This window comes from Devosia sp. FJ2-5-3, assembly GCF_029201545.1.
Taxonomy (GTDB): Bacteria; Pseudomonadota; Alphaproteobacteria; order Rhizobiales; family Devosiaceae; genus Devosia.
The window spans coordinates 1-224390 of the sequence record NZ_CP104007.1 but is presented as its reverse complement, the minus strand read 5'-3'; the positions used below and the strand labels follow the sequence as shown (position 1 = coordinate 224390).

Here is a 224390-nt window from a genome sequence, read left to right as displayed (position 1 = left end):
TCGAGCGCCTCGTCGGCGAGCGGCTCAATGGCCCCTACAGCTCGGTGCGCGACCTCTGGATCCGCACCCGCATTCCTGTTTCCAGCCTCGAAAAACTGGCCCAGGCTGATGCCTTTTCATCCTTCGGGCTCAACCGGCGCGAAGCCCTCTGGGCGGTGAAGGGTCTCGTGGGAACCCATGGCGCCGACACCCTGCCGCTGTTTGCCGCCCTGCCCGCCGAGGCCAGCCCCAGTGAGGAGCCGGCCGGCCTGCCGCTGATGGCGCCGGGCGAAGAAGTGATCCACGACTACGCCACGCTCTCGCTCTCGCTCAAGGGGCACCCGGTGCAGTTTTTGCGGCCACTGCTCGACGAGCGTGGCACGACCCGATCGGCGAACCTGATGACAGTGACACCCGGCCACAGGGTGGAAGTGGCGGGACTGGTGCTGGTACGGCAACGGCCGGGCACGGCGAGCGGGGTGATCTTCGTGACGCTCGAGGATGAAACCGGGGTGGCCAATATCGTGGTCTGGCCAAAACTGTTCGAAAACGACCAGATGCGCAAAACCCTGCTCTCGGCGCGCATGCTGGCCATTTCAGGCCAGGTGCAGCGCGAGGGGCTGGTGATCCATGTGATCGCTGATAACATGGTCGATCTCACCCCGCAATTGCTCGATCTCTCCCATGGCAAGGATTTTGGCGACAAGATCATTGCCCGCGCCGACGAGGGCAAATCGGGCCCGCCCGGCAGCCAGAGCCGCGACCGCCAGGCCCTGCGGGACCAGGAAATGGCGCGCCGCCGGGCCTATGCGGCCATGCCCAGCGGCCGCAATTTCCATTGAGCTACAAAAGCGTGTCGATGGCCTGGGCGAGATCGAGATCCTTCTGGCTCACCCCGCCCGCATCATGGGTGGAGAGGGCAATGCGCACCTTGTTGTAGCTATTGGACCAGTCCGGATGGTGATCCGCCTTCTCGGCAAGAAGCGCCACCCTCGTCATGAAGGCAAAGGCCTGGGAAAAATCCTTGAAGGAAAATTCCCGCACCAAGGTTTTGTCGTCGCGATGGTGTTGCCACTCACCCAGCTTTGCCAGACCCGCTTCGAGTGCGCCGGCATCGAGTTTTTCGACCATTTTTCCACTCTCCTGTTCATCAGGCTCAATTCGGACCGCGGCAAATCGATCCACCGCCGCCACCTTAACGCTTCATTCATCCTTCCCCGGAATTTCCGCAGCAATCTCGGCCCGCAAGCTATTCTGGCAAGGCCCTGTTAAGGCCTCTCGCGCGCAATGCAGCGGTAACCGGGGGAATACCGTGCTGATCTCAGCCCGCAAGACCATGCCCGCCTTGGACTACGTGTCCCTTATCCGCTCGGTCTATGGCGACCGGCGGGCGCTGCTCGCCGGAGCCTGCGCCAGCGCGGGGGTGGCGGCCATGTCCGGGATCAAGGCCAATGCCCCGGTCCTGTTCGCGGTTGCCGCCATCATCCTGATCGTGGGGATCGTCCGCTTCGCCAATATGCGCGCCTTCTGGGATGCCGGCATCGGCGCCGAAGATGCCGAGGCGGCCGAACACTGGGAAAACCGGGCGCTCTGGGGCGGCGCCATGGTCGCGCTGAGCCACGGCATCTGGTGCCTCGTCGCCATTCTCTTCGTCCAGGAACCCTTTGCCGAACTGGCCGCCTGCACCCTTTCGATCGCGTCGACCGTCGGCATGGTGGCGCGCAATTTCGCCCTCGATCGGCTCATCACCATCCAGACCGTCGCGCTCAGCGTGCCGCTTTGGGTGGCCATGCTGCTGCGGGGTGATATCTATCACGCCATGCTTGCCGCCATGCTGCTGGTCCTGCTCATCAGTTTCCGCAAGCTGGCCGGCGATATCAGGGCGATCCTGATTTCGGCGCTGCACGGCCGGATCGAGGTTTCGCGGCTGGCGGCCGAGCTCGACATCGCCATCACCACCCTCGCCCATGGCCTTTGCATGCTGGACGAGAACGGCATCATCACCGTGGCCAATTCCAAGGCCAACCGCACCTTTGCCCGGCTCGGCATCTTCAACCTGACGGGGCGCCCCTTTGCCGCCGTGCTCGAAGCGCTGGCGACCAGTGGCAAGGTGCCGCGCACCGCGATCGACCGTCTGCGGGACATGATCACCCGACCATCCTCGGGCAAGGTATTGCTGGCGCTGGGGCCCGGCATCTATTTCGAGGTAACGATCAGCGCCCGCAAGCAGCGTTGCGTTCTCCTCTTCGAGGATATCAGCGAGCGCGTTGCCGCCGAGGAGCGCATCAGCTTCATGGCCCATCACGACACGCTGACCGATTTGCCCAATCGCAGCCATTTCAACCAGCTGGCGAGCGACGATCTCTACGCAAGGGCCCTGGCGCGTCAGGCCAGTGCCCTGATGGTCGTCGATGTGGACGAGTTCAAGCACGTCAACGACACGTTTGGCCATGTGGTCGGCGACACGCTGCTGCGCCAGGTGGCCCAGAGGCTGCGTCGCGCCGTGCCGGCAAACGCGCTGGTGGCGCGGCTTGGCGGTGACGAATTCGTCGTGCTGGCCGGCTATGAAGGCACCGACCATGCGGCCAGCCTCATAGCCGAGGCCATCCGGCAGGCCTTCGTGGCGCCCTTCCTCTTTGAGGATCTGACACTCAACGTCGATGTCAGCATTGGCCTCGCCACTGCGCCGGCCAGCAAGACGACGCTGGAAGAATTGATGACCAAGGCGGATCTCGCCCTCTACGCCGCCAAGGGCGAGGGCAAGGGACGTGCGCAGCTGTTCCACGCGCAGATGGATATCGACTACCATTATCGCCAGCGCCTCAAGACAGATCTGCGCACGGCCATCGCCCGCGGTGAACTGAGCCTGGCGTTCCAGCCCCTGTTCGATATCGAAACCCGGCGGGTCGTGAGCTGCGAGGCCCTGGCGCGTTGGACCCATCCCGAGCTTGGCCCCATCGCTCCGGCAACTTTCATCCCCCTGGCCGAAGAGATCGGCCTCATTTCCGACATTACCGCTTTCATGATCAAGAGCGCGACGCGCGAGACCGCCGGCTGGCGCGGGGACGTCGGCGTCGCGGTCAATATTTCGGCCCGCGATTTCCGCGGCCTCGACCTGCCGAGCATTGTGGAACAGGCGCTGGCCGCGTCGAGGCTGGAGCCGGACCGGCTGGAACTCGAAGTTACCGAGACCGCCCTCATCGAGGAACGGGACCTGGCCCAGAAGGTGCTGACGCATCTGGCCGATCGCGGGGTATCGATTGCGCTCGACGATTTCGGCACCGGTTATTCGTCGCTGAGCTATCTCAACGCCCTGCCGCTTGCCAAACTCAAGATCGATCGCTCCTTCATTACCAATATCGACACCAATCCACGCGCCCTGCGGCTTCTGACCGGCGTCGCCCGGATCGGTCGGGACCTCGAATTGACGGTCGTCGCAGAGGGGGTCGAGACCCAGGCGCAATTTGAAACCATGCTGGCCCATACCAGCGTGCAGCAGGTCCAGGGCTATCTGTTTAGTCGCCCCCTGCCCGCCGCCGATATTGCCGAATTGATCCTCCGCCTCAATGGCGCCCCCTCGCGGCAAATAACAAACGTAGTTAACGCAATCTAAGCGATTGTGATTATTACCACAATTCTGTGGAACAGCAGCCAGGCCCGCTACAGGGGTCAAATTTCCCCATGCGGTTATGGTGAATAGAAGGTTAATATCCCTTCGACTTTTCGGGGGGCAGGTAATGAGTGAGGCAACCGAACAGGCGACCGGCGCGTCGTCGCGCTTCGCAACGACTTTGATCGATCTGCTCGATCGGGTTCGATATCGGCGGGTGTCGGAGAACGAACAATTCGATCCGATCTATCGCCTTCGCTACGAAGCCTATCGGCGGGAGGACTTCATTCCCTTCAATTCGCAGGGCGTCACGCGGGACGAGTTCGACGACCTGCCCAATTGCTACTGCTTCGGCGTCTATATCGACGACCGCCTGGTCAGCTCGCTCCGCTTTCACCATGTGACATCGCAGACGCCCCACTCGCCCTGCATGTCGGTCTGGCCCGATATCCTGCGGCCCCATCTCGATGCCGGCCGCAATTTCATCGATCCCGGCCGGTTCACGGCCGATTTCGACGCCTCGCTGGCCTTTCCAGCCCTGCCCTACCTGACCTTGCGCCTCGCAGCCATGGCCTGCGAATATTTCCCCGTCGTCTATTGCATGTCTGCAGTACGACCCGAGCACACGGCGTTTTATCGACGCGTGTTCGGCGCCAAACCCCTCGGGGATCAGCGCAGCTACGCCAATCTGGCCTTTCCGATGCAGCTTTATGCAGCCGAAGTGCCGGTCATTCGCGACATGGTCGCGCGCCGCTATCCCTTCTTCATGTCGACGCCGGACGAGCGGGAGGCGCTTTTCGGCAGCGGCCAGCCCAACGTCCCCGCCATAGCGCCCACGGCGCGCCTGGCACAGCGGCTGGAAGAACTCGAAAAAGTCGGCTGAGAAGAATGGTGCCGCTTAGGTGACTCGAACACCTGACCCCATCATTACGAATGATGTGCTCTACCAACTGAGCTAAAGCGGCATTGCGGACCCCTGGGTCCGATTTGATGGGCGTCTTTTACTGAGGGTTTTCAGAAGGCGCAAGAGGCAAGACGGTCTGCTGTGCAGCCAAATCATTTGATCCGCCCGGCACCATCGCGGCAAGGGCCGTGGACCGGCTCGTGCTCGAGACCGGCACCTTCCACTCGAAGGCGTCAAGTCGGCCGGTAACCGGCGAAACCGGCTCCCATTCGTCGCTGATCATGCCATCGGCGGTCCAGACCGGATCGCGCGGCGCCCGCATGGCCCGGGTCAGCCATTCGCGGGCCTTGCCCTGGTCGCCATGCTCGCCCTCTTCGATCTCGGCCATGAGGCTGGCAATGCCCTGCGTGGCGTCCGAGCCCGCAAAAGGCGTCAGGATCTGGCGCGCCAGCGGCCAGTCATAGGCGTCTATCGCCGCACGGGCCAAGGTCATGGCGGCGGCGCGATGCGGCGCCGGTATCTCGATGATCTCCTGCGCGCGCTTCAGCCGCTCCACCGCCGACGCGCCGGGCTGGGCATGGGCATAGAGCGCTGCGATATCGGGATGGCCGGTGGCCCGCCAGATGCGCCGCAAGAGGCTCATCGCCTTGCGCGTCTCGCCCTGGTTGATGTGAATGCGCGCAGCGATGAGGGCCGCAGGCACAAAATCGGGCAGGAGTTTGAGCGCCGTCAGGGCGTGTTCGAGCGCCATGAGCGGCTGGCTGGTTTCGGCTTCGCGGGCCCGGGCTGTCTCGATCACGGCCTGGCGACGCCGTTTGCGCGCCTTGTCCTCGCGACTGGCCGCCGCCTCAAGATTGACCATGGCCACCGCTTCGGCCCATTGGCCGCGCTTGACCAGATCATCGAAAACGGCGCTGGACGCCCATTGGCTGTCCGGGGCAAGGGCGAGAGCCTTGCGCGCAAAAGTGAGGGCAGCTTCCGGGCGATTCTGCGCCCGCGCCTGCTCATGCAGCCCCGCCAGCGCGGCAAGAGCGGTGTGTTCGCTGGCAATCAGGGAGCGATAATGCTCTCGCGCCGCCGGCATGTCGCCCAGGGCCAGATCGGCACGCGCCTCGAGAAGCCGCGCCGCCGAATTTTCGGGAAGGCGGGCCTGGGCCTCCTTGGCAAGGGCACGGGCCCGACCGGGATCGCCTGCCTGCAGCGCGATGAAGGCATCAGACAGGGCATCGACGCCCTGTTGCCGCTTCTTGGCCGCCCGGCGACGGGCCATGATCCTGGGCGCGATGATGATGCGGCGGATCACCGTCCACAGCACGATGACGACAAAGGCGGTAACGAGGAACAGGACCACCGCCGTGCCGAGGCGGGGCTGCATGCGATAGCCCGCGATTTCGAGCGTCAAGGTCCCTGGCAGAGCCATGATCCAGGCGCCAAGGGCGGCAATGACGAGGCTGGATACGATCCAGAGTGCGAGCCTGATCAAGACGCGCCCCCTTCGCCCAATGCCGTCTGGCGCAATTGCGTCAGGAAGGCGGATGCCTGGGCCTGGGCCGCGATATCACTCCCGACAGAACCGGCCGCAGCCTGCATCCCCGAGGGAAGCTGCGCGAATTCCTCGGCCGCGGCACCGAAATCGCGACGGGCCAGGGCCGCCTCGAGGCGCGCAATGATGGCCTCGGGGTCATTGCCCTCGACCTCGCCGGTGGGGCGCAGGGCGATGATGCCACGGAACCATTCGGCGGTCGCACCCTGCCAGCCTTCGCTGCTTTCGAGCGGGCGCGCGGCCAGCATGTCGGGGAGAACGGCGTTGAACTCGGCGGCGATGACTTCCGGCCGCTTGATGCCGGAGGCGGCATTGGCCGTCACCATTTCTGGCACGGTCAGATCCGGCAGCGCCGCGCGCATGGCACGCAGCGCGTCGGCATAATCCCGGCCATTGGCGAAGGCCGTCTCGAAGCTGGAGAGAATCAGCGGCAGGCGCGCCTGGTTCTGGTCTGCGCCGGCACTGGCCTCCTGCGCGGTTTCGAGCGTATCCACACGACCGCCCATGGCGTCGAGAGCGGTGCGGAGAGAGGCAATCTGCTGGTCGAATTCGCCGAGCCCGGACTGCAGGGCCGTAATCTCTGCCGAGTAATCAGTGCTCACATCTGCAGATGCGGAGTTCTGCGCTGCCATCTCGTCGAGACGAGCCTGGAGTGTGGTGATTTCCGCCGTCAGCGCATCGAGTTGGGCCGTATCAGCCGGCGCCGCTGGCGATGCGGCGACACTCGGTTCGGCCGCAGGCGCGGTTTCCAGGGCACCGACGCGATTGGTCAGCACCGAAAGTTCGCTCTGAATGGTGTCGGTAACTGTCTGCAGCTCCGGCAGCGCCGTCGAAATCTCGGCGACGCGCGGATCGGCCGCCGGGGTCTCTATGCCGGGCGCGGGCCAATAGCCGAGCGCAGCCAGCCCATAGGCACCCCCGAGGCCCAGCACGCCACCCAAGACACCGGCCAACCAGGCCGGGCTCGACGATGCCGGGCGGGTTGGCACCGGAGGCGGCACGGGTTTTGGCGGAATGGGCGGCACGCTCCTGGACGGGCCGGCATCGACCGGGTCCGGCTTCTTGTCGCCGGCTGTTTCAAAAGGCTTGCTCTCGCCCGGTTTGGCCTCGCCGGCCTTGGTCTCGGTCGCGGGCCGCGCCTTGCCTTCGAGCACGGGCGGTTTGACCGCCGCGGAGCGGGCAGGCTTTGGGTCGGTCGGTGGGGTCAGCGTATCCTTGGGGTCAGCCATGGGCCATCCTTCCTCCATTTACCGATCATGGCCCAGTTTGCTCTCGGGCAAAAGCCAGCGCCAGCGTCATCATTGCGTCTTCATCGGGGTGATCTGCGAGATGGACCCGGGTGAAACGGTTCGCCAGCAAGGGCCGGGCGACCTTTTCCGACATGCAGATCAGCGCCAGTCTTTCTCGGGCGTCGGCCGAAAGCATCGATGTCGCGGCACAGAAAATTTCGGCCGTGCGCTGCGAATAAACAAGGACAGCACCGATCGCGCCCTGTTCTAGCTTTTCCGGCACGCCATCGGGCATTTGCGGCTGGGCCACCATGTCATAGACGGTTGATGTGACAACCATCAGTCCGTGCGGGGCAAGAGCATGGGCCATGTCGCCGCTGAGATGTTTTCCGGCCGGATAAAAGACCGGCCCCTCGATCCGCGCGAGGGCAATCAGCGTCACGAGGCTCTCGAGCGTCCCGGCGGCCGCCTTCACATCGGAAAACCCCATCTGCCGCGCTTCGTGGGCGGTGCGATCGCCGACGGCAAAGACCCTGAGATGGCTATAGGCCGAGAGCGCATCCTGATCGGCCAGGGCGCGCAGCGCATTGGTGCTGGTCACCGCAATCGCCGCGAACCCGTCGGCGGGCGGCAGGCTCGGCGTCAGCGTGCGGCGCACCATCAGCGGGGCAGCGATGGCCTCAATGCCAAGGGCGTCGAGACGGGCAACGCTCGACTGTGCGTCGGGCTCGGGACGCGTCACCAGCATCAACATGCATTCACCCCTGCCATTGGGCCAGCCAGTCGGGCCCGGCCTGGGCCAGAAGCTCACGGCCGACCTTGTCGCCCAGGCGGAGCGGGTTGCTGTCGCTGCCTTCAGCGCGGAAAGTGGTCTGGCCGTCGAGGCTGAGGATCTCGCCCTTGAGCGAAAAGACGCCGTTGGAGACGGTGCTCAGCGCCCCGACGGGCGTTCGGCACGAGCCGTCGAGCACGGCCAGCATGGCGCGTTCGGCGGCAATGGCGGAATGGGTTGCGGCATGGTCGAGCGGAGAGACGACATCGGCAAATCGCGCGTCGCCCGTACGGATGGCGATGCCGATGGCGCCCTGCGCCGGAGCCGGCATGAAATCGTCCGGCGACAGAACCGACGTCACCCGATGCACCTCGCCCAGCCGGTTGAGGCCGGCCATGGCCAGAAGCGTGGCATCGGCGACGCCGTCCACAAGCTTTTGCAGCCGCGTGTGCACATTGCCGCGGAACGGCACGATCTCGAGGTCCGGACGCAGGCGCTTTGCCTGGGCGGCGCGACGGATGGAGGAGGTGCCGAAGCGCGCCCGCTCGGGCAGGCTGTCGATATCCTTCACCGAAACCGACATGAAGGCGTCACGCACGTCTTCGCGCTCGAGAAACGCAGCCAATTGCATGCCCTCGGGCAGGCCGGTGGCAACATCCTTGCTCGAATGCACGCCGATATCGATTCGACCCGAGAGCAGCGCCTCGTCGATTTCCTTGGTGAAAACGCCCTTGCCGCCCATGGTGGAGAGGCTGACATTGGAGGCCTGGCTGCGGTCTCCTCCGGTGGAAAAGACCTCGATCTCGATCTCTTCTTCGGCCACCCCATGGGCCGTTGCGATCAGTTCGCGCACGAGTTTGGCCTGGGCCAGCGCCAAGGGGCTGCCACGTGTTCCGATCCGGGCGAAGGGGGCTGACGATTGCATTGTCCGTCCGTCCTAGTGTAGGCGATAAGCTCGCTGATGGGAGTAGACCACTCGCCGTGACCGGGCAAGCACAAGCCACCATTCTGGGCATTGAGACCAGCTGCGACGAAACCGCCGCCTCCATCGTCGTGCGGGATCAATCCGGACGCGGGCTCATTCGTTCCAACGTTGTCCGCAGCCAGCTCGACGAGCATGCCGCCTTTGGCGGTGTGGTGCCCGAACTGGCGGCGCGCGCCCATGTCGAATGGCTCGACCACATCATTGCCCAGGCGCTGGACGAGGCCAAAATGGACCTTTCCGAGGTGGACGCCATCGCCGCGACCGCTGGGCCCGGCCTGATCGGCGGCGTGCTGGTGGGCCTCACCACCGCCAAGGCGCTCGCCGCCTCCATCGACAAACCCCTCCTTGCCATCAACCACCTCGAAGGCCATGCGCTGACGGCGCGGCTGACCAATGGGGTGGCATTCCCCTATCTGATGCTGCTGGTGTCGGGCGGGCACAGCCAGTTCGTGCTGGTCCGCGGCGTCGGCGACTATGAGCGCTGGGGCGGCACCATCGACGACGCCCTCGGGGAAGCCTTCGACAAGGTGGCCAAGCTCTTGAGCCTCGGCCATCCCGGTGGCCCGGCCGTGGAAGCCATCGCCAAAAAGGGCGACCCCAAGCGGTTCAAATTTCCGCGCCCGCTGCTGCGCGAAGCCCGGCTCGATTTTTCGTTCTCAGGTCTCAAGACGGCGGTGCGCCTCCAGGCCGAAGCGCTGGCCCCGCTCAGCGACCAGGACGTTGCCGATATTGCCGCCAGTTTCCAGGATACGGTGGCAGCCGTGATCGAAACCCGCGCCGGACAGGCGCTGGGGAAGTTTGCCGAACTGTTCCCGGGACAGGAGAAGCGCCTTGTCGTTGCCGGTGGCGTCGCTGCCAATCAGCGCATCGCCGCAGCACTTGAGGGCGTCTGCGCGACCCACCATGCGCAGCTCGTCGTGCCCCCCATCGCGCTTTGCACCGACAATGGCGCCATGATCGCCTGGGCCGGGGCCGAGCGGCTGGCGCTGGGTGCACAAAGCGCGCTCTCCGTCGCCGCCCGCCCGCGCTGGCCGCTCGATGACCCTGATATGAATGTGAACCCCGATGCCGCTTGAGAGTGTCTGCGTGATCGGAGCCGGCGCGTGGGGCACCGCCCTCGCCCAGGCCGCGGCCATGGCCGGCCGCACCGTCCACCTCGTCATGCGGACGCCCGAGCGCGCTGCCGCGCTCAATGCCGGCCACACCAATGAAAGTGCCCTGCCCGGCCTGCCTCTGTCGGAGCGAATCAGGGGGACGAGCGAAGCGGTCCCGGCGGATTTCTTCATCCTCGCGGTTCCCGCCCAGGCGACACGGACCGTGCTGGATACGCTCGACATTCAGTTGCTCGCCCAAAAGCCGGTTGTCCTGTCGGCCAAGGGGCTGGAAACGGGAACGCTCGCCCGCCAGAGCGAAATCCTGACCGACATGGCGCCGGCCATCCCCTATGTGCTGTCCGGCCCGAGTTTTGCCGCCGATGTCGCGGCTGGCCGGCCGACCGCCGTCACCCTTGCCGGGGACGATGCCGATGCGACCTCCGATCTTGCAGCCGCCCTCGCCGGTCCAAGCTTCCGCCCCTATGCCGCCGATGATCGCATCGGCGTCGAAATTGCGGGCGCCCTCAAAAATGTCTACGCCCTGGCCTGCGGGGCTGTGGAAGGCGCTGGTCTCGGCGCCTCGGCCCGCTCGGCCCTGATTGCCCGAGGCTATGCCGAAATGGCCCGCATGGTCGCCGCCATGGGCGGGTCGGCCCATACGCTGACCGGCCTTGCCGGTCTGGGCGACCTCACCCTCACCTGCACCTCGGTCCAGTCGCGAAACTATCAATTCGGCATGGCGCTCGGCGCCGGTCGGCGCACCGAGGATATCCTCGCCGGTGGGGCAAAGCTGGCTGAAGGCGTCGCCACCGCCCCCGTTGCCGCCGCGCTGGCGAAAAGCCTTTCCGTCGATGCGCCGCTGATCGACGCCGTCGACGCCTTCGTCGCCGGACGCGCCGACATTGCCACCATTGTTGCGGGGCTGATGTCCCGTCCGCTCAAGAGGGAACACTGAAAATGCTCTATGCCATGATTGCCAAGGATGCGCCCGGCGCGCTGCAGACCCGGCTCGATACCCGCCCGGTCCATCTCGACCATCTCAATAGCCTGGGCAAGAAACTGGTCTTTGCTGGCGCCCTCCTGGATGCCGACGAAAAGCCGGAAGGCTCCATCGTGATTTTCGAAGCCGACAGCCTGCAGGAAGCCGAGCAGATGGCGGCGGCAGATCCATTCGTGTCCGCAGGCGTCTTTGCCAGCTATGAAGTCAAGCGCTGGCGCGTGGCCATCAACACCACCGGCGTGGAGTTCTGATCCATGGCCTATTGGCTGATGAAGTCCGAGCCGGACGTCTTTTCCTTCGAGGACCTCGTCGCCAAGACAGCCAGGGGCGAGGCCGAAGAGTGGCATGGCGTGCGAAATTACGCGGCGCGCAACAATATGAAGGCGATGGAAGTGGGCGATCTCGCCTTCTTCTATCACTCCAATATCGGCAAGGAGATTGTGGGGATCATGAGAATAGTGGTTCCCGCCCACCCCGATACGACCGCAGACCTCAACGCCAAGGGCGAAGTGGTCTGGGAGTGCGTCGATGTCGAGGCGGTAAAGCCTTTTCCGCGCCCAGTGACCCTGGCCGAAATCAAGGCGACGCCTGACCTGACCGAGCTCGAACTGGTCAAGCTCTCCCGCCTCTCGGTGTCAAAAGTCTCCGAGGAGGAATGGAACCTGCTCTGCAAGATGGGCGGGCTCTAAAACCTTTCCACTAGAGTTCCGGTCCCTTGTCGCGCGGCACGAAGGTGAATTCGGCCTCGTTGCCGCCGGCGGGATCATCCGAGACTTCAATGGCAAGATCGCCCTTTTCGAGGGCAGAGAACCATTCTTCCCAACTGACCAATTGATATCCATCGACGCGATCGGGGCCCTCATTGCCGGTGGCATTGAGCGCATATTGCCCGAATGTCAGCTGCAGGACCGTCCGCATGCTGCTGCCATCGGGCACATCCATCAGCATCGGATTGCCGCCGCGGGCTTCGGCCCATTCGCGAATGGCCTGCCGATCGGTCAGAATCTGGGACATGTGACGCTCCTTTATCGTTTGCAGTGAGAAAGGCATGTCGGGCCTGCAAGGTTCCACATTCCCCCTCGGGCGCGCTCCTGCTAAAGGAATGCCCCCCAGAACAGGAAAACAAGCCATGGCACCGGGACAGAACCGCATATTGATGGGCAAGATCGGCGCCGCCCACGGTATCAAGGGCGAAGTGCGCATCACCTCGTTCACGGGTGAGCCCGAAGGACTTGCCGATTATGGACCGCTCGAGACGGACCGTCCCGGGCTGATTGTCACCATTGAAGCCGCGCGGCTGGGCAAGAACGTACTCGTCGCCCGCCTCAAGGGCATCCGGGATCGCGATGCCGCCGAAGCGCTGAATGGCGTCAGCCTGTTCATTGCCCGCGAGCGTCTGCCCGAACCGGAAGACGAGGACGATTTCTACCATGCCGATCTGATCGGCCTCGATGCGCGCCTCGAGAACGGGGTCAGCATCGGCGCCGTCTCCGCCCTGCCTAATTTCGGCGCCGGCGATCTGCTCGAAGTGCGCGACCCGCGCTCTGGCGACACCTTTCTTTATCCCTTCACCAAGGCCGTGGTGCCCTCGATCCACATCGACAAAGGCTATCTCGTGATCTCCCCGCCGCTCGACGCGGATCCTGGCGAGGAAGAGCCGGCGTGATCTTTTCGGCAGACATTATCACCCTGTTCCCCGAACTGTTTCCCGGGCCCCTTGGCGCCTCGGTGCTGGGCCGGGGCATGGCTGACGGCCTCTGGTCGCTCAAGGCCAACCAATTGCGCGATTTTGCCACCGACCGGCATCGCACAGTGGATGATACGCCTTCCGGCGGGGGCGCCGGCATGGTGCTCAAGCCCGATATTCTGGCCAGGGCCATCGACAGTGTCGCGCCCGAAAATGACCCGCGCCCGCGCATTCTGATGTCGCCGCGCGGAAAACCGCTGACCCAGGAACGCGCGCACCAGCTCGCCGTCGGGCCCGGCGCGGTCATCGTCTGCGGGCGATTTGAGGGTGTCGACCAGCGCGTCATAGAGGCCCGCCAGCTCGAGGAGATCTCGATCGGCGACTATGTGCTGGCCGGCGGCGAAGTGGCCGCCATGGTGCTGCTGGAGGCCGTCGTGCGGCTGATCCCCGGCGTCCTGGGCGCGCTCGACAGCCGCGACGAGGAAAGCTTTGAAAACGGGCTGCTGGAATATCCCCAATATACGCGCCCGCAAAGTTTCGAGGATCGCCAGATTCCGGCCGTGCTGACATCGGGCGACCACGGCAAGATCGCCCGCTGGCGCCAGGAACAATCCCTCGCCCTGACCCGGGAACGGCGCCCCGACCTCTTCGCCAGGGTTCAACCCACCGCGTCCAGGCCCAAATCGCGCTGATTGCAATGGCGAGGCGGCAAATGGCCCGCCAAGGCTGGACTCTTGGCGTGATTTCGCCTATGAGCCGCCCATTCGTGTGACCGGCAATTCGGAGCTGGTCCGCGGCAAGAAGAAAAAGACGACCCTCCGTTATCAACCAAGACCGGGTGGCGGGCCCTGCAAAGAGCCCTGCAATCACCCCTGAGAAAAGATCAGAACGGATCGACAATGAGCAGCATTATCGAACAGATCGAGGCCGAGCAGGTTGCCGCCCTCTCCGCCAAGCGCCAGCTTCCTGACTTCACCCATGGCGATACCGTCAAGGTGTGGGTCAAGATCCGCGAAGGCGACAAGGAACGCCTCCAGGCCTATGAAGGCGTCGTGATCGCCCGCTCCGGCGGCGGCATTATGGAAAGCTTCACCGTGCGCAAGATTTCGTACGGCGAAGGCGTGGAACGCGTGTTCCCCATCTACTCCCCGAACGTTGCTTCGGTCGAAGTGATCAAGCGCGGTAAGGTCCGTCGCGCCAAGCTTTACTATCTGCGCGATCGTCGCGGTAAGTCGGCTCGTATTTTCGAATCGACCAATTCGCGTACCCGCAAGATCGAAGCGTCCGAGCGCACTGCCGCTCACGCCGCCAAGGAAGCCCGCGAAGCCGAGAAGATCGCTGCTGCCGAGGCATTTGCCGCTGAGCAGGCTGCCAAGGACGCGGAAGCCGCAGCAGCCGCTGCTGCCGCCGCCGCCCAGGCTGCCGCTGAAGGCGAAGCCAAGAGCGAATAAGATTTGCTGGCCAGCCTCCGGGCGGGTCACTGAAGTCTGCGAACCCGGCTCCTTCATTGGCGCCGGGTTTTCTTATGCCTGATTCACGTGAAACGTCCGCGATACCCCCAGCGCCTGCCCGAGGACGAACCCTGCTGACACACCCTGTCCGCACCCAGCCATTTCCGGCTTTACCCGGCAAGCCTGCTTGGTGATAAGAAGGCCATGCCCGTCGCCTCTTTCATAGCGGATCCGCAATGACCCTTTCCGTCGTCACCTGGAACATCAATTCGGTTCGCCTGCGCATCGGCATGGTGCTCGATTTCCTGGCCCAATATCAGCCTGACGTGCTGATGCTGCAGGAGATCAAATGCACCAATGACCAGTTCCCGCGGAACGCCTTTATCGAGGCCGGCTATCCGCACATGGCCGTGCATGGGCAAAAGGGCTATCACGGCGTCGCCATTGTCTCGGAATTTCCGCTGACCGATATTTCCAGCCGGGTGTTCTGCGAAATCCCCGAATCACGCCACATCTCGGCCTTGGTGGACATCGGGCATGGTCCCCTCACCCTGCACAATTTCTACATCCCGGCCGGCGGCGACGAGCCTGACCCGGAGATCAACCCCAAATTCAAGCACAAGCTGGGTTTCCTCGACGAGCTGAAATCCTGGTTCGGCGAGCCGATGTTCTCGCGCGGCCAGTTGATTGCCGGCGATTTCAACATCGCCCCGCATGAAAATGACGTCTGGAGCCACAAGCAATTGCTCAAGGTCATCAGCCACACCCCGATCGAGACCGAGGCGCTCGACGCCCTGCTGACGGGCGGACCTGGCTGGGTCGACCTCGTGCGCAAGCACGTGCCCTATGACCAGAAAATCTATAGTTGGTGGAGCTATCGCGGGCTCGATTGGGAAAAATCCGATCGCGGCCGGCGCCTCGACCATATCTGGGCCACGCCCGATGTGGCCGAACATTGCATTGCCGCAGAAATCATCCGACCTGCCCGCGGCTGGACCGACAAGCCGTCCGACCACGTCCCGGTCATCGCGCGTTTCACGCGGCCATAGGGCCTTAGCGGCCTTTCATCTTGCGGCGGAGGGGATCGAGGGCGTTCAGATAGGAATTGAGCTCCCGCTCCACCCGCTGCACGGCCTTCTGGGCCAGGTCGGGGTAGTTGCGCAACAGCTTGAGAAACGCCGTACGGGGAACGAACAACAACTCGCAATCGGTAACGGCGGTAATCGTCACCGGTCGCGGCTTGTCGAGAATGAGAGCTGTGGGAGAGATGACACTGCCCGGCTCGGACAGGGCGTAGGGCTTGCCGGCTTCCGGACCCTCATGCCGCGCCTTGAGCGTGCCTGAGATCAGCACATAGGCGCCCTTGGGGACGTCGCCAGCCTTGTAGACGACTTCATCGGCATCAACGCGCTGCCGATCACTGGCAAAGCCCAGCATGGCGCGCTGTTCGTCCGTGCACATATCGAAGAAGTCAGCCCGCCCGAGGACAGCGGCTGCATCGTCCATTCTCATTCGTCAGACCCAACTGCGCCCGCCCGCCGGATGCCGCTCCGGCGGGGTCAACTCAATTCCTATAGGGCAGTTCGATCCGCTGTTGAACCTCTTTGTCCCGATCAGGGGACAAGACGATAACCACCATCTTCCGTCACGAGGAGACGGGCATTGGAGGGATCGCGCTCGATCTTCTGGCGCAGCCGGTAGATGTGGGTTTCCAGCGTATGGGTGGTCACCCGGTTATTATAGCCCCAGACCTCCTTGAGGAGGACGTCGCGTGTAATGGTCTTGGGGCCCTGGCGGTAAAGATACTTCAGGATCGACGTTTCCTTGTCGGTCAGGCGCACCTTTATGCCATCATTGGTCTCCAGCACCTTGGCGGCCGGCTGAAAGCTGTATTGACCGATGGTGAAGACCGCATCCTCGCTCTGGTCGTGCTGGCGCAGTGCCGCGTTGATACGCGCCAGGAGAACCGGGAAGCGGAAGGGTTTGGTCAGGTAGTCATTGGCACCTGATTCGAGGCCCTTGATCTCGTCGGCCTCGCTGTCATGGCCGGTCAGCATCAGCACGGGGCTTCGGATCCCCTCTTCGCGCATGATTTTAACGGCTTCGCGCCCATCCATGTCCGGCAGCCCGACATCAAGGATGGTCAATTCAATATTGTTCTCGCGCAGCGCTTTGAGCGCGTCGTTGGCAGTGCCGGCCTCGTAGATCTCGAACTCGGCTTGCCCTCGCAATTGCTCGACCAGGGTTTCACGAAGATCCGCGTCGTCGTCCACAACAAGGATGCGTCGCTTGTTCATAAGGTTCTCCGGTCAATAGCTTTGGTCGACCAAGGTCACATCATTGCGACTGCGTTTAGGCCGGCCAATCACATCGGCGTTATTCGACTGATAGCAACGTGTCTCCCGTGGAAAAGTTGCAAACCAGATCAGAAGCCGCACCGCCGGAAATCCCCGGTCTTTCTGACCGGGCCGTCTGTCGAACGCCTCGCCGCCAGCACGCTTCGTCAGCTATATGACTGACCGGAATGGCGAAATTACGATCAACGCTTGCCGAACAGCGCCGAACCCACCCGCACATGGGTGGCGCCCATGGCGATAGCGGTTTCGAAATCTCCGCTCATGCCCATGGAAATTCCGGTGACGCCGGCCGTTCTCGCCAAGGCGGCCAATTGGGCAAAATACGGCCCCGCCGGAACGCCATCGGGCGGAATGCACATCAGTCCAACAATATCGAGGCCGTGCTCGGATCGGCATCGCTCGACAAAGGCGACCGCCTCATCGATCGGAATGCCCGCCTTTTGCGTCTCTCCCCCAATATTGACCTGGACGAAACAGGGAAGACGCTTGCCGGCCCGTTCCATTTCACTCGCCAGCACACCCGCCAGCTTGTCGCGGTCGACGCTCTGGATCACATCGAACAGCGCAACGGCCTCGCGGGCCTTGTTGGTTTGCAGCGGTCCGATCAGGTGCAATTCCAGATCCGGGTAGCGCTCGCGCAGGTCCGGCCATTTGTCCTTGGCTTCCTGAACCCGGTTTTCTCCGAACACTCTTTGCCCCGCCGCAAGGAAAGGCTCGATCTGCCCAGCGTCGAAAGTCTTGGAAACCGCCACCAATTGGACATGGTCCGGCGGCGCGCCAAAGCGGCGGCGTGCTTTTTCAACCCGGCCATTGATGGAGGCGAGCGCTGTTTTCGCCCGCGTGAAACTGTCTGCCTGCTTGTCGGCCATGACACGGCCCCGTTTCTGTTGACCTTGGAGGGGATTTCTGGTGATGGTCCCGGTAGCCAAATACCCCAAAAAACGCAAGCTGTGCCGCTCTTTTGCGCCGCAGCGACGCTAATCTTGCAAGGACGAGAACAGTGAGCGGCGAACGCTACAATCCGCGCGAAAGCGAACCGAAATGGCAGAAGGTGTGGGAAGACGCAAAGAGCTTCGTCACCGCCAATGACGACCCGCGCGAGCCCTACTACGTCCTCGAGATGTTTCCCTACCCGTCCGGCCGCATCCACATGGGCCATGTGCGCAATTACGCCATGGGCGACGTCGTCGCGCGCTATCATCGTGCCCGCGGCAAGAACGTGCTGCATCCCATGGGCTGGGACGCCTTCGGCCTGCCGGCGGAAAATGCCGCTATCGAGCGCAAGACCCACCCGGGAACCTGGACCCACCAGAACATCGAGGCCATGAAGGCCCAGCTCAAGTCGATGGGCCTCTCCATCGACTGGACGCGCGAGATCGCCACCTGCGATCCCTCCTATTACCGCCACCAGCAGGCCATGTTCCTCGACATGCTCGAGGCCGGGCTGATCACCCGCAAGAGCTCCAAGGTCAATTGGGACCCGGTGGACATGACCGTGCTCGCCAATGAGCAGGTCATCGACGGCAAGGGCTGGCGCTCGGGCGCTCCGGTCGAGCAGCGCGAGCTGACGCAGTGGTTCTTCAAGATCTCCGACTATGCCGAAGACCTGCTCGAAGCGCTCGATACGCTGACCGAATGGCCCGAGAAGGTGCGTACCATGCAGCGCAACTGGATCGGCAAGTCCGAAGGCCTGCGCCTGCTGTTCGAACTGGTCCCAAGCGAAAAGACCGATGCGACCAGCATCGACGTCTTCACCACGCGTCCCGACACCATTTTCGGCGCGTCCTTTGTCGGCCTTTCGCCCGACCATCCGCTGACCACGGCGCTGGCTGCGGACAATGCCGGCCTGGCCGAGTTCGTCGCCGAGTGCCATCGCCACGGCACCGCCACCGAAACTCTGGAAAAGGCCGAAAAGCAGGGTTTTGACACGGGCCTGCGGGTAAAGCACCCCGTCATCGAGGGTGAGACGCTGCCCGTCTATGTCGCCAATTTCATCCTCATGGATTACGGCACCGGCGCCATTTTCGGCTGCCCGGCCCATGACCAGCGCGATCTGGATCTGGCCCGTAAATACGGCCTTTCGGTTACGCCCGTCGTGCTGCCGCCAGGCGCGGATGCGCAAACCTTCGAAATCGGCACCGAAGCCTATGTTGACACTGGCAACATCTTCAATTCGGGCTTCCTCGATGGTCTGTCGATCGATGCGGCCAAGCAGAAGATCGGCGAGTTTTTTGGCGCGCGCACGGTCGATGGCAAGGCCCAGGGCCATGTAGAAGTCAATTACCGCCTGCGCGACTGGGGCATTTCCCGCCAGCGCTATTGGGGCTGCCCCATCCCGGTGATCCATTGCGAGGTCTGCGGCACGGTTCCCGTGCCCAAGAAGGACCTGCCCGTCGTCCTGCCGGACGATGTCAGTTTCGACAAACCGGGCAACGCCCTTGACCACCATCCGAGCTGGAAGCACGTCAATTGCCCGCAATGCGGCGGCGCGGCCCGTCGCGAGACGGACACCATGGACACGTTCGTGGACAGCTCCTGGTATTTTGCCCGCTTTACCGCGCCCGATGCCGAGACCCCCACAATCCCCGACGTGGCCAATCGGTGGCTGCCGGTCGATCAGTATATCGGCGGCGTGGAGCATGCGATCCTGCACCTGCTCTACTCGCGCTTCTTCACCCGCGCCATGAAGGCGACGGGCCATGTCGGCATCGACGAGCCCTTCAAGGGTCTCTTCACCCAGGGCATGGTGACCCACGAGACCTACAAGTCCGAGGCGGGCGAATGGGTCAATCCCACCGAAATCGTGGTCGAAAGCGAAGGTGACACCCGCACCGCCCGACACATCCAGACCGGCGCGCCGATCCGGATCGGCTCCGTCGAAAAGATGAGCAAGTCCAAGAAGAACGTCGTCGATCCCGACGAGATCGTCGCCACCTATGGCGCCGATACTGCCCGCTGGTTCATGCTGTCCGACTCCCCTCCCGAGCGGGACGTGCAGTGGACCGAATCGGGCGTCGAGGGTGCAAGCCGCTTCCAGCAGCGTATCTGGCGGCTGGTCCATGACACATTGGACATCGTCAATGCACAGTCTTCCGAGACTGTTGCAGAAAACGACGACAACGAGGCGCTTGCCCTGCGCAAGATCGTCCATCGCTCGGTCCATGGCATCGCACAGGATATTGAAGGGCTGCGCTTCAACCGCGCCGTCGCTCAGATCTATGAACTGAGCAATGCCCTCATCAAGGCCGCGGGCAAGGGAAATGGCCTGGGCGCGGCGCAGAAAACCACCCTTGCGGACGGTGTCGCGAGCCTCATCCAGCTGCTTTCCCCAATGATGCCGCATCTGGCCGAGACCTGCTGGCAGGTCCTGGGCAAATCCGGCCTCGTAGCTGATGCCGCCTGGCCGGACGTCGATCCAGCCATGCTGGTGGACGACGAAGTCACCATGCCGATCCAGATCAACGGCAAGCGCCGGGCCGAAATTTCGGTGCCCAAGGACACGCCTGCGGCCGAAGTCGCGAAGCTGGTCTTGTCACTGGACGAGATTGTCCGCATTCTGGAAGGCAAGGCGCCCAAGAAGATCGTCGTCGTACCGAACAGGATCGTCAATGTCGTTATTTAGGCCCGCTCGCATCGCGCTCATCGCCCTCTCCCTCGCCGGGGGAGTGGCTGTGAGCGCCTGCTCCTTCCAGCCGCTCCACTCGGGTCGGCAGGCGGAAGCAGCGCAGCTGCAGCTGGCCTATGCGGCGCCAAACACGCGCCTCGAGCAGATCGTCTATCAGGAGCTGTCGTTCCGCCTGGGCAAGTCCACACGGCCCGACGCGCCGCTCGTCAATATCTCCGTCAGGCCTGAGGTAAATGCCGCTTTCCTGAGCCAGACGGCGAACCCGAACAAGCTTCATGAAGCTCGGGTCATCGGCGATCTCACCATTACCTACCGCGACCAGAGCGGCCGCGCCCCTGTGCGGCTCACACGCACCGCCACGGCACAATTTAACCGAGATGGGCAGGTCCTGGCCGAGCGCGCTGCAGAGACCGAGGCGCTCGAGCGCGCCGCAAAGGCGCTGGCAGAATCCCTGCGGCTTGCCGTTTACGGTTCACTGGCGCACTGATGACAGCGCTCAAGGCTCATGAGGTCGCGCGATTTCTCGTGCGGCCCGATATCTCCGAGGGTATTTTCCTAGCCTATGGAACCGATGGTGGATTGGTCCGCGAAACGGCGGAGCGCCTGATCCGACAGCTGAGCGGCAATGACCCGGCCTCTGCAAGCCTGACCATTTTCGACGGCCCCGAGCTCGATGCCGAGCCCGGGCGCCTGATGCTGGAGGCGCGGAGCGTTTCCCTCTTTGGCGGCAAGCGTATCATCCGCGTGCGCAATGCCAGCAAGGCGCTGGTGATGCCGCTGACCGAACTCAGGGATGACCCCGGCGGGGCTGCAATCATTCTCGAGGCGGGAAATCTGACGCCACGCGATGCCCTGCGGGCACTGGTGGAATCGGCCAAGCTCGGCCGCGCCCTGCCCTGCTATCCCGATAGCGATGAGACGCTCGCCAATTTGATGCGGGACACGTTCAATCAGCAGGGCATTCGCGCCGACGCCGATGTCATCCCGACACTGCGCGATATTTTGGGCAATGACCGCGAGATAACGCGTCGCGAACTCGAAAAACTGACGCTGTTTGCAGCTGCCAGCAAGAGTCTGACGCGCGAAGACGTGCTGCTCCTATGTGCCGACAATGGCGCCCTGGCCATCGACGCGATCCTCGATTCCTCAGGCGGCGGTCATGCGGAGAAGCTGGAGATGGCCCTTAACCGGGCGTTGGCGGCCTCGGTGAACCCGCAACAATTGCTGGCCATGCTGGCCAATCATTTTGCCAATCTGCGTCGGTGGCGCGTCGAGGTCGATAACGGCAAATCACCGCGAGCCGTGCTCGAAGCGGTAAAGCCTAAGCCGCATTTCTCGAGAATTGGCAATCTGGAGCAGCAATTGCGGCTCTGGTCGGAGCCGGCTTTGGCCAACGCCACCGAGCGACTGCTCAACGCCACCAGCGACAGCCGCCGCAAGCCCGTCCTCGCCGAAACGATCTTGCGCCGGACGACGCTCGCGCTCTGCATGCAGGCCGCTACGCACTAGCCAACGTTTCACGTGAAACGCTGGTTAGTGAACTTGGCCGGTGAGCTTTCCACAAATGTTGTCCAGCTGTTCGAGCGTCTTGTAGCGGATTTCCACCTTGCCACCCTTTTCGGAGTGGTTGAGGGAGACCGATAGCCCTAGCGCATCCGACAGGCGGCGCTCAAGCGCCACTGTGTCAGCGTCCCGAGAAGTCTCTTCCCGCGGCTTGGGGCGAACGGGTTCGCGCTGCTGGCTCAGCGCCTCCGCCTCGCGAACCGATAGTCCACGGTCGATGATCTGGCGAGCCAAATGGCCAGGGTCTTCCGTTGTAATCAGCGTCCGGGCGTGTCCCGCGGACAAAGTGCCGCTTGCCACCATGCTCCGGACATCCTCCGGGAGCTTTAGCAGGCGCAAAGTGTTGGCCACATGCGACCGGCTCTTGCCGATCACCTGGGCGAGATCCTGCTGGGTATAGTCGAACTGCTCGATCAGCTGCCCATAGCCCATGGCTTCTTCGAGTGCATTGAGATCGGCGCGCTGGACGTTCTCGATAATGGCGAGCTCAAGCGCTTCCTTGTCATCGACCTCACGGACGATCACCGGCACATCGTGCAGCCCGGCCATTTGCGAGGCCCGCCAGCGGCGTTCGCCGGCGATCAATTCGAAAATATTCGGGTCATCGGTGGGTCGCACCAGTAGGGGAGACATCACCCCTTTTTCCCGAATGGAGTTCGCCAGCTCTTCGAGCTGCTCGGGGTCAAAGGTTCGCCGCGGATTGGCGCGGTTGGCGATAATGAATTCGACGGGTAGCTTCTTGCTGCCGGATCCCGATTCGGTGACGCGCGCACCCTCGAGGGTGGCCATGTCTCCGATCAGCGCGGCGAGACCACGGCCCAAACGTGTCGGCTTGTCGTTCATCTGGGGGCTCCTACGCTGCGTTTAAGCGCCGCTCGCGGCGGATGACTTCAGTGGCTAGACGCAGATAGGCCTGGCTACCCGCACATTTCAGATCATACAGCAGTGCAGGCTTCCCGTAAGAGGGGGCCTCGCTCAGCCGAACATTCCTAGGAATGACGGTGTCGTAGACAAGATCGCCCATTTCGCTGCGTACGTCATTCAGAACCTGTTCCGAAAGATTGTTGCGCTTGTCGAACATGGTCATCACCACGCCCTGGATAGAGAGGCGTGGATTGAGGGTCGAGCGGATCTGTTCAATCGTTTGAAGCAATTGGCTGAGACCCTCGAGCGCAAAGAACTCGCACTGCAGCGGGACGAGTACTGCGTCGGCGGCCACGAGAGAGTTGATCGTCAAGAGATTGAGCGACGGCGGACAGTCAATGAGGATATAGCTCACCGCCTTCTCATTGATCTGTAACTCACTGATCTGCTTGAAGGCGTCACGCAATTTGAAGGCACGATCGCCATGACCGGCAATCGTCAGCTCAACCCCGAGCAAATCCATGGTTGACGGGACAATGGCGACATTGGGCACGCTGGTCATGATCGCGGCTTCGGCGACGCTGGCCTCCCCCACGAGCACATCATAAGCCGAAATTTCGCGGTCGGTACGCGAAATACCCAGGCCGGTAGAAGCATTGCCTTGCGGATCGAGGTCCACGATCAACACACGTTCGCCAATGGCTGCAAGAGCCGTAGCGAGGTTGATCGCCGTCGTCGTTTTGCCCACGCCGCCTTTTTGATTGGCCAGAGTCAGAATACGAGGTGCCAAAGCAGGCCTCCGCTATTGTCGCCAGAGTACGACAGGGAATCACGACCTAAGAGGAAATGAACCTAACGCTATGATTTTGCAGACAAATTCTGCAGTGTCAGGATCACGCCACCGGGATCGGTATCGCTCTTGTCTATTAACACGTCGTAGTTCCACAGCACACTTGTTTCGCGCAACTCTTCAACATGTTCCCGCCCCTTGTGGAGCACAGCACGGCTACTGGCACCAAAAAAGGGGGCCATCCAGCTGCACAATTGCGGTAGGGCCGCCAAGGCACGTGAGGTAATCACGTCGGGAACTTGTGTTTCACGTGAATCAATCTGGTCGCTGCGCCGGCCGATAACCTCAACATTAAGCCCAAGTTCGCGCGACACCGTCCTCAGGAAGCTCACCTTGCGAGCCGTCGGCTCAATCAAGACGAACCTCCGATCGCTCCCCTTGCAGGCTATAGCCATTGGCAAGGCAGGGAAGCCGCCGCCACTGCCGAAATCCAGGAAATTGCGATCTTCTCCACGCACAAGTTTTAGAGCCTGGAGGCTGTCAACGAAGTGACGCTCCCAGACCTGACCCAGTGTTTCACGTGAAACAAGATTCTGTACGGCCTGCCACTTCCGCAATAGATTGGCATAGGATTCCAGATCTCGCGCCACATCGGCCGCCGGACGCGCGAAATATGCAGCGTAAGGCGCAATCAAATCGATATTGGACATTAACTCGCCCTGCGCAGATCGCCGCGCTTGATGACAGCCAGAAGCAGTGTCAACGCAGCCGGCGTCATCCCATCTAGCGCCTGGGCCTGGGCAATGGTTTGCGGCCTGAACTGCGTCAATTTCTGGCGCATCTCATTGGAGAGCCCATTGATGACATCATAGTCGATGTCATCTGGAATCCGCCTCTGTTCGTCCCGACGCATGCTTTCAATATCGGCCTTCTGGCGATCGAGATAGACGGCGTATTGGGCATCAATCGAAAGCTGGTCAGCTATGTCGGTGTCGATTTTTTCAAGCTGCGGCCACAGCTTGGTCAGCACATCCATGTTCATATCTGGATAGGACAGGAGATCGAAGGCTGTCCGCCGCTTGCCGTCTTCATTGACCATGATGCCAGCCTTGCGCGCTTCGCTGGGAGACGCAACCGCTTCGTGCAAAATTTGGCGGCCGGCTTCGAGGCGCGAGTGCTTCGCGGCAAAATGGGCGTGCCGCTCCTCACCGACAAGGCCGTGCTCGATGCCGAGTGGCGTCAGACGCTGGTCGGCATTGTCTGCTCGCAAGTGAAGACGGAACTCTGCGCGGGAGGTGAACATGCGATAGGGCTCGCTCACGCCACGGGTAACGAGATCATCCACCATCACGCCGAGATAGCTTTCGGTCCGGGAGAGGATCATCGGCGCTGCGCCCTGCCCCGCCAGCGCTGCGTTGGCGCCCGCTAACAAGCCTTGCGCGCCAGCCTCCTCATACCCGGTTGTGCCATTGATCTGGCCGGCAAGGTAGAGGCCCGGGAGCTTTTTCATTTCCAGCGTCGGGCGTAGTTCGCGCGGATCGACATAATCATATTCGATGGCATAGCCATGCTGGATGATGCGAACATTTTCGAGCCCAGGCATGGAGCGCAGGAACTCGTCCTGCACCTCTGCCGGCAGCGAGGTCGACACGCCATTGGGATAAACCGTCTGGTCGTTCAGCCCCTCAGGCTCCAGAAAAATCTGATGACTGTCGCGATCGGCAAAGCGAATGATCTTGTCTTCGATGGACGGGCAGTAGCGCGGACCGCGTGACTGAATGCGCCCGGAGTACATCGCCGATCGATGGACATTCGCGGCAATGATGGCGTGGGTTCCAGCCGTGGTGCGCGTGATGTGGCACGACACTTGCGAGGTCGTGATGGCCTCGGTCAGCATGGAGAACGGCTCGGGGGGCGTATCGCCTGGCTGCTCTTCGAGCACGGAATAATCAATGCTGTCGCGATCGAGCCGCGCAGGTGTCCCGGTTTTCAGACGGCCCAGAGTGAGGCCAAGATTCTCCAGGCGCTTGGACAAACCGAGCACCGGCTTCTCGCCGATCCGCCCTGCCGGATAGCTGTGATCGCCGCTGTGGATCAGGCCGCGCAAGAAGGTCCCGGTGGTCAGAACCACGGCGGTGGTTGAGTAGCGACGGCCATCGAGGAGGACCACGCCGGTGATGTGACCATTGTTCACTTCGAGGTCGTCGACTTCCCCCTCGATGACATCGAGATTTGGCTGTGTCGAAATCGCAGCCTGCATTGCAGCGCGATAGAGCTTGCGATCAGCCTGGGCGCGAGGGCCGCGCACCGCCGGGCCCTTGCGCCGATTGAGCACGCGGAACTGGATGCCGGCCTGGTCGGCGACACGTCCCATCAGGCCATCGAGTGCATCGATCTCGCGGACAAGATGCCCCTTGCCCAGGCCGCCAATGGCCGGGTTGCAGCTCATCTCGCCAATGGTTGAAAATTTGTGGGTGATCAGCGCCGTCGGAACCCCAAGCCGGGCCGACGCCGCTGCGGCTTCACAACCGGCATGTCCGCCGCCAACGACAATGACTGCATAATCGGTCATCTGTGTGTCTTTTCAATTCGATGTTTCACGTGAATCCATCCTCTTCGGCGGATCAGTGTTTCACGTGAATCATTTTCCAATACAGAAACTGGCGAACAGCCGATCAAGCACCTTTTCGGCATCCAGCCGGCCAATCAGTCGTTCAAGACTTGCCGAAGCCTGGCGCAGCGACTCAGCCGCAAGCTCCCAATTGTGCAGCTGATGTTCCGCCTGGAGGACGGCGCTGATCGCGTCTTGCAGGGCAATTCGGTCACGTTCATGGCTGACAAGTGCGGGTTCCCCGCCGGCCAGCTTTTCGCCGATAATACGCAGACGGTCAACCAGACTGTCCAGCCCCTGCCCTGTCTGTGCCGAAAGTTTGATATCGGCAGATGCGGATGGCAGGAGGTCAGTCTTGGTCCCGACGACAAGGATCTGCCCATTGATCAGGGGGCGTTCGACGGGGTCGGCATCCGGAGCTTCGAGCCAAAGCACAATGTCCGCATCCGCTATTTCGCGTTCAGCGCGGCGGATGCCCTCGGCCTCTGCGCGGCTCTCTGTCTCCCGCAGACCGGCCAGATCGAGGAGGACAAAGAGCTGTCCGCCAATATCAAGCGGCACTTCGCGCACATCGCGGGTCGTGCCGGCTTCGTCGGAAACAATGGCCACATCGGAGCGCGACAGGGCATTGATAAGGCTAGACTTGCCGGCATTTGGAGCGCCGGCCAGGGCGACGCGGATCCCTTCGCGGACAATACGGCCGCTATCGATGCGGCCGAGAGCGTCTTGCAGATCCGTCTTGAGCGCTGCGAGTTTGATCTGGAAGTCCGGCGGGAGGTCGTCGGCGACGTCGCCTTCATCCGAAAAATCAAGGCGCGCTTCGATCTCGGCGCGGAGGTCAAGGAGCGCGTTCCGCCAGGCATCGATGTCCTGGGTCAGCCGGCCGTCATAGCGGGCAAGCGCCTGCTGGCGCTGCTTTTCGGTTTCCGCACCGAGGAGATCGCCAAGGCCTTCTACGGCGACGAGGTCCAACTTGCCGTTTTCGAAGGCGCGACGGGTGAACTCGCCCGCTTCAGCGAGCCGCAGGCCCTGCTCTCCAAGAGCGCGGAGGATGGCCTTCACGCCAGCAGGAGAGCCATGGACATGCAGTTCGGCGCAATCCTCGCCGGTAAAGCTCTGTGGTCCGGGAAAGAACGCGACCAGCCCCTGGTCGAGTTGGCGCTGCTGGCCGATGCGGCGGAGCACCATTTTACGCGGTTCCGGCAAAGTGCCGGCCAGAAACGACAGCGCCTCCCGGACCTCTGGGCCCGAGAGGCGGATGATTGCGACGCCGGAGGGAAGACTTCCCGACGACAGCGCCATGATTGTATCGCCGTGCATTGGCTCTTCGGACCTGATCAGAATCAGGTATTCATCGAGTCGAAGAAATCGGAATTGGTCTTGGTCTGGCGGACCTTGTCGACCAGGAATTCCATCGCATCGATCGTGCCCATCGGATTGAGAATGCGGCGCAGCACATACATCTTCTTGAGGATGTCGGCTTCGACCAGCAGTTCTTCCTTGCGGGTGCCTGACTTGGTGATGTCGAGCGCGGGGAAGATGCGCTTGTCCGCCACCTTGCGATCGAGGATGATTTCCGAGTTACCCGTGCCCTTGAATTCTTCAAAGATCACTTCGTCCATGCGGCTGCCGGTATCGATCAGCGCGGTCGAGATGATGGTCAGCGAACCGCCGTCTTCGATATTGCGCGCGGCGCCGAAGAAACGCTTGGGGCGCTGCAGGGCGTTGGCGTCCACACCACCGGTCAGTACCTTGCCGGAGCTTGGAACGACGGTGTTATAGGCGCGGCCGAGACGGGTGATGGAATCGAGGAGGATGACCACGTCGCGCTTGTGCTCGACGAGACGCTTGGCCTTTTCGATGACCATCTCGGCAACCTGCACGTGGCGGCTCGCCGGTTCGTCAAAGGTGGAGGAGATGACTTCGCCGCGCACGGAGCGCTGCATGTCGGTCACTTCTTCCGGACGCTCATCGATCAGGAGCACGATGAGATAGCATTCGGGATGATTGGTCGCGATAGATTGTGCAATATTCTGCAACAATACGGTCTTACCGGTACGCGGAGGCGCAACGATCAGGGCGCGCTGGCCCTTGCCGAGCGGAGCCACCAGATCGAGCAGGCGCGCAGAACGATCGCGCAGTGTCGGATCGGGCATTTCCATCCGCAGCCGCTCTTCGGGATAGAGCGGGGTGAGGTTGTCGAAATTGACCTTGTGGCGAACCGCTTCGGGATCTTCAAAGTTAATGGTGCTGACTTTGAGCAGCGCGAAGTAGCGCTCGCCTTCCTTGGGAGAGCGGATTTCGCCCTCGACCGTATCGCCGGTCCGCAGGCCGAAGCGGCGGATCTGGCTGGGGCTGACATAGATATCGTCCGGCCCTGGAAGGTAGTTCGCGTCGGGAGAGCGCAGGAAGCCAAAGCCATCTGGCAGAACTTCGACCACACCCTCACCAACAATGTTGATGTCCTGAGCTGCCAGTTCCTTGAGGATGGCAAACATCAACTCTTGCTTGCGCATGGTCGAAGCGTTCTCGACTTCGAGTTCTTCGGCGAACGCCAGCAATTCGGCCGGGGATTTGGCCTTGAGCTCGCTGAGCTTGATATTCTGCATGTAGGCGATGGACCCTTGAGGGAAATCGGTAAGGAAGGGACTAGAAAAAGGGGGGATTGCACCGCGCAGCGACAGGGATGGCCGCGCCTAGAAGAGATGCGAGATGCAAATCATGTAACGCTTTCCGCCGTCGGTTTCAAGAAAGAAACCGACGGCGGAAATGGCAGATTCACGTGAAACAGATCAGAACGGCTTCACGATGACCATGATGACGATGCCGATCATCAGGACGGTCGGCACCTCATTGAGCATGCGGAAGTACTTTTCCGGCTTGGTGTTCCGGTCATTGGCGAAATCCTTGAGGTGGCGCGCCAACATGCCGTGGCACCCGCTGAGCAGGATCACGAAAAGCGCCTTGGCCCAGGTCCAGCCCGAGCTCCAGTCGGCGCCACCCAGATGCACAAGGCCAAGCCCGAAGAGCCAGGTCGCGATCATCGCCGGCGTGGTGATGGCGCGGAGCAGGCGACGCTCCATGACCTTGAAGGTTTCAGACTGCACCGAGCCGATCTCGGCCTTGGTGTGATAGACGAACAATCGCGGCAGATAGAGCATGCCCGCCATCCAGGAGATGACGGAAATGACGTGCAGCGCCTTGACCCATTCATACATGGCCGGGCTCCTAACCGTTCTTGACCAGATCGATCAGCCGCTCGACATGGGCGATCGGGGTTTCCGGCACAATGCCGTGCCCGAGATTGAAGATATGCGGGCGATCCGAGAACGCGGCGATGATCTCGCGGGCCCGGCTTTCCATGACCTCGCCACCGATGACGAGGCGCAGCGGATCGAGATTGCCCTGCACGGTCAATTCGGGCGGCAAGGCCGAGCGCACGAAGTCGAGCGGCGTTGCATAGTCGATCCCGAGCACGTTGACGCCGGTTTCCCTGGCGAACCGGGCCAGATTGCCGGCGGCACCACGCGGAAAGCCGATGATCGGCGCGTTGGGAATACGGGCCCGCACGCCATCGACGATGCGCTTATTGGGGCCGATCACCTGGGTCGCGAAGGCATCCTCGTCGAGGTTGAGCGCCCAGCTTTCAAACAATTGCACCACATCGGCGCCTGCTTCGAATTGGGCGACCAGATAGTCGATGCTGGTTTCAACCAGAATATCCATCAGCCGGGCAAAAGCCTCGGGGTGCTCGAGGGCAAAGCGACGGGCAACCCATTGATCGGGAGAGCCGCGCCCGTTCAGCATATAGGTCGCCACCGTCCAGGGAGCGCCACAGAAGCCGATCAGGGTCTTGTTTGCGGGCAGCGCCGCACGCAGCCGACGCACGGTCTCCAGAACCGGCTTCAAATGCTCCCCAGCCCTGGCGGGTTCAAGCCGCTCCACCGCACTCGCCTCGAGGGGCTCGAGCAGCGGGCCTTCACCCACTTCGAAGCGAACCTTCTGTCCCAGCGCATCCGGAATGACCAGAATGTCCGAGAACAGAATGGCTGCGTCGAGGTCGAATCGACGAAGCGGCTGCAGCGTCACTTCGGTTGCCAGCTCGGGTGTGTAGCACAGCTCGAGAAAGCCACCGGCCTTCTGGCGCACTTCGCGGTACTCGGGAAGATAGCGGCCTGCCTGGCGCATGATCCACACAGGGGGGCGGGTCTGCTTGCGTCCCAGCACCGTTTCGAGCATGGGCTTGGGGGTCACCTCGGTCACTCTGCCTACCTTTCAAAAACCCAAAAGAGTCTTTCTAACTTCGTATCTCTATTATTATGGCGGTGTTTTGAGCCAATTCACGGCCCTCCACAATCTCGGCCCTCGGTGACACTTGCGCGCAGGTAATCGTTAACGCCCTATTAACGCCTGTGACAAACGCGCCATTTCCCTGCCCCTTAATGGGAATTAACGAAAGGTTAATTGAGGCTTCGCCGAGTCAAGGGACCAAAATAGATTGCATTTTAACGAGTTGATAACCTCTCATGGGCTATGGCACTTGTCCCCACAGATTCACACAGCGCCATCGCGACGGCTTGCGACGGCGTTTGTGGACTGTTTTGCGGTCAGGTCGAACAAATCCGGCCAAGGCCCAAACTTATGAGTCATTCCCACAATTGGCTCTTGAGATGGGGATGACAGTGTGGAAAAACTCCTCTCATGCTGATCCTTGCTTCAAGCAGTGCAACCCGCAAAGCCTTGCTGGACAAGGCCGGATTGCCTTTCATCGCCCAACCCGCCGCCATCGATGAACGCGCACTGGAAACGGGCGCTTTGGACGCCGGCGGCGATGGTCGGGACGTTGCCCTTCTTCTGGCCCGGCACAAGGCCGAAGCCGTCTCCGCGCTGCACCCCGGAGCTCTCGTGATAGGCGCCGACCAGACCCTGGCCCTCGGTCTCGAGCTGCTTCACAAACCGATCGACCGCCCGGACGCTGAAGCCCAGCTCGATCATCTGCGCGGCAAGACCCACCGTCTTCATGCCGCGGTGACGCTGGTGCGCAATGGCGAATTGATCTGGTCCGATATCCAGACGGCCGAGCTCACCATGCGCGATTTTTCTCCCGAGGAACGCGATATTGTCCTTGATCTCGAAGGCGAGGCTGCGCTCCACTCGGTGGGCGGCTATCGTCTCGAAGGTCCCTCTATCCGGCTCTTCGAAACCGTTGCCGGCGATTATTTCACCATTCTGGGCCTGCCGCTGCTCCCGCTTCTGGCCGCCTTGCGCGATATAGCGCCCGAACTTTTGTCCCCCCAGGCCCGCTCGTGACCATCAAAGCCTTCGTTATCGGGCATCCCATTGCCCATTCCCGCTCGCCCCTTATCCACGGAACCTGGCTGGCCGAGCATGGCATTGACGGCACTTATGAGGCCATCGATGTCGCTCCCGCCGATCTGCCGACCTTTTTCGAGCGTCTGCGCAGCGGCGAATTTTCTGGCGGCAATGTCACCATCCCGCACAAGGAAGCGGTCTTTGCGCTCTGCGACGCGGTCGATCCGCTGGCGCGAACCATCGGCGCGGTCAACACGCTGGTGGTGCGCGACGGCAAGGTCTTCGGCAGAAATACCGATTATCTCGGCTTTTTGGGCAATCTCGATGCCGCGGCACCAGGCTGGTCCGATGGCCCCAACGACGCCGTGGTGATCGGGGCCGGTGGAGCGGCACGCGCCGTGCTGGTGGCGCTGCGCCGTCGCAATGGCGGCAAGGTGCATGTGCTCAATCGCACCCTCGCCAATGCCCAGGCCCTGGTCGAAGAGATCGAGGGCCCTTTCGAGGCGCATGGTTTTGATGATTTCGCCGGATTGGCTGCCCATACCGGGCTCGTGGTCAACACCAGCGCGATCGGCATGCACGGCACGCGCTTTGATTGGCTCGACATGGGCCTTCTGCCCAAGAGCTGCCTCGTCACCGACATCGTCTATACGCCCCTGATTACCCCGCTGCTGGCCGATGCAAGGGCGCATGGCCTGCAGACTGTCGACGGGCTTGGCATGTTGCTGCATCAGGCCGTGCCCGGTTTCGCCGCCTGGTTCGGTGTCGAGCCCCAGGTGACTCCGAATTTGCGGGCGCGCGTCGAAGCCACGCTGGATCATTGAGCATGTGGCGGATCGGCATAACCGGCTCGATCGCCACGGGAAAATCCACTCTTCTCGCGGCGTTTGAAAAGGCCGGGGTTCCTGTCTTTTCGGCCGATACGGCCGTGGCCGAGCTTTATGCCGGGGATGCAATCGCCCCCGTGGAAGCCCTGTTTCCCGGCGTCACCCAGAACGGCGTCATCGATCGCCAGCGTCTCGCTGCACGGCTTGCCGCCGATCCCTCCGGTTTCAAGCGCCTCGAAGCGGTGGTGCATCCGCTGGTGCGCGCCGCGATTGCAGATTTTCTCGCCGCTGCCGAGCGCCGGGGCGAAAAGATGGCTGCAGTCGAAGTGCCGCTGCTCTTCGAAAGCGGCCATGATTATGGCTTTGACGCCATTGCCATCACCCATGTCGATGAGGCCATCCAGCGGGAGCGCGCCCTGGCGCGGCCGGGCATGACCGTGGAAAAGCTCGACACCATCCTTGCCCGGCAGATGCCGCAGGCCGAAAAGAAGGCTCGCGCCGATTATCTTTTCGACACAGCCCTGCCCCGCGAGACCATCGACGCAGAGGTCAGGGCTTTGGTCGAGACGCTGAAAGAAAAGACCAGGCCATGATCCGGGAAATCGTCCTCGATACCGAAACCACCGGCCTTTCCCCAAACGACGGCGATCGCCTCGTTGAAATCGGCTGCGTCGAGCTGATCAACCACATTCCGTCGGGCAAGACGCACCACGTCTATATCAATCCCGAACGCTCCATGCCCGAAGAGGCGTTTCGCGTGCACGGGCTCAGCGACGAGTTCCTCAAGGACAAGCCGCTGTTCAACGCTGTGGTCGACGATTTCCTGGCCTTTATCGGAGATGGCACGCTCGTCATCCACAACGCGCCCTTCGACATGGGCTTTCTCAATGCCGAACTGCAAAAGGCCGGTCGGGAGCGGCTGACCAACGAGGTCATCGACACCGTCATGGTGGCGCGCAAGAAGCACCCCGGCGCCCGCGTCAGCCTCGATGCGCTCTGCAAGCACTATGGCATCGACAATTCCCGCCGCACGCTGCACGGCGCGCTGCTCGACAGCGAGATCCTCGCCGAGGTCTATCTCGAGCTGATCGGTGGCAAGCAGGTGAGCCTGGCCCTCATCGCCGATGCGGGCAATGAGGGCGCCGACGCCCTCCTGCAGCGCGTTCCGGCCCGGCCGCGTCCGGTGCCCCTGCCCTCCCGCGTCACCGCGGCCGAGGCAGAAGCCCATTTTGCCTTCCTCGCCAAGATGGGCGACAGCGCCATCTGGACCCAATATGACGAGCGCCCCGCCGCCGAGTGATTTCTTGCGCGTCGGTTTGTCGCCGGCTATGGACGCGACTGACAAAAAAAGCCCCGGTCTCCCGGGGCTTTTCTGTTTTGGCAAAACCAAAAAAAATCAGTTCGGCTTGTCGGTCGGCACCGGTGCGGCGCCACCATCGGCCTGCTGCTTGGCCGCAAGCGCGGCAAGGTTCTGGCGGTAGATGGCGAGGAAGTCGACCGGCTCCATCATCAGTGGCGGGAAGCCGCCCTGCTGGGTCACGCTGGCGAGAACCTGGCGAGCAAACGGGAAGATCAGGCGCGGGCATTCCACCATCAGCAGCATGCTGATCTGGTTTTCCGGGATGTTCTTCATGCGGAACACGCCGCCATAAACCAGCTCGACGTTGAACAGCAGCGTTTCTTCGCGCTTGGCCTGGGCCTTGAGGTTCAACTCGACGGCATAGAGATCGTCGGCCTGTTTCTTGACGCCCACCGAAATGGAAACGTTGAAGGCCGGATTGCCGCCACCGGCCATGATCGAACCCGGTGCGCCTGGGTTCTCGAACGAAAGGTCGCGCACATACTGGCCCACCAGGTTCATGCTGGGTGCATTGCCGGGCTGCGGCGCGGCGGCGCCCAGGGTTTCATCAGCCATTATCAGGTCCTCGTTATTTCCGAAAAGCGGATTATTCTTGCCGCGCTGGCTAGCATTTTTGCCCCTTGGCGACAAGCAAAGAGCGGCCCGTCAGGGTTTGCGTTGCCAGTCATCATCATCGAGATCGATGGTTGGCGGCCCCGAGAGCGGGGTGGGATCATTATCGTCGGCAGTGTCATATCGGCGATAGCTTGTCGTCGTGGTGGTGACCACCATGCCGGCGGTCAATCTCTCATAGAGCCAGGACCGCACGGCCGGGATCAGCAGCACCAGCGCAATGATATCGCCGAGGAATCCCGGGATGATCAGCAACAGTGCCGCGACGCCCAGCACCATGCCGTCGAACAAGGTCTGACCCGGCAGGGTGCCCGAATTCATGTTGGTGCGCATGCGGTTGAGCACGCTCAACCCTTGCTGGCGCAGCAATAGCCCGCCCAGGATTGCCGCCAGAACGATCAGCGCCAAGGTCGGCAGCACGCCGATCGCCCGGCCGACGACGATGAACATGGCGATCTCGAGCAGGGGCAGCGCGAGGAGAGCGATGGGAATGAAACGGGCCACCCGGGTCATCCTTTGTTAGCGTTGAAGGCGCAGCAAAAACGGAACTCGCCCCATAGTGAACTGGTTTTGGGCTAAAGCTTTGCTTATATAGGGTCCAGCATGGCGCTTCGCGAGCGCCGAAATCCGACTTTTTCGACGTCTCCAGGCTTTAGGTGCATCATTTCATGGACGATTTTCTCGATCTGCCCACTCTTATCGCCATTGTGGTAGCCGTCTTCGTTCTGTTCCGCCTGCGGTCGGTCCTGGGGACACGCACTGGCAATGAACGTCCGCCGATCGATCGCAGCCGCTCCACCCCGACCGAAAAGAAGGCCGCTGTCGGCGACGACAATGTGGTGCCCCTGCCACGCACTGCGCGTGCCCCCGATCTCGATGACGAACGGCGCGCCCGCAAGCTCGAGGCCGAGATCGAACAGGCCGCGCATGGCGACGATGTTCTCGCCGCAGGCCTGCGCAGCGTCAACGAAGCCGATCCAGGCTTCACGCCCAAATCCTTCCTCGAAGGCGCCAAGCAGGCCTATGAGATGATTGTCACCGGCTTTGCGCAAGGCGACCGGCAGACCCTCAAGAACCTGCTCGAAAAAGATGTCTTCGAAAGCTTTGCCCGCGCCATCACCGAACGCGAGTCAGCCGGCCACACCAATGACTTCACCTTTGTGGGTCTGCCCAAGGTCGAAATCTCCCAGGCCGAATATGACAAGAAGAATGTCCTCGTGACCGTGCGCTTCCACGCCGAGGTGGTTTCGGCCATCCGCGACCGCGAGGGCAATCTGGTGGAAGGCAATGCCGATCAGGTCCAGACTATCGCCGACGAATGGACTTTTGCGCGCAGCCCCAAATCGCGCGACCCCAATTGGAAAGTCATCGCGACGAGCCAGCTCGACTAAGACCTATCCGGCAGGCCGTCTTCCATGTCCAAGCGCAACCCGAAGCGCCTGCCGCACGATTTTCACCTCTGGACCACGGTGGCTGCCACCGTGGATCCCTTGCGGCGCAAAGGCCTGCTCAAGCATGGCCTCGGCACCCTCCCCGTGCCGGACCCGGAACCTCAGCTTCCCGAAATCAAGGCGCCGCCCAAAAAGCTGGCCCCGCGAAAACCCTTCCTTGCCCCCTACCAGGCGCCGCGCCAGCCTTCGGCGCTGCCCGATAAGGCTGTCGACCCCGCCATTCACAAAAAGGTCCGCCGCGGCAAGATCGAGATCGACGGCACCATCGATCTGCATGGCATGACCCAGGCCGAAGCGCGCCAAACCCTCCATCGTTACATTTCCGCGCGCTTTGCCCGCGGTGACCGGACCATTCTGGTCATTACCGGCAAGGGCGTCCGGAGCGACAATGACTATGTCATGGCCATGACCGAGCGGGGAATCCTGCGCACCATGCTGCCGATCTGGCTCAACGAGCCGGGGCTTTCGCCGATGATTTCCGGCTGGAGCGTGGCCGCCCGCGGCCATGGCGGGGATGGCGCCTGGTATGTGCGGCTGAGGCGATCATGACCCCGCTCGGCGCAAAATTGCGGGCCATGCGCGAAGCCCGCGGCATTTCATTGAAGGAAATGGCGGCGGCGCTCAACGTGTCGAGCGCCTATCTTTCCGCGCTCGAGCATGGCCGGCGCGGCGTGCCGACCTCGTTCCTGCTCCACCGCATCATCGCCTTCTTCAACGTCATCTGGGATGAGGCGGAAGAATTGCAGCGGCTCTCCGAGATTTCCGACCCCAAGGTGACCATCGACACCGGCGGCATGACCCCGGAAGCCACCGAATTCACCAATCGCCTGCGCGACAATATCGACCGGCTGGATCCCGAAGATATCAAATTTCTGCGCGATGAACTGGTGAAGCGCTCTGGCCGGAAGCGCGTCTGAGGAGTGCTGGAAAACCACCCCCTGAAGGCGTATTTTCGTCTTCAGCAGGAGGAGGTTTTCATGCACACATTGAGTGTCGCGGCCATCCTTGCCGCGCTGACCCTGCCCACCCTGTCTGCCGACCTGACCCCGTCAGCTATCCGCTCGCTTCTCGAGGATGAGGATGCCGGAATGCTGCTGGAAGGGCTCGACGACAGTTCCTGGGCCGCATTTCTTGGCCATGTCGAGGCAGGCCATCGGGGCTGGATGGATCTGGTGCCCGAATTGGCACCGGCCAGTGCTGGCCCCATGGCGGTGGGGCTCGCTTCTGCCCTCTCCCGGGCCCTGACGGAAAACCCGGCCGGCGTGTTGAGCGTCATGGCCGCCGCCAACTACAAAGCCGGCGATATCTGCGGGCCCGTTCATACCGATCTATCGACCAGGCAGAACGTCCGCTTCATCGACGCGGCGCTGGTGAAAGTCGCTGCGGTGCTCGAACCCGATCTCTTCGAGCTGCGCAATGCGTGCCTTTTCGCCCTGGGCCGGGCGAGGATCACAGTGCTGACCGAAGCGGACTTTCCATAAGCTGCCGGGCGGAGCGCCCGGCAGGTCAAGCATGGTGCCTCAGAGAACGAACTTGGAAAGGTCCGTGTCCCCGGCGAGGACGCCTACCTTTTCACGGACGAAGGCGGCGTCGATATCCACCGTCTGGCCGGCGCGATCGGGTGCGTCGAAAGAAATTTCCTCCACCAGCCGCTCCATCACCGTCTGGAGGCGCCTCGCCCCGATATTTTCCACCGAGGAGTTCACCTTGACGGCGGCATCGGCAATCGCCTCGATGGCGTCGGAGGTGAAGGTCAATGTAACCCCTTCGGTGCCCATCAGCGCCACATATTGGCGCACCAGGCTGGCCTCGGTGTCGTTGAGGATGCGGATGAAATCCTCGCGCGTGAGCGCCTTCAGTTCCACCCGGATCGGCAGGCGCCCCTGAAGCTCGGGCAGTAGATCGCTCGGCTTGGACACATGGAAAGCACCGGAGGCGATGAACAGAATATGGTCGGTCTTGACCGGTCCATATTTGGTGGCAACGGTCGTGCCTTCGATCAGCGGCAGGAGATCCCGCTGCACGCCTTCGCGCGAAGGGCCACCGGAGACGCCGCCCTCGCGGGCCGCGACCTTGTCGATCTCGTCGATAAAGACGATGCCGTGGTTTTCCACGAGCTCGATGGCTTCGGTCTTGAGCTGATCCTGGTCGAGCAGCTTGTCCGCCTCTTCGGCGATCAGCGGCTCATAGGCATCCTTGACCTTGACCTTGCGCTTGACCCCGCGGCCGCCCATGGCCTGCTTGAACATGTCGGACAAATTGATCATGCCGATGCCGCCATTGGGCATGCCCGGCATTTCGAAGCCGCCCGTATTCGCGGCGGGCTGCATTTCGATCTCGATTTCCTTGTCGTCGAGCTCGTTGGCGCGCAGCTTGTTGCGGAAACTGTCGCGCGTCGAGGGCGTGGCGGAAGTGCCGACCAGGGCGTCGAGCACGCGCTCCTCGGCATTGTGGTGGGCCTGGGCCTGCACGTCGCGGCGGCGCTTGTCCCTGAGGACAGTGATACCCGCTTCGACGAGGTCGCGAATGATCTGCTCGACGTCGCGGCCGACATAGCCGACTTCGGTGAATTTGGTGGCTTCCACCTTGACGAACGGCGCCTGGGCCAGGCGCGCGAGGCGCCGGGAAATCTCGGTCTTGCCGACACCGGTCGGCCCGATCATCAGGATATTTTTCGGCGTCACCTCGCGCCGCAGCTCGGGGGGAAGCTGCTGGCGGCGCCAGCGATTGCGCAGGGCAACGGCCACGGCGCGCTTGGCGTCCTGCTGGCCAACAATATTGCGGTCGAGTTCGGAAACGATCTCACGCGGCGAAAAATTGGTTTCAGACATTGCTGTTACTTTCCAGGGTGCCTTGCTGTTGAACCGCATCGCGATCCAGGAAGCGCACCATCATGTGTTCGTCGATAAATCGACCGTTCACGAAGAGATATCGCGGCTCGGTGCCGTAGACGCTGAAGCCGAGCCGCTCATAGAGTTTGATCGCCGGCACGTTTTCTGCCCACACTCCCAGATGCACCTGCAGCACATGGCGTCGGGCATACTCGATCAGATGTTCGCAAAGCGCCTTGGAGAGGCCCGTGCCCCGATGGTCCGGCGCCACATAGACCTGAACCATCCAGCCGCGATGCCGCTCCTTAAGGCCGTCATTGCGAACGAAAGCGTTCATGCCGACCAGTTCGCCATCCGCGGTTTCGGCGCCGAAGACGGCAAGGTTTTCCAGCATCTGCCGGATCTCGTCGTCACTGCGCTGGGCAAAGCCCTCGGCACTGGTGAGGAAGGCCTCGGGATGGTTGGTAAGCGCCTCGAGCCGGAGCGCCCGATAGGCCTCCAGATCCTCTGGACCAAGCCTGCGGATGGAATAGCTCAATTGCCCAGCTCGATGGTTTCGACGCTGACATTGCCATTGGTGTAGACGCAGATTTCCTCGGCGATCTTCATGGCGCGGCGGGCAATATCCTCGGCATCGAGATCGGTGGCCTGATGCAGGGCCAGCGCCGCCGAATGCGCATAATTGCCGCCCGAGCCGATGGCGATGACGCCATGATCGGGAGTCAACACGTCGCCATTGCCGGTCAGGACCAGCGTATCGGTCTTGTCGGCCACGATCATCATGGCTTCGAGTTTGCGGAGATATCGGTCGGTTCGCCAGTCCTTGGCCAGTTCGACCGCTGCGCGCATCAACTGGTTGGGATATTGAACAAGCTTGGCTTCAAGCCGTTCGAACAGGGTAAAGGCATCGGCGGTGGACCCGGCAAAACCGCCGATCACCTTGCCGTCGGCCAGCCGGCGAACCTTCTTGGCGCCGTGCTTCATCACGGTCTGGCCCATCGATACCTGGCCGTCGCCGGCGATCACGACCTTGTTGCCCTTGCGCACGGAGACGATCGTTGTCCCGTGCCATCCGGGAAATGCGCTGTCACTCATTGGGGGAAATAACTCCAAACTGTTGAGTGATATTTAGGGGGCGAAGCCGGGATTGCAACACATGTAAGAAAACGCCGGCCGGCACGAAGCCGGCTTGGCCTCCGCTTACCCGATCTTCACGGAAGAGTGCCTATCTGCTAGGAGGCGCCGAACGCCGGAGGATCCCATGCGCACAGCCAGCATCGCCCGCAAGACCAACGAGACCGAGATTTCCGTCTCGATCAATCTCGACGGCACCGGCAGCCATGCCATGAATACCGGAATCGGCTTTTTCGACCACATGCTGGACCAGCTCTCGCGCCATTCGCTGATCGACATGGAAATCACCTGCCAGGGCGATCTCCACATAGATTTTCACCACACGGTGGAAGATGTCGGCATTGCGCTGGGCCAGGCGATCAAGGAGGCTATCGGCGACAAGAAGGGTATTCGCCGCTACGCCTCCTGCGATTTGCCCATGGACGGCACGCTGACCCGGGCAGCGCTTGATGTGTCGGGCCGCCCCTTCCTCGTCTTCAGGGCCGAATTCTCCCGCGACAAGATCGGCGACATCGACACCGAGCTGTTCCAGGAATTTTTCCAGGCCTTCGCCATCAATGCGGGCATAACGCTCCATATCGAGAACTTCTATTTCGACAACAACCATCATCTGGCCGAGTCGATGTTTAAGGCGGTGGCCCGGGCCCTGCGCGATGCGCTCGAGATCGATCCGCGACAGGCCGACCGGGTGCCATCGACCAAGGGCACGCTCTAGGCCTTTCGTTGGCCGCGCTTTTGCACTAAGTCAGCCCCACAAGCGGATGTCGCCCGGCCCTCGGCCGGAGGCCATCTCGCGATCTCAGGATGGATCCCGGCCTGACGCCGGCATGACATCGAGCATTTGGAGCGTCCCGTGACCCTCTTTGCCCTCTACCAATCCGTGGATGATCCCACCGCGATACCCGAAGTGGTGTCCGAGCGCTTTTCATGGTTTGCGGCCCTGTTGCCACCAATGCATGCGCTGATCCATCGCCATTGGGATTCTATGGGGCTTTTCGTCGTCGGGCTTGGGACCGCTCTGCTCACCGCCCGCTTCATGGGCGGCGATGCAGGCTTCTGGCTCTATGTGCTCATTGCCATTGCGTTTGGTTTTGCCGCGCCGGGGGCCGAACGCCGGGCCCTCCAGCGCCGCAATTTTATCCCGCTGGGCCATCGCCTGGCCGCCGATGCCGATCTCGCCCGCCTTGCCGTCCTGGAGTCCCGCCCATGAGTTCTGTCGCCATCATCGATTATGGCGCGGGCAATCTGCGCTCGGCGGCAAAGGCCTTTGAGCGCGTTGCCGCCTCCCAGACCAATGGTCCGGAGATCATCGTCACCGCCGATCCCGAGATCGTCCGCCGCGCCGAGCGCATCATGCTGCCCGGTGTCGGCGCCTTTGCCGATTGCAAGGCGGGGCTCGATGCCGTGCCGGGCATGGTCGAAATGCTCGAAGAACGCGTCCTCAAGAATGGCACGCCCTTTCTCGGCGTCTGCGTCGGCATGCAGCTGCTCGCCTCCGAAGGCCGCGAGAAGACTGTCACTGCCGGTCTTGGCTGGATCCCCGGCGCGGTCGAGAAAATCACCCCGTCCGACCCGAGCCTGAAAATCCCGCATATGGGCTGGAACACGATATCGATTGTTCGCCCCCATTCCCTGCTCGCGGGCATTCCCGATGGCCCCGCTGGGCTGCATGCCTATTTCGTGCACTCCTATCACATGGTCACCGAGCGCCCGGACACGCTGGTCGCCACCACCGAATATGGTGGCACGGTCACGGCATGTGTCGGTCGCGACAATATTTTCGGGGCGCAGTTCCATCCCGAAAAGAGCCAGGCTCTGGGCCTGAAACTGATCGAGAATTTCCTGGGGTGGACGCCTTAGTTTCATTTGGCGTGATGCCGCCTCTCACGCCGGCCAGACGCCTTCCCCTTGATGGGGGAGGATGGGTGGGGGTGAAGCCCCACGCACGGAGTTGCAAGTTATGATCCTTTTCCCCGCCATCGACCTCAAGGACGGCCAGTGCGTGCGCCTGAAACTGGGCGACATGAACCAGGCCACCGTGTTCAATGACGACCCTGCCGCGCAGGCAAAATCGTTCGAGGACCAGGGGTTTGAATATCTCCACGTCGTCGACCTCAACGGTGCCTTTGCCGGCGAAAGCGTCAATGGCGCGGCGGTGGAAGCCATTCTGAAAAGCGTAAAATTCCCCGTCCAATTGGGCGGCGGCATTCGCAATCTCGGCCATATCGAAGCCTGGCTCGACAAGGGTCTGGCCCGCGTCATTCTCGGTACCGTTGCCGTGCGCGACCCGGCGCTGGTCAAGGAAGCCGCCCGGAAATGGCCCGGCCAGGTCGCCGTCGGCATGGATGCGCGCAAGGGCATGGTGGCGGTTGAAGGCTGGGCGGAAACCTCCGAACTCAGCGTCATCGAGCTCGCCAAGCGGTTTGAAGGCGCTGGGGTTGCGGCCATCATCTACACCGATATCGATCGGGATGGCGTGCTGGCCGGCATCAACTGGGACTCGACGCTCGAGCTGGCCCGCGCCACCACCATCCCGGTGATCGCCTCGGGGGGCCTCGCTTCCATGGCCGATATCGAGCGCATGACCCAGCCTGAATATGCCGTGCTCGAAGGCGCTATTTCCGGTCGTGCTCTTTACGACGGGCGCATTGATTCACGTGAAGCACTGGCGCGGATCAGGGCTGCATGATGGCTGAGCGGCGTCGGGCTTTCCCTCTGCGCTACTATGTCATCATCATGGTGGTGATCATCCTGTTTGCCATCGCGCCGATCATTGCCATCATCGCGGCGGACGCCATTGCCACCGCGCATGGATGCAGCCTCAATGAGGGCGGTGCGAGCGTCTGCATGGTCATGGGGAGCGACTGGAGCGAAGCGCTCTACGCTGCCTTTGTCCTCCCCTGGCTGCTGTTTCTCACCCTGCCTCTGGCGGGCGGCGCCGTGTTGGTCTGGCTGGTCATATTGCTCATTCACTATGTCGCCTGGCGGCGGTCCACAGAGGTTTCGTCATGACACTGAAAACCCGCATCATCCCCTGCCTCGATGTCGCCGGCGGCCGCGTGGTGAAAGGCGTGCAGTTCGTTGATCTCGTCGATGCCGGCGATCCGGTGGAAGCGGCCATGGCCTATGACGCGGCCGGCGCCGACGAGCTAACGTTCCTCGACATCGCCGCAAGCCACGAGGGTCGCGACACGATTTTCGACGTGGTGGCGCGCACCGCCGAACATTGTTTCATGCCGGTGACCGTCGGTGGCGGCGTCCGCAGCATCGAGGACATCCGAAAACTACTGCTGGCCGGCGCCGACAAGGTGGCGATCAATTCGGCAGCGGTGAACGACCCCGATTTCATCGCCCGCGCCGCCGACAAGTTCGGCAATCAGTGCATCGTCGTTTCGGTCGATGCCAAGCAGCGCAGCGATGGCGGTGCGGGCTGGGAGATCTTCACCCATGGCGGCCGCAAACCCACCGGCATTGATGCCGTTGAGTTCGCCCACCGCATGGTCGAGCGCGGCGCCGGCGAATTGCTCGTCACCTCCATGGATCGCGACGGCACCAAATCCGGGTTCGACCTCAAACTCACCCGCGCCATTGCCGACAATGTCGAAGTCCCCGTCATCGCCTCGGGCGGCGTCGGTACGCTACAGCATCTGGTCGAGGGCGTCACCGAAGGCCATGCCAGCGCCGTGCTCGCCGCCTCGATCTTCCACTTCGGCACCTTCACCATTCCCGAGGCCAAGCGCTACATGATCGAGCATGGCATCGACATGCGCATGGACGCGCCGGCGCCGCGCGCCTGAGGGGGCCAGACAAAGGTTGCGGGTGACGCCCGCTGCCTTCCGTGATTTAAGCCACCTCAGACGGTGGGTGAGGAGACCTCTCCGAAATGACGCTCGAAGAACTGGAACAGCGCATCGCGCTGCGCGCTGCTGCTTCGCCTGACGAAAGCTATACGGCCAAGCTCATCTCGCGGGGCATCAACAAGGCCAGCCAGAAGCTGGGCGAGGAAGCCATTGAGGCGGTGATCGCCGCCGTCACCGGGGATCGGGCCGAACTGGTCAAGGAGAGCGCGGATGTGCTTTACCACCTGCTGGTCGTGTTGCGTGCCTCGGGCGTGCCGCTCGCAGAGGTGATGCACGAACTCGACACGCGCACGGCCCAATCCGGCCTCGCCGAAAAAGCCTCGCGGGAGCAAAGCTGATGGCCCGTCGTTCCCCCTCGCTCGATCCCTATCATCACTTCACCATTGCCGAATGGAGCCAGCTGCGCAACGGCCAGCCCATGACGCTGACCCAGAGCGATATCGACAAGCTCCACGGTCTGAACGACCCGATCTCGCTGGAGGAAGCCGAAGAGGTTTACCTGCCGCTGACGCGCTTGCTCTCGCACTATGTCGAGGCCATCCAGGACCTGCACAATGTGGCCTCGCGCTTCCTCAAGAAGCCCGACCATAAAGTGCCGTTCATCATCGGCGTCGCCGGTTCGGTCGCCGTCGGAAAATCGACCACGGCGCGTATCCTGCAGGCGCTTCTGTCGCGTTGGCCCTCGAGCCCGCGCGTCGATCTCGTCACCACGGATGGCTTTCTCTACCCCAATGCCGAATTGGGGCGACGCGGCCTCATGGAGCGCAAGGGTTTTCCCGAAAGCTATGATCGCGCCCGCTTCGTCAATTTCCTCGCCGACATAAAGTCGGGCAAGGAAAAGGTGGCGGTCCCCGTCTATTCCCACCTCGTCTATGACGTGGTCGAGGGCGAGGAAGTCGTCATCGACCGGCCCGATATTCTCATCGTCGAGGGGCTCAATATCCTCCAGCCTGGCGAATTGCCGAGGACCGGCAATCCGATCCTGTTCGCCTCGGACTTCATCGATTTCTCGATCTATATCGACGCCGAGACGGCAGATCTCGAAGACTGGTTCATCGAGCGCTTCTTCCACCTGCGCGAGACCGCGTTCCGCGACCCCAATTCCTTCTTCCGCAAGCTCACGGAAATGAGCGAGGCGGAGGCGGAAGAATTCGGTCGCCAGGTCTGGCGCAGCATCAATCTGCCCAACCTGCTCGAAAACATCCTGCCCACGCGCGGGCGCGCCGATCTGATCCTGAAAAAGGGCAAGGGCCACTTCATCGCCAATGTCAGTTTGCGGCGGGTCTAGGCCGCGGGAGCAAAGCCCACCGGCTCCTGCCCGCGTTCCCGCGCCGCAAGGGAACGGACGATCATAAGCCTGCCTCTCGTGGACGGGGCAGGCCCTAATAGGTTCCCGGCTGCGGCTGGCTCAGCACGATGAGATTGCCGTCGGGGTCGCGCAGTTTCGCCGTCTTGAAAAAATCGCCAATGGCCTTGGCCACGGGCGTGATCCCGAACATTTCGAGCCGGCCCAACTCGTCCGCAATATCGTCGACGATCAGCATGACGACGCTGGCGCCGGCACGGTCTGCATCGGTGGCGACATGAACCCAGCTGCCGCCAGGCAATTTCCATTCGGCCACATCGGCCATGGGACGGGCGTCCGCCGGCCGGCCGAAGAGATATTCATACCAGACAAGGGACTCGCTGAGGCTTTCTACGGCGATACTGGCCAGCGCATTCGTGATGGTCATTCCGGTTCCGTTCAACTTCTTCGTGCCCAGCCTAGTGTTTGTTTCCAATTGTGTCGATTGTGACGCGCAGTTGGCGTCGGCGCGCCGCACTGCTATAGGCGGGGCGACGGCAAGGAGAATTTCGACATGGCTGGATTGCGGACCATTATTGCGGGCGCAGGCGGGCGCATGGGCGCTGCGAATTTAAGAGCAATTGCCGCCCATCCCGGCATGGTTCTGGTCGGCGCTGTCGATCGCCCGGGCACCGCCGCCGTCGGCAAGGATGCGGGCCTGCTGGCCGGGCTGGAAGAACTTGGTGTGGCCGTGAGCGACGACATTTCGGTCCTGCTCGACACTGCAGACGTGGTCATCGATTTTACCGCCCCCGCCGCCAGCGTGGCGTTGGCGCAAAAGGCCGCCGAGCGCGGCCTCGTTCATATCATCGGCACCACCGGTTGCACCGAGGCCGACGATGTGGCCATCGCCGCTGCTGCCGCCGCTGGCGCTCGCATCGTAAAGTCCGGCAACTTCTCGCCCGGCATGGTCGCCTTGACGGCGCTGGTCGAAAAGGCCGCCGCCGCCTTGCCTGACTACGATATCGAAATCCTCGAAATGCATCACAATCTCAAGGTCGACGCCCCCTCGGGCACGGCCCTCATGCTGGGCGAAGCGGCTGCCAAGGGGCGGGACATTTCCCTCAAGGACCATTCGGTCCGTGTCCGCGACGGCCATACCGGCGCGCGCGAAGCCGGCACGATCGGCTTTGCCACGCTGCGCGGCGGCAATGTCATCGGCGATCACATGGTGATCCTTGCCGGCGCGTCGGAGCGCATCGAGCTCACCCACCGCGCCCAGGACCGCACCATCTACGCCAATGGCGCCATTCGCGCCGCGCTCTGGGCTGCCGGCCAGAAGGCCGGCCTCTATTCCATGGCCGATGTGCTCGGCCTCAACGACTAAGGGACAGAAAACAACATGACCGGCACGCTGATCCTGGTCCGCCACGGCCAGAGCGAATGGAACCTCGAAAATCTTTTTACCGGCTGGCGCAATCCCAACCTCACCGAGAAGGGGATCGGGGAAGCCCGTGCCACCGGCCAGGCTTTGAAGGCGGGCGGTTATGCGCCGGACCTGTTCTATACCTCCGCCCTGCGTCGCGCCCAGCACACGCTCGACCTCATCCTCGAGGAGATGGGCATTCTCAATGTCACCATCACCCGCAATATCGCGCTCAATGAACGCGATTATGGTGACCTCTCGGGCCTCAACAAGGACGATGCCCGCGCCAAATGGGGTGAGGAGCAAGTCCATATCTGGCGCCGTTCCTTCGACGTGCCGCCTCCGGGCGGTGAAAGCCTCAAGGACACGGCAGAGCGCACCCTGCCCTATTACGAAGCCGAAATCCTGCCCCAGCTCAAGGCTGGCAAGACGGTCCTGATTGCGGCCCACGGCAATTCGCTGCGCGCCCTCGTCATGGCCATCGAGGGCCTGACCCCCGACGAAATCCTCGCCCGCGAAATCGGCACCGGCGAACCCACGGTCTACAAGATCGGCCCGGACGGCAAGCTGGTCGAGCGGGTCCTGCTGTAAGGTTTCTTGGCCCAGGCACCCCCACCTAACCTCCCCCTGAAAAAAGGGGAGGAATGGGCCGGTGGCTCTCCAACATCGCAACACGCTCGATCAGTCCCTCCCCCTTCTCCAGGGGGAGGCTAGGTGGGGGTCTCTTCCCCAAGGATTCACGTGAAACTTCGACCCGTCCCGCAGGGCAAAAGGCGCCAGTGGCGCCATTTGAGGGGAGAAGGCCATGAGAGCTACGCTCGAATGGCAGGAGGCCTTGGATGAAGCGAATGGCGCGCTAGAGCATTTCACCGCGTCGTTGACGCGATGAAATCACTCTAAGTCCTTGTTTGTCGCATTTCCGAACCGGAAAAGTGGTGTCCACTTTTCCTGGAAACGCTCTAGTGCGCCGCCGAGACCACCCCGGCTTCCCATCCGAGGATGGCCCGTTTTCGCGGGACGCCCCAATGGTACCCCGTCAACGCGCCCGATGTACCCACGACCCTGTGGCAGGGCACGACAAAGCTGATCGGGTTCTTCCCCACGGCTGCCCCCACCGCCCGAGACGCGGTCGGCCGACCGATGGATCTTGCGACGTCGGCATAGGTGGTCGCCTGTCCCATGGGGATCTTCAGCAAGCGGTCCCACACCTGCACCTCGAAATCGGTGCCGATCAGCACGACGCGCACGGGGTGTTGATCCGCCCAGCGCCCCGGTTCGAACACCTGTCCCACAAGCGGGGCAATCCGCGCATCGTCGCGGACGAAGCGGGCATTGGGCCAGCGATTGGCGAGGTCGGCAAATGCGGCTTCGATGCTGGTGTCCGCATCGGCAAAGCCGAGGCCGGAAATGCCATATTCGGTCGCCGTCACCACCGCCGTGCCGAAAGGCGATGGTGCCGCCCCCCAGACCATGTCGAGCCCTGCCCCGCCGGCCCGGAACAAGCCGGGAGGCATGGCTTCATAGGTGACGAACAGATCGTGCAGCCGGGACGTCGAGCTGAGGCCCACCTCATAGGTGGTATCGAGGACGCTGGCCTTGTTCCGGAGCAATGATTTAGCGTGGTCGAGCGCCACTGCCTGCGCAAAACTTTTCGGGCTGAGGCCGCACCAGCGTCGGAAAAGCTCGGTCAGCTGTCGTTCACTCATGCCCAGGGCGCGGGAGAAGGCCGCCAGATCGGTAGCGTCAGGGCCGTTCTCGCTGAGATAGCGGATGGCGGCGCGGATAATGTCGTAGTCGTCCTGCGGGACGAGCTTGGCGAGCTGGTTCATGGCCTGGCCCTTCATCGATCAATCTGTCGCTGTTCTAGGACCGTAGTGCCGGGGAGGCGACCCGGTTTTGACCATCAGGCGCTTTGGCGGGCGCGGCGGAGGGCGCGGCCGAATTCCCGCGCAAAGCTCGACTTGTCGTCAGGCGCGAGGAAGGCACCAAGCTCGACCTCTTCGGCGCCATGGCGCAGATGCATGGCGGTTGTCCGCTCATTGTCGTCGCGCGTCAGAACCAGCCGCACGTCACGCGGCGAGAACCGGCGCAGGACGCGTTCATGCCCGGGTCCGCGCAGGGTAATTTCGATCTGGTCGGCCCAGACGATGATCTGCTGGGAAACCCGGTCCCGTCGCGCCTGCCGCAGGCTGAGCCCCACCAGTCCGCCGACTGCAAGCGCGAAGGCGGCCAGCCCGGGAACCAGAAATTCCGGAACGGCAATGAGGAAGGGAACGGATACGATGGCGGCGATAACAAGGGATACCCAGCCGCCCGTGGCCCGCAGCGACCGGTCGGGTCGCAGCGTGGCGGAAAAGAGCGGCGTGGTGGTTGTGGCTTGCATCGGCATGGCGGTCTCTCCAAGAACTATTGGCAGAGATTCGAAGGCGAGAGAATGGCAACCGCGAAAAAAGTTAAGAAATTGGGCCGGGCCGACGCCGAGGCCATCTTTACCCGCTTTCATGAGATCGAGCCCGAGCCCAAGGGCGAGCTCGATTACGTCAATGCCTATACGCTTCTCGTCGCGGTGGTCCTGTCTGCCCAGGCTACCGATGTGGGGGTAAATCGCGCCACGAAGAATTTGTTCCAGATTGCTCCCACCCCGGCTGCAATGGTTGCTCTGGGCGTGGAAGGCATCGAAAACGAGATCAAGACGATCGGCCTCTTCCGCAACAAGGCCAAGTTCGTTTTTGCGCTGTCACAGCAATTGATCGAAAAGCATGGCGGGGAAGTGCCGGACGATCGCGAGGCCCTGGAAGCCCTGCCCGGCGTGGGACGGAAAACCGCCAATGTGGTGCTCAATATCTTCTTCAAGCAGCCCACCATCGCGGTGGATACCCATCTCTTCCGCGTCAGCAATCGCACCGGTCTCGCCCCCGGCGCCACCCCGCTGGCGGTGGAGCTGGCGCTGCAAAAGCAGGTGCCGGAGCGCTTCATGCTCCACGCCCATCATTGGCTGATCCTGCATGGCCGTTACATCTGCAAGGCGCGCAAGCCCGAGTGCTGGCGCTGCCCGATTGCCCAATGGTGCCGCTTCGAGCCGAAGACGGAAAATCCGGCCCGCAGCTAGCGCGGTTCAGGCCCCATAGCCGCGCGCCATCGCGGCGGCAAAGATCGGGATGAAGAGCAAGGCCACGGCCTGGAGGTGCACATAGCGCCGCGCACTGACGATCTCGGCCGTCGACGGCGCAATGTCCCCCGCCTTGAGCCAGCGGCGAATGGCAAGGGTTGGCGGAATGGTCAGGATGCCCATGAGGGTGAAGGCGGCCATCTTGGCCCAGAAGGCCCAATTGCCGAGATAATAGGAGGGGTCACCGGTCCCCAGCCAGACCCGCACTATGCCCACGATGATGACGAGCGTGGCGATACCACCATAGGCGGCGTCGATGCGGGATAGTCCCGGCAATTGCGCTGGCGTCAGCCCGGGGCGGATGAGCGTGAACTCGGCCGCAAAGATGCCAGCCAGCGAGAACACGGCAATATGGTGGGCGCAGGCGAGGATAAGGCTCCAGTCCATTTGCGTCCCTCGGCTCCGGATGTTATCGATGCTCACATCTAGTCATGCCATGTAAGCGATGTCAACTTTAGCCAATAGCCCCTATCATCACGGCAATCTGCGGCAGGTTCTGCTCGAAACGGCCCTCTCCATTCTGGCCCGTGAAGGCGAGGCCGGCCTGGGCCTGCGCGACTTGGCCCGAGCGGTCGGCGTTTCCGCTGCCGCCCCCTATCGCCATTTCGACAGCCGGGCGGCGCTCCTCGAAGCCCTCGCCGTCACCGGCTTCCAGCGCTTTGCCGCGCGCATGCGGGAGGTGATCGACAGCCAGCCCGAAGATGTTCTTGCAGCCATGGGCAAGACCTATGTGGTCTTTGCCCTGCAGAACCCGAACCTTTTCCGGCTGATGTTCTCGCCGCAGTTGAAAAAGGATGCCCGCCCCGGCCTGCGCATGGCCGCCGACGCCGCCTTCGAGACACTGCGCGAAGCGGTGGGCGGCGAAGATGCGGCGGCGCGAACCCGGACCCTTGCCGCTTGGGCCAAGGTCCATGGCCTTGCCGTACTGCTGCTCGATGGGCAGATCGCCATCCGCGCCGGCGAGGATACCGAGACCCTGATTGCCCGGATCATCGAGAGCCTGTGACCTCATGGCCGCCGGCATGACGGGCGAAAACATTGCCCGTCCTTGCGCCTTGGGCTAAACCGGCCGGCGGCCCCGCGCAATTTCACGGAAAAACTCTTCATGACCCAGACCCGCTTCGATGTTCTCACCATCGGCAATGCGATCGTCGACATCATCGCTCCCGTCGAGGCGGGCTTCATCGAACGCGAAGGTATGCAAGAGGGCATCATGCACCTGATCGACACCGATCGGGCCGAAGAGCTCTATTCCAAGATGCCGTTGAGCCGGCAGCAGATCTCGGGCGGTTCGGCTGCCAATACGGCGGCGGGCGTCGCCTCGCTGGGTGGCCGCGCCGCCTTTGTCGGCAAGGTGGCCGATGACGTCCTGGGCGATGTGTTCGACAGCGATCTTTCGGCGGTCGGCGTCCACTATTCCACTTCGCGCCTCAAGAACGGCGCGTTGACGGCCCGCTCCATGATCTTCCTCTCCGAGGATGGCGAGCGCACCATGAACACCTATCTCGGCGCCTGCCACCAGCTCACCGAAGCCGATATCCGCCCCGACGATATCGGCGGCGCCGCCATCACCTATATGGAAGGCTTCCTCTGGGACCCGGTCGAGGCCAAGAAGGCTTTCGTGCTTGCCGCGCACTATGCCCATAAGCATGAGCGCGCCGCCGCCTTCACCCTCTCCGATCCGTTCTGCGTCGATCGCTTCCGCCCCGAATTCCTCGATCTCATCCGCTCGAAAACCGTCGACTACGTCTTTGCCAATGTCCATGAGCTGAAATCGCTCTACGAGACCGACGATCTCGGCGAAGCCGTGCGCGCCATCGCCCAGGATGCCGAACTGGCCGCCATCACCATGGGCGCCGAGGGCGCCATGGCTGTCTACAATGGCGAAGTGGTTTCTGTTCCGGCCTTTCCGGTCGACAAGGTGGTCGATGCCACCGGCGCGGGCGATCTGTTCGCCGCCGGGTTCCTGCTCGGCATGGCGCGCGGCCAGAACCTCGAATCATCGCTCAAGACCGGGTGCCTCGCCGCATCCGAAGTGATTTCCCACATCGGCGCCCGCCCCCAGCTCGATCTGGCCGACCTCTCCCGCCAGCACGGGCTGGCTGGCTAGTGATTGGGTTTTTGAGAGAAAACCCCCACCCGGCCTCCCCCTGATAGGGGGAGGAGAAGAATTTGTGGCTCCCAGACCACCCCACACACTCGATCCGTCCCTCCCCCTATCAGGGGGAGGCTAGGAGGGGGTATCCCCACTTCCCCAGAAATTACCCCAGAATATCCCGGCTCATGATCCGCTGTACGCCTGCTTCGGCCAGATCCGCCCAGGCTTTGTCCAGCGATCCCCCATTGTCGATGGCACGGGTGGCGTCTTCGATGATGGTGACGTCATAGCCTGCCGCCGCCCCGTCGAGTGCCGTCCAGGCGACGCAGAAATCGGTGGCGAGCCCGACGATATAGAGCCGGCCGGCTTCCCGTTCGCCGAGATAGCCGGCAAGCCCGGTCACCGTCTCGCGGTCCGCCTCCTGGAAGCCCGAATAGCTGTCGATGCCGCGCCGAAACCCCTTGCGGATGATGAGTTGGGCGTGGGCGATGTCGAGGTCTCCGCTGATTTCGGCTCCGCGTGTGTTCCAGACGCAGTGGTCGGGCCACAGCACCTGCGTGCCATAATCGAGTTCGATGGTTTCGAAGGGCGCCTTGCCGGTGTGCTGGCTGGCAAAGGAAATGTGGTCCTTCGGATGCCAGTCCTGGGTCAGCACCACATTGGTGAACTTCTTCGCCAGCGCGTTCACCAGCGGGACGATCTCGTCGCCATGCGCCACAGCGAGATTGCCTCCCGGCAGGAAATCATACTGCACATCGACGACAATGAGGAAATCATTGGGAGCAATGGCGAGGGTCATGGCGGCGTCCTTATGCTTTGATCCAATTGGCGCGGATGAGACCGCGCACGGAATTGCCGAGATAGAGTGCATCCGCCGTCTCGAGATCGGCAAGCCTGAGAACCGCCTCTTCGGCGCGGCCAGTGGCGATGAGTTCGGCCCGCAGCGTCCCCGGCAAGAGGCCTGACGAAAGCGCCGGGGTATAGAGCCGGCCGTTCTTCTCGATAAAGAGATTGGTGATCGAGCCTTCGGCCAGCTCATCCCGTTCATTGAGGAAAACCACCTCGTCCACCGCCAGGCGCTGCTGTGCTTCCTGGCGCGGAAGATCATAAAAATCGCGGTTCGTCGTCTTGTGCGCCAGCCAGAGCGAACGCGAATCGAGTTTTTGCGGCGCGATGGCGAACCGGAAAACTTCCGGGTTTTCCGGCAGCGGCACGGCGGTGAGTTCGGACCCCGCCTCGACCAGCGTGAGGCGCACGCGCATGGCCTGGCTCCAGTCCGCGGCCGCCGTTTCCAGTTTTGCTGCGATGGCGTCGCGATCAAACGCAAGGTCGAAATAGGCGGCGGAATCGCCCAGGCGGTCGAGATGCCGCTCAACTAGCCAAAACCCCTCCTCCGGCGTCCATTTCAGCGTTTCGATTAAGGTGACAGCTTCGGCAGGCTGGGACAGGAACTTCAATTTGAGCAGCGCTTCCTCATATTCGGCCTCGGCAATGCTGTCGGCAACGATGCCGCCGCCAATGCCGATCTCACCCTTGCCCGCTGCGTCGATGATTGCGGTGCGAATGGCGACATTGAAGGCAAAATCCCCATTGGGGGCAATATAGCCAATGGACCCGGTATAAAGGCCGCGCGGTCCGGCCTCGAGATCCCGGATGATCTCCATGGCCCGGATTTTCGGTGCGCCAGTGATGGAACCGCAGGGGAAAAGATTTTCCAGCACCTCGACCAGGCCCACATCTGCTCTCTTCCGCGCCTCGATGCCCGAAACCATGGTGTGGAGGCTCCGATAGGTCTCGACGGTAAAAAGGTCGGTCACCTTCACCGACCCCATTGCCGCGATCCGCGAGAGGTCATTGCGCAGGAGATCAACGATCATCAGATTTTCGGCGCGGTTCTTTTCGTCGCCGGCCAGCGCAGCGCGCCCGGCACGATCTTCGGCAAGCGTCCGCCCGCGTTTCAGCGTCCCCTTCATCGGCCGCGCCTTGAGCACTTCCCCCGTGCCGGACACGAAGAGTTCCGGCGAGCGGGAAAGTATCTTGTGGTCTCCGGCGTCGATAAAGGCGCCATAGGCGACCTTCTGGCTCTGGGCCAGGGTCCGGTAGAGCCCAAGCGCCTCGCCCTCGAGCGCAAAACCCGCCTTGAGCGTCAGATTGACCTGATAGATATCCCCCGCCGCGATCAGTGTCTTTGCCGCCGCGAAAGCCCGCGCATAGGCCGGAAAATCGAGCATCGGCGCAATATTTCGCGCCGCGCCGTCGCCGCCGCCTGAGAGCAGCGCATTCACCTCCTGGGCCGACAGCGCTAATGGCGCATCGTAAAGGCCGAACCAAAGGAGCGGCGTTCTGGTCTCTCCGGGCAAGAAGGCCTCAAGGCGCTCTTCGAACAGGAAACCCAGCTCATAGGCGAGATAGCCGGCCGCCCAGAGGCCTTCGCGGCCGGCAGCGGCGATGCGCCTGAGCGCAGTGCGCGCACTTGCCGCATCATGGGCGACAACAAGCTCGCGCGGCTCTGCAAACAGCAGGCTTTTCGCGTGTGGGGTCAGATTGTCGTGGAGCAGCACGCTCGCGGGGGTCAACATGGGGTCTATTTAGCCGGATTTACCGTGACGGGAAGCCGTTCACGCGCCCTCTTGGCTAGAATTTTGCGGCATGCCAGAAAGCGTCGCTCTGGCGCAGGTGCGCCAGATATGAGGGTTACTTCCATGACAATCAAATTTTGGGGCGCATTTGCCGCCCTGGCGCTCGGCGCCAGCTTTTCCGTGGCACAGGCACAAGCCCAGGATGTTGAGTTCTCGCTGATCAACAACAGCTCGCATACGCTGACCTATCTCTATGTCGCGCCGAGCAATACCGAGGAATGGGGCGACGATCTCCTGGGCGACAGCGGCATCCTGGAAGCCGGTTATGAAGCCACCGTCTTTATCGGTGATGGTTCGGACCAGTGCCTTTATGATCTGCGTTTCGAAACCGCCGAAGGCGCCGAACTGGACGTCTTCGAAGTCGATATCTGCGCACTCAACAGCTACACGCTGACCGACTGATTTGGCCCGGCGCTGCCTTTGTCGGGCAGCGCCACCCCAATGAAGGGGAAATCTGCTGCGACACGCGCTTGAAGCCCCAAGCGCACCCCCCTATATACGCCGCAGGCCCGGCGACGGGCGATTTTCAAACCTACGAGGGACCCGACCCCCTTTAGGACACGAAGCTGCTTTCGATTGAGAGGGCTTCGCACAGGGTTCGCTGAAAGAGAGGCTTATACAATGGCAAAAGTTATCGGTATCGACCTGGGCACGACCAATAGCTGCGTTGCCGTCATGGACGGCGCCAACCCCAAGGTCATCGAAAATGCTGAAGGCGCCCGGACGACACCGTCCATGGTTGCCTTTTCCAAGGATGGCGAGCGCCTGATTGGCCAGCCGGCCAAGCGCCAGGCCGTTACCAATCCCGAAGGCACGCTGTTTGCAGTCAAGCGCCTGATCGGTCGTCGCTATGACGACAAGGTCGTGGCCAAGGACAAGAATCTCGTTCCGTTCAAGATCGTGGCCGCCGACAATGGCGATGCCTGGGTCGAAGCATCGGGCGACAAATATTCGCCGAGCCAGGTCTCGGCCATGATCCTGCAGAAGATGAAGGAAACCGCCGAAGCCTATCTCGGCGAGACCGTCACGCAGGCCGTCATCACCGTTCCGGCCTATTTCAATGACAGCCAGCGCCAGGCGACCAAGGATGCGGGCAAGATTGCCGGTCTTGAGGTGCTGCGCATCATCAACGAGCCGACCGCTGCCGCGCTCGCCTATGGCCTCGACAAGAAGAACACCGGCACCATCGCGGTTTATGACCTTGGCGGCGGTACCTTCGACGTGTCCATCCTCGAAATCGGCGATGGCGTGTTCGAAGTGAAGTCCACCAATGGCGACACCTTCCTCGGTGGCGAAGACTTCGACATGCGCCTCGTCGACTACCTCGCCGACGAGTTCAAGAAGGAGCAGGGCATCGACCTGCGCTCCGACAAGCTCGCCCTGCAGCGCCTCAAGGAAGCTGCCGAAAAGGCCAAGATCGAGCTCTCGAGCGCGACCCAGACCGAAATCAACCTGCCCTTCATCACCGCTGATGCCTCCGGTCCAAAGCACCTGACGCTCAAGCTGACCCGCTCCAAGCTAGAAGCGCTGGTCGATGATCTCATCGCCCGCACCATCGAGCCGTGCAAGCAGGCCATGAAGGATGCCGGCGTCTCGGCCAGCCAGATCGACGAAGTCGTGCTGGTGGGTGGCATGAGCCGCATGCCCAAGGTCCAGGAAGCGGTCAAGCAGCTCTTCGGCAAGGAACCCCACAAGGGCGTCAACCCTGACGAAGTCGTGGCTCTCGGCGCTGCCATCCAGGGCGGCGTGCTCCAGGGCGACGTCAAGGACGTGCTGCTGCTCGACGTGACCCCGCTCTCGCTTGGCATCGAAACGCTGGGCGGCGTCTTCACCCGTCTGATCGATCGCAACACCACGATCCCGACCAAGAAGAGCCAGACCTTCTCGACCGCCGAGGACAATCAGTCGGCCGTGACCATCCGCGTGTTCCAGGGTGAACGCGAAATGGCTGCGGACAACAAGCTGCTCGGCAATTTCGACCTCGCCGGTATTCCGCCCGCACCGCGTGGCGTGCCGCAGATCGAAGTGACCTTCGATATCGACGCCAACGGCATCGTCAACGTCTCGGCCAAGGACAAGGGCACCGGCAAGGAGCAGCAGATCCGCATCCAGGCCTCCGGTGGTCTCTCCGACGCCGACATCGAGAAGATGGTCAAGGAAGCCGAGGCCAACGCCGAATCGGACAAGAAGAAGCGCGAAGCCGTCGAAGCCAAGAACCAGGGCGAGTCGCTGATCCACTCGACCGAAAAGTCCCTCAAGGACTATGGCGACAAGGTTTCGGCCGAGGACAAGACCGCGATCGAAACCGCGATCACCGACCTCAAGGCCGTGATCGATGGCGACGATGCCGAACTGATCAAGGAAAAGACCTCGGCGCTTGCCGAAGCCTCGATGAAGCTCGGCGAAGCCATGTACAAGGCAAGCCAGGCCGAAGCCGAGGCCAAGGCCAACGGCACCGCCGATGACGAAGACGACGACGTCGTCGACGCCGACTTCGAAGAGGTCAAGGACGAAGACAAGAAGTAATTCCTGTCCGCCTTTTGAGTTGGGCCCGGTGGAAACCGGGCCCTTTCTTGTTCCTCGACACCTGCAAACGTTCCACGTGAATCATTGCCAGTGGGTCAGCGCCGTTGCCCCATTGCGGAGCGCTTGCTAAAGCAGCACCATCAAAGCTGCCGCCTTGGCCCCTTGCAGCGGGCTGGCATGATTGCCATGTAGGGCGGAACAAAATGCAAGCCCTGAGCAGGGCGCGCGGATCGACGCGACCTGACTGTTGGAGACGATACTTGTCCAAACGCGACTTTTACGAGGTTCTCGGCTGCCAGAAGGGCGCCGACGAGGCGGCGCTGAAGAGCGCCTATCGCAAGCTCGCAATGCAGTTTCACCCCGATCGCAATCCGGGGAATTCTGAAGCGGAAGGCAAGTTCAAGGAAATCAGCGAAGCCTATGACACGCTGAAAGACCCGCAAAAGCGAGCTGCCTATGACCGCTTCGGCCATGCTGCGTTCGAAAATGGCGGCGCCCGCGGCGGGCACGGCTTCGGGCCGGAGTTTTCCTCCTCCATGTCCGATATTTTCGAGGACATTTTCGGCGACTTCATGGGCGGCAGCAATGGCCGGCGCGGTGGCGGCGGCGCGTCCAAGCTGCGCGGCTCGGATTTGCGCTACAATCTCGAGATTTCGCTCGAAGAGAGCTTTGAGGGCCGCACCGTCGAAATCGACGTGCCCTCACTTGTCGGCTGCGACACCTGCGAAGGCACGGGCGCAAAGCCCGGCACCGGCACCCATAATTGCCGCCAGTGCAATGGCCATGGCAAGGTCCGCGCCGCCCAGGGCTTTTTCACCATCGAGCGCACCTGCCCGGTCTGCCAGGGCCGTGGCGTGATGATGGACCAGCCCTGCACCGATTGCGGTGGCCAGGGCCGCCGCCAGCAGAATCGCAAACTCTCGGTCGATATCCCCAAGGGCATTGAGGACGGCACCCGCATTCGTCTCGCCAATGAGGGCGAGGCCGGGGTCCGCGGTGGCCCGCCGGGCGATCTCTACATCTTCATTTCCATCAAGCCGCATAGCCTCTTCCAGCGCGATGGCGCCGATCTTTATGCGCGCGTGCCCATTGCCATGACCACGGCGGCGCTTGGTGGCGAGTTCGAAGTCCCAACCCTCGATAATGCCCGCGCCAAGGTAAAGGTGCCGGCCGGCACCCAGCCGGGCCAGCGCGTGCGCCTCAAGGGCAAGGGCATGCCAGTGCTTCGTTCCAAGGATGTCGGCGATCTCTACGTCCAGCTCGACATCGAGACCCCGCAAAACCTCAGCCGCAAGCAGCGCGATCTGCTCGAGGAATTTGCCCGTCTCGAAACCGAAGAGACGAGCCCCGCCTCCGGTGGCTTCTTCGACAAACTCAAGAAAATGTTTGAGGCTTGAGCCCGGCGCTTTGCGCCAAATCGCTCCGGTGGAGCGATTTTAGGGCTCAAGACCACGAGAGCTGCGCTCGAATGGCGGGTAGACCGTAAAAATCGCCTCAGTGGGGCTATTTTAGGTCTTGGGACCATGCGGCCTATGGCTGAATGGCACGAAGCCCGAGGCTGACCAATACGCCACTGGCGATCCTCGCCTGATTCACGTGAAACCGAGCTTCCCACCTTCGCCGGAATGACCCGGTGATGTGCGCCCGTGTGTGGACTTCCACCCAAGCGGGCTTCCCTCGGGCTTGACCCGAGGGCCTCCATCCGCGCGCGCACTGGTGAAATTGGAGCTCTCGTTGTGGCCCCCGGGTCAAGCCCGAGGGAAGCTCGGTGCTCAATAGAGACGACCAGTCCAGGCCCCGCTCCCTCACCCCAGCGGCTTGATCACGCTCTCCGTCATCTCGCCGACAAACCCGCCGATCGCCTTTCGCGCCTCGGTCTCGACGTCTTCGATCTTTATACCGAACGGCACTTCCAGCCCCAGCCGCTTGGTCGGATCATCTGACCAAAGAAACGTCACAAAACTCTTTTTCGCCTGCAGATCGTGTCCGAGATTGGCGATGATCAGTTCGCTTGCCATCGGCGGTCCTCCTTGCTGGGGCCAAGCATGACCGCCTTTTGGCCTCCTGTCACGCCGCGGGCGCCTCCCCGCTCATATCCATCCAGACATGTTCCCACACATGCCCGTCGATATCGGCAATGGCGCGCGAATACATGAAGCCCATGTCCTGGGCCGGACGATATTCGCTCCCCCCTGCCCTGAGCGCAGTTTCGGCAATGGCGTCCACTTCGGCCCGGCTATCGCGCGAAAGCGCATAGAGCGCCTGGGTCTCTGTCTTGGGATCAGGGATCGGGCGGGAGGAAAATTCGGCGAATTTGGCGTGGGTCAGCGCCATCACGAAGATCGCGTCAGAGATGACGATGCAGGCGGCGGTCTCGTCGGTGAATTGCGGATTATGCTCGAACCCCAGCGCCTTGTAATAGGCCATGGAGGCGGCAAGATCCCTCACCGGCAGGTTCACGAAAATCATCGGGGCTGGCATTTCTGGCTCCTCCGCCAATCGGTTCAGACAGCTGTTAAATCTATGAGCCTCGCCCGATTCCGGTCAACGCTCTTGCATCGACGCTTCGGCCAAGCCAATTTCGACAGCCATTGCTTAAGGATATTGCATGACGCGCGCGCTCACCCTTTCCGGGTCCATTCGCCAGGGGTCCTATAATCGCCTGCTCCAGCACCATGTGGGGGAAAAACTGGCCGAAGCGGGCGTGGAGGTGACCGCGCTCGATCTCGGCGACTTCGATATGCCGATCTTCAATGAGGACCTCGAGGCCGAGCACACGCCAGAGGCCGCCCGGCGCCTCGCCGAACTCTTTGGCAGCCACGACATCGTCTTCATCGCCACGCCCGAATATAATGGCGGCGTCAGCCCGCTCATGGTCAACACCGTCACCTGGCTCAGCCGCCAGAAGCCCAGCCCATTCCGTCATGCCGTGTTCGGCATTGGCGGGGTCAGCTCGGGCAAATACGGCACCATCTGGGGGCTCAGCCATTTGCGGGAATCGCTGACCAAGCTCGGCACGCTGGTGGTCCCGACCCTTTTGGGCATCGGCCCGGCCGACGAGGCCTTTGACGCTGCCGGCAAGCCGGTCGAGCCGGCCATCATCCGCAAGGTCGACCAGATCGTGCACGAACTCACCCATTTCAGCCGGGGATGAAAATATGCTGGCGCTCTATCTGACCCATCCCCAGGTTCAAATGGACCCTCTCATTCCGGTGCCCCTCTGGTCCCTGTCGGATGAGGGACGCCAGCGCGTCGCCACTTTCCTCGCTCGTCGGACCATCCCGGCGGGCGCCTTCATTTTCTCGAGCCGCGAAACCAAGGCCATGCAGATGGCCGACATGCTGTCGGAAATTACCGGCACCCCGGCGCTCTCCGACCACCTCATGGGCGAAAACGACCGCAGCGCCACCGGCTTTTTGCCGCCATCCCTCTTCGAGCAAACCGCCGACGCCTTCTTCGCTCATCCCGAAGCCAGCACCGATGGCTGGGAGCGTGCCATCGACGCCCAGGCCCGTATCGTCGCCACGGTCGATCTGGCGCTGCAATCGGTGCCCCCCGATACCCCGGCCATCTTCTGCGGCCACGGCGCCGTCGGCACGCTGCTCAAATGTCATCTCGAAGGGCGCGCGATTTCGCGCTCCGAAGACCAGAGCCGGCGCGGTGTCCAAGGCGGCGGCAATGGTTTTGTCTTCGACATGAAAACCCGCGCCCTCCTCACCGACTGGGTCCCCATGGAGGATATTTTGCCCGATTGGTGGAAAGGCTAGACCGAAAACCTGGCGCGGATGCACCTGCTCCTTCGCCTCCCTCCCCCTTGTGGGGAGGGATTGGGGGTGGGGCCTTGTCTTTCCGCCAAAGAACAAATTTCCCACCAGCTTCCCTCGGGCTTGACCCGAGGGCCATTCCGCGAGCCCATGGGCAGCCGGCCTTCCGGGTTCGTGCCCCTCGGGTCAAGCCCGAGGGAAGGCCTGTGCGATGCTGGCCTTCGCCAGGGAGATGGCGCCCCCTACCCCTTCTCCACCAATCCGAAAACATCGAGCGCATCATTGAGCGCCTCGGTGAGCCTGTCGAGCCGGGCCGGGTCGGTTTCGATCTGCCTCAGCCGGTTCGGTCCGGCCAGCGGCACCGCCTTGACCAGCTCCAACCCCTTTTCGGTGATCGCCACCAGTCTGGCGCGCCGGTCGCGCGGATCGGTGCGCACGATACAGAGCTCCAGGCGCCGCAAGTCGTCGATCGACTGGCCAAGGGTCGCCGCATGCATGTTGAGTCCCTTCCGCAGCGCCGCCAGCGCCATGTGCGGGCGTTCTGCCAGCGTGTGGAGCACGGCCAGCTGCAGCCCGGTAATGCCGTGGCGGGTCTTCAGCATGGTGTGGAAGGCGGAGATGGACTGGTCGAGCCGCATCCAGGCGACAAGGGTCGAAAGAGCCTGTTGCTGCATGAAAATCCGGGCAAATCAGGAAGGGAATCGGGGCTCTTATGCTGCCATAGCATCCGGGAGGCAAGCTGCTATGGCGCCATAGCAGCGGCCAGTACTCGCAATTTTGCCTTGCCCCCACTCCGCTGATATGCGACCTCAGCGCAATCGCGACAGAAAAGGAAACTGCCATGGCCGGCCAGCTGATAGTGGGGCTCGACGTGTCGTCACGCGCACGCGCCGAGGAAATCGTGACCGCCCTGGGCGACACGGTGGATTTCTACAAGATCGGCTACCAGTGCTTTTACGGCGCCGATGGCTTTGCCCTGGGCAAGGATCTCATCGCCGCCGGCAAGAAGGTCTTTTTTGACCTCAAGCTGCTCGACATCGACAATACGGTCGAAAAGGGCGTCGCCGCCTTTGCCGAAACCGGCGCGGCGATGCTCACCGTCCATGCCTATCCAAAAACCATGCGCGCTGCCGCCAAGGCCGCCGCCGGATCGAACCTCTGCGTTCTGGGCGTTACCGTCCTCACCTCGATGGACGATGCCGACGTCAAGGAAGCCGGTTACGAGCGCGACGCCGCCGGCCTGGTTGCGCTCCGCGCCCAACAGGCGCGCGAGGCCGGCATTGGCGGCGTTGTCGCCTCCCCGCACGAGGCCGAGATGGTCCGCACCATCGTCGGCCCGAAACTGGCCATCGTTACCCCCGGCATTCGGCCTGCAGGCAGCGCCGCCGGCGACCAGAAGCGCATCATGACCCCCGCCGAAGCGCTGGCGGTCGGGGCCTCCCATCTCGTCATCGCCCGCCCCATCGTCGAGGCGCCCGATCCGGCCGCAGCTGCACGCGCCATCCTCGCCGAAATGGCCGGCTCCGGCACACGGTTCGCCTGAAAATGACAAAACTCTCCGCCTGCATCGAAATGCTCTTTAAGGCGGAGAGTTCTGATCCCGCCCAGCGCATCCATCTAGCCCAGGCCGAAGGCTTTGAGGCCGTCGAATTCTGGCTCTGGTCGAACAAGGATCTCGATGCCATCGAGCGTGCACTGGACCAAACCGGCGTAAAACTCGCCGGCATCGTCGCCGAGCCTTTTGCGAAACTTACAAATCCCAAGACCCACGACGATTTCCTTCGTGGCCTCGAAGAGAGCCGCGACGTGGCGCTGCGGCTGGGCGCGCCGGTGCTCATCTGCCAGTCCGGCAATAACCGCCTTCTCGTCGATCGCCAGCGCCAGCGCGATGCCCTCACCCTGGTCCTGCAGCGCTCAGCCGATGTGCTGGCGGGGTCAGGGGTAAGACTGGGCCTCGAGCCGCTCAATGACCGGGTCGATCACCCGCTCTATTTCCTCACCTCGACCAGCGAAGCCCTCGACATCATGGACGCGGTCGACCGCCCCGAAATCGGCATCACCTATGATCTCTACCATTCCATGGTCATGGGCGAGGACCCTGTGACCGTGATCGGCAATCGCGGTCGCCACATCGTTCATCTACACATCGCCGATCACCCCGGCCGCCATCAGCCGGGCTCGGGCCAGCTCGATTTGCTCACCCCGCTCACCGCGCTGATCGCCGGGGGTTACATCGGCTATATCGGCCTCGAATTCCGCCCGACAGCGGATACGAAAACGGCGCTGGTCGAAACCCGCGCCGCCCTTGCGCCTCTTATGGCGCCATAGCATCCTGCCTGTGTCGGCGTTTTACGCCGCCAGATCCGCCACCACGGCGTCGAGCACCGGAAAGCCTTTTTCCGTGACGCGGATATTGCCATTGGGCAGGGTCTCGACAAATCCATAGCCTTTTAAGGCCTCGATCTGCTTTTCCGCGATCGACCGGCCCGAGATCGACATGAACCGCGATGGCGAAATGCCCTCCTTGAGGCGCAGCCCCATGACGAGGAATTCGTCGCCCTGCTCTTCCCAGGTCAGCACGTCGTCCGTGGTCATGCCATGGCCGAACTCATTGACCAGCTTCAGCCATTCGAACGGCATTTTCTCGGTCGCCGTGGCGTGCCGCTGGTGGTTGACCATCAGCCGCCCATGCGCGCCCGGTCCGATCCCGGCATATTCGCCATAGCGCCAATAGAGCATGTTGTGCCGGCTTTCCTGGCCGGGCACGGCGTGGTTGGAGATTTCATAGGCGGGCATGCCGGCGGCTGCCGTCAGCTCCTGCGTCATCTCGTAGAAATCGGCCGCCAGATCTTCGTTCGGCATTTTCAATTTGCCGGCATTGAAGAGGTCGTAATAACGCGTGCCATGCTCGATGGTCAGCTGGTAGAGGCTGAGGTGCCCCCGCGCCAGCCAGATGGCTTCCTTGAGTTCGTCTTCCCAATCCTCGAGCGTCTGCTTGGGGCGGGCATAGATGAGATCGAAGCTCGACCGGTCGAAGATGGATTGGGCGATGCGCACCGCCGAGATGGCCTCGTCGACACTATGGCGTCGTCCGAGCTCGGCCAAGGGCCCCTCGCGCAGGGACTGCACACCCAGCGACACCCGGTTCACCCCGGCACTGCGGAAACCACGAAAGCGATCCACCTCCACCGAGGTCGGATTGGCTTCGAGCGTGATCTCGGCATTGCCGTCGATCTGCCAGTGTCCGGCGATGGTGTCGATGATCGTGCCCACGGCCTTGGGGGTCATCAGCGATGGCGTGCCGCCGCCGAAAAAGATGGACTGCACCAGCCGCCCGGGCGACAGCGCCGCCATATGGGCGATCTCGCGCTTGTACCCCTCGACATAGGCGTCCTCGTCGAAAGGGCCCCGATGCACATGGGAATTGAAGTCGCAATACGGGCATTTGGACGCGCAGAACGGCCAATGCACATAGACGCCGAACAGGTCGTTCGGGTTAGCGCTCAATCTGGTTCTCCACGAATTGGGCAAAGGCGCGGGCGCGGTGGGAAAGACCCTGCTCTCCCGGCGACCAGGAATGCTTTGCCTCGGCAGCCATCTCGCCGAAGGTGATGTTGTGCCCGTCGGGCATGAACATCGGGTCATACCCATGGCCCTGGGTGCCGCGGGGCGGCCAGATCAGCGTGCCCGGGCAAGTGCCGACATAGATCACGTCGCGCCCGTCGGGATGGGCGAGGCACAGCGTGGCGTTGAAGGCGGCGCGGCGCTGGTCGGGGCTGGTTGCCCCCTTGGCCTGCAATTCGTCTTCCACCCGCTGCATGGCCTTGCCGAAATCGCGCGGCACGCCGGCCCAGTCGGCCGTGTAGACGCCCGGCTGGCCATCCAGCGCATCGACGCAAATCCCCGAATCATCCGAGAGCGCCAGCATATTGGCGCCCTTGGCCGCCGCATGCGCCTTGGTGCGGGCATTTTCGGCAAAAGTCGTGCCGGTTTCTTCCGGCTCGGGCAGGCCAAGCTCGCCGGCCGATACCAGCTCAAGCCCAAACGGCTCGAACAGCTCACGAAACTCCTTGAGCTTGCCCGCATTATGGGTGGCGATGACCAGGCGGTCGCCGCGGCGCAGGCGGGGGAGAGTGCTCATTTGGCGCTTCCGTTCTTTTCGGCGCCACACCCAAGGTCGAGCGCGCGCACAATGTCATTCCAGATGGCGCAATCGGGCGCGACCTCGGGAGCCACGGCCGCCTGAGCCTGCGGGCGCCCAGCGGCGCTGCGGCCTGCGCCGGCGGCACGATTGGACAGGGCGGCCAATATATCCCGTGGCAAATTCATGGATTGAGTGCCGCCTGTTGCAGCAGGCTCAATTCGCCAATGCCCTTGCCGGCAAGGTCCATCAGCGCCTCGAGCTCGGCCCGATCAAACGGCGCGCCCTCGGCGGTGCCCTGAATCTCGACGAATTTGCCCGAGCCGGTCATGACGAAATTGGCGTCAGTCTCGGCTTCGACATCCTCGAGATAATCGAGGTCCAGCACCGGCGCGCCGCGATAAATACCGCAGGAAACCGCAGCCACGCTATCCTTGAGCGCCTGGCCCTTGGTCAGCTTGCGTTCTTCCATCCAGCGAATGGCGTCGACCAGGGCGATATAGGCGCCGGTGATCGAGGCGGTGCGGGTGCCGCCATCGGCCTCCAGCACGTCGCAGTCGAGCGTGATCTGCGCCTCGCCCAAAAGGGTGAGATCGACCACGGCGCGAAGCGAACGGCCGATCAGGCGCTGGATTTCCTGGGTACGCCCGGTCTGCTTGCCGGCGGTCGCCTCGCGACGCGTGCGGCTGCCGGTGGCGCGGGGCAGCATGCCATATTCGGCGGTGACCCAGCCCTGGCCCTTGCCGCGCAGCCAGCCCGGAAGGCTGGTTTCGACCGAAGCGGTGCACAACACCTTTGTGTTACCGAAGGCAATCAGGCATGACCCTTCAGCCTTCATGGCCACATTGCGCTCTATGGTTACGGCCCGCATTTGGTCGGGGGCACGTCCGGATGGCCGCATGGGCACCTCAAAATCTCTGGCAAATAGTCCTTAACCGCCTCTTAACCTTCATCGCGACGCGCGACAAGCGTCGGGCGCTTGGCGACAAGGCCCGTTCCGCTTAAATAAGAGCGCAAGGTTAAAGCCGAAAATTTGAGTAAAAAACCATGGTTCAGCCGTCAGAAGATTTCCTCAGCGCGCTCAATGCCCGCAGTCAGGATATTTTCCGGAGGCTGGTCGAACGCTATCTCGACACCGGCCTGCCCGTCGGTTCGCGCGATCTCAGCCGCCTGTTGCAGGTCGAGCTGTCGCCGGCCTCGGTGCGCAATGTCATGGCCGATCTCGAAGATCTCGGGCTGATCGCGGCGCCCCACACATCGGCCGGCCGCGCCCCGACGCAGCTGGGCCTGCGCTTTTTCGTCGATGCCATGCTCGAAGTCGGCGCTGTCGACGAGGCCGAGCGCAATCAGATCGCCCGGCATATCGAGGGCAGTTCGGGGCGCGGCCAGGTGGAAGACCTGCTCACCGAAGCCTCGTCCCTGTTGTCCGGGCTCAGCCACGGCGCCGGCGTCGTCATCGCCACCAAGGCCGACATGGTGCTGCGCCATATCGAATTCGTCCGTCTCGACCAGAGCCGCGCCATGGCTGTGCTCGTCGGCGATGATGGCCAGGTCGAAAACCGCATCATGGAACTGCCGCCCGGCTTTACCGCCGCGGCCCTCACCCAGGCCAGCAATTACCTCGCCAATTATGTCGTCGGCCGCACCCTTGCCGAAGCCCAGAAAATCTTGACAGAGCGCCGGCAGGAACAGCGCGCCGAGCTCGATGAATTGACCCAGAAGCTCGTCGATGCGGGCATTGCCACCCTGGGCAAGCAGAGCGGGGTCAGCGCGCCTACCGTCATCGTGCGTGGCCGTGGCAATCTCATCAATGACAGCATGGCCAGCGAGGACCTCTCGCGCATGCGCCAGCTTTTCGACGAACTCGAAAGCAAGGATGGGCTGCTCGAACTCCTGGGCGACGCCGAAAAGGCGCAGGGGGTGCGCATTTTCATCGGCTCGGAGAACAAGCTGTTTTCCCTCTCCGGCTCCTCGGTGATTCTCTCGCCCTATAAGGATGCCAATGACAAGGTGGTGGGCGTGCTGGGCGTCATCGGTCCGACAAGGCTCAATTATGCCCGTATCGTGCCAGTGGTCGACTACACCGCCAATGTTGTCACAAGGTTGATGGCGACAAAGCGCGGCTAATCGGCCCGCAGGGGTCGGAAAGCCAGCCACGCTATTGAAAAACCTGCCGCCTTGGCCGATATGCGGGGCAGAAAACTCTTACAGCGCCCATGGAGATGAGATGAGCGACGAAAACGCCACGCCAGGCGAAACGCCGGACATTGAAAATCTCGCCCCCGAAACCGTTTCGGAGGTCGATCCCATCGAAGCCCTGCAGGCCGAAAATGCCGAGCTGCGCGACCGCCTGCTGCGGTCGGTTGCCGAAATGGAAAATCTGCGCAAGCGCACCGAGCGCGACGTTGCCGATACCCGCACCTATGCCATCGCCGGTTTTGCCCGCGACATGCTCTCCGCCACCGACGCCCTGGGCCGTGCCCTGCTGGTCATCCCGGCGGACGAACGCGCAGCGGCCTCCGGCACGCTCAAGAGCCTCATCGAAGGCATCGAGCTGGCCGAGCGCGAAACCCAGCGCCTCCTCGCCAAGCATGGCGTCAAGCAGATCGAGGCCGCCGGCCAGAAATTCGATCCGCACAGGCACCAGGCCATGTTCGAAGTGCCGAACACCGAAGTGCCCGAGGGCACGGTGGTCCAGGTGGTCCAGGAAGGCTTTGCCATCGGCGAACGCGTCCTCCGCCCCGCCATGGTCGGCGTCGCCAAGGGCGGCCCTGCCACGCCCCCGACAGCCAATGGCGAAACCATCGACAAGAGCGCCTGATTTAGACGCCCAGTCCAAAACAAAAATCCCCGCTCCGGCGGGGATTTTTTTTTGTTAGGTCACTTATGTCTCGGCCCCATCGTCCCTTCCCCTCCTCAGGGGGAGGCCAGGTGGGGGGCTCTGCCAAAAATCCACCGGCCCGCTTCCCTCGGGCCTGACCCGAGGGCCACTATCCCACGCGAGATCCCAACAATGGGCCGCCGAACGGACCCTCGGGTCGAGCCCGAGGGAAGCACCACAATGAGGTCTCGGCCTCACCTCCCAAAAAATCCCAAAAACCTAAATCTTCGCCCCATCCACGGCCACCACCCCACCCGCCTGCACCTTTCGGAGCGCCAGCGCATATTCCGCCCTTCCATTGGCGAGGAACCGGAATTGCCCGTCCCTTCCATTGTAGCCACCGGGCGCGGTCAGCAGCGTCGTATCATAGGGCGGTGTCGCCAGGGACAGCCGGTTCACATTGGCGAGAATGACGGCGGTATAAGCCAGCGTCGCCAGCTGATGCGGGCGGCCACCAAATCGCGCGGCATAGTCCCCAGCAATGGCGGTGTAGCCGGCCTCGTCCACCGCCGGATAAATCGCCCCCTGCAAACCGGGCGCTGAAAGGATAGCGGCATCTCCCGCCCAATCGGCCGACCCCACGATCTGCAGGAACTCGCCAGCGACGGCACCCGCCTGGGCCAAGGCAGCAGCGAAGGCCGGCGCGCTGGTGCGTTCGGGCAGGAAGATCGCGTCGATGGCGTTCCTGTCGATCAGCGGCTTGGCCTGGGCCGCAATCTGCGCGGCCTCGCTGGCATCGGAGAACATGTAGACCGCACTTGGCGAAAACCCGGCCGCGATCGCCTGCTGCCGGAAAGCGGTGGCCAGCGCCTCGCCATAGGGCGTTGCCGGAAAAATCCCGGCGAGTCCGCGCCGCCCATCGGCCTTCAAATAGCCTATGGCCCGCTTCATCTCCATGTCCGGCAGCACCGAGAGCAGAAACACCCCCTGCCCGGCCACGGATGGATTATTGGCAAAGCCGATGAGTTTTATCCCCGCCGCCCGCGCCACCGCGCCGGCCGCACTCACCTGGTCGGCGCTGACGGGTCCCAGGATCAGTTTCGCCCCGGCCTGCACCGCGGCACTGGCTGCACTGGTCGCGCCCGCCGCGCCGCTGCCGCTGTCGTGCAGCGTGATGGTGATATTCTCTCCGATATTGGGATTGGCTTCGATAAAGCCGATTGCGAGCTTGGCCGCATTGGCGAGCGATACGCCCACCTGCGCCAGCGCCGCATCACCCGAGAGCGGCATCAGCATCGCCACTGGCACCGGTCCGCGCCCGAACACTTCCGTACGCCCCGACCCCATTATGCCCTGTGCAGGTGCAGGCTGCAGGGTCTGGCCGGCCACATTGCCCTGCCCCGCACCAGATCCGCCCTCCGGCCAACCAAGCGTGCGCGATCCCCATTGCAGCGTACCGGGCGCACAGGCGGTGAGCAGGCCCGAAGCGATGAGGGCAAGGGCGCCGCGTCTGGTGTGACGGAAGTGGTGCAAATTCGCCTTCTCGGGTTCGAAATGATCACAGTCCGTTAACATTGTCCTCCATTCAGGTTAATCAATGCTGAGCCTTGCCGAACCCCCGGAGCACAGTGACCGACCCTCGTTATTACATCGCCGGCACCGACTTCCCCGCCCCGCCTCTGGCAGCCGGGCTCTATGTGGTCTCCACCCCGATCGGCAATCTGCGCGACATCACCATTCGCGCCCTGGAAACCCTGGCCAGGGCGAGCCTCGTGCTCTGCGAAGATACTCGCACCTCGGCGCGCCTGCTTGACCACTACGGCATCAAGGGAAAACGCCAGGCTTTACATGAACATAACGAGCGCTTCCGGGCCGAGGAGATCGTCTCCCGCATTGCCGCCGGCGAGGCCATCGCGCTCATTTCCGACGCCGGAACCCCCCTCCTCTCCGATCCGGGCTTCCCGCTGATTCGCGCCCTCGCCGAAGCCGGCCTGCCGGTCTTTCCCATCCCCGGTGCCTCGGCGCTGCTCTCGGCGCTGGTGGTTGCGGGTCTGCCCACCGATGCGTTCGCTTTCCACGGCTTCCTCCCCAACAAGGCTGGCGCCCGTGCTAACGCCTTGGCGAAACTGGCGGATTCACGTGAAACACTGGTGTTTTACGAGTCTCCCCGCCGCCTCGCCGATAGCCTTGCCGCCATGGCTGAAGCCTTTGGCGAGCGTCAGGCCAGTGTCTCGCTGGAACTGACCAAGCGGTTCGAGCGCACCTTCCGAGGCACGCTCTCCGAACTCGCGGCAAAGTTCGCCGCGGAAGACACCAAGGGCGAGGCCGTCATCATCCTTGCCGGTGCCGATGAACCCACCGCCCCCGCCGCCGAGGATTGGATGGCCGCTCTCGAAGCAGCCATGGCCGACCAGCCCATGCGCAGCGCGGTGGACGAAATCGCCCAGCGCTACGGTTTGAAACGCAAGGAGGTCTACGATGCCGCCCTCGCTCTCAAGGCCCGGGAATAAAAGGCAAAAAGCCAATCTCTATGGCCAGCGCAGCGAGGCGCTGGCCGCCTTGCTCCTGCAGGCAAAGCTCTACCGTATTCGCGAGCGGCGCTACAAAACCCCCGGTGGCGAAATCGACCTCATCGCCGAGCGCGGCAACACCATCATCTTTGTCGAGGTAAAGTCCCGCCTCAGCGCGGCCGGCGCAGGTGAGGCGCTCGAGGCCGTCAACGCGGCCCGCATCGTCCGGGCGGCCGAGCACTGGCTTTCCCGCCATCCGCGCGAGGCGGAAAAGTCCTGCCGGTTCGACGTTATTTTCCTTGCACCGGGCCGCTGGCCGCGCCATCTCATCAATGCATTCGACGCGGGCGCCTGATCCTGGCCGCCCATCGTGAAAAGGGACACCTATGCTTAAAGTCGCCGTCCAGATGGACCATGTCTCAACCATCAATCCGCGCGGCGATTCCACCTTCGCCATGATGCTCGAAGCCCAGGCCCGCGGCCATCAGCTGCTCCACTACACGGCCGATACGCTGTCCCTGCGCGACAATGTGGTGACGGCCCTCTGCCAGCCCATCACCGTCACCGACGCCGAAAAAGGCCAGCATTTTGCCCTCGGCGAAGCCAGCCGGGTAGATCTGTCCACCCAGGACGTGGTGCTGATGCGCCAGGATCCGCCCTTCGACATGAACTACATCACCATCAGCCACATTCTCGAGCGGCTGCATCCGAAGACCTTGGTGGTGAACCCGCCCGCCGCAGTCCGCAATGCGCCCGAAAAAATCCTCGTCACCGAGTTTCCCGAGCTGATGCCGCCGACGCTGGTGACGCGCGACCGTTCTGAAATCCACGCCTTCCGCAAGGAGCATGGCAACATCATCGTCAAGCCGCTCTACGGCAATGGCGGGGCCGGCGTCTTCTTCATCCAGGAAGGCGATCACAATCTCAATTCGCTGATCGAGCTCTTCGAGCAAAGCTTCCGCGAACCCTTCATGGTCCAGAAATATCTGCCGGACGTGCGCAAGGGCGACAAGCGCATCATCATCATCGATGGCGAGCCGGTGGCCGGCCTCAACCGCATCCCCGCCGAAGGCGAAGCCCGCTCCAACATGCATGTTGGCGGCCGTCCCGAGCTCTCCGAGCTGACCGCGCGCGAGCGCGAGATCTGCGCCACCATCGCCCCGGCCCTCAAGGAGCGGGACATGATCTTTGTCGGCATCGACGTCATCGGCGACTATCTCACCGAGATCAACGTCACCTCCCCCACCGGCATTCGCGAGATCAAGCGGTTTGGCGGTCCCGATATTGCCGTCCTGATCTGGGAAGCCATCGAGAAGCGCCGCGCCTGACGCCCGGCCTTGGCCTCGGCGCGCAAATGCCCTAGTGCTCTAGGGCAATTGAGCGCCGGGTGTTGTGATGAATTCTTTTCTTGTGGCTTTTGCCACGCTGTTCGCGACAGTCGGCGTTGCCGATATCGCCTTCATTTTCGCAGCCCTGACCAAGGACAATACGCCCGCGCAGAGGCGTGTTTTCGCCACGCGCGGCGTTCTTGTCGCGCTGGGAATCCTGTTGTTCTTCGCCGTCCTCGGCACACTCATTCTCGATGGCTTCGGCATTACCATCCCCGCCCTGCGCACGGCCGGTGGGATTTTGCTGCTCCTGATCGCCATCGACATGGTCTTTGCCCGCCATTCGGGCGGCACGGGAACCACCAGCGAGGAAGAGATCGAGGCCCGGCAGAGCCACGATATTTCCGTGTTTCCCCTGGCCATGCCGCTCATGGCTGGTCCCGGCGCCATCAGCGCCGTCATCCTGCTTACGACGGGCGCTCAGTCAGACCTTGAATTCTGGCTGGTTCTCGCCGCCATCGTGGTCATCCTGTTCCTCGCCTGGCTGACCCTGCTCATCGCCATTCCGATCCAGCGCCTCTTGGGCCTCACCGGCCTTTCGGTGGTGTCCCGCGTGATCGGCATTCTCCTTGCGGCCCTCGCCGTCCAGTTCATCTTCGATGGCATCAAGGCCAGCGGCCTGTTGAGCGGCTGAGGCCCCCAGACCCTCTATTTGGCGAACTGGCAGCGCCCCGTCGGGGCCAGCGCCGCAATGGCGCGGGGATCGCAGCCGGTCGAGAGGAACATCAGCCAGTCATTCTGGTTGCCGTAGAACACGTTGCGATCGACCTCGCCCTTGACGCCGGCAACCACGCCGGTCTGGGTATACTGCCAGAAGGTCCAGGGGCGATTGCCGTAGCGTTCATGCGGCTCGGCAGCGGTCGAGCGCAGCCAGAACGCATTGGGGAAATATTCGCCGTCCATGATATCGCGGTGGAAATTCATGTCGGTGTAGATGATCGGCAGCTTGCCGGTATGGCGCTCCATCGCCTCCAGCATGTAGCGAATCTTTTCGAGCGCATCGGCGCGGCTCGGCTTAACCTTGCAGCTGGAGTGATTGTTCCACTCGAGGTCGAGCACAGGCGGCAGTGCGCTGGGGTCTGCCGGCACGTTCTGGGTAAACCAAGCCGCCTGTTCCGACGCCAGCGAGCACCAGGTCATGAAGTGATAGGCCCCGCGCGGCATGCCGGCGTCGCGGGCGCGCTGCCAGTTCACCCGGAAATTGGGGTCGATATAATCCTTGCCCTCGGTCGCCTTCATGAACACGAACTGGATGCCGGCGCTGCGGGCCCGGGGAAAGTCGACATTTTCCTGATAGCGCGCCACGTCGATGCCTTGAACCGGCATGGTGCGGGCCCTGTCCACGGCCTTGTGGGGGCGGTTGTCGCCGGGAATGGCGCCATATAGGCCTCCCCCCGTAGCGCAGGCAGCCAGGGCCACAACGGCCAAGCCGAGTGCAGCGCCACGCAAAACGGCGGAAACGGAGCGGGGAAAGCGTAGAGGAAGGCCCATGAACGCAAATACTCGGCACGCAACAATAAAATTCGCCTTCAATTGCGCTGGGTAAAGTTAATGGAGCTTTAGGGTAACCAATATGGCAGTACGCATGGTTAACAGACCATTTTGTGTTCGCTCTCCGTTCTTGTGGAGTTTTTAACCTTCTGTTAGCGTTCCTCTTGAGTGGGGGAGTTGCAGTATGGTCACGCGTGTTGCCACTGTGGCGTTTCAGGGCATTGAGGCTGTGCCCGTCGACGTGCAGGTCCAGATCGCCCCCGGCCTGCCCAAATTTCTCGTGGTCGGCCTGCCGGACAAGGCGGTCAAGGAATCGAGCGAGCGGGTGCGCGCCGCCCTCGTCGCCTCCGGTCTGGGCCTGCCGCCCAAGCGCATCACCATCAATCTCGCCCCCGCCGATCTTCCCAAGGAGGGTAGCCATTACGATCTGCCCATTGCCCTGGGGCTGATGGCTGCCATGGGCGCGATTCCCCAGGATGGGCTCGACAATTTCGTCGTCCTGGGCGAACTCGGTCTCGACGGGCGCCTTGCCCATGTCGGCGGCATCCTCAATGCCGCCATTTCCGCCCAGGGCCGGGACATGGGCATCATCTGCCCCAAAGATTCGGGCCCCGAGGCCGCCTGGGCCGGCGAGGCCATCGATATCGTTGCGGCCGACAGCCTCCTCGCACTCGTCAATCACCTCACCGGCCATCAATTGCAGGCTCGGCCAAAACCCCGGCGCCAAAACCTCGATCTTGCCGCCCTGCCCGATCTCGCTGATATCCGTGGCCAGCTCCTGGCCCGGCGCGCCCTCGAGGTCGCTGCCGCCGGCGGCCATAATCTACTCATGATCGGCCCGCCCGGTGCGGGAAAATCCATGCTGGCGCAACGGCTTCCATCTATACTGCCACCGCTTTTGCCGCGCGAACTGCTCGATGTTTCGATGATCCAGTCGGTGGCGGGCGAACTGGTCGACGGTGTCCTCTCCGATCGCCGCCCCTTCCGCGCGCCGCACCACTCCGCCTCGATGGCGGCGCTCGTGGGCGGTGGCCTGCGCGTAAAACCCGGCGAGGTCAGCCTTGCTCATAACGGGGTCCTGTTCCTCGATGAATTGCCCGAGTTCCAGCCCAGCGTGCTCGACAGCCTGCGCCAGCCGCTCGAAAGCGGCGAAACCTTCATTGCCCGGGCCAATGCCCGCATCACCTATCCGAGCCGTTTCCAGCTTATCGCGGCCATGAACCCCTGCAAATGCGGGCTGGCCGGGTCGCCGGGCCACACCTGCAAGCGTGGGGCCGCCTGTGCCGATGATTACCAGTCGCGTGTTTCCGGGCCATTCCTCGATCGCATCGATATCCGCATCGATGTTCCGGCGGTGTCCGCCGCCGACATGATCGGGCCTGCGGACAATGCGGAGCCCTCCCAGATCGTGGCCAAGCGCGTGGCCATGGCCCGTGAGCGCCAGCGCCACCGCTACGCCGAGGCCGGCCATCCCGAGATTACGACCAATGCGGCGGCGGGCTCGACACTCATCGAAAAAATCGTCAATCCGGATGCCGAGAGCCAGGCCCTCCTGCTGCAGGCGGCCGATCGGTTCAATCTGTCGGCCCGGGCCTATCACCGCGTCCTAAAGGTGGCGCGCACCTTGGCCGATCTTGCTGGCGTCGATAAGGTTGGGCGGCCCCATATTGCCGAAGCGCTGGGATACCGGCTCAATTTCGGCAATTAAACCTCGGACGCCTCAAGGAAAACTTATGAAACATCGAATTTCGGCCGGCGTACTTGCCATGCGCGGCGATGAAATCCTACTCGTGCGCCACTATCGACCGGGGAAGCACGATTTCTGGGCCGGCCCCGGCGGTGGTGTCGAGGGAAATGAGGAATTGGCCGCCGCAGCCGAACGCGAGGCTTTCGAGGAAACCGGCCTGCGGGTCGCAGCAAAATCCATGGCCTATATCGACGAGCTGGTGGATAGCTGGGGCCGCATCGTCAAATTCTGGTTCCTCGCCGATTATCTCTCGGGCGAAATCGACGTCACGGCCAATCCTGCCCGCGGCGAATCGATCAGCGAGGCCGGCTGGTTTACGCGCCAAACCCTTCCCACCGGCCATGTGTTCCCCGAAATCCTCCGCGACGGCTTCTGGCAAGATCGCCTCACCGGCTTCCCCGCGCCCATCAAGCTGCCGCTCCGGACGTCCATTTTCTAGCGGAGTTTGTCCATGGCTCTTGGCGGAGCACTCGTGGAATGGAATGACGCGCGCGGTTTCGGTTTTATCGAGGCCGATGACGGCGCGCGCTATTTCGTTCACATCAGTGAAGTCGGCCTTCGGCAACGGCGGCCCAATTTAGGCGATCGCGTCAGCTTCGTGCCCAAGATCGGTGAGGATGGCCGCAAACAGGCCGCTTCGGTGCGCATCGCCGGGGCGACCAAGCCCCTCATCCGTCCGGTGGGCAAGGCGCCGACGTCGCGCCCGCAATCGCGGTTTGAATGGCGCCTGCCGGTCGCCGCCGCCTTCGTTGGCCTCCTAGTGTGCGGTTGGGTTCTGGGCGCATTTCCCCTTTGGCTGCCCGCACTTTACCTGCTCGGGGGCCTCCTCACCTTCTTTTCCTACTTGATCGACAAGCGCGCCGCCCAGGCCGGCCAGTGGCGCACCAGCGAGGCCATGCTGCATGGGCTCGACCTTGTTTTCGGCATTGTCGGTGGGCTCGCCGGCCAGATTATCCTCCGCCACAAGACGCGAAAATCCGACTTTGCCGCCATCACCGGCCTCATCGCAGCCCTGCATCTGCTGTTTCTCTTCGCCATTCTGGGCGGCTGGCTCGACATCCGCCCAATGGGTTTCGCCCTGGGCTTGAACTAGCCCAGGGCTCCGGTGTTTCACGTGAATCCGAGGGAGGTTTGCCCGGTTTCAGTGAAATTGCGCGGTTTCGGTGGAGTCGGCCATCGCCGTTGTGGCGCTCTGGCCCTCGCTGACCGTCATTGACACGGCGTCAAAATAGCTGGTGCCCACTTCGCGCTGGTGGCGAACGGCCGAGAAACCATGGACTTCGGCAGCAAATTCGGCCTGCTGCAACGCCGAGTATCCGGCCATGCCGCGTTCCTTGTAGGCGCGCGCCAGCTCAAACGTGGTGAGGCTGAGATTGTGGAAGCCCGCCAGCGTGATGAACTGATATTTATAGCCCATGGCCCCCAGTTCACGCTGGAATTTTTCCATGTCGGCCTCGCCCATATGCTTGGCCCAGTTAAAGCTCGGCGAGCAATTATAGGCCAGCATCTGCTTCGGATATTCCTTGCGGATGGCCTCGGCAAAGCGGCGCGCTTCGCTGAGATCCGGCGTCGAGGTTTCGCACCAGATGAGATCGGCATAGGGCGCATAGGCCAGCCCTCGGGCAATCGCGCAGTCAATGCCGCCCTTCAGCCGGTAAAATCCCTCAGCCGTCCGCTCGCCGGTGACGAAGGGGCGGTCATACTCGTCGATATCGGACGTGATCAGCCGCGCCGCCTCGGCGTCGGTCCGCGCCATAATCAGCGTCGGCACGCCCATCACATCGGCCGCAAGCCGCGCTGCATTGAGCGTCTTGATGAATTGCGCCGTCGGCACCAGCACCTTGCCGCCGAGATGCCCGCACTTCTTCTCGCTGGCGAGTTGGTCTTCAAAGTGCACCGCGGCGGCGCCCGCTTCGATCATCGCCTTCATCAGCTCAAATACATTGAGCGCGCCGCCAAAACCGGCTTCTGCGTCGGCAATGATGGGCACGAGAAAGTCGATATCGGTGGTGGCGATGCCGTCGGCCTTTTCCATCGTCTGGATCTGGTCGGCGCGCTGCAAGGACTTGTTGATGCGCTTGACCACGGCCGGAACGCTGTCGACCGGATAAAGCGACTGATCGGGATACATATTGCCTGAGCTATTGGCGTCCGCGGCCACCTGCCAGCCGGAAAGATAGATCGCCTTGAGCCCGGCCTTGACCTGCTGCACCGCCTGATTGCCGGTAAAAGTGCCCAGCGTCGGCACGAAATCTTCGCTATGCAGCAATTCCCAGAGCCGTTTTGCGCCATTTTCCGCCAGCGTTTGGCGAATGGGCAGCGAGCCGGCCAGTCGACGCACATCGGCAGGCGTGTAGGTTCGGGCAATATTGCGCCAGCGGTCCGGTGCGTAGTCCGGCGTCGGAAAACTCTCGGGCTTGTGGGGTTTGTCGAGCATGCTTTTTCTCCTCGTCAGGCACGGCTTCGCCATTCCGTTGGAACGGCAAATTTTTGGGTGATTCACGTGGAACAAACTGTGTGAGAGCCCCGATCTGATCCCTCCCCTCGATGGGGAGGGCTAGGGTGGGCCGGGGCCAAGAGCGCTGAGCTTGTGGTCTAGGCAGGGCCAGGCTTAACTCGCCACGCGCCGTGAAAACGTCGCCGCGATCATGCCGGCGCCAGAGAACAATTCCTGCGCTTCCTCTGCGCCCACCAGCGTGAACTGATGGCGGCCAATGCGCCCGGCAATAGTAAAACCCTGATCATCCAGCCCGCGCGCCTTGAACTGGGCCATGGCTTCCTGGGCGGTCGGGGCAATGATGGTGATGTACTCGTCGCGTTGAGCGATATCGCGGTTCATCCGAATGTCTCCTCGTTGTTGCTGTAAAGATTTGACATCGGCGTCCGCTATGCAAGAAATAACCACATAACCGGCTGTAAAGCTGTAAAGCGGCTGTCAATCAGCACCGTCGATATTGTAAAGCGTGTAAAGACTGGGAGGTCGGAATGGAGGCGTCAGGGAGCCAGATCGGAGGGCGCATCAAGCGCTTGCGCCGCGTGCGCCATCTCAGCCAGGCCGACCTTGCCGCCGCGCTGGGTATCTCCCCCAGTTATCTCAACCTCATCGAGCACAACCGGCGCAAGGTCACGGTGCCGCTGCTCTTTTCCATCGCCGGTTATTTTGGAGTCGAGCCGGGCGAGCTTGTCGACAGCGACGAGGGGCGCCTCGTTGGCGATCTCATGGAGATCTTCGGCGATGATCTCTTTGCCGACAGCGACCTCACCAATCTCGAAATCCGAGATCTCGCCCACGCCAATCCGGCGGCGGCGCGCGCCGTGCTAAAACTCTATGATCGCTACAAGAATTTTACCGGCGCCGCCTCCCCGCGCCCGATGCCAGGGGAGGCGGAACCCTTTCACCTCGCCACGGATGCCATCTCGGATTTTCTCCAGGCCAACGCCAATCACTTCCCCGCCCTCGAGGAAGCCGCCGAGCGCGTCCGCGTCGATATCGACAATTCCGGCGACAGTTTCGAAACCGGCATAAAGACCTATCTTTTCAACGTCTTCGGGCTCGAAACGCGTCTCGCCTCCCTGCCCCATGGTGTGGCGCGGCAGCTCGACGCCGCGCGACGGCATCTCCTGGTCTCCGATCTCCTGCCCGGCGAAACGGCGTCCTTCCTCCTCGCCCAGCAAATCGGCACGCTGGCCGCCAGTGCCGAGATCGACGCCGTCATCGACGGGGCCAATCTCCCCGAGGGCGACGCACCGGCTCTGGCGCGCAACGTCCTCTCCTCCTATTTCGCCGCCGCCCTGCTCATGCCCTATGAGCCCTTTTTGAAAGCCTGCCGCGACCATCGCTATGACATCGATCGCATCGGACGGCGGTTCGGGGCCAGTTTCGAGCAAGTCTGTCACCGCATGACCACGCTGCAGCGCAAGGGCGCTTCGGGCATTCCGCTGCACCTCGTGCGCACCGATATTGCGGGCAATATTTCCAAGCGCTTTTCGCTCTCGGGCATTCACATCCCGCGCCATTCGGGCGCCTGCCCGCGCTGGAATATCTATGCCGCTTTCCTCGCGCCCGACCGCATCAATGTGCAGATCAGCCAGATGCCCGATGGCCAGCGCTATTTCTGCATCGCCCGCACCATCACCAAGGGCGATTATCGCTACAATGCCCCGCGCCGGCATCTTTCCATCGGGCTGGGCTGCGCCATCCACCACGCCAAAGAGATGATCTATGCCGAGGGTGTCGATCTCACCAGCGAACAGCAGATCGTGCCCATCGGCACGGGCTGTCGCATCTGCCCGCGCCTCGAATGTTCGAGCCGCGCCCATCCCCCGGCCGATCACCGCTTCCGGCTCGACGATAGCATCAGGCCGGAAAGTATCTACGCCCGAATGGGTTAGCCTGTCGCCAAGCCGTTACTCGCCCGCCTGCATATGCTGTGCATCGCGCGACCAGCTCTCGCGCCATTCCCGTTCCAGCACGGAGCGACGCTTGCCATAGCGGTCATCGCTGAGCGTCAGGCAGATGATGCGATCGGTGCGGAAATTGCGAAAATCCCCGCGCAGGCAGCACCAGGCGGCAATCGTCTGCTTGCCCTCGTAAAAGGCGATCCCCACCGGCCAGATGGTGCGGGTCGAAGGCCGCCCCTGCTCGTCCTCATAGTCGATCTGCACGGCCTTTTCCTGGCGCATGGCCAGCCTGATATCGCCCAGCACCGGTATCGGCTTGCGCGCGCCCCAGACCGCCACCGGCCAGAGCGCCGTGTCGCTGATGCGATCGCGTAAGTCTTCGGGCGAAGCCGTGGCAATCTTTGCGAGCGCATTGCGCGCCGCTGCCCCCAGCCCATCATCGGGCTGCGCCTCCACCCAGCGCGCACCGAGCACCAGGGCCTCCAGTTCCTCGGGCGAAAACATCAGCGGCGGCAGGAAAAACCCCGGTTTCAGCATATAGCCGATGCCCGCCTCGCCATCGATCGGCGCGCCGAGCCCGATCAGGGTCTGGATATCGCGATAAAGCGTGCGCACGGAGACGCCCTGCTCATCCGCCAGCGCTGCCGCCGTAATCGGCATGCGGTGCCGCCGCAACGCGTCCATAATGGCAAAAAGCCGCTCGGTCTTGTCCATGGCGCTTTCCTTTGGGGAGGGCCGAGCGTGCCAAATTCAGCACCTCAGGTCCATGGGCGATTGCCCAAACCCCCACCTAACCTCCCGCCGACAGGGGGAGGAAATAATCGCGTTTGCCGCAAAATTCGAGAGCCACCGGCAGATCCCTCCCCATATCAGGGGCTTCGCGCCGGCCGCAGGCAAAATTGCTCCTGAGGAGCAATTTTAGGCAAGAAGGCCATGAGAGCTATGCTCGAATGGCTAGTTAGGAGGGGGTAACCCCTACTCAGCGATCTCGATCTCGCACCAATGGCTGTAGGGCCGGTCGGGCGAGTGGATGATATTGGGGAAGTGCGGGTTGTGCAGCGCGTCGGCCAAATTCTGGTCCTCGAGGCAGAAGCCGGAGAACCGGCCATATTTCTTGCCGCCGAGGCCCGGCGCCGGCACATCGGTCCAGACGCTGTTATAGACCTGCACGCCCGGCCGGTCGCTCCACAGCTTGAGCGTCAGATCCTTGTCCGGCGACAGCGCGGTGGCGATGGGTTCGCTGGTCTTGCGGCCGCTGTCGAGCACCATGCCGATATCATAGTCGACCGGCTGCCCGTTTTCGTCGCGCATCGTCCGCGGCGTGCGCAGATCATATTTCGTGCCGCGCGAGGGCAGGATCGCCCCGGTCGGCGCCAGATCGTCGCCAAGCAGCGTATAGGCGCTGGAATTGACCTGGATCGTGTGGTCGAGCACATCGACGCCCGTGCCCAGGTTGAAATATTGGTGCTGGACGAGGCTGATCGGCGTGGCCCGGTCCGTCGTCGCGCTCAGTTCCAACCGGAGCTTGTTGCCCTGGAGGCTATATGTGGCCGCAAAATTGACATTGCCGGGATAACCCATCGCCCCATCAGGCGAAAAATGGGTGAAGCGCACGGCGTTGTTGGCATTGTCCACCTGCCCCGACCACACCTGACGACCAAGGCCCTCAGTGCCGCCATGCAGCTGCAGCTCGCCCGCATTGGGCGGCAGCTTGTACGTGACGCCATCCAGCTCGAACGAGGCATTCTTGATGCGATTGGCCACGCGACCGGCCAGCGAGCCGAAATGCGGGCTGTGCAGGGGATAGGATTGGAAATCGTCAAAGCCGAGCACGACGCTCCGCTCGCCACCGGCAACGGGCACGCGCCAGTCGCGCACGGCCACGCCATAGCCGATGATATCGACACTGACGCCGGTGTCGCTGACCAGGCGGAACTGGTCGACCCGCTTGCCGTCATGCTCGCCAAAGGTAGAAACCGCAATCGACATCGCTTGCCCCTCTCAGTTCTGCTGGCGCGCAGGTCTAGCCTTATTTGCCCCTTGCGGGCAACGCCGCACTTGACCTTTGTGCCGCGCCCCGGAAACTGTGCATCCGATGAAAACGATAAATCTGGGGGGCAGAGTGGACGAAGAGGCAGTCCGGCGCCGGGTCACGGTGCATGATGTCGCGCGCGCTGCCGGCGTGTCCCTGGCCACGGTGGACCGCGTCCTCAACGGGCGCCCCGGCGTGCGCGCGGCGACGGCCGAAAAAGTCGACCAAGCCATTGCCAGCCTCGGATTTTCACGCGATCTCAACGCCTCGCTGATGGCAAGGGCACGCGATCTCTCCATCCTCTTTTTCATCCCTGACAGCGCCAACGAATTCATGGACAGCCTTGCCGATGCGGTGGCGCGGCGGGCGCCGCAGGCCAATTCCGACCGCATCCACATCTCCACCCAGCGCGTGCGCGCCCTCGATGCCGGGGCCCTTGTCCGCGAGCTCGACAGGCTCGTCCCGCAAAGCTGTGATTGCGCCGTCATCGTCGCCAGCGAAGACCCCGAAATCGTGGCCGCGGTCGATGCCGCCACGCGCCGCGGCATCGTGGTGATGACGCTGGTCTCCGACCTTCCCGGTTCCGGCCGACGCCATTTCATCGGCATCGACAACGTCGCGGCCGGGCGCACCGCGGCCTCGCTGCTCGGGCGTTTCCTGCCCAGCGGAGGCAAGGTGGCCGTTATCGCCGGCTCGCTCCATCTGCGCGACCACAAGGAGCGCTTCGAGGGGTTTGCCAGTCTCCTCGGGGAGGAATTTGCCGGTGTCACCCTCATCGGGCCCATGGAAGGCCATGATGACGGCGCCGAAACCGAAGCCATCGTCGCCCGCTTGCTCGCCGAGCACCCTGATCTTTCCGGCCTCTACAATCTCGGCGCCGGCAATGCCGGTCTCGTCGCGGCGCTGGAGGCCTCCGGCCGGGCCCGGAGCATCCGCGTCATCGCCCACGAACTGACAGTGCCAACCCGCGCAGGCCTCGCCAGCGGCGCCATCGACGTGGTCCTCGACCAGAACCCGGATGGCGAAATTCGAGAAGTTATCGGCGCCGCCCGGTCCCTTGCCCTGTCGACGCCGCGGCCCCTTGCCAGCGACCCCATTGAAATTGGGATTTTCCTGCGCGACAATCTGCGCTAAACACTCGCCCGATCAAAACATGGGCGTGCCCGAAATTGGGCAGGAGGAGGAGCTGATGTTGTTTTCGACCTATTCTGAGGTACGTGCCTCATGACCTTCCTCGGTATCGACATCGGCACGTCCGGGGTCAAGGCGCTGCTGATCGACGAGAACGGCCGCGCCATCGGCGACGCATCGGCGCCCGCCATCGAACCCGTCCGCCCGCATCCTGGCTGGTCCGAGCAGAACCCCGCCGATTGGTGGACGGCAACGCTCGGCGCGATCGATACGCTCAAGCAAAGCCACCCGACCGAGCTCGCCGCCGTCAAGGGCATAGGCCTCTCGGGTCACATGCATGGCGCGACGCTTCTTGGCGCCAATGACGAAGTGCTGCGCCCCTCCATCCTCTGGAATGATGGCCGCTCTTCCGCCGAATGCGGCGAGATGGAGGCCGCGCTCCCCAATCTGCGCGATCTCGCGGGCAACATCGCCATGCCCGGCTTCACCGCCCCGAAAATCGCCTGGGTGCGTAAGCACGAGCCCGCCATCTACGACAGAATAGCCAAGGTGCTGCTGCCCAAGGCCTATGTGCGCCTCCTGCTGACCGGCGAGCACGTCGAAGACATGTCCGACGCCGCCGGCACGCTCTGGCTCGATGTGGCCAAGCGCGACTGGTCCGACGAATTGCTCGGCGTGACAGGTCTCACCCGCGAGCACATGCCGCGCCTCGTGGAAGGCTCTGAAGTCTCCGCGCAGCTTAAACCCGAATTTGTCTCCCGCTGGGGCATGACCGGTCCTGTCGTCGTCGCTGGCGGCGCGGGCGATAATGCCGCCGCCGCCTGTGGCATCGGCGCCATCCGCCCGGGCGAGGGCTTTGTCTCCCTCGGCACCTCCGGCGTGCTGTTCGTCTCGAACGAAACTTTCAGCCCGAATACCAAGGGCGCGGTCCACGCCTTCTGCCACGCCATCCCCGACACCTGGCACCAGATGGGCGTCATCCTTTCGGCCACCGATTCGCTGAACTGGCTTTCCCGCATCACCGGCAAGAAGCAGGCCGAGCTCTCCGGCGAAGCCGAAGCCCAATTTGCAGGACCGGGCGAAGCGATCTTCCTGCCCTATCTTTCGGGCGAGCGCACCCCGCACAACAATGCCAATGCGCGCGGCTCCTTTGTCGGTCTCAGCCAGTCCACCGACAGCGCCCAGCTCGCCCAGGCCGTCATGGAAGGCGTCACCTTCGCCATGCGCGATTGCCAGCGCGTGCTGGCCGATGCCGGCACCTCCATCAATCGCCTTCTGGCGGTGGGTGGCGGCTCCAAGTCCGCCCTGTGGCTGAAAATGCTGGCGACCAATCTCGACATGGAAATCGCCCTCCCCGAGGACGGTGATTTCGGTGGCGCCCTCGGCGCCGCTCGCCTCGGCCTCTGTGCCGCCACCGGCGCCAAGCCGGCCGACATCATGGCCATGCCGCCGATCAAGACTGTTATCGCGCCCGACACATCCCTGTCGGCCGCCTATTCCGATCAATATGCGCGCTACCGCGCACTCTACCCCGCCATCGAGGAGGCAATTTCGTGAGCGACTTTTTCAAGGGCCTGTCCCAGGTCAAGTTCGAAGGCACCGAGAGCAAAAACCCGCTCGCCTATCGCCACTACAACAAGGACGAAATGATCGCCGGCAAGCGGATGGAAGATCACATCCGCCCGGCCATCGCCTATTGGCACACCTTTGCCCAGGAAGGCGGCGACCCCTTTGGCGGCCGCACATTTGATCGCCCCTGGTTCGACAAGGGTCTTGATGGCGCCAAGCTCAAGACCGAAGTGGCCTTCGAATTCTTCGATCTCATCGACGTACCCTTCTTCGCCTTCCACGACGTGGACGTTGCCCCCGAGGGCGCAACGCTTGACGAGAGCAACAAGAACCTCCGCGTGATCGGCGATCTCATCGCCGCCAACATGCAGAAGAGCGGCAAGAAACTCCTCTGGGGTACGGCCAATCTCTTCTCGAACCGCCGCTATATGGCCGGTGCCGCCACCAATCCCGATCCGGAAGTCTTCGCCTATGCCGCCGGCCAGGTGAAATCCGTGCTCGAGCTGACCCATGAGCTGGGCGGCGAAAACTATGTGCTCTGGGGCGGCCGCGAGGGTTATGAAACCCTCCTCAACACCAACATCGGTAGGGAGCAGGACCAGATGGCCCGCTTCCTTCATCTGGTCATCGAGCACGCCGAAAAGATCGGCTTCACCGGCCAGATCCTCATCGAACCCAAGCCGCAGGAACCGTCCAAGCACCAGTACGACTACGACGTCGCCACGGTCTATGGCTTCCTGCAGAAGTATGGCCTCGAAAAGAAGGTGAAGTGCAATATCGAGGTCGGCCACGCCTTCCTCGCCGGTCACTCCTTCGAACACGAACTGGCTGTCGCTTCTTCGCTGGGCATGCTTGGCTCGGTCGACGCCAACCGCAACGATCTCCAGTCCGGCTGGGACACCGACCACTTCCCCAACAATGCGGGCGAAATGGCGCTGGCCTTCTACTACATCTTGAAGCAGGGTGGCCTCGGCAAGGGCGGCTTCAATTTCGACGCCAAGGTCCGTCGCCAGTCGCTCGATCCGGCCGATCTGCTCCATGGCCACATTCTCGGGCTCGATACGCTCGCCCGCGGCCTCAAGGGCGCCGTCGCCCTCATTGAAGATGGCGAGTTCGACAAGCTCCTCGACGATCGCTATGCCGGTTGGGACAATGGTCTGGGCAAGGACATCCTTGCCGGCAAGCTCTCGCTCGCCGACATCGCCGCCAAGGTTGCCGCCGACAACATCAACCCCCAGCCGCGTTCCGGCCGCCAGGAATATCTCGAAAACCTGGTCAACCGTTTCGTATGATCACCGCTGTCTCAGTCGGGACACCTCCCCCTTGACGGGGGAGGTTGGGAGGGGGTGCTGCGAGCCACGATATCGGGGCTCCCTCCCCCCACCCTTGATCCCTCCCCGCCAGGGGGAGGGAGCTGACTGCACCCTCCGCGCGAAGGCCCAAAATGCCGCAACTGACCAATCCCATCCTGCCCGGCTTCAATCCGGATCCGTCCATCCTGCGCGTCGGCGACGATTATTACATCGCCACCTCCACCTTCGAGTGGTTCCCGGGCGTCCAGATCCACCACTCCAAAGACCTCGCGAACTGGGAACTCGTCACCCGTCCGCTGAACCGGAAAACCCAGCTCGACATGCGTGGCGATCCCGACAGCTGCGGCGTCTGGGCCCCCTGCCTCACCCATGACGGCGAAAAATTCTGGCTGGTCTATACCGACGTGAAGCGCAAGGACGGCTCGTTCAAGGACGCCCACAATTACATCGTCTGGGCCGAGAACATTGAGGGCCCCTGGTCCGATCCGATCTACGCCAATTCCTCGGGCTTTGACCCCTCCCTTTTCCATGACGACGACGGCAAGAAGTGGTTCGTCAACATGCTCTGGGACCATCGCCGCCGTCCCCTGCTCTTCGCCGGCATTGCGCTGCAGCAGTTCGACGCCGAGCTCGGTAAACTCGTCGGCCCGATCAAGAACATCTATCAGGGCACCGATCTCAAGCTCGTCGAAGGTCCGCACCTCTACAAGCGCAACGGCAAGGACGGAAAGCCCTGGTACTATCTGCTGACCGCCGAAGGCGGCACGGCCTATGACCATGCCTGCACTTTTGCCCGCTCCCGCAATATCGATGGGCCCTACGAGACCCATCCGGATAAATATATCCTCACCTCCAAGGACGCCCCCCTCGCCGCCATTCAGCGCGCCGGCCATGGCGATCTCGTCGAAACGCCCGAGGGAAAAACCTATCTCGTCCATCTCGGCGGTCGCCCGACCACCCAGGAACGCCGCTGCGTGCTCGGTCGCGAGACCTCGATCCAGGAGGCCTATTGGGGCGACGACGACTGGATTCACGTGAAACACGGGCCTGTGCCCTCCCTTCACGTCGAAGTGCCCGGCACGCGCGACGAGGCCAAATACTGGGCCGAGCAGCGCTATACTTTTGACAATGGCCTGCCCCTCGATTTCCAGTGGCTGCGCACCCCGGAAACCGAACGCATCTTCTCGACCCAGGAAGGCAAGCTGCGTCTCTTCGGCCGCGAATCCATCGGCTCTTGGTTCGAGCAGGCGCTGGTCGCCCGTCGCCAGACCCATTTCTCCTATGACGCCGAGACGGTCGTGGACTTCAAGCCCACCGACGAGCGCACCATGGCGGGGCTCACGGCCTATTACAGCCGCTACAACTTTTTCTACCTCGCGGTGACGGCCCATTCGGACGGCCAGCGCGAATTGCTGATCATGTCCTCGGAAATGAGCTGGCCCGATGGCAATATGCGCTTCCCCGCCGATCCCGTCCAAATCCCCAATGAAGGCAAGGTCCGGCTGGCCCTGACCATCCGCGGCCGCAAGCTGCAATTCTTCTACGCCCTCGAGGGCCAGGAACTCCGGCCCATCGGCCCCGTGCTCGATGCCTCGATCCTCTCGGACGAATGCGGCGGCCACCAGGCCCATGGCAGTTTTACCGGCGCCTTCGTCGGCGTCGCCGCCCATGACCTCAACGGCACCGCCAGCCCCGCCGATTTCGACTATTTCGTCTATCGCCCGCAGCACGATCCGTCAGACCGTTACGAAGTCGACAGCCTGCAATAGTCGCTGCCCCACCGAACCTCCCCCTGGGGGGAGGAACAAACCGAGCTTGTGGCAAATCCTCAGGCCACCCACCCGCCAGGCCTCCCTCCCCCTCCGCGGGGAGGGAATGAGGGTGGGGGTTCCCCGAGAGCCCCCATATGTGTGCCCCTGCCCCGCTTCCCTCGGGCCCGACCCGAGGGCCACTCTCAAAGCGCAAACGGCCTTCATGTGGCGGCGGAGGAAACACCCCCACCGAACCTCCCCCTTCGCAGGGGGAGAAACAAACCCAGTTTACGGCACCGCCTCGCCCCACCCACCGGCCCACTCCTCCCCCTCCCAGGGGGAGGCCGGGTGGGGGTTTTCCGAGAGCCCCGATACCGCCCCTCCCCACCCCACGAAACGTCGTTCCAAAACATTGCTCCCCGAGAGGACGTTCTGCCTCTTCCCCGGCTTGTCTTTATCGGGGCGATTGAGGAGTTTATGGCCAACCCATTCGGAGCCTCTTCATGAAACTCGAATCCATCGCCCTGCACCACGGTTACACATCCGAAGCGACCACCAAGGCCGCTGCCGTGCCGATCTACCAGACCACCTCATACACCTTCGACAATACCCAGCACGGCGCCGACCTTTTCGATCTCAAGGTCCCCGGCAATATCTATACCCGCATCATGAACCCCACCCAGGCGGTTCTCGAAGCGCGCGTCGCCGAAATGGAAGGCGGCATCGCCGCTCTGGCCCTGGCCTCCGGCATGGCCGCCATCACCTATGCCATCCAGACCATTGCCGGCGTGGGCGACAACATCATCTCCATCTCCCAGCTCTATGGCGGCACCTATAATCTCTTCGTCCACGCTTTCCCCCGCCAGGGCATCGAAACCCGTCTCGTCTCCCATGACGATTATGAGGGTTTTGAAAATGCCATCGACGAAAACACCAAGGCCGTCTTCCTCGAATCCATCGGCAATCCGGCCGGCAATGTCGTCGATATCGAAAAGATCGCCGAGATCGCCCATCGCCATGGCGTGCCGGTCATCGTCGACAACACTGTCGCGACCCCCTACCTCACCCGCCCGTTTGATTTCGGCGCCGACATCGTCGTCCACTCGCTGACCAAATATATCGGCGGCCACGGCGTCGCCATCGGCGGTATCATCGTCGACTCAGGCAAGTTCGACTGGAAGGCCAACGCCAAGCGCTTCCCGATCCTCAACGAGCCCGATCCGTCCTATCACGGCGTCGTCTATACCGAGGCACTCGGCCCCGCAGCCTATATCGGCCGCGCCCGCGTCGCCCCGCTGCGCAACACCGGCGCCGCCATCTCCCCGCACAATGCCTTTCTTATTCTGCAGGGTCTCGAAACCCTCGGCCTCCGCATGGAGCGCCACACCGAAAACGCCCTCAAAGTCGCCAAGCATCTGCAGGCGCATCCAAAGGTGCAGTGGGTCAACTATGCCGGCCTCGAGGACAGCCCCTACAACGCTGTCGCCAAAAAGATCTCGAAGGGTTCGGGTTCAGGCATCCTGTCCTTCGGCATTGAAGGCGGCAAGGAAGCCGGTGGCCGCTTCATCGACGCGCTGCAGATGATTTTGCGCCTCGTCAATATCGGCGACGCCAAGTCCTTGGCCACCCACCCCGCCTCCACCACCCACCGCCAGCTCTCCCCCGAAGAACTGAAAAAAGCCGGCGTCTCCGAAGATTTGATCCGCATCTCGGTCGGCATCGAGCACGTCGACGATATTATTGCAGACATCGACCAGGCGCTTGCGAAGGCTTGATCGGGTTTATAATAGCGCTGAATGAAATGAGCCCTCGGATCGAAAGGTCCGGGGGTTTTCCTTAATGCGCCCCTAGTCGGGGGCAGTCTGGATGGCAGAGATTAGGAGTTCCCCAGTAAGGCGATAAGCGTCGCGCCAGCTCAATTTATCGTCTGGCTCGCGAGCGTAGGCATGTCGGTGAGAATTCGCAGTTTCTTTGAGCTTTCCAAGCTTAGTGGCACTTGCCCCAGCCCATCCGGACTTCTTGAATTCTGCTTCCCCGCCCGCATGTTGGCAAAGCGCTTCGATCACGTAGTATAGGTCGAACCAACTCGATGCCTTTCCATAATATGCCGCCGCATCAGCCAGCCGCGTGTTATTCTCGACCTTATCTAAAAGGGTTAAAACGGTGGGGCGGGCTGAGCCGGTAGGTTTGAAAAAGGCCATGGCGCGCGCATTGGCGGTCAATGAAGCTGATTGCCTCAAAATTATTGAGCCATCGGGCTGCCTTTGGCCCATCCCCACCGTCTTTAGCGGGGCAAATTGATGGTAAGCGGCAACGATGCCGTTCAGTTCGCCAACGATCTGCTCTGCCAATTCCAGCGCACGCTCCGGGTCGCGAGCAGCTGAAATCTCCGTCGAAGTTAGATAATGGCGGTTCCGGTAAGTGAATATATGATGTGATAAATCTGGATCATCGAGGAGTCTTGCCCAGCATTCGAGATGTTCTCCTTCTATGCATAAACAGAAGTCGCTCATTTTGTTCCCCCTCTCTTCAGTGATACGGCGGCTTCGGCGGGCGACATAGTCTTTTTGATGTTGTTCTGCGCAATACCGGCGATCAACAGTTTAACGAACAGCGGCAGAGACCCAAAAAGAAGGGCGGTCTTTCCTCGCTCGGTTCCTCCGATCCGGTCGGTCATGCGCGACTGTGGTCCTCTAGGGCATAGTGGTCGCCCCCCCCGATCACATCTCTCGGAAACCCCGCGACATCCCGCAAATCCCCGCGTAAACTATCCTCTGTTAGCGGTCGCAGGTTCTGCGTAACGCGCATGTTTGGGGAGCGCCTGCCAGGGTCAGCGACCTCCGCTTCTGGAGGGAGACGACTATGGCCCATTTGCACATCATGAACGGCGCCGGCGACAAGCTGGACATGCCCATCATCCGCACCATCACCATATCCGACCTGTTCACCGCGCTGCGCCGGGGAGCCGCCGATTTCTGGGAAAAACCCAGCCATTACGTGCTGCTCATTCTGATCTACCCCATCGTCGGCATCGTCCTCGCCACCTGGATGAACGGCTACCAGACGTGGTCCCTGCTCTATCCCCTGGTCGGCGGCTTCGCCCTTGTCGGCCCCATCGCCGCCCTCCCCCTTTATGAAGTCTCGCGCCGCCGCGAACAGGGGCTCGATACCAGTTGGGGCGAGGCCATGAACGTGATCCGCTCGCCCGCCATCGGTTCGATCTTTGCGCTCGGGATCATGCTCCTCGTGCTCTTCACCCTCTGGCTCACCAGCGCCCAGACGCTCTATGAAAGCCTCTTCGGCTCCTCCCCGCCCAATACCTTCAATGGTCTTCTCGCCCAGATCTTCAACGAACCCGGCGGCATGACCCTTCTCATCGGCGGCTCGCTCCTCGGCGCCGGCTTTGCCCTCGTCGTGCTCTGTACCTCGGTGATTGCCTTCCCGCTCCTGCTCGATCGCGATGTCGGGGCCTATGTGGCGGTGGAAACCTCCCTGCGCGCCGTCATGCGCAATCCGATTGCCCTCCTGGCCTGGGGCGTCATCGTCGGGCTCTCGGTCTTTGTCGGCTCGCTGCTGCTGTTTGTCGGCCTTGCGGTGGTCCTGCCTATTCTCGGCCACGCCACCTGGCACCTCTATCGCCTCCTGGTCGAGCCGGCCTCCCACATTCGTCAAGCCCCGGCGGCTTGATGCAAAACGCCGCATTTGCGGCGCCACGGGACCGGTTGGATTTTTAACCCGTTCGCCATAAGGTCGGGGCTTCGTTTTTAGCCCCGAACCGCCCGAGCTCATGGATCAGACCCCAATCGAGGCCGCCTCCAGTCCCGCGCCTGCGGGGCTGACGCCGATGATGGCCCAGTTTTTCGAGATCAAGGCGGTCAACCCGGGATATCTCCTGTTCTACCGCATGGGCGATTTCTACGAGCTCTTCTTTGAAGACGCCGAGATCGCCAGCGCCGCTTTGGGCATCGTCCTCACCAAGCGCGGCAAGCACCTTGGCGAAGATATTTCCATGTGCGGCGTGCCCATCCATGCCGCCAATGATTATCTCAACAAGCTCATCCGCCTCGGCCATCGCGTCGCCATCTGCGAGCAGATGGAAGACCCCGCCGAAGCCAAGAAGCGCGGCAGTAAATCCGTCGTCCGCCGCGATGTGGTGCGGCTCGTCACCCCCGGCACCCTCACCGAGGACGATCACCTCGATGCGCGCAGTGCCAATTATCTGGCCGCCCTCTCCATGGTGCGCCATGGCGAAACCGATTTCGCCCTCGCCTGGGCCGATATTTCCACCGGCGAAACCTTTGTCGCCGATCTCTCTGCCGATCGCCTCGCCGACGAGCTCGCCCGCATCGCGCCGGCCGAATTGCTCCTCACCGAGCGCACCCGCGAAATCCTCGTCGAGCGGCATCTCTTTGCCCCCTCCTGGGCGGAGATTGCCTCGCTTGCCCCGCCCGAAGCCGCCGATAGCGAACTGGCTCTCGACCCTATACGGCGCGCCTTCGCTGCCGATGTCTTCGATCCCAGCGCCCTCTCCCGCGCCGGCCGCGCGGCGCTTGGCGCGCTCATCGCCTATGTCGACCAGAGCCAGAAGGGCCGCACCGCCCCCCTGCGGCCGCCCCTGCTCGATGCCGCCGACGCCGTCATGGCCATCGATGCGGCGACGCGCCAGAGCCTTGAAATCCTTCTCACCCAGCGCGGCCAGTCCAAAAACTCGCTGCGCCACGCCATCGACCTGACGGTCACCGCCCCCGGCGCGCGCCTCCTCGCCAATCGCCTTGCTGCGCCCCTGCGTGATGCCGCCGCAATCAATGCGCGGCTCGATGCGGTCGCCCGCCTCGCCGATGACACGATCCTGCGCGCAAAGCTGCGCACCGAACTCAGATCCGTGCCCGATCTCGCCCGCGCCCTTTCCCGCCTGTCGCTCGAGCGCGGCGGTCCGCGCGATCTCGCGGCGATCGGCAAGGCGGTGGGCGTGGCCCTGGCGCTGGGCGAAAAACTCTCCCAGATTTCCGATCTGCCTGCCGTGCTCTCCGGCCTCGCCCAAACGCTTGTCGCCGCCCCCCGAACCCTCGCCAGCGAATTCGGCCTCGCCCTTGACGACCACTTGCCCCTCCTCACCCGCGATGGCGGTTTTGTCCGCCCCGCCTATGACGCAAGGCTCGACGAAGAACGCGCCCTTGGCTCGGAAACCCGCGCCGTCGTCGCTGCGCTCCAGGCCCGGCTGATGGACGAGACCGATGTGCGCTCGCTCAAGATCAAGCACAATGGCGTCCTCGGTTTCTTCGTCGAAGTGCCCGCCAATCACGGCCAGAAACTCCTCGAAGCCCCCCATCGCGAAATTTTCATCCATCGCCAGACGCTGGCCAATGCGATGCGCTTCACCACCACCGAATTGGCCGAGCTCGAAGGCCGCATCGCCCGCGCCCAGGATGCCGCGCTCGAAATCGAGCACACTATTTTCGCTCAGCTGCGGGAGGCTGCCCTTATCGAGACCGTGCGGCTGCAGCGTCTCGCCGATGCTCTTGCCGAGCTCGACGTCACCGCATCCCTGGCCGAAATCGCCGCCACGCGGGGCTATTGCCGTCCCCAGGTCGATGACAGCCTCGCCTTCGCCATTCTTGGCGGCCGCCATCCTGTGGTCGAAGCCATGGTCAAGGCCGAAGGCCACGCCTTCGTCGCCAATGATGCCGATCTCTCCGGCGCCGACGAGATCGGCGGCGGCAAGCTCTGGCTGGTCACCGGTCCCAATATGGGTGGTAAATCCACCTTCCTCCGCCAGAACGCGCTCATCGCCATTCTCGCGCAGATGGGCTCTTTTGTTCCCGCCGATAGCGCCCATATAGGGGTGGTGGACCGTCTCTTTTCCCGCGTCGGCGCCTCCGACGACATCGCCCATGGGCGCTCGACCTTCATGGTCGAAATGGTCGAAACCGCTGCCATCCTTAATCGCGCCACCCGCCGCAGCCTTGTCGTGCTCGACGAGATCGGCCGCGGCACGGCCACGTTCGATGGTCTCTCCATCGCCTGGGCCGCCGTCGAGGCGCTGCATGAAACCACCGGCTGCCGGGCGCTTTTCGCCACCCATTTCCACGAATTGACCTCGCTGGCCAAAACCCTCACCCGCGTCGCCAATGTCACCATGAAGGTGCGCGAGTGGGAGGGCGAGGTCGTCTTCCTCCACGAAGTTGGCCCCGGCGCTGCCGACCGCTCCTATGGCATTCAGGTGGCGCGGCTTGCCGGCCTGCCCGAGCCGGTCATCGCGCGGGCCAAACAGGTTCTTGATGTCCTCGAGCAGCGTTCGGCGGGCACCGCCTCTTCCAGCCAGAAGGCGAGCGTGCTAGATGATCTGCCACTCTTTGCCCACCAGCCCGCCCCGGCTGTCGCCAGCAAGGACCCTGTGCTCGAGGCGCTCGACGCCATTCGCCCAGACGAAATGACCCCCAAGCAAGCCATCGATACGCTCTACGAGTTGAAGAAAATCCGTGATGATGCTCGCCGACGCTGAGGCCAAGCCGCGAAAAGCCCAATTCGCGCTCAGGAGCGCCTCGGCCCTTCTTGCCGAACTCGACGCCCTTGTGGCCGACCAGCCTGCCAAATCGCCTGCGGCCCGCGCCCTGGTCCTGGCCCATATGCGCCAGACCCTCGCCGAGGCGCGCGCCGGCGCCGAAGCCGAACTGCTCGCCACCGGCAAGGGCACGCGCTGCGCGCAAAATCTCTCCGCCGCCCAGGACGAGATCATTCGCGCCGTCTATCTCTTTGCCACGACGCGGGTCTATCCGGTCGACAATCCCTCCGGCGCTGAAGCCATCGCGCTTTCGGCCGTCGGCGGCTATGGCCGCGGCACGCTGGCACCCGGTTCGGACATCGATCTCCTCTTCATCCTGCCCTATAAGCAGACCCCCTGGGGCGAGCAGGTCACCGAATATATTCTCTACATGCTCTGGGACCTCGGCCAGAAGGTCGGCCACGCGGTCCGCTCGGTCGATGAATGTATCCGCATGGCCCGCGCCGACATGACCGTGCGCACCGCGACGCTGGAAGCCCGCTTCCTCACCGGCGACAAGGCCCTTTTCGACCAGCTCGTCACCCGCTTTGAAACCGAGATCATGCCCAGGACGGGCCCGGAATTCATCGCCGCGAAAATGGCCGAGCGCGACGAACGCCACCGCCTCATGGGCAATACCCGCTATGTGGTCGAGCCCAATATCAAGGACGGCAAGGGCGGCCTGCGCGACCTCAATACCCTCTTCTGGATCGGCAAGTATTTTTACCAGGTCAAGACCAGCCAGGAGCTGGTCGGCAAGGGTGTCCTCACCGCCGCCGAATACCGCCTCTTCTCCCGCGCCGAGGATTTCCTCTGGGCCGTGCGCTGCCACCTCCACTATGTGACCGCCCGCGCCGAGGAAAAGCTGACCTTCGACGTCCAGCCCGATCTCGCCCGCCGCATGGGCTATGCCGAGCGCCTCGGCATGCTCGGGGTGGAGCGCTTCATGAAGCGCTATTTCCTCGTCGCCAAGGATGTGGGCGATCTCACCCGCATTATCTGCGCCTCACTCGAATTCCACCACGCCAAGGATCTTGATCTCGTCGGCCGTGTGCTCGCACCGTTCCGCTCGGGCAAGTCCAAGATCAAGGGCGAGACCGATTTCGTCATCGACACCGGCCGGCTCAACATCGCCGCCGCCGATGTCTTCGAGAAGGATCCGGTCAACCTCATCCGCATGTTCATGGTGGCCGGCCGCGAAGAGCTGCTCTTCCATCCCGATGCCATCAAGCACATCCGCCATTCCCTGCACCTGATCGACAATCGCCTGCGCAACGATCCGCGCGCCAATGCCCACTTCCTCACCATTCTGACCAATCCGCTCTATGTCGAGCGCATCCTGCGGCAGATGAACGAGAGCGGCGTGCTGGGCAAATTCGTGCTCGATTTCGGCAAGATCGTCGCCCTGATGCAGTTCAACATGTACCACCACTATACGGTGGACGAGCATCTCATCCGCTCCGTCGGCTGCATGGCCGATATCGCCAATGGGGGTCTTCGCAACGAGCTGCCGCTGACCCATGAGCTCCTGCCCCAGCTCAACGATACCCGCCTCCTCTATGTCGCGCTCTTCCTCCACGATATCGCCAAGGGTCGCCCCGAGGATCATTCGATCGCCGGCGCCCGCATCGCCCGCAAATTCTGTCCCCGCCTCGGCCTGACGCCAGCCGAAACCGACACCGTCGCCTGGCTCATCGAATATCATTTGCTGATGAGCGAGATCGCCCAGGCCCGCGACATCCAGGATCCGGAAACGGCAAAGGCCTTTGCCGATATCGTCCAGTCGCCGCAGCGCCTTGCGCTGCTGATGATCCTCACCGCCTGCGATATCCGCGCCGTCGGCCCCGGCACCTGGACCGGCTGGAAGGGCTCGCTCCTGCGCGCCCTTTACTACGCCACCGAGCCCCTGCTTTCGGGCGGCCATAGCCAGGTCAGCCATTTCGACCGCGTCCACGCCGCCCGCCAGACGCTCGCCGCCGCCCTCGACAAATGGCCCGCAGAGGCGGTGGAGACCTATCTCGCCCGGCATTACGACCATTACTGGCTGCGTGCCGAGCCAGAGCTGCAGCTTGAGCACGCCCGCATGATCCGCCATGCCGACGAGGCCGACCAGCCCTTCGCCGGCTCAATCCGGGTAAAAGCCTTCGAAGGCATCACCGAAGTCAGCTTCTACACGCCCGACCACCCGCGCCTGCTCTCGCTCATCGCCGGCGCCTGCACCATGCAGGATGCGTCCATTATCGGCGCGCAGATCTTTTCCACCCGCGACGGCCGCGCCATCGACACCTTCCGCCTCCGCCGCAGCTTCACCTCCGACGAAGACGAAAAGGTCCGCGCCACCCGCATCATCGACACGGTCAAGCAGCTCCTCCAGGGCAAGCGCACGGTCCTCATCGATCTCGGCAAGCAGAGCCGTCACAACAAGCGCCTCAAACCCTTCGCCCTTCCCGCGCAGGTCTCGGTCTCCAACGCCATCTCGGAAAAATTCACCGTCATCGAGGTCTCAGGCCTCGACCGCATTGGCCTCCTCTACGCCCTGACCCGCGAAATCTCCGATCTCAGCCTCACCATCGGCTCCGCCCATATCGGCACCTATGGCGAAAAGGCAGTCGACGTTTTCTACGTCACCGACCTGACAGGCCAGAAGATTCACGTGAAACAGCGCCAGAAAAAAATCCACGACGCGCTTCTGGCGGTGTTCGAAAACCCCACCGAAGACAAGAAAGCCGCCAATGGCTAGGCGCCCACCCACGGGCCTGCCTCCCTCCCCCTTGAGGGGAGGGTTGGGGAGGGGGGCCTTCCTGTACCGCGCCGAGACACCCCCACCCAACCTCCCCCTGATAGGGGGAGGAGCCCAACAGTGGCTGACCACCGATCTCCCCCCGACCCCGATCCGTCCCTCCCCCTCCTCCAGGGGGAGGCTAGGTGGGGGTGCTCCCCTGTTGCCACTGCCCACCAATCCGGCCACCAACACCGCCCTGCCTCCCTCCCCCTTATGGGGAGGGATTGAGGGTGGGGGTTCTTCCGACACTCCCAAAACCAGCCAAGCCCACCCATGAGCCTCCTCAAAAACTTCGTCTCGGTCGGCAGCTGGACCATTCTCTCCCGCCTCGCCGGTTTTGTCCGCGATGCGCTGATGGCGGCCGTGCTCGGGGTGGGCCCGGTGGCCGACGCCTTCAACGCCGCCTTCCGTTTCCCCAATCTCTTCCGGCGCCTCTTTGCCGAGGGCGCGTTCAACACCGCCTTCGTGCCCATGTTCTCCGGCGCGCTCGAGCAACAGGGCGAAGATGGCGCGCGCGAGCTGGCCGCTCGCATCATGAGCTGGCTCGTCGCCATGCTCGTCGTGGTGACCATCCTAGTCGAAATCTTCATGCCCCAGATCATGGTGGCCTTCGTCCCCGGCTTCGTGGACGACAAGGAAAAGTTCGACCTCACGGTCCTCCTCACCCGGATCATGTTCCCCTATCTCGCCTGCATGTCGCTGATGGCGGCCTATGGCGCGATCCTCAATTCGCTGGGAAAGTTCTTCGCCGCTGCCTTTGCGCCGGTGCTGCTCAACATCGTCAACATCGCCATGCTGATCCCGCTGGCCACCTTCTGGGTGCAGTCGCCCGAAGACGCGACCATCTGGGTGGCGCTCGCCACCATGGGCGGCGGCATCGCCCAACTGGCGCTGGTCTGGGCCGCCATCGAGCGCGCCGGTTTCCGCCCCGATTTCCGCCTGCCCCGGCTCGATCCGGAAGTGCGGCGCTTCTGGGTTCTGGCCATCCCGGCCATCCTCACCGGCGGCATCACCCAGATCAACATCTTCGTCGGCACCATCATCGCCTCGGGCGCCGATGACACGATTTCCATCCTCGCCTATGCCGATCGCCTCTACCAATTGCCCCTGGGCATTATCGGCATCGCCATCGGCACCGTGCTGCTCCCCGAGTTGAGCCGCCACCTCAAGGGCGGCCGCGATGTGGAAGCCCGCCAGAGCCAGGAGCAGTCGCTCTTCCTCTCCATGCTGCTCACCGTTCCGGCCGCCGCCGCGCTGATGGGCCTGGCTGAACCCATTGTCCGCGTCCTCTTCGAACGCGGCGCCTTTGATGCCTTCGCCACCGCCCGCACCGCCGAGGCTCTCGTCGCCTTCGCCGCGGGCCTGCCCGCCTATGTGCTTATTCGCGTCCTCCAGCCGGGTTTTTTCGCCCGCGAGGATACGGTCACCCCCACCATCTTTGCCGCCATCAGCGTAGCGGCCAATATCGCCATTTCGCTCTGGCTCTTCCCCAGTCTCTTCCATGTCGGCATTGCTCTGGCCACCGCCGCCTCGGCCTGGCTCAATGTTCTCATGCTGGCAGTCGCGCTGGCCCTGCGCGGCCATTTTTCCGTCCCGCGCAGCCAGTGGTGGGGCCAGACCATGATCATCGCCATCAGCGCCCTCATGGGTCTCAGCCTCATGCTTCTCGGCGAGCGCGGGGCTGCCCATCTCGCCTCTGGCGTTCCGCTCTGGCGGCAGGGGGGCGTCCTCTTCGTCCTCGTCGCCTATGGCATCGTCTTCTACTTCACCCTCATCCATGTCAGCGGCACGCAGCGCCTCGGTGGGCTTCTCGCCCGCCTGCGCCGACGCCGCTGAGAGTTCCCAATCGCGGCGGCAGCGTATAGAACTCTGCCGTTCCGCACTCAGCGCTTTGAAAGATCCATGGCCTTTTCTCCTCGCGTCTTTTCCGGCATCCAGCCTTCCGGCGATCTGCATTTGGGCAATTATCTCGGCGCCATTCGCCGCTTCGTGCCCCTGCAGGATACGCACGAGACCCTCTATTGCGTGGTCGACATGCATGCCATCACGGTCTGGCAGGAGCCCGATGCCTTGCGCCGGGCCACGCGCGAAGTCGCGGCCGCCTTCATCGCCGCCGGCGTTGATCCCAAGCGCTCCATCGTCTTCAATCAGTCCCAGGTGGTCCAGCACGCCGAGCTCGCCTGGATTTTCAACTGCGTTGCCCGCATTGGCTGGATGAACCGCATGACGCAGTTCAAGGACAAGGCCGGCAAGAACAGCGAAAACGTCTCGCTCGGCCTCCTTGCCTATCCCTCGCTGATGGCTGCGGACATCCTCCTCTACAAGGCCACGCAGGTGCCGGTCGGCGACGACCAGAAGCAGCATCTCGAGCTGACGCGCGACATCGCCGCAAAATTCAACAACGACTATGCCGCCTCGATCCTCGAGCAGGGCCTCGATCCTGAATTCTTCCCGATCACCGAGCCGCTGATCGCCGGCCCCGCCACGCGCATCATGTCCCTGCGCGACGGCACCAAGAAGATGAGCAAGTCGGATCCTTCCGATCAGTCGCGCATTTCCCTGCTCGATGATGCCGACGCCATTGCCAAGAAGATCAAGAAGGCCACCACCGACCCGGCCGAACTGCCCGAAACCGTGGAGGGCCTTGCCGGCCGTCCCGAAGCCGACAATCTCGTCGGCATCTATGCCGCGCTTACCGACAAGACCAAGGCCGATGTGCTGGCCGAATATGGCGGCGCGGGCTGGGGCAAGTTCAAGCCGGCCCTCGCCGAACTGGCCGTGTCGGTGCTCGGTCCGATGAGCGGCGAGATGCGCCGCCTGCTCGATGATCCGGCCACCATCGACGCCGTGCTGCGCGATGGCGGGGAACGGGCTTCGGTCCTCGCCGAAAAGACCATGAGCGAAGTGCGCCGCATCGTCGGCTTCATCCGCTAACACCCCCTCGGAGGGCGCCATGTACGATACCGAATACAAGCGCAAATTCCTCGTCGTCATCGACGAAACCGAAGAATGCGATCGCGCCCTCACCTTTGCGGCCTTCCGTGTCAAGCGCACGGGGGGCACGGTGGTGCTGATGTCGGTGATCGAAAAGCCCGAATTCATCGGCATGGGCGTCGAGGAAGTGCTCCGCGCCGAGGCCGTCGAGGAAGCCGAGCGCAATCTCGACAAGCGCCTCGCCCGTCTCAAGGAAATCGGCGATGTCCGCTACGAATCGGTCATTCGCGAGGGCGATGGCGCCGAGCAGATCGAGGCGGTGATCGCCAAGGACAAGGACATCGCCATCCTGGTCTTGGCCGCCAACAAATCCACCGAAGGCCCCGGCCCGCTGGTCACCCACTTCGCCAGCCGCACCCACGCCCTGCCGATCCCGCTGACCATCGTCCCCGGCCGTCTGACCGACGAAGAGATTATCGCTGTCTGCTGAGTGTCCCGCGCTCCGCGCGGGCAAATCTCTCCAGTGGAGAGATTTGAGCGAAGCAGGCCATGAGGCCTACGGCCGAATGGCAAAGATCCGGCCGCTCCGCGGTAAAATCGCGCCCCACCCACCGGCTCGCTTCCCTCGGGCTTGACCCGAGGGCCAATCTCCCAGTGCACAATGCGATCAACCCGGGCTCCCCAACCGACCCTCGGGTCAAGCCCGAGGGCAGCCCGGCGTATACCTGAGAAAGAGCACCATCTCTCCCACCGTCACCACCGGGCCTGTCCCGGTGGTCCATGCCGCCAAAAACTGGATTGCCGGCTAAACCCGCCAACGCCGACGCAGAGGCGCGCGCCCCTACCCCACCCGCAACTTCGTCTTCTGCCGCCCCTCGGCCTCAAAATTCCCCGCATCCAGCCAGCGCTCATACTCCGCCCGGATCGCCGGCCATTCGCCATCAATCATCGAGTACCAGGCCGTATCCCGGCTCTCGCCTTTCACGATCCGGTCCTGCCGGAAAACCCCCTCGAACTCAAACCCAAACCGCAGCGCCGCTGCCTTGGATGGCGCATTGCGGTTGTTGCACTTCCACTCGAACCGCCGATAGCCAAGATCCTCAAACGCATGCCGGGCAAAGAGATAGAGCGCCTCGGTGCTAAGCCGCGAGCGGGCCATCTCCGGTCCCCAATAGACCCCGCCAATTTCGATGGACGCGTGCTCGGGAAAAATCCGCATCCATCCCTGCCGCCCGAGCGCCCGGCCGCTTGCCTTGTCCACCACTGCAACGAAGCGGTCCGGCCCGGCATTGACGCGCGCGACAAAGTCCTCAGCCTCTGCCAGCGTCGTCGGCGCATATTCGAACAGCCAGCGATAGCGCTCCGGCACGCCCTCACCTATGGACGCGGCCAACAGATCCGCCGCGTGGCGCTTCTCCAGCGGCTCCAGCCGCACATAACGCCCCTCGAGCAGGATCCGCTCAGGCGCAGACTTCGCCGGTTGCACGCTCATTGTTCGCGCTCCCAGATCGCCGCCAACCCCTCGCGATAGCTCGGATAGAGCATTTCAATCCCCAGCGCAGTCTTGATGGCCTTGTTGGAAACCCGCTTGTTGTCCCGATAAAAACTCTTTTGCATCGGCGACATCTCCGCTGATTCAAACGGCATATCGGGCGGCACCGGCACGCCCATCATCCCGGCGGCGTGCTCGAACACGTCCTGGGGCGGCGTCGGTTCGTCGTCGGCCATGTTGAAAATGCCTTCAAGCCGGCGTTCCGCCGCCAGCGCCGTCACCCGGGCGATGTCCTCGACATGGATACGATTAAACACCTGCCCCGGCTTGATGATCCGCCGCGCCGTGCCGTCGCGCAGCTTGTCAAAGCTCGACCGCCCCGGCCCATAAATGCCTGCCAGCCGCAAAATGCAGAGTTTCACCCCGCGCTGGGCCGCATAATCGCGCCATTCCTGCTCAGCCAGAACCCGCAAATCCGACCGCATATTGCGCGGCACCAGCGGCGCGCTCTCGTCGATCCAGGCACCATCGAAATCCCCATAGACCCCGACGGTGGAATAATAGCAGATCCATTCGAGGTCTTTTGCCGCGTCGAGATCGGCGCGGTGATGGCGCAGCACCACATCGCCATCGGCATCCGGCGCGATGGAGACGACGACATGGGTCGTATCCGCGAGCGCCACCGAGACATCCGGGCTGGGTCTGGTGCCGTCGAAAACAATTGCGGCCAGCCCCGTCGCCTCAAGCGCATTTTCGCGTTCGGCGGTCCGAACTGTTCCCATTATGCTAGCATATTCGTCTCTAATGCGAATGGCGCGCGCACTGGCCTGAGACGAAAACCCAAGGCCGAAAAACAAGACTTTCATGAGATATCCGCACTCCATTCACTTGCCACTTCGGCGTCGGTTTCGCCTGGCAGGAAGTCTATTTTGAGCCGTTCCGCCCGCTCGGGGTCAAGCCTTCGCAGCGCCCAGATCGCCGCCCCGCGCACCAGCGGCGAGGTATCGGACAGCCGATTCTCAACCGCCGGCACATAGCCGGAGAATCCCGAATTTCCGATACCGATCAAGACATTACGTAAAAACCGGGAATGCCCGATGCGCTTGACCGGAGAGCCCGCAAAAAGCGCCCGGAACCCTTCATCGTCCAGCGCCACGAGATCGCCGAGCTCGGGTCGTTCCAGCTCCGGCCGGCTCCTCAGCTTGGCTTCCCGGCTCACCGAGGCAAACTTGTTCCACGGGCAGACCGCCAGGCAATCGTCGCACCCATAGATGCGATTGCCCATCGGAATGCGAAACTCCAATGGAATCTGCCCCTTATGCTCGACGCTGAGATAAGCGAGGCACCGCCTTGCATCGAGCTGGAAGGGCCCGGGAAAGGCCTTGGTCGGGCAGATATCGAGGCATTTGGTGCAACGCCCGCAGCTTTCGGCGTGCATCTTATCCCCGGGCAGTTCCGCCGAGGTTAGAATGGCGCCCAGAAACAGCCAGGAGCCGAATTGACGGCTCACCAGCACCGTGTGCTTGCCCTGCCAGCCAAGGCCCGCCGCTTCGGCCAGCGGCTTTTCCATCAGGGGCGCGGTATCGACAAACACCTTCACATCAGCGCCTGAGCGTCGCGCCAGAAGGCCCGCCAACTCTTTGAGCTTGCCCTTGATGATGTCGTGATAATCCCGGTTCCGCGCATAGGCCGAAATCGCCCCGATCTGCTTTTCCTTCAGCAAATCCAATGGGTTGAAGTCCGGCCCATAATTGACGCCGAGGAGAATGACCGAGCGCGCTTCGTCCCAGAGTTTTGTCGGATCAGCCCGCCGTTCCTCGGTCTCGGCCATCCACTCCATATCGCCGTGCCAGCCCTTTTCCAGCGCGATGCGCAGTTTTTCCGGCAAATCGGGGCGCGAATCGGCCGAGGCAATGCCAAAAGCCTCAAAGCCGAGCTGTAGGGCCCGGCTTTTCAGTTCTTCAACGATTTTGCTCGTATCGGCCATCTCACCCTCGGGGCGGTCGCCGTCGGCTGGCGTCAGGCGTCCGGATGCTTGAACACCAGTGCCGCATTGGTGCCGCCAAAGCCGAAGGAATTGGACAGCACATAGCCCAGATCGACGTCGTCGCGGCGCTGGCGGAGGATGTTCATGTCCTCGAAGGCGGGATCGAGCACGTCGATATTGGCACTCTCGGCAATGAAACGATTGTTCATCATCAGGATCGAATAGATCGATTCATGCACGCCCGTCGCACCCTGGCTGTGGCCGGTCAGCGACTTCGTCGCCGAGATCGGCGGGCACTTGTCCTCATTGCCGAACACGGCGCGCAGCGCCTCGATTTCCTTGAGGTCGCCCACAGGGGTCGAGGTGGCATGCGGATTGATGTAATCAATTGGCGCCTTTACGTTTTTCAGCGCCATGCGCATGCAGCGCTCGGCGCCTTCACCCGAGGGGGCGACCATATCGACGCCGTCCGAGGTGGCGCCATAGCCGACCACTTCGGCCCAGATGCGGGCGCCACGGGCCTTGGCCCGCTCATATTCTTCCAGAACCAGCACGCCCGCGCCGCCCGAAATCACGAACCCGTCGCGGGCCGCATCATAGGCGCGAGACGCCTTTTCCGGCGTGCCATTATAGTTCGAGCTCATCGCGCCCATGGCGTCGAAGAGATCGGAAAGCGTCCAGTCGAGATCCTCGTGGCCGCCGGCAAAGACGATGTCCTGCTTGCCCAGCATGATGGCCTCGGCCGCATTGCCGATGCAGTGCTTGGAGGTCGCGCAGGCCGCGGTGATCGAATAATTGATGCCCTTGATGCCGAAGGACGTCGCCAGCGTTGCCGAGGCGGTGGACCCCATGGCCTTGGGCACGGCCAGCGGCCCGATACGCTTGGGCGACGAATTTTTGCGTGTGATATCAGCGGCTTCGACGATGGTGCGGGTCGAGGCGCCACCGGAGCCCATGACGATGCCGGTCATCGGGTTGGAAATGTCGCTCGCGTCCAGCCCCGCATCGGCGATGGCCTGCTGCATGGCGAGATAGTTCCACGCCGCGCCCTTGCCCATGAAGCGGGTGACGCGGCGGTCGAGCAGTTCGAACGGATCGAGACGGGGATCGCCCTTGACCTGGCTGCGGAACCCGAGCTCGGCATAGTCCTCGGCAAAAACAATGCCGGGCTTTGCCTGGCGCAGGCTCGTCGTGACCTCGTCCAGCGAATTGCCGATCGAGGAGATGATACCCATGCCGGTAACCGCAACTCGTCTCATATCGTCCTCGTCTTCGCGCCGTGGGGCCGGCGCACGTCAAATAAAAGCGCAGATTGGGGCTTAGCCGCCCTTTTGGTCCTGCAGCTGGCTGTCAGTGAACAGGCCGACCCGCAGGTCCTTGGCCTCATAGATGGTCTTGCCGTCGGCCTTCACCCAGCCATCGGCAATGCCCAGCGTCAGGCGCGAGCGAATGACCCGCTTGATGTCGATACCGTATTCGACGAGTTCAACATCATTGGTCACCTGGCCGGTAAACTTAATTTCACCCCCGAGGGCGCGGCCCTTGCCGGGCGAACCGCCCCAGCCAAGGAAAAAGCCGGTCATCTGCCAGAGCGCGTCGAGCCCGAGGCAGCCGGGCATCACCGGATCATCGATGAAATGGCACTTGAAGAACCACAGGTCCGGCGTCACGTCGAGTTCGGCGCGAACGCTGCCCTTGCCATAGGGGCCGTCATTGTCGGCGACGTGGGTGATGCGGTTGAACATCAGCATGGGGGGCGCGGGAAGACGGGCGTCCAGCTGGCCGGGCAGCTCGCCCCGTCCATGTGCCAGCAGCTCTTCATAGTTAAATGCGTGTTGCCGTTCGGCCATCGTGCTTCCCCACTTCGCCTCAAGTCTTGTCTCGTATAGGGGCGCACAATGAGGGTCAAGCGGGCCAGAATGCGCATTAGCCCCCTGCGGCGCCCGCGCCGCTTGTTTCCCTGGCCCCGCGACACTATAAGAAGGGTTGGAAATATATGGACCTAACGACGAGTATTTCTGGCCCAATGTCCGATCACAGCCTTGCCGACCGGTTGCATCCGTCCCGCACGCCCTGCCTGACGGCTGTCCTGCGCATGGCCGGTCTTCGCCCCACGCGTCAGCGCGTTGCCCTGGCCGAACTCCTGTTCGCCGGTCCACATCGCCATGTCAGCGCCGAACAATTGCATTCGGAGGCGAGCAAGGCTCACGTGAACGTGTCGCTCGCCACCATCTACAATACGCTCCATCAGTTCCACGAAGCCGGTCTCCTGCGCGAAGTCGCCATCGATGCCTCGCGCTCCTATTTCGATACCGACACCTCCGATCATCATCATTTCTATGTCGAAGACGAGCAGCGCATGATCGACATTCCGGCCGATTCGGTGGTGTTCCGGGCCCTGCCCCAGCCTCCGGCCGGCATGGAAGTGGCCCATGTCGACGTGGTGATCCGGGTGCGCAAGACGCCCGTCTGATCGCCGGCGCGGCATGTGTCGGCCGATGGGCGGAGATGACAAATCCCGCCCGCCGGATCATACTGGACGCAACGGAAACTGCGACAAAGGTGGTCGATGCCTGAAAAGGTCAACCTCAAAGCCTATTTCGACCGAATCGGCTTTGCCGGTTCAATCGCGCCGACAGCGGCGACGCTCGAACTGCTTCACGCCCTTCATCCCGCCACCATCCCCTTCGAAAATCTCGATCCCTTTACCGGCAAGCCCGTCGCCCTCGACCAGCAAAGCCTCGAGCGCAAACTGCTCGCCGAGCGGCGCGGCGGCTATTGCTTCGAGCACAATCTGTTGTTCATGCGGGTCCTTATCGAGCTCGAATACGAGGCGCGCCCGCTTCTTGCCCGGGTCATCTGGCCCCACGCCCAGGATGGGGGGGCAACCGAGCCGACCCACATGCTGGTGCTCGTCGAGATCAACGGCCAGAAATATATCGCCGATGTCGGCTTTGGCGGATTGACCCTGACCACGCCGCTGAAACTGCGCGCTGAGGCCGACCAATCCACTCCGCACCAGTCTTTCCGCCTCATGGGCGGCGATCCCGAATGGACGCTGGAAGTGCAGCTGGGCGACCAGTGGCGCCCGCTCTATGCCTTTACGACTGCAAATGTCGATGAGGCCGAACTCGGCGCCATCAATGCGCGCCTGTCCACCGACCCGGCCTCCCCCTTCACCCGGCATTTGCTGGCCAGCCTGTCGCCCAGCGGCCGCCGCCTCAGCCTGCGCGACAACCATTTCAGCGTCCGTCCGCTCGATGCGGAAAAACAGCAGATCGACATCACTACCATCGAAGAGATGCGCGCCATTCTCACCGGCGAGTTCGGTCTCATCCTGCCCGCCAGCGAGGCGCTCGATACGGCGCTGATGGCCCTGCTGCCGGATTTGCCCCCGGCCGAAGCCGAGCCGGAAACAGCCTCCGAGTCCCAGCCCGATCCCCAGGACTAGGCCATGGCGCCCGTCACCGTCCCCCTTGAAAAGCTCAGGGAATTCGAGGATTTCCGGGCTTTTTACGACTGGCTGGCACTTCATCACGACATTGATGACGAAGTCTGGATCCGCATCTTCAAAAAGGCCAGCGGCCGGGCGACCATCTCCCCTGTCGAGGCCATCGATGCCGTGCTGTGCTGGGGCTGGATCGACGCCATCAAGAAAAGCTGGGACGAGATTTCCTTCGTCCAGCGCTATTGCCCGCGCCGGTCGAAATCGGTCTGGAGCCAGATCAATCGCGACAATGTCGCCCGGCTGACGGAAATGGGACTGATGACGCCCCATGGCCTCGTCCATGTCGAAGCCGCCAAAAAGGACGGCCGCTGGGACGCCGCCTATGCGACGACGCAGGAGGCCCCGGTCGATCTGCTTGCCGCCATTGCCGCCAATCCGGCCGCCCAGAAGACCTATGACCAGCTAAGCGCGCAAAACCGCTTCGCGCTGACCTTCCGCACCATCAGCCTCAAGACCGAGGCGGCGCGGACGCGGAAGATTGCCGGTTTCGTCGATATGCTGGCGCAGGGCCAAACCATCTATCCGCAAAAGCTGGAACAGGACTGATGCCGATCTGGGGCGCGTTTCTCCGCGGCATCAATCTGGGCAAGCGGCAGATGAAGATGGCCGAGCTGAAATCCTGCCTCGAGGCGGCCGGCTATGGGCAGGTGAAAACCATCCTCGCCAGCGGCAATGTCCGCCTTGAGGCAGAGGGCCCGGAAGCCGCGCTCAAGAAAAAGCTGGAAACGATCATTGCCGATAAATTCGGCTTCAAGGTCGGCGTCGTTCTCCGCTCGGAAGATCAGTTGCGCGCGATGCTCGCGCAAAATCCCTTCGGCACGCTCGACCCGGGAGCCGATCTCACCCGCCACGTCCTGCTCTTCGATGCGCCGCTGCCCGAGGGCCTCGACATTCCAAGTCGGCCCGGAGACACGGAAATTCTGCGCATCGATAGACGCGAAATCTACATTGCCGCCTATCGGCAGGCCAATGGCCGCTATACAGAACATGTCGAAGAGGTGCTCAAGCCCCTTTATGCCCAATTGGGCAAGGGCACGCTCGACACCATGCGCAACTGGAACACGATAGAGAAGATTCTGCAGTGATCACCGTTTTCGGCTCCACCAATCTCGACCAGGTCGGCACAGTCACGCGTCTGCCAAAGCCCGGTGAAACCGTTGCCGGCGGCACTTTTTCCATGGCCCCGGGTGGCAAGGGCGCCAATCAGGCCCTGGCCGCGCGCCGCGCCGGAGCCGAGGTCCGCCATGTTTCCGCCGTGGGCGACGATGCCTTTGCCGATATGGCGCTCGCCCTGCTGAGGGATGGTGGCGTCGATCTCTCCGACATGCGCAAGGCGGAGGCTGCCACCGGCATCGCCATGATCTTCGTCGATGCCGAAGGCGAGAACGTCATCGCCATCCTCCCCGGCGCCAATGGCACGGTCAGCCCCGAGGACGCCGACACTGGCCTTGCTGCGCTCAAGCCGGGCGACATCGTGCTCCTCCAGCAGGAAGTTCCGCAGGCCGCCACCCGCCGCGCCCTCGAAATCGCCCGTCAAAAAGGCGCGCGCAGCGTCCTCAACACCGCGCCCTTCCTGCCCGATACGGCCGAGCTTGCCCGGCTGGCCGATATCGTCGTCGCCAATGAAACCGAGTTTTCCCTGCTCACCGGCCGGCCGCTTGCCGAACTCGAAGCGGCCATGGCCGATTGGGTGAAAGCCACCGGGCGCACCATTGTCGTCACCCTGGGTGCCGATGGCGCCCGCGCCCAGACCCCTGATGGCGCGATCTCCGTCGCCGCGCATCCGGTAAAACCTGTCGATACGGTCGGGGCCGGCGATACGTTTTGCGGCTATCTCGCGGCCAGTCTCGAAGCGGGGATGGATTTCGAAAAGGCGCTGCGCCGCGCCGCCATTGCCGGCAGCCTTGCCTGCCTCAATCCGGGCGCACAGCCGGCCATCCCGCTGGCGCGGGATGTCGACGCATTGCTTTGAAGAATAGCGAAAAAGGCTAGTTGAAGACGCGCCGCGGCTTGAATTGGCCGAATTCGACATGTCCGGTGGCGATGACCTTGCCCTTGAAACTGGCCCAGCATTCGTCGAGCTGTGCGGGCGAGCCGGCGCCCGTCAGCAGCACGGGATTGCCGTGCCCGACAGCCGCCGCCTGCACCGGATCGAGCCGGATTTCGGGCAAGTCGACAAGGCCGGCAGAGACCGGCCCCAGCATGGCATCGCGCGCGGGGCCCTCTTCGGCCGCTTCCAGCTCTTCGATGGTCACGGCATCTTCGTCGGTGAAGGGGCCCACGGCGGCGCGGTGGAGGTTGCCCACATGCCCGCGCGTGCCCAGAACTTCGGCGATGTCGCGCGCCAGGGAGCGCACATAGGTGCCCTTGCCGCAGGTCACTTCCAAAACCGTCTTGTCGGTGCCGTGCTCGATCAGCTCGATGGCATCGATATCGACCGGGCGCGGCGCCAGTTCCACCACTTCGCCGGCGCGGGCCAGATCATAGGCGCGTTCGCCATCGATCTTGAGCGCCGAAAAAATCGGCGGCCGCTGCATGATGGTACCGGTAAACTGGGGCAGCACCGCCTCGAGCGCTTCCCGTTCGGGCCGCACATCCGAAGTGGCGATCACCTCGCCCTCGATATCGTCCGTGGTCGTTGCCGAACCCCAGACAATCGAGAAGCGATAGATCTTGGTCCCGTCCTGCACCTGCGGCACCGCCTTGGTGGCCTCGCCCAGCGCAATCGGCAAAATGCCTGTTGCTAGCGGATCGAGCGTGCCGGCATGGCCCGCCTTGGCGGCGGCAAACAGCCATCGCACCTTGCCCACCGCCTGGGTGGAGGTGAAATCATAGGGCTTGTTGAGCACCACCCATCCGGAGATGGGGCGCTTTTTGGATTTTTTCTGTTCGGCCACAGTCAGTCTTCGTCGCTGCCGTCGTCGTCCAGATCCCGTCGCACGCGGTCCGAGCGCAGCAGCATGTCGATGCGCCCCGCTTCCTCGAACGTGGCATCGACATGGAAGCGGATTTCGGGCGCGAATTTCATGTTGATCTGCGGAGCCACGCGGCCCCGGACGAATTTGGCATGCCGGTTGAGCACGGCGACGATCTCTTCGGCATAGGCGCCCCCGAGCGGCATGATATAGGCATTGGCCAGCTTCAGATCGGGCGACATGCGCACTTCAGGCACGGTCAGCACCACGCCGGCAAGGGCTTCGTCTTCGATATCGCCGCGCGCGAAAATATCGGCCAGGGCATGGCGGACAAGTTCACCCACGCGCAGCGAGCGCTGGCTGGGACCGGCGGGCTTATGGTCTTTTTTCATGGTTCATGCCGATAGGCCCTCTCGGGCCTTCCGTCAATCCAGAGCGCTCAGTTGCGCGGCGCTGTTGAGCTGGTTGGCGCGGGCTTCGACGGTCTGCGTGGCGACGGGCCAGCTCGCCGGCTGGGCCGGATCAAAGCTCTTGCCCCGCCATTCCTGGTAGACGATGGCGATGCCGCTGTCCGATTTGCGGAAGCTGACGACCATGACCTCGCCCAGTCCCTGATAGCCGGACAGGGTGTCGAGATAGCTGCCGCATACAAATCCGAGCGGCGCCAGGCTTTCGCCCTCGTCCGGGCCCAGCTGGAAGAAGCCGGTCAGCTCCGGCTTGCAATTGCGGGCATAGGCCGACATCACCGCCGCGCGATAGTCGACAAGGCTGACATTGGTCTGCCGTGTGATCCGCGCGCCATAGAGCGTTGACCACAAGGCCTGGCTTTCCCCCTTGGGGTAGATTTCGAGCAGCGCCTGGGTCTCGTCGGCCACATAGACGGCCTCGAGATGGCTGCGGACATCGCCATCCCGGCGCTGCGCCTCGCTCAGCCAGTCGGGCATGGGCAGCACCATGCGCTGGTCCATGGCCTCGAGCACCAATTGGTCGCCTTCGGCTACCAGCGGCGGCTCGCTGCGCACCTGGGCCTGTGCCGAAACGGCGGGCACGACCGAAAGCATGAGGGCAATTGCGAAAAACCTGTTCACTGGCACTGGGCACTCCTGGACCCGAAACGGCACCGGCGCAGCCAAGCCCCCAGGGCCTCCCGGTCATTGCCAGACGATTAGGAGCCAAGTCCTTGCCGCGCAAGGGGGCGCGTCCCCCCGGGGGACGATGGCGCAGCCAATGGGGAAAAGCTGCAACACTCAGCCGCGCAGGGCGCGCGGCGAGGGCCGTTCGGGCAGGAGCCGATGGGGCGGCTGGTGGCCGTCCATGAAGGTGCGGATATTGACGATCACCGCTTCGCCCATTTCGATCCGCGCCTCGAGCGTCGCCGACGCCATATGCGCGGTCAGGATCACCCGGTTGGCTTCCGCCAGCGCCAGGAGCCGCGGATTGATGCCGGTGCGATTGTCGAACACATCCAGCGCCGCTCCGGCGAGGCGTCCGGCCTCTATTTCAGTGATCAACGCCGCTTCGTCGAGCAGTTCGGGCCGGCTGACATTGAGCACATAGGCGCCGCGCTTGAGCCGGGCCAGACGGTCCGCCGAAAGGATGTTGCTGGTTTCCCGCGTCAGCGGCGTATGGAGCGAGACGATATCCACCACCTCCAGCATGGCGTCGAGATCGGGCCAATAGGCCGCCCCTAATGGCTCCTCGACCCCGGGCGGTCGCCGATTGCGCGAAAAATAATGGATCGAGAGCCCGAAGGCCCGCGCCCGCTGCGCCACCGCGGTTCCGATCCGGCCCATGCCGACAATCCCCAGCGCCTTGCCGCGCAGGCGATGGCCGAGCATCGAGGTCGGCGACCAGCCCGCCCAGGCCCGGTCGCGCAGCAGCATCTGGGTGCCCTCGACCAGCCTGCGCGGCAGTGCCAGCATCAGCGCCATGGCCATGTCGGCCGTGTCCTCGGTGAGCACGCTGGGCGTATTGGTGACGGTCAGACCCGCCGCCCAGGCTGATTCGAGGTCGATATTGTCCACCCCATTGCCGAACTGGGCGATCAGCCGCACGCTGGGCGGCAGCCGGCCGATCAGCGCCGCGTCGATCCGGTCGGTAATGGTGGAGACCAGCACATCCTTGCCGGCGAGCCCGGAGAGGATGTCGTCGGCGTTTAGCGTCTGGTCGGTCTCGTTGATATCGGTCTCGAACAAGGTCGCCATGCGTGCCTCGATGGTGTCGGGCAGGCGACGTGTCACCAGAATCTTGGGTTTACTGGCTGTCATGCGTTCCGTTACGAGGGGGCGGGAGAAATGTGATTTCCCCTCTTCAGCGACCATTAAGGATATTGAGGCTAGTGATAGGGCAATTCCAACCCGTCTGCAAAGTCATGTTGTTGATGCACGCCATTTCGGGCGGTGCCCGCACTCGCCTTTTTTCGGTCTTCCTCGCGGCGCTGGCTATTCTGGCCGCCGCCGTCGCAAGTCCTTCCCCGGTCATGGCGCAAGCTGACAATCCCAGCGGCTTGCCCCTGCCCCGCTTTGTCTCGACGCGATCGAACCCGATCAATGTGCGCGTCGGCCCCGGCACCAAATACGAAATCTCCTGGAATTATCTGGTGTCCGCCGTGCCGGTGGAGATCATCCAGGAATTCGACACCTGGCGCAAAATTCGCGACGCCGACGGCTCCGAAGGCTGGGTCCACCAGAGCCTCCTGGTCGGAACGCGCCTCGGCTACGCCGCCCCGCTGCTCGCCAATGGCGAGGTGTCGATCCGCGCGAACCGGTCCGACGAGGCCCGCGTCAGGGCCCGCCTCGGTCCGGGGGCAAAGGTCGGGATCAGCGAGTGCGACGGGCAATGGTGCGAAGTTTCGGCCAGCCAGCCCGGGGAGCGCTCGAGCTATACCGGCTTCGTCCGCCAGGAAGAGCTCTGGGGCGTCTACCCCGACGAGGTCTTCGACTAGGGCGTTTGCAAGAAAAGTGGACACCACTTTTCTGGTTCGGAAGCGCGACCAGCAAGAGCTTGGAGCACTTTCATCGTTTCGGTGAAACGCTCTAAATTTCAGTCTTCGCCATTGTCGAGCTCGGCAATGGCGCTCGCCCTCTGGCGCGCCAGGCGCACCGCATCGTCCTGTTTCGGGCAGGACACGCAATAGGTGTCGGGAAAGGCCAGATAGTCGAGGCAGCATCCCTTGCGGGCGATGATCACCGTTTCCCGGCCATCGTCCAGCCCGATCGATTCGAGCTTGCCCTGCCCCTTCAGCCCCATGGCGTCGAGCCACAGCGCGCAGAAACGGTGCTGGTCCGCCACGCTCGTTCCCGGCACGAAACTGCCCAGGCGCATCATCAGTCCCAGCATGCGATCGGCCAGGAGGCGCATTGCCGGCACGCGCTTGAGCTTGGTGAGGGTGTTTATCTCGGCCAGCACGATGTCGCCCATGGTGCGCAATTGCGTGCCCGCCTGGGCAATCAGGGCCTCCAGATCGTCCTTGTGCTGCGGCCCGGGCGCGAGGCGGAAGCCGCTGACATCGATCCCTTTCATTGCCTGCGCCATGCCCGAAAACTGCGGCAGCGCGCCATGGGCGTGCACACTGAGCACCGCAACATAGGCGGGTTGCCACATCAGGTTGGTCCAGAGGCGCGTGGCATAAAAGGGTTGTCCGGCGGCGGGATAGGTAGCCTCCAGCCGGCCATAGAGCATGTCGAGAAACGCGCTGTTATCGCGCCCGGCCACGTGCCAGCCCGGCAAGGGGCCGCCCGGCGCGCCATCGAGAAAGCCGGTCCGCTGGCGCAAAATGGCCAGCAATTGCGTCAGGGCGGCATCGCCCTGGTCGGTGGCAAACAGAAAATTGCGCGAAGTCGCGGCCAAACAAGCCTCCATCGATGCCTCGTCCTAGCAAGGAGAACTGGAGAAGAAAAGTCATCTTCTCCGGCGCGCCTCCGTACTCTCCCCTCACCCTCCGCAAATCCCCTCACAGCGGGGTTTAGGTCGAGCTTACCGCGGACGCCCAAACTGCTGACACCTGGCCTCGATACCGGGAGGGCCCCCGCTATGTCGCTTCTGTCCGGTCTGGTGCGCAATGAAAGGGCCAGCTCCGCGGTCGAATTCGCGCTGCTGACGCCCGCTTTCCTGCTGCTGCTCATGGGCATGCTCGCCTATGGCATCTATTTCGGCGCCGCCATCTCCCTCCAGCAACTGGCTGCCGATTCCGCGCGCATCGCCATTTCCGGCCTCAGCGAGGCCGAGCGCAATCGTCTGGTCGCGGCCTATCTCGACCGCCACGCAAAAGCCTATCCCCTCATCGACCGCGCCCGCCTTGGCGCAATTATTGGCGATCATCCCGACGACCCCAGCCAATACAGCGTGCAATTGCGCTACGACGCCAGCCTCCTGCCGGTCTGGAACCTCTACCCGCCCCTGCCGCTGCCGAGCCAGCAGATGCGCGCCGGCGCCACCATCCGGCAGGGTGGGCTGTGATTGGAAAATTCCTCCGCAACGACCAGGGCAATATGGCGATGCTTTTTGCCATTGCCTTCTCGCTCGGCACCATCATGGGCGCCATCGTCGTCGATGGGGCGGGGCTCTACCATGAGCGGCGCATACTCCAGGCCGGGGTAGATATCGCGGCCCTAACCGCCGCTAGCGATCCCACGAGCGCTGAGGCCCTGGCCCGCAATGCGCTCATCCATGCCGGCCTCGGCGAGGCCCTGGCCAAGGGCAGCCTGACGGTTTTGACCGGGCGCTACACGGCTGATCCCGGCCTCGCGCCGGCCGACCGCTTCGTGGTGGGCGCCAGCCCGGCCAATGCCGTTTCGGTGGGGCTGACCCATCCGGGCACGCTGCATTTCGCCAGCGCCCTCACGCCGCCCCCCCTTGTCACCGCAAAGGCCCTGGCGCGGGTCACCCCGGAAATTTCCTTCACCATCGGCTCCCGCCTCGCCAGCCTCGATGGCGGGCTCGCCAATGCCGCCCTCGGCAGGCTCCTCGGCACCACTCTTTCGCTCTCGGTCATGGATTACAACCAGCTCGCCTCGGTTCGGGTCAATGCCCTCTCCTTTCTCGATGCCCTGGCCATCGAAATGGGGGTCGATGCGGTGAGCTATAATGACCTGCTCGCCAGCAAGGCCGGGGCCGGGCAGATCGCCGCAGCGCTGGCCGACGTCGTCGATGGCACGGAGAGGGGGGTGCTCAATACCATCGCCCTCGCCGGCAGGGGCAATCAGGTGCTTATCGGCAAGCTGCTCGATCTCGGCCGCTTCAGTCGCCTCCATCTCCACGATGAAACCGCCGCGCTCGCGGCTGATCTCTCGGCCCTCGAAATCCTCAGCGCAGCGGCAGCGCTGGCCGATGGCAACAGGCAGGTGCGCCTCGCGTTGACACCCTCTCTGCCGGGCGTCGCCAAATTCGATCTCGATCTGGCCATTGGCGAGCCGCCCCAGGGCGGGCGCTGGTTCGCGCTCGGTCCAAGCGGCACTGTCGTGCGGACTGCGCAATTGCGCCTGCGTCTCGCCTTGAAATTGCTCGCCGGGTCCGTGGTCAGCAATGGCGTGGTCAATCTGCCGCTCTGGCTAGATGTGGCCCATGCCCAGGCCCGGGTGGTCGACGCCATCTGCCCCAACCCCGCCGAACCCCGGGGCAGCGCGCGCATCGCCGTCCTTCCCGGTATTCTCACCCTTGCCATCGGCGCCATGAGCGACAGCCAATTGGCCAATTTCGGCGCCCTTCCCGCCGCCGGGTCCGTGAAGCTCCTCGACGCGGCTCTGCTCAGCATAACTGGCTCCTCCCGAATCACCGCCGTCCAGACGACCCCGCTCCTCCTCCACTTTTCATCCACCGATATCGAAACGGGCGCGCTCAAGACTGCCCGCACCCAGACCATTGCCAGCTCGCTGATGACCTCGCTGCTCGGCAATCTCGATCTGCGGGTGGAATTGGAGCTGCTCGGCATCGGGCTCAATCTCAATGTCGTCGCCGCGAGCCTGCGCGCCCTGCTCGCCCCTCTGGCCCTGCCGCTCGACCAACTGCTCTCCTCCCTCCTGCGCAGCCTGGGGCTGGGCCTGGGAGAGGCGGATGTGCGCGTCTATGGCGTTCAATGCACCGATGCTGTCCTCGTCGGATAGGCCTTGACTCCAGCGCCCTATAGTGTGCTACATATGTATGACACTAGTTAGGCAAGACACATGGATGAGTTTCACACCAGCCAGCCGATCTTCGTCCAGATCCGGCAGCGGCTGATCGAAATGATCCTGCGCGGCGCGGTGGGCGAGGGCGATCCCCTGCCCTCGGTGCGCCAGATATCGGCAGATCTTTCGGTCAATCCGCTCACGGTCACCAAGGCCTTCGAGGCGCTGGTCGATATCGGCGTGGTCGAAAAACGGAGGGGTCTGGGCATGTTCGTTACCCAGGGCGCACGCGGCACATTGCTGTCTCACGAGCGTGAAAAGTTTCTCAAGGAAGAATGGCCGCGCATCGCCGCCCAGATCAGGGCGCTGGAGCTCGACCTCAAAACTCTCGTTTCCAATTTCGATGCGACCCCGGAGGGACCCGCAAAATGACCGACGCCCTTACCACCACCGAGCCCGTCGTCTCAGCACGCGGCCTCAAGAAATCCTTCGGCGGCAAGGAAATCCTGCACGGGCTGGATTTCGACATTCCCCCCGGCCGCATCTACGGTCTCATCGGCCACAATGGCGCTGGCAAGACCACGACGCTCAACGCCATGCTGGGGCTCACGAGCTATGAGGGCACTATCCGCGTGCTCGGGGAAGATCCCTTCGCCCGCCGCGCCCACCTCATGGAAAACGTCGCCTTCATTTCGGACGTGGCGAGCCTGCCGCGCTTTCTGCGTGTCCGCGAGCTCTTTGCGCTGCTTTCCAACATCCACCCCAATTTCTCCATCGACAAGGCCCGCAGCTTCCTCGAAGGCACCGACATCAAGCCCGAGATGAAGATCAAGACCCTCTCCAAGGGCATGATCGCGCAATTGCACCTGGCCGTGGTCATGGCCATCGACGCCAAGCTCCTCGTGCTCGATGAACCGACGCTCGGCCTCGACATCACCTATCGCAAGCGCTTCTACCGGCGGCTGCTGGAAGACTACATGACCGAGGAACGCACCCTCATCATCACCACCCACCAGGTGGACGAGATCGAGTTCATGCTTTCCGACATCATGTTCATCCGGGATGGCGATCTCATCCTCCACATGCAGATGGAGACGGTGAACGAGAAATTTTCTCAGCTCGTCGCCAATGAGCCTGAGACGCAGGCCCAGGCCCGCGCCCTCAATCCCGTCTATGAGGAAACCCGCTTCGGCCAGACGGTCTTCATTTACGATGGCGTCGACCGCAGCCAGCTCGAGCCGCTTGGCCGGGTCTCCACCCCCACCATGTCCGATCTTTTCGTGGCGCTGATGCAGCGTCCCACTGCCAATCCGGAGCGCGGCCAATGAAGGCTTTTGCTGCCCTCGTCCATCGCGAATTCCTCGAGCATCGCGGTGCCTTCCTTACCGGCCCGCTGATTCTCGTTGGCATCCTCTTCGGCGCGACCATCCTGGCCTTTACCGTCGGCCGGGTCGATGCGCGCTTTTCCGGTGCCCTCTTTACCCTCGCGCCGCTGCGCGTCTACGAAATCGGCTTTCTGGGCCTCGGTTTTGGCTGGCTGCTCTATCTGCTGACGGTGCTGGTGTTCTACTGCGCCGATGGCTTTGCCGCCGACAAGCGCGACAATGCCATGCTGTTCTGGAAATCCATGCCGGTTTCCGACTTCCGCATGCTGCTGTCCAAGCTCGTTGCCGCGCTGACCATCCTGCCCGGCACCGTCTATGGCATCACCTTGCTCAGCGGACTTTTGCTGTTCGGCGTCGCCTTCACCACCATGATGATCACCGGCACGGCAAATTGGGCGATCCTGGGGGGCATCGCCACGGTCTATGCCCAGGTCGCCTTCGCCATTCTGGTCACCCTGGTGTGCGGCCTCCTCTGGTATCTGCCGCTCATGGGGATTGCCGGCGGCCTCGCCACCGCTCTCGGCCGCTGGGCCATTCCGGTCTCGGCCCTCTTGCCGGCGCTGATCTCGCTGCTCGAATGGGTCACGCTGGGCGGTGGCTTCCATCCGTTCGATACCAGGAGCTGGCACTATTTCGAGAACCGCCTCGCCCCGCCCAATACCGACTATCTCGACTCCATCTTCGTCGATGACGCCCCCTTCAGCGCCCTCACCTATGCGACCACGCTGATCGAGCAGCTCGATTGGCTGCAGGTGGGGCTCGGCGCCGCCGTCGCGCTTCTCGCCATCTATCTCGCCAGCGAATACCGCCGCCGCGCCGCCGCCAATTGACGGCCGCCATCCGCCTCGCCATTGTGCCGCCGCGTCCTGTGGCGCGGCGGCAAGGGCAGGAAAAATGAGCGTCCATCTGGTTTTGTGTCACCCCCTGGCAGACAGTCTCAATGCCCATCTGGCCGCCAGGATCGAAGCATCCGTCCGGGCCCGGGGCCTCGCCCTCGACACGCTCGATCTCTACGCCTCCGGCTTCGAGCCGGCCCTCACCGCCGAGGAGCGCCGGGGCTATTATGGCGGCATAGCACCGCAAGACAGCCCCGCCGACCTCCAGCGCCGCCTCGCAGCTGCCGAGCATCTCGTGCTGGTCTTCCCCACCTGGTGGTTTGCTCCCCCGGCCATGCTCAAGGGCTGGTTCGAGCGTGTCTGGGCCCCGGGCATCGCCTTCGAACAGGGCACCCCGATCCGGCCTCTGCTCGACAATCTCAAATCCATCCTGGTCGTCACCACGCTCGGCTCGCCCTTCTGGTTCGATCTGGCCATTGCGCGCCAGCCGGTCCGCCAGACCCTGCGTACCGGCGTCTTTTCCGCCTGCGCCCCGCAGGCAAAATTCCGCATGCTGTCCCTGCACTCGGCCGAAAATGTCGCCCCCGCGCGCCTTGCCCGTTTCGAGGCCCGCATCGAAAAAGCCATCGCCGCGCTGGTGTAGGCCCATTTGGGCGCCGGGCCATTCCTGTGTTAGGCAGCGCAAAACCGCATAAGGCCCGCCCATGACCCTCCCCAATATTGTCAGTTTCTGGCACGGCCCGATGAGCTGGCTCGAGGCGCTTTCCATCGCCTCCTTCCATCGTCATGGCCACAGGGTGGAAGTCTTTGCCTTCGACCCCATCGAAAACTTGCCGGCCAATGCGGTGTGGCGCGACGCCGCCGAATTGATGCCGCGCGAGGACCTGGTTTTCTACAAAGGCAAGGGCACGCCCGCGGTCTTCTCTGACCGGTTCAGGCTCGAGTTGATGCGCCGCAATCTCGGCGTCTGGGCCGATCTCGACGTCTATTGCGTCCGCCCCATTGCCCAGCCCGATGACTATCTGATGGCCTGGGAGCGTCCCGGCTCGGTCAACAGCGCCGTGCTCTACATTCCCCCCGAAGCGCCGCTGCTCAGCGATCTCTTCGCCGTCTTCGACCGCGACAATCGCCCGCTCTTCGAACCCTTCCTGCCGCTCTACCGGCGCATCGAAGTGGCCGCGCGCCGTCTCGTCGGCGACAAGGTGCCCCCCGAACACCTCCAATACGGCGCCACCGGCCCCATGGCCCTAACCCACTACGTCAAGGCGCGCGGCCTCGCCGATCGGGTCAAACCATCGACCGTTTTTTATCCCATTCCCTATGAGGATATCCCGGGCCTGCTTCTCCCCGGCTCATCCGTCGACGCCGCCATCCGCCCCGAAACTCTCGGCATCCACCTCTGGCGCAGCCAGTTCACCAATCGCGGCCGCGCCGAAATTCTGATCCCTCCCCCGGACAGCGCCATGCGCAAACTCTGCGAAAAAGAGGGAATACTTCCCTAGGCGCTGGCATAGCGAGCGATGTTACGCGCGAACCCATCGGCTCCTGCGCCTCCCTCCCCCTTGTGGGGAGGGATCAAGGGTGGGGGGCTTCAGGTCCCACCCACACTGTCATCCCCGCGAAAGCGGGAACCTCTGTTTCAACTCCCGGGGCCAAACGGAGGTCCCCGCTTTCGCGGGGATGACCCGGTGACTTTGGGGGCCCGTGTGAACCAGATGCCCTCGCATCGCCCACCAGCCCATCAACTCCATCGCCCCCACGCCCCCCGGGGAGAGGGGTGAAAGCCTATCGGTATGAACTGGGTGGTCGCCTCTCACCGCAGCCGCAGCGTCTTCTTCCACCGGTGCCGCGCGAACCTGTAAAACAGCTCATTGGTCATCACATGCCGATACCACCGCGCATAAGCGGTGGTGCGCAAAATTCCCGCCCAGATCGCCCAGGGCTTGTTCTTGCCGGTAAAATGCAGGATCGCCGGATCCATCGCCTCATGCGCCGGGTGCGCGTCGATGACGTTCCAGCGCCAATCGAGCTTGTGCCACTTGTCCCGGAACACGAGATTAAGCACGTCCTGGTCGTAATAGAGCCGCGGCAGCCAGTTTTTCCCGGCGATCACCGCCACTTCGCTCTTGATATTGATCTCCCGCCACAGCGCCAGATCCACCACCAGCATGCCCGAATTGAAATAGGCATCGCCGCAATGGAAAATATCCTGGTTCTGGCGCATGTCGCGCCGCCCCATGATGAAGGGCGCCAGCGAATCCTGCACCGCCCCAACCGGCTTGCCGCCGAGATCGACCTCGAACAATTCCTCGATCGGCCGGCGCACCATCATGTCGCAATCGAGATAGATCACCCGCGCGATATCGGCGGGCAGAAGGTCCGCCAGCAGCAGCCGCGAATAGACGACGCTCGGCCATTGCGTGCTGGCGGGCATGCCGGCCACGAAAAAGTCGAACAGCTCCGATTCCGCCAGCGGATAATAGACCAGCGTCGCCCCGAACTCGCGGGCGATCCCCTCGAGGTCATGCTTATGTTCGTCGCTGATCGGCATGTGGAGGAGGTGGAAGACGAGATCGCTGCGCCGCCGCGTCGAAAGACAGGCCGAACGCATCACGGCATAGGCCGGTGCCCAAAAATTGTCGTCAAAGGCGAGGGCGATATGGATGGGCGAGGTCATGAATGGGTCCCGTCAGCAGGTCTGACGCCGAATAAGTAGATGGCGGCGCTCCCGAGCACCAGCAGCACCTTGGGCACTTCCACCATCAGCAGCACATCGGTAGCGCCGCTGAGCAGAAGCCCGGCACTGAGGCAGAGCGCAAGGTAAAGCCGGGCCTTGCCGTCCCTGCCGTGCGCCGCGCCGAAATGAGCCAAGAGCGGCGCCGCGAGCATGAGGAGATAGGCGACCACCCCGCACAGCCCGCAGGCCACGGCAAGGCTCAGCGCATCATTGTGGATATAGCCCCAGCCTTCGAGCGCATAACCCTCCTGCCCGATTTCGGTCAGATAGGGCATGGAGGCCGCAATCTGGTTGTGCCAGCCATGCCCGAAAAGCGGCGCGTCGAAAAAGGCCAGGATTCCCGCCCGATACATTTCCACCCGGTAGAGCGCCGACGTGTCCGACGGCATCTCGCCGCGCAACAGCGCGATGACCGGCTGGAAGGCTTCCAACGGCCGGGTGAACCCCAGCCAATAGGCAATGGCAAAACCCAGCACGACGAGGCCGCAGAGAACCAGCGGCAGCGCGATTTTCACGAAACGCGGCAAGGTGCTGCCGCGCATCGAAACAATGCCATAGACCAGCGACAGGCCTAGCGCCACGATCAGCGCCGCGCGCGTTTCCGCCGCGATAGTGGCGATGACAGCCAGGATCGGCCCGAGGAGATACATCCATTTCCGCGCCGCCTTTTCCACCAGCGTGCCGCCAAGGCTCAAAAACCCGAGGACCACGGCCAGATCGGCAAAGTGGATGGGGCTGAACCCGGGCGCCGTGCTGCGCTGCACCCCTTGCGAGAGCCCATAAAGCCCCACCAGCGCGCACATCGCACTGGCCAGGAGGCACAATTGGCTGAACTTTTCGACGGTGAGCCGCCCGGCCAATGGCGAGATGGCCAGCGCCAGCAGCGGCGTGAGCGCCAGCGGCAGGAAATCGGCGATATTGGCCAGGCTCGGCTGCCCCGGTTGAAGCACAAAGGCCAGCGCTATGAGGGCAAATGCCCCCACCAGCGCAAGCACGAATTGCTTGCGAATGAGTTGTCCCAGCGCCTCCCCGTTCCATCCCGGGACGAGGGCGACTAGGCTGAAGACGAGAGCCAGATAGGCTGCGCCATGCCCGAACAGGGGCCAGAGCGCGAAGCCCGCGATCAGCACCAATCCTGCCGCGAGGCGAGCAAGGCGGGTCCGAGGGGTCTCATCGGCAAATCGGGTCAATGGCGCGGTCCGGTCCTAGGCAATCATTTGTGCTTGTCGGTTTTCCCCGCCGGCCGGTCAAGACGAAACGGCCGCCGGCGAACCGCTCCGGCGCTCGCCCGACTTTCATTGCCGAAAACCCCGCGCTAGAAGGTTTGCTGCGAAGGGGGAAAGCATGGCTACCTATACCGACATTGCCCGGCGGGTTTACAACCATACCTGGAAACTCGATCCGATCGTGCGCAGCCTGCTCGACACGGATTTTTATAAATTGCTCATGCTGCAGATGATCTGGGGTCTCTACCCCAAGGTCGATGCCACCTTCTCGCTGATCAACCGCACCAGATCCGTCCGCCTGGCCGATGAGATCGACATCGAGGAATTGCGCGCCCAGCTCGATCATTGCCGCACCCTGCGCCTCTCCAAAAAGGAGATGATCTGGCTGGCCGGTAACAGTTTTAATGGTAAGAAGCAGATTTTTCAGCCCGGCTTTCTCCGCTGGCTCGAAAATTTCCAGCTGCCCGAATACCGGCTGGAAAAGCGCGACGGCCAGTTCGTGCTCGAATTTCCCGGCCTCTGGGTCGAAACCAGCATGTGGGAAATCCCCGCCCTCGCCATCATCAACGAGCTGCGCAGCCGCGCCGCCATGAAGCCCTACGGCCCCTTCACCCTCGACGTGCTCTATGCGCGCGCCAAGGCCAAGATGTGGGAAAAGGTCGAGCGCCTGCAAAAGCTGCCGGATCTGAAGATCTCCGATTTCGGCACCCGCCGGCGTCATTCCTTCCTCTGGCAGCGCTGGTGTGTGGAAGCGCTCAAGGAAGGCATCGGCGAAAATTTCACCGGCACCTCCAACGTCAAGCTGGCCATGGACACCGATCTCGAGGCGCTGGGCACCAATGCCCATGAGCTGCCCATGGTGCTGGCGGCGCTCGCCCGCTCCGACGAGGAGCTGCGCGAGGCGCCCTATCGCGTGCTCCAGGACTGGAAGAGCTATTACGGGGGCAATCTGCTCATCGTCCTGCCCGATGCCTTCGGCACCGACGCCTTCCTCCGCGATGCGCCCGACTGGGTCGCCGACTGGACCGGTTTCCGCCCCGACAGCGCCCCGGCCATCGAGGGTGGCGAAAAGATCATCAATTTCTGGAAATCGCGTGGCCGCGATCCCCGGGAAAAGCTCCTGATCTTCTCCGATGGGCTCGACGTCGACATGATAGAGGAAGCCTATCTCCATTTCGACGGCAGGGTGCGCATGAGCTTTGGCTGGGGCACCAACCTCACCAATGATTTCGAGGATTGTGCGCCCGATCTCAATCCGCGCCTCAAGCCGATCTCCATCGTCGCCAAGGTCTCCGAGGCCAATGGGCGCCCGGCGGTCAAACTCTCCGACAATCCGGCCAAGGCCACCGGCGATGCCGCCGAGATCGAGCGCTATATTCGCGTTTTCGGCGATACGGGCCGCACCGAATATGCGGTCCGCGTCTAGGCCTCGCAAAATCGTGAAGCCTCAGTTCTTTAGCGGGCTGAGGCGGATTTTCCCTTATTGTGGAGAAACTTAAGGACATTCCACGCATTAACCCTGCGTGAACCATCGCGGGCCAATGTGCCCTCGGGGGCTCCCCCGGAGCCAAGAATGAGCCTTGAACTAATCGACATCACGCTGGCCGAGCGCCAGGCCCATCCCCGATTGCCAAATCGTGTCACCGGCAAGGTCCGCGCCATTCTCACCGAGGAACTCGGTGGGCTGGAGCAGCGTCACGAGCTGATGATTCCCGCCTGGGTCGAACGCCGCGACGGCATGAGCGAGGAAGATGTGGACCTGGCCTTGCTGGTCAAGGCGGCCGAGATCGTGGGGCGCCTCAAGACGCGCCTCGGCTAGAGCGTTTCCAGGAGAAGTGGATACCACTTTTCCGGTTCGGAAACGCGACAAACAAGGACTTAGAGTGATTTCATCGCGTCAACGACGCGGTGAAATGCTCTAGAGCGTTCCCAGCAAAAGTGGGAACGGTTTTGCGGTTCGGAAACGCGACCAACGAGAGCTTGGAGCAATTTCATCGTTTCAACGAAACGGTGAAACGCGCTAGCCCGGACGCGCCGCCGAAGGGGCCGGACCGCTGCTTTTCAGCAGATCGAGATAGCGGCGATGCACCATGGCCTGGGGCGGGGTTTCGGCGAGCGGTTCGCTCCTCGGAATGTGCCGGTGGCGATAGCGCGGCGCCGTAGCGAAATAGCGCGCCTGCTCAGCCAGAGCTTTTGACCTCTCCCGGTCCTCGTCCCGGCGAAACCACACCAGCGTCGCGACGACGATTGCCCAGATCGCAACGATTTCCCAAGCCATGACCAATTCCCCTTTCGGGAGCTGTCATAGCTAACAGTCTGTTAACGCCAAAGCGGGTTTGGTGATTAAGCCTAACGCCTAAACTTGTGCCGATTTCACCGGCACCGATCCGGTCCGGTTGAGTGCGACGAGCGTCGCCCGCACCTCGTTTTCCGCCGCCTTGGTAATGGTCTTGCGGTCGACACCCTCGCGCAGCACCTGCGGCGTGCCGAAGGCCACCGTCACGTCCTTGACCGGGCCGGAGAGGATGTGGCGGATATTCTGCTTCACCGATTTGGACTTGTCCCAGCTCACCAGCGAGCGCTCGTTGCGGCTGATCGGCAGGCCCTGCATCTTGGTGTAAGCTATTGTCAGCGGCTGGATATTGACCTCTTTGGCCCCCGCCGCCTCCATCGCGTGCTGGGCCGCTCCGACCAGCGCCGAACGGAACGGCAGCACATGCGTGCCGATATCGGACTGGCCCTCGGCAAACAGCACGACATTGTCCCCCCGGGCCATGGCCTGGCCCATTGCCTTGGCGGTGCGGCCCGTGCCGCTGCGCCGCGTCCGGTCCACGAAAACGGTCTTTTGCAGATAGGCCATGATGCGCACGAAGGGCCACTCGCTCACTTCCCGCTTGGCGACGAAGATAACCGGCGTCACCGAGCCGATGGCAATGATGTCAGCCCAGGAAATGTGATTTGAAACCAACAGGGTAGGCCGACCGGTCGCCACCTCTCCGACCACGCGGACACGCAGGCCCAGGAACACGCATCCGAGGCGGTGGAACATGCGCGGCACGGCATACCAGAAGGGCAATCTCAGCCGGACGATGAGCGCCTGGAGCGGAATGATGACGATCAGGAAAGGCACGAAAACGAAGATGAAGAAGAGGCTGCGAAAGATCATTCGCCCGGATTGTCCTTGTTGCCCTTGGCGTCGTTGAGGGGCACGGCATAGAGCTCAAGCCGGTGGTCCACCAGGCGATAACCCAGGCGCTTTGCGATAACCTCCTGAATAGCCTCGATTTCCTCGTTGCGGAACTCGATGACCTTGCCGCTGCGGATATCGATCAGATGGTCGTGGTGCTCGTCCGGGATCAGTTCGAACCGCGCGCGCCCATCCTTGAAGTCGTGCTTGGTGACAAGCCCGGCCTCTTCGAAGAGGTTGACGGTTCGGTACACCGTCGAGAGGGAGATGCGCGCATCGATGGCCGAGGCCCTGCGATAGAGCTCCTCGACATCGGGGTGGTCCTTGGAATCCTCGATCACCCGCGCGATCACCCGGCGCTGGTCGGTCATGCGCATTCCGCGCGCCACGCAGGCCTCTTCCAGCGTCGGATCCGACGGGACTTTGCTCATGCCGTTTCTCCAGCCAGGCCGATCAGAGGGGGTTACCCAAGATCGCGCGCCATGACAAGCGCGGTCGCCGCGCTGCCATCAGGGTGGGTATAATAGCCTTTTCGGCTGGAAATGGTCACAAATCCGAGCCGCCTGTAGAGGGCGATGGCGGCGCTATTGTTCTCATCCACCTCAAGAAACATCCGCCGTGCCGGAGACATCATGAGGTCGGCGAACACCGCCTGCAGCAGCGCGCGCCCCACGCCCTTGCTGCGCCATTTTGACTCAACGGCAATGCTGAGCAATTCGGCCTCGTCCGCCACGGTCCGGATAATTGCAAATCCGGCGATGCGGCGCCTGGCGTCGCAAGCGACATAGACCGGCGTGGCCTTGTCCGAAAGGAAGGTGACGAAATCGGCCACCGGCCAGCCGCGATAAAAGCTTGCGGCATGGATCTTGGCCAGCGCTGCCGCGTCCTCGCTTTCGGCCGGCTCGACATGCAGGCCGTTGGGCGCCATCCAGAGCTTATCCATCAGGCACCCAGCCTGGCAATGCGGGCCGCGCTCTGCGGCTTGGCATCGGCGTCGCGCACATAGGCGGCGTTGGGCGGGTATGCTCCGGGATCGGCGCCGGCGGCAAACCGCGCTATCGCCGTGATATCGACAAAGGGCGAGGTGAGGAGCGCGTGGTCCGGCGGCACGGCCGCCTGTGCTTCGTCCATCTTCATCAGGCGCGCCGGCGTCTCGGCCAGTCCCGGCCCTGAAAACAATTGCAGATAGGCCTCGCCGCGCCGCGCATCGAGCAACACCGCCACCGGGCCGCTGGCGCTCAGCGATAATCCGAAGAGGCTCGGCACGCCTATCACCGGCAATTTCCGCGCCAAACCCAATCCCCGTGCAGCCGAAAGGCCGATGCGCAGCCCGGTGAAAGAACCCGGTCCCGTGGTCACGCCGATGCGCGCGATATCGCCATGCCCAATCCCGTTGCGGACCAGCAATTGCGCGAGACGGTCGAACAACAATTCGGCATGGCCCGTGGCGACGTCATCGACAATGCTGTCTTCACGCCCATCGGCAAGCAGCAGGCCGAGCTGTAGCCGGGGTGCGGCCGTATCGATGGCAAGGGTAACTTGCATGTCGGTCATGGCGTCTCCGCTGCACCTATTAGAGGCTCTTCCGGCTCGTAGCGCTCAAACTCTTGCGAGTCCACCGCCTTGACGCTGTGCGCCCGGCGGGGCGACCTTGCCCACATGCTCCCTGATTCGCGTCGTTCCGCTTCATGACCTGGCTCGCCGAAACGACCATGCTCAGCCATGGCTGGCGCCGCTTCCTGCTGCTTATGATCGCGGGGGCAGTGGCCGGGTTGTCGGTACCGCCCTTCTTTATTCTCCCTGCCCTTTTCCTCGCCATGCCCGTCTGGGTCTGGGCGCTGGACGGCGCCGAGCGGAAAAAGGGCTGGCGCCGCCTCTTCGGGCCCGCCTTCACCATCGGCTTTGCCTTTGGCTGGGGCTATTTCATCGTTGCATTTCACTGGCTCGGCGCTGCCTTTTTCGTCGATGGTGGCTGGTTCCTCGCCGCCATGCCCCCCGCCATCCTGGCGCTGGCGGCATTGATCGCCCTGTTCTGGGGCCTCGCCAGTGCGCTGGCTCATCTCACCTGGAGCCATGGCGGGGCGCGCATTGTCGGGCTCGCCAGCTGGCTGGCCGTCGCCGAATTTGCCCGCGGCCATATGTTCACCGGCTTCCCGTTCGACCTGCTCGGCTATGCGCTGACCGGTTCGGACGAAATGATGCAGCTCGCTTCGGTGATCGGCGTCTATGGCCTCACCTTCCTCGCGCCGCTCATGGCCATGACCCCGGCGCTGATCTGGCCGGCCGACGATCGCCCCATGGGCCAGCGCCTCGCGCCGCTCTTTGTCGCCCTGCTCGTCATTTCCGCCCAGCTCGGTTACGGCTTTAACCGCATCACCGGCACGGTTTCGACCGAACGCCAGGATGTGGCGCTGCGCCTCGTCCAGCCCCTCGTTTATGAGCATTCCGATTTCGGCAATGTCGACCCCGTGGCGCTGATCGATCGGCTCCTGATGCTGTCCGACATGCGCATGGACCCCACCGACCAGGGCCTGGCCGATATCACCCATCTGGTCTGGCCCGAATCGAGCGTCCCCTTCTTTCTCTCCACCTATCCGGACGCTCTGGCGCGGATTGCCCGCACCTTGCCCGATGGCGCAATCCTGCTCGCCGGCGTGCCGCGCCAGCCCTATGAAATGCGCCCGGGCATGCCGCCGGAGCCGCCCTATAATTCGGTTGTGGCCATCAACAGCGCTGGCGAAGTCATTTCCTCCTACGACAAATCCCATCTGGTGCCGTTTGGGGAATATCTGCCGTTCCAGGATTTCTTTTCGCGATTCGGTCTCAAGCAATTTGTCCCCGGCGCGGATGGCTGGTCCCATGGCGACAGCCGCAGACGCCTGATGGCGCTGCCGGGAACGCCGGCCGCCCTGGTGCTTGTCTGCTATGAAATCCTGTTCTCCGGCGATTTGGGGGATACGGCAGGCGCGCAATTCCTGCTCAACGTCACCAATGATGCCTGGTTCGATGGTTCGATCGGCCCGGCCCAGCATGCCCACCATGCCCGTCTGCGCGCGGTGGAAGAAGGCATGAGCCTCGTGCGGGCGGCCAATACCGGTCTCACCTTCGTCACCGATCCGGTGGGCAGAATCACCGCCCAGCTGGCGCCGAGGCAGATGGCCGCCCTCGATGCCCGCCCCCATCAGCGGTTGGCGACCACGATCTTTGCCCAGATCCGCCACTGGCCGCTGGTCATTGCCATTGTCGCCGGTCTCCTGATTAGCCTCGTGGCGTCAAGGCGCGGCCGGCGCCGCCTGCCCTACTGACAAGGGCAGCCGCACGGCGCTTCGCTCCGGATAAGAATGGAGGCCTGAAACGACGAAAGGCCGGACTTGCGTCCGACCTTTTCATCAACCCACCGAAGTGGGAGAATTGGAGCGGGCGATGGGATTCGAACCCACGACCCTAACCTTGGCAAGGTTATGCTCTACCCCTGAGCTACACCCGCGCTCCGTATTCAACGTCAGTGCCTTGCGGCGCCTTCGTCTTCGTCGTCAGCGCCTTGCAGCGCGTCGACGAGCGCCTATATGCCCAATGACCTGCCCGATTGCAACCCCAGATTTCAGCTTTCGTGTTATCTTGTTGAAAGCCTGTGGGAAGTAGGGCTTGCCACACTGGGTTCGGGGGCGCAAAAAGGCCCGCGAATGCTGCAAAAAACGCTCAAGCCGTGAGAGCTTTAATGTCGATTTCCATGAATGGCGCCAATGGCGCAGCACCCGCACCGGCAGCCGAGCTGGTCCGCAATTCCTCTGATGCCGGTTTCAAGGCCGACGTCATCGACGCGTCCATGGAGGCCCCGGTTTTGGTGGATTTCTGGGCGCCGTGGTGCGGTCCCTGCCGCCAGCTGACGCCAGCGCTTGAAAAAGTCGTCGCCGAAAAGGCCGGCAAGATTCGGCTGGTCAAAATCAACATCGACGAACACCCCGGCGTGGCCGGCCAGCTGGGCGTCCAGTCCATCCCGGCCGTTTTTGCCTTTGCCGGGGGCCGTCCGGTCGATGGGTTCATGGGCGCCATGCCTGAAGGCGAGGTGCGCCGATTCGCCGATCGCGTGATCGCCGCCGCCCCCGCCGGGGCTCCTCCCGCCGATTCGCTCGAAAGCCAGATTGCCGATGCCCTTAAGGTCGCCGAGCAGGCCGTTGCCGCTGGCGATCTCGGCCAGGCCGCCCAGATCTTCGGCATGGTGCTGCAGCATGTCCCTGACCACGAGGGCGCCCTGATCGGCCTTGCCGGCGTCTATATGTCTGCCGACGAAGTCGAACAGGCCAAGGCCACGCTCGACATGGTCCCCGAGGACAAGCGCAAGGGCGATGCCTATCTGGCGATTTCCAATGCGATCAGGCTGCGCGAAGAGGCTGCGGGTCTTTCCGAATCAGCCACGCTCGAAGCGGCCATTGCCGCCGACCCGGACAACCACCAGGCGCGCTATGATCTGGCCGTGGTGCTCAATGCCGAGGGCAAGCGCCTTGAGGCGGCAGAGGCTCTGGTCACCCTCTTCAAGCGCGACCGCACCTGGAACGAAGACGCGGCGCGGAAGAAGCTGCTCGAATTTTTCGAGGCCTGGGGGCCAAAGGAGCCCGCTACGCTCAAGGGTCGGCGCCTGCTTTCGGCCGCCCTGTTTTCCTAGCAGGACACTTCATGCCCAAGCGTCCCACCAGCTCCGCTGATTTGCCCAAATCGGTGCCGCTCTTCCCCCTGTCGGGAGCCCTGCTCCTGCCGTTCTCGCATCGGCCGCTCAATATTTTTGAGCCCCGATATATCGACATGATCGATGCAGCCCTGCGGGGGGACCGGCTGATCGGGCTGATCCAGCCCGAAGATACGACCGAAGAAAGCCCCAAGGGCCTGGCACCGCTGCAGAAAATCGGCTGCCTGGGCCGGCTCACCCATTTCGAGGAAAATGCCGAAGGGCGCTATTTCATCATCCTCGAAGGGGTGACGCGGTTCCGCCTCATCCACGAGCTTTCGGTCGAAACGCCCTACCGGCAGGGCCTCATTTCGGGCGAGGCTTATGAAGCCGATTACGATCGGACCGCGGGGGAAGCGGCGGTCGATCGCGCGCGGTTCCTCAAGATGATGCGCGATTATGCCGAATACGCGTCCATCGAGCTCAACTGGGAAGAGATCGAGCAGACCGGCACGGCCGATCTCGTCAATTTCTGCTGCATGGTTTCGCCTTATGGCGCCGCCGAAAAACAGGTTCTGCTCGAAGCCGAAACCCTGAGCGACCGGGCGGAAACGCTCATTGCTATGACGGAATATGAAATGGCCAAGGGCGGCAACGACGCCGCTCCGTTGAACTGATGGCCGAGGCTCCGGCCGACCCGCGGCACGCGCTCGATGTGCGCACGCTCGAAATGCTGGTCTGCCCGCTCACCAAGACCCGGCTCAGCCTGTCCCCGGACAAGACCGAGCTGATTTCCGTGGCCGGGCGGCTGGCTTTCCCCATCGTGCGGGGCGTGCCCCTTCTCAGCCTCGACGAAGCCCGAAATGTCGAACCGGACGAGATCAAGTCCGTTTCCGCCCGCCACATCGATCCCTGACCAGACCCCGATCTCGGCACAAAAAAAACGGGCGGGGTTCGACCCGCCCGTCCTGATAGGCTTGCGCGAGGCCCTTAGAGCCCGTCGGTCACCACATGGCTGAAGGCGCCTTCCGGCTCCTTGGTGATGGCCGGATTTTCCGGCGACACGGCCGAGAGCAGCGTATCGACGGTCTGGCGGTAATCGGCTTCGTCGAGAACGCCGGTCGAGCCTTCGGTCAGCTTGTTGACCTCCTGCACCTGATAGAGCTGGTCCTCGAGGGTCATCGAGCCGGTCATGTCGTTGTCGACCACGATCTGGGCGGCTTCCTCGGCATTGGCGCGGGCATAGTCCCAGCCCTTCATCGAGGCGCGGACGAACTTGGTCATCTTCTCGACAAAGGCCGGGTCCTTGAGGCTGTCCTCAAGTACATAAAGCCCGTCTTCCAGCATGCCGACGCCTTCATCGCGATAGTTGAAGACCGTCAGCTCTTCCGGTGTGAGACCGGCGCGCAGCACCTGACCATATTCGTTGTAGGTCATTGTCGAGATACAGGCCGCCTGCTTCTGAATGAGCGGGTCGACGTTGAAGGCTTGCTTCAGCACTTCCACGCCATCGGCGCCGCCTTCGGTGGAGAGGCCCAGCTTGGCCATCCAGGCATAGAACGGATATTCATTGCCGAAGAACCAGACGCCCAGCGTCTTGCCGGCAAAGTCGGCGGTGGTCTCGACACCGGCTTCCTTGAGGCAGGTCAGCAGCAGGCCCGACTGCTTGAACGGCTGGGCGATATTGACCAGCGGCACGCCGCGTTCGCGGGCGGCAAGGCCCGGCGCCATCCAGGTGGTGATGACATCGGCGCCGCCGCCGGCAATCACCTGCTCGGGCGCAATGTCCGGCCCACCGGGCTTGATTTCGACATTGAGGCCCTCCTCCTCATAAAAACCCTTGGCCTGGGCAACATAATAGCCGGCGAACTGGCCCTGGGTGACCCATTTGAGCTGCAGCGTCACCGAATTGTCCTGGGCGAAGGCGGCCCCGGACGCGCTGAGGGCCATGGCCCCCGCCAGTGCACCGATTAGAAGATTTTTCATTCCCTGCTTCCCTTGAGTTCGGCTCCGTCCTCATGCACCACGCACGGACGGATGCCAGAAGGTGACGCGCCGCTCGACCAGCGTGATCACCCCATAGAAGACCGAGCCCGCGACGGCCGCCACCGCGATTTCGGCCCACACCATGTCGACATTCATCCGGCCGACTTCGGTAGAAATTCGGAAGCCCATCCCCACAATGGGCGTCCCGAAGAATTCCGCTACGATTGCGCCGATCAAGGCCAGTGTCGAGTTGATCTTGAGGGCGTTGAATATGAAGGGCGCCGCAGCGGGAAGACGCAGCTTCATAAGGGTTTGCCAGTAACCGGCAGCATAGGTGCGCATCAAATCGCGCTCGATGACGCTGGAGGCATTGAGCCCGGCCACCGTGTTCACCAGCATTGGGAAGAAGGTCATGATGACGACAACGGCCGCCTTGGAGGGCCAATCGAAGCCGAACCACATGACCATGATCGGCGCCACGCCAACAATGGGAAGCGCCGAGACCAGATTGCCGAGCGGCAAGAGGCCCGATTTGAGGAAGGGCGAGCGATCGATGAGGATCGCCACCACAAAGCCCGCACCGCAGCCCAGCACATAACCGATCAGCACGGCTTTCAGGAACGTCTGCTGGAAATCGGCCCAAAGCGTTCCGGCCGAAGCCGCTATACGCGCCCCGATCATCGAGGGTGGCGGCAGGATCACCTGGGGCACATTGGCCCCCCGCGTCACGACTTCCCAGATGACGAGAATGGAAATGCCGAACACCACCGGGATGAGGAGCCCCAACCCCGCCGAATCGGCAATCCCCGGCGCCAGAAACCGCGACAGGCGCTCGATGAAGAGCCAGGCAAAGAGCCAGGTCGCGATCAACGCCAGCCAGAAAAACGCGGGTGCGGGTGAAAAAACGGTGAGGCTGGTCAGCAGCGCCACCGTCCCCAGAAAGGCCAGCGCCGCATCGGCCCAGAGCCCGATCGGCACCAAAAGCCGCACCAGCGAGAGGCTTCCCAGCACGAGGAAGGCTTTGACCAGCATGGCCTGTTCGAATGGCCCGGACATCAGTCCGAAGACCAGCGCGACAAGGCTGATGCCGCCCGCGACAATGGCGAGGTAATGCTGCAACTGGGTCATGCGGGTCGCGCCCCCATCGCCCGGTTGACGAGTTTCTCGACCAGCCCCACCGCCGTCACCAGCAGCGCCGCGAGGATGGACGCCACCACCAGCGCCGACCAGATCTGCGTCGTCTGGCTATAATAGGAGCCCGCGAGGAGCCTTGCCCCTAGCCCTGCCACCGCGCCGGTCGGCAGTTCACCGACAATGGCGCCGACAAGGCTGGCAGCGACGCCGACCTTGAGCGAGGCAAAGAGATACGGCACCGAGGCCGGCCAGCGCAGCTTCCAGAAGGTCTGGTTGGGCGTGGCATTATAGGTGTGCATGAGGTCGAGCTGGATCGCCTCGGGGCTGCGCAGTCCCTTCACCATGCCCACCGCCACCGGGAAGAAGCTGAGATAGGCCGAGATAATCGCTTTGCTCATCAATCGCGCGGGATCGGTGGGAATGCCCAGCGTGCCGGTAAAGACGTTAAAGCCGATCACCACGATCAGCGGCGCCAGCGCCAGGATGGGAATGGTCTGGCTGGCCACGATCCAGGGCATGAGCGAGCGGTTCATCGCCTCATTGTGGACGATCAGCACTGCCAGCCCGATTCCGAGCAGCGAGCCGAAGACAAAGCCCAGCCCCGTGGCCGAGAACGTCACCCAGGCATGGAAAATCAGGCTGCGCGGCTTGTCCGGCGCCACCAGCATGGTGGAATTCCAAACTTCCCGCGCCACCTGATGCGGCACCGGCAGCACCGGTTTTTCCTGGTTCCAGCTATCGATGACGAATTGGGTGATCGGCACGTTTTCGACGCCGGCACGCCGATAGACATCGTTCTGCCACTGCGCATTCATGCCGATGGCGGCGGCATACCAGATGACCCCAATGGCGAGGATGACGGTCAGAATAGGAAGGACGCGGTTCATCTCCGGTCACCCCCACCCAACCTCCCCCTCGAAGGGGGAGGAGCCATAGTGGTGTCTGTGGCACGATCCCGCCAATTTCTCGGAGCCGTCCCTCCCCCTATCAGGGGGAGGCTAGGTGGGGGTAAAACACCCATCACACATGCTCCCCATCATAGGAGTGCCCCGCCCGCAGCCCGTCGCGCACCCGCGCCGCAATCGCCAGAAACTCCGGCGTTTCGCGAATATCGAGCGGACGCTCGCGCGGCAGATCGCTCTCGATCACATCGGTCACCCGGCCGGGACGCGGCGACATCACCACAATTTTTGTCGAGAGATAGACCGCCTCGGGGATCGAGTGCGTCACAAAACAGATCGTCTTCTGCGTCCGCTCCCAAAGTTTCAAAAGCTCGGAATTGAGATGGTCCCGGACGATTTCGTCCAGCGCCCCGAAGGGTTCGTCCATAAGGAGGAGGTCTGCGTCAAAGGCCAGCGCGCGAGCGATGGAGGCGCGCTGCTGCATGCCGCCCGACAATTGCCAGGGGAATTTTTTCTCGAACCCGGAGAGGTTCACCAGCTCCATGGTGCGCCTGATGCGCTCGGCCTGCTCACTGGCCGAATAACCCATGATTTCCAGTGGCAGGGCGACGTTATTTTCGATCGTGCGCCACGGATAAAGCGCCGGCGCCTGGAACACATAGCCATAGGAGCGCGCCTTGCGGGCATTCTCCGGGCTTTGCCCATTGACCGTCAGCGTGCCCGAAGTGGGCTGTTCGAGATCGGCAATGGTGCGCAGAAAAGTCGTCTTCCCGCAGCCGGACGGGCCGATGAAGGAAACGAAATCGCCCTTGTTGATGGTGAGGTTGACGTCGCTGAGCGCAACAACGTCCCCATCATTGGTCTTGAAGGTCAGGCCGAGATGGTCGGCGGAAACGACTGCAGTCATCAGACACCCGTCGCCGGAATGCCGGCCCGCTCGATTTTGCGCGGCGCGACAATATCCTTCCACTGGCTGAGCGCCCGGTTGACCGGGTTCTTGGCCTCGCGCGCCACGAACTTGCCGTGGCCCGGCTCCGCCTTGATCTCGTTCTCGACAATCGACACCTTGCCCCGGCTCAGTACAAAGCGCGGCAGGCCCTTTACCTCAAAGCCTTCGAACACGTTGTAGTCGATGACCGATTGCTGGCTTTTCGCCGAAATGGTCTTGGTCCGGTTCGGATCCCAGACGATGAGGTCCGCATCCGCGCCCACCATCAACGCACCCTTTTTCGGGTACATGTTGAGGATTTTCGCGATGTTGGTCGAGGTCACCGCCACGAATTCGTTCATGGTGATGCGCCCGGTATTGACCCCAGCCGTCCACAGCATGGGCAGGCGGTCTTCGAGCCCGCCGGTACCGTTCGGAATTTTCGCAAAATTGCCGATGCCCGTGCGTTTCTGCTCCGTGGTAAAGGCGCAATGGTCGGTGGCAACGCAAGAGAGCGAACCCGATTGCAGGCCCGCCCAGAGCGAATCCTGATGGGCCTTGTTGCGGAACGGCGGCGACATCACCCGCCGCGCCGCATGGTCCCAGTCGGGGTTGAAATATTCGCTTTCGTCCAGCGTCAGATGCTGGATCAGCGGCTCGCCATAAACCCGCATCCCCTTGGCCCGGGCCCGGCGAATGGCCTCATGCGCCTGCTCGCAGGAGACATGCACCACATAGAGCGGCACCCCGGCCATGTCGGCCAGCATGATGGCGCGGTTGGTCGCTTCGCCCTCCACTTCCGGCGGGCGGGAATAGGCGTGGCCCTCGGGGCCATTATTGCCCTCGGCAAGCAGCTTTGCCGTCATCGCCGCAACGACATCGCCATTTTCGGCATGAACGAGCGGCAGCGCGCCGAGATCGGCGCAGCGCTGGAACGAGGCGAACATCTCGTCGTCGTTCACCATCAGAGAGCCCTTATAGGCCATGAAGTGCTTGAACGAGGTGATGCCGCGATCGACCACCTCGGCCATTTCATTGAACACCTGCTCGCCCCACCAGGTCACCGCCATGTGGAAGGAATAGTCGGCCGAGGCCTTGCCGGTCTTGTTGTCCCACATCTGCAGCGCCTCGAGGAGGCTCTGGTTCGGGTTGGGCAGGCAGAAATCGACCACCATCGTGGTGCCACCAGCCAGGCCCGCGCGGGTCCCGCTTTCAAAATCGTCGGCCGAATACGTGCCCATGAAGGGCATTTCGAGATGGGTATGCGGATCGATGCCGCCCGGCATGACATAGCATCCGGTCGCATCAAGCACTTCGTCGCCAGACAGGTTCTGGCCGATCTCGACGATGACGTCCCCCTCGATCTTCACATCGGCCTTATAGGTTAGGTCCGCCGTGACGACCGTGCCGCCCTTGATAATCTTGCTCATTCTTCGTTCCCTTGCAGTCCTCAAAGGCCCGCCACGCACCCCTCAGCGCTGATCGGCGGGTCCTTTTTGTTTTCTAAGTCGATGCGGCTCCTTCTTGCCCTCGCCCCCAGGGGACGAGGTCGGCCTTCGCAAAGCGAAGTCCTGTCGAGGGCGCCTTTGGCTGGGCCTTATGGGGCGCCAAAAACCTCACTCCACGATCTCCGCGGTTTCCACCACGGCATGGAACAGCACGTCGCAACCGGCGGCGGCCCATTCCATCGAAATATCCTCGGCCTCATTGTGGCTGAGCCCGCCCACGCAGGGGCACATGATCATGGTTGTCGGCGCGACCTTCGCTGCCCAGCAGGCGTCGTGCCCCGCGCCCGAGATGATGTTCATGTGGCTATAGCCGAGCTTTTCGGCCGCCGAGCGGACCCGCTCCACCAGCGTCGGATCAAAAGTGACGGGATCAAAATGCCCCACCGCCTCAACCGAGCAGCCAACCCCCATTTCGGCGCAGATTTCGGCGGCGCGCTGTTCGATCTTGGCGCGCATGCGGTCGAGTTTTTCCTGGCTCGGGGTGCGGAGGTCGACGGTGAACACCACCGTGCCCGGCAGCACGTTTCGCGAATTGGGCGAGAATTTCACCTGGCCGGTGCCAGCCACCGCGCCGGGCTGCTCCGACATGGCGATGTCCTGCACCGCCTCAAAAATCCGCGCCATCGCCAGCCCGGCATTGACGCGCATATTCATCGGGGTCGAGCCGGTATGGGCTTCCTTGCCCGTCAGGGTAAATTCGAGCCACCACAGGCCCTGGCAATGGGTGACGACGCCGATCTGCTTGTCTTCGGCCTCAAGAATCGGCCCCTGCTCGATGTGATACTCGAAATAGGCGTGCATTTTTCGCGCGCCGACCTCTTCGTCACCGACCCAGCCAATGCGCTCGAGCTCGTCGCCAAAGCGCTTGCCGTCCATGTCCTTGCGGCCATAGGCATAGTCGAGGCTATGCACCCCGGCAAAAACGCCTGACGCCACCATGGCCGGGGCAAAGCGCGCGCCTTCCTCATTGGTCCAGTTGGTGACGACGATGGGGTGCTTGGTCTTGATCCCGAGATCATTCATCGAGCGCACGACTTCGAGCCCGGCCAGCACACCGAGCACGCCGTCATATTTTCCGCCGGTCGGCTGGGTGTCGAGATGGCTGCCGATATAGACCGGCAGTGCATCGGGATCGGTGCCGGGCCGCGTCATGAACATGGTGCCCATCTTGTCGACGCCCATGGTGAGCCCCGCCTCTTCGCACCAGCGCTGAAAGAGCTCCCGCCCTTCCTTGTCGGCATCGGTCAGCGTCTGCCGATTATTGCCCCCGGCAATCCCCGGCCCCACCTTGGCCATATCCATCAGGCTCTCCCAGAGCCGATCACCATTGATACGAAGGTTTTCACCGGGAGAGGTCATTGGTACTTACTCGTGAGTTCGGGTCGATAGGATAGACCCCTCACCCTGTCCCTCTCCCCGGAGGGGCGAGGGGACGCAGAAGGCGAGGGTTTTGTGGATCAATTCAAGCACACCATCGGTGTTGCTGAGAATGTCGTTATTCCAGAAACGCAGGACCGTGTAACCGGCCGCTTTGATGGCAGCATCGCGTTGCACATCATAGGCGCCGCCATGCTGCCCGCCGTCGGCTTCAATGACCAGCATCGCCTCACGGCAGGCAAAGTCGGCGTAATATGGCGCAATTGGGTATTGGCGAACAAACTTGAAGCCCAGAAGGCGGCGATCCCTGAGATGGTGCCATAGTCGGCCCTCTGCGTCGGTCATCTTCTGGCGCAGCGTTCGCGCTATCTTGACCTGTGCAGGCTGCGCCTTCGTTCCCCTCGCCCTGTCCCTCTCCCCAGAGGGGCGAGGGGACGCAAGAGCCGACAGAACGGCATCGGCTCTTTCACCAGCAGTGCCCCCATCGCCCGCTCGCCCCTCCGGGGAGAGGGCTGGGGTGAGGGGAGCGATGCTGGTGAGAGCAAGTTGCATCTGACCCTACTTCACGCTCGGGAACGAAAACTCCGCGCCACCCTTGATCCCTGCGGGCCAGCGGGTGGTGACGGTCTTGAGCCTTGTATAGAAGTGGATGCCTTCGGGCCCATAGATGGAGTGATCGCCAAACAGCGAGCGCTTCCAGCCGCCGAAGGAGTGATAGGCCACTGGCACCGGGATCGGCACGTTGATGCCCACCATGCCCACTTCAATTTTATCAGCGAACTCACGCGCCGCATCGCCATCGCGAGTAAAGATCGCCGTCCCATTGGCATATTCATGCCCGTGGATCAGATCGACCGCATCCTGGAAACTGTCGCGGCGCACCACGGACAGCACAGGCCCAAAGATCTCGTCCTTGTAGATCGACATATGTGGCTCGACATTGTCGAACAGCGTGCCGCCGACATAATAGCCGTTCTCATAGCCCTGCAGCTTGAACCCGCGGCCGTCGACGACGAGCTTGGCGCCGTCCTTCTCGCCCGCGTCGATATACCCGAGAATCTTGTCGCGGTGCATCTTTGTGACCACCGGACCCATTTCGGCGTCCTTGTCGGTGGCCGGCCCGATTTTGAGGCTTTCCACGCGCGGCTTGAGCTTTTCGATCAGCGCATCGGCGGTTCCCTTGCCCACCGGCACGGCCACGGAAATGGCCATGCAGCGTTCACCGGCCGAGCCATAGCCCGCCCCCATCAGCGCATCGGCCGCCTGGTCGAGATCGGCATCCGGCATGATGATCATGTGGTTCTTGGCGCCGCCCAGCGCCTGCACGCGTTTTCCAGCCTTGGTGCCGCGCTGGTAGACATATTCAGCGATCGGCGTCGAGCCGACAAAGCTCACCGCCTTGATGTCGGGATGGTCCAAAATCCCGTCGACCATTTCCTTGTCGCCATGGATCACCTGCAAAATGCCTTCCGGCAACCCGGCTTCCATGAAGAGGTTCCAGGCCAGCATCGGCGCAGACGGGTCGCGCTCGGAAGGCTTCAAAATGAAGGCATTGCCGCAGGCGATGGCCGCCGGATACATCCACATTGGCACCATGGCCGGGAAGTTGAACGGGGTCACCCCGGCCACCACGCCCAGTGGCTGGCGATCCGAATAGGTGTCGATCGCCGGGCCCACATTGCGCGAATATTCGCCCTTCAAGAGGTGCGGAATACCACAGGCAAAATCCACGCAGTCGATGCCGCGGGCAACCTCGCCCAGGGCATCGTCATGCACCTTGCCATGTTCCTTTGAAATCTCGCGGGCGAGATCATCGGCATATTGATCCAGCAGCGCCTTGAACTTGAACATGACGCGGGCGCGCTTCATCGGCGGGGTATTGCCCCAGGCGACCTGCGCCTTGACCGCCGAGGCAACGGCTTCGTTGAGCTCCTCCATGGTCGACAGGGGCAGTTCTGCGCGCTGTTCGCCCGTTGCGGGGTTAAAGACCGGCACGCGGCGCGTCGAGCTAGACACGTAGCGCTTGCCACCGACGGCATTCTCAATGATCTGCATCAGGACATCCCCTCCAGTGCGGGAATAAAAATTCTATAATGTAGCATATAGAATGTTCATTCCATTCTATTCAAGCGTCTTGAGGATGCCCGCGAGCGTCGAAATGATCTGGTCGATCTGGCTTTCCGACACGATCAGGGGCGGCGAAAGGGCAATGATATCGCCCGTAGTCCGGATGAGAACGCCCTCTTCATAGGCCTTGAGGAAGGCCGCGAAGGCGCGCTTGGTCGGCTGGCCATCAATGGGTTGCAGCTCAATGGCGCCGACCAGCCCGATATTGCGGATATCGATGACATGCGGCAGCCCCTTGAGGCTGTGCAGCCCGTCTTCCCAGACTTTTGCAAGGTCGGCGCCGCGCGTGAGCAGCCCCTCGTCCTTATAGGTCTCGAGCGTGGCGAGACCCGCCGCCGAGGCGATAGGATTGCCCGAATAGGTGTAGCCGTGGAAGAACTCGATGAGGTGCTCCGGCCCCTGCATGAAGGCGTCGTGAATCTCTTTCGAAACCATCACCGCGCCCATGGGAATGACACCATTGGTCAGCCCCTTGGCCGTCACCAGAATGTCCGGGGTCACGCCAAAATAATCGGCGCCAAATGGCGTTCCGAGACGCCCATAGCCCGTGATCACCTCGTCAAAGATCAGCAGGATGCCGTGCTTTTTAGTGATGTCGCGCAGGCGCTGCAGATAGCCCGGGGGCGGAATGAGCACGCCGGTCGATCCTGCCACCGGCTCGACGATCACCGCGGCAATGGTCGAGGCGTCATGCAGCGTTACGATACGCTCCAACTCGTCGGCGAGATCAACACCATTCTCGGGCACGCCGCGCGAAAACGCGTTCTTGGCGAGGTTATGCGTATGCGGCAGATGGTCGACGCCGGTAAGCAGCGTGCCGAACATTTTGCGGTTGGTGACAATGCCGCCCACCGAAATGCCGCCGAAATTGACCCCGTGATAGCCGCGTTCGCGCCCGATCAGCCGGCTGCGCGCGCCCTGCCCGATCACCTTCTGATAGGCCAGCGCCACCTTGAGCGCCGTCTCGACCGATTCCGAACCCGAATTGGTGAACAGCACATGGTCGAGCCCATCGGGCGTCAGGTCCACCAGCCGATTGGCCAGTTCGAACGCCTTGGGGTGGCCCATCTGGAAAGCGGGCGCATAATCGAGTTCTGCGGCCTGCTTGGCGATGGCCTCGACGATTTTTGGGCGCGCATGGCCGGCATTGACGCACCAGAGGCCCGCCGTGCCGTCGAGCACCTGGCGGCCATCGCTGGTGGTGTAGTGCATGTCCTTGGCCGCCACGAACATGCGCGGCGATTTCTTGAACTGCCGGTTGGCCGTAAACGGCATCCAGAACGCGCTGAGATCGTTCGGCACGACGGCATTATTGGTGGACACGACAGTTCGCTCCCTATTTGACTGCCCTTTTATCCGATCATTATTCGCGGGCGCTTGACAGTTGAAGTCGAAGCCCAGATTTTTGACCAGTTGGAAAAATGTTAGCACTCCTGTTCTTTCCCGCAAGACGAAAATGGCACCCAGAAAGCTGAAATCGGTCGAGCCTCCTCACGCTCCCGCCAGGCGGGCGCACAAAGCCGACGCCAAGGCGGCCACCCAGTCGCCGGCAAAGGCGCGGCCAATTACGCGCATCCAGCGCGAAAAGCAGGACGCCATCCTGGAGGCGGCGCTGGATGTGTTTTCAATGCATGGCTTTCGCGGCGCCACCATCGACCAGATCGCCGAGATGGCGGGGATGAGCAAACCCAATTTGCTCTATTATTTTCCCAAGAAGGAGGAGATCCACCGCCGCCTGATGAGCGAGCTTCTCGTCACCTGGCTGGCCCCGCTCGAAGAGATGCGCGCCGATGGCGACCCCTTTTCGGAAATCCGTTCCTACATCCGCCGCAAGCTCGAAATGGCGCGCGATTTTCCGCGCGAAAGCCGGCTCTTTGCCAATGAAATGCTGCGCGGCGCCCCCCACATCATCGACATGATCGAGGTGGACCTCAAAAACCTAGTCGATGAAAAGGCAAAAATCCTGCTCGGCTGGATGGACGAGGGCAAGCTCGCCCGCGCCGACCCCTATCACCTGATCTTTTCGATCTGGGCCACCACCCAGCATTATGCCGATTTCGACGTCCAGGTGCGGGCGGTTCTTGGCAAGGGCCGCGGCGGCGAAGGGCGTTTCGAGGACGCCGCCCGCTATCTCGAACATCTGTTCCTTTTCGGCCTGACGCCGCGCCCAAGACCCTGACGGCTAGGCGGTGGTGGCGAGCTGAAAGCGCTCGAAGCGGCCGAGTTCGGCCGTGATCCGCGCCTGCTCCTCGGCACCGATCTGTTCGAGCCAGGTCCAGTTCTGCACCAGCAGTTTGCCCGCGCGGCGGTCGGTCTTGAGATCGATGGCGGCAACCACGCGGTCGTCGACCAGCACCGGCAGGGCAAAATAGCCGAATTTTCGTTTTGCGGCCGGCACATAAGCCTCGAACAGATGCTCATAGCCGAAAAACAGGCTGAGTCGCTTGCGCTGGATGATCAGCGGATCGAAGGGCGACAGAATATGCACGCGCCCCGTCGGTGGCTGGGCAATCTGCTCCAGCCCCTCTGGCGTCGCCCAATGCCGAATTTTGCCCGCGCCCTCGACCAGAACTTCCACCAATTGCCGCCGCTTCACCCGCGCCTCGATAAGGTCCAGCACCGCCTTCTTGGCCGGCGCATTGAGATGGCAGATGGAATCGAGGCTGACGATCCCCTGGCTGCGCAGCGCCCGGTCGAGAAGATAGGCAATCCCCTGTCGCTCCGTGGCTGGCCGCGGGCTTCTGGCCCAGCCGAAATGGCGCTCGACCAGATCATAGGTCTTGAGCATGCCCTCGCGTCGGGAAATGGCGACCAGCCCCTGGAAGAACATCAGCTGCAAGACCCGCTTGGACGGCTTGCGGCTGGCCCAGGAATGGTTCTTGTCCACCAGTTCATCGTCGTCGATATCGCGGATCGAGAGAGGGCCCTCGGTCTTGAGCCGGCGTACCATGGCGCGGACCTCATCCGTGGTCACCGACCCGAACCAGCGGCTCGGATTGGCCCGATAATGCTGCATCAGCGGCACGAAAAACGGAAAGTCAGCCGCCGGCACATAGCTCAGCGCATGGGTCCAATATTCGAAGATCGATTTTTCGCCCGACTGCAGATGGGCCAGATCGCCCCGGTCATAGTCGGGAATGCGCGAATAAAGGATATGATGATGGCAGCGCTCGATCACATTGATCGTGTCAATCTGCACATAGCCCAGATGGGAAATGGCGTCGGCAGCAGCCTGCGGGCCGCTGCCGAATGGACTTGCCTCGTCAAGGCGCTGGGCCCGCATCCAGATGGCGCGGGCCTGCGCTCCACCAATCTCGACCGGACCCCGCGCCATTCTTTGCCCGCCTAGGCCGCGACAGCCTGGGCGAGCCGCCCGGTGAGGGAATTGGTCATCACCCCGGTGATTTCCACCTGATGAATGGCGCCGATGAGATCGGTGCTCCCCTCGAGATGCACGGCCTGGAGATAGGGCGAGCGTCCGCCCACCTGCCCCGGCATGCGTCCCACCCGTTCGATCAGCACCGGCAGGGTCCGGCCCACCATCGAGGCGTGGAAATCATTGGTCTGGCTCGTCACCAGCGCTTGCAGCCGCGCCAGGCGCTCCGCCTTCACCTCTTCGGCGACCTGGTTGCCCAGCGAAGCGCCCGGCGTGCCCGGTCGCGTCGAATATTTGAACGAATAGGCCGAGGCATAGCCAACCGCGCGGATGATCGAGAGTGTGTCCTCGAAATCCTGGTCGGTTTCGCCCGGAAAACCGACGATGAAATCGCCCGAAAGCGCCATGTCGGGCCGCGCTGTCTTGATCCTGTCGATCAGCGCCAGATATTCGGCGGCGGTATGCTTGCGGTTCATCGCCTTCAAAATGGCGTCCGACCCCGACTGCACCGGCAGGTGGAGATAGGGCATCAGGAAATCGAGGTCGCGATGCGCCGCGATCAGCGCGTCGTCCATATCGCGGGGATGGCTGGTCGTGTAGCGCAGCCGTTCAAGCCCGGGAATTTCGGCGAGGCGATAGGCCAGCTCACCAAGGCCCACGGCCCGCCCGGCATCTTCGCCATGATAGGCATTGACGTTCTGGCCGAGCAGCGTGATTTCCTTGACCCCGGCATCGGCGAGGCGGCGTGCTTCTTCCAGGACCTGTGCCACTGGCCGGCTGACTTCGGCGCCGCGCGTATAGGGCACCACGCAGAACGAGCAGAACTTGTCGCACCCTTCCTGCACGGTGAGGAAAGCCGTCAGCCCCCGGCTGATGGTCACTTCTTTGCGAGCGGCCGGCAGGTGGGCGAACTTGTCTTCCTCGGGGAAATCCGTATCGACGACGGCCCGCTTGAGGCTGGGGTGCATGTGCCGCTGGCTTTCGGCCTTGGCCAGCATTTCGGGCAGGCGGTGATAGGCCTGCGGGCCGAACACCATATCTACCATGGGCGCCCGGCGAGCGATTTCCTCGCCCTCCGCCTGGGCGACGCACCCAGCTACGCCGATCATCAGATCGCCGCCCGTGGCGCGCCTGTCGGTCTGGATTTCCTTGAGCCGCCCGAGCTCGGAAAAGACCTTTTCGCTGGCTTTTTCCCGAATATGGCAGGTATTTAACAAAATGAGATCGGCCTCGGCCATGTCCTGGGTAGGGCTATAGCCGTGGGGGGCCAGTGCATCGGCCATGCGATCACTGTCATAGACGTTCATCTGGCAACCATAGGTCTTGATGAACAGCTTTTTGGGGGCAAACTGCGTGTCGGTCATGGGGGGTGTTTACCAGAGCCGCGGCAGGGTTTCCATGCCTTGCAACCGCAAGCGTGCTTGCGTGTTGTATCTGTTCTGCGGGCCCTTGCGTAGAACATGTGTCGCCGACAAGGGGCGCGGCTGGCTCTCTCATATTGGCGTCAGGTGAAGATGCATAAGGATAAACCATGCTCGTAACCGAACCATGGCGACGAGCCGTCTTGACCATTTTCGTGGATATCCCGTGCAGATGACTGACACCCGGACGCAGGACGATAGTTTCGCAAAACGTGACGGCCTTGATAGTCCGCGCAGGATTAATCGTCGCGCCCGTCCCGTCGCCCTCTACCTCGTTGCCCTCGTTCTGGTCATCATCATCCCGGCGCTCGTGGTGACGCTGGTTCTGATCAAGCGCACCAATGACGCCCAGGAATCGGTGGTGCAGGCGTTGACCGCTACCACCGTCCAGGCCATGGGCCAGGCCGTCGAGCGCGAAATTTCGGGCATGATCACCACCCTGCGGGTTCTGTCTTCGGATCAGTCCCTGCTTCGGGGCGATTTTGAAGGCTTCCACGAACGCGCCCTGCTCGCCCTGGCGGGCAGCGGGTCCTATCTCCTCGCCGTCGACGCTGAGATGCAGCAGGTGCTCAACACCCGCCTGCCCTATGGCGAGACCCTGACCCGAACCGCAAATGAGGCCACGGCCCATCGTGCGCTCGAGCGGCGGCGGGCAACCGTCTCGGATCTGTTTTTTGGCCCTATCGCCCAGACCTGGGTGTTCAATGTCTGGCTGCCGGTGGATGCCGGCGGCGTTTCCCTTCTTGCCCTGACCCAGAATGCGCGCGACCTCGTGCCAGTCATGCAGTCGCGCGAACTGCCGCAGGGCTGGCACGCCGCCCTGGTCGATGGCAGCAATGGGGTCATTTCGGCCACGCCCGATACCGGTCTTGGCATAGGGGATGTGCTCGCCCTGCGCCGCAATGCCAATACGCACCAGGAAAGCTGGGTGGAAGAACGGCTCAACGGCGAGACGGTGGTCACCTCGGAATGGCGATCGGCCCTCACCGGCTGGCGCATCGTGGCCTGGGCCTCCGCTGCAACGGTTCGCCAGCCCCTTGGGGAATCCCTGGTCCAGCTGGCCGCCTGGGGCGCGATCATCGCCATTGCCGCCTCGGCCATCGCCGTCGTCATCGCCCAGAAGCTGGGCCAGTCCGTCAGCGGCCTGCGCCGCGACGCCCAGCGCCTCGGGCGGGGCGAGGTCGTTTATGAGCGCTTCTATCCGGTCACCGAGATCGACGAAGTCTCCGGCGCGCTGAGCCTGGCCTCCCGGCAGCGACAGGCGGCCGAGCGGGATGTGCATTTCCTCATGCGCGAACTGGCGCATCGCTCCAAGAACCAGATGGCGGTGATCTCCGCCATGGCCAAGCAGACCGCCCGCGGCGCCACAGATATTTCCGATTATGTCGCCGCTTTCGAGCGGCGGATCATGGGGCTCGCGCGCTCCACCGATCTTCTGCTCGCCCATGGCCGGGCCGGTGTCTCGCTGAGTGAATTGGTCGATTTGCAGCTCGCGCCCTTCCGTCCCCCCGATGTCGCGCGCGTTTCGATCTCGGGCGACGATATCCGCATCAACCCGCAGGGCGCCCAGATCATGGGCATGGCGCTGCACGAAATGGCGGTCAATGCCATGCGCTTCGGGGCGCTGGCGGACGATGACGGGGAACTGGTTCTCAACTTCAAGCGCCAGGGCTCCGCGCTCCACCTGACCTGGCGCGAAACCCTCTCGCGCCCCCTGGTGGCGAGCGAACACAAGGGCTTCGGCACCACCGTGCTGCGCACCATGGTCGGGGGCGCGCTTGGCGCCACTGTGGAGCACATCGATCATCCCAATGGCGTCGAATGGTCTTTCCAGATTCCGCTATCGGCCCTGGACCCATCCTTTTCCGCCGCGCGGCCGGATGAGCGCGAGCTCTGAACTGCAATAATTCTGGCGTTTCGCCTCGGTTTCCACTATGAGAAGCCCAGCTGTGGCCCTGGGCCCGGCGTAACCGGCCCCGCCTGGACGACATCCCGGCCGGGGCATCTTCCAAATCCTCACAGTAAAGGGATCATGCGATGTCGATTACCGCTGAACGCAAGAGCGAACTCATCAAGGAATACGCCACCACTGCAAACGACACCGGTTCGCCGGAAGTCCAGGTGGCGATCCTGTCCGAGCGCATCGCGAACCTGACCGAGCACTTCAAGGGCCACAACAAGGATAACCATTCCCGTCGTGGTCTGCTCAAGCTGGTTTCGACGCGCCGCAGCCTTCTCGACTACCTCAAGAAGGTCGACGAGGCGCGCTACAAGACGCTGATCGAAAAGCTCGGCCTGCGCCGCTAAGCGCAACACTTTCCGGCGCGGGAACTTCGGTTTCCGCGCCGGCGCCCTTTTTGGGGCATGTTACTCACGGCCTCTGGCGCCCATCTGCCTTTGGTCGTTTCGGCCGGCGGTGCCGGAGCATGGCAGGATTATCGGCCCCTTCCGCGGTGGAGTGGCTCATTGTCTTGTCCATGTTCTGTCCCGCCAAACAGGAAACCGTGCCTGATTTTGAGCCGGCGCGCACATGGGGTGCGGCGCTTGGTGCGGGCACACCGGCAGAGTTCGTAGGGATTGGCCGTCCCCGCGTTCCCGCTCCGCCGGCAGAATGGAAAGACAAAGTTCCATGACGATCAATTTCGATCATCACAAGGTTGAGCTCAACTGGGGCGGCCAGCCGCTGACCCTGGAAACTGGCAAGATCGCCCGTCAGGCCGATGGCGCCGTGCTCGCCACCCTTGGCGAAACCGTGGTTCTGGCCACCGTCGTTTCGGCCAAGACCGCCAAGCCGGGCCAGGACTTCTTCCCCCTGACCGTCAACTACCAGGAAAAATACTTCGCCGCCGGTAAGATCCCGGGCGGCTATTTCAAGCGCGAAGGCCGTCCATCCGAGAACGAGACCCTGGTCTCGCGCCTCATCGACCGTCCGATCCGCCCGCTTTTCCCCGATGGCTACAAGAACGAGACCCAGGTGGTCATCACCGTTCTCCAGCACGACATGGAAAACAATCCGGACGTGCTGTCCATGGTCGCCGCTTCCGCTGCCCTGACTATTTCGGGTGTTCCCTTCATGGGCCCGATCGGCGCGGCTCGCGTTGGCTACGTCAACGGCGAATATGTGCTGAACCTGCCCGTCGACCGTCGCGCTGATTCAAAGCTCGACCTCGTCATGGCCGGCACCGCCGATGCCGTGCTGATGGTGGAATCGGAAGCCCAGGAGCTCTCCGAGGAAGTCATGCTCGGCGCCGTGATGTTCGGTCACAAGGCCTCCGCCCAGGTCATCGGTGCCATCATCAAGCTGGCCGAGCTGGCCGCCAAGGAGCCGCGCGAGTTCACTCCGCCCGATTTCTCGGCTCTCGAGACCGAAGTTCTGGCCATTGCCGAAGCCGATCTGCGTGCTGCCTACCAGATCACCGAAAAGGCCCAGCGCTACGCTGCCGTCGATGCCGCCAACACCAAGGTCAAGGCCGCTTTCGCCGCCAAGATCGAAGCCGGCGAAATCACCAAGGAAGCTCTCGGCGAGGTGGTGCACAACCTCCAGGCCAAGATCGTCCGCTGGAACATTCTCGACACCGGCAGCCGTATCGACGGTCGTGACACCAAGACCGTCCGCCCGATCCTGTCCGAAGTCGGCGTCCTGCCGCGCACCCATGGTTCGGCCATCTTCACCCGTGGCGAAACCCAGGCGCTGGTCGTTGCCACGCTCGGTACTGGCGAAGACGAGCAGTTCATCGACAGCCTCGAAGGCACCCGCAAGGAAAACTTCCTGCTGCACTACAACTTCCCTCCATATTCGGTCGGTGAAGCTGGTCGCATGGGTTCGCCCGGTCGTCGCGAAATCGGCCACGGCAAGCTCGCATGGCGCGCCATCAACCCGATCCGTCCGTCGGTCGAGGAATTCCCCTACACGATCCGTATCGTGTCCGAGATCACCGAATCCAACGGCTCGTCCTCCATGGCGACCGTTTGCGGTACCTCTCTGGCGCTGATGGATGCCGGCGTGCCGATGAAGCGCCCGGTGGCCGGTATCGCCATGGGCCTGATCCTGGAAGGCGAAAAGTTCGCCGTTCTTTCCGATATCCTGGGTGACGAAGATCACCTCGGCGATATGGACTTCAAGGTGGCCGGCACGGACGAGGGTATCACCTCGCTCCAGATGGACATCAAGATCGCTGGCATCACCGAAGAGATCATGAAGATCGCCCTGGCTCAGGCCAAGGACGGCCGCATCCATATCCTGGGTGAAATGAGCAAGGCCCTGTCAGCCTCGCGTGGCGAAGTGGGCGAGTTCGCTCCCCGCATCGAAACGCTCAAGATCCCGACCGACAAGATCCGTGAAGTGATCGGCACCGGCGGCAAGGTCATCCGCGAGATCGTCGAAAAGACCGGCGCCAAGATCAACATCGAAGACGACGGCACCGTTAAGGTTTCGTCCTCCGACGGCACCCAGATCGACGCCGCCATCAAGTGGATCCGCTCGATCACCGACGAAGCCGAAGTGGGCGCCATCTATCAGGGCACCGTCGTCAAGACCGCCGATTTCGGCGCCTTCGTGAACTTCTTCGGCGCCAAGGATGGCCTCGTGCACATCTCCCAGCTGGCCGACCAGCGCGTTGCCAAGACCACCGACGTGGTCAAGGAAGGCGACAAGGTCTGGGTCAAGCTGCTCGGCTTTGACGAGCGCGGCAAGGTTCGCCTGTCCATGAAGGTTGTCGATCAGGCAACCGGCAAGGAAATCGCGCGGGACGACGCGGCCGAATAAGCCGCCTCTAACCCTATCGACAGTGAAAAGGCCCGGAGCGATCCGGGCCTTTTTTCATGCCGCGAGCGTTGTCAGCAAAAGCGGAAACGGTTTTGTGGTTCGGAAGCGCCACACAAGAGCGTGGAGCAATCTCATCGTCTCGGTGAAACGCTCTAGACCACCAGGGCCGACAAAATGGTCAACGCCACCATCACGAGCGCCGTGGCCAGATGCACGCGGTGGCTGTTGATCACCATGCCGGCTCCCAGAATGGCGATCATGATCAGGTCGAAGATGATGGCTTCGGGCCCGAAGAAGCTCTCCGACCATCCCTCCTTGATCACCGTATCGGCGATGCCGAGCACATAGCTGATGATGAGCACGCTGTAGAACCAATGGCGCTGCGTGATGAAATAGGAATAGTGGTCGGCGTGATCATCGACACTGTCGGGCAGCAGCACTGCGGTCAGGAAAAGAAAGCTGCCGCAATAGGCGATCTGGAACAGATAGGTCGAGAAGGTCCATTGGACCTTGCCGAAAGTATGGGCCTCGTCCCACCAGAACAGCGTCACGGAAGCGAAGATGAAGAAGGCCCACAAGGCGTGCAGGATATTGATCTTGTGCGATTTCGGCTGCTGGACGAATTTTGCCACGCCATTGAGGAGCCGTCCCAGCGTCAGGCCCAGCAGCGTGCCTGAAATGAGCCGCACATAAAGTTGCACTTCACCGCCATCCATTGCCCCAAGGCCCCCCAGCCAGCTCCGCCGCTTCCAGGCCCCTCGCCCTGCAGCTTTGCGCGATAGAAAGCTAAATCTGTGCCCGCGCTCTGGCTTTAAACTGGTTACCGGCAAGCAGAATTCGGCTTATCGGCTGCGCATTGTTGCGTGGTTGCAACACCGCTTCGAACATCAATTCCACGCGAGGAACCGCCGCATTGTCGCCTCGTTAACCGAGTGAGGCTTTCCTGCACTCGACAAGGTTCGTGTCAGATCTTACGCACGGACCAACTCCTTCATTCGCGAAACGCACCCCCCGAGGACTGACTTGATCTCCCGCCGTCTGTTCATGATTGGCCTGCCCGCCGTCACCCTGGCCGCCTGCTCCTCAACCCGTCAGCCTGTCGTGCAGGAGCCGACGATCGATCCCTATTATCTGCGCATGTATGGTCCCGTTCTGGATGAGCCCTATCCGGTCGCCGCCATGGATCTGCGCCGCGTCGATCCCCAATGGTGGCGCCAGGAAGTGCCCTATTTCACCGATGAGCGTCCCGGTACGCTCGTTGTCGATACCCCCGCCCACTACCTCTACCTGGTCATGGAGGGCGGCCGCGCCCTGCGCTATGGCATTGGTGTCGGCAAGGACGAAGCCCTGGTCTTCCGTGGCAATGCCACGATCGGTCGCAAGGCTGCCTGGCCACGTTGGACCCCGACGAGGTCGATGATCGCCCGCGAGCCGGATCGCTATGGTCCTTATGCTGGGGGTATGGAGCCGGGAGCGACCAATCCGCTTGGCCCGCGCGCCCTCTACCTCTATAAGAACGGCGCAGACACGCTCTTCCGCATCCATGGAACCACCGAGCCCTACACCATCGGCACCAATGTTTCCTCAGGCTGTATCCGTCTCATGAATCAGGACATTATCGATCTCTATTCCCGCGTTCCCGTCGGCGCCCGCGTCACGGTGATCAACGCCTGATCGATATCCAGGAATTGCCGGTGGCGTCGGTTTTTTTTACCGTAGTCACCCGCCCCCGGCATCAAAAGGCCTGCTTCCGAAAGGAGCAGGCCTTTTTCTTTGTCCCACTTGGCTTCCGCCCTCCCTTGGAACCCGCTCCCGGCCCATCCCAGGCTTCCCTCGGGCCTGACCCGAGGGCCAGTCTCCACTCGCCCTAATCCTCCATTAGCGCCCCACACTGCCCCTGTAGCGAGCCCCTGACCTCACACACCCGTGCCTGCCCCCAAAGGGCTCTCCACACCCTCCCCTGCTCCTCCCCTGCTCCGCCTGTGCCCAAACAAAAAGGGCGCGGCTCGCGCCACGCCCTTTTCAAACTTGTTTGTGTAGCGGCCCTTAGAGCGAACGCTGCACCGTTTCCACGCGGAAACATTCGATGACGTCGCCGGCACGGATGTCTTCGTAGTTCTCGAAGGCCATGCCGCATTCCTGGCCGACCTGGACTTCCTTGACTTCGTCCTTGAAGCGCTTGAGCGTCTTGAGCTTGCCTTCGTGGATGACGACGTTGTCGCGCAGAAGACGGACACCGGCGCCACGTTCGACGAGGCCTTCGGTGACCTGGCAGCCTGCGACCTTGCCGACCTTGGTGATCTGGAAGACTTCCTTGATCGAGGCGTAGCCGATGAAGGTTTCGCGACGCTCCGGCGCCAGAAGGCCGCTCATGGCACCCTTCACATCCTCGATGAGGTTGTAAATGATGTTGTAGTAGCGGATTTCGATGCCGTCACGGCTCGCCAGTTCCTGCGCCTGCTTGTTGGCACGGACGTTAAAGCCCATGACAATGGCATTGGACGCAGCGGCCAGGGTCACGTCGGACTCGGTGATCCCACCGACGCCCGAATAGAGGATCTGTGCCGAAACTTCGTCGGTCGAGAGCTTGTTGAGCGAAGCCACGATCGCTTCGACCGAACCCTGCACGTCGCCCTTGATGATCAGCGGGAATTTCGAGATCCCGGCGATCTTGAGCTGGTTCATCATCTGCTCGAGGCTGGTCGCACCGCCACCGGCAATCTTTTCGCGGATCGCGCGCTGACGATATTCGGTGACTTCACGCGCACGGGCATCGCTCTCGACGACCGAGAAGCGGTCGCCTGCGCTCGGCACGCCGTTAAAGCCCAGAACCTCGACCGGAACGGACGGTCCGGCTTCCTTGACCTGGTCGCCCTTGTCATTGATGAGGGCGCGAACGCGGGCAAACTCGGTGCCGGCAACGACGATGTCGCCGACCTTGAGCGTGCCGCGCTGAACCAGCACGGTAGCGACGGGGCCGCGACCACGATCGAGCTTGGCTTCGATGACCTGACCTTCGGCACGACCGTCGCGGGCCACCTTGAGCTCGAGCACTTCGGCCTGCAGCAGGATGGTTTCGAGCAGCTTGTCGAGGCCTTCGCCGGTCTTGGCGGAAACTTCCACGTCCAGCACGTCGCCGCCCATGGTTTCCACGAACACTTCATGCTGCAACAGCTCGGTGCGCACCTTCTGCGGATCGGCCGACGGCTTGTCCATCTTGGTGATGGCCACGATGATCGGAACCCCGGCCGCCTTGGCGTGCTTGATGGATTCGATCGTCTGCGGCATCACGCTGTCATCCGATGCCACCACGAGGATGGCGATATCGGTTGCCTGGGCGCCACGGGCACGCATGGCGGTGAACGCCTCGTGGCCCGGGGTGTCGAGGAAGGTGATCTTGGCCCCGTTCCGCTCGACCTGATAGGCGCCGATATGCTGGGTGATGCCACCGGCTTCGCCCGAGACGACATTGGCATTGCGGATCGCGTCGAGCAGCGAGGTCTTGCCGTGGTCGACGTGACCCATGATGGTCACGACAGGCGCACGATCGGTCAGATCCTCGGCCTTGTCGTCCGAAGCGATATCGAACAGGCCTTCTTCCACGTCGGCGTCGGAAACGCGCTTCACCGTGTGACCGAGTTCGGTCGCGATCAGTTCGGCGGTATCGGCGTCGATCGCGTCGGTGATCTTGACCATCTGGCCCTGCTGCATGAGCATCTTGATCACGGTGACGCTCCGTTCGGCCATGCGGTTGGCGAGTTCGCCCACCGTAATGACTTCCGGGATGATCACTTCACGGCTCAGCTTGGGCGCATCCTGCTGGTTGCGGCCCATCTTCTTGTCGCGACGACGCTTCATGGCCGCCAGCGACGGACCGCGATCGCGATCGTTCTCGGTGGTGGCCGTCGACAGCGTCAGGCGGCCGCGCGAGGCACCGTCATCGACGCGGCGCGTCGGGCGTTCGGGCTGTGCGCGGCTGGCGCGGCGGGCATTTTCCAGTTCCGCTTCGCTGGTCGGACGCACTTGCGGTGCACCGGTGCGCATGCGGCGGCCATCGGCCTCGCTCGGCGGAGCCGGCGGCACATTGCCGATCGGCGCCATGCCGGCACCAACGGGACGACGCTCGCCGGTCGGACGGGTATTGCCGGTACCGGCCGGACGCGTGCCGGTCGAGCCGGCAGGGCGGGTATTGGCGGGACGTGCACCTGCGGGGCGCTCGCCATCGGCCGGACGGGTATTGGCAGGGCGCTCGGCGCGCTGCGGACGGTTCTGCTGGCCCGGGCGGCCGGCAACGACGCGAACGTCGCGCGGGCCGGGATTGCGCTGGCTGGCCGGCACGGCTTCGCCGCGCGTCGGGGCCGGAGCCGGACGGTCTTCTTCCGCCGGAGCGCTGGATGGGACGCTGGCCGGGGCATCGTCGGCTGCCCGGCGGGCGTCCTCGGCCTGACGGCGCTCTTCTTCCTGGCGCGCGGCTTCCTCACGGATCTGCCGGCGGCGATTGTCTTCCTCGATGCGGCGCGCCTCGTCGGCAGCAAACCGCTCCTTGTCCTCGGCCATGCGGGCGCCGGCCATGGCCAGCGCCTGGCGGCGGGCCTCGGCTTCCGCGGCCGACAGGCCGAGCGGAGCGCGCTGCTGGTTCTGGGCCGGGCGACCCTGGCCCGGACGGCCGCTCTGGCCGCCAGGTGTGCCCGGACGTCCGCCTGCCCCGCTCGGGACATTCGGCTTGGGCACTACGCGAGTGCGCTTTTCAACCACCACTGTCGAGCGCGACGGACCGCGCGACGTGCCGGGGCGATTGCCCAGGCCCGGGCCGCCCTTGAGGGTCAGGGTCTTCTTGGCGCCGGAATCGTCGGAACGCTTGTCGTCGTTATCAGCCATACTTCCTATCGTCTTTCGTCCTGATCCACGGACAAAAGCACGCCATTTACCGCGGTGCGGTCGGCGTGTTGGTCCTGCGGAGGGGCGATGTATCGAGCCAGTCGTCTGGCCTTTTCCACCGCCGATTGGGCTGCCGCCCCGTTCATGAGGGCAGCATGTATCACATTTTCTAGTCCAAGTGCCAAACCCAATTGCGTGCTAGAGAGCAATTCGAAATGGGGCACCTGCGGTCCCGCGACGTCGCCGTCTTTTCGGGCATAGTTGAGGGCGCGCAGGGCCCCCAGCATTTTGTTGCGGCCGTCTTCGGCTGCGTCGGTTGCGGTGAGCAGAGCCAGGATCTGGTTCGCTTCGATGCAGGAGCGCACCTTGGTGGCTCCGGTAGTGAACTGGCCGGCCTTGCGGGCCATGCCCAGGGCAGCGGTCAGCCGCTGCTCGAGCCGCAGCCGGGTGAGGTCGGCGAGATCGGCCGGGACCTCGACCTGTTCCTTGAGGCTGCGCGCGAAGGCCTTTTTCTTGACCGCTTCGGCAACGCTTGCATGGTTGAGTGTGATCCAGACGCCGCGCCCTTCAGCGCGCGCGTCCGTATCCGGCACGATGGATCCATCGGGCCCGAGGACAAAGCGGATGAGGTCCTCCGCCGGCATTTCCTGCCGGGTGAGTGCACACATCCTGACGATTTCAGCGCGCCGGGTCACGGCAGGCCCCCAGGTAGGCGGTCCTTAGACCGCCTCCTCCTCGGATTGCCCGTCATCGCTCTCGGCTTCGGCCGGTTCTTCCTCGGCGGTGATCCAGCCGGCCTTGATGCGGGCCTGCATGATCATGTCCTCGGCTTCTTCACGGCTCACGGGGAAATCCTTGAAGGTCCCCTCATAGCGCTTCGTCTCACCATCCTTGCGTTCGGTCCAGCCGACCAGATCGTCAGCGGCACAGCCGGCGAAATCTTCCACCGTCTTGATATCGTCCTTGCCCAGGGCCGCCAGCATGGCGGCATTGAGGCCGGGAATTTCATAAAGGTCTTCTTCGACACCCAGCGCGATGCGCTCTTCGTCGAATTTACGCTCGATCTCGGCGAGATATTCGCTGGCGCGGTTCTGGATTTCGCCGGCGGTTTCCTCGTCGAAGCCTTCGATCGTCGCGATTTCATTGGCTTCGATATAGGCCAGTTCCTCGACCGAGGAGAAGCCTTCCGAAGCCAATAGCTGAGCAACCATCTCGTCGACGTCAAGGGCCTTCATGAACAGGGTCGAGCGTTCGGTGAATTCCTTGTGGCGGCGTTCGCTCTCTTCCTGCTCGGTGAGGATATCGATATCCCAGCCGATCAGTTGCGATGCGAGGCGCACGTTCTGGCCACGACGGCCAATGGCCAGCGACAGCTGCTCGTCGGGAACCACGACTTCGATGCGCTCGGCCTGTTCGTCGAGAACCACCTTGGCGACATCGGCCGGCTGCAGCGCCGAAACCACGAGGTCGGCAATGGTGTCGGTCCAGGGAATGATGTCGATCTTTTCGCCCTGCAGTTCGGCCACGACGGCTTGAACGCGGGAGCCGCGCATACCCACGCAGGCGCCGACAGGATCGATCGAAGAATCGGACGATGTCACGGCGATCTTGGCGCGCGAGCCCGGATCGCGGGCGATCGAGCGGATGGTGATCACGCCGTCATAGATCTCGGGCACTTCCTGCATGAAGAGCTTGGCCATGAACTGCGGATGGGTGCGCGAGAGGAAGATCTGCGGACCGCGCTGTTCGCGGCGCACGTCATAGATATAGGCGCGCACGCGGTCGCCATAGCGGAACATTTCGCGCGGGATCAGCTCGTCGCGGCGCATGATGGCTTCGCCACGGCCGAGATCGACGATCACATTGCCATATTCGACGCGCTTGACCGTGCCGTTGACGATTTCGCCGATGCGGCCGAAATATTCTTCGAACATGCGGTCGCGCTCGGCATCGCGCACCTTCTGCACGATGACCTGCTTGGCCGACTGGGCGGCGATACGGCCGAATTCCATTGGCGGCAGCGGTTCGGTGAGGAAATCACCGATCTTGGCCTGGGGCGACTTGGTCTGGGCGAGCTTGAGGTCGACCTGGCGGCTGACTTCCTCGACATTCTCGACGATTTCGAGCAGGCGCCACATCCGGGTTTCGCCGGTGCGCGGATTGATCTCGACCTTGATTTCGGTCTCGGCGCCATAGCGGCCCTTGGCGGCCTTTTCCATGGCGTCCTGCATGGCTTCGATCACGACCATGCGGTCGATCGACTTCTCGCGGGCAACGGCGTCTGCAATCTGCAGGAGCTCGAGTCGGTTCGCGCTAACAGCCATTATTTCGTCTCCTCGGCGAGGTTGTCGTCGTCGTCATTGTCGGCGTCGGCATATTCGACCGTTTCGGTCTCGTCGTCGTCGATCGGGTGCAGTTCCTGGTCGGCCCGGGCTGCATCCATCAGTTTGTCGGTCATCACCAGCTTGGCTTCGGCAATGTTGACCAGCAGCAGGCGATGGTCGGGATCGGTGCCACCGGGCGCGTCGGGCAGCGTGATGGTCACGCTTTCCTCGTCGGTCGATTTGATATCGCCGCGGAAGCGCTTGCGGCCATTGATCATGTCCACCAGTTCGATCTTGGCCTCGTGCCCAATGAAGCGCTCATAGTCACGACGGCGCACCAGCGGCCGGTCGATGCCGGGCGAGGACACTTCCAGATGATATTCACGGTCGATCGGGTCTTCGACGTCGAGGACCGGCGATAGATCGGTGGACAGCTTTTCGCAGTCGGTGATGTTGAAGCGCCCATTGGCGTCTTCAGCCATGATCTGCAGCGTGCAGCCGTTTTCCGGCGTGATTTTGATGCGCACAAGGGCGTAGCCGAGGTCGTTGGCCACGGGCTCGACGATGCGGGCAACGCGCGCCTCGACGCCGGTTTCCTTGATATAGCGTTTCTCGGTAAGGTCGAAAGCCATCGGTCCCTTGAGATAACAAAAAAGAGCGGGGCCGGTCGGCTCCCACTCTCGCAAGAATGCTAGAGATGTTGGTGGACATATAGCGCCAATGGAGCCAAATCGCAAGTCGGCTGCTCTTCGCTGTTCCCATTGTGCCAGACCGGACCTTTTCGCATTGCCCCATCCCGACCCGCTCCTGCTCATTCCAGGCCTCAACTGCACCGAGCGCGCCTTTGTCCCCCTGCTGCCCGCCCTTTGGGACCAGACCTCGGTCGGCCTCGTCAATCACCGACGCGGCGATACCATGTCAGCCATTGCCGCCGCCATCCTGGCTGAAGCCCCGCCCCGCTTCGCCCTGCTCGGCTTTTCCATGGGCGGCTATATCGCCTTCGAAATTCTGCGCCAGGCGCCGGATCGGGTGACCAGGCTCTGTTGCCTCGCCACCATGGCGCGCCCAGACACCGTCGAGCAGGCCGAGAACCGCCGGCGCATGGTCGCCCTGGCCGAGGCCGGAAAGTTCGACAGCGTGGCCGGCGCCAATTTCCCCAATACCGTCCACCCCGACAATGCCGGCGACAGCCAACTGAAGGCTGCCCACCTGTCCATGGCGCGCGCCACCGGGGCCGCCACTTATATCGCCCAGCAGCATGCCATTCTCGGCCGCACCGATTCGCGCCCGCTGCTCGCGCGGATCTCTGTCCCCACCGCCGTCATTGTCGGGTCCGCCGATCAGGTCACCGGCGTCGATGGCGCCAAGGAAATCGCGGCCGCCATTCCAGGGGCGCAACTGACGGTCATCGAAGGCGCCGGCCATCTCGTGCCGCTCGAGCGACCTGCCGAGACGACAACCGCTATCGTTGAATGGCTACGGGCATAGGGCTCCTGCCCCTATCGGACGGGGTAATCGCATGAATCTGTCGGGCCGGTGTTTGAAGCCCTACCCCCTCCTAGCCTCCCCCTGAAAAAGGGGGAGGGACTTACCGAGTTTTGCTTCACTCTTCGCGAGCCACCGAACAGCTCCTCCCCCTTTAAAGGGGAAGGCTGGGTGGGGGTATGGGCAAATAGCTCGACAAAGGCCCTATACGCTATCGTGCCACGCCCAAATGCCATGGCCGCTTTCATTTCTCCCACGTCACGCTATCGACATCGGCGCCCAGCTCTTCGAGCGTTTCGCGCAATTCCTTGACCATCGGGTCGGGCCCGCACAGATAGAAATTCTGGTCGAAATCGCCGACATGGCGCTTGAGGAAGTCGGCGTCGATCCGCTCCTGCAACAAGGCCGTCCGCCCCTCCCCCGTGAGGGTCCAGAGCGTGTCGAGCCCGGCCATCGCCTCGAATTCATCGCGCAGGATAATGTCGGCTTCGGTCCGGTTGGAGGCGATCAGCCGGTTGCCGGCCAGTTTTCCGCTGGCATTGAGATGGCGCAGAATGGCGATGAAGGGCGTAACCCCGGCCCCGCCGGCGATAAACACGCCCGCGCCGCGATACTGGATCGTGCCCCAGGGATCGCGCAGGATCAGCCGGTCCCCCGGCCCCGCCGACCACAGCTCATTTGTCATGCCGTTGTGATCGAAATAGCTTTTAATGGTGAATTCGAGCGTGTCGTCGTCGACGAGCCCGGTGAAGGTGAAAGGGTGCCTGTCCTCCCGCCATCCTTCCTTGTCGAGGCTGAGCTCGGTGGCCTGGCCGGGGGTGAACCTGTAGGCCTTGGGCCGCTCGACACGATAGTGTCTGACATTGTGGGTAACGCGGATCGTGTCGAGAATTTCAACGCTGACTTGCATGTGACGCTCCTCCTCTGATGCACAATCGGGCCAGGCGCGCCCGGGTTCCGTACTGGGTCACTTGAGCGTTCGTCAGTACCCCGGAGGAAACTGGGTTCCCTCTTAAATCCTTGATTTCGCGGGATAAACCCTCGTCCTGAAAATGCGGAATTCAAGACCCGGAAACATCGAAAATAGCTCTTGAGAGGTCCGACGGGCGATCTCATCTCCAGGGTGTTCAAAACGAAAGGAACACTCAAATGATCAAGAATACAATCATCGCCCTCGTTGCTGCAGCAAGCCTTGCCGGCGTCGCCGCTCCCGCCTATGCCGCACAGTCCATCGTCACCGACTCCTCGTTCGACAACAACACCATCATCGCCCGCCTGCATGACCAGGGCGTCAAGGCGACCGATGTCGAAGAATGGGGCGATCTGGTCCGGGCCTATGTCGTCCTCGAAGACGGCACCCAGACGATGCAGTTCTTCAGCAATGACACCCTGACCCCCGTCAGCCTCTGATGACGGATTGTTTCGGCGCCGCCGCTCCTCCCGGCGGCGTCCGTTACGCTTCCTCGTGGATAGGGCATTTATGGGGCTGAGTGTTCAGCGCCACAAATGCCCTATTCGTCACCACGAATACCCTATTCGTCGCTCTCGGCGTCAAAGACGAACTGATCGTGACTGGTATCGAAGCGGTGTCGCGCCGCTTCCACCGCGGACCGGTTGCGGGACGCAAACTGGCGCCAGCCATCGGCCAGCTCCAGCAGTTCCAGCCCAAGCTCGGTCAGCATATAGTCGACGCGCGGGGGAATGGTGGGATAGGCCCGTCGGGAAATGAAGCCGTCCCGTTCGAGCTCGCGCAGCGTCGTCGTCAGCGATTTCTGCGACACCCCGCCCATGGCCCGGCGCAGCTCGCTGAAGCGCAGCGTGCCCTCGCGCAATTCGACAATGACGACCAGCGTCCACTTCCCGGGCTTGACCGACAACATGTCGTTTCCATTATGGCCGGCGGGCAGCGATGAGACGGACACAGGTTTCACTCCGGCAAGATGGGCAGTGTTCCCCGATATGGGTCGGCTGGCGGCAAGATAAAGGTCTGTCGACCCTTAAAACACGCCGCCATCGTCATCTGGTCGATCAGTGTGCTTTCTCGGCCATGCCCGCCATCATCCGCGGAAGCGGGCGGCGGCAGGGCCGCAAGCGCGCTGACTATAGCCGTTTGAAGCCGAAATAAAAACTCACCATGCGGCCTTCCCGTCGCGCCTTCTGCTCATAGCGCGTCGGTTGCCAGCCCGGATAGGGCTGGTGCCAGCTGCCCGGCGCCCCCGGCTCGAAGGCAAATTCGGGCGCCCGCACGATATGGGCCAGCGTCCAGTCCGCATAATCTTCGATATCGGTGGCAAAATAGAATGTCCCACCCGGCCGGATCACCCGCGCCAGCTCCGCCAGCGTCGTCGGCGACACGAAGCGCCGCTTGTGGTGGCGCGTTTTCGGCCAGGGATCGGGATAGAGCAGGTAGACCGCATCGAGGCTCGCTTCCGGCAGCGCCATCAGCAGTTTGAGCGCATCGTCGGTAAAGAGCCGCACATTGGTCAGCCCCCGCGCATCGATCGCCTGCACCATCTTGCCGATGCCGCCGGTATAGACCTCGCAGCCGATAAAACCGGTCCCCGGCTCCTCGGCCGCCTTGCGCGCCAGATGCTCGCCCCCGCCATAGCCGATCTCGACCACGATGCGTTGCGCGTCGGGAAAGACCGTCTTCGGGTCCAGCGCTCCCTCGAGTTTGATCTCCACCTCGGGCAGTGTCGTATCGACAATGGCCTGCTGGCCGTCATGCAGCTTCTTGCCGGCGCGGCGTCCGAAAAAGGCGCGCGGCTCGCCCGAGCGGGTTTTTGGCAATTCGTGTTCGGTCATTCTCGCTCGCTGCGAAACAAAAAGGGGCCTCCATCCCGCCTTTTGCGGAAAAGAGGCCCCGGGTCAATGCATGTTCGGGGTCAGGCGACAGCGGCCTTGAGCGCCTTGACCAGATCGATCTTCTCCCAGGAGAAGGAGCCGTCGCGGCCCGGCTTACGGCCGAAATGGCCATAGGCCGAGGTTTTTGCGTAGATCGGCTTGTTGAGGTCGAGATGGCTGCGAATGCCGCGCGGGGTGAGGTCCATCACCTCGCCGAGGGCCTTTTCGAGCCTGGCCTCGTCCACCGTGCCGGTGCCGTGCAGGTCGACATAGATCGACAGCGGCTCGGCCACGCCGATGGCGTAGCTGAGCTGGATCGTGGCGCGATCGGCCAGACCGGCCGCCACCACGTTCTTGGCGAGATAGCGCGCCGCGTATGCCGCCGAGCGGTCGACCTTGGTCGGGTCCTTGCCCGAAAAGGCGCCGCCGCCATGCGGGGCCGCACCGCCATAAGTGTCCACGATGATCTTGCGGCCGGTCAGGCCCGCATCCCCATCCGGCCCGCCGACGACGAATTTGCCGGTCGGATTGACGTGCCAGACCGTATCCTTGGTGATCCAGCTTTCCGGCAGCGCCGCCCGCACATAGGGCTCGACGATTTCGCGCACATCGGCTGAGGTCAGGTTTTCATCGAGATGCTGGGTCGAGAGCACGATCTGGGTCACGCCCACCGGCTTGCCGTTCTCGTAGCGCACCGTCACCTGGCTCTTGGCGTCGGGGCCGAGCTTGCCGGCGGGGCCATTATTGGCCTTGCGGGCCTCGGTCAGCGTTTCGAGGATCTTGTGGGCATAATAAATCGGCGCGGGCAGCAATTCGGGGGTTTCCCGGCTGGCATAGCCGAACATGATGCCCTGGTCGCCGGCGCCGACATCCTTGTTTCCGGCCTCGTCCACGCCCTGGGCGATATCGGCCGACTGGCCGTGCAGCAGCACGTCGATCTTGCAGTTCTTCCAGTGGAAGCCCAGCTGCTCATAGCCGATGGCGCGGATCGCCTTGCGGGCGGCAGACTTGAACTTGGAAGGATTGACCACCGGCGCGCCAGCGGCATCGTGCACGATCTCACCATCCTTGCCGCGCTTGAGCAGCGTGTCGGGCACGCGCACTTCTCCGGCAATGATCACGCGATTGGTCGTCGCCAGGGTTTCGCAGGCGATGCGCACCTGGCCCGGATCCATGCCGACCTTCTTGGCTTCGCGGAAAATCAGGTCGACGATCTCGTCCGAAATCCGGTCGCAGACCTTGTCCGGATGGCCTTCGGAAACAGATTCGGACGTAAAGAGATAGGAAGAGCGCGCCACGCCAGAATTCCTCAGACTGTCAAAAAAGGCCCAAAAGGGCTCCATAATGGGGGTTTGTGGCACTCAAGGGCGGTCGGGTCAAGGCGGATATAAAGAAAGCTTGATATGACCGGGCCGCAAGGTTGAGCAAATCTTGCTGGAGCCGCGCCGCCTTCCCATCGCCCCTTTGCTGTGCCAAGGAGGTTGCAGAGCCGATACCCGGAGTAATTATGGCCATCAGACTGCATCGCGGCGATTTGCCAAATCTCGACAATTATGGCCGCGAGGTCGCGATCGACACCGAAACCATGGGGCTCGATCCACATCGCGACCGCCTCTGCGTGGTCCAGCTCTCGCCCGGCGATGGCAGCGCCGACGTGGTCCTGATCCCCAAGGATGCGACCGAAGCGCCCAATCTGGTCAAGCTCCTGACCGATCCGGGCGTCACCAAGATCTTCCACTATGCCCGCTTCGACGTGGCCGCCCTGCAGAATCGGTTTGGCGTCGTCACCGGCCCGGTCTACTGCACCAAGATCGCCTCGCGCCTCGTGCGCACCTATACCGACCGGCACGGTCTCAAGGACCTCGTCCGCGAACTGCTCAATGTCGATCTGTCCAAGCAGCAGCAGAGCTCCGATTGGGGCGCTGAAAAGCTCTCCGACGCCCAGCTCGACTATGCCGCCTCGGACGTTCTTTACCTGCACGACCTCAAGCGCCATCTCGATCGCATGCTCAAGCGCGAGGATCGGATGGAACTGGCCCAGTCCTGTTTTGATTTCCTCAAGACGCGCTGTGCGCTCGACCTTCTGGGCTGGGACGAGACCGACATCTTCGCCCATAGCTGATCGGATGCGATGACTGCCACCGGCACATATGATCGCGACAGCCTCTATGGCCGCCTCCGCCGCCGCAATCGGGTGGTGGCGGCTTTGCGGCTGGGCGTGCCGGTGCTGGGCGCAGTTACCCTCTTGGGCCTGCTCGCCCAGCTCTATCTTTCCAGCGTCGGCAGCCGCTACGGCATCGGCCAGGTCACCGTCACCCCTGACGCCATTACCGTCGAAGCGCCCGAATATGCCGGCATCCTCGAGGATGGCTCGCAATACCGGGTCTCGGCCGACCTCGCCAGCGCCGCCACCACCAATACCGACCTTATTGGCCTGGGCAATGCCAGCGTCGTGCTCAATCGCCCCGATGGCGTGCAGATGCAGGCCAGCGCCACCAGCGCCGAACTCGATGCCCTCCGCCAGCAGGTGATCGCCGCCGGCATTACCGAAATCGCCGATTCCACCGGCACCACGGGCACGCTCGAGGATGCCCTGTTCGACTGGCAATCCCAGACCCTGACCACAACCGGGCCGGTTGCCATAGACTATGCCGATGGCACCGCCATCCGCGCCGAAACGCTGGTGTTCAATGCCGAGAGCCGGGTCTGGACTTTCGCCCGGGCCAAAGTCACCCTGCCCGCCACCCCTGGAGAGAAAACGCCATGATGCGGCCCGTTCTGCTTGCCCTTGCCCTGCTCGCCTTCGCCGCGCCCGCCATGGCCCAGCAGCAGGTTGAAATCTCCGCCGATCTCTTCACCGTCGAGGAGGACAGCCGCGAGGCGGTCTTTACCGGCTCGGTCGTCGTCACCCATCCCAGCGTCACCGTCTGGGCGCCGAAAGTCGTCGCCACCTATGGCGAGGGCGGCACCAGCGATATCCGCTCCTTCGAGGCCAGCGGCGCCGTGCGCCTCAAGACATCGGACCAGGAAGCCACCGGCGAGCGCGCCGTCTTCACCCCCGGCTCCCAGACCCTGCGCCTCACCGGCAATGTCGAGGTGGTCAATACCAGCGGCCGCATCAAGGCCGGCGAATTGCTCGTCAACCTGGCCACCGGCGTCTCCACCTTCACGGCCGCCTCGGGCGGGCGCGTCACCGGGGTATTTTCCGCCCAATGAGCGAAGACACCGCGTCCCGTCCCCGCATCGACCAGAGAGGCTGGCTCGTCGCCCATGGCCTTGCCAAGCGCTTCGGCAAGCGCGAAGTCGTGCGCGAAGTCTCCCTCGCCGTCCGCCGCGGCGAGGCGGTGGGCCTGCTCGGGCCCAATGGTGCGGGCAAGACCACGGTTTTCACCATGATCATGGGGCTTGTGCGGCCCGATGCCGGCCAGATTCAGCTCGATGGCAATGACATCACCCGCCTGCCCCTGTTCCAGCGCGGCAAGCTCGGCGTCGGTTATCTGCCCCAGGAGCCATCGATTTTTCGCGGCATGTCAGTCAGCGACAATATCATGGCCATCCTTGAAAACACGGTGCGCAACAAGGCGCAGCGCAAGGAGCGCCTGCAGTCGCTGCTCGAAGAATTTTCCATCACCCATCTGGCAAAATCCAACGCGCTGGCGCTCTCGGGTGGCGAGCGCCGCCGCGTCGAGATCGCCCGGGCCCTGGCCGCCGATCCCATCTTCATGCTGCTCGACGAGCCCTTTGCCGGCGTCGATCCCATTGCGGTGGCCGAAGTCAAGGCTCTGGTCCGCCAGTTGACCCAGCGCGGCATTGGCGTGCTCATCACCGACCACGCCGTGCGCGAAACCCTCGGCCTCGTCGATCGCGCCTATGTCATCCATGGTGGCAAGGTGATGATCCAGGGCAAGCCCGAAACCATTTCCAACGACCCCGACGCCCGCCGCGTCTATCTCGGCGAAAATTTCGAATTTTAGGTTTTTGTATTTTTTTGGGGGGCAGCCCATAGGGTCGTGTAATCACCACTGCTGTCACCCCCACCCCAATGTCATCCCCGCGAAAGCGGGGACCCCCGTTTAAAAACAGGTCCATGAGCGCTATCGCCTCCTCCCCCTACCCAGGGGGAGGATAGCAAAGCTGGGCCCTAAGGCCCTGGCGCCGCTGAGGTGAGGGTCACCTTCTCCCTCTCCCCCAAAACCCCAAGAGAATCACTTCCGAAACCAGCCACCCTCGATATGCGTGCGGTCTCCATGCCGTGTCAGTCTGGTGCGCAAATTATCGAGTTCCGCCGCACTCCAGTCCTCGGACCCTGTCACCGCAATCCAGCCATCGAGATAGTCCTGCGGGGCGTAGACATGCCCGAATCCGGTTGGCGTCGTCTGCGCCAGGGCCATGTCGAGCGCCAGCTGCAGGAAGGTGACCACGGGATACCAGTTGAGCAGCGGCGACACCGAAGGCGCGCGCTCTCCCGAGAGCCATGCCGGCTCCCGATAAAGCAGGCTTGGCTCGAAGAACACGATCGGGTCGGTGGGATATTGCAGATAGACGATGCGCAGCGGCCCCCAATTATTGGCATCGGCAAGGTCGGCGCCGCGATTGGCAAAGCGCACGGCCGAACCATCGCCGATTACCGGCCGCCAGATCGGGGAGTCGGCATCGCGATTGGCCGTGGTCGACCGCCAGGTCGCGCTCGCAAAGGGTGGCCCCACCCAGAGCGCGCCATCGAAGGGGTCATCGAGAATATCGTAGAGTGTGCTTGAGGCTGCCGAGCTGTAGGCGCCAAGGCTCAGGCCATGCAGATAGAGCCGGGGCCGCGCCGTCTCGGGCATGTCTCGCCAGCGGTCATAGACGCTTCTGAAGAGCGCCCGGGCGGTTTCGACGCCCACATCGGGCTCGGACACCAGCGACAGCCAGCTCGTGAGGTAGGAATATTGCACCGCGACGCTGGCGACGTCCCCGCCATGGAGAATCTCGAGCGTGTCGATGGCCGCCGGCTCCACCCAGCCCGTGCCCACCGGCATGATCAGCACCAGCACGGACCGCTCGAACGCGCCGATGCGGTCCATCTCGGCCAGCGCCATTTCTGCCCGTGCCTGCGGCGTGTCGGCTGAGCGCAGGCCCACATAGACGCGCAGGGGGTCCTGGGCCGGCTTGCCGGTCAGGGCGGCGATATCGGCCGCGTTGGGGCCGCTTTGCACATAGACGCGCGCATCCATGCCGATCGTGTCCCAATCGATCACCGAACCGGCGCTGCCCGATTTGAGCGGGTCAATGGGCGGCGGGGTGGTGATACCGGAAAGCCTGTCGAAATCGCCATAGAATCGGTCCGCCGCATAAAGCACGCCGCGCACGATGACGCCGTCGCCGATCGCCGCCGTCAGGAGGCCAATGAGCATCATCGCGCCCACCAGCGCTACGCGGGGCGGGATCAGCCGGGCCAGCCAGCGGGAAACGAGGCGCACCCCATGCACGATCAGCGTCCCCAGCCCGATCAGCACCAGGGCGGGCGGCACGGCCAGCAGCGCCACCAGCACCGGCTGGGTTGCTTCGAGCGGGGCCTCCCCCATCAGCACGCGGATCGAATTCTGCCAGCCGGTCCAGAACCAGAGAAAAGAAACGACCAGCACGAGGCACAATGCCGCGCAGAGTCGCCCGACCCAGCGGGCGACTTTTCGATTGGGCCATCTCAGTTCGAGAAAATTCCACAGCCATTCGAGGAACACCCCGATGCCATAGCCCGCCGCAAAGGCGCAGCCGCACAATACGCCCTGGACGATATAGGCGCGGGGGATCAGCGAAGGGGTGAGCGAGAGAGCGGCAAAGAGGAGGCCGAACAGCCAGCCGCCAGTCGAGACCGCATCGAGTCGCCGTCCGGCGAATCGGCGCAGCCTGCGCAAGCGGGTCGGCGGCGGTGCGGCCGCACGCACATCTGTCTCGGTCATGGACGACAAGGAGCGCGTCCCCAAATGTTCGGATGCCCACTATAGGGACCGTACCGGAGGAGACAACGGGCAAGCAGCAGAGGCATGACGCATTCGCACCTTGCAGCGCTCAATGCTAACATTCTGCTAACCGATAAGGGGGAAATGGTGGAGCCTAGCGGGATCGAACCGCTGACCTCTTGCATGCCATGCAAGCGCTCTCCCAGCTGAGCTAAGGCCCCATTTTTTCGTGTCGCCGGGGTGGGATCCCGTTCGAACGAGGCGGAACCTAGATGATGATTCCGAACCATGCAAGTGCCTAAATGACACTTTTTGTTTCCGCCGGGGAAAAACTTCTCCGGCGGAAAAAATCAAATGAAATCAGCGGTCTTCGTCGTCGCCGACGTTGAAGCCAAGGCCGTCGTCCTCGTCTTCGTCTTCCTCGAGGAACACGTCTTCCTCGTCGTCGCCGAGCTCTTCGTCGACCACGACATCCTCGACATCGGGGATCTCTTCGCCGCCGGCTTCCTCGGCGTCGGCATCCTCGAGGCTGACCAGCTCGGGCGCTGCTGCGTCCTCGACCTCATCCTCCTCGACCTCATCCTCATCATCGATCTTGCGCGCCGCAACGGCCTTGCCGCTCGTCAGCTGATCGAAAAAGGACCGCGGATAGGACTTGCCGGTATAGGGCGAGACGATCGGGTCCATGTTGAGGTCGTAGAACTTTTTGCCGGTATCGGGGTCGGTACGCTTGGTACCGCGTTCGGAGTTGGCCATTCTCATGCCTCGTCGTAGGGGATTGCTCAGGGCTTCGACCGCCGCGGTCGCGCCATATAGTCGGCCAGTCCGGTTAGGTGCAAAGCCGGGTCCTGTCAAATCCAAAATGCGCGCAACATGCCGGTGGCCCGGGCCCGCCAAGCCGTGTTAAAGGCGGACCCGTTCGCTGGAAGCGGACCCTTTCGCTGGAATTTGTCCTGGGGGTGCCATGATTATCGCGGTCGACGGCCCAGCCGCCTCGGGCAAGGGCACCCTTGCTGCCGGTCTGGCGGCCCATTATGGCCTGCCCCACCTCGATACCGGCCTGCTCTATCGCGCTGTCGGTCTGGCTGTCCAAGGCCTTGAAGAGGGCCAGGATTTCGTGGCGCGCGCCATTGCCGCAGCCCGCACCCTCGACGCTGGGACCCTGGGGGACCGGGACGCCCTGACCACGGCGGAGGCCGGCGCCATGGCCTCGAAAGTGGCCGTCATCGCCGAAGTGCGCGAGGCGCTCTTTGCGTTTCAGCGGGACTTCGCCACCCGGCCCGGCGGGGCCGTTCTCGACGGACGCGACATCGGCACCAAGATCTGTCCCGATGCCGATGTGAAACTCTTCATTCAGGCCGACAGCAAGGCGCGCATGGAGCGCCGCGCCAGGCAGCTCGAAGGTCGCGGTCAAGTGGTTGACCGCTATGCCCTCTATCACCAGATAGAAGAGCGCGACGCCCGCGACATGCTCAATCCCCATGGCGGTTTCTACAAAGCGGCCGACGCACACTTGCTCGACACGACGCAACTGAGTATAGAGGCGTCACTCCGTGCTGCCATCGCGATCGTCGATCGGACCATGGCGCTCAAGGCAGGGGGGCAATAGCCCTCCTAATTTCCTCCTTGGGCCTCTGTCCGCGACTTCGCAAAGACCATGGCCCGGAACTTCAGACTACCAGATCGTCCTGATCGAGGAGACGGTGCTCCGTGCGCCGGCTTTGGCATTCGCCGAAGCGGACCCGTGCTCAGACAGGATTGCAACCCCCAACGACCGGCGCATGGAGAAGAAGTTTGGCACAGCAAACTGTGACGAAAGAAGATTTTGAATCGATGCTGCTCGACAGCTTTGTCGACAATGATGCCGCTGAAGGCACCGTTGTTCGTGGCAAGGTCGTCGCCATCGAAAAAGACCTCGCGATCATCGACGTTGGTCTGAAGACTGAAGGCCGCGTGCCGCTGAAGGAATTCGGCCAGGCCGGCCGTGACGGCACCATCACCGTGGGTTCGGAAGTCGAGGTCTATGTTGACCGCGTCGAGAACGCCATGGGCGAAGCCGTCCTGTCGCGCGAGAAGGCTCGCCGCGAAGAGAGCTGGGTCAAGCTCGAAGAGAAGTACAACGCCAATGAGCGCGTCGAAGGCGTCATCTTCAACCAGGTCAAGGGTGGTTTCACCGTCGATCTCGAAGGTGCCGTGGCCTTCCTGCCGCGTTCGCAGGTCGACATCCGTCCAATCCGCGACATTGCGCCGCTGATGAACGTTTCCCAGCCCTTCCAGATCCTCAAGATGGACAAGCGTCGCGGCAATATCGTCGTTTCGCGTCGTGCCATCCTCGAAGAGTCGCGCGCCGAGCAGCGTTCGGAAATCGTCCAGCAGCTCGAAGAAGGCCAGGTTGTTGACGGCGTCGTCAAGAACATCACCGATTACGGTGCGTTCGTTGACCTCGGCGGCATTGACGGCCTGCTGCACGTCACCGACATCGCATGGCGTCGCGTCAACCACCCGTCCGAAGTGCTCACGATCGGCGAGACCATCAAGGTCCAGATCGTTCGCATCAACCACGAGAGCCACCGTATCTCGCTGGGCATGAAGCAGCTTCAGGCCGATCCGTGGGAAGGCATCGAGGCCAAGTACCCGATCAACGCCAAGTTCACTGGCCGCGTGACCAACATCACCGACTACGGTGCATTCGTTGAGCTCGAGCCGGGCATCGAAGGCCTGATCCACGTCTCCGAGATGAGCTGGACCAAGAAGAACGTCCATCCGGGCAAGATCGTGTCGACCTCCCAGGAAGTCGACGTGGTCGTGCTCGAAGTCGATCCGGACAAGCGCCGCATCTCGCTCGGTCTCAAGCAGACCCTGCAGAACCCGTGGGAAGCCTTCGCCGAGAAGAACCCGGTTGGCGCCACCATCGAAGGCGAAGTCAAGAACAAGACCGAATTCGGCCTGTTCATCGGCCTCGAAGGCGATGTGGACGGCATGGTTCACCTCTCCGACCTCGACTGGCAGAAGTCCGGTGAAGTCGCACTCGACGACTACAACCGTGGCGATATCGTCAAGGCCAAGGTTCTCGACGTCGACGTCGAAAAGGAACGTATCTCGCTCGGTATCAAGCAGCTCGCTGCTGACGACCTGGCAGAAACCTCCGCTGCCAGCGGCGAAACCGGCGGTCTGCGCAAGAACGCCGTCGTGACCACCGAAGTCATCGAAGTCAACGATGGGGGCATTGAAGTCCGTATCGCCGACAGTGAAGTGACTGCGTTCATCCGTCGCGCCGATCTCTCCCGCGACCGCAACGACCAGCGTCCCGAGCGTTTCAGCAAGGGCGAAAAGGTCGACGCACGCGTCACCCAGTACGATCGCAAGACCGGCCGCATCCAGCTCTCGATCAAGGCGCTCGAAATCGCCGAAGAGCGTGAAGCCGTGGCCAATTTCGGTTCGTCCGATTCGGGCGCATCGCTCGGCGACATCCTGGGCGCTGCCCTCAAGGGTCGCGACGAGAAGTAAGCTTCTCTGAGAACTGACTATTCGGCCCGCGCCTCACGGTGCGGGCCGTTTTTGTTGAAAGGAACATTCATGCTGCACAGGGACATCGCCTGGCGCGCCATGACCGGCTACGACATCGATGCGGTGTTCGACATCGCAAACCGCGTCCACCCCGATTTCTTCGAAGCCCGCGCGATACTGGCGGAGCGCCAGGAACTTTACCGCAATGGCTGCTATCTCCTGGAAGTCTCGGAAAAACCGGCCGGCTATGTGCTGAGCCATCCCTGGCGCCTGGGCAGCCTGCCGGAGCTCAATGCTCCCCTCGGCGCCCTGCCCGAAGGCGCCGACAGCTATTATATCCATGACCTGGCGCTGCTGCCGCTGACGCGCGGATTGGGTGCGGCCGGCCAGATTGTCGCCGCCCTGACCAAGCATGCAAAGGTCATGGGGCTCGCCAGCATGAGCCTGGTTGCGGTCAACGGATCCCTCGGCTTCTGGGAGCGTCAGGGGTTTTCTGTCAGCGACCAACCCGGGCTCGCCGAAAAGCTTGCGACCTATGAAGGAGCCGCCCGCTACATGATCAAGGACCTCGATCAAACCAGCGCGTGACCTCTTGCGGCAAAGAGCCAGGGCGCTTAGGTCGAAAGCTCAGCGACCCGGAGACTGCGCGTGACCGATCCTGCTCCTCAAATCCATTCCTCCGCTCACGAGGCCCTGGCCGCGGACCGCTTCCGCCGTTCCCGCGGGCGCTGGCGCCTGATTGCCTTTCTGGCTGCCGCCATCGCCATCCTCGCGATCGCCGGGCGCTTCCTGCTGCCTGGCGAAGCGAGCGGCGAACGAATTGCCCGGGTGACCATCAGCGGCACGATCGGCACGGACGCTCAGCGCGTGAAACTGCTCGAGGAACTCGGTGATGACGACAAGGTGAAAGCCGTCATCGTCGCCATCAACTCGCCCGGAGGGACCACTGCGGGCGGTGAGGAACTCTATGAGGATTTGCGCCGTCTGTCCGAAGTCAAGCCGACAGTGGCGGTGATCCGGGAACTCGGCGCTTCTGCGGCCTATATGACCGCGCTGGGCACCGATCACATCTTTGCGCGGCGCCTGTCCATCGTTGGCTCGATTGGGGTGCTCTACCAGCACATCAATGCCGGCAAGCTGCTCGACACCATCGGCATCGATCTCGACAAGGTCGCCTCCGGTCCGCTCAAGGCCGAACCCGATTTCAATGAGCCGATGAGCCCCGAAGTGCGGTCCTCGATCGGGGCGCTGGTTGGCGACAGTTTCGACTGGTTCGTCGACATTGTCGCCGAGCGTCGGAATATGGAGCCGAGCCGCGCTCGAACGCTGGCCGATGGACGGATCGTGACCGGTCGTGTCGGCGTTGAAGTCGGGCTTATCGACGCCATTGGCGGCGAGCGGGAAGCCCTTCTCTGGCTCGAAAGCGAACATGGCATCGATAAGGATTTGAACATTGCGCAGGCCTGGCCCCTCCCTAGCGGAAACTACGGATGGCTGGCGGATTTCGTTTCCGGTTCGGCTCGCACTATACTTGGTCTCGAAGGGCGGGGACCCGTAGTGCTTGACGGTTTGGTTTCCCTTTGGCAGGTTGAGCCCATCCCCTGAGCGGGGCAGCGTGGGAACGGAGTTTTTCATGATCAAGTCGGAACTTGTCGAGAAGCTCGCTGCGGAAAACCCGCATCTTTTCCAGCGTGATATCGAGAACATCGTCAATGCGATACTGGACGAGATCGGCGATGCCATGGCACGCGGCGATCGCGTCGAGCTGCGCGGGTTTGGAGCCTTCTCGGTGAAGAACCGGCCCGCTCGCGTCGGACGCAATCCGCGCACGGGCGAGCAGGTCGATGTGGGCGAGAAATACGTGCCGCAATTCAAGGCCGGCAAGGAGATTCGCGAGCGTCTGAACCGCTCCTGAGGAGCGTCGGACGGCGAATTCTAGGAAACTATATGCTCAACAAGATCGTCGGCTGGTTGGTTCTGGTGCCGCTCTGTCTGGGTCTGGTCGCCTTTGCCCTTGCCAATCGCCAGCTCGTGCCGGTCTATTTCAATCCTTTTGCGACGCCACTGCCGCTTGAGCCCGGCTCTGCGGGTATTCCGCTTTTCATAATTCTCTATGTCGTGCTTCTGATCGGCGTGATGCTCGGTGGGGTGGCTACCTGGTTTGCCCAGGGCCATCACCGGCGCCGCGAAAAGCACTGGCGGCGCGAAGCACAGCATCTGAACCAGGAACTGGAAGCCCAGCGGCGGCGCCAGGGTCTTGCCGGCGCCAGCTCGGTCTCGGAGGTCGATGACCTCCTGGAAATGCGGTAATGTCCGCAGCCCATAAAATTCCTTTCCCTCTCTGACCCCTCGAGTCCGACCTTAAAAATGGCCGATCCCCTGATCGTCAAAATCTGCGGCATCAAGACACTCGACCTGCTGGATGCCACGATCGATGCAGGAGCCGACATGGTCGGCTTCGTGCATTTCGTGCGTTCCCCGCGCCACGTCTCCATCGAAGAGCTCGCCGACCTGATTTCGGCAGCGCGTGGCCGCGTGCAGACCTGTGTGCTTCTGGTCAATCCAGACAATAGCGGCGTGGCCGAAGTGGCCGCGCTGGGGCCTGACTGGATCCAGCTGCACGGGCCGGAATCGCCCCACCGCGTTGAAACCATTCGAGCTGAAACCGGCGTCGAGATCATGAAGGCGTTGCCGATCGGCTCGGCCGACGACGTTGCCCAGGTGGCCAACTTCGTCGACGTTGCCGACCGCATCCTGCTCGACGCCAAGCCACCCAAGGGCGCCGACCGTCCCGGCGGACTGGGCGACACGTTTGACTGGAAGCTGCTCGAAGCGCTTGACCCCTCCGTACCCTTCATGCTTTCGGGAGGCCTGACGCCAGAGAATGTCGCCGAGGCCATCCGCACCGTGCGGCCACCCTTCGGAGTGGATGTGTCCTCGGGCGTCGAGAAGGCACCCGGCGTCAAGGACAAGAGGCTGATCGAGGCGTTCATCCGAAACGCGCGCGCGGCAGTATAAGGATCGGGCGGCGCCCCTCTTTTGGAAGAGGGGTCGACATCGCTGAAACATTGGCTTTTCCGTCCGTCGGCCTGACGACGCTGGAGAGGCCGAGCAAGTTAGGACTTCCGCCAATGGATGGTATCAATTCCCTGCGCAACGGCCCGGACGAACATGGTCGTTTCGGCATCTATGGCGGGCGGTTCGTCGCGGAAACGCTGATGCCGCTGATCCTCGATCTCGAACGGCATTATCGCGAGGCCAAAGCCGACCCCGCCTATCTAGACGAGCTCAAGGACCTGGCAATTCACTATACCGGCCGGCCGAGCCCGCTCTACTTTGCCCAGCGCATCACCGAGCACCTTGGTGGCGCAAAGGTCTATCTCAAGCGCGAAGAGCTCAACCACACCGGCAGCCACAAGATCAACAATTGCCTGGGGCAGATCCTGCTCGCCAAGCGTATGGGCAAGACCCGCGTGATCGCCGAAACAGGCGCCGGCCAGCATGGCGTGGCGACGGCCACGGTCTGCGCCAAGTTCGACCTGCCCTGCACGATCTTCATGGGCGCCACCGACGTGGAACGGCAAATGCCCAATGTACTGCGCATGAAGATGCTGGGCGCCGAAGTGCGTCCTGTCACCGCCGGTGCTGGCACGCTCAAGGACGCCATGAACGAGGCGCTGCGCGACTGGGTCACCAATGTGGACTCGACCTATTACCTCATCGGCACTGCCGCAGGCCCCCATCCCTATCCGGAGATGGTGCGCGACTTCCAGTCCGTCATCGGCACCGAGCTCAAGGAACAATTCCGTGAAATCGAAGGCAAGCTGCCCGACGCAGTGGTTGCCTGTGTTGGCGGTGGCTCTAACGCCATCGGCACCTTCCACGCCTTCCTCGACGATCCGGAAGTCGCCATTTATGGCGCCGAAGCAGGCGGCCATGGCATCCAGGTCGAGAACGGCCACGCCGCCTCGATGACCGGCGGACGCCCCGGCGTGCTACATGGCAATCGCACCTATCTGCTGCAGGACGCCGATGGCCAGATTCTCGAAGGCCATTCCATTTCGGCGGGCCTCGACTACCCCGGCGTCGGCCCGGAACATTCCTATCTGCACGATACCAAGCGCGTCACCTATGCGCCTGTTACCGACAATGAGGCGCTGGAAGCGTTCCAGCTCTGCACCAAGCTCGAAGGCATCATCCCGGCGCTGGAAAGCGCCCATGGCCTGGCCCAGGTGATCAAGCTCGCCCCGACCATGGGCAAGGACAAGTCGATCGTGCTCTGCCTTTCCGGGCGCGGCGACAAGGACGTGGAAAGCGTCGGTAAATATCTGGGGCTGCTGAAGTAATGACCACTCGTATTGACACCAGATTTGCCGATCTCAAGGCCGCCAACCGCCCGGCGCTCGTGACCTTCATCATGGCCGGCGATCCGGATCTGGCGACGGGGCAGGCCATTCTCAACGCCCTGCCCCAGGCCGGCGCCGATATCATCGAGCTGGGCATGCCCTTTTCCGATCCGATGGCCGATGGCGTCGCCATCCAGCTCGGGGGGCAACGTGCCCTGGCCAGTGGCCAGACCCTGCGCGGCGTGCTCGGCATGGTCGAAGAGTTCCGCCGCAAGGACGAGACTACGCCGATCGTGCTGATGGGCTATTACAACCCCATCTATATCTTCGGCGTCGACGCGTTTCTGGCGGCCGCCAAGGAAGCCGGGGTCGACGGGCTGATCGTGGTCGATCTGCCGCCAGAGGAAGACGACGAACTCTGCCTTCCAGCGCTCAAGGCGGGGATCAATTTCATTCGCCTCACCACCCCGACGACCGACGACAAGCGTCTGCCGGCCGTGCTCGCCAACACATCGGGCTTTGTCTACTATGTGTCGATGACGGGCGTAACCGGCGCGGCGATCAAGTCGCGCGGCGCCGTCGGCGAAGCCGTGGCGCGCATCAAGGGCCACACCGATTTGCCGGTGGCGGTTGGTTTTGGCATCAAGACAGCCGAAGACGCTGCCGAAATCGGCCAGCATGCCGACGGCATCGTTATCGGCTCGGTCCTGGTCGATGCCGTGCGTAATTCGCTAATCGACGGCAAGGCCACCGACAGGACTGTGGAAGCGGTGCGCACTATCGTTGCCGACCTCGCCAGCGGCGTCAAACGCGCCCGCTCTTAACCAAACCAAACAGTCATGGCTTGTGGATTGGCCAGGCGGGCTTTGCCCTGGCCGCTCCGCCCTGATAAGAATTGCCACAATTGACGAGTAGGTGACCCCGAGCGTTTCGAAAAAAAACGCTGTCGAAATCACCACGAAAGGCCGCGCCATGAACTGGATCGACAATTTCGTCCGCCCCAAAATCCGCTCCTTCCTGTCCAACAAGCGGGATACGCCCGAAAATTTGTGGGTGAAGGACCCGGAATCGGGCGAGATGGTCTTTTATCGGGACCTCGAGGCCAATCAGTGGGTGGTGCCGAATTCCGGCTATCACATGAAGATCAAGCCGACGGATCGGCTGAAGACCTTCCTCGATGACGGCGCCTATGATTTGATCCCGGTTGCGTCCGTACCGGTCGATCCGCTCAAATTCCGCGACCAGAAGCGCTATACCGACCGGTTGAAGGAAAACCGCGCCAAGACCGGCTTTGAGGACAGCGTCATCGTGGCTGTCGGCAGACTCTATGAGCGCGACATCACAGTCGCGATCCAGGATTTCGACTTCATGGGTGGATCGCTCGGCATGGCAGCCGGGCAGGGGATCATCACCGGGCTGGAAACCGCCGTTGAGCGCAAGACGCCTTTCGTGCTCTTCGTGTCGTCCGGCGGCGCGCGCATGCAGGAAGGCGTACTCAGCCTGATGCAGATGCCGCGCACCACGGTTGCGGTGCTGCGCCTGCGCGAAGCTGGCCTGCCCTTCTTCGTGGTGTTGACCAATCCGACCACGGGCGGCGTTACCGCTTCCTATGCCATGCTCGGCGACGTGCATCTCGCCGAGCCGGGCGCTCTCATCGGCTTTGCCGGCCAGCGTGTGATCGAACAGACGATCCGCGAAAAGCTGCCAAAGGGCTTCCAGCGCTCCGAATATCTCTATGAGCACGGCATGGTCGACATGGTGGTGCACCGGCACAATCTGCGCTCCACCATCGGCTCGCTGGCGAGCATCCTGACCCGCGGCCCAGAACACCCCGAGCTGGCTGGGACGAACGAGCGTGCCCAGACCGCACAGGCGAGCATGCGCGAGGTAGCTGTGGCCGCAGAAGGCGACGACGATCTCGCTCCGCCAGCAGCCCACGCCGAATAATTTGACCACAGGCTAAGGGCGCCTGTCCCTGGCCATACTGGACAAGACCGGGCCGCCCCGGTCTTATCCGGCCATGGAAAAGCCTGACCGATTCCCTGATGTGATGCTGCTTGCCGCCGGCCTCGGCATGCGCATGCGGCCGCTGACCGAAACCCTGCCCAAGCCTCTCATTCCGGTGGCCGGCGTGCCGCTGATCGAGCGCGTCATGGCCACTGCGCGGGCCGAAGGCGCCAAGCGCTTTGCGGCCAATGCCCATTATCGCGCCGATCAGGTCCTGGCTCATTTTGGCGGGCTCTTGAAGGTAAACCGGGAGGCGACGCTGCTGGGGACCGGTGGGGGCGTCAAGGCGGCGCTGCCCATGCTCGCCACCGACCCCTTTTTCGTCATGAACACCGATGCCTTCTGGTCGGCGGGGAGCGACAGGCCGCTGGGGCGGATGCGGGCGCGCTACGCCGGAGAAGACGACATCGTCCTCCTCTGCATCCAGCCCTCGCGCGCCACCGGCTTTGGCCGCAGCCATGATTTTTGCCTGGATCCCGCCGGAAGGGTGACCCGGGACTATGGAGCGCCTGTCATCTATGGCGGGGTGGCGCTGATGGGGAAAAAGCTGTTCCGTGATACCCCGGATGGCGCCTTTTCGATCACTGACATCTTCGACGCGGCAATGGAGCGCGAGACGCTTTACGGCATCGTGCTCGATGCCCCCTGGTATCATGTGGGGGATCCGCAGGCCCTGGCCGCAACCGCTGCGCTGCTGGCGCCATGAGCCTTTTTTCCATTCCGCCGCATACACCTTTCCTGCCGACCCTGGCGGCTGCGGTGATGGATGGGCGTCTCCTCGGCGACTGGCCGCGGACAGGGCCGTTCTGGCTCAGCGATGTCACCATCGTCCTGCCGACACAGCGCGCCAAACGCGTTCTGGCGCAGGCGTTTTTGGAACACCCTGATTTTAATGGCCTGTTGCCAGACATCCGCACCTTTGGCGGAGAGGTGGAAGACGAAGAGCCCTTCCTGCCGCCCTTCGAGGCGGAGGCCTTGCCGCGGCCTGCGTCAGTGCTGCACCGCCGGCTGGTGCTGTCGCGACTGGTCGCGGCATGGGCGCGAACCCCCGCAGGCAGCGAGGCCTTTTCGACGCCCCCGACCGCCGCCGAAATTTTTTCCATGGCCGATTCGCTCGGACTGGTCTTTGACGACCTCGCCATCGAGGAACGTGATGCCAGCGCGCTGAAAATCATAACCGAGCAACTTTCGCCGACACTGGGCGCCTATTGGCAGCAAACGCTGACCTTTCTCGATATTGCGCTGACGGTCTGGCCGCAAATTCTCGCGACCTTGGGAATGGCCGATCCAGCGTTTCTGCGCGGCGCGCGGCTCGACCGGCAGGCGGATGCCGCGCCGCTGGTTTATGGCGATCGGCCCGTGATCGCGGCAGGCTCGACCGGCTCGATCCCGGCGACTGCGCGCTTGCTCCGGGCCATTTCGCGGCTCCCCCGCGGCGCGCTTGTGCTCCCGGGGCTCGACACCGACATGAGCGCGGAAACCCATGCGGCGCTGCTTGATCCGCTCAAGAGCCCGCATGGCCATCCGCAGTATAATCTGGCGCGGCTGCTGCGGACGCTTGGGGCAGGGCCGGGGCAGGTGGAGGCGCTGGTCGAGGGGCCACATCCGCGCACCCACCTCGTCACCAAGGCACTGGCTCTGACGGAGGAAACGGCCGGCTGGTATGAAGCCCGGCTGGGCGGCGCGCAACTGCAGATGGCCCTCGACGGTATGGCTGTGATCGCCGCCCGTCATGAAGACGAAGAGGCGCGGGCCATTGCGCTGGCAGCGCGCTCTGCGCTGGCTGAGAAAAAGACTGTCGGGATCATCACCCCGGATCGCAATCTGGCGCGGCGGATTGCAGCGGAACTGGCGAGATTTGACATCTATGTCGACGACGCGGCCGGTGCGCCACTGTTCCATGCCCCGGTGGGGCGGTTGGCCCGACAGATTCTCAACCTTGCAGTGTCGCGCTGCGCGGCAGTCGACCTGATCGCCCTGTTGCGCAGCCGCTGGGCCATGTTTGGCTATTCGCGTTCCGAGCTTGGTGCGCTGACCGATGCCATCGAGCTTGGCCTGCTGCGGGGGCAGAGAATTGCACCCGGCCTTGGCGGGCTGCGTGCGGCGCTGGCGGCCCATGTTGTAGAGCCGCCGAAGCACGCGGCGCGACGTCTTTCGGCAGATGACGGGGGCGCTATTTCGGCGCTGCTCGACCGGGTGGAGGCGGCCATCGCGCCGCTTATTGCGCTGGTCGACGGCCAGAGCATGGATGCCGCCGACCTGGCGCAGGCGCTACGGCTGGCTCTGGTCGCCACGGCCGACGGCGCGTCATTGCGCGGGCGGGACGAATTCGAGGGCTGGGCCGACCAGATGATCGGGCACCGGGGGGAGGGGCACCCCTTCCCGCCGATTGCGCTTGATCGCGTGCTGTCGGCGTTGATGACCGGGTTCCAGGTGCGTAACCATGTCGAGCGGCGCAGTGACATTGCCATCTGGGGACAGCTGGAAGCGCGGCTGATGAGCCCGGACCTCGTCATTCTCGGCGCCGTCAATGAAGACAAATGGCCCGAACCGGCCGATCCGGGGCCGTGGCTCAGCCGCGGCATGCGGCTGGCAGCGGGGCTGGAGCCTCCCGAGCGGCTGCAGGGGCTTGCTGCTCACGACTTTGCCCAGGCCATCGGCAATCGTGATGTCATCGTCGCCTATGCCAGGCGGATCGGCGCGAGCCCGGCCAGCCCATCTCGATTTCTGCAACGGCTTGATGCCTTTATCGGCGCGGATGCTGCGGATGGATTGCAGGAAAAGGGCAGGCTCTGGCTCGAGCAGGCCCGGGCGCTCGACGCCGTGCCAGAGACGAAACCAGCCGCACGACCCCTGCCCAATCCACCGGTCCATCTGCGGCCACGACGGCTGTCGGTGACCGAGATCGAGACGCTGATGCGCTCGCCCTATGACCTCTATGCCCGCCATGTGCTGGGGTTGCGACGGCTCGATCCTCTGGGGGATGTGCCGGATGCGCGGGAGCGCGGCACGATCATCCATGATGCACTGGGGCGGTTTGTCATGGAGGGGCATGATCCCAACGCGCCGGAGGCGTTCGACACACTGATGACGATCGCTGCCGACTCTTTTTCGGGGCTCGAAGCAATTGGAGAACGCCGGGATATCTGGCTGCGACGCTTCGAGACGGCGGCGCGGCAATTCCTTGATTTTGAACGGCTTAGAGCCCCGCGCGTGCGAAAACGCCATGCCGAAATCCGGGGCGAGATGACACTGCCCATGGTCGAGCCCTTCCTCGTGACGGGGCAGGCTGACCGCGTCGACCAGATGATGGATGGCAGCGTCGAAATCCTTGATTTCAAAACCGGAACGCCGCCGACCAAGGGCATGATGAAGGCTTTTGAGGCGCCGCAACTGCTGGTCGAAGCAATGATGGCCAAGGCCGGGGCGATGAAGGACATCCCATCGGCGGACACGAGCGGGCTGATTTACGTCAAGATCGGGCTGGGGCCCGAGGCTTTCATACCCAGCGATTTTGCGCCGGCCGAGGGTATGGATCTGATGGAGGCCGCCGAGGAGATCGGACGGCGCATGCAGGGGCATATCGATTTTTTCCTGTTCAATCAGAGGCCTATGCCCGCGCGGCTGTTACCCTTGCTGAGCCAGCGCTTTGCCGGGGCCTATGATCATCTGTCGCGCTTGGCCGAATGGACTTCCGTCGATGGCGGGGAGGATAGCGAATGAGCGCGGAGCGGGGCGAGCTTTCCATTCCTTTTGACACCACGCGGGCCCAGGGCGAGGCGACCGATCCCAGTCGCTCGATCTGGGTGGAAGCCAATGCAGGATCAGGGAAAACCTTCGTTCTGACTCGACGGGTGCTGCGGCTCTTGCTGGCCGGGGTGTTTCCCGAATCGATCCTTTGCCTCACCTATACCAAGGCCGCGGCGGCGGAGATGCGGGGGCGTATTTCGGCCGAACTGGCGGCCTGGGCCGTCATGCCAAGGGACAAATTATACAAGGATTTGCAGGGGCTTACAGGCGCTCCGGTGACTGATGTCATAGTCGGTCGGGCGCGAACCCTGTTTGCGCGGGCGCTGGAAACGCCGGGCGGGCTGAGGATCTTGACCATCCATGCCTTCTGCGAAGCCGTTTTGCACCGGTTTCCGATCGAGGCCGGGGTGCCGTTCGACTTCTCGGTGATCGAAGAAGACCAGCAAAATCAAATGATTATGGCGGCCCGCGAGTCGGTTCTGGCCGACGGATTGCGGGGCGGGGAGAACCGGGCGGCGGTCGAGACCCTGTTTGGGCTGATGAGCGACTATGCCATTGGCGAAGCTATCAATTCCGGCCTCGCACTGGGCGCGCGGCTCGATGTCGTGCTCGCTGATCCCGAGGGCGCCAAGGCACGACTGCGGCGCGTAGTGGGCTACTGCGGGGCAACGGCGGAAAGTCTCGAAAGTGCGCTTGTTGCTAACACATCGTTAACATCAGGCGCCCTCAAACTGCTAATCGGTGACGGATCGGACAATCCGGATGCGGCAACGCTCCGGGGCCTCGTTTTGACCAAGGATGGAAGCCCGCGCGCGCGTCTCGTGACCAAGACGCAAGAGAAGGCGCTGCCGGGCATCGGCGAGATGATGGCCGCCGAGCAGGAACGCGTTCTCCAACTCGACCAGGAGATCATCGCGGCGCGGCTGATCGAGCGCAGCGAGGCGGTGCTGGACGTGCTGGTGGCCATCGCCCGGCGCTATGAGCGCGACAAGCGGCGCCACTCGCTGCTCGACTTTGACGATCTTGTTGAAAAACTCGGCGACCTCTTTGCCAATCCCGCCATCGGTCCCTGGGTGCAGTACAAGCTCGATGCCGGGATCGACCATATTCTGGTCGACGAGAGCCAAGACACCAATGAGCGGCAATGGCGGGTGGTTAAGGCCATTGCCGAAGAATTCTTTGCCGGCGCAGGCGCTGTCGAGCGGCCGCGCTCGGTGTTCGCCGTGGGCGACCAGAAGCAGTCGATTTATTCCTTCCAGGGGGCGCAACCGGCGCTGTTCGGGCTGACCGGGGGCGAATTTCATCGCAGGGCGCAGGCGGCGGAAAAGCAATTTGCGCGGCTGCCGCTGCATACCAGTTTTCGCACCCTCTCGGGGATATTGAATGCGGTGGACCTCGTCTGCGCGCGCTCCGATATCCAGGCGGCTCTGCTCTCTGAAGACAAGGTTGGGCACAATGCCGCCCGCACCCAGCCCGGCGGCACGGTGACGCTGTGGCCTCCATTGCGGACAAGCGAGGCCGAGGCGGGTGATGGCGAATGGCCGCGCGAGCCGGTGGAGGCCGAGCAGAGCGCGCCGCGCCAGGTGGCGATGCGCATTGCCGCCGAAATCCGCTTCTGGGTCGACAGCCACAGGCCGCTGGGGCATCGGGGCAGGGCGGTCACCCCGGACGACGTGCTGGTTCTCGTCCAGTCGCGAAACATATTGTTCCAGGAGATCATCCGGGCGCTGCGGCTGCAAAACCTGCCGACGCCCGGTGCGGACCGGCTGGGCGTGACCGGCCATATCGCCGTGCTGGACCTCTTGGCGCTGATCGATGTGCTGCTCAACCCGGCCGATGATCTGCAATTGGCGGCGCTGCTGCGCTCGCCGCTGTTCGATGTGAGCGAGGAGGATCTGTTCCAGCTCGCCAGCCCCCGCTCGGGCGGGCAAAGGCTGTGGTCGGCGCTCTTGGCCACCACTATTGCTTCGGCGCGGGAGGCCGCCGAGCGGCTGGCGCGGTGGCGCGCCGAGCTCGATTTCGAGCGGCCCTATGAATTTTTGGCCCGCGTTCTCTATGCCGAAGAGGGCCTCAAGCGCTTCCATGCGCGGTTGGGAACGGAAGTGGACGAGGTGCTGTCCGAATTCCTCGAGCTGGCCATTGCCCATGAGCAGACCGAGCAGCCATCGCTGCAGGGCTTTGCCGCCGAGATGCGGCGGCGCAGCGTGTCGATCAAGCGCGAGCTGGCCGAGGGCGGTAGCGGGGTGCGGGTGATGACCGTGCATGGCGCCAAGGGGCTGGAAGCCCCGGTCGTGATTCTCGCCGATGCCACGGCCAAGCCCAGCGGCAGCCAGACCAGCACGCCGGTTTATCTCGACGAGCGGCCAGAGGGTCCGATCTTCTTTCATGCCGGCAGCAAGGGCCAGCGGACGACGGAAATCCAGGGCATCAAGGACCGGATCGACGCCGTGCGGCTGGAGGAATATTGGCGCAAACTCTATGTCGGCATGACCCGCGCCGAGGACGAGCTCTATGTGACCGGGGCGCTGACGGTGACCGGCAAGACGGACGGCACCTGGTATGAGGCGATCGAAGGGGCGCTGCGCCCGCATGGGCAGAGCGTTGGAGATGTGACCGGGCAGGAAGCGGCGCTGGTCTATCCGGCCGAGCGCCCCGCCATCGCGCCGCTAAGCGTGCCGCTGCCCGGGATCAACGCTGCGTTCACGCCGCTGGTGCTGGCGCCGCTGCCCGAGTTTGTGCCGGTGCCGATTCTGTCTCCGTCGTCGGAGGGAGAGAATGCGCCGATCCTGCAGAGCGCCGCCGAAAAGGTGCGGGACGCCGAACTTGCCAGAAAAAGCGGGCTGGCGCTGCATGCGCTGCTGCAGCACATGAGCGGCATCGAACGAAGCGCCTGGGACAAGGTGATGCCGCGCGCCATGGAAGCGCTTCTACCCGAATATGGCGAGGCGCATGGAGCGGTCATGGACAGGGCGCGGAGCATTCTCGAGCGGATAGATCTTGCCCATATTTTCGGACCACAAAGCCGGGCCGAAGTGCCCTTTTTGGTCAATGCGGACCGGGACGGCGAAGCCGTGCAACTCTCCGGGCGCATCGACCGCCTGGTGGTTGACGACGAGGGGGTGTTGGTGATCGACTACAAATCCGACGCGCATGTGCCGGATCGGCCCGAGGCCATACCGGCCCGCTATCTGACCCAACTGGGGCTATATGCACTGGTTGCAGGTCAGCTTTTCCCCGGCAGGATCGTGCGCGCCGCGATTCTGTGGACCGAGTTGGAATCACTGATGAATTTACCCCAGGACCTGCTCGGCGCAGCGGGCAAGAATTTCACCCTGCGGTGAACACCCCTTGCGTTGCGACTGGACTCTCACCAGCTTTGAGAGCAATTAGGCGACCGCTTTACGAACCAAAAGCAAACCAAAGGCGAACTCCATGACTGACCATGTTTCCGACGCCAATTTCGGCCAGGAAGTCCTCAACTCCAATGTGCCGGTCCTTGTGGATTTTTGGGCAGAATGGTGCGGACCGTGCCTGGCAATCGCGCCGGTTCTCGACGAATTGTCCACCGAGCTCCAGGGCAAGGTGAAGATCGTCAAGCTCAACGTCGACCAGAACCCCTCGACAACAGCGCAATATGGCGTGCGCTCGATCCCGACCATGATCCTGTTCAAGAACGGCGAAGCCGCCGACATGAAGATCGGCGCCGGCACCCCCAAGGCAGGCCTCGCCAAATGGCTCGAAGGCCACGCAGCTTAAGGATTTTTCCTTCAGCGAGAATTTTAAGACGCCGCCGGTTTTCCGGCGGCGTTTTTTGTTTTTGGGAGCGGGAGCGGTTTTTCTATCTCGGTGCCATTCCCGCGGAAGCGGGAACCGCTGTTTCAACGGGGGTCCCCGCTTTCGCGGGGATGACGTCGTGGGAAGCAATGAGGGCCGCGGGAATGGAACACCCCCTCCCAGCGCCGCTAGGGCCTGCGGCCAAGCTTTGCTGCCCTCCCCTCAAGGGGGGAGGGTGGGGCGACTGGTGCTTTTCCCTCCGCACGGTACTGCCCTCGGGCTCGACCCGAGGGCCGCTGTCCCAGCGCACATTGCCAATATTGGGGCTCTCGGAGTGGCCCTCGGGTCAGGCCCGAGGGAAGCCGGCGGTGTGCTGAGCAATCGGGCACTAGTGCAGACGCTCCAACGCGCCCGTGCCGGAGAGCGCGGAGCAGGGGGGCTTTCTCATTGCGGGCGCGAAGTCAGCACAATTTTCCTTGTTTTCGGGCGCGGTAAAGCCACACAAATAAGTGATTGCCTGAACTGGGCCGCCGCGTCGCCCTACCCATTTGATCTGACCTGTTTTTTCGGAGCTTTGCCTTGGCCGCAATCGAGCTTTCTGCCGCCCCGTTCAATCTCGATGACGAGGCCATTGCCTGGGTTCAGTCGACGCGCGACGGGTTGACGCCGCGCGACAAGCTGGCCCAGCTGTTCGTGCTTTTGGCGCGGGGCTCGACCGAGGAGGCGCTCGAGCAATTGCGCTCGTTTCGGCCGGGCGGGGTGACGCGGATCTATAGTGGCGACCTCGCGGCCGAGATCGCGCTGGCGCAGAATTTTGATACGCTCGGGCCCGCGCCGATGCTGGTGAGCGCCGATCTCGAAGGCAGCCGCATGAGCCTGCCCTTTGGCACCTCCGTGCCCAACCCGCTGGCGCTGGCAGCCGTGGACGATGTGGAGGCGACCACGGCGATCTCGACCATCATGGCCGAGGAAGCGCGGGCCGTCGGGCTCAATTGGAGCTTTACGCCTGTCATCGACATCAATGCCGCCTGGCGTAGTGCCATTGTCGGCACGCGATCCTATGGCGATGATGTCGACCGCATCGAACGGCACGCATTGGCCCAGATTGAGGCGTTTCAGAAGAAGGGCGTTGCGGCGACGGTAAAGCACTGGCCGGGCGAGGGTTTTGACGACCGCGACCAGCATCTGGTGACGACGGTCAATCCGCTGACGCTGGAGGACTGGGAGCAGAAATTCGGGCGGCTCTATCGCGCGGCGATCAAGGCCGGGGTGATGAGCGTAATGTCCGCCCATATCGCCTTTCCGGCCTTTGTGCGCTCGCTCGACCCCGAGGCCAAGGGCGAAGCCTTCCGGCCGGCATCGCTGAGCCGGGTGCTGAACGAAACGCTGCTGCGCGAGCAATTGGGCTTTAACGGGCTGATCGTGTCCGACGCCACGCCGATGGCCGGACTGGGCGATTGGGGGCATCGCGACGAAACCCTGCCCGAGCTGATCATTGCCGGGTGCGATGTCATCCTGTTTTCCGATGATCCCAATGCCGATCTGATGCGGCTGGTGAAGGCGGTGGCCGATGGGCGGCTGACGCAGGAGCGGGTGGACGAGGCGGTGACGCGGATCCTCGCGCTCAAGGCGGCGCTGGGGCTGCACAAGGCGCGGGAGGCGCTGAATTTTGAAGGGGCACGGGCAAAGGTGGCCACGGCGGACAGCCGGGCGCTGGCGCGGGATGTTACCGAGCGGGCGGTAACGCTGGTCAAGGATGTGCCGGGCCTGTTGCCGCTGTCCAAGGAAAAGCACCAGCGGGTGCTGGTCTATTCGACCGGTTCGGTCCAGCCCTTTGCGCCCGAGCCCATTCCGCTGTCGCTGCCGGAAATGCTGGAGACGGAGGGGTTTGCGGTGACGGTTTTTACGCCGGATCTGGCGGTGAACCCGGCGGATTATGACCTTGTGCTCTATCTCCTCGCCGAGGAGACATTGCTGACGAGGGGACGGATATTTTTGGACTGGAAGCGGCTGACGGGGACGGTGTATGGCGCCATGCGCCGGCACTGGCACGATGTGCCGACGCTGATGGTGTCGCTGGGCTTTCCCTATTACCTCCACGACGCGCCGCGCGTGGGCACCTATGTCAACGCCTATGGCTCGAGCGATGAATTCCAGGCGGCCGTGCTGGAAACGCTGCTGGGGCGGAAGCCCTTTGTGGGCAAGAGCCCGCTGGATCCGTTCTGCGGGAGTGAGCAGGGGCGGTATTAGGTTTTTGGGGGCTTGGACTGTAACCACAGGCTCGACTCTTCCTTCCCTTCTCCCCTGAGGGGAGAAGGTGGCCCGAAGGGCCGGATGAGGGTTCAGCGGCGCGGCTTACGACGAGAGCCCTTCACCCCTCACCCCAACCCTCTCCCCTGAGGGGCGAGGGGGCGATAGAGCCGAGCCTTGGACACCAGAAAATCAGTCCGGGGGGGTGTTGTTCTTCGCCAGGACATCGCCGGCGAGGTAGAGCGAGCCGCAGATGAGGACGCGGGCGTCGGGGGTTTTGGCGGCCTCGGCCAGGGCGGCTTCGATCGAGGCTATGGGCTGGGCGGCAAGGCCGAGGGTTTTGGCGCGGGCGGCGATGTGATCGGCCGGATGGGCGTTTTCCTCGCCGGGGATAGCGAGGGTCAGCACTTCGGGGGCGAAATCGGTGAAGGCGGCGAGGAACTCGGCGGGGTCACGATTGCTCATCATGCCCATGATCATTACCAGCGGCCGCTTGTTGTGGGCGTCGAGCTCGGCAATGGCGCGGGCGAGGGCGGCGGCACCATGGGGATTGTGTCCACCATCGAGCCAGAGCTCGTGCCCGGGGGGCAGGAGGTCGCGCAGATCGCCATGGCGGATGGGCTGCATGCGGGCCGGCCAGGTAACGCGGCGGAGGCCCTCGGCAATGGCTTTCTCATCGACCGGCAGGCCGAAATGGCGCGTTGCGGCAATGGCGAGAGTGGCATTGTCGAATTGGTGCGGGCCGAGAAGGGCCGAGGGCGGCAGGTCGAGCAGCCCCTGCTCGTCGGAATAGACCAAGCGTCCATCCTGGGCTGAGCCGTGGAAATCCTCGCCCTGCCAGATGGGGGTGATGCCGAGGCGATGGGCGGCGCGTTCGAGCACTTTTCGCGCTTCGGGGCGCTGGATGCCCATGACCGAGAGGGCGCCGCGTTTGAGAATGCCGGCCTTGTTGTTGGCGATTTCGGTCAGCGTATTGCCGAGGAAACCCTGATGGTCGAAATCGACCGGGGTGATGATGGTGCCCAGCGGGTGCTTGACCACATTGGTGGTGTCGAACGTGCCGCCCATGCCGGTTTCGAGCAGGAGATAATCGGCCGGAGTTTCGGCAAAGAGCTTGAAGGCGGTGACCGTCGTCACCTCGAAAAAGGTGATGCCTTCGCCGGCATTGATGGCTTCCACCTCTTCGAGCGCGGAATTGAGGCGATCGGTCTCGACCAGCTTGCCGGCGAGGCGGATGCGCTCGTTGAAGCGCACGAGGTGGGGGGAATTATAGACGTGCACCGATTTGCCCGCGGCCTCGAGAAAGGCGCGGAGATGGGCGATGGTCGAGCCCTTGGCATTGGTGCCGGCGACATGGATCACCGGAGGCAGATGGTCCTGCGGATTGCCGAGTTTTTCGAGCAGCGGCAACATGCGATCGAGGCTGAGGTCGATCAGCCTGGGATGGAGCTGGCTGAGGCGCTTCAATATGGCGTCAGTGCGGGACATTTTTGGGCTCCGAAATCCGGCGGCATGATCGTGCACGCCTGAATACCCCCTCCCAACCTCCCCCTGGAAGGGGGAGGTTGGGAGGGGGCGGGCAGATAGTTGCGGCACACACCGGCCTGAAACCTCCCCCTCGAAGGGGAGGGTGGGTGGGGGTGTGTCTGGTAGCATTCCCCTCCCAGCTTCGCTAAGCCCCTGCGGGGCAAGCTGCGCTGCCCTCCCCTCAAGGGGGAGGGTGGAGATGGGTCTGAACTTACTTGCGCAGTTCGCCGCCTGTGGCCTTGGTGACGGCGGCGACGATGGCGGCGGAAACTTTTTCGATGTCTTCGTCGGTCAGCGTCTTGTCGCGGGGCTGCAGGGTCACCTCGATGGCGACGGACTTCTTGCCCTCGCCGACATGGACACCTTCGAAAACATCGAAAATCCCGACATCCTTGATCAGCGTCTTTTCGGCGCCCTTGGCGGCCTTGAGGATGGTGGCGGCGGTGACCGCGCGGTCCATCACGAAGGCAAAGTCGCGGCTCAAAGGCTGGAACTGGCTGAGGGCCAGGGCCGGCTTGGTCTTGGTCGCCTTCTTGCGCGGCTCGGGGAGTGCGTCGAGGTCGATTTCGAAGGCGGCGATGGGGCCTTCGATGTCGAGTTCGGCGGCCAGAGCCGGGTGCAGTTCACCGAACCAGCCGAGCGTGACCTTTGGGCCGAGCGCGATGCGGCCGCCGCGACCCGGATGGCTCCAGGCGGCAGGCTCGGGCAGGATCTGGACCTTTTCGATGTCGACGCCAAGGGAATCGAGCACGGCGGAGAGATCGGCCTTGGCATCCCAGACGGAAACGGTCTGCGGCTTGCCGGACCAGTGGCGACCAGAACCGTTGAGCGTGGACGTGCCGGTGCGCACGCCCGAGGCATAGGTGTGCTGGCCTTCGGGCTTGTCGGAGAGAAAGACCTGGCCAACCTCGAACAGGGCCACATCGGCAAAGCCGCGATTGGCGTTGCGGCGCGCGCCGGCAATGATGCCGGGGAGCAGGGACGGGCGCATGTCGGTCATGTCGGCAGCAATGGCGTTCGCCAGCTGCCGGTCCTCGGTGCCGCCGCCAAATCGGGTGGCATCGGCATTGGAGATGAAGCTCCAGGTGACGACCTCATCGAGACCGCGCGTCGCCAACGCCCGGCGGGCGATGCGGCGGCGGTTCTGGATGGTGGTGAGGATGCGCGGGGCAACGTGGTTGAGACGCGGCAGCGGCTCAACCGGGACGTTGTCGACGCCGACCATGCGCATGACTTCCTCAACGAGGTCAGCCTTCTGCGTCACGTCCGGACGCCAGGACGGCACCTTTACCTGACGGGTATCGCCCGAGCCTTCGACGGCAAAGCCGAGGCGGGTGAGGATGGCCTCAACCTCTTCCGGAGCGGAGGTGATGCCGGTGAGGCGCTTCACTTCGGAGAGCGGGAATTCAACGATTGTGTTCGGGAACACGTCTTCGCCTGAAATCGCCGGTTCCTTCGGCTCGCCGCCGCAGAGCTCAAGGACGAGACGGGTGGCCAGCTCAAGACCAGGTTCGGTCAGGGCCGGATCGACATTGCGCTCGAGGCGATAGCGGGCATCCGAGACAATGCCGGTCTTGCGGCCGGACTGGGCGATGAGATCGGGATCCCAGGACGCGCATTCCATCACGACATTGACGGTCTCTTCGGTGACGCCCGAGCGGATGCCGCCCATGATGCCACCGAGGCAGAGCGGGCCCTTGTCGTCGGCGATGACGGTCATGGTCTCGTCGAGCGTATAGATCTTGTTGTCGAGCGCGTCGAACTCTTCGCCCCGCGCATTGCGCAGCACCATGGTGCCTTCGACCTTGTCGGCATCATAGGCGTGGAGCGGACGACCCCAGCCGAGCGAGACCAGATTGGTGATGTCGACGATGGTGTTGATGGGGCGCAGGCCCACAGCACGCAGGCGCGCCTGCAGCCACTCAGGCGAGGGGCCGTTTTTCACATTGGCGATGTAGCGGCCGGCGAACTTGCGGATCGCCTTGGGCGCGCCTTCGGCGAACTGATGCGGCAGGGCCGGGATCGGGCTCGGCCCGGTGGAGGGCACGGGTGAGAAATCGGTTTTTTTCAGCGTGCCGAGGCCGAAGGCGGCGAGATCGCGCGCGACGCCATAGACGCCGGTCGCGTCACCCCGGTTGGGGGTGATGGAGATGTCGAAGACGACGCCATTGATGCCCGCGTAGTCGACATATTTTGCGCCGATCGGGGCGTCTTCGGGCAGCTCGATGATACCATCGTGGTCATTGGAGAGTTCCAGCTCGGCGGCCGAGCAGAGCATGCCATTGGACGGCGCGCCACGAATGACAACGCCACCCTTCAATTCAAAATCCTTGCCCGGAATATAGGTGCCGGGGAAGGCGAAGACCGACTTGAGGCCAGTGCGGGCATTGGGCGCGCCGCAGACCACGTCGATCAATTCGCCGGTGCCGGCATCGACCTTGCAGATATTGAGGTGGTCGGAATTGGGGTGCGGCGTCGCCGAGACGACATGGGCGACCACGAATTTTTCGAGCGCCTTGCCCTGGCTTTCAATGCCTTCGACTTCCAGGCCGATCATGGTCAGCGCCTTGCCGATTTCCTCTGGCGAAGCCTGGGTATCGAGATGCTCATGGAGCCAATCAAGCGTGAATTTCATGTTTCTGGACCTTAACGGAAGTCACTTTTGCTGCCGGTAACAGGCGGCAGCGCGGACGAAAGTTGAAAAAGTTCAACGAGCACATTGGCGAAGCCGCGGGCATCGTCGATGGCTCGGTGCGTGTGGGGGATATGGCCGTAGAACTCGGCCGGCAGCTTGCTCATGCCCCAATCGAGATAGGGCGCACCGCGCAGGGTTCCGGCCATGGTGTAAAGGCAGACGCCGCCGCCGCGAAAAATCTGCCGGCTCTTGAAGGGCCCGGAGAGGACGCGGGTGCCGGCATATTCATCGAGATAATGGTCCATCCAGAGACCATCAAAGATCATGGGCGCGGCCGCGAAGACTTTTGGGCCGGGCAGGCTTTCGACCCAGTCGGCAAAGCGCGGCATGACGACAGCCGGGTCTTCGGCGCCTTCGGTGGCCGCCTTCCAGGCTTCGGGCTGAGTGGCCCACCAGGCCATGGTGGTTTCATTGGTGGTGCGATCCGGCCGGGGTTTTAAGACCGCCTCGAACTCGCCATGGCGCGTGCCATCGGCAGTGATGGCCACCGAAGCAAAGCTCAGCATGGAATTGTGCAGCGGGGTGGGGCCGTCCGATTCGATATCGGTGACGATGAAGATCGGGGTAGCGACGCGATTATAGGTTTCGCGCCCGGCCGGCAGGACCGAGACGAGGCGAAAAATTTCGCAGACGATGTCCATGTCGGGTGAGAAGCCGCCATTGCGGGCGAAATAGTCTTCGTGACCTGCGCGCCATTCCGCATAGGGGCCTTCGCCTTCAAGATCGGTGAAGGCGGGGGTGATCTCGCTGAATTTGCGGGTTTCGACCGAGACGGTTTCGATGATGCAGGCCTCTTCGCCAGCGCCATTGAGGACGATGTCCTGTCGGCCGACTTGGGGCATGGGCTCCTTGCCGGAACCAAAATCGCGAAGCGCGCCGCAGGTGGCGGTCTTCTTGCCAGCAAGGACGAGCGCGAGCAGGCGATCGGCGAGCTCGGGAGAGTCACCGAAGGCGAAGCGGACTTTTGTGTCTGACGACGCCGTCATTGGGCGACACTCTCTTCACGAACACTGCGCGGCCTCCCTTCCCCTTGTGGGGAGGGATTGAGGGTGGGGGTGCGCCCCACGGATAGAGTCTGCGGAGCCACACCCCCACCCTTGGCGCTGCGCGACGTCCCTCCCCACAAGGGGGAGGGAGACGCAGGAGCCGATGGGTTTGGGTGCGCGGACAGCATCGCTTGCTCAGTTAGCTCGACAGGCCGCCAAAAAGGGTGGGGAGATCGAGGGGCCTGAAACCGTAGTGCTCGATCCAGCGCTGGTCGGCGTCGAAGAAGGCGCGGAGATCAGGCATGCCGTATTTGAGCATGGCGAGGCGGTCGATGCCGGCGCCGAAGGCAAAGCCCTGGTAGACGTCGGGGTCGAGGCCGGCTTCGCGCAGGACATTGGGGTGAACCATGCCGCAGCCCAAAATTTCGAGCCAGTCATTGCCCTCGCCGATCTTCACTTCCGAGCCGGAGCGGTCGCACTGGACGTCGACTTCCATGGAGGGCTCGGTGAAGGGGAAGAAGCTGGGGCGGAAACGCAGGGTAACGTTGGGCACCTCGAAGAATGCCTTGAGGAACTCTTCAAGGACCCAGCGCAGCTGGCCGATGTGGCTCGACTTGTCGATGACGAGACCTTCGACCTGATGGAACATCGGGGTGTGGGTCTGGTCGCTGTCATTGCGATAGGTGCGGCCGGGCACGACGACGCGGATCGGCGGATCCTGCGGCGGGGTGAGGTAGGAGGCGGCCGGCTTTTCATTGGTCTTTTTCATGACGCGCACCTGCACCGGGGAGGTGTGGGTGCGCAGGACCTTTTTCACCCCGTCCGGGCCCGGCTTCATGAAGAAGGTGTCATGCATTTCGCGCGCCGGGTGACCTTCGGGGAAGTTCAGCGCGGTGAAATTGTAATAGTCGGTTTCGATATCGGGCCCTTCGGAGATGGAAAAACCCATGTCCGAGAAAATGGCGGTGATTTCGTCGATCGTCTGGGAAATCGGGTGGATGCGGCCGCGCGCAGTGGGCGCAGGCTGCAGCGGCAGGGTGATATCGACGGTCTCGGCCTTGAGGCGGGCTTCGAGCGCTGCGGCCTTGAGTTCGGCGCTGCGCGCTTCGATCAGCCCGGCGATCTCGACCTTGAGGCCGTTGATGGCGGGACCGGCCGATTTGCGCTCTTCGGGAGCCATGGTGCCGAGCGTGCCCAGCAATGCCGAGACGGAGCCCTTCTTGCCCAGGGCGGCGACGCGGACGCTATCCAGCGCGGCTTCGTTTTCGGCGGCGGCAATGGCAACCGACAAATCGGTGCGCAGGGTGTCGATCTCAGCTTGCAGGGACATGATCTTCTTCAACTCGGACGGGCTGGCGCGGTTAGAGCAAACAAAAACGCCCCGCACCAGCCCTGTCGGGCGGCGCAAGGCGCAATTTTTGACCTCAGCAAAGCGGAGGAATGGTCCAGTAGGCGCCCCGTGCGGAGCGCTACCAGGCTTTAGGCAGTCGCGCGGGCGTGGGTGGTGGCCTCGAAGCTTTCGAGGTAAGCCAGCGATGCCTTGGCCTTGGCGACCAGAGCGCCGAACGCTTCGGGCTGGGTGATCGCGAGATCGGACAGCACCTTACGGTCAACGGCAATCTCAGCCTTGGTGAGGCCGTCGATAAATCGGCCATAGGTCAGGCCATATTCACGCACGGCGGCGTTGATGCGCTGGATCCACAGGGCGCGGAAATTACGCTTCTTGTTACGACGGTCGCGATAGGCGTACTGACCGGCCTTTTCCACAGCCTGCTTGGCAATGCGGATCGTAGACTTGCGGCGGCCATAATAGCCCTCTGCAGCCTTCAAGACCTTCTTATGACGGGCGTGGGCGGTTACGCCTCTTTTTACGCGTGACATTTATTCGTGTCCTTCCAGCTTAGCGGTTGTACGGCATGTACCACTTCACCAGACCCTCGTCGCCCTTGGACAGGATCTTGGTGCCGCGGTTGGTGCGGATGTACTTTGCATTGTGGCTGATCAGGCGGTGGCGCTTGCCGGCGACGCCGGCCTTCACCTTGCCGGTTGCGGTGAAGCTGAAACGCTTCTTGGCACCGGACTTGGTCTTCATCTTGGGCATTTTGCGGGTCCTTATTGGTCTGGACGGGTCTTTTGGAACCCATCGCTTTCAAAGACCGCCACGGCATGCCTTTTGGCCGGGCGATCCGGAGAAGTGGGCTCTATAGGACCAATTGGGCAAGGTGGCAAGGGGCGTGAGGACGGCCCGGGCCACCAGGCGGTAAATCCGTCGCGCTACGCAGGCGCACCATTATCGGTTTTCTGCAGCCCGCTCAAAAATGAGTGTTCTGTCTTTCCGAACATTAATGAAACTTTGTCCCGCCCCTGAGCGTCTCTTCTCCATGCCTGACGATGTCGGGCCGCGAAATTTCTCTTTTCCCTCATGGAGTAACCAAAATGCGCTTTATCAAGTCGATCGCCCTCGCCGCCGTCCTCGCCACCAGTGCCGCCGGCATTGCCCAGGCCAGCCCGTTCGATGCCAATGTCTCGTTCGACGCGCTGAACGACGCCTATTTTGCCACCGTTCTGAAGGTCAATCCGTCCGAGGCCCGCTCGCTGGCCGTGGATGTGGACGTCTCCTCGCTGCAGAACCAGATCAAGAACAACCCTTTCCTCGCCCGCACCATCACCGACCAGGGTTTCACGCTTGACCAGATCGTCGGCATCGACAGCGACGCCAATGGCGCCGCCGTGACCCTTTACGCGCTGTAATCGAACCGGCGCGATCAGGACGGGCGGCCTTCGGGCCGCCCTTTTTTTATTGCGGGCGGGCGGCAGCCAGCATGGGCTCGATATGATCTTCGAAAAGGAGACCCGGCTGTGCGGCGAGCGCTGCGCCATAGAGCGCCTCGGCCTCAAGGGAAATCCTGAGAAAACCGGCGAGGCCCTCGACATCTTCGGTGCCGAGCCCGTAATGGCCGGCTTCGAGGCGAGCCAGGATTTCGTGCTTGGACGCAATCATGCCGGAGGTGACGTCGGTCTTGTTGCTCATCGAGCCCTCGCGCTTGATATAGTCATGCAGCGGCGTACCCAGATGCAGCGAGCTCGGCACGGTGCGATAGAGCTGGAGCAGGAATTCGAGGTCCGTCATATTGCTCATGGTGGCATCGAACCGCCCTTCGCAGCGACGACGGTCCCAGACGATCTGGGCGTCCATGGAGAGGTTCACCCATTTGTGTTCCCCCGGCGTCAGGACGCGGTCGGGCCCGGCCCCGACATGGCGGAGATGGCTGAAATCCATGGTCATGACGTCGAGCGCGCTCGAGATAATGGCGTGCTCGGCAAGGCCCGTGAGGGCCAGGGCCAGCTTTTGCGGCTTCATCCGGTCGTCGGCATCGAGGATGGCCGCGTAAGGCGCGTCGAGCGCCTCAAGCGCGACATTGCGGGTGATTGAGGCGCCGCGGCCGATGCCCCCGCTGGTGAGGAACCGCTGGCGGGGATCGGAGAGCCCGGCCTGGGACAGAAACTCTTCATAATTAAAGCCATCGTCGGCCACGATCCAGTGCTGCCAGTCCGCGTGGGTCTGGTCGAGCACGCTCCGCACCGTGGTGGGAAGCGTATCCTGGGCCTTGTAGGCCGGAGTGACGATGGCGATGGTCGTGCTCATGGGGGCCGATCCTTCGTGCAGGGCATAAGGGGTGAGGTGACTTGAACCGCGCGGCAGGCTGTCCCATATCTCTGGCAGGTCGCCGATGCCACTGCAATCGGGTCGGGGGCCGCGGACGTTGCTTGGATCAACAAGGACGGCTTTATGTCGCGTATCTCGGTGTTTTCTGCACCCTTTCTGCTCGGGTTCGACAGCTTCGAAGAGCGGATCGACCGCTTGGCCCGGTCCGCGGATGGCTATCCGCCCTACAATATCGAGCGCAGTCCGGGTGCGGATGGAGCCGAGACATTTCTGATCTCCATCGCCGTAGCCGGCTTTTCCCAGGCAGAGCTGGAAATTGTCAGCGAAGACAACCAGCTCAGTGTCAGGGGAAGGCAGAAGGACGAGCCGGGACGTGAGTTCCTCCACCGTGGCATTGCAGCCCGACAATTCCAGCGCAGTTTTCTGCTTGCCGATGGAATGATCGTGAAGGATGCAACTTTAGGCCATGGCATGCTCGTTATTACTCTCGAGCGCCCCCAAGCGCCCAAGACCGCCCGCCGCATAGAGATACGCTCGCTGTAGTTTGATTTTTGCCGGTGGCCCCGGCAGCGAGCCCAACAACAAGTTCAGGAAAGGGCCATGACGATGATGGATAAACGCACTTCCGACAGCACCGCAGAGCATGTGCATCCGCTCAAGCTTCTGACCCCGGCCCAGTTCGCCGCCCTGGGTGGCAGCGCGGTCGCCTATGTCAAGCCGGTCTCGGGCCACGTCCTCTCAAGCATGATCAGCGACGCCGAGTTCGACGCGGCAGAAGAATATCAGCTCGTCATGTCCGCCGACGGCACGCCCCTGATGGTCGCCGACACCGCCGATGCGGTGACCGAATGGTTGGGGGACAAGAGCCTGGGGCTCGCAACGCTCCACTAAAGCGCGTCGCGATCTCTAGGATTCGCTCTTTGCGCTTTAGCTCTTTGTTTTTACGCATGTCTTTATCCCGAAACCGGTGCCACTTTCGGGAGACATGCTTTAAGCCTAACGGCCATGCCCAGAAATACAAAAGCCCCGCGGCATCGCCCCGGGGCTTTTCATTCTGGCGCCATCACAGGATCAGGCGGCGTAATTGCCTTCGAGCGGTTGAGTCAGGATGGCATAGAGCCGCTCCGTGTCCGGCTCGTGGCGCAGTTGATCGACGATATCCTCGGTGCGCAGCATGCGCGCGACACTGGACAGCGCCTTGAGGTGATCGGCCCCGGCGCCAACAGGCGCCAGCAACATCATGACCAGATCCACCGGCTGGTCATCGACAGCATCGAAATCGATTGGATGGTCGAGCCGCGCGAACGCGGCAACGACGCCCTTGAGGCCAGCCAGCTTGCCATGCGGGATAGCAATGCCATTGCCCAGTCCAGTCGAGCCAAGTTCCTCGCGGCCAACAATGGCCGCAAGGATGTCGGTCCGATCAAGGCCGGTCAATTCCGCTGCCTTGTCGGCAAGCAATTCGAAGAGCTGGCGCTTTGAAGTCATGCCCGTGCAAGTCAGCACGGCGTGCTTTGCCAGGATATCGGCCAATTCCATTAATCTGCCTTGATCTCTATTGAACTAGAGTGCGGCGACCGGATCGCTCAATTGGCGCCGAGGGCGGGGTCGATCCAGCCTATATTGCCGTCGGAGCGGCGGTAGACCACATTCAGCCCGCCATGTCCAGCGTGCCGGAACATCACAACCTGGGTACCGGAGAGATCGAGCTCCATAACGGCCTCCTCAACGCTCATGGAACGCAGGTTCTGCGTGGTCTCGGCAATGACGGGCGGGGCATAATCCTCGTCCAGCTCGTCCATGGCCTCGGAGGATCCGAAAACTGTGTATTGGGCGGGAATGTCCTCGCCAGTGCCATTGGCGCCGCGCGGGTGCTGCTTGAGCTTGCGATTGTATCGGCGCAGGCGTTTTTCGATATTGAGAGCCATCACCTCATAGGCGCTGGTTGCATCGCCTCCCGCGGCGCTCGCCTGCAGGGTGGCACCTGAATCGAGGTGGACGACACAATCGGCACGGAAGCCGATCCCATCCGGGGTGAGGGTCAGATGCCCGTCATAGCCGCCGGCGAAATACTTCCCGACAACGCCGTCAAGATGATCCTGCGCCTTCCCACGCAGGGCATCACCGACATCCATATTCTTTCCCGAAACGCGCAACGTCATGGCTTGTTCTTCCTTTCGGTCGTTGGGCGACGCGATTGGGTCCCGAAAGCCGTTCCCGGTTTTCGGGATCACGCCTGCCAGCACCCTAGATATGAGGTGCCGGTAGAGGTGATGCTAGCCCCACCCCGCGCCGGGGGCAATGCGCAAAGGCGCACCCGCCCCGATTGCGGGAAAGCGTCGAAGAGGCAACGCCGCGCGACGGGCTGGGGTTTCCCCTCTCGAGGAGAAAAACCATTGGCGCAGAGGCGCGTGGTCGCCTCAGGCCATGTTTTCGAGATTCTTCTTCTGGCGCCGGCGGATGACGGAGGAGGGGATGTTCATGCCCTCACGATATTTCGCCACGGTGCGGCGGGCGACGTCGATGCCCTGCTCCTTGCGCAGGATTTCGGCGATCGTGTCGTCGGAGAGGATGTCCTTGATCGATTCGGCGTCGATCAATTGGCGGATGCGATGGCGCACCGCCTCGGCCGAATGGTCGCCACCCCCGTCGCTCGAGGCGATGGCGGTGGTGAAGAAATATTTCATCTCGTAAAGGCCGCGCGGCGTGGCCATGTATTTATTGGCGGTGACGCGGCTGACCGTGGATTCGTGCATTTCGATTTCCTCGGCCACCATCTTGAGCGTCATCGGCTTCAAATGCGCGACGCCATGGGTGAGAAAACCATCCTGCTGGCGCACAATCTCGGCGGCAACCTTGGTAATCGTCTGGGCGCGCTGGTCGAGGCTTTTGGTCAGCCAATTGGCGGTGGCGAGGCAGTCGGAGAGGAAAGTCTTTTCTTCACCGCGGGTCTTCTTGCTGACAATTGCATAATAGACCCGATTGACGAGGACGCGCGGCAGTACATCGGAATTGAGCTCGATCTGCCAGCCGCCATCATTCCCGGAACGAACGAAGACATCGGGCACGACCGTCTCGACCGGGGTGCTTTCGAAGGCAAGGCCGGGTCGCGGATCGAGCCGGCGCAATTCGCCCAGCATGTCCATGAGGTCTTCGCGATCGCAGCCGACCGCCTTGAGAAGCCCCGGCATATTGTGCTCGGCCAAGAGATCAAGATTGTCGAGCAGGCGTTGCATCATCGGATCGAGCCGGTCGCGATCGGCCAATTGCAGGGCGAGGCATTCTGCGACAGTGCGGGCGAACACGCCGACGGGATCGCAGCCCTGGAGGGCGCCGAGAACGGCCTCGACATCGGCAAGGTCGGTGCCGAGCAATTCGGCGATGGAGGTCAGCTCGACAGCGAGATAGCCGGCCTCGTTGAGCCCATTGATCAGATGCAGCGCAATGAGGCGATCGGTCTGGGTGCGCAGCAGCATCTGCGCCTGGGTTTCGAGATGATCGGACAGCCGCGGGCGGCTGGCGACGTACTGGTCGATATCGGGGGCGTCCCCACCCTCGAAACTGCCATTGCGGTCGGGACCGGAAGACTGCCCCAGATCCCCCGGGCTTTCGTCGGGAAAGACATTGTCGACCGAAGTATCGAGACCATCGGCGATCTCACTGGCTTGCGGGATCTGTTCGCCGCCCTGGGCGATCATGCCGTCGAAGGCGTCGCCGGAAAGACTTGTTTCGACGGGCTCGGTCGGCTCGGAAGCTTCGGCCGCGCTGTCCTCGCGTTCGAGCAGGGGGTTCCGGAGCAATTCCTCGTCGACAAAGGTGCTGAGCTCGAGATGACTCAATTGCAGCAGTTTTATCGACTGCATCAATTGCGGCGTCAGGGTGAGGCTCTGCGCCTGGCGGAATTCGAGCCGCGGCGAAAGTGCCATATTTTACAACCCCTTGCATGAGACGCCATGCCGTATTTTTCGGCATTTCGGGCGCAAGATGGCGCAATTCGCGGCGGAGGGCAAGCATCAGGGCAATTATCGTGCCAATTGCCGGGGAGGGGCGGAGCGCAAGATCACGAAGAGGCCGGCATTCTCCGCCCGCTCAGGGGCTTGTCGCTGGACAAGGCAATCTGGCGCGGTGGGGCGGCGTGTGGAAATCCGGCCATCAAAAATCGAGGTCGGCATAGCCTTTCGAGGGGGGCATGGCGACGACGCGATCATTGAGCAGGGTCCGGAAGGCCGGGCGGGATTTGATGCGCGAATACCAGTCGCGCATTTCGGCGGCCTTGGCCCAGTCCATATCACCCAGATAGTCGAGGGTGGATAGATGGGCGGCGAGCGCGAAATCGGCGAGGCTCATTTCGTCGCCGGCCAACCAGTTGCGGCTGGCCAGGAGCCAGTTGAAATAGAGGATGTGCTCGGCAAGATTGGTTTTTGCAGCGCGCAACACGGATGGCTCGGGCGTCGCCCCTTTGAGGTCGCGCTTTGCGATCTTTTCTTCGAAGAGATAGCGGGTGACCTCGTCGTTGAACTTGACCAGCATCCATTCCACCAGCCGCCACATTTCGGCGCGGGCGAGCGGCTCGGCCGGCAGCAGACCCGCCACGGCCTGGGGCGCGTAGAAATCCTCCACCGCATGGATGGCGGCAAAAATGCCGATAATGGGAATTTCCGCCTCGGTGACGAGGATAGGCAGCGTCGCGGCCGGATTGAGATCGAGCAGATAATCCTCGCGCAGCCAGGGCTTTACCTCTTCGACGTCGAGCGGCACGCCATATTCGGCGCACATGAGCCGAATGAGACGCGAAGCTGGATCGAGGGGGTAGTGCACAAGCGTGGGCATGAACGGGCTCTGTCTGGGAACACGGCCGGCGCTTCTCCTCTGCTTGGCGAAAAATTCGAACAAGGCTAAGAGGGCGCGCGACCCAAGAAACGAGTTAGGGGATGGAATGAACGGGGATCAAGGTCTTTTTGTGCCTTTGGTACTGGGAATTATCGAAGGGCTTACCGAATTCCTTCCGGTGAGCTCGACCGGACATCTTCTTCTGGCCGGCCATTTTTTCGGATTGAGCCAGCCGGCGACCTTCATCGTCCTCATCCAGCTCGGGGCGATCCTGGCGGTGATAACCGTCTATTTCGCCAAGCTGGGCCTTCTCATTCGCGATGCGCTGATGGGCAAGGCCTATGCCTGGCACTTTGCGGTGGCAGTCATCCTCGCGAGTGTCCCCGGCGCGCTGGCGGGCGTGCTGTTCCGCGACTATGTCCAGCAGGTCATCTACGAGACGCCGATCGTCATCTGTATTTCGCTGCTCGTCGGCGGTGTGGTCCTGCTTCTGGTCGACCGCATGCCCAAGCGCAATGCCTATGACGACATCTACCAATTCCCTTGGCATCTGGCGCTGATCGTCGGCTTTTTCCAGATGATCGCCCTTATCCCGGGCGTATCGCGGTCCGGGGCGACGGTGGTGGGTGCCATGCTCTTTGGCGCGACCAAGCGGTCGGCAGCCGAATTCACCTTCTTCATCGCCCTGCCGATCATGGTCGGCGCCTTCGGCTATGATCTCTACAAGAGCCGCGATCTCATCGATATGAGCCTGGGGCTCAATATCGCCATCGGCTTTGCCGCGTCCTTCGTGGTGGGGGCGCTGGTGGTGCGCTATCTGCTCGATTTCGTGTCGCGTCACGGCTTTGCGCCGTTCGCCTGGTGGCGGATTGTCGTGGGTGGCGCGGGGCTGATTGCGCTGCTGGTGATGGGCGGCTGAGATTTTCTTTGGGGAAGCAAGATCCCCACCCAACCTCCCCCCTGGTAGGGGGAGGGGTTTTCAGGGGCGCCCAAGCGTCACCGCATACTCGATCTGTCCCTCCCCCCTTTTTCAGGGGGAGGCCAGGAGGGAGTGCTTCACGGTGAAGCCGAACGCTAGCGAGTCGAGGGATCAAGACCCTTGTAGTTGGCCGGGATGGAGAAATAGGAGCGCGGGATCTCGACGCCGGTCTGGACGTCGTAGAGCGAAAAGGTGAGCTCGGCGCCGCTTGGCTCGACAAGGCTCCACTGCGCCAGATCCTTGGTTTCGACGTCGAAAATCAGCGACACCTGCACCGTGCCGGCGACGGTCTGGTCGACCACGGTGATGGCCATGTAACCATCCGAGGTGGAGACATCCACCACATTGGCGTTGAGCAGATTGATCTGGTCGCCGAGGAACTGCCGGAGCGGGATCGAGTCCTGCGGATAGGCGTAATAGGTCTCGTCCTGGCGATTGAGGATGTAGAAGCCGCGACCGACCGAGACGATTTCCTCGCGCGAGGGCGGATTGTAGCGGAAGCGGACCTTGTCGGGCCGCTCGAGGAAGAACGTGCCCTCGGTGCGCCCGCCATTGGTGTCGATCTGCAGGAACCGGCCCGCCATGGTGCGGATGGCGGTGTTGTGGGCGTTGATTTCGCCGATGAGTTGCTGCTCCTCGGGGGAGAGGGTGCGCCCCTGTGCCAGAGCGGGGAAAATGGGGGCCAGCGCCATGGCGGCACCAAGCAGGAGAGCGTGACGGCGAATCATCGTCTGGGATTTCCTCGCGGGCTTTTTCAGGTCAGACTAGGCTAGGCAGCAATTGCGGCAAGAGGTGGAAGGTTCCACCCGCCGGTGCCATCCATTGTGACGGAGATCACGGACAAGATGAAGCGCCTTGCCTCTATTCTCATATTGGTGCTCGCGGGAACGATGCCAAGCCTGGCGGCGCTGCCGCCCCAATATCAGCGGCAGGCGGAAATCGAGGCGGTGCTGAAGGCGGCGGTGGACATATTGGGTGTCGAAAAGCTCGTGGATGGGGTGAACCTGGTTGCACCCGACCGCTATGAGGTCCGGTTTGGGGAGTGCACCATGATGGTGCGCATCATCGACCTGCCGAACAAGCGGGGCGAGGCCTTGGCCGGGCCGCGCCAGTTTTCGGCCATGCCCGAAGCGCCGCGCTGCCCGCCCGTGCCCTGAGCGTTTTTGTTGCGGTAAATGCAAAGGGCGCCCCCCAGAGGAGCGCCCTTACCAATTCAGCCTTGTGTCGCCTCAATAGCCGTCGGAATTGTTGCCGACGAGGATCTCGCGCTTGCCGGCGTGGTTGGCAGGGCTGATGACGCCCTCGCGTTCCATGCGCTCGATCAGGGTCGCCGCCTTGTTGTAGCCAATGGCGAGGCGCCGCTGGACATAGGAGGTGGAGGCCTTCTTGTCGGTGAGCACGATATGGACGGCCTTGTCGTAGAGCTCGTCGCCCGAGCCGGCATAATCGTCGCCGCCGCCGGCAGCGCCGCCATCCATGCCACCCTCTTCGTCATCGGCGGTGACGGAATCGAGATAATCCGGCGCGCCCTGGCTCTTGAGATGTTTGACGACGGCTTCGACCTCCGCATCGGAGACGAAGGCGCCATGCAGGCGCTTGGTGCGGCCGCCCGAGGCCATGTAGAGCATGTCGCCATTGCCCAGGAGCTGTTCGGCGCCCTGTTCGCCCAGAATGGTGCGGCTGTCGATCTTGGAGGTCACCATGAACGAGATACGGGTCGGGAAGTTGGCCTTGATCGTGCCGGTGATGACGTCCACCGACGGACGCTGGGTCGCGGTGACGATATGGATACCGGCGGCACGGGCCATCTGGGCGAGGCGCTGGATGGCGCCTTCAATGTCCTTGCCGGCCACCATCATGAGATCGGCCATTTCGTCGACGATGACGACGATATAGGGCAAGGGCTCGAGATCGAACTCTTCGCTCTCATAGATCGCCTCGCCGGTTTCGCGGTCAAAGCCGGTCTGGACGGTGCGGGAGATTGTGCGGCCTTCCTTGGCGGCTTCCGAGACGCGCTGGTTGAAGCCGTCGATGTTGCGCACACCGATCTTGCTCATCTTGCGATAGCGGTCTTCCATCTCGCGGACGGCCCATTTGAGCGCCACGACGGCCTTTTGCGGGTCGGTGACAACCGGCGTCAGCAGATGCGGGATGCCGTCATAGATGCTGAGTTCGAGCATCTTGGGGTCGATCATGATCATGCGGCACTGCTCGGGCGTCATCTGGAAGAGCAGCGAGAGAATGAACGTGTTGATGCCGACCGACTTGCCCGAGCCGGTGGTGCCGGCGATGAGCAGATGCGGCATGCGGGCGAGATCGGCGATGATGGGTTCGCCGCCAATGGTCTTGCCGAGGCAGATCGGCAGCTTGCCCTTCATCTTCTCGAAATCGGACGAGGCCAGCATTTCGCGGAAGAAGACGGTTTCCCGGTTCTGATTGGGCAGTTCGATGCCGATGGCATTGCGGCCCGGCACCACGGCGACGCGGGCCGAGATCGCCGACATGGAGCGGGCAATGTCGTCGGCCAGCGAGATGACGCGGCTCGACTTGATGCCGGGAGCCGGCTCGAGTTCGAACAGCGTGACGACCGGCCCGGGACGGACATTGATGATGTCGCCCTTGACGCCGAAATCCTGCAGCACTTCTTCGAGCTTGCGGGCCATTGCCTCGAGACGCTCAGGCGCGTGCTCGGGCGAGGGGCCGCCAAGGCGGGGTTCGGCGAGAAGGCTGAGCGCGGGCAGTTCGAACCCACTGGGTTCGTCGAGCAGGCTCGGCTGGGCCTCGCGGAAGACGCGCTGGCCCTGGACCGGGCGCGGTGCGGGTGCGGCGACGCGGGGCGCTGCGGGATCGACCGGGGTAAAGCGCGAATCGCCGCGCTGGGTGTGGCTGACCACGGGCACCGAATTGTCGGGCACAAAGGGGATGTCCGCGTCCTCGACCTCGTCGGGATAGTCGATCTCGGTTTCGTCATAGGCCGGGCGGGCATTGACGCGCGGCGATATCTGCTCGAATGCGGGCTCGACCGGGGCGGCATGGGCTGCCTGGGCATGGACGGCAGGCGCATGGATGCGGCGCTGCGGCGCGACAAAGCCCGGTTCGCGCAGATCGGGTTCGGGTTCGTGCGGGGTGAGGCCAGGCTCGGCGGTATGGTCGCGCCATTCCTGTTCCTCGGCCTGGCGGGCGGCGTGATCGGCCCGGGCGCGACGGAAGGCGGTGCGCAGCGAATAGCCCATATGGACGATCGCGCCGATGGCCACCTCGACCAGCGGATTGGGCTCGCGCTCGTCGGCGATATCGTCCTCGACGACGCCCTTGCGGTTCTTGCGCGGGGCGGTGGGAATGGCGGTGCCAAGACCCATGGCGATCCAGAACAGGGCCAGGGCGGGTGCGGCGATGATGACGGCAAACAGCGCCGAGGTGATCGGCTGCGGCTCTGCACCGGCGACGCTCGCAGCCAGATTGGAAAACAGCATGCCCGAAAGGCCGCCGAGCCCGGTTGGCAGGGGCCAGGTTTCGGGCAGGGGAATGAAGGCAAGAACGCCGGTGGCGAGCAGGGTGGCGCCCAGCCAGGAGAGCACGCGAAGGCCGAGCTTGGTCGGCTGCATGCGCCGCGTCATGGCCCAACCCCAGAGCGCCAGCGGCACGACCATGACCAGCGCGGCCATGCCCAGGAACTGGAACAGGATGTCGGCGATGGCGGCTCCCGGATAGCCCAGCCAGTTCTCCGGCGACTTGGCCGTGCCATAGGACAGGGACGGGTCATCGACCGACCATGTGGCCATTGACACCAGCAATACCGCACAAAGCGCCAGCAGCATCAGGCCTGCAATGCGCAGGGGAATACGGATGGAGATGATGGGGGCCGGCTTGGGCATGGCGGCACTGGGCCGGGCCTTGCCACGTGCGCCGCGGGGCGGCACAGGACGGACGTCATCGAGCGTTGGTACGGGGGAGCTGGGCATGGTCACGCAATACTTTTGCCGGGCAGCGACCATTCGCAGACCCGAGTGCTCCCATGCTAGCGGGCTGTGGTTAATCGCGTGCTAACCATCGGAAATTGTCCGTAAGCGCCCGGCGGAGCGGAATTTTTCGGCAATGCAGCTGTGGGGGGAGTAGAATCGGCCGGCCATTGGCGGCAGGAGCGGGTGGCGCCGAAGCGCCACCCGTGAAGAGGTCAGTTGTAGGCGCGTTCGCCATGCGTGGTGAGGTCGAGGCCATCGCTCTCGCCCCCTTCGGTGACGCGGGCGCCGCCAAAGATCGCCTTGACGATGAGCATGGCGATGAAGGCCACGACACCGGACCAGATGATCGCGACCAGCACGGCCAGGATCTGGGTGACCAGCTGCCCGCCCATGGCATAGCCCTCGGCGCCAAAGCCGCCGAGCGCCGGATCGGCGACGATGGCGGTGCCGATGGCGCCTACAATGCCGCCCACGCCGTGGATGCCGAAGACGTCGAGGCTGTCGTCATATTTCAGCATCGGCTTGAGGGTGACGACGGCCCAGAGGCAGACGAAACCGGTGACGGCGCCGAGAATGATCGAGCCGAAAGTGCCGGCAAAGCCGGCAGCGGGCGTGATGGCGACGAGACCGGCGACGGCACCCGAGATGAAGCCCAGGGCAGAGGCATGGCCACGCATGATCTTTTCGCCCACGGCCCAGGCGATGGCCGCAGCGGCAGGCGCGGTGATGGTGTTGAGGAAGGCCTGGGCGGCAAGCCCGTTGGCGCCGAGGGCAGAACCGGCGTTGAAGCCGAACCAGCCGACCCAGAGCAGGCACGCGCCGATATAGGCGAAGACGAGGTTATGCGGCGCAATCGGCTCCTTCATGTAGCTCAGGCGCGGGCCAAGCACGATTGCGGCGACCAGGGCGGCAACACCGGAATTGATATGGACAACGGTGCCGCCGGCAAAGTCGAGGGCGCCCATGTTGAAGAAGAGGCCGGCGCCCGACCACACCATGTGGGCGATCGGCAGGTAGGAGAAGGTGAACCAGATGGCCAGGAACGCCATCACCGCGCCGAACTTCATGCGCTCGGCAATGCCGCCGACGACCAGCGTGGCGGTGATGCAGGCAAAGGTCAGCTGGAAGACGACGAAGACCAGCTCGGGAATGGTCCCCGAAACGGAGTCCGGGTTCACATTGGCGAGGAAGAAATTGGAGAAATCGCCGATATAGGCCGAAAGGCCCCCCTCGGTGGGGCCCGAGAAGGCCAGCGAATAGCCATAGGCCACCCAGAGCAGCGCGATCATGGAGAAGGCGCCGAAGACCTGGGTCACGACCGAGAGCACGTTCTTGCCGCGCACGAGGCCACCATAGAAGAGGGCAACGCCGGGAATGGTCATGAGAATGACGAGCAAGGTCGAAACGATCATCCAGGCGGTGTCGCCGGTATCGATGGCAGCGATTTCCTCGACGGCAGCGGCGGCCTCAGGGGCGGCGTCCTGCGCCAGGGCCGGTAGGGCCAGAAGGAGGGAGGCCAGTGTAGCGCTCCCCAAGAGTTTGGACATTTTCATCAAAAATTGCCTCCGGAAGGGATGACGCTCAGAGCGCGGATGGGCCGGTTTCGCCGGTGCGGATGCGGGTGACAGCGAGAAGGTCGAGCACAAAGATCTTGCCGTCGCCGATGCGGCCGGTCTGGGCGGCGTCGCGGATTACCGTGCTCACCTGATCGGCGAGCGCGTCATCGACGGCGATTTCGAGCTTGAGCTTGGGGAGGAAGTGCACGGCATATTCGGTGCCGCGATAGATCTCGGAATGGCCTTTCTGCCGGCCATAGCCCCTCACCTCGGTGACGGTCATGCCGTGGACATCGAGGGTAGTCAGAGCCTGTCGCACTTCCTCGAGCCGCGACGGCTTAATGATAGCAACCACCAGTTTCATAGAACCCCCTTGGCGCCATCGGGCGCGTGCTGGACGGAGATGATGACTCAAGTGCCGTGCCAAGTGCTGCCAAGGCAGATTGTCTCATGATGTCAGTGGGTTACGCATAGGGTTAAACCGCCCGTCGCCGATGAGGCAGGAAAGTGCCTCGAAAATGTGCAGAGGCGCCGGTCTTCGCGTATTTTTTGTGCATGATTGCCGGGAGTGTGCAGTCCGCGCGGTTTGCGAGTGGGAAGCCTCTGTGGCGGGCCAAGAGGGCGCGAACTGCACGCTGCCGGCAAGCAGGTGGAGGTGGCCGCGAACGGCCACCCCGGATTTGATCATTTGAAGGCCGGGTAGGCTTCGACGCCAACTTCGGCCACGTCGAGGCCAAGGTCTTCGTCTTCGGCGCTCGGGCGCAGGCCCATGACCGCCTTGAGGATGGTCCAGAGGATCATGCTGACCGAGAAGACGAAGGCCCCGACGGTGAAGATGGAGATGAGCTGGCCGCCAAGGCTGGCGTCGGGATTGGTGAACACCACGGCGATCGTGCCCCAGATGCCGGCAAAGAGGTGAACCGGGATGGCGCCAACGACGTCGTCGATCTTGAAGCGATCGAGCAGCGGCACGGTGAGGACGACGATGATGCCGCCGACGGCGCCGATCAGCGAGGCGGTGCCTAGGCCGGGCGTAAGGGGTTCGGCGGTGATTGAGACGAGGCCGGCCAGTGCGCCGTTGACGACGAAGGTCAGGTCCACCTTCTTGTACATGATCGCAGCAAGCGCCGCCGCGGCCAGGGCGCCGCCAATGGCGCCGGCATTGGTATTGGCCATGACGCGGCCGACATCGGCGATATCCCCGACAGTGCCCATGGCGAGCTGGGAAGCGCCGTTAAAACCGTACCAGCCGAACCAGAGGATGAACATGCCGAGGACGACCAGCGGCATGTTGGAGCCGGGGATCACATTGACCGAGCCATCGGCATTGTACTTGCCCTTGCGGGCGCCGAGCACGATGGCCCCGGCGAGGGCCGCCCAGCCACCCACGGAGTGAACGACGGTGGAGCCGGCAAAATCGAGGAAGCCGAAATCGGCATCGAGGAAGCCGCCACCCCATTTCCAGGAGGCCTGGATCGGATAGATCAGCGCCGTCAGCACGGCCACGAAGATCAAGAATGGCCACAGCTTGATGCGCTCGGCGACGGTGCCCGAGACAATGGACGCAGCCGTGGCGCAGAACATCACCTGGAAAAAGAAGTCCGAGCTGACCGTTGCATAGCTGAGATCGGCGGCGTCCGGGGTGAGCCCGACCGGCTCGAGCACGGCAATGCCCAGAGCGCCCAGGATATTGGGGATCATCCAGCCGTCGCCGGGATACATGAGCTTGTAGCCGATGATGTAGTAGGCCAGGCACGCCACCGAATACATGGTGATGTTCTTCAGAAGCTGCATGGAAACGTTCTTGGTGCGCACCATGCCCGCTTCGAGCATGGCAAAGCCGGCCGCCATCCAGAACACCAGGAACCCGCCAACCAGCATCAGGAAGCTGTTGAGGATAAACTGGGTCTGGAGCGGTGTTTCACCGCCGACCGCGGCTTCCACGATTTCGGTCGCGGCGGCGTCCTGGCCGAGCGCGGGAAGAGTCATGAGGAGGGCGCCAAGGGCAGCGCCGCCCAGGAGGGGGAGGGGGAATTTGAACCCTGTCATTATCTGTTCTCCTTGAGGCGGGACTAGAGAGCGGACGCGCCGGTTTCGCCGGTGCGAATGCGGGTGACGGCCAGAAGATCGAGCACGAAGATCTTGCCGTCGCCGATACGTCCGGTCTGGGCGGCGTCGCGAATGGCGTTGCTCACCGCGTCGACAAGGGCGTCATCGACGGCAATCTCCAGCTTGAGCTTGGGCAGGAAATGCACCGCATATTCAGTGCCGCGATAAATCTCGGAATGGCCCTTCTGCCTTCCATAGCCCCTCACTTCCGTGACCGTCATGCCGTGGACGTCGAGGGAGTTGAGAGATTGTCTCACCTCTTCCAGACGCGACGGCTTGATGATGGCAACCACCAGCTTCATAACATCCCCTTTCGATGCTTCTGCGCACTTCGCAGCACACCTCACTCAAGAGCCGTGCCAAACGGAGGCTCAGCCGCAGAAATGGCTGGTTTTCCGGGAGTTTCGGCTTTGGGTGTCTGGCTGCAGTCTGTTTCGAGGTCGTCATCACGCCAAGCGAATGGCCAACAAATGGGCAGTTGCCGGGGTGAAGGTGAAAATAAAGGCAGCGACCCTTGCGGCAATCGCGCGCTTGCTCGCAGCGCGGGCAATTGGGACAATGGCGACAAAGGGAGAATGCGGATGACCGAGCCTAGGGCAGAGCAATTCGACGTGGTCATTGTGGGCGGTGGCCCGGTGGGCATGACGCTGGCGCTGGCGCTGGCGCAGTCGGCGCGCGGTATCCGCGTGGCCCTCGTCGATCGCCGCCCGCTCAGCGTGCCGCGGGACAATCGCGCCTCTGCCATTGCCGCCGGCGTGCGGCGTATTTTCGAGGCGCTGGGCGTCTGGGACGCCATGGCGGCCAAGGCTCAGCCCATCAGCGCCATGCGCATCACCGATTCGGGGCTTGGCGACATAGCCCGGCCGTTGTTCCTGCAATTTGATGGCGAAGTGGCGCCCGGTGAGGCCTTTGCCCATATGGTGCCCAACCAGGCCAGCTCCGGCGCGCTGCTTGCCGCGCTGGGCGATATGGTCGAGGTGATCGCGCCGGCCGAGATTGCCGATTGGCGGGGCGAGGGCGCCAGGGCCCGGCTGGTGCTGGCTGATGGACGCGTGCTCGAGACCGCGCTGGTCGTCGCGGCCGACGGCGCGCAATCGGCGCTGCGCCAGCGGGCCGGAATTGGCGTCATTCACCACGATTATCGCCAGACCGGTTTGGTCGCGACCATCGCTCATGAACTGCCCCATGACGGCGTCGCCTATGAACATTTCAGACCCTCAGGCCCCTTTGCCAGCCTGCCCCTGCCAGGTAATCGCTCCTCGCTGGTGTGGACGGAAAGCGCCGAGCGGGCGCCGGAATTCCTGGCCATGATACCGGAGCAATTGGCCGGCGAGATCGAGGCGGTGATGGGCTCGAGCCTTGGCGCGGTGACGCTCGAGGACAAGCTGATGGGCTTTCCGCTGCGCCTGCAGATTGCGCGCGACTTCGTCGGGCCACGGCTGGCCCTGATTGGCGACGCGGCCCATGTGGTGCACCCGATCGCCGGGCAGGGGCTCAATCTGGGTTTGAAGGATGTCGCTGCGCTGGCTGAGGTGATCGTCGAGGCGATGCGGCTCGGGCTCGACCATGGCGGCGCCGACGTGCTGGAGCGCTACCAGGCCTGGCGGCGGCTCGATACCACCGCCATGGCGATGATGACGGACGGGCTCAACCGGCTGTTTTCAAATGATATCGCCCCTGTGCGGGCGTTTCGCGATTTCGGGCTGGGCCTGGTCGATCGGGCGGCGCCGGTCAAGAATGTGCTGATCCGCGCGGCTTCGGGAATATCTCATGGCGGGCCGAAGCTCTTGTCGGGCCTGCCGATCTGACACCGGCTGGGGAGCCGCTGCTGCACGGAAAAAATGTGCAGACATGGCACCGAAATCGTCCTAGCCTCGTTAATGCATTGGCGGCGCATGGGTGCCGCCTCCCGGGAGCCAAAAAGGTTTGAGCAGGCACTTGCCACCCACAGCAGATAACGCCCTCGCATCGCAACTCGAACTCGCCTTTGAAGATAATCGCCTGGCTGCACAGCTCTACGGCGATTTCGACCAGAACCTCGCCCTCGTCGAACAGCGCCTCTTCGTCTCCGCCACGCCGCGGGGCAATCATGTGCTGCTCAAGGGCGCGGCGTCCAAGGTTGATCAGGCCCGTCGGGTCCTTGAATCGCTTTATACCGGCCTCGAAGAGGGGCGAACCGTCGATATCGGCGATGTCGATGCGGTGATCCGCATGGTCGAGACCGAGGACAGCCAGCTGACGCTGCCGACGCTGGAGCGGAGGGGTAAGGTACGCATGGCCCAGATCGCCACGCGAAAATCCACTATCGTCGCCCGCACCCCAGCCCAGGACGCCTATATGCGCGCCATGGACCGGAGCGAACTGGTGTTCGGCATCGGGCCCGCTGGTACCGGCAAGACCTATGTGGCGGTGGCACACGCCGCCTCGCTGCTCGAACGCGGCGATATCAACCGCATCATCCTGTCGCGCCCGGCGGTGGAAGCGGGCGAACGGCTCGGCTTCCTGCCCGGCGACATGAAGGACAAGGTCGATCCCTATCTGCGTCCGCTCTATGACGCCCTCTATGACATGATGAAGCCCGAAAATGTCGAGCGCTGCATCACCTCGGGGATCATCGAGGTCGCGCCACTCGCCTTCATGCGCGGCCGGACCCTGGCCAATGCCGTGGTCATCCTCGACGAGGCGCAGAACACCACCTCGATGCAGATGAAGATGTTTCTCACCCGCCTTGGTGAAAACTCCAAGATGATCGTCACCGGCGACCCGACCCAGGTCGATCTGCCGCGCGGGGAAAGATCGGGGCTGGTGGAGGCCGTCAATCTGCTTGACGGGGTCGAGGGCGTGCATATTTCGCGCTTCAACGACAAGGATGTGGTGCGCCATGCGCTTGTCGGCCGCATCGTGCGGGCCTATGAGGCGGATACCGCGCGCCGGCTCGCCGAAAAGGATGGCGACACCACAGGCCTGGCGCGAACATTGGGCACTCTTCCTCGCGCGTGAGGCGGGTGCCGTTCCGTCCCTTCGACCCATGAATGAGTGCAATGCCGCCGACCCCGCCGCTTGAAATCGCCGTCATCCATAATTCGGAGGGCTGGCCCGATCATTTCGATGCCCTTGCCGAGCGCGCCGTTCTGGCCGCTCTGGCCGGCTCCGGTGCCCGTATCAAGGGCGCCGCAGAGATTTCGGTGCTGCTGACCGATGACGAAGAACAGCGCGACCTCAACGCCCAGTGGCGCGGCAAGGACAGTGCGACCAATGTGCTGAGCTTTCCCCAGATCGAGCCCTTCGGGCCGGTTGTCGGCTTGCTCGGCGACATCACGCTGGCCCATGAAACCCTGGTTCGCGAGGCCGCGGAGCTGGACAAGAGCCTCGAAGACCATTTCACTCACCTTGTGGTGCATGGTTTTTTGCACATTTTAGGGTATGATCATCTCCAAGAGGCCGAAGCCCTTCAAATGGAGGGCCTGGAGACCCAGATATTGGGCGGGCTTGGGATCGCAGATCCCTATGCAGACGAAGCCGGCGGCTAGCCGCTGGCCGACACCATCTTTGAGCACAACCGAGGATAGATACGCCGCATATTGCGGCCAGAGACGATGACCGACAGCGACAACAGGGGCAAGCGGGTGCCCGATAATCCCGACCCTCCTTCTAGTCCCGCCCTCGCACCTGCGGCGCGGGGGCCGAGCCTGATCAATCGCATCAAATCCCTCCTGACCCTCAGGACGGTATCGCTGCGCGACGATCTCCAAGTTGCGCTCGACGACAAGGACCGCTCCGATAGTTCGGACTTCTCCGAGAGCGAGCGCGCCATATTGCAGAATGTGCTCAAGCTCTCTGCAGTCTCCATCGACGACATCATGGTGGAGCGTTCCGACATCCAGGCGGTAAGCGCCGACATCAATCTGGGCGCGCTGATCGCCCGGTTCCGGCAAGTGGGCCATTCGCGCCTGCCCGTCTATGAGAACGACCTCGACAATATTGTGGGCTTCATCCACATCAAGGACGCCCTGGCCAAAATCACCGCGCCACTCAGCGATCCTGACAAGGAAGTCCCGGTGAAATTGCTGACCGCCGCCTTGCGGCAGAAGGTCGGCAAGCTCGGCATCACCCGCACGGCCATGTTCGTCCCGAGCTTCATGCCGGCCGGCGACCTCTTGCAGTCGATGCGCGCCAGCCGCACCCATATGGCCATCGTGGTCGACGAATATGGTGGCACCGATGGCCTCGTGACCATCGAGGACCTGCTCGAAGCCATTGTCGGCCAGATCGAGGACGAGCACGACGAAGCCGTGCGCGCCATGGTCCGCAAGATCAGCGACGATACCTATATCGCAAATGCCCGCGCCGAACTCGAGGAAGTGCAGGCCGTGGTCGGTCCCGATTTCGACCCGGGCGACCATGCCGACGACGTCGATACGATCGGCGGACTGGTCTTCGACCTCGCAGGCCATGTGCCCAAGCGCGGCGAAAAGGTGAACGGACTCGAAGGCTTTGAATTCGAGATTCTCGCCGCCGACCCCAGGCGCATCAAGCGTCTGCGTATCCGCCGCAAGCGGGAAGGCGAGACCGACGAATTGCTGGCCATAACCGACCAGCGCACCGACCAGCAAAGATTGGCCGCCGAATAGTGGCGGTCCATCGCTTCTCGCCCGATCAATGGCACAATGTGCTTGCCGCCCTGCCCGCCGCCCTCAAGGTGGCGGATGGGGACGTGATCATTACCCAGACCATCGATGCCGCCGGTGTCGACAAGGATGGGATCAGCCGGACCCACGGTCCCAATCCGATGAATGGTCCTATTCATGTCGATGGCGCCATGCCGGGCGACGTGCTGCAGGTCGATATCCTCCGCATAAGCCCGATCCGGCCCGATGGCTGGACCCGTGGCGCACTGGCGGGCAATGTCGTCGATCCCGAGCGCGTGCGCGACCTGCCGCCAAGGGACCGGATCGAGTGGAATATCGATCTCGATGTCGGAACGGTGAGGCTCAGGGACGATGTTCCGGGGCTTGAGCACCTGGTGCTGCCGCTCGAGCCGATGATCGGGTGCTTTGGGGTGGCGCCGGCCGGCGGGGAGGCTATTTCCACCGCGACCAGCGCATCCAATGGCGGCAATATGGATTATCGCGGCTTTGGCCCGGGGGCCCGGGTATGGTTTCCGGTGTTCGAGCCCGGGGCGCTGTTCTTCCTCGGCGATTGCCACGCCATCCAGGGGGATGGCGAAATCGTCGGGACGGGCGTCGAGACCGCGATGGAAGTAGAGATCCGCCTCAGCGTCCTCAAGAACCGCCATCAAGCCTGGCCGCGCGGGGAGACAGCGGAGACGATCTATACATTGGGCAATGCCCGTCCGCTCGACCAGGCGCTGCAGCATGCAACGACCGAAATGTTCGATTGGCTGACCGGGGACGAATATGGCCTCTCGGCCGTGGCCGCCAGTCACCTGATGGGCCAGCTCGTGCGCTACGATGTGGGCAATGTGTTCGATCCGGCCTTCACCATGGTCTGCCACATGCCCAAAAAATACCTGCCAAAAAGCTTGAGGCCCCGATGAATTGACATCGAGGCCTCCGGCTTGCTGCTAAACTGTTCGGACGCGAATTTTTGGCGTCAGATCTGCTGGACGGCTTCCACGCCCGGCACGAAATGGCGGAGGAGGTTCTCGATGCCGTTCTTGAGGGTGGCGGTCGAGGACGGGCAGCCCGAGCAGGCGCCCTGCATGTGCAGGAAGACTGTGCCTTCCCTAAAACCCTTGAAGGTGATGTCGCCGCCATCCATGGCAACGGCCGGACGCACGCGCGTCGCCAGCAATTCCTTGATCACCTCCACCATTTCCTTGTCTTCGGCGTCGTAGAACTCGTCGCCGTCATCGAGCGCGGGAACCGCAAAGCCGTGTTCGGCGATGACGGGCTTGCCAGAGAGGAAATGGTCCATGATCACGCCGAGAATGGCCGGCTTGATATGGGCCCAATTGGTATCGTCCTTGGTGACCGAGATGAAATCGGAACCAAGGAAAACGCCGGTCACACCGGAAATGGAGAAGAGGCTCGTGGCCAGCGGAGATATATCGGCAGCCTCGGCGGAGCGAAACTCGCGCGGCTCGCCAACGACCACGTCGCGGCCCGGCAGGAATTTGAGCGTCGCCGGATTGGGAGTGGCTTCGGTCTGGATGAACATGGTACCTCCGGCGGAAATTAGAACGCTTCTAAAATAGCTGAGTTTGCGCGAGGCGCAAGTTGATTTTGCGCCGCTTTGTCGCGTGGCGCCGGATGGGCACCATGCGCTAGACACATATCATGATCCGCGCATTCAGATATATCGGCGTCGCCGAAGGAATTACAACCCTGGCCCTCTTCCTCGTGGCCATGCCCGCAAAATACTGGCTGGGCATTCCCCACCTCGTGCCGCCGATTGGCGCCCTGCATGGGGCCGCCTTCGTGATCTATCTCGTAGCCATGCTCGTCTGCCTCTGGGGGCGGGGATTTACGCCCCTCGAGTGGCTACGGACAACATTTGCCTCGTTCTTTCCCTTCGGCACTTTCCTCAATGATCCCTTCCTCAAGCGCGAGCAGCTGGCAGGCGCGGCGGCCCGAGCGCGCGCCTAGAGCATCGCCCGGACAGCAGCCCTGAGGCGATCGAGGTCTTCCGGGCGGCTCAGCCTATGGTCGCCATCCGGGATCAATGTGAAGGTCACCGGGTCATGCAGGATATGGATGAGCAGCTTCTGGGCGTGCTCGGATGGCACGTCCGGATCCCGGCCGCCCTGGAGGATGGTGACGGGGCAGCCTGTTTCGATGGGCGAGCCCAGCAGCAAATGGTATTTGCCGTCATCGAGCAGCGCCTGGCTATACCGGTAGGGTCCGTCGCCATAGCGGCTGTCGAGTTCGACAAAGCCATCCCGCTCGAGCGCCAGGTGCTGTCCGGGTCCGAGTCGCGCGGGGATGAGGGTTTCGGTGGCGTCGACGGCGGGGGCAATCAGCACCAGCCCCTTGAGGCGCCCATCCCTGTTGCCGAGGAGCCGGCGGGCGAGCAGCAGGGCGAGCCACCCCCCCATGGACGAGCCGACGACGATCTGCGGGCCTTGGGTGAGGGCGAAAACCGCTTCGGTCTCCTCCAGCCAGCGGCTGATCGTGCCGTCTTCGAACTGGCCACCCGAGGCGCCGTGGCCGGAATAGTCGAAGCGTGTGACGGCAAGGGCGTTTTCGGCGCCAAACTGGTCAAGGGCGCTGGCTTTTGCGCCGGTCATTACCGATCGGAAACCATTCAGCCAGAAAATCCCCGGCTGCCGCCCGGGCCGCTGGAGCACGGCGATATCGCGTCCGGAGACGCTCTGGCCGACACGCAGATTTTGCTGTATAAGGGAACTCATCGGCACTCTGTCGCTTTTGCAACCTAATTAGGGCGCTTAATCGGCGCAACTGGCCTAAATTCAGCATTTGCGCCAGTTGACTTATCCACCCGCTAACACGATTTTAGGGCCGATTTCACCCCCTTGCACTAATAGCAAAAGGAACGCTTGCCATTCGCCGTCCAATGAGACCCGTGGCGCCCCAGAAAGATGGGCCGCTTGCCAATGAGGACATCACCAGCCCCGACGTTCAGCTGATCGACGCCGAGGGCGAGAACCGCGGCATCGTGCGCACGCGCGACGCCATGGCCGAAGCGCAGGAAGCTGGTCTGGACCTGGTCCTGATCGCCGCGAATTCGAATCCGCCCGTCGCCAAGATGCTCGACCTCGGCCGCTATAAATATGCTGCCCAGAAGAAGGCAGCAGAAGCGCGCAAGAAGCAGAAGGTGATCGAGGTCAAGGAAGTTCAGCTCCGGCCGAACATCGACGACCATGACTACAACACCAAGATGAAGGCTGTGCAGCGCTTCCTGGAAGATGGCGACCGCGTCAAGGTCACCATGCGGTTCCGTGGTCGCGAAATGGCGCACCAGGACATCGGCATGCAGCTCCTGATCAAGGTCAAGGAACAGATGGACGCCATGGCCAAGGTGGAAAGCCAGCCGCGTTCCGAAGGCCGTCAGATGGTGATGGTGCTGGCGCCCAAGTAAGGCGACGCCCCATCCGGACAATTCGAGAAGCGGGCCTTGCGGCCCGCTTTTTTTTTATCGCCTGCCCGGCGCTTATGCGGCAATGTCGGGGGTGCGGCAAAGAGTTGTTTATCTCCGCGCCAGAGAGGGTTTGCGGTCCTCAAGGGGGACGTCCACACTTGCGGTCGCAAACCGGGTCGAGGGACGCATGCATATCGACGGCAAGACAGGTGTATCGCGCGATGACAGCCCCGCGCCGGAGGCGGAGGGCCAAGGCATAGAAGCCGGTGTCCATCTGATCGAACAGCTGCAGCGACTGGAACTGGCCGCGCAGGTGGGCGGGCTGGGTGTGTGGGACTACGATATCGCCCTCGATCGCATGACGTGCGACCAGCGCTGGTATGCCATTATGGGGCGCGACCTGAGCCAGCCCATCGTCAGTGTAGCCGACTTCCAGAGCGTCATTCATCCCGAGGATCGGGAACGGGCCACCGAAGTGCAGAGCACGGCGCGCGAATTGCTGTCCGAGCGCAAGAATTACGGCATAGAGTTTCGCATCGTGCGCCCTGATGGGGAAATCCGCTGGGTGCGGTCTTCGGCGCTGATCTTCGACGACCGCGACGGCAATCCCTCGCGGGCGGTTGGCTATGTCATTGACGTAACCGACAGTTGGCTGGCCGAGCAGCAACTCAAGCAGAACAATGATCTCCTGCGGGCGGAGAACCGCCTGCTCATGCGGCAGGCGCTGGTCGACCCGGTGACCGGGATCAGCAACAGGCGGGCGCTGGACCAGGAGCTGGAGCGCGCCTGTACCCTTGCCCGGCGCGACGGCCTCGCGCTGTCGGTGGCCATGATCGATATCGACTATTTCAAGATCTATAACGACCATTACGGGCATCGCCAGGGCGATCGTGCGCTGGCCGCGGTCGCCGAGGCCATCGCCTCGGCGGCCTGGCGACCCTATGATACGGCGGCGCGCTATGGTGGGGAGGAATTTTGCCTCGTGCTGCCAGAGTCCTCCAACCCACGCCAGGTGCTGGAGCGGATCATGGACAATGTGCGCAGGCTGGCGCTGCCCCATGCGGCCTCGCCGCTCGGGCCCGTGCTGACCATAAGCTGTGGCTGCGTTGCTGGAATATCGGGTGAGGGGCTTGAACCGGCGACCTTGATCGAAGCCAGCGATGCACAGCTCTACCGGGCCAAGCAGGCGGGTCGGAACCGGATCTGCGTCCTGGGCGAATAAGGCTCGGAAAGAGAAAGGGCCCGTCTCGAAAGCCGGGCCCCTGGAATTGGCTAGACGTCCAGATTGCTCACATTGAGCGCATTGTCCTGGATGAAATCGCGGCGCGGTTCGACGAGATCGCCCATGAGGGCGGTGAAGATCTGGTCGGCTTCGTCGGTCTTGTCGATCTCGACGCGCAGCAGGGTGCGCGCATTGGGGTCGAGCGTCGTTTCCCAGAGCTGCTCGGCATTCATCTCGCCCAGGCCTTTATAGCGTTGGAGCGAAACGCCCTTGCGGCCGGCATCGGTGACGGCCTTGAACAGCGAGGAGGGCCCATAGACATTGATGGTGTCGCCCTTGCGGGTGAGGGTCGGTACGCCGCCGAACAATTCATCGAGCCGGTCGGCCAACTGGCGCAGCTTGCGCGCGTCGGCGCTCTGCAAGAGGGCACGGTCGATCTGATGGGTCTCGGTAACGCCGCGCACGGTGCGCGAAAATGCCAGTGCTTCGTCCTCGGTGATCTCACCGGTCCAGCCGCGCTCGAGCTCGTCGGAAATGCGGTCGAGGCGGTTGGCGACGCGCTTGAGCGTTTCCCCGCTCTTGGTGGGGTCCGACATGCCATCGGGGTCGAGCCCGCCGACAATGGCGGTCTGTTCGACGAGGCTGCGATTGTAGCGCGTGTTGAGATTGTCGATGGCGTAGGTGATGTCCCGAGCCTGCTGCAGAATGCCCATGAGGTCGGCACCGGCATGTTCGACCCCGTCACGCGTCTTGAACACTGCGTCTTCGAGGCCGCCCTGGAGCAGATAGTCTTCCAGAGCCCGCTCATCCTTGAGGTAGAGCTCGGACCGGCCGCGCGTGGCTTTGTAGAGCGGCGGCTGGGCGATGTAGATATGCCCGCGCTCGATCAGGGCCGGCGTCTGCCGGTAGAAGAAGGTCAGCAGCAGGGTGCGGATATGGGCGCCGTCGACGTCGGCGTCCGTCATGATGATGATCTTGTGGTAGCGCAGCTTGTCCGGGTTGAACTCTTCCCGGCCAATGCCGGTGCCCAGGGCCGTGATCAACGTTCCGACCTGGTCCGAAGAGATCATGCGGTCAAAGCGGGCGCGCTCGACGTTGAGGATCTTGCCGCGCAGCGGCAGAACCGCCTGGTTTGAGCGGTCGCGGCCCTGCTTGGCGGAGCCACCAGCCGAATCGCCCTCGACGATGAAGATTTCCGACTTGGCGGGATCGCGTTCCTGGCAGTCGGCCAGCTTGCCGGGCAGGGACGAGATTTCGAGCGCGCCCTTGCGGCGGGTCAGCTCGCGCGCCTTGCGGGCAGCCTCGCGCGCGGCAGCAGCCTCGGCCACTTTGGCGACGATGGTCTTGGCTTCGTTCGGATGTTCCTCGAACCACTGGCCGAGTTTTTCGTTGACGATGTTCTCGACAACGGGGCGGACTTCGGACGAGACCAGCTTGTCCTTGGTCTGGGACGAGAATTTGGGATCCGGCACCTTGACCGAAAGCACGCAGGTCAGCCCTTCGCGGGTATCGTCACCCGAGAGCGTCACCTTTTCCCGCTTGGAAATGCCCGAGCTTTCGGCATAGCCGGTGACCTGGCGCGTCAGTGCGCCGCGCAGGCCGGCCAGATGCGTGCCGCCATCGCGCTGGGGAATGTTGTTGGTAAAGCAGAGCACGTTTTCGTGGTAGCTGTCGTTCCACTGCAGCGCCACTTCGACGGTGATCCCGTCCTTTTCGGCGCGCATCATGATCGGCGCCTCGATGACCGGCTGCTTGGATTTGTCGAGATAGCGCACGAAGGCCTCGAGCCCGCCCTCATAGAACAGGTCGATGTCGACCGGCTCGGGATGGCGGCGATCGGCCAACAGGATGTGGACGCCCGAATTGAGGAAGGCCAGCTCGCGCAGGCGATGCTCGAGCGTCTTGAAATCGAAATCCACCATGGTGAAGGTGTCGGTCGAGGGCAGGAAGGTCACTTCCGTGCCTGAGCGCCCTTCATAGTCACCGACTTCCTTGAGCGGCGCATCAGCGACGCCATGGGTGAAGGTGATCTCGTGAACTTTGCCATCGCGGCGAATGCGCAGCTTGAGAAAAACCGAGAGGGCGTTCACGACGGATACGCCCACGCCGTGCAGGCCACCGGAGACCTTGTAGGAATTCTGGTCGAATTTGCCGCCGGCGTGGAGCTGGGTCATGATGACCTCGGCTGCCGAAACGCCTTCTTCCTTGTGGATGCCCACGGGAATGCCGCGACCATTGTCGGTGACCGTGACCGAGCCATCAGCATTGAGCGTGACCGTCACGAGATCGGCATGACCGGCCAGGGCCTCGTCAATGGCGTTGTCGACCACCTCGTAGACCATGTGATGCAGGCCCGAACCATCATCGGTGTCGCCGATATACATGCCCGGGCGCTTGCGCACCGCATCGAGCCCTTTGAGCACTTTGATGCTATCGGCGCCATATTCGTTCGGGGTGGGGTTTTCGGCTTCGCTCATGGGGTCCGAATCAGTCCTTTTCGAAGTCTTTCCGTTCTAGCGGATAGGGGCCTGAACCCCAAGAAAATTGCCGGTTTTTAAGGCTTTTGCTGGGCATAAGGCCAAGTTTTAAAGGCCCAAGGCGTGCCTGGGTCCCCCAGAGGGCGCCAGAGCTTGGCAAGAGCAAAAATTACTCGTGCGTAAGACGGCCGTCGCGCACCGTGATGCGCTGCGCCCGGTCTTCCAAAGCCTCGAACAGCAGCGGGTCGGTGCCGGTGAGGAAACACTGCGTCCCCAGCCCATCCAGCGCCGCAAACAGCGCCCGGCGGCGGTCCGGATCGAGATGGGCAGCGATCTCATCCAGCAGCAGGAAGGGCACGATCCCGGTCCGCAGGCGCACGAGGCGCGCATGGGCAAGGATCAGCCCGATGAGGAGGGCCTTTTGTTCGCCCGTGGAGCCCAGAGCTGCCGGCATGGCCTTTTGGGCATGCACCACGTCAAGATCGACGCGGTGTGGCCCTAATGTGGTGCGCCCGGCCGCCCGATCAAGGCCGCGCAATGCATGCCAGCGCTGCGCCAGCTCGGCCTCGAGCGCGGCGGAAGTGGGCGGTTCCTCCCCACTCTCGAAAAGCGGGGTCAGGGCAAGAAGCGCCGCCGGAAAACTCGCATCCTCGAGGCTGTCGGCGATCAATGTTTGAAGATGGGACAGGCTGTCGGTGCGCGCCAGATGGATGGAGGCACCCAGTTCTGCCATCTGCGCCTCGATGGCGCTCAGCCAGTGGGCATCGCCGCCTTCCTCGAGCAGTTTGTTGCGCTGGCGCATGGCCTTTTCGAAATCAGCCACCGAGGAGGAGTGGGACGGGATAAGCGTTGTCACCAGCCGATCGAGGAAACGCCGGCGTTCGCCGGCGGGACCGGAAAACAGCCCGTCCATGGCGGGCGTCAGCCAGAGCAGGCGCATATAATCGCTCATCGCCTCGATGGAGCGGGCATTGGCGCCATTGATGCGCACGCGCCGACCGCCCTCGGGCAGGGCACCCGTGCCGATATCGGCGGGGCCATCCTCGGTCTCGATGGTGGCAGCGACTGCCCAGCCCATGTCCGAGCCCTGGGATTGCAGCGTGTCGAAACTGGTCCCGCGCAGCCCACGGCCGGGCGAGAGTACCGAAATGGCCTCGAGCAGATTGGTTTTGCCCGAGCCATTGGGGCCGGTCAGCACCAGATGCCGCTCATCGAGGTCGAGAGCGGCGGCGCTGTAATTGCGGAAGGCGGTGAGCCGCAGGCGGGAGATGTGGCGGATCATTTTCTTGTCAGGCTCCGCACTTTCCCCTGCCCTTTGAAGGGCAAGAGGATTGTATATGCGGCACATCGTGGCCCTGCGAGCATAGCTCTCCGGGCCTAGTCGGCTCAAATCGCTCCACTGGAGCGATTTCCCCTGCGCGACGCCGCCTAGACCCGCATCGGCATCAGGACATAGAGGGCGTTGGCGTCGCCTTCTTCCCGGACAAGGGTCGGGGAATTGGCGTCGTTGAACAGGAAAATGGCGCTCTCGCTGCGGATCTGGCTGACGATGTCGAGCAGGTAGCGGGCGTTGAAGCCGATCTCGAAATTGTCGATCTCGAACTCGACCGCCAGCTCTTCGCTGGCCGTGCCGTGATCGGGATTGGTGACCGAAAGCTCGAGCAGGCCATTGTGAGCGGCGAGCTTGACCGCCTTGCCGCCGCGATCGGAGGCAATGGTCGAGACGCGGTCGACGGCAATGGCAAAGCCCTGCTTGTCGACGATCATCTGCTTGTCGTTATTCTTGGGCGTTACCCGGTCGTAATCGGGGAAAGTACCTTCGATGAGCTTTGAGAGCAGCACGACCGGACCGACGGTAAAGCGAATCTTGGTGTCGGACACTTCGACATGGATGTCGCCGTCGACGCCGTCGAGAAGCTTCTGGACTTCGCCCACGGTCTTTTTTGGCACGATGATGCCGCTCATGCCGCGTGCGCCCTCGGGGGCCGCGATTTCGGCTCGGGCCATGCGGTGACCATCCGTAGCCACGGCGCGGAAGAGCGGGCCGGTGGCCGAATTGTCGACGGCGTGGAAATAGATGCCGTTGAGATAGTAGCGCGTCTCTTCATTGGAGATGGCGAACTGGGTGCGCTCGATCAATTCGCGCAGCAGCGACGCGGAAATGTCGAACTCGTGCGCAAAGGCCCCGGACTTGAGATCGGGGAAACTCTCCGGCGACAGGCAGGCAAGGTTGAAGCGCGAGCGGCCGGAGGTCAGAACCATGTTCTCGCCGCCATCGGTTTCGAGCCGCACTTCGGCCCCGTCGGCGAGCTTGCGCACGATTTCGTAGAGCGTGTGGGCCGGAACCGTCGTGGTGCCGGGGGTCGAGACCATGGCCGGCACGCTTTCGGTGACCTCGATGTCGAGATCGGTGGCGCGCAATTCGACATGATCCTCGCTGGCCTTGAACAGCACGTTGGCCAGGATGGGATAGGTGTTGCGGCGCTCCACCACCCGATGCACATGGCTCAGCGACTTGAGCAGGTGATTGCGTTCGAGCGTGACTTTCATGACGGCACTTTCCTGGCGATAGGCGACAGCAAAACCGGCGACGGGCCGGGGCAGGACGTTTACAGTTTCATAAGGAATTGGCAAGGCCAGCGGGGTTTAGCGGGCCCCCAATCTGTGGATCAGCTCTGGAAGTGTACGGTCACCGAAAATCGCTCCATCATTCCAGCGCCGAGTTCCTCAAGCCCGGTGAAGGGTTCGCAATCGGCAACCGCCTGCAGGACGCTCTCGGCCAGCGCCTGGTCCTTGCTGGCAGGCTTGACGCTCTCCGCTGCGATCGAGGGCAGGCCATCGAGTTGGCCATTGCCGAAAAATCCCACGTCGAGCGCGATATGCTGCCCCTCGGCGCCGGGCGGCACCTGCCAGCAGGCAATCAGCTGGCGCTGGACGCGTATGGCAATAGCCTGGCTTTGCTTGAGATAGGCATCGGCGGAGAGAGGCTGGGCGGACACTGAGGCGGCCAGGAGGGGGAGGGCGACGAAGACGAGTAAGGAGCGATTCATCCCACGCTGGTGCCGCCTTGTTCGGGCCGAAACATGGCCGCTGCCAAACATTGCCCAGCTTTGTTTTTACCGGGCCTTCCCCAGAACAATCGCCGCCGCGCCAAAACAGTGCAACCCCTCATCCGAAAATGAGGGGCTGCCAGAAGTTTGTACGGGCAGGGGGCAAAGAAACGGCGCGCAGCGCTGCCGTTTCAAGAATTAAGGCCGAAGGCGGATTTTTCGCCTATTCTTCGAGCATGCGCTTCAGCAGCTCGATTTCCTGGCCGAGTTCGAGGTCGTCCTTGATCATCTGTTCGACCTTGCGCACCGAATGCAACACTGTGGTGTGATCCCGACCACCGAAACGCCGGCCGATTTCGGGCAATGAGCGTGAAGTCAGCGCCTTGGCCAGATACATGGCGATCTGGCGCGGACGCACCACGTCGCGCGAGCGGCGGGCCGAGAGCAGTTCATTGCGCGGCACCTTGTAGTGACGCGAGACGATCTTGAGGATGTCCTCGATGCGGACGCGCTTGGCGTCGCGGGCGCGGATCAGATCGGCCAGCGTCTTCTCGGCCAGCGGCACGGTGATCAATTCGCCGGTCAGCTGGTTGGCAGCGACGAGCCGGTTGACGGCGCCGTCGAGATCGCGGCCGTGGCTGGTTACGGCGCGGGCCACATAGTCAAGGACCGGCATCGGGAAATGCATGCCGAAGCGCGCCGTGGCATGCTCGGCGCGGCGCTGCACGATGGCGCGGCGCAGATCGATGTCGAAACTGGAGATCGGCACCACCAGCCCGCCCGAAAGGCGCGAGCGCACGCGCTCGTCGAGCATTTCGAGATCGCGCGGCGGCGCATCGCCGGCAACCACTATCTGCTTGGCGCCGGTCAGCAGCGCGCCCAGCGTGTGGCCGAACTCGGTGGCGGACTTGCCCTGGAGAAACTGCATGTCGTCGATCAGCAGCAGGTCGACCTTGCGCAGCCATTCCTTGAAGCCGAGCGCCGACTGGCGCTGCACGGCGGTGATGAAATGGTACATGAAATGGTCGGCGGTCAGATAGACGATGTTCTTGGTCGAATCGGCCTGGCTGACGGCATGGGCGATGGCGTTGAGCAGATGCGACTTGCCCAGGCCCACAGTGGAATGGATATAGACCGGGTTGAAGGTCACGGTATTGTTGATCGCCGCATTGGCGATCTGTTTGGCAACCCCGAGCGCCATTTCATTGGCATCGCCGGCGACGAAACTGTCGAAAGTCATGCGCGGATCGATGGCGCTGCCCGAAAGCGCGTCGCCCTTGGCGGGTTCGCGCGTCAGGCGTGGCGACATCGGAGCGGGCGCGGCCTGATCGGCAGCGCTTGCGGCTGCGCTCGGCGCGGCAATCTGGGCAATCGGGGCTTCTACGACCGGAGCGGGAGCGGCCGAAAGGCGCGGGCGGGCCTGGCCATTGACCCGCATGGTGACCTGGAGGCGTCCGGCTTCCGCCACGTCGTGGCGGAACGCCTCGACGATACGGTCGGCATAATTGGACTGCACCCAAGAGCATAGAAAGCGCGTCGGGGCAGACAGATGCACCAGGTCGTCGACGATTTCTTCCAGTTCAAGACGCGCGAACCAGGACGCAAAGACGTCCTCGCCGACAGCGGTCTTGAGGCGGGCGCGCACCCTGTTCCAGAGTTCGCGCTGCGCTTCGGAATTGGAATCGGTCAT

Annotated in this window: 226 protein-coding genes, 3 tRNA genes and 1 pseudogene (1 of these 230 running past the window's edge); 121 read left to right on the top strand and 109 right to left on the bottom strand. The window is 62.9% G+C overall.

All coding sequences use genetic code 11. The annotated features are described in order from the left end of the window. Positions 1-821, top strand: partial view of an error-prone DNA polymerase gene (locus N0P34_RS01150; RefSeq protein ID WP_275605195.1) — the 3' portion only. It extends 2632 nt beyond the left edge of the window; the window shows 821 of its 3453 coding nt (coding positions 2633-3453); the start codon falls outside the window, past its left edge; the stop codon is at positions 819-821. A 1-nt stretch (position 822) separates the two neighbouring features. On the opposite strand, the gene N0P34_RS01145 is transcribed toward N0P34_RS01150, so the two are convergent. Beyond that, positions 823-1110, bottom strand: a complete 288-nt coding sequence (locus N0P34_RS01145) for a 4a-hydroxytetrahydrobiopterin dehydratase (protein WP_275605194.1) — start codon at positions 1108-1110, stop codon at positions 823-825. A 181-nt stretch (positions 1111-1291) separates the two neighbouring features. Between N0P34_RS01145 and N0P34_RS01140 the strand changes: the two genes are divergently transcribed. Then, complete coding sequence (locus N0P34_RS01140) at positions 1292-3592, top strand: EAL domain-containing protein (RefSeq protein WP_275605193.1); 2301 nt, start codon at positions 1292-1294, stop codon at positions 3590-3592. 124 nt (positions 3593-3716) lie between these two features. Beyond that, positions 3717-4472 (top strand): acyl-homoserine-lactone synthase, encoded by a 756-nt coding sequence (locus N0P34_RS01135; protein WP_275605192.1) that lies wholly within the window; start codon positions 3717-3719, stop codon positions 4470-4472. A gap of 6 nt (positions 4473-4478) precedes the next feature. Here N0P34_RS01135 and N0P34_RS01130 read toward each other — a convergent pair. From N0P34_RS01130 to hemC, 5 genes are all read right to left on the bottom strand, one after another. Next, a tRNA-Thr gene (locus N0P34_RS01130) sits at positions 4479-4554 on the bottom strand. 36 nt (positions 4555-4590) lie between these two features. Then, entirely contained in the window at positions 4591-5976 is a 1386-nt protein-coding gene (locus N0P34_RS01125; protein ID WP_275605191.1) for a heme biosynthesis HemY N-terminal domain-containing protein, read from the bottom strand. Further along, a complete protein-coding gene (locus tag N0P34_RS01120; protein WP_275605190.1) occupies positions 5973-7265 on the bottom strand; it encodes a hypothetical protein in 1293 nt (430 codons plus the stop codon). Before N0P34_RS01120 ends, N0P34_RS01125 begins: the two co-directional genes overlap by 4 nt. Before the next feature lie 25 nt (positions 7266-7290). Beyond that, on the bottom strand, positions 7291-8019 hold the full coding sequence (locus tag N0P34_RS01115) for a uroporphyrinogen-III synthase (protein WP_275605189.1): 729 nt from the start codon (positions 8017-8019) through the stop codon (positions 7291-7293). Between the two features lie 4 nt (positions 8020-8023). Then, positions 8024-8962, bottom strand: coding sequence for a hydroxymethylbilane synthase (hemC, locus tag N0P34_RS01110; RefSeq protein ID WP_275605188.1), 939 nt, complete (start codon positions 8960-8962; stop codon positions 8024-8026). Positions 8963-9042: 80 nt separating this feature from the next. Here hemC and tsaD point away from each other — a divergent pair, with 80 nt between their 5' ends. Genes tsaD through N0P34_RS01090 form a run of 4 tightly spaced genes read left to right on the top strand, consistent with a single transcriptional unit; the run spans position 9043 to position 11805 of the window. Next, entirely contained in the window at positions 9043-10098 is a 1056-nt protein-coding gene (gene tsaD, locus N0P34_RS01105; protein ID WP_275607049.1) for a tRNA (adenosine(37)-N6)-threonylcarbamoyltransferase complex transferase subunit TsaD, read from the top strand. After that, positions 10088-11071 carry an NAD(P)H-dependent glycerol-3-phosphate dehydrogenase gene (locus N0P34_RS01100; RefSeq protein WP_275605187.1) on the top strand — a complete coding sequence of 328 codons (984 nt, stop codon included), beginning with the start codon at positions 10088-10090 and terminating at the stop codon, positions 11069-11071. The genes tsaD and N0P34_RS01100 overlap by 11 nt, the downstream gene beginning before the upstream one ends. A gap of 2 nt (positions 11072-11073) precedes the next feature. Then, positions 11074-11367: a YciI family protein gene (locus tag N0P34_RS01095; protein WP_275605186.1), complete on the top strand. Its 294-nt coding sequence runs from the start codon at positions 11074-11076 to the stop codon at positions 11365-11367. A gap of 3 nt (positions 11368-11370) precedes the next feature. After that, positions 11371-11805, top strand: coding sequence for an EVE domain-containing protein (locus N0P34_RS01090; protein WP_275605185.1), 435 nt, complete (start codon positions 11371-11373; stop codon positions 11803-11805). Positions 11806-11815: 10 nt separating this feature from the next. Here the strand turns inward: N0P34_RS01090 and N0P34_RS01085 are convergent, their stop codons facing one another. Beyond that, on the bottom strand, positions 11816-12130 hold the full coding sequence (locus N0P34_RS01085; RefSeq protein WP_275605184.1) for a hypothetical protein: 315 nt from the start codon (positions 12128-12130) through the stop codon (positions 11816-11818). A gap of 115 nt (positions 12131-12245) precedes the next feature. On the opposite strand from N0P34_RS01085, the gene rimM reads away from it, so the two are divergent. From rimM to N0P34_RS01065, 4 genes are all read left to right on the top strand, one after another. Beyond that, positions 12246-12782, top strand: coding sequence for a ribosome maturation factor RimM (gene rimM / locus N0P34_RS01080; protein ID WP_275605183.1), 537 nt, complete (start codon positions 12246-12248; stop codon positions 12780-12782). After that, a complete protein-coding gene (trmD, locus tag N0P34_RS01075) occupies positions 12779-13495 on the top strand; it encodes a tRNA (guanosine(37)-N1)-methyltransferase TrmD (protein WP_275605182.1) in 717 nt (238 codons plus the stop codon). Before rimM ends, trmD begins: the two co-directional genes overlap by 4 nt. Before the next feature lie 207 nt (positions 13496-13702). Next, a complete protein-coding gene (gene rplS / locus N0P34_RS01070; RefSeq protein WP_275605181.1) occupies positions 13703-14254 on the top strand; it encodes a 50S ribosomal protein L19 in 552 nt (183 codons plus the stop codon). A 236-nt stretch (positions 14255-14490) separates the two neighbouring features. Continuing rightward, positions 14491-15303 (top strand): exodeoxyribonuclease III, encoded by an 813-nt coding sequence (locus tag N0P34_RS01065; RefSeq protein ID WP_275605180.1) that lies wholly within the window; start codon positions 14491-14493, stop codon positions 15301-15303. 4 nt (positions 15304-15307) lie between these two features. Here the strand turns inward: N0P34_RS01065 and N0P34_RS01060 are convergent, their stop codons facing one another. The 3 genes from N0P34_RS01060 to N0P34_RS01050 all read right to left on the bottom strand — a co-directional run bounded on the left by N0P34_RS01060 (position 15308) and on the right by N0P34_RS01050 (position 17480). Next, positions 15308-15760, bottom strand: a complete 453-nt coding sequence (locus N0P34_RS01060) for a cyclic nucleotide-binding domain-containing protein (protein ID WP_275605179.1) — start codon at positions 15758-15760, stop codon at positions 15308-15310. Positions 15761-15867: 107 nt separating this feature from the next. After that, complete coding sequence (locus N0P34_RS01055; protein ID WP_275605178.1) at positions 15868-16551, bottom strand: response regulator transcription factor; 684 nt, start codon at positions 16549-16551, stop codon at positions 15868-15870. A gap of 242 nt (positions 16552-16793) precedes the next feature. Next, positions 16794-17480, bottom strand: coding sequence for a YggS family pyridoxal phosphate-dependent enzyme (locus tag N0P34_RS01050; protein WP_275605177.1), 687 nt, complete (start codon positions 17478-17480; stop codon positions 16794-16796). A 131-nt stretch (positions 17481-17611) separates the two neighbouring features. Between N0P34_RS01050 and leuS the strand changes: the two genes are divergently transcribed. Genes leuS through holA form a run of 3 tightly spaced genes read left to right on the top strand, consistent with a single transcriptional unit; the run spans position 17612 to position 21745 of the window. Then, positions 17612-20233, top strand: coding sequence for a leucine--tRNA ligase (gene leuS / locus N0P34_RS01045; protein ID WP_275605176.1), 2622 nt, complete (start codon positions 17612-17614; stop codon positions 20231-20233). After that, positions 20220-20723 carry an LPS assembly lipoprotein LptE gene (lptE, locus tag N0P34_RS01040; protein ID WP_275605175.1) on the top strand — a complete coding sequence of 168 codons (504 nt, stop codon included), beginning with the start codon at positions 20220-20222 and terminating at the stop codon, positions 20721-20723. The genes leuS and lptE overlap by 14 nt, the downstream gene beginning before the upstream one ends. Next, a complete protein-coding gene (holA, locus tag N0P34_RS01035; protein WP_275605174.1) occupies positions 20723-21745 on the top strand; it encodes a DNA polymerase III subunit delta in 1023 nt (340 codons plus the stop codon). Before lptE ends, holA begins: the two co-directional genes overlap by 1 nt. Before the next feature lie 24 nt (positions 21746-21769). On the opposite strand, the gene N0P34_RS01030 is transcribed toward holA, so the two are convergent. The 8 genes from N0P34_RS01030 to hemE form a co-directional block, all read right to left on the bottom strand. Continuing rightward, positions 21770-22642: a ParB/RepB/Spo0J family partition protein gene (locus tag N0P34_RS01030; RefSeq protein ID WP_275605173.1), complete on the bottom strand. Its 873-nt coding sequence runs from the start codon at positions 22640-22642 to the stop codon at positions 21770-21772. 10 nt (positions 22643-22652) lie between these two features. Further along, positions 22653-23453: a ParA family protein gene (locus tag N0P34_RS01025; RefSeq protein ID WP_275605172.1), complete on the bottom strand. Its 801-nt coding sequence runs from the start codon at positions 23451-23453 to the stop codon at positions 22653-22655. 68 nt (positions 23454-23521) lie between these two features. Then, a complete protein-coding gene (gene rsmG, locus N0P34_RS01020; RefSeq protein WP_275605171.1) occupies positions 23522-24163 on the bottom strand; it encodes a 16S rRNA (guanine(527)-N(7))-methyltransferase RsmG in 642 nt (213 codons plus the stop codon). After that, positions 24163-26025 carry a tRNA uridine-5-carboxymethylaminomethyl(34) synthesis enzyme MnmG gene (mnmG, locus tag N0P34_RS01015; RefSeq protein ID WP_275605170.1) on the bottom strand — a complete coding sequence of 621 codons (1863 nt, stop codon included), beginning with the start codon at positions 26023-26025 and terminating at the stop codon, positions 24163-24165. The genes rsmG and mnmG overlap by 1 nt, the downstream gene beginning before the upstream one ends. Before the next feature lie 69 nt (positions 26026-26094). Next, the gene (gene mnmE, locus N0P34_RS01010; RefSeq protein WP_275605169.1) at positions 26095-27384 is read right to left on the bottom strand and encodes a tRNA uridine-5-carboxymethylaminomethyl(34) synthesis GTPase MnmE; all 1290 of its coding nucleotides are present in this window, start codon (positions 27382-27384) and stop codon (positions 26095-26097) included. A 23-nt stretch (positions 27385-27407) separates the two neighbouring features. After that, positions 27408-28673, bottom strand: coding sequence for a transcription termination factor Rho (rho, locus tag N0P34_RS01005; protein WP_275605168.1), 1266 nt, complete (start codon positions 28671-28673; stop codon positions 27408-27410). Between the two features lie 183 nt (positions 28674-28856). Next, positions 28857-29282: a protoporphyrinogen oxidase HemJ gene (gene hemJ / locus N0P34_RS01000; protein WP_275605167.1), complete on the bottom strand. Its 426-nt coding sequence runs from the start codon at positions 29280-29282 to the stop codon at positions 28857-28859. Between the two features lie 10 nt (positions 29283-29292). Further along, entirely contained in the window at positions 29293-30303 is a 1011-nt protein-coding gene (gene hemE / locus N0P34_RS00995; RefSeq protein ID WP_275607048.1) for a uroporphyrinogen decarboxylase, read from the bottom strand. Positions 30304-30765: 462 nt separating this feature from the next. Between hemE and N0P34_RS00990 the strand changes: the two genes are divergently transcribed. From N0P34_RS00990 to dnaQ, 4 genes are read left to right on the top strand one after another with little or no spacing between them, the layout of a single operon-like run. Continuing rightward, a complete protein-coding gene (locus N0P34_RS00990) occupies positions 30766-31374 on the top strand; it encodes a Maf family protein (protein WP_275605166.1) in 609 nt (202 codons plus the stop codon). Continuing rightward, positions 31371-32201 carry a shikimate dehydrogenase gene (locus tag N0P34_RS00985; RefSeq protein ID WP_275605165.1) on the top strand — a complete coding sequence of 277 codons (831 nt, stop codon included), beginning with the start codon at positions 31371-31373 and terminating at the stop codon, positions 32199-32201. Before N0P34_RS00990 ends, N0P34_RS00985 begins: the two co-directional genes overlap by 4 nt. Before the next feature lie 2 nt (positions 32202-32203). After that, complete coding sequence (gene coaE / locus N0P34_RS00980; RefSeq protein WP_275605164.1) at positions 32204-32797, top strand: dephospho-CoA kinase; 594 nt, start codon at positions 32204-32206, stop codon at positions 32795-32797. Further along, a complete protein-coding gene (dnaQ, locus tag N0P34_RS00975; protein WP_275607047.1) occupies positions 32797-33504 on the top strand; it encodes a DNA polymerase III subunit epsilon in 708 nt (235 codons plus the stop codon). The genes coaE and dnaQ overlap by 1 nt, the downstream gene beginning before the upstream one ends. Positions 33505-33600: 96 nt before the next feature. Here the strand turns inward: dnaQ and secB are convergent, their stop codons facing one another. Continuing rightward, positions 33601-34119, bottom strand: coding sequence for a protein-export chaperone SecB (gene secB / locus N0P34_RS00970; RefSeq protein WP_275605163.1), 519 nt, complete (start codon positions 34117-34119; stop codon positions 33601-33603). A 90-nt stretch (positions 34120-34209) separates the two neighbouring features. Then, on the bottom strand, positions 34210-34680 hold the full coding sequence (locus N0P34_RS00965) for an FxsA family protein (protein ID WP_275605162.1): 471 nt from the start codon (positions 34678-34680) through the stop codon (positions 34210-34212). 164 nt (positions 34681-34844) lie between these two features. Between N0P34_RS00965 and N0P34_RS00960 the strand changes: the two genes are divergently transcribed. Genes N0P34_RS00960 through N0P34_RS00945 form a run of 4 tightly spaced genes read left to right on the top strand, consistent with a single transcriptional unit; the run spans position 34845 to position 37108 of the window. Then, complete coding sequence (locus N0P34_RS00960; RefSeq protein WP_275605161.1) at positions 34845-35567, top strand: Tim44/TimA family putative adaptor protein; 723 nt, start codon at positions 34845-34847, stop codon at positions 35565-35567. Between the two features lie 24 nt (positions 35568-35591). Next, positions 35592-36176 carry a Smr/MutS family protein gene (locus tag N0P34_RS00955; protein WP_275605160.1) on the top strand — a complete coding sequence of 195 codons (585 nt, stop codon included), beginning with the start codon at positions 35592-35594 and terminating at the stop codon, positions 36174-36176. Continuing rightward, positions 36173-36544, top strand: coding sequence for a helix-turn-helix transcriptional regulator (locus N0P34_RS00950; RefSeq protein WP_275605159.1), 372 nt, complete (start codon positions 36173-36175; stop codon positions 36542-36544). Before N0P34_RS00955 ends, N0P34_RS00950 begins: the two co-directional genes overlap by 4 nt. A gap of 60 nt (positions 36545-36604) precedes the next feature. Then, positions 36605-37108: a hypothetical protein gene (locus N0P34_RS00945; protein ID WP_275605158.1), complete on the top strand. Its 504-nt coding sequence runs from the start codon at positions 36605-36607 to the stop codon at positions 37106-37108. Positions 37109-37147: 39 nt separating this feature from the next. On the opposite strand, the gene hslU is transcribed toward N0P34_RS00945, so the two are convergent. The 3 genes from hslU to hslV are packed head-to-tail and all read right to left on the bottom strand — an operon-like array spanning position 37148 to position 39553. Continuing rightward, entirely contained in the window at positions 37148-38458 is a 1311-nt protein-coding gene (gene hslU, locus N0P34_RS00940; RefSeq protein WP_275605157.1) for an ATP-dependent protease ATPase subunit HslU, read from the bottom strand. Beyond that, positions 38451-38996 (bottom strand): GNAT family N-acetyltransferase, encoded by a 546-nt coding sequence (locus N0P34_RS00935; RefSeq protein ID WP_275605156.1) that lies wholly within the window; start codon positions 38994-38996, stop codon positions 38451-38453. Before N0P34_RS00935 ends, hslU begins: the two co-directional genes overlap by 8 nt. Continuing rightward, the gene (hslV, locus tag N0P34_RS00930; RefSeq protein ID WP_275605155.1) at positions 38993-39553 is read right to left on the bottom strand and encodes an ATP-dependent protease subunit HslV; all 561 of its coding nucleotides are present in this window, start codon (positions 39551-39553) and stop codon (positions 38993-38995) included. The genes N0P34_RS00935 and hslV overlap by 4 nt, the downstream gene beginning before the upstream one ends. A gap of 166 nt (positions 39554-39719) precedes the next feature. Here hslV and hisB point away from each other — a divergent pair, with 166 nt between their 5' ends. From hisB to coaA, 8 genes are all read left to right on the top strand, one after another. Continuing rightward, positions 39720-40307: an imidazoleglycerol-phosphate dehydratase HisB gene (hisB, locus tag N0P34_RS00925; RefSeq protein WP_275605154.1), complete on the top strand. Its 588-nt coding sequence runs from the start codon at positions 39720-39722 to the stop codon at positions 40305-40307. A 138-nt stretch (positions 40308-40445) separates the two neighbouring features. Then, on the top strand, positions 40446-40802 hold the full coding sequence (locus N0P34_RS00920; protein ID WP_275605153.1) for a DUF2628 domain-containing protein: 357 nt from the start codon (positions 40446-40448) through the stop codon (positions 40800-40802). Next, positions 40799-41452: an imidazole glycerol phosphate synthase subunit HisH gene (gene hisH / locus N0P34_RS00915; RefSeq protein WP_275605152.1), complete on the top strand. Its 654-nt coding sequence runs from the start codon at positions 40799-40801 to the stop codon at positions 41450-41452. Before N0P34_RS00920 ends, hisH begins: the two co-directional genes overlap by 4 nt. Positions 41453-41552: 100 nt before the next feature. Next, positions 41553-42281, top strand: coding sequence for a 1-(5-phosphoribosyl)-5-[(5-phosphoribosylamino)methylideneamino]imidazole-4-carboxamide isomerase (gene hisA, locus N0P34_RS00910; RefSeq protein ID WP_275605151.1), 729 nt, complete (start codon positions 41553-41555; stop codon positions 42279-42281). Beyond that, positions 42278-42604 (top strand): hypothetical protein, encoded by a 327-nt coding sequence (locus N0P34_RS00905; RefSeq protein ID WP_275605150.1) that lies wholly within the window; start codon positions 42278-42280, stop codon positions 42602-42604. The genes hisA and N0P34_RS00905 overlap by 4 nt, the downstream gene beginning before the upstream one ends. Further along, positions 42601-43389, top strand: coding sequence for an imidazole glycerol phosphate synthase subunit HisF (hisF, locus tag N0P34_RS00900; RefSeq protein ID WP_275605149.1), 789 nt, complete (start codon positions 42601-42603; stop codon positions 43387-43389). Before N0P34_RS00905 ends, hisF begins: the two co-directional genes overlap by 4 nt. 86 nt (positions 43390-43475) lie before the next feature. Continuing rightward, positions 43476-43790 (top strand): phosphoribosyl-ATP diphosphatase, encoded by a 315-nt coding sequence (locus N0P34_RS00895; RefSeq protein WP_275605148.1) that lies wholly within the window; start codon positions 43476-43478, stop codon positions 43788-43790. After that, positions 43790-44740, top strand: a complete 951-nt coding sequence (gene coaA / locus N0P34_RS00890) for a type I pantothenate kinase (protein WP_275605147.1) — start codon at positions 43790-43792, stop codon at positions 44738-44740. The genes N0P34_RS00895 and coaA overlap by 1 nt, the downstream gene beginning before the upstream one ends. 94 nt (positions 44741-44834) lie before the next feature. On the opposite strand, the gene N0P34_RS00885 is transcribed toward coaA, so the two are convergent. Further along, positions 44835-45185 carry a VOC family protein gene (locus N0P34_RS00885; RefSeq protein ID WP_275605146.1) on the bottom strand — a complete coding sequence of 117 codons (351 nt, stop codon included), beginning with the start codon at positions 45183-45185 and terminating at the stop codon, positions 44835-44837. A gap of 126 nt (positions 45186-45311) precedes the next feature. On the opposite strand from N0P34_RS00885, the gene dapB reads away from it, so the two are divergent. Next, complete coding sequence (gene dapB / locus N0P34_RS00880) at positions 45312-46124, top strand: 4-hydroxy-tetrahydrodipicolinate reductase (RefSeq protein WP_275605145.1); 813 nt, start codon at positions 45312-45314, stop codon at positions 46122-46124. A gap of 15 nt (positions 46125-46139) precedes the next feature. Then, positions 46140-46754 carry a 2,3-bisphosphoglycerate-dependent phosphoglycerate mutase gene (locus tag N0P34_RS00875; RefSeq protein ID WP_275605144.1) on the top strand — a complete coding sequence of 205 codons (615 nt, stop codon included), beginning with the start codon at positions 46140-46142 and terminating at the stop codon, positions 46752-46754. 368 nt (positions 46755-47122) lie between these two features. Here the strand turns inward: N0P34_RS00875 and N0P34_RS00870 are convergent, their stop codons facing one another. Next, entirely contained in the window at positions 47123-47992 is an 870-nt protein-coding gene (locus N0P34_RS00870) for a bifunctional helix-turn-helix domain-containing protein/methylated-DNA--[protein]-cysteine S-methyltransferase (protein WP_275605143.1), read from the bottom strand. Between the two features lie 74 nt (positions 47993-48066). Beyond that, on the bottom strand, positions 48067-48552 hold the full coding sequence (locus N0P34_RS00865; RefSeq protein ID WP_275605142.1) for a DUF2244 domain-containing protein: 486 nt from the start codon (positions 48550-48552) through the stop codon (positions 48067-48069). Positions 48553-48597: 45 nt separating this feature from the next. Here N0P34_RS00865 and nth point away from each other — a divergent pair, with 45 nt between their 5' ends. Further along, a complete protein-coding gene (nth, locus tag N0P34_RS00860; RefSeq protein ID WP_275605141.1) occupies positions 48598-49272 on the top strand; it encodes an endonuclease III in 675 nt (224 codons plus the stop codon). 6 nt (positions 49273-49278) lie between these two features. On the opposite strand, the gene N0P34_RS00855 is transcribed toward nth, so the two are convergent. Continuing rightward, on the bottom strand, positions 49279-49719 hold the full coding sequence (locus N0P34_RS00855) for a DUF2214 family protein (RefSeq protein WP_275605140.1): 441 nt from the start codon (positions 49717-49719) through the stop codon (positions 49279-49281). A gap of 58 nt (positions 49720-49777) precedes the next feature. Here N0P34_RS00855 and N0P34_RS00850 point away from each other — a divergent pair, with 58 nt between their 5' ends. Both N0P34_RS00850 and N0P34_RS00845 read left to right on the top strand, forming a co-directional pair. Continuing rightward, positions 49778-50338, top strand: a complete 561-nt coding sequence (locus tag N0P34_RS00850) for a TetR/AcrR family transcriptional regulator (protein WP_275605139.1) — start codon at positions 49778-49780, stop codon at positions 50336-50338. A gap of 99 nt (positions 50339-50437) precedes the next feature. Then, positions 50438-51442, top strand: a complete 1005-nt coding sequence (locus N0P34_RS00845) for an adenosine kinase (RefSeq protein ID WP_275605138.1) — start codon at positions 50438-50440, stop codon at positions 51440-51442. Between the two features lie 151 nt (positions 51443-51593). Here N0P34_RS00845 and N0P34_RS00840 read toward each other — a convergent pair whose 3' ends face one another. Together N0P34_RS00840 and pabB are read right to left on the bottom strand one after the other, a co-directional pair. Continuing rightward, positions 51594-52229 carry a nicotinamidase gene (locus N0P34_RS00840; RefSeq protein ID WP_275605137.1) on the bottom strand — a complete coding sequence of 212 codons (636 nt, stop codon included), beginning with the start codon at positions 52227-52229 and terminating at the stop codon, positions 51594-51596. 10 nt (positions 52230-52239) lie between these two features. Next, positions 52240-54009, bottom strand: coding sequence for an aminodeoxychorismate synthase component I (gene pabB / locus N0P34_RS00835; RefSeq protein ID WP_275605136.1), 1770 nt, complete (start codon positions 54007-54009; stop codon positions 52240-52242). A 123-nt stretch (positions 54010-54132) separates the two neighbouring features. On the opposite strand from pabB, the gene N0P34_RS00830 reads away from it, so the two are divergent. From N0P34_RS00830 to dnaJ, 3 genes are all read left to right on the top strand, one after another. Next, positions 54133-54471 carry a hypothetical protein gene (locus N0P34_RS00830; protein ID WP_275605135.1) on the top strand — a complete coding sequence of 113 codons (339 nt, stop codon included), beginning with the start codon at positions 54133-54135 and terminating at the stop codon, positions 54469-54471. A 219-nt stretch (positions 54472-54690) separates the two neighbouring features. Then, positions 54691-56595, top strand: a complete 1905-nt coding sequence (gene dnaK, locus N0P34_RS00825) for a molecular chaperone DnaK (RefSeq protein WP_275605134.1) — start codon at positions 54691-54693, stop codon at positions 56593-56595. A 260-nt stretch (positions 56596-56855) separates the two neighbouring features. Next, on the top strand, positions 56856-57992 hold the full coding sequence (gene dnaJ, locus N0P34_RS00820; RefSeq protein ID WP_275605133.1) for a molecular chaperone DnaJ: 1137 nt from the start codon (positions 56856-56858) through the stop codon (positions 57990-57992). 408 nt (positions 57993-58400) lie between these two features. Here dnaJ and N0P34_RS00815 read toward each other — a convergent pair whose 3' ends face one another. Then, positions 58401-58613 (bottom strand): hypothetical protein, encoded by a 213-nt coding sequence (locus tag N0P34_RS00815; RefSeq protein WP_275605132.1) that lies wholly within the window; start codon positions 58611-58613, stop codon positions 58401-58403. Positions 58614-58662: 49 nt separating this feature from the next. Continuing rightward, a complete protein-coding gene (locus N0P34_RS00810; RefSeq protein ID WP_275605131.1) occupies positions 58663-59076 on the bottom strand; it encodes a VOC family protein in 414 nt (137 codons plus the stop codon). A 127-nt stretch (positions 59077-59203) separates the two neighbouring features. Here N0P34_RS00810 and N0P34_RS00805 point away from each other — a divergent pair, with 127 nt between their 5' ends. Further along, the gene (locus N0P34_RS00805) at positions 59204-59749 is read left to right on the top strand and encodes an NADPH-dependent FMN reductase (RefSeq protein WP_275605130.1); all 546 of its coding nucleotides are present in this window, start codon (positions 59204-59206) and stop codon (positions 59747-59749) included. A 4-nt stretch (positions 59750-59753) separates the two neighbouring features. After that, complete coding sequence (locus N0P34_RS00800; RefSeq protein WP_275605129.1) at positions 59754-60362, top strand: histidine phosphatase family protein; 609 nt, start codon at positions 59754-59756, stop codon at positions 60360-60362. Positions 60363-60601: 239 nt separating this feature from the next. On the opposite strand, the gene N0P34_RS00795 is transcribed toward N0P34_RS00800, so the two are convergent. Continuing rightward, positions 60602-61033 carry a winged helix DNA-binding protein gene (locus N0P34_RS00795; RefSeq protein ID WP_275605128.1) on the bottom strand — a complete coding sequence of 144 codons (432 nt, stop codon included), beginning with the start codon at positions 61031-61033 and terminating at the stop codon, positions 60602-60604. Positions 61034-61200: 167 nt separating this feature from the next. Here N0P34_RS00795 and pyrF point away from each other — a divergent pair, with 167 nt between their 5' ends. After that, positions 61201-61902, top strand: coding sequence for an orotidine-5'-phosphate decarboxylase (pyrF, locus tag N0P34_RS00790; protein ID WP_275605127.1), 702 nt, complete (start codon positions 61201-61203; stop codon positions 61900-61902). A gap of 2 nt (positions 61903-61904) precedes the next feature. Next, entirely contained in the window at positions 61905-62687 is a 783-nt protein-coding gene (locus N0P34_RS00785) for a TIM barrel protein (protein ID WP_275605126.1), read from the top strand. 21 nt (positions 62688-62708) lie between these two features. On the opposite strand, the gene hemW is transcribed toward N0P34_RS00785, so the two are convergent. From hemW to rph, 4 genes are read right to left on the bottom strand one after another with little or no spacing between them, the layout of a single operon-like run. Next, positions 62709-63866: a radical SAM family heme chaperone HemW gene (gene hemW, locus N0P34_RS00780; RefSeq protein ID WP_275605125.1), complete on the bottom strand. Its 1158-nt coding sequence runs from the start codon at positions 63864-63866 to the stop codon at positions 62709-62711. Continuing rightward, entirely contained in the window at positions 63856-64500 is a 645-nt protein-coding gene (gene rdgB, locus N0P34_RS00775) for an RdgB/HAM1 family non-canonical purine NTP pyrophosphatase (protein ID WP_275605124.1), read from the bottom strand. Before rdgB ends, hemW begins: the two co-directional genes overlap by 11 nt. After that, positions 64497-64688, bottom strand: coding sequence for a hypothetical protein (locus N0P34_RS00770; protein WP_275605123.1), 192 nt, complete (start codon positions 64686-64688; stop codon positions 64497-64499). Before N0P34_RS00770 ends, rdgB begins: the two co-directional genes overlap by 4 nt. After that, on the bottom strand, positions 64685-65401 hold the full coding sequence (gene rph, locus N0P34_RS00765) for a ribonuclease PH (RefSeq protein ID WP_275605122.1): 717 nt from the start codon (positions 65399-65401) through the stop codon (positions 64685-64687). The genes N0P34_RS00770 and rph overlap by 4 nt, the downstream gene beginning before the upstream one ends. 146 nt (positions 65402-65547) lie before the next feature. Here rph and hrcA point away from each other — a divergent pair, with 146 nt between their 5' ends. Further along, on the top strand, positions 65548-66627 hold the full coding sequence (gene hrcA / locus N0P34_RS00760; protein ID WP_275605121.1) for a heat-inducible transcriptional repressor HrcA: 1080 nt from the start codon (positions 65548-65550) through the stop codon (positions 66625-66627). A 100-nt stretch (positions 66628-66727) separates the two neighbouring features. Next, positions 66728-67321, top strand: a complete 594-nt coding sequence (gene grpE / locus N0P34_RS00755) for a nucleotide exchange factor GrpE (RefSeq protein WP_275605120.1) — start codon at positions 66728-66730, stop codon at positions 67319-67321. Positions 67322-67600: 279 nt separating this feature from the next. On the opposite strand, the gene N0P34_RS00750 is transcribed toward grpE, so the two are convergent. Next, complete coding sequence (locus N0P34_RS00750) at positions 67601-68896, bottom strand: penicillin-binding protein activator (RefSeq protein WP_275605119.1); 1296 nt, start codon at positions 68894-68896, stop codon at positions 67601-67603. A gap of 53 nt (positions 68897-68949) precedes the next feature. On the opposite strand from N0P34_RS00750, the gene rsmI reads away from it, so the two are divergent. From rsmI to N0P34_RS00730, 4 genes are all read left to right on the top strand, one after another. Then, positions 68950-69831 carry a 16S rRNA (cytidine(1402)-2'-O)-methyltransferase gene (gene rsmI / locus N0P34_RS00745; RefSeq protein ID WP_275605118.1) on the top strand — a complete coding sequence of 294 codons (882 nt, stop codon included), beginning with the start codon at positions 68950-68952 and terminating at the stop codon, positions 69829-69831. Next, on the top strand, positions 69800-70186 hold the full coding sequence (locus tag N0P34_RS00740; protein ID WP_275605117.1) for a YraN family protein: 387 nt from the start codon (positions 69800-69802) through the stop codon (positions 70184-70186). Before rsmI ends, N0P34_RS00740 begins: the two co-directional genes overlap by 32 nt. Positions 70187-70217: 31 nt before the next feature. Next, positions 70218-71159, top strand: coding sequence for a glutathione synthase (gene gshB, locus N0P34_RS00735; protein ID WP_275605116.1), 942 nt, complete (start codon positions 70218-70220; stop codon positions 71157-71159). Between the two features lie 67 nt (positions 71160-71226). After that, entirely contained in the window at positions 71227-71853 is a 627-nt protein-coding gene (locus N0P34_RS00730) for a MarC family protein (RefSeq protein WP_275605115.1), read from the top strand. 14 nt (positions 71854-71867) lie between these two features. On the opposite strand, the gene N0P34_RS00725 is transcribed toward N0P34_RS00730, so the two are convergent. Then, positions 71868-72710, bottom strand: coding sequence for a GH25 family lysozyme (locus N0P34_RS00725; RefSeq protein ID WP_275605114.1), 843 nt, complete (start codon positions 72708-72710; stop codon positions 71868-71870). A 184-nt stretch (positions 72711-72894) separates the two neighbouring features. Here N0P34_RS00725 and N0P34_RS00720 point away from each other — a divergent pair, with 184 nt between their 5' ends. The 3 genes from N0P34_RS00720 to N0P34_RS00710 are packed head-to-tail and all read left to right on the top strand — an operon-like array spanning position 72895 to position 75550. After that, positions 72895-74418, top strand: coding sequence for a YifB family Mg chelatase-like AAA ATPase (locus N0P34_RS00720; protein WP_275605113.1), 1524 nt, complete (start codon positions 72895-72897; stop codon positions 74416-74418). Between the two features lie 25 nt (positions 74419-74443). Further along, positions 74444-74896, top strand: coding sequence for an NUDIX domain-containing protein (locus N0P34_RS00715; RefSeq protein ID WP_275605112.1), 453 nt, complete (start codon positions 74444-74446; stop codon positions 74894-74896). Between the two features lie 12 nt (positions 74897-74908). Further along, positions 74909-75550, top strand: a complete 642-nt coding sequence (locus N0P34_RS00710; RefSeq protein WP_275605111.1) for a cold shock and DUF1294 domain-containing protein — start codon at positions 74909-74911, stop codon at positions 75548-75550. Between the two features lie 48 nt (positions 75551-75598). Here the strand turns inward: N0P34_RS00710 and aceA are convergent, their stop codons facing one another. Continuing rightward, positions 75599-76894, bottom strand: a complete 1296-nt coding sequence (aceA, locus tag N0P34_RS00705) for an isocitrate lyase (protein WP_275605110.1) — start codon at positions 76892-76894, stop codon at positions 75599-75601. A 174-nt stretch (positions 76895-77068) separates the two neighbouring features. Further along, positions 77069-77296 (bottom strand): hypothetical protein, encoded by a 228-nt coding sequence (locus N0P34_RS00700; RefSeq protein ID WP_275605109.1) that lies wholly within the window; start codon positions 77294-77296, stop codon positions 77069-77071. Positions 77297-77442: 146 nt separating this feature from the next. Here N0P34_RS00700 and N0P34_RS00695 point away from each other — a divergent pair, with 146 nt between their 5' ends. Then, positions 77443-78849 (top strand): helix-turn-helix transcriptional regulator, encoded by a 1407-nt coding sequence (locus tag N0P34_RS00695; RefSeq protein ID WP_275605108.1) that lies wholly within the window; start codon positions 77443-77445, stop codon positions 78847-78849. Positions 78850-78864: 15 nt separating this feature from the next. Here the strand turns inward: N0P34_RS00695 and N0P34_RS00690 are convergent, their stop codons facing one another. Then, on the bottom strand, positions 78865-79572 hold the full coding sequence (locus N0P34_RS00690; RefSeq protein ID WP_275605107.1) for a YafY family protein: 708 nt from the start codon (positions 79570-79572) through the stop codon (positions 78865-78867). 261 nt (positions 79573-79833) lie between these two features. Next, a complete protein-coding gene (locus N0P34_RS00685; protein WP_275605106.1) occupies positions 79834-80847 on the bottom strand; it encodes an aldose epimerase family protein in 1014 nt (337 codons plus the stop codon). Between the two features lie 106 nt (positions 80848-80953). Here N0P34_RS00685 and N0P34_RS00680 point away from each other — a divergent pair, with 106 nt between their 5' ends. The 5 genes from N0P34_RS00680 to N0P34_RS00660 all read left to right on the top strand — a co-directional run bounded on the left by N0P34_RS00680 (position 80954) and on the right by N0P34_RS00660 (position 88429). Further along, positions 80954-82024, top strand: coding sequence for a LacI family DNA-binding transcriptional regulator (locus N0P34_RS00680; RefSeq protein WP_275605105.1), 1071 nt, complete (start codon positions 80954-80956; stop codon positions 82022-82024). Positions 82025-82114: 90 nt separating this feature from the next. After that, positions 82115-83578: a xylulokinase gene (gene xylB, locus N0P34_RS00675; RefSeq protein WP_275605104.1), complete on the top strand. Its 1464-nt coding sequence runs from the start codon at positions 82115-82117 to the stop codon at positions 83576-83578. Then, the gene (gene xylA / locus N0P34_RS00670; RefSeq protein WP_275605103.1) at positions 83575-84882 is read left to right on the top strand and encodes a xylose isomerase; all 1308 of its coding nucleotides are present in this window, start codon (positions 83575-83577) and stop codon (positions 84880-84882) included. The genes xylB and xylA overlap by 4 nt, the downstream gene beginning before the upstream one ends. A gap of 152 nt (positions 84883-85034) precedes the next feature. Further along, positions 85035-86672 (top strand): glycoside hydrolase family 43 protein, encoded by a 1638-nt coding sequence (locus tag N0P34_RS00665; protein WP_275605102.1) that lies wholly within the window; start codon positions 85035-85037, stop codon positions 86670-86672. A gap of 485 nt (positions 86673-87157) precedes the next feature. Then, positions 87158-88429: an O-acetylhomoserine aminocarboxypropyltransferase/cysteine synthase family protein gene (locus N0P34_RS00660; RefSeq protein WP_275605101.1), complete on the top strand. Its 1272-nt coding sequence runs from the start codon at positions 87158-87160 to the stop codon at positions 88427-88429. 72 nt (positions 88430-88501) lie between these two features. Here the strand turns inward: N0P34_RS00660 and N0P34_RS00655 are convergent, their stop codons facing one another. Together N0P34_RS00655 and N0P34_RS00650 are read right to left on the bottom strand one after the other, a co-directional pair. Further along, the gene (locus tag N0P34_RS00655; protein WP_275605100.1) at positions 88502-89167 is read right to left on the bottom strand and encodes a hypothetical protein; all 666 of its coding nucleotides are present in this window, start codon (positions 89165-89167) and stop codon (positions 88502-88504) included. Then, positions 89164-89331, bottom strand: a complete 168-nt coding sequence (locus N0P34_RS00650; RefSeq protein WP_275605099.1) for a hypothetical protein — start codon at positions 89329-89331, stop codon at positions 89164-89166. Before N0P34_RS00650 ends, N0P34_RS00655 begins: the two co-directional genes overlap by 4 nt. Before the next feature lie 185 nt (positions 89332-89516). Between N0P34_RS00650 and N0P34_RS00645 the strand changes: the two genes are divergently transcribed. The 6 genes from N0P34_RS00645 (at position 89517) to N0P34_RS00620 (ending at position 99401) form a co-directional block, all read left to right on the top strand. Then, the gene (locus tag N0P34_RS00645; RefSeq protein ID WP_275605098.1) at positions 89517-90341 is read left to right on the top strand and encodes a DUF2189 domain-containing protein; all 825 of its coding nucleotides are present in this window, start codon (positions 89517-89519) and stop codon (positions 90339-90341) included. 100 nt (positions 90342-90441) lie between these two features. Continuing rightward, a complete protein-coding gene (gene mutS / locus N0P34_RS00640) occupies positions 90442-93156 on the top strand; it encodes a DNA mismatch repair protein MutS (RefSeq protein ID WP_275605097.1) in 2715 nt (904 codons plus the stop codon). Then, entirely contained in the window at positions 93137-95935 is a 2799-nt protein-coding gene (locus tag N0P34_RS00635; RefSeq protein WP_275605096.1) for a [protein-PII] uridylyltransferase, read from the top strand. The genes mutS and N0P34_RS00635 overlap by 20 nt, the downstream gene beginning before the upstream one ends. A 315-nt stretch (positions 95936-96250) precedes the next feature. Beyond that, a complete protein-coding gene (gene murJ / locus N0P34_RS00630; protein ID WP_275605095.1) occupies positions 96251-97813 on the top strand; it encodes a murein biosynthesis integral membrane protein MurJ in 1563 nt (520 codons plus the stop codon). A 66-nt stretch (positions 97814-97879) separates the two neighbouring features. Then, complete coding sequence (gene trpS / locus N0P34_RS00625; protein WP_275605094.1) at positions 97880-98911, top strand: tryptophan--tRNA ligase; 1032 nt, start codon at positions 97880-97882, stop codon at positions 98909-98911. 19 nt (positions 98912-98930) lie between these two features. Continuing rightward, complete coding sequence (locus N0P34_RS00620) at positions 98931-99401, top strand: universal stress protein (protein WP_275605093.1); 471 nt, start codon at positions 98931-98933, stop codon at positions 99399-99401. 351 nt (positions 99402-99752) lie between these two features. On the opposite strand, the gene N0P34_RS00615 is transcribed toward N0P34_RS00620, so the two are convergent. Genes N0P34_RS00615 through fabA form a run of 5 tightly spaced genes read right to left on the bottom strand, consistent with a single transcriptional unit; the run spans position 99753 to position 104240 of the window. Then, complete coding sequence (locus N0P34_RS00615) at positions 99753-100403, bottom strand: GNAT family protein (RefSeq protein ID WP_275605092.1); 651 nt, start codon at positions 100401-100403, stop codon at positions 99753-99755. Next, complete coding sequence (locus N0P34_RS00610) at positions 100400-101269, bottom strand: SDR family oxidoreductase (protein ID WP_275605091.1); 870 nt, start codon at positions 101267-101269, stop codon at positions 100400-100402. Before N0P34_RS00610 ends, N0P34_RS00615 begins: the two co-directional genes overlap by 4 nt. Then, positions 101266-102390, bottom strand: a complete 1125-nt coding sequence (gene queG, locus N0P34_RS00605) for a tRNA epoxyqueuosine(34) reductase QueG (RefSeq protein ID WP_275605090.1) — start codon at positions 102388-102390, stop codon at positions 101266-101268. The genes N0P34_RS00610 and queG overlap by 4 nt, the downstream gene beginning before the upstream one ends. Positions 102391-102422: 32 nt before the next feature. Continuing rightward, complete coding sequence (gene fabB, locus N0P34_RS00600) at positions 102423-103649, bottom strand: beta-ketoacyl-ACP synthase I (protein ID WP_275605089.1); 1227 nt, start codon at positions 103647-103649, stop codon at positions 102423-102425. Positions 103650-103709: 60 nt separating this feature from the next. Then, positions 103710-104240: a 3-hydroxyacyl-[acyl-carrier-protein] dehydratase FabA gene (fabA, locus tag N0P34_RS00595; RefSeq protein WP_275605088.1), complete on the bottom strand. Its 531-nt coding sequence runs from the start codon at positions 104238-104240 to the stop codon at positions 103710-103712. 176 nt (positions 104241-104416) lie between these two features. Here fabA and irrA point away from each other — a divergent pair, with 176 nt between their 5' ends. From irrA to N0P34_RS00570, 5 genes are all read left to right on the top strand, one after another. After that, positions 104417-104863, top strand: coding sequence for an iron response transcriptional regulator IrrA (gene irrA, locus N0P34_RS00590; protein ID WP_275605087.1), 447 nt, complete (start codon positions 104417-104419; stop codon positions 104861-104863). Positions 104864-104959: 96 nt separating this feature from the next. Then, positions 104960-105841, top strand: coding sequence for an arylamine N-acetyltransferase (locus N0P34_RS00585; protein WP_275605086.1), 882 nt, complete (start codon positions 104960-104962; stop codon positions 105839-105841). Positions 105842-105844: 3 nt separating this feature from the next. Continuing rightward, positions 105845-106444 (top strand): YdeI/OmpD-associated family protein, encoded by a 600-nt coding sequence (locus tag N0P34_RS00580; protein WP_275605085.1) that lies wholly within the window; start codon positions 105845-105847, stop codon positions 106442-106444. Then, positions 106444-106983 (top strand): DUF1697 domain-containing protein, encoded by a 540-nt coding sequence (locus N0P34_RS00575; RefSeq protein ID WP_275605084.1) that lies wholly within the window; start codon positions 106444-106446, stop codon positions 106981-106983. Before N0P34_RS00580 ends, N0P34_RS00575 begins: the two co-directional genes overlap by 1 nt. Further along, entirely contained in the window at positions 106980-107870 is an 891-nt protein-coding gene (locus N0P34_RS00570; protein WP_275605083.1) for a ribokinase, read from the top strand. The genes N0P34_RS00575 and N0P34_RS00570 overlap by 4 nt, the downstream gene beginning before the upstream one ends. 16 nt (positions 107871-107886) lie before the next feature. Here the strand turns inward: N0P34_RS00570 and truB are convergent, their stop codons facing one another. The 4 genes from truB to N0P34_RS00550 form a co-directional block, all read right to left on the bottom strand. After that, positions 107887-108795, bottom strand: a complete 909-nt coding sequence (gene truB, locus N0P34_RS00565; protein WP_275605082.1) for a tRNA pseudouridine(55) synthase TruB — start codon at positions 108793-108795, stop codon at positions 107887-107889. A gap of 2 nt (positions 108796-108797) precedes the next feature. After that, positions 108798-109205 (bottom strand): 30S ribosome-binding factor RbfA, encoded by a 408-nt coding sequence (gene rbfA, locus N0P34_RS00560; protein ID WP_275605081.1) that lies wholly within the window; start codon positions 109203-109205, stop codon positions 108798-108800. Between the two features lie 33 nt (positions 109206-109238). Beyond that, the gene (locus tag N0P34_RS00555) at positions 109239-109901 is read right to left on the bottom strand and encodes a hypothetical protein (RefSeq protein ID WP_275605080.1); all 663 of its coding nucleotides are present in this window, start codon (positions 109899-109901) and stop codon (positions 109239-109241) included. A 159-nt stretch (positions 109902-110060) separates the two neighbouring features. Beyond that, complete coding sequence (locus N0P34_RS00550; protein ID WP_275605079.1) at positions 110061-111080, bottom strand: D-glycerate dehydrogenase; 1020 nt, start codon at positions 111078-111080, stop codon at positions 110061-110063. A 104-nt stretch (positions 111081-111184) separates the two neighbouring features. Here N0P34_RS00550 and N0P34_RS00545 point away from each other — a divergent pair, with 104 nt between their 5' ends. Beyond that, on the top strand, positions 111185-111757 hold the full coding sequence (locus tag N0P34_RS00545) for an SH3 domain-containing protein (RefSeq protein ID WP_275605078.1): 573 nt from the start codon (positions 111185-111187) through the stop codon (positions 111755-111757). A gap of 98 nt (positions 111758-111855) precedes the next feature. On the opposite strand, the gene N0P34_RS00540 is transcribed toward N0P34_RS00545, so the two are convergent. Continuing rightward, entirely contained in the window at positions 111856-112662 is an 807-nt protein-coding gene (locus N0P34_RS00540; RefSeq protein ID WP_275605077.1) for a siderophore ferric iron reductase, read from the bottom strand. A 183-nt stretch (positions 112663-112845) separates the two neighbouring features. Between N0P34_RS00540 and N0P34_RS00535 the strand changes: the two genes are divergently transcribed. The 7 genes from N0P34_RS00535 (at position 112846) to N0P34_RS00505 (ending at position 118640) form a co-directional block, all read left to right on the top strand. Beyond that, entirely contained in the window at positions 112846-113271 is a 426-nt protein-coding gene (locus N0P34_RS00535) for a TadE/TadG family type IV pilus assembly protein (protein ID WP_275605076.1), read from the top strand. A gap of 32 nt (positions 113272-113303) precedes the next feature. After that, entirely contained in the window at positions 113304-114914 is a 1611-nt protein-coding gene (locus tag N0P34_RS00530; protein ID WP_275605075.1) for a TadG family pilus assembly protein, read from the top strand. A 60-nt stretch (positions 114915-114974) separates the two neighbouring features. Beyond that, positions 114975-115349: a GntR family transcriptional regulator gene (locus N0P34_RS00525; protein WP_275605074.1), complete on the top strand. Its 375-nt coding sequence runs from the start codon at positions 114975-114977 to the stop codon at positions 115347-115349. Then, the gene (locus N0P34_RS00520) at positions 115346-116245 is read left to right on the top strand and encodes an ABC transporter ATP-binding protein (RefSeq protein ID WP_275605073.1); all 900 of its coding nucleotides are present in this window, start codon (positions 115346-115348) and stop codon (positions 116243-116245) included. The genes N0P34_RS00525 and N0P34_RS00520 overlap by 4 nt, the downstream gene beginning before the upstream one ends. Then, entirely contained in the window at positions 116242-117132 is an 891-nt protein-coding gene (locus N0P34_RS00515; RefSeq protein WP_275605072.1) for a hypothetical protein, read from the top strand. Before N0P34_RS00520 ends, N0P34_RS00515 begins: the two co-directional genes overlap by 4 nt. Positions 117133-117196: 64 nt before the next feature. Continuing rightward, on the top strand, positions 117197-117781 hold the full coding sequence (locus tag N0P34_RS00510; protein WP_275605071.1) for an NAD(P)H-dependent oxidoreductase: 585 nt from the start codon (positions 117197-117199) through the stop codon (positions 117779-117781). Between the two features lie 61 nt (positions 117782-117842). Then, on the top strand, positions 117843-118640 hold the full coding sequence (locus tag N0P34_RS00505; protein ID WP_275605070.1) for a hypothetical protein: 798 nt from the start codon (positions 117843-117845) through the stop codon (positions 118638-118640). Positions 118641-118951: 311 nt separating this feature from the next. Here N0P34_RS00505 and N0P34_RS00500 read toward each other — a convergent pair whose 3' ends face one another. After that, entirely contained in the window at positions 118952-119815 is an 864-nt protein-coding gene (locus N0P34_RS00500) for a glycosyltransferase family 8 protein (RefSeq protein ID WP_275605069.1), read from the bottom strand. Beyond that, the gene (locus N0P34_RS00495) at positions 119812-121065 is read right to left on the bottom strand and encodes an O-antigen ligase family protein (RefSeq protein WP_275605068.1); all 1254 of its coding nucleotides are present in this window, start codon (positions 121063-121065) and stop codon (positions 119812-119814) included. The genes N0P34_RS00500 and N0P34_RS00495 overlap by 4 nt, the downstream gene beginning before the upstream one ends. A gap of 154 nt (positions 121066-121219) precedes the next feature. On the opposite strand from N0P34_RS00495, the gene pncB reads away from it, so the two are divergent. Then, positions 121220-122527 carry a nicotinate phosphoribosyltransferase gene (pncB, locus tag N0P34_RS00490; protein WP_275605067.1) on the top strand — a complete coding sequence of 436 codons (1308 nt, stop codon included), beginning with the start codon at positions 121220-121222 and terminating at the stop codon, positions 122525-122527. Positions 122528-122674: 147 nt separating this feature from the next. Further along, positions 122675-122920, top strand: a complete 246-nt coding sequence (locus N0P34_RS00485; protein ID WP_275605066.1) for a hypothetical protein — start codon at positions 122675-122677, stop codon at positions 122918-122920. Between the two features lie 201 nt (positions 122921-123121). Here N0P34_RS00485 and N0P34_RS00480 read toward each other — a convergent pair whose 3' ends face one another. The 5 genes from N0P34_RS00480 to tsaB all read right to left on the bottom strand — a co-directional run bounded on the left by N0P34_RS00480 (position 123122) and on the right by tsaB (position 125842). Further along, complete coding sequence (locus N0P34_RS00480) at positions 123122-123379, bottom strand: hypothetical protein (protein WP_275605065.1); 258 nt, start codon at positions 123377-123379, stop codon at positions 123122-123124. Between the two features lie 78 nt (positions 123380-123457). Beyond that, positions 123458-124267 (bottom strand): lysophospholipid acyltransferase family protein, encoded by an 810-nt coding sequence (locus tag N0P34_RS00475; RefSeq protein WP_275605064.1) that lies wholly within the window; start codon positions 124265-124267, stop codon positions 123458-123460. Next, positions 124264-124719 carry a Fur family transcriptional regulator gene (locus N0P34_RS00470; RefSeq protein WP_275605063.1) on the bottom strand — a complete coding sequence of 152 codons (456 nt, stop codon included), beginning with the start codon at positions 124717-124719 and terminating at the stop codon, positions 124264-124266. The genes N0P34_RS00475 and N0P34_RS00470 overlap by 4 nt, the downstream gene beginning before the upstream one ends. A gap of 32 nt (positions 124720-124751) precedes the next feature. Further along, positions 124752-125231, bottom strand: a complete 480-nt coding sequence (gene rimI, locus N0P34_RS00465; RefSeq protein ID WP_275605062.1) for a ribosomal protein S18-alanine N-acetyltransferase — start codon at positions 125229-125231, stop codon at positions 124752-124754. Continuing rightward, positions 125231-125842: a tRNA (adenosine(37)-N6)-threonylcarbamoyltransferase complex dimerization subunit type 1 TsaB gene (tsaB, locus tag N0P34_RS00460; protein WP_275605061.1), complete on the bottom strand. Its 612-nt coding sequence runs from the start codon at positions 125840-125842 to the stop codon at positions 125231-125233. Before tsaB ends, rimI begins: the two co-directional genes overlap by 1 nt. 134 nt (positions 125843-125976) lie before the next feature. Between tsaB and lnt the strand changes: the two genes are divergently transcribed. Continuing rightward, positions 125977-127593 carry an apolipoprotein N-acyltransferase gene (gene lnt / locus N0P34_RS00455; RefSeq protein ID WP_275605060.1) on the top strand — a complete coding sequence of 539 codons (1617 nt, stop codon included), beginning with the start codon at positions 125977-125979 and terminating at the stop codon, positions 127591-127593. A gap of 107 nt (positions 127594-127700) precedes the next feature. Here the strand turns inward: lnt and N0P34_RS00450 are convergent. After that, positions 127701-127775: transfer RNA gene (locus tag N0P34_RS00450), tRNA-Gly, on the bottom strand. A gap of 231 nt (positions 127776-128006) precedes the next feature. Between N0P34_RS00450 and N0P34_RS00445 the strand changes: the two genes are divergently transcribed. Genes N0P34_RS00445 through N0P34_RS00435 form a run of 3 tightly spaced genes read left to right on the top strand, consistent with a single transcriptional unit; the run spans position 128007 to position 129867 of the window. Continuing rightward, positions 128007-128951, top strand: coding sequence for a co-chaperone YbbN (locus N0P34_RS00445; RefSeq protein WP_275605059.1), 945 nt, complete (start codon positions 128007-128009; stop codon positions 128949-128951). A gap of 11 nt (positions 128952-128962) precedes the next feature. Next, the gene (locus N0P34_RS00440; RefSeq protein WP_275605058.1) at positions 128963-129628 is read left to right on the top strand and encodes an LON peptidase substrate-binding domain-containing protein; all 666 of its coding nucleotides are present in this window, start codon (positions 128963-128965) and stop codon (positions 129626-129628) included. Beyond that, entirely contained in the window at positions 129628-129867 is a 240-nt protein-coding gene (locus tag N0P34_RS00435; protein ID WP_275605057.1) for a Trm112 family protein, read from the top strand. Before N0P34_RS00440 ends, N0P34_RS00435 begins: the two co-directional genes overlap by 1 nt. Positions 129868-129941: 74 nt before the next feature. On the opposite strand, the gene N0P34_RS00430 is transcribed toward N0P34_RS00435, so the two are convergent. The 9 genes from N0P34_RS00430 to N0P34_RS00390 form a co-directional block, all read right to left on the bottom strand. Continuing rightward, entirely contained in the window at positions 129942-130901 is a 960-nt protein-coding gene (locus N0P34_RS00430) for an ABC transporter substrate-binding protein (protein WP_275607046.1), read from the bottom strand. 66 nt (positions 130902-130967) lie between these two features. Continuing rightward, positions 130968-132065, bottom strand: coding sequence for an ABC transporter permease (locus N0P34_RS00425; RefSeq protein WP_275605056.1), 1098 nt, complete (start codon positions 132063-132065; stop codon positions 130968-130970). Continuing rightward, positions 132062-132958 carry an ABC transporter permease gene (locus N0P34_RS00420; protein WP_275605055.1) on the bottom strand — a complete coding sequence of 299 codons (897 nt, stop codon included), beginning with the start codon at positions 132956-132958 and terminating at the stop codon, positions 132062-132064. The genes N0P34_RS00425 and N0P34_RS00420 overlap by 4 nt, the downstream gene beginning before the upstream one ends. 133 nt (positions 132959-133091) lie before the next feature. Continuing rightward, positions 133092-133880, bottom strand: coding sequence for an ABC transporter ATP-binding protein (locus tag N0P34_RS00415; protein ID WP_275605054.1), 789 nt, complete (start codon positions 133878-133880; stop codon positions 133092-133094). Continuing rightward, a complete protein-coding gene (gene hydA, locus N0P34_RS00410; RefSeq protein WP_275605053.1) occupies positions 133880-135331 on the bottom strand; it encodes a dihydropyrimidinase in 1452 nt (483 codons plus the stop codon). Before hydA ends, N0P34_RS00415 begins: the two co-directional genes overlap by 1 nt. 186 nt (positions 135332-135517) lie before the next feature. Then, entirely contained in the window at positions 135518-136768 is a 1251-nt protein-coding gene (locus tag N0P34_RS00405) for a Zn-dependent hydrolase (RefSeq protein WP_275605052.1), read from the bottom strand. A 6-nt stretch (positions 136769-136774) separates the two neighbouring features. Beyond that, a complete protein-coding gene (locus N0P34_RS00400; protein ID WP_275605051.1) occupies positions 136775-137131 on the bottom strand; it encodes a DUF559 domain-containing protein in 357 nt (118 codons plus the stop codon). A gap of 213 nt (positions 137132-137344) precedes the next feature. Then, positions 137345-138841 (bottom strand): CoA-acylating methylmalonate-semialdehyde dehydrogenase, encoded by a 1497-nt coding sequence (locus N0P34_RS00395; protein WP_275605050.1) that lies wholly within the window; start codon positions 138839-138841, stop codon positions 137345-137347. Positions 138842-138907: 66 nt separating this feature from the next. Further along, a complete protein-coding gene (locus N0P34_RS00390; protein ID WP_275607045.1) occupies positions 138908-140188 on the bottom strand; it encodes an aspartate aminotransferase family protein in 1281 nt (426 codons plus the stop codon). Between the two features lie 181 nt (positions 140189-140369). Here N0P34_RS00390 and N0P34_RS00385 point away from each other — a divergent pair, with 181 nt between their 5' ends. Beyond that, a complete protein-coding gene (locus N0P34_RS00385) occupies positions 140370-141092 on the top strand; it encodes a TetR family transcriptional regulator C-terminal domain-containing protein (protein ID WP_275605049.1) in 723 nt (240 codons plus the stop codon). 3 nt (positions 141093-141095) lie between these two features. On the opposite strand, the gene N0P34_RS00380 is transcribed toward N0P34_RS00385, so the two are convergent. Beyond that, positions 141096-142247, bottom strand: a complete 1152-nt coding sequence (locus N0P34_RS00380; RefSeq protein WP_275605048.1) for a crosslink repair DNA glycosylase YcaQ family protein — start codon at positions 142245-142247, stop codon at positions 141096-141098. 11 nt (positions 142248-142258) lie between these two features. Next, positions 142259-143653, bottom strand: a complete 1395-nt coding sequence (miaB, locus tag N0P34_RS00375) for a tRNA (N6-isopentenyl adenosine(37)-C2)-methylthiotransferase MiaB (protein ID WP_275605047.1) — start codon at positions 143651-143653, stop codon at positions 142259-142261. Positions 143654-143882: 229 nt separating this feature from the next. On the opposite strand from miaB, the gene N0P34_RS00370 reads away from it, so the two are divergent. The 3 genes from N0P34_RS00370 (at position 143883) to pnp (ending at position 148475) form a co-directional block, all read left to right on the top strand. Next, positions 143883-145607 (top strand): sensor histidine kinase, encoded by a 1725-nt coding sequence (locus tag N0P34_RS00370; protein ID WP_275605046.1) that lies wholly within the window; start codon positions 143883-143885, stop codon positions 145605-145607. Between the two features lie 140 nt (positions 145608-145747). Then, positions 145748-146017, top strand: a complete 270-nt coding sequence (gene rpsO, locus N0P34_RS00365) for a 30S ribosomal protein S15 (protein WP_275605045.1) — start codon at positions 145748-145750, stop codon at positions 146015-146017. 322 nt (positions 146018-146339) lie between these two features. After that, positions 146340-148475, top strand: coding sequence for a polyribonucleotide nucleotidyltransferase (pnp, locus tag N0P34_RS00360; RefSeq protein ID WP_275605044.1), 2136 nt, complete (start codon positions 146340-146342; stop codon positions 148473-148475). Positions 148476-148627: 152 nt separating this feature from the next. On the opposite strand, the gene N0P34_RS00355 is transcribed toward pnp, so the two are convergent. Beyond that, a complete protein-coding gene (locus N0P34_RS00355; protein WP_275605043.1) occupies positions 148628-149191 on the bottom strand; it encodes a hypothetical protein in 564 nt (187 codons plus the stop codon). A 307-nt stretch (positions 149192-149498) separates the two neighbouring features. Here N0P34_RS00355 and N0P34_RS00350 point away from each other — a divergent pair, with 307 nt between their 5' ends. Beyond that, positions 149499-150149 carry a L,D-transpeptidase gene (locus N0P34_RS00350; RefSeq protein ID WP_275605042.1) on the top strand — a complete coding sequence of 217 codons (651 nt, stop codon included), beginning with the start codon at positions 149499-149501 and terminating at the stop codon, positions 150147-150149. Positions 150150-150521: 372 nt separating this feature from the next. Here N0P34_RS00350 and infB read toward each other — a convergent pair whose 3' ends face one another. Genes infB through rimP form a run of 4 tightly spaced genes read right to left on the bottom strand, consistent with a single transcriptional unit; the run spans position 150522 to position 156309 of the window. Further along, positions 150522-153353: a translation initiation factor IF-2 gene (gene infB / locus N0P34_RS00345; RefSeq protein WP_275605041.1), complete on the bottom strand. Its 2832-nt coding sequence runs from the start codon at positions 153351-153353 to the stop codon at positions 150522-150524. A gap of 5 nt (positions 153354-153358) precedes the next feature. Then, positions 153359-154048 carry an RNA-binding protein gene (locus N0P34_RS00340; protein WP_275605040.1) on the bottom strand — a complete coding sequence of 230 codons (690 nt, stop codon included), beginning with the start codon at positions 154046-154048 and terminating at the stop codon, positions 153359-153361. Positions 154049-154072: 24 nt separating this feature from the next. Next, positions 154073-155677: a transcription termination factor NusA gene (gene nusA / locus N0P34_RS00335; RefSeq protein WP_275605039.1), complete on the bottom strand. Its 1605-nt coding sequence runs from the start codon at positions 155675-155677 to the stop codon at positions 154073-154075. Then, positions 155677-156309 (bottom strand): ribosome maturation factor RimP, encoded by a 633-nt coding sequence (rimP, locus tag N0P34_RS00330; protein WP_275605038.1) that lies wholly within the window; start codon positions 156307-156309, stop codon positions 155677-155679. The genes nusA and rimP overlap by 1 nt, the downstream gene beginning before the upstream one ends. A 154-nt stretch (positions 156310-156463) precedes the next feature. Between rimP and N0P34_RS00325 the strand changes: the two genes are divergently transcribed. Then, on the top strand, positions 156464-157165 hold the full coding sequence (locus N0P34_RS00325; RefSeq protein ID WP_275605037.1) for an alpha/beta fold hydrolase: 702 nt from the start codon (positions 156464-156466) through the stop codon (positions 157163-157165). Positions 157166-157406: 241 nt separating this feature from the next. Here the strand turns inward: N0P34_RS00325 and N0P34_RS00320 are convergent, their stop codons facing one another. Further along, the gene (locus tag N0P34_RS00320) at positions 157407-158072 is read right to left on the bottom strand and encodes a flavodoxin reductase (RefSeq protein ID WP_275605036.1); all 666 of its coding nucleotides are present in this window, start codon (positions 158070-158072) and stop codon (positions 157407-157409) included. A 239-nt stretch (positions 158073-158311) separates the two neighbouring features. Here N0P34_RS00320 and N0P34_RS00315 point away from each other — a divergent pair, with 239 nt between their 5' ends. Continuing rightward, positions 158312-158572: a hypothetical protein gene (locus N0P34_RS00315; RefSeq protein ID WP_275605035.1), complete on the top strand. Its 261-nt coding sequence runs from the start codon at positions 158312-158314 to the stop codon at positions 158570-158572. Between the two features lie 122 nt (positions 158573-158694). Here N0P34_RS00315 and N0P34_RS00310 read toward each other — a convergent pair whose 3' ends face one another. The 3 genes from N0P34_RS00310 to metK all read right to left on the bottom strand — a co-directional run bounded on the left by N0P34_RS00310 (position 158695) and on the right by metK (position 161304). After that, on the bottom strand, positions 158695-159084 hold the full coding sequence (locus N0P34_RS00310; RefSeq protein WP_275605034.1) for a helix-turn-helix domain-containing protein: 390 nt from the start codon (positions 159082-159084) through the stop codon (positions 158695-158697). A gap of 178 nt (positions 159085-159262) precedes the next feature. Beyond that, positions 159263-159967, bottom strand: coding sequence for a tRNA (guanosine(46)-N7)-methyltransferase TrmB (gene trmB / locus N0P34_RS00305; RefSeq protein ID WP_275605033.1), 705 nt, complete (start codon positions 159965-159967; stop codon positions 159263-159265). Between the two features lie 80 nt (positions 159968-160047). Next, on the bottom strand, positions 160048-161304 hold the full coding sequence (metK, locus tag N0P34_RS00300) for a methionine adenosyltransferase (RefSeq protein WP_275605032.1): 1257 nt from the start codon (positions 161302-161304) through the stop codon (positions 160048-160050). 209 nt (positions 161305-161513) lie between these two features. On the opposite strand from metK, the gene N0P34_RS00295 reads away from it, so the two are divergent. The 4 genes and pseudogenes from N0P34_RS00295 to lptB all read left to right on the top strand — a co-directional run bounded on the left by N0P34_RS00295 (position 161514) and on the right by lptB (position 163980). Continuing rightward, positions 161514-162128 (top strand): ribonuclease D, encoded by a 615-nt coding sequence (locus N0P34_RS00295; protein WP_275605031.1) that lies wholly within the window; start codon positions 161514-161516, stop codon positions 162126-162128. 9 nt (positions 162129-162137) lie between these two features. Further along, a complete protein-coding gene (locus N0P34_RS00290) occupies positions 162138-162773 on the top strand; it encodes a hypothetical protein (RefSeq protein WP_275605030.1) in 636 nt (211 codons plus the stop codon). Beyond that, a pseudogene (locus N0P34_RS00285) lies at positions 162770-163102 on the top strand (LptA/OstA family protein); the annotation flags it as partial. The gene N0P34_RS00290 and the pseudogene N0P34_RS00285, both read left to right, overlap by 4 nt. Further along, complete coding sequence (gene lptB / locus N0P34_RS00280; protein WP_275607044.1) at positions 163024-163980, top strand: LPS export ABC transporter ATP-binding protein; 957 nt, start codon at positions 163024-163026, stop codon at positions 163978-163980. The pseudogene N0P34_RS00285 and the gene lptB, both read left to right, overlap by 79 nt. A gap of 231 nt (positions 163981-164211) precedes the next feature. Here lptB and N0P34_RS00275 read toward each other — a convergent pair whose 3' ends face one another. From N0P34_RS00275 to N0P34_RS00265, 3 genes are all read right to left on the bottom strand, one after another. Then, positions 164212-165945 carry an alpha/beta-hydrolase family protein gene (locus N0P34_RS00275; RefSeq protein WP_275605029.1) on the bottom strand — a complete coding sequence of 578 codons (1734 nt, stop codon included), beginning with the start codon at positions 165943-165945 and terminating at the stop codon, positions 164212-164214. Positions 165946-166090: 145 nt separating this feature from the next. Beyond that, positions 166091-166166: transfer RNA gene (locus tag N0P34_RS00270), tRNA-Ala, on the bottom strand. Positions 166167-166305: 139 nt separating this feature from the next. Continuing rightward, positions 166306-166701 (bottom strand): TIGR02300 family protein, encoded by a 396-nt coding sequence (locus N0P34_RS00265; RefSeq protein ID WP_275605028.1) that lies wholly within the window; start codon positions 166699-166701, stop codon positions 166306-166308. A 208-nt stretch (positions 166702-166909) separates the two neighbouring features. Between N0P34_RS00265 and N0P34_RS00260 the strand changes: the two genes are divergently transcribed. The 15 genes from N0P34_RS00260 to N0P34_RS00190 all read left to right on the top strand — a co-directional run bounded on the left by N0P34_RS00260 (position 166910) and on the right by N0P34_RS00190 (position 185579). Then, complete coding sequence (locus N0P34_RS00260; protein WP_275605027.1) at positions 166910-167554, top strand: (d)CMP kinase; 645 nt, start codon at positions 166910-166912, stop codon at positions 167552-167554. A gap of 185 nt (positions 167555-167739) precedes the next feature. Then, complete coding sequence (gene rpsA, locus N0P34_RS00255) at positions 167740-169452, top strand: 30S ribosomal protein S1 (RefSeq protein ID WP_275605026.1); 1713 nt, start codon at positions 167740-167742, stop codon at positions 169450-169452. Between the two features lie 69 nt (positions 169453-169521). Next, positions 169522-170040, top strand: a complete 519-nt coding sequence (locus tag N0P34_RS00250) for a GNAT family N-acetyltransferase (protein WP_275605025.1) — start codon at positions 169522-169524, stop codon at positions 170038-170040. A 60-nt stretch (positions 170041-170100) separates the two neighbouring features. Next, positions 170101-171057, top strand: coding sequence for a signal peptide peptidase SppA (sppA, locus tag N0P34_RS00245; RefSeq protein WP_275605024.1), 957 nt, complete (start codon positions 170101-170103; stop codon positions 171055-171057). Between the two features lie 28 nt (positions 171058-171085). After that, positions 171086-171367: an integration host factor subunit beta gene (locus N0P34_RS00240; protein ID WP_035099264.1), complete on the top strand. Its 282-nt coding sequence runs from the start codon at positions 171086-171088 to the stop codon at positions 171365-171367. 32 nt (positions 171368-171399) lie between these two features. After that, positions 171400-171762, top strand: a complete 363-nt coding sequence (locus tag N0P34_RS00235) for a LapA family protein (RefSeq protein WP_275605023.1) — start codon at positions 171400-171402, stop codon at positions 171760-171762. Between the two features lie 57 nt (positions 171763-171819). Then, a complete protein-coding gene (locus tag N0P34_RS00230) occupies positions 171820-172470 on the top strand; it encodes a phosphoribosylanthranilate isomerase (protein WP_275605022.1) in 651 nt (216 codons plus the stop codon). 113 nt (positions 172471-172583) lie between these two features. Then, positions 172584-173798, top strand: a complete 1215-nt coding sequence (trpB, locus tag N0P34_RS00225; RefSeq protein WP_275605021.1) for a tryptophan synthase subunit beta — start codon at positions 172584-172586, stop codon at positions 173796-173798. Next, complete coding sequence (trpA, locus tag N0P34_RS00220) at positions 173798-174622, top strand: tryptophan synthase subunit alpha (RefSeq protein ID WP_275605020.1); 825 nt, start codon at positions 173798-173800, stop codon at positions 174620-174622. The genes trpB and trpA overlap by 1 nt, the downstream gene beginning before the upstream one ends. Positions 174623-174770: 148 nt before the next feature. After that, complete coding sequence (gene accD / locus N0P34_RS00215; RefSeq protein ID WP_275605019.1) at positions 174771-175745, top strand: acetyl-CoA carboxylase, carboxyltransferase subunit beta; 975 nt, start codon at positions 174771-174773, stop codon at positions 175743-175745. Between the two features lie 73 nt (positions 175746-175818). Further along, positions 175819-176511 (top strand): nucleotidyltransferase family protein, encoded by a 693-nt coding sequence (locus tag N0P34_RS00210; RefSeq protein WP_275605018.1) that lies wholly within the window; start codon positions 175819-175821, stop codon positions 176509-176511. After that, positions 176508-179528 (top strand): double-strand break repair protein AddB, encoded by a 3021-nt coding sequence (addB, locus tag N0P34_RS00205; RefSeq protein ID WP_275605017.1) that lies wholly within the window; start codon positions 176508-176510, stop codon positions 179526-179528. The genes N0P34_RS00210 and addB overlap by 4 nt, the downstream gene beginning before the upstream one ends. Further along, positions 179525-182896 carry a double-strand break repair helicase AddA gene (gene addA / locus N0P34_RS00200; protein ID WP_275605016.1) on the top strand — a complete coding sequence of 1124 codons (3372 nt, stop codon included), beginning with the start codon at positions 179525-179527 and terminating at the stop codon, positions 182894-182896. Before addB ends, addA begins: the two co-directional genes overlap by 4 nt. 91 nt (positions 182897-182987) lie before the next feature. Beyond that, positions 182988-183311 (top strand): thioredoxin, encoded by a 324-nt coding sequence (gene trxA, locus N0P34_RS00195; protein WP_275605015.1) that lies wholly within the window; start codon positions 182988-182990, stop codon positions 183309-183311. Between the two features lie 597 nt (positions 183312-183908). Beyond that, positions 183909-185579 carry a glycoside hydrolase family 3 N-terminal domain-containing protein gene (locus N0P34_RS00190; protein ID WP_275605014.1) on the top strand — a complete coding sequence of 557 codons (1671 nt, stop codon included), beginning with the start codon at positions 183909-183911 and terminating at the stop codon, positions 185577-185579. Between the two features lie 192 nt (positions 185580-185771). Here the strand turns inward: N0P34_RS00190 and N0P34_RS00185 are convergent, their stop codons facing one another. The 6 genes from N0P34_RS00185 to rpmI all read right to left on the bottom strand — a co-directional run bounded on the left by N0P34_RS00185 (position 185772) and on the right by rpmI (position 192888). Then, positions 185772-187067, bottom strand: a complete 1296-nt coding sequence (locus N0P34_RS00185) for a folylpolyglutamate synthase/dihydrofolate synthase family protein (protein ID WP_275605013.1) — start codon at positions 187065-187067, stop codon at positions 185772-185774. 250 nt (positions 187068-187317) lie between these two features. Beyond that, positions 187318-189741 (bottom strand): phenylalanine--tRNA ligase subunit beta, encoded by a 2424-nt coding sequence (gene pheT / locus N0P34_RS00180; protein WP_275605012.1) that lies wholly within the window; start codon positions 189739-189741, stop codon positions 187318-187320. Positions 189742-189752: 11 nt separating this feature from the next. Next, positions 189753-190787 carry an ASCH domain-containing protein gene (locus N0P34_RS20140; protein ID WP_345774446.1) on the bottom strand — a complete coding sequence of 345 codons (1035 nt, stop codon included), beginning with the start codon at positions 190785-190787 and terminating at the stop codon, positions 189753-189755. A 199-nt stretch (positions 190788-190986) separates the two neighbouring features. Continuing rightward, positions 190987-192117, bottom strand: coding sequence for a phenylalanine--tRNA ligase subunit alpha (pheS, locus tag N0P34_RS00170; protein WP_275605011.1), 1131 nt, complete (start codon positions 192115-192117; stop codon positions 190987-190989). 149 nt (positions 192118-192266) lie between these two features. Then, entirely contained in the window at positions 192267-192668 is a 402-nt protein-coding gene (gene rplT / locus N0P34_RS00165; protein WP_275605010.1) for a 50S ribosomal protein L20, read from the bottom strand. 19 nt (positions 192669-192687) lie between these two features. Next, positions 192688-192888: a 50S ribosomal protein L35 gene (rpmI, locus tag N0P34_RS00160; protein ID WP_046105910.1), complete on the bottom strand. Its 201-nt coding sequence runs from the start codon at positions 192886-192888 to the stop codon at positions 192688-192690. Between the two features lie 335 nt (positions 192889-193223). Between rpmI and N0P34_RS00155 the strand changes: the two genes are divergently transcribed. Beyond that, positions 193224-193538: a hypothetical protein gene (locus N0P34_RS00155; protein WP_275605009.1), complete on the top strand. Its 315-nt coding sequence runs from the start codon at positions 193224-193226 to the stop codon at positions 193536-193538. A gap of 46 nt (positions 193539-193584) precedes the next feature. On the opposite strand, the gene N0P34_RS00150 is transcribed toward N0P34_RS00155, so the two are convergent. Further along, positions 193585-194433: a glycosyltransferase family A protein gene (locus N0P34_RS00150; protein WP_275605008.1), complete on the bottom strand. Its 849-nt coding sequence runs from the start codon at positions 194431-194433 to the stop codon at positions 193585-193587. 144 nt (positions 194434-194577) lie between these two features. On the opposite strand from N0P34_RS00150, the gene N0P34_RS00145 reads away from it, so the two are divergent. Together N0P34_RS00145 and N0P34_RS00140 are read left to right on the top strand one after the other, a co-directional pair. Next, the gene (locus N0P34_RS00145; RefSeq protein ID WP_275605007.1) at positions 194578-194997 is read left to right on the top strand and encodes an Hsp20 family protein; all 420 of its coding nucleotides are present in this window, start codon (positions 194578-194580) and stop codon (positions 194995-194997) included. Between the two features lie 57 nt (positions 194998-195054). Beyond that, positions 195055-195345, top strand: a complete 291-nt coding sequence (locus N0P34_RS00140; protein WP_275605006.1) for a DUF1150 family protein — start codon at positions 195055-195057, stop codon at positions 195343-195345. 180 nt (positions 195346-195525) lie between these two features. On the opposite strand, the gene ptsN is transcribed toward N0P34_RS00140, so the two are convergent. The 4 genes from ptsN to N0P34_RS00120 form a co-directional block, all read right to left on the bottom strand. Beyond that, positions 195526-195993, bottom strand: coding sequence for a PTS IIA-like nitrogen regulatory protein PtsN (gene ptsN, locus N0P34_RS00135; protein WP_275605005.1), 468 nt, complete (start codon positions 195991-195993; stop codon positions 195526-195528). Positions 195994-196040: 47 nt separating this feature from the next. Further along, on the bottom strand, positions 196041-196616 hold the full coding sequence (locus N0P34_RS00130; protein ID WP_275605004.1) for an HPF/RaiA family ribosome-associated protein: 576 nt from the start codon (positions 196614-196616) through the stop codon (positions 196041-196043). A 258-nt stretch (positions 196617-196874) separates the two neighbouring features. Beyond that, complete coding sequence (rpoN, locus tag N0P34_RS00125; protein ID WP_275605003.1) at positions 196875-198380, bottom strand: RNA polymerase factor sigma-54; 1506 nt, start codon at positions 198378-198380, stop codon at positions 196875-196877. Between the two features lie 226 nt (positions 198381-198606). After that, positions 198607-199284, bottom strand: a complete 678-nt coding sequence (locus N0P34_RS00120; protein WP_275605002.1) for a glutathione S-transferase family protein — start codon at positions 199282-199284, stop codon at positions 198607-198609. Between the two features lie 106 nt (positions 199285-199390). Between N0P34_RS00120 and N0P34_RS00115 the strand changes: the two genes are divergently transcribed. Then, positions 199391-200203 (top strand): undecaprenyl-diphosphate phosphatase, encoded by an 813-nt coding sequence (locus N0P34_RS00115; RefSeq protein WP_275605001.1) that lies wholly within the window; start codon positions 199391-199393, stop codon positions 200201-200203. Between the two features lie 155 nt (positions 200204-200358). Here N0P34_RS00115 and N0P34_RS00110 read toward each other — a convergent pair whose 3' ends face one another. Next, positions 200359-200991, bottom strand: a complete 633-nt coding sequence (locus N0P34_RS00110) for an outer-membrane lipoprotein carrier protein LolA (protein ID WP_275605000.1) — start codon at positions 200989-200991, stop codon at positions 200359-200361. Between the two features lie 117 nt (positions 200992-201108). Between N0P34_RS00110 and N0P34_RS00105 the strand changes: the two genes are divergently transcribed. Continuing rightward, positions 201109-201420: a hypothetical protein gene (locus N0P34_RS00105; protein WP_275604999.1), complete on the top strand. Its 312-nt coding sequence runs from the start codon at positions 201109-201111 to the stop codon at positions 201418-201420. Positions 201421-201492: 72 nt separating this feature from the next. On the opposite strand, the gene N0P34_RS00100 is transcribed toward N0P34_RS00105, so the two are convergent. The 5 genes from N0P34_RS00100 to N0P34_RS00080 all read right to left on the bottom strand — a co-directional run bounded on the left by N0P34_RS00100 (position 201493) and on the right by N0P34_RS00080 (position 208192). After that, a complete protein-coding gene (locus N0P34_RS00100) occupies positions 201493-204225 on the bottom strand; it encodes a DNA translocase FtsK (RefSeq protein ID WP_345774465.1) in 2733 nt (910 codons plus the stop codon). Positions 204226-204437: 212 nt separating this feature from the next. Then, positions 204438-205778, bottom strand: a complete 1341-nt coding sequence (locus N0P34_RS00095) for an ammonium transporter (RefSeq protein WP_275604998.1) — start codon at positions 205776-205778, stop codon at positions 204438-204440. 28 nt (positions 205779-205806) lie between these two features. Then, on the bottom strand, positions 205807-206145 hold the full coding sequence (locus N0P34_RS00090; RefSeq protein WP_275604997.1) for a P-II family nitrogen regulator: 339 nt from the start codon (positions 206143-206145) through the stop codon (positions 205807-205809). A 320-nt stretch (positions 206146-206465) separates the two neighbouring features. Continuing rightward, positions 206466-207830: an ammonium transporter gene (locus N0P34_RS00085; protein ID WP_275604996.1), complete on the bottom strand. Its 1365-nt coding sequence runs from the start codon at positions 207828-207830 to the stop codon at positions 206466-206468. 23 nt (positions 207831-207853) lie between these two features. Beyond that, complete coding sequence (locus N0P34_RS00080; RefSeq protein WP_275604995.1) at positions 207854-208192, bottom strand: P-II family nitrogen regulator; 339 nt, start codon at positions 208190-208192, stop codon at positions 207854-207856. A 279-nt stretch (positions 208193-208471) separates the two neighbouring features. Between N0P34_RS00080 and N0P34_RS00075 the strand changes: the two genes are divergently transcribed. From N0P34_RS00075 to N0P34_RS00055, 5 genes are all read left to right on the top strand, one after another. Then, positions 208472-209698, top strand: a complete 1227-nt coding sequence (locus tag N0P34_RS00075) for an FAD-dependent monooxygenase (RefSeq protein WP_275604994.1) — start codon at positions 208472-208474, stop codon at positions 209696-209698. A 130-nt stretch (positions 209699-209828) separates the two neighbouring features. Further along, a complete protein-coding gene (locus N0P34_RS00070) occupies positions 209829-210890 on the top strand; it encodes a PhoH family protein (RefSeq protein WP_275604993.1) in 1062 nt (353 codons plus the stop codon). 32 nt (positions 210891-210922) lie between these two features. Further along, entirely contained in the window at positions 210923-211420 is a 498-nt protein-coding gene (gene ybeY, locus N0P34_RS00065; RefSeq protein WP_345774445.1) for an rRNA maturation RNase YbeY, read from the top strand. A 66-nt stretch (positions 211421-211486) separates the two neighbouring features. After that, complete coding sequence (locus N0P34_RS00060) at positions 211487-212521, top strand: hemolysin family protein (RefSeq protein ID WP_275604992.1); 1035 nt, start codon at positions 211487-211489, stop codon at positions 212519-212521. Then, a complete protein-coding gene (locus tag N0P34_RS00055) occupies positions 212521-213447 on the top strand; it encodes an acetamidase/formamidase family protein (protein ID WP_275604991.1) in 927 nt (308 codons plus the stop codon). The genes N0P34_RS00060 and N0P34_RS00055 overlap by 1 nt, the downstream gene beginning before the upstream one ends. A 56-nt stretch (positions 213448-213503) precedes the next feature. Here the strand turns inward: N0P34_RS00055 and N0P34_RS00050 are convergent, their stop codons facing one another. Continuing rightward, positions 213504-214070, bottom strand: coding sequence for a NifU family protein (locus N0P34_RS00050; protein ID WP_275604990.1), 567 nt, complete (start codon positions 214068-214070; stop codon positions 213504-213506). 119 nt (positions 214071-214189) lie between these two features. On the opposite strand from N0P34_RS00050, the gene N0P34_RS00045 reads away from it, so the two are divergent. Continuing rightward, positions 214190-214498, top strand: a complete 309-nt coding sequence (locus N0P34_RS00045) for a DUF3817 domain-containing protein (protein WP_275604989.1) — start codon at positions 214190-214192, stop codon at positions 214496-214498. On the opposite strand, the gene N0P34_RS00040 is transcribed toward N0P34_RS00045, so the two are convergent. Next, positions 214495-215262 carry an alpha/beta hydrolase gene (locus tag N0P34_RS00040; protein WP_275604988.1) on the bottom strand — a complete coding sequence of 256 codons (768 nt, stop codon included), beginning with the start codon at positions 215260-215262 and terminating at the stop codon, positions 214495-214497. The genes N0P34_RS00045 and N0P34_RS00040 overlap by 4 nt on opposite strands. 152 nt (positions 215263-215414) lie before the next feature. Between N0P34_RS00040 and infC the strand changes: the two genes are divergently transcribed. Further along, on the top strand, positions 215415-215951 hold the full coding sequence (gene infC / locus N0P34_RS00035; RefSeq protein WP_275607041.1) for a translation initiation factor IF-3: 537 nt from the start codon (positions 215415-215417) through the stop codon (positions 215949-215951). A gap of 187 nt (positions 215952-216138) precedes the next feature. Beyond that, entirely contained in the window at positions 216139-217173 is a 1035-nt protein-coding gene (locus tag N0P34_RS00030; protein WP_275604987.1) for a sensor domain-containing diguanylate cyclase, read from the top strand. 50 nt (positions 217174-217223) lie between these two features. On the opposite strand, the gene gyrB is transcribed toward N0P34_RS00030, so the two are convergent. The 5 genes from gyrB to dnaA all read right to left on the bottom strand — a co-directional run bounded on the left by gyrB (position 217224) and on the right by dnaA (position 224390). Next, complete coding sequence (gene gyrB / locus N0P34_RS00025) at positions 217224-219650, bottom strand: DNA topoisomerase (ATP-hydrolyzing) subunit B (protein WP_275604986.1); 2427 nt, start codon at positions 219648-219650, stop codon at positions 217224-217226. Positions 219651-219819: 169 nt separating this feature from the next. Further along, positions 219820-220932 carry a DNA replication/repair protein RecF gene (gene recF / locus N0P34_RS00020; RefSeq protein WP_275604985.1) on the bottom strand — a complete coding sequence of 371 codons (1113 nt, stop codon included), beginning with the start codon at positions 220930-220932 and terminating at the stop codon, positions 219820-219822. A 146-nt stretch (positions 220933-221078) separates the two neighbouring features. Continuing rightward, positions 221079-222200 (bottom strand): DNA polymerase III subunit beta, encoded by a 1122-nt coding sequence (dnaN, locus tag N0P34_RS00015; RefSeq protein WP_275604984.1) that lies wholly within the window; start codon positions 222198-222200, stop codon positions 221079-221081. 119 nt (positions 222201-222319) lie between these two features. After that, the gene (locus N0P34_RS00010; protein ID WP_275604983.1) at positions 222320-222700 is read right to left on the bottom strand and encodes a hypothetical protein; all 381 of its coding nucleotides are present in this window, start codon (positions 222698-222700) and stop codon (positions 222320-222322) included. Between the two features lie 223 nt (positions 222701-222923). After that, positions 222924-224390: a chromosomal replication initiator protein DnaA gene (gene dnaA / locus N0P34_RS00005; RefSeq protein WP_275604982.1), complete on the bottom strand. Its 1467-nt coding sequence runs from the start codon at positions 224388-224390 to the stop codon at positions 222924-222926.

Excerpts from the sequence above, each read along its gene's own strand:
- N0P34_RS01145 (WP_275605194.1), bottom strand. The coding sequence starts at position 1,110 with ATGGTCGAAAAACTCGATGCCGGCGCACTCGAAGCGGGTCTGGCAAAG.
- N0P34_RS01135 (WP_275605192.1), top strand. The coding sequence starts at position 3,717 with ATGAGTGAGGCAACCGAACAGGCGACCGGCGCGTCGTCGCGCTTCGCA.
- N0P34_RS01120 (WP_275605190.1), bottom strand. The coding sequence starts at position 7,265 with ATGGCTGACCCCAAGGATACGCTGACCCCACCGACCGACCCAAAGCCT.
- N0P34_RS01115 (WP_275605189.1), bottom strand. The coding sequence starts at position 8,019 with ATGTTGATGCTGGTGACGCGTCCCGAGCCCGACGCACAGTCGAGCGTT.
- hemC (WP_275605188.1), bottom strand. The coding sequence starts at position 8,962 with ATGCAATCGTCAGCCCCCTTCGCCCGGATCGGAACACGTGGCAGCCCC.
- N0P34_RS01100 (WP_275605187.1), top strand. The coding sequence starts at position 10,088 with ATGCCGCTTGAGAGTGTCTGCGTGATCGGAGCCGGCGCGTGGGGCACC.
- N0P34_RS01095 (WP_275605186.1), top strand. The coding sequence starts at position 11,074 with ATGCTCTATGCCATGATTGCCAAGGATGCGCCCGGCGCGCTGCAGACC.
- N0P34_RS01090 (WP_275605185.1), top strand. The coding sequence starts at position 11,371 with ATGGCCTATTGGCTGATGAAGTCCGAGCCGGACGTCTTTTCCTTCGAG.
- N0P34_RS01085 (WP_275605184.1), bottom strand. The coding sequence starts at position 12,130 with ATGTCCCAGATTCTGACCGATCGGCAGGCCATTCGCGAATGGGCCGAA.
- rimM (WP_275605183.1), top strand. The coding sequence starts at position 12,246 with ATGGCACCGGGACAGAACCGCATATTGATGGGCAAGATCGGCGCCGCC.
- rplS (WP_275605181.1), top strand. The coding sequence starts at position 13,703 with ATGAGCAGCATTATCGAACAGATCGAGGCCGAGCAGGTTGCCGCCCTC.
- N0P34_RS01065 (WP_275605180.1), top strand. The coding sequence starts at position 14,491 with ATGACCCTTTCCGTCGTCACCTGGAACATCAATTCGGTTCGCCTGCGC.
- N0P34_RS01060 (WP_275605179.1), bottom strand. The coding sequence starts at position 15,760 with ATGGACGATGCAGCCGCTGTCCTCGGGCGGGCTGACTTCTTCGATATG.
- N0P34_RS01055 (WP_275605178.1), bottom strand. The coding sequence starts at position 16,551 with ATGAACAAGCGACGCATCCTTGTTGTGGACGACGACGCGGATCTTCGT.
- N0P34_RS01050 (WP_275605177.1), bottom strand. The coding sequence starts at position 17,480 with ATGGCCGACAAGCAGGCAGACAGTTTCACGCGGGCGAAAACAGCGCTC.
- lptE (WP_275605175.1), top strand. The coding sequence starts at position 20,220 with ATGTCGTTATTTAGGCCCGCTCGCATCGCGCTCATCGCCCTCTCCCTC.
- holA (WP_275605174.1), top strand. The coding sequence starts at position 20,723 with ATGACAGCGCTCAAGGCTCATGAGGTCGCGCGATTTCTCGTGCGGCCC.
- N0P34_RS01030 (WP_275605173.1), bottom strand. The coding sequence starts at position 22,642 with ATGAACGACAAGCCGACACGTTTGGGCCGTGGTCTCGCCGCGCTGATC.
- rsmG (WP_275605171.1), bottom strand. The coding sequence starts at position 24,163 with ATGTCCAATATCGATTTGATTGCGCCTTACGCTGCATATTTCGCGCGT.
- mnmG (WP_275605170.1), bottom strand. The coding sequence starts at position 26,025 with ATGACCGATTATGCAGTCATTGTCGTTGGCGGCGGACATGCCGGTTGT.
- mnmE (WP_275605169.1), bottom strand. The coding sequence starts at position 27,384 with ATGCACGGCGATACAATCATGGCGCTGTCGTCGGGAAGTCTTCCCTCC.
- rho (WP_275605168.1), bottom strand. The coding sequence starts at position 28,673 with ATGCAGAATATCAAGCTCAGCGAGCTCAAGGCCAAATCCCCGGCCGAA.
- hemJ (WP_275605167.1), bottom strand. The coding sequence starts at position 29,282 with ATGTATGAATGGGTCAAGGCGCTGCACGTCATTTCCGTCATCTCCTGG.
- hemE (WP_275607048.1), bottom strand. The coding sequence starts at position 30,303 with ATGCTCGAAACGGTGCTGGGACGCAAGCAGACCCGCCCCCCTGTGTGG.
- N0P34_RS00990 (WP_275605166.1), top strand. The coding sequence starts at position 30,766 with ATGCTGATCCTTGCTTCAAGCAGTGCAACCCGCAAAGCCTTGCTGGAC.
- coaE (WP_275605164.1), top strand. The coding sequence starts at position 32,204 with ATGTGGCGGATCGGCATAACCGGCTCGATCGCCACGGGAAAATCCACT.
- secB (WP_275605163.1), bottom strand. The coding sequence starts at position 34,119 with ATGGCTGATGAAACCCTGGGCGCCGCCGCGCCGCAGCCCGGCAATGCA.
- N0P34_RS00960 (WP_275605161.1), top strand. The coding sequence starts at position 34,845 with ATGGACGATTTTCTCGATCTGCCCACTCTTATCGCCATTGTGGTAGCC.
- N0P34_RS00955 (WP_275605160.1), top strand. The coding sequence starts at position 35,592 with ATGTCCAAGCGCAACCCGAAGCGCCTGCCGCACGATTTTCACCTCTGG.
- N0P34_RS00950 (WP_275605159.1), top strand. The coding sequence starts at position 36,173 with ATGACCCCGCTCGGCGCAAAATTGCGGGCCATGCGCGAAGCCCGCGGC.
- N0P34_RS00945 (WP_275605158.1), top strand. The coding sequence starts at position 36,605 with ATGCACACATTGAGTGTCGCGGCCATCCTTGCCGCGCTGACCCTGCCC.
- hslU (WP_275605157.1), bottom strand. The coding sequence starts at position 38,458 with ATGTCTGAAACCAATTTTTCGCCGCGTGAGATCGTTTCCGAACTCGAC.
- hslV (WP_275605155.1), bottom strand. The coding sequence starts at position 39,553 with ATGAGTGACAGCGCATTTCCCGGATGGCACGGGACAACGATCGTCTCC.
- hisB (WP_275605154.1), top strand. The coding sequence starts at position 39,720 with ATGCGCACAGCCAGCATCGCCCGCAAGACCAACGAGACCGAGATTTCC.
- hisH (WP_275605152.1), top strand. The coding sequence starts at position 40,799 with ATGAGTTCTGTCGCCATCATCGATTATGGCGCGGGCAATCTGCGCTCG.
- hisA (WP_275605151.1), top strand. The coding sequence starts at position 41,553 with ATGATCCTTTTCCCCGCCATCGACCTCAAGGACGGCCAGTGCGTGCGC.
- N0P34_RS00905 (WP_275605150.1), top strand. The coding sequence starts at position 42,278 with ATGATGGCTGAGCGGCGTCGGGCTTTCCCTCTGCGCTACTATGTCATC.
- hisF (WP_275605149.1), top strand. The coding sequence starts at position 42,601 with ATGACACTGAAAACCCGCATCATCCCCTGCCTCGATGTCGCCGGCGGC.
- N0P34_RS00895 (WP_275605148.1), top strand. The coding sequence starts at position 43,476 with ATGACGCTCGAAGAACTGGAACAGCGCATCGCGCTGCGCGCTGCTGCT.
- coaA (WP_275605147.1), top strand. The coding sequence starts at position 43,790 with ATGGCCCGTCGTTCCCCCTCGCTCGATCCCTATCATCACTTCACCATT.
- N0P34_RS00885 (WP_275605146.1), bottom strand. The coding sequence starts at position 45,185 with ATGACCATCACGAATGCGCTGGCCAGTATCGCCGTAGAAAGCCTCAGC.
- dapB (WP_275605145.1), top strand. The coding sequence starts at position 45,312 with ATGGCTGGATTGCGGACCATTATTGCGGGCGCAGGCGGGCGCATGGGC.
- N0P34_RS00875 (WP_275605144.1), top strand. The coding sequence starts at position 46,140 with ATGACCGGCACGCTGATCCTGGTCCGCCACGGCCAGAGCGAATGGAAC.
- N0P34_RS00870 (WP_275605143.1), bottom strand. The coding sequence starts at position 47,992 with ATGAACCAGCTCGCCAAGCTCGTCCCGCAGGACGACTACGACATTATC.
- N0P34_RS00865 (WP_275605142.1), bottom strand. The coding sequence starts at position 48,552 with ATGCCGATGCAAGCCACAACCACCACGCCGCTCTTTTCCGCCACGCTG.
- nth (WP_275605141.1), top strand. The coding sequence starts at position 48,598 with ATGGCAACCGCGAAAAAAGTTAAGAAATTGGGCCGGGCCGACGCCGAG.
- N0P34_RS00855 (WP_275605140.1), bottom strand. The coding sequence starts at position 49,719 with ATGGACTGGAGCCTTATCCTCGCCTGCGCCCACCATATTGCCGTGTTC.
- N0P34_RS00850 (WP_275605139.1), top strand. The coding sequence starts at position 49,778 with ATGTCAACTTTAGCCAATAGCCCCTATCATCACGGCAATCTGCGGCAG.
- N0P34_RS00845 (WP_275605138.1), top strand. The coding sequence starts at position 50,438 with ATGACCCAGACCCGCTTCGATGTTCTCACCATCGGCAATGCGATCGTC.
- N0P34_RS00840 (WP_275605137.1), bottom strand. The coding sequence starts at position 52,229 with ATGACCCTCGCCATTGCTCCCAATGATTTCCTCATTGTCGTCGATGTG.
- pabB (WP_275605136.1), bottom strand. The coding sequence starts at position 54,009 with ATGTTGACCCCCGCGAGCGTGCTGCTCCACGACAATCTGACCCCACAC.
- N0P34_RS00830 (WP_275605135.1), top strand. The coding sequence starts at position 54,133 with ATGACAATCAAATTTTGGGGCGCATTTGCCGCCCTGGCGCTCGGCGCC.
- dnaK (WP_275605134.1), top strand. The coding sequence starts at position 54,691 with ATGGCAAAAGTTATCGGTATCGACCTGGGCACGACCAATAGCTGCGTT.
- N0P34_RS00815 (WP_275605132.1), bottom strand. The coding sequence starts at position 58,613 with ATGGCAAGCGAACTGATCATCGCCAATCTCGGACACGATCTGCAGGCG.
- N0P34_RS00810 (WP_275605131.1), bottom strand. The coding sequence starts at position 59,076 with ATGCCAGCCCCGATGATTTTCGTGAACCTGCCGGTGAGGGATCTTGCC.
- N0P34_RS00805 (WP_275605130.1), top strand. The coding sequence starts at position 59,204 with ATGACGCGCGCGCTCACCCTTTCCGGGTCCATTCGCCAGGGGTCCTAT.
- N0P34_RS00800 (WP_275605129.1), top strand. The coding sequence starts at position 59,754 with ATGCTGGCGCTCTATCTGACCCATCCCCAGGTTCAAATGGACCCTCTC.
- N0P34_RS00795 (WP_275605128.1), bottom strand. The coding sequence starts at position 61,033 with ATGCAGCAACAGGCTCTTTCGACCCTTGTCGCCTGGATGCGGCTCGAC.
- pyrF (WP_275605127.1), top strand. The coding sequence starts at position 61,201 with ATGGCCGGCCAGCTGATAGTGGGGCTCGACGTGTCGTCACGCGCACGC.
- N0P34_RS00785 (WP_275605126.1), top strand. The coding sequence starts at position 61,905 with ATGACAAAACTCTCCGCCTGCATCGAAATGCTCTTTAAGGCGGAGAGT.
- rdgB (WP_275605124.1), bottom strand. The coding sequence starts at position 64,500 with ATGAGCACTCTCCCCCGCCTGCGCCGCGGCGACCGCCTGGTCATCGCC.
- N0P34_RS00770 (WP_275605123.1), bottom strand. The coding sequence starts at position 64,688 with ATGAATTTGCCACGGGATATATTGGCCGCCCTGTCCAATCGTGCCGCC.
- rph (WP_275605122.1), bottom strand. The coding sequence starts at position 65,401 with ATGCGGCCATCCGGACGTGCCCCCGACCAAATGCGGGCCGTAACCATA.
- hrcA (WP_275605121.1), top strand. The coding sequence starts at position 65,548 with ATGGTTCAGCCGTCAGAAGATTTCCTCAGCGCGCTCAATGCCCGCAGT.
- grpE (WP_275605120.1), top strand. The coding sequence starts at position 66,728 with ATGAGCGACGAAAACGCCACGCCAGGCGAAACGCCGGACATTGAAAAT.
- N0P34_RS00750 (WP_275605119.1), bottom strand. The coding sequence starts at position 68,896 with ATGTTAACGGACTGTGATCATTTCGAACCCGAGAAGGCGAATTTGCAC.
- N0P34_RS00740 (WP_275605117.1), top strand. The coding sequence starts at position 69,800 with ATGCCGCCCTCGCTCTCAAGGCCCGGGAATAAAAGGCAAAAAGCCAAT.
- gshB (WP_275605116.1), top strand. The coding sequence starts at position 70,218 with ATGCTTAAAGTCGCCGTCCAGATGGACCATGTCTCAACCATCAATCCG.
- N0P34_RS00730 (WP_275605115.1), top strand. The coding sequence starts at position 71,227 with ATGAATTCTTTTCTTGTGGCTTTTGCCACGCTGTTCGCGACAGTCGGC.
- N0P34_RS00725 (WP_275605114.1), bottom strand. The coding sequence starts at position 72,710 with ATGGGCCTTCCTCTACGCTTTCCCCGCTCCGTTTCCGCCGTTTTGCGT.
- N0P34_RS00720 (WP_275605113.1), top strand. The coding sequence starts at position 72,895 with ATGGTCACGCGTGTTGCCACTGTGGCGTTTCAGGGCATTGAGGCTGTG.
- N0P34_RS00715 (WP_275605112.1), top strand. The coding sequence starts at position 74,444 with ATGAAACATCGAATTTCGGCCGGCGTACTTGCCATGCGCGGCGATGAA.
- N0P34_RS00710 (WP_275605111.1), top strand. The coding sequence starts at position 74,909 with ATGGCTCTTGGCGGAGCACTCGTGGAATGGAATGACGCGCGCGGTTTC.
- aceA (WP_275605110.1), bottom strand. The coding sequence starts at position 76,894 with ATGCTCGACAAACCCCACAAGCCCGAGAGTTTTCCGACGCCGGACTAC.
- N0P34_RS00700 (WP_275605109.1), bottom strand. The coding sequence starts at position 77,296 with ATGAACCGCGATATCGCTCAACGCGACGAGTACATCACCATCATTGCC.
- N0P34_RS00695 (WP_275605108.1), top strand. The coding sequence starts at position 77,443 with ATGGAGGCGTCAGGGAGCCAGATCGGAGGGCGCATCAAGCGCTTGCGC.
- N0P34_RS00690 (WP_275605107.1), bottom strand. The coding sequence starts at position 79,572 with ATGGACAAGACCGAGCGGCTTTTTGCCATTATGGACGCGTTGCGGCGG.
- N0P34_RS00685 (WP_275605106.1), bottom strand. The coding sequence starts at position 80,847 with ATGTCGATTGCGGTTTCTACCTTTGGCGAGCATGACGGCAAGCGGGTC.
- N0P34_RS00680 (WP_275605105.1), top strand. The coding sequence starts at position 80,954 with ATGAAAACGATAAATCTGGGGGGCAGAGTGGACGAAGAGGCAGTCCGG.
- xylB (WP_275605104.1), top strand. The coding sequence starts at position 82,115 with ATGACCTTCCTCGGTATCGACATCGGCACGTCCGGGGTCAAGGCGCTG.
- N0P34_RS00665 (WP_275605102.1), top strand. The coding sequence starts at position 85,035 with ATGCCGCAACTGACCAATCCCATCCTGCCCGGCTTCAATCCGGATCCG.
- N0P34_RS00660 (WP_275605101.1), top strand. The coding sequence starts at position 87,158 with ATGAAACTCGAATCCATCGCCCTGCACCACGGTTACACATCCGAAGCG.
- N0P34_RS00655 (WP_275605100.1), bottom strand. The coding sequence starts at position 89,167 with ATGAGCGACTTCTGTTTATGCATAGAAGGAGAACATCTCGAATGCTGG.
- N0P34_RS00650 (WP_275605099.1), bottom strand. The coding sequence starts at position 89,331 with ATGACCGACCGGATCGGAGGAACCGAGCGAGGAAAGACCGCCCTTCTT.
- N0P34_RS00645 (WP_275605098.1), top strand. The coding sequence starts at position 89,517 with ATGGCCCATTTGCACATCATGAACGGCGCCGGCGACAAGCTGGACATG.
- mutS (WP_275605097.1), top strand. The coding sequence starts at position 90,442 with ATGGATCAGACCCCAATCGAGGCCGCCTCCAGTCCCGCGCCTGCGGGG.
- N0P34_RS00635 (WP_275605096.1), top strand. The coding sequence starts at position 93,137 with ATGATGCTCGCCGACGCTGAGGCCAAGCCGCGAAAAGCCCAATTCGCG.
- murJ (WP_275605095.1), top strand. The coding sequence starts at position 96,251 with ATGAGCCTCCTCAAAAACTTCGTCTCGGTCGGCAGCTGGACCATTCTC.
- trpS (WP_275605094.1), top strand. The coding sequence starts at position 97,880 with ATGGCCTTTTCTCCTCGCGTCTTTTCCGGCATCCAGCCTTCCGGCGAT.
- N0P34_RS00620 (WP_275605093.1), top strand. The coding sequence starts at position 98,931 with ATGTACGATACCGAATACAAGCGCAAATTCCTCGTCGTCATCGACGAA.
- N0P34_RS00615 (WP_275605092.1), bottom strand. The coding sequence starts at position 100,403 with ATGAGCGTGCAACCGGCGAAGTCTGCGCCTGAGCGGATCCTGCTCGAG.
- N0P34_RS00610 (WP_275605091.1), bottom strand. The coding sequence starts at position 101,269 with ATGAAAGTCTTGTTTTTCGGCCTTGGGTTTTCGTCTCAGGCCAGTGCG.
- queG (WP_275605090.1), bottom strand. The coding sequence starts at position 102,390 with ATGGCCGATACGAGCAAAATCGTTGAAGAACTGAAAAGCCGGGCCCTA.
- fabB (WP_275605089.1), bottom strand. The coding sequence starts at position 103,649 with ATGAGACGAGTTGCGGTTACCGGCATGGGTATCATCTCCTCGATCGGC.
- fabA (WP_275605088.1), bottom strand. The coding sequence starts at position 104,240 with ATGGCCGAACGGCAACACGCATTTAACTATGAAGAGCTGCTGGCACAT.
- irrA (WP_275605087.1), top strand. The coding sequence starts at position 104,417 with ATGTCCGATCACAGCCTTGCCGACCGGTTGCATCCGTCCCGCACGCCC.
- N0P34_RS00585 (WP_275605086.1), top strand. The coding sequence starts at position 104,960 with ATGCCTGAAAAGGTCAACCTCAAAGCCTATTTCGACCGAATCGGCTTT.
- N0P34_RS00580 (WP_275605085.1), top strand. The coding sequence starts at position 105,845 with ATGGCGCCCGTCACCGTCCCCCTTGAAAAGCTCAGGGAATTCGAGGAT.
- N0P34_RS00575 (WP_275605084.1), top strand. The coding sequence starts at position 106,444 with ATGCCGATCTGGGGCGCGTTTCTCCGCGGCATCAATCTGGGCAAGCGG.
- rbfA (WP_275605081.1), bottom strand. The coding sequence starts at position 109,205 with ATGAAAAAAGACCATAAGCCCGCCGGTCCCAGCCAGCGCTCGCTGCGC.
- N0P34_RS00550 (WP_275605079.1), bottom strand. The coding sequence starts at position 111,080 with ATGACAGCCAGTAAACCCAAGATTCTGGTGACACGTCGCCTGCCCGAC.
- N0P34_RS00545 (WP_275605078.1), top strand. The coding sequence starts at position 111,185 with ATGTTGTTGATGCACGCCATTTCGGGCGGTGCCCGCACTCGCCTTTTT.
- N0P34_RS00535 (WP_275605076.1), top strand. The coding sequence starts at position 112,846 with ATGTCGCTTCTGTCCGGTCTGGTGCGCAATGAAAGGGCCAGCTCCGCG.
- N0P34_RS00530 (WP_275605075.1), top strand. The coding sequence starts at position 113,304 with ATGGCGATGCTTTTTGCCATTGCCTTCTCGCTCGGCACCATCATGGGC.
- N0P34_RS00525 (WP_275605074.1), top strand. The coding sequence starts at position 114,975 with ATGGATGAGTTTCACACCAGCCAGCCGATCTTCGTCCAGATCCGGCAG.
- N0P34_RS00520 (WP_275605073.1), top strand. The coding sequence starts at position 115,346 with ATGACCGACGCCCTTACCACCACCGAGCCCGTCGTCTCAGCACGCGGC.
- N0P34_RS00515 (WP_275605072.1), top strand. The coding sequence starts at position 116,242 with ATGAAGGCTTTTGCTGCCCTCGTCCATCGCGAATTCCTCGAGCATCGC.
- N0P34_RS00510 (WP_275605071.1), top strand. The coding sequence starts at position 117,197 with ATGAGCGTCCATCTGGTTTTGTGTCACCCCCTGGCAGACAGTCTCAAT.
- N0P34_RS00505 (WP_275605070.1), top strand. The coding sequence starts at position 117,843 with ATGACCCTCCCCAATATTGTCAGTTTCTGGCACGGCCCGATGAGCTGG.
- N0P34_RS00500 (WP_275605069.1), bottom strand. The coding sequence starts at position 119,815 with ATGACCTCGCCCATCCATATCGCCCTCGCCTTTGACGACAATTTTTGG.
- pncB (WP_275605067.1), top strand. The coding sequence starts at position 121,220 with ATGGCTACCTATACCGACATTGCCCGGCGGGTTTACAACCATACCTGG.
- N0P34_RS00485 (WP_275605066.1), top strand. The coding sequence starts at position 122,675 with ATGAGCCTTGAACTAATCGACATCACGCTGGCCGAGCGCCAGGCCCAT.
- N0P34_RS00480 (WP_275605065.1), bottom strand. The coding sequence starts at position 123,379 with ATGGCTTGGGAAATCGTTGCGATCTGGGCAATCGTCGTCGCGACGCTG.
- N0P34_RS00475 (WP_275605064.1), bottom strand. The coding sequence starts at position 124,267 with ATGATCTTTCGCAGCCTCTTCTTCATCTTCGTTTTCGTGCCTTTCCTG.
- N0P34_RS00470 (WP_275605063.1), bottom strand. The coding sequence starts at position 124,719 with ATGAGCAAAGTCCCGTCGGATCCGACGCTGGAAGAGGCCTGCGTGGCG.
- rimI (WP_275605062.1), bottom strand. The coding sequence starts at position 125,231 with ATGGATAAGCTCTGGATGGCGCCCAACGGCCTGCATGTCGAGCCGGCC.
- tsaB (WP_275605061.1), bottom strand. The coding sequence starts at position 125,842 with ATGACCGACATGCAAGTTACCCTTGCCATCGATACGGCCGCACCCCGG.
- lnt (WP_275605060.1), top strand. The coding sequence starts at position 125,977 with ATGACCTGGCTCGCCGAAACGACCATGCTCAGCCATGGCTGGCGCCGC.
- N0P34_RS00445 (WP_275605059.1), top strand. The coding sequence starts at position 128,007 with ATGTCGATTTCCATGAATGGCGCCAATGGCGCAGCACCCGCACCGGCA.
- N0P34_RS00440 (WP_275605058.1), top strand. The coding sequence starts at position 128,963 with ATGCCCAAGCGTCCCACCAGCTCCGCTGATTTGCCCAAATCGGTGCCG.
- N0P34_RS00435 (WP_275605057.1), top strand. The coding sequence starts at position 129,628 with ATGGCCGAGGCTCCGGCCGACCCGCGGCACGCGCTCGATGTGCGCACG.
- N0P34_RS00430 (WP_275607046.1), bottom strand. The coding sequence starts at position 130,901 with ATGGCCCTCAGCGCGTCCGGGGCCGCCTTCGCCCAGGACAATTCGGTG.
- N0P34_RS00425 (WP_275605056.1), bottom strand. The coding sequence starts at position 132,065 with ATGACCCAGTTGCAGCATTACCTCGCCATTGTCGCGGGCGGCATCAGC.
- N0P34_RS00420 (WP_275605055.1), bottom strand. The coding sequence starts at position 132,958 with ATGAACCGCGTCCTTCCTATTCTGACCGTCATCCTCGCCATTGGGGTC.
- N0P34_RS00415 (WP_275605054.1), bottom strand. The coding sequence starts at position 133,880 with ATGACTGCAGTCGTTTCCGCCGACCATCTCGGCCTGACCTTCAAGACC.
- hydA (WP_275605053.1), bottom strand. The coding sequence starts at position 135,331 with ATGAGCAAGATTATCAAGGGCGGCACGGTCGTCACGGCGGACCTAACC.
- N0P34_RS00405 (WP_275605052.1), bottom strand. The coding sequence starts at position 136,768 with ATGACCTCTCCCGGTGAAAACCTTCGTATCAATGGTGATCGGCTCTGG.
- N0P34_RS00400 (WP_275605051.1), bottom strand. The coding sequence starts at position 137,131 with ATGACCGACGCAGAGGGCCGACTATGGCACCATCTCAGGGATCGCCGC.
- N0P34_RS00395 (WP_275605050.1), bottom strand. The coding sequence starts at position 138,841 with ATGCAGATCATTGAGAATGCCGTCGGTGGCAAGCGCTACGTGTCTAGC.
- N0P34_RS00390 (WP_275607045.1), bottom strand. The coding sequence starts at position 140,188 with ATGCCGTTTACGGCCAACCGGCAGTTCAAGAAATCGCCGCGCATGTTC.
- N0P34_RS00385 (WP_275605049.1), top strand. The coding sequence starts at position 140,370 with ATGGCACCCAGAAAGCTGAAATCGGTCGAGCCTCCTCACGCTCCCGCC.
- N0P34_RS00380 (WP_275605048.1), bottom strand. The coding sequence starts at position 142,247 with ATGGCGCGGGGTCCGGTCGAGATTGGTGGAGCGCAGGCCCGCGCCATC.
- miaB (WP_275605047.1), bottom strand. The coding sequence starts at position 143,653 with ATGACCGACACGCAGTTTGCCCCCAAAAAGCTGTTCATCAAGACCTAT.
- N0P34_RS00370 (WP_275605046.1), top strand. The coding sequence starts at position 143,883 with ATGACTGACACCCGGACGCAGGACGATAGTTTCGCAAAACGTGACGGC.
- rpsO (WP_275605045.1), top strand. The coding sequence starts at position 145,748 with ATGTCGATTACCGCTGAACGCAAGAGCGAACTCATCAAGGAATACGCC.
- pnp (WP_275605044.1), top strand. The coding sequence starts at position 146,340 with ATGACGATCAATTTCGATCATCACAAGGTTGAGCTCAACTGGGGCGGC.
- N0P34_RS00355 (WP_275605043.1), bottom strand. The coding sequence starts at position 149,191 with ATGGATGGCGGTGAAGTGCAACTTTATGTGCGGCTCATTTCAGGCACG.
- infB (WP_275605041.1), bottom strand. The coding sequence starts at position 153,353 with ATGGCTGATAACGACGACAAGCGTTCCGACGATTCCGGCGCCAAGAAG.
- nusA (WP_275605039.1), bottom strand. The coding sequence starts at position 155,677 with ATGGCTGTTAGCGCGAACCGACTCGAGCTCCTGCAGATTGCAGACGCC.
- rimP (WP_275605038.1), bottom strand. The coding sequence starts at position 156,309 with ATGGCTTTCGACCTTACCGAGAAACGCTATATCAAGGAAACCGGCGTC.
- N0P34_RS00320 (WP_275605036.1), bottom strand. The coding sequence starts at position 158,072 with ATGCAAGTCAGCGTTGAAATTCTCGACACGATCCGCGTTACCCACAAT.
- N0P34_RS00315 (WP_275605035.1), top strand. The coding sequence starts at position 158,312 with ATGATCAAGAATACAATCATCGCCCTCGTTGCTGCAGCAAGCCTTGCC.
- trmB (WP_275605033.1), bottom strand. The coding sequence starts at position 159,967 with ATGACCGAACACGAATTGCCAAAAACCCGCTCGGGCGAGCCGCGCGCC.
- N0P34_RS00295 (WP_275605031.1), top strand. The coding sequence starts at position 161,514 with ATGGCCATCAGACTGCATCGCGGCGATTTGCCAAATCTCGACAATTAT.
- N0P34_RS00290 (WP_275605030.1), top strand. The coding sequence starts at position 162,138 with ATGACTGCCACCGGCACATATGATCGCGACAGCCTCTATGGCCGCCTC.
- N0P34_RS00275 (WP_275605029.1), bottom strand. The coding sequence starts at position 165,945 with ATGACCGAGACAGATGTGCGTGCGGCCGCACCGCCGCCGACCCGCTTG.
- N0P34_RS00265 (WP_275605028.1), bottom strand. The coding sequence starts at position 166,701 with ATGGCCAACTCCGAACGCGGTACCAAGCGTACCGACCCCGATACCGGC.
- N0P34_RS00260 (WP_275605027.1), top strand. The coding sequence starts at position 166,910 with ATGATTATCGCGGTCGACGGCCCAGCCGCCTCGGGCAAGGGCACCCTT.
- N0P34_RS00250 (WP_275605025.1), top strand. The coding sequence starts at position 169,522 with ATGCTGCACAGGGACATCGCCTGGCGCGCCATGACCGGCTACGACATC.
- N0P34_RS00240 (WP_035099264.1), top strand. The coding sequence starts at position 171,086 with ATGATCAAGTCGGAACTTGTCGAGAAGCTCGCTGCGGAAAACCCGCAT.
- N0P34_RS00235 (WP_275605023.1), top strand. The coding sequence starts at position 171,400 with ATGCTCAACAAGATCGTCGGCTGGTTGGTTCTGGTGCCGCTCTGTCTG.
- N0P34_RS00230 (WP_275605022.1), top strand. The coding sequence starts at position 171,820 with ATGGCCGATCCCCTGATCGTCAAAATCTGCGGCATCAAGACACTCGAC.
- trpB (WP_275605021.1), top strand. The coding sequence starts at position 172,584 with ATGGATGGTATCAATTCCCTGCGCAACGGCCCGGACGAACATGGTCGT.
- trpA (WP_275605020.1), top strand. The coding sequence starts at position 173,798 with ATGACCACTCGTATTGACACCAGATTTGCCGATCTCAAGGCCGCCAAC.
- accD (WP_275605019.1), top strand. The coding sequence starts at position 174,771 with ATGAACTGGATCGACAATTTCGTCCGCCCCAAAATCCGCTCCTTCCTG.
- N0P34_RS00210 (WP_275605018.1), top strand. The coding sequence starts at position 175,819 with ATGGAAAAGCCTGACCGATTCCCTGATGTGATGCTGCTTGCCGCCGGC.
- addB (WP_275605017.1), top strand. The coding sequence starts at position 176,508 with ATGAGCCTTTTTTCCATTCCGCCGCATACACCTTTCCTGCCGACCCTG.
- addA (WP_275605016.1), top strand. The coding sequence starts at position 179,525 with ATGAGCGCGGAGCGGGGCGAGCTTTCCATTCCTTTTGACACCACGCGG.
- trxA (WP_275605015.1), top strand. The coding sequence starts at position 182,988 with ATGACTGACCATGTTTCCGACGCCAATTTCGGCCAGGAAGTCCTCAAC.
- N0P34_RS00185 (WP_275605013.1), bottom strand. The coding sequence starts at position 187,067 with ATGTCCCGCACTGACGCCATATTGAAGCGCCTCAGCCAGCTCCATCCC.
- pheT (WP_275605012.1), bottom strand. The coding sequence starts at position 189,741 with ATGAAATTCACGCTTGATTGGCTCCATGAGCATCTCGATACCCAGGCT.
- N0P34_RS20140 (WP_345774446.1), bottom strand. The coding sequence starts at position 190,787 with ATGACGGCGTCGTCAGACACAAAAGTCCGCTTCGCCTTCGGTGACTCT.
- pheS (WP_275605011.1), bottom strand. The coding sequence starts at position 192,117 with ATGTCCCTGCAAGCTGAGATCGACACCCTGCGCACCGATTTGTCGGTT.
- rplT (WP_275605010.1), bottom strand. The coding sequence starts at position 192,668 with ATGTCACGCGTAAAAAGAGGCGTAACCGCCCACGCCCGTCATAAGAAG.
- rpmI (WP_046105910.1), bottom strand. The coding sequence starts at position 192,888 with ATGCCCAAGATGAAGACCAAGTCCGGTGCCAAGAAGCGTTTCAGCTTC.
- N0P34_RS00155 (WP_275605009.1), top strand. The coding sequence starts at position 193,224 with ATGCGCTTTATCAAGTCGATCGCCCTCGCCGCCGTCCTCGCCACCAGT.
- N0P34_RS00150 (WP_275605008.1), bottom strand. The coding sequence starts at position 194,433 with ATGAGCACGACCATCGCCATCGTCACTCCGGCCTACAAGGCCCAGGAT.
- N0P34_RS00145 (WP_275605007.1), top strand. The coding sequence starts at position 194,578 with ATGTCGCGTATCTCGGTGTTTTCTGCACCCTTTCTGCTCGGGTTCGAC.
- N0P34_RS00140 (WP_275605006.1), top strand. The coding sequence starts at position 195,055 with ATGACGATGATGGATAAACGCACTTCCGACAGCACCGCAGAGCATGTG.
- ptsN (WP_275605005.1), bottom strand. The coding sequence starts at position 195,993 with ATGGAATTGGCCGATATCCTGGCAAAGCACGCCGTGCTGACTTGCACG.
- N0P34_RS00130 (WP_275605004.1), bottom strand. The coding sequence starts at position 196,616 with ATGACGTTGCGCGTTTCGGGAAAGAATATGGATGTCGGTGATGCCCTG.
- rpoN (WP_275605003.1), bottom strand. The coding sequence starts at position 198,380 with ATGGCACTTTCGCCGCGGCTCGAATTCCGCCAGGCGCAGAGCCTCACC.
- N0P34_RS00120 (WP_275605002.1), bottom strand. The coding sequence starts at position 199,284 with ATGCCCACGCTTGTGCACTACCCCCTCGATCCAGCTTCGCGTCTCATT.
- N0P34_RS00115 (WP_275605001.1), top strand. The coding sequence starts at position 199,391 with ATGAACGGGGATCAAGGTCTTTTTGTGCCTTTGGTACTGGGAATTATC.
- N0P34_RS00110 (WP_275605000.1), bottom strand. The coding sequence starts at position 200,991 with ATGATTCGCCGTCACGCTCTCCTGCTTGGTGCCGCCATGGCGCTGGCC.
- N0P34_RS00105 (WP_275604999.1), top strand. The coding sequence starts at position 201,109 with ATGAAGCGCCTTGCCTCTATTCTCATATTGGTGCTCGCGGGAACGATG.
- N0P34_RS00100 (WP_345774465.1), bottom strand. The coding sequence starts at position 204,225 with ATGCCCAGCTCCCCCGTACCAACGCTCGATGACGTCCGTCCTGTGCCG.
- N0P34_RS00095 (WP_275604998.1), bottom strand. The coding sequence starts at position 205,778 with ATGAAAATGTCCAAACTCTTGGGGAGCGCTACACTGGCCTCCCTCCTT.
- N0P34_RS00090 (WP_275604997.1), bottom strand. The coding sequence starts at position 206,145 with ATGAAACTGGTGGTTGCTATCATTAAGCCGTCGCGGCTCGAGGAAGTG.
- N0P34_RS00085 (WP_275604996.1), bottom strand. The coding sequence starts at position 207,830 with ATGACAGGGTTCAAATTCCCCCTCCCCCTCCTGGGCGGCGCTGCCCTT.
- N0P34_RS00080 (WP_275604995.1), bottom strand. The coding sequence starts at position 208,192 with ATGAAGCTGGTGGTTGCCATCATCAAGCCGTCGCGTCTGGAAGAGGTG.
- N0P34_RS00075 (WP_275604994.1), top strand. The coding sequence starts at position 208,472 with ATGACCGAGCCTAGGGCAGAGCAATTCGACGTGGTCATTGTGGGCGGT.
- ybeY (WP_345774445.1), top strand. The coding sequence starts at position 210,923 with ATGAGTGCAATGCCGCCGACCCCGCCGCTTGAAATCGCCGTCATCCAT.
- N0P34_RS00060 (WP_275604992.1), top strand. The coding sequence starts at position 211,487 with ATGACCGACAGCGACAACAGGGGCAAGCGGGTGCCCGATAATCCCGAC.
- N0P34_RS00050 (WP_275604990.1), bottom strand. The coding sequence starts at position 214,070 with ATGTTCATCCAGACCGAAGCCACTCCCAATCCGGCGACGCTCAAATTC.
- N0P34_RS00045 (WP_275604989.1), top strand. The coding sequence starts at position 214,190 with ATGATCCGCGCATTCAGATATATCGGCGTCGCCGAAGGAATTACAACC.
- N0P34_RS00040 (WP_275604988.1), bottom strand. The coding sequence starts at position 215,262 with ATGAGTTCCCTTATACAGCAAAATCTGCGTGTCGGCCAGAGCGTCTCC.
- N0P34_RS00030 (WP_275604987.1), top strand. The coding sequence starts at position 216,139 with ATGCATATCGACGGCAAGACAGGTGTATCGCGCGATGACAGCCCCGCG.
- gyrB (WP_275604986.1), bottom strand. The coding sequence starts at position 219,650 with ATGAGCGAAGCCGAAAACCCCACCCCGAACGAATATGGCGCCGATAGC.
- recF (WP_275604985.1), bottom strand. The coding sequence starts at position 220,932 with ATGATCCGCCACATCTCCCGCCTGCGGCTCACCGCCTTCCGCAATTAC.
- dnaN (WP_275604984.1), bottom strand. The coding sequence starts at position 222,200 with ATGAAAGTCACGCTCGAACGCAATCACCTGCTCAAGTCGCTGAGCCAT.
- N0P34_RS00010 (WP_275604983.1), bottom strand. The coding sequence starts at position 222,700 with ATGAATCGCTCCTTACTCGTCTTCGTCGCCCTCCCCCTCCTGGCCGCC.
- dnaA (WP_275604982.1), bottom strand. The coding sequence starts at position 224,390 with ATGACCGATTCCAATTCCGAAGCGCAGCGCGAACTCTGGAACAGGGTG.